Below are 227902 nucleotides of genomic sequence, written 5' to 3'. Positions count from 1 at the left end.
TGATCCTGGCCGCGACCATGTGCTGCATCGACCTGGTGGTGATGCATAGCTACGCCTTTTTGGCATCGTCGATGCAGCGCTTCTTCCGCGACGCCGGCGCCGTCAAGAAGCAGAACCGGGTGTTCGGCGGCCTGCTGATGGCGATCGGCGCGGCGCTGTTCTTCGTCAAGCGCGGCGCCGCAGCGACCTGAATTTGCAGATTTGTAACTCCGTGTAAGCCTTGTAGTCGGATGCGGACTTGCGGCGTTAAATCAAGATAACCAGAGGAGTGCCGCAATGAACCGCAAGATCATCCATTTTTGTCTGTTGGCCGCGTTGGCCGGCGCCAGCGCCTGGGCGCTGGCCGATCCGCCGGCCGTGGTGGGACGCATCTCCAGCGTCCAGGGCCAGGTCACGCTGGTCGGCGACGATGAGCCGGTGGCGGTGTCGCTGAACTGGCCGGTGACCGCCGACAATCACATCAACACCGCGACCGGCGGCCGCACCGAGTTCCGCGTCGGTTCGACGGCGGTGCGGGTCGACGGCGACTCCGACCTGGAAATCACCGGGATGGATGACGACCTGCTCAGGCTGCGCCTGAACTACGGCAGCGTCAGCATCCACATCCGCAGCCCCGAGTTGCTGCGCGACTTCGAACTGACCACGCCGCAGGCGCGCATCACCATGATCGAGCCGGGCGTGTTGCGGGTCGACGCCGACCGCGTCGCCGACACCAGCCAGATCAGCGTGCTGGCCGGCACCGCGCGGGTCGACGGCGCCGGTTCGTCGGTGACGGTGAACACCGGCCGCCATGTCGACGTCACCAGCGAGGACGTGCGCACCAACGTCGCCCGGCGCGATGGCTTCGACATCTGGGCCGAGGAGCGCGACCGCCAGGACCAGACCGCCACCGCTACCCGCTTCGTCTCCAGCGGCATGACCGGCTACGAGGAGCTGGACCGCAACGGCAGCTGGTCCGAGGACGCCGAATACGGCACGCTGTGGACGCCGCGCAACGTGGCCGCCGATTGGGCGCCGTATCGCGACGGCCGCTGGATCTGGCTGGCGCCGTGGGGCTGGACCTGGGTCGACAACGCGCCGTGGGGCTATGCGCCATCGCATTACGGCCGCTGGGTGATGGTCAACCGCCGCTGGGGCTGGGCGCCGGGTCGTCCGGCCGGGCGTCCGGTATGGGCGCCGGCGCTGGTCGGCTGGGTCGGCGGCGACGGCTTCGCGCATAATAATCATGGGCCGGGGCTGGGTTGGTTCCCGTTGTCGCCGCGCGAGCGTTTCGTGCCGGGCTACCGCGTGTCGTCCGACTATGAGCGGCGCATGACGTGGACCCACAACGGCAAGCCATTCACGCCGCGCGGAAACGACCGCGATGAGCGCCGCGACGGCTTGACCGTGTTGCCGCGCTCGCAGTTCGAGGGCCGCCGCTCGGTGCAGGTGAATCGAGGGCAGCCATTTATTCCGACGGGTAACCAGGTGCGCAATGTGGCGCCGGTGGCGCCGCCGCAGCCGTCCGCACCGGGGCGCGTGCTCGGCACCAATCGGGACCGGGATGGCGATGGCCGTCCGGATCGCTTCGAGCGCAATGATCGCAACGACCGCAACGACCGTCCGGGCCGGGTGATCACCGCGCCGTCGCAGCCGGTCACGGTGTCGGCGCAGCCGCCGGGCCGCCAGCAGCCGCTGACCACGCTGGCGCCGGGCCAGTTCGGCGGACGCGACGCGCCGGCGCAGACCATCAATCCGAACGATGTGCGGGTCGATGTGCGGCCGCGCTTCAATCCGCAGCAGAACCAGCCGACGGGGACGGCGCCGTCGTTGCAGGTGTCGCCGAACGGGCGGGATCGCGATCGCTTCGATCGCAATGATGACGACAACCGCCGCCGCCAGCGTCCGCAGCAGGAGCCGAGGCCGTTGCAGGCGCAGCCGCAGCCGATGCAGCAACCGCAGCAACTGCCGCAGCCGCAGCCGGTGATCCAGCCGCAGCAGCCCCGCCAGTTCACGGCGCCGACGCCGCAGCCGCAACCTGGGCGGCAGGTCGCCGCCCCGGCGCAGCCAGCACCCGCGCCGACGCCGGCCGCGCAGCCGGCCCCGCGCGAAAACCGCGACGCCGGGCAGCGCCGGGAGTCGGAGCGCCGTCACAACGGTGGCGACAGCAACCGCCGCGAGAACTTGCAATAAGCCGGTCCGGGAACTCGCACTTCGGGTCCCGGCTGAATTGGCTACAATAGAGTCCGGTGGCGCCGCGTTGGCGTCGCCGGTTTTTTTTGATTGGAATGAATATGCAAGCGATCCCGCCGTCAGAGTCCCTCATCGAGTACCCGAGCGACTTCCCGATCAAGGTGATGGGCCCGACTCATATCGACTTCGCCCCGACCATCGTGCTGGTGGTGCAAAAGCACGACAAGGATTTCCACGAAGGCAAGATGGAAGTGCGTCCTTCGGCCAAGGGCAACTACACCGGCCTGACCGTGACCGTGCGCGCCATCAGCCGCGAACAGCTTGACGCGCTGTACACCGAACTGTCCGACCATCCGATGGTCAAGATCGTCATGTAATCAAGCGGGCTGGCGCTGGAAGGCGGCGATTTCCGCCAACAGCCAGTCGCGGAACGCCCGCACCTGCGGCTTGCCGACCGACCCCGGCGGCGAGACGAAGAAATAATCGTCCGGGCACGGCGTGGTGATGTCGAACAGCCGCGTCAGCTGACCGGACGCGATCTCCTGCACCGCCACCAGATGGCGCACCAACGCCACCCCGTTGCCGTCCACGGCGGAACGGATCAGCAGCGACAAATCATCGAACAGCAAACCGCCGGCAGGCTCCGGCAGATCGACCCCGGCCGCGCGTAGCCACGGCGACCACGGCTCCACCGAGCGCAGCAGCGTATGTCTCCGTAAGTCCTCCGGTGAGGCGGGAAGCTGTCCACCGCGATAGTGCGGACTCACTACCGGATAGTAGACGTCCCCCATCAAGCGCTCCACCACCAGTCCCGGATAGTTGCCCCGGCCAAATCGGATGCCGACGTCGATACCGTCGCGCGCCAGATCCTGCAATTGCGCGCTCGATTGCAGCACCACCTCGATATCCGGGTACAGCTCGATAAACCGCCCCAAGCGCGGCGCCAGCCAGCGCGCCGCCACCGACGGCACCGACGACACCGTCAAGCGCTGGTTGATGCTGGCGGCCCGCATCGCATCGGCCGCGATGGCGATATCGGCGAAGGATTTGCCGAGAAATTGGGCAAACCGCAGCGCGTCGCTGGTGATCTTCACCTGCCGGCCGTTGCGCACGAACAACTGCCGGCCCAACTCCTCCTCCAGCGCCCTGACCTGATGGCTGATCGCGCCATGCGTCAGATGCAACTCTTCCGCCGCCCGCGAAAAGTTTTCGTGGCGGGCGGCCGCCTCGAAAGCGCGCAGGGCGGAAAAATTGGGCAGGCGTCGGCTGGCGCTCATGGGCTCGGCGAACTGTGGATAACTATGTGAATAAAATTAGCAAGGATCGCGAAAATATAACGTTATACAGGGACTTAGGCAAGGTTTACCATGTGAATAAATCTACACATAACGGAGCCGCCATGCCTTTTGAACTGTACGTCGACAGCCTTTTCACCAGCCCCTACGCGCTGTCGGCCTTTGTGGCGCTGACCGAAAAACGGCTGCCGTTCACCCTGAAGACGGTGGATCTGGAAGCCGGCGAGCAACGCGGCGACTATGCTGACCGCGCCCTGACCGCCAGGGTGCCGGCGCTGGTCGAAGGCGAATTTGTGCTGACCGAGTCGAGCGCGATCACGGAATTCCTGGAGGACAGCTTTCCGCCGCCGGAATACCTCGCGCTGTACCCGAAGGACAAGCGCCAGCGCGCCCAGGCGCGGCAGGTGCAAGCCTGGCTGCGCAGCGACCTGGCGCCGCTGCGCGTCGAGCGGGATACCGAGACGGTGTTCTTCGGCAAAGCCTGCGCTCCGCTGACGCCGGCCGCCCAGGCCGCCGCCGCCAAGCTGCTCCACGTCGCCGGCCAGCTGGTGCGCGGCCCCAACCTGTTCGGCGACTGGTGCCTGGCCGATGTCGACCTGGCGACGATGCTGCAACGCCTGATCGCCAACGGCGACCCGGTGCCGCAAGCGCTGAAGGACTACGCCGCCGGCCAATGGCGGCGGCCGTCGGTGCGGCAGTGGCTGGAGCGCCACCAGCCGGGCTGATTTATAATGGCGGCATGACGTCCCTAACCGAAGCCGCGCGCAGCACCGAGCCGGCCCTGATCCGCCACCTCGGCCGCGCCGAATACGACAGCACCTTCGCCGCGATGCGCGCCTTCACCGACGCCCGCACGCCCGACAGCCGCGACGAATTGTGGATCGTCGAGCATCCGCCGGTGTTCACGCTGGGCCTGGGCGCCGACCGTGGCCACCTGCTGGCGGGCGCGTCGGCGATCCCGGTGGTGCAGACCGACCGTGGCGGCGAAGTCACCTACCACGGCCCCGGCCAGGTGGTGATTTACCTGCTGATCGACCTGCGCCGCAACAAGCCGGGCGGCAAGCTGTACGCGCGCCAATTCGTCAATAAAATCGAGCAGGCGATCATCAATGTGTTAGCGGCGTATAATCTCGTCGGTGAGCGCGTCGACGGCGCGCCGGGCATCTATATGGCCGGCGGACCGAAGCAGGGCGCCAAGATCGCCGCGCTCGGCTTGAAAGTGCGCGGCAACGGCTGCACCTATCACGGGCTGTCGCTGAATGTGGCGATGGATCTGGCCCCGTTTTCCTGGATCAATCCATGCGGCTATGCCGGACTGGAAACAGTCGACATGCGCACCGTTGGCGCGCAGGCAATGCTGTCCGATGTACAACAGCAGCTGGCCGACGAACTGATCCGTATTCTGGCAACACACGAATAAACTAACCATGCCCGCGAGGGCACGCAGCCAACATGACTTCTGAAACCATCACCAGCGTTGCCCCGGCCTACAACCCGAGCGAAAAGCAAAAAGGCGCCAGCAAGACCTCGCGCATTCCGATCAAGATCGTGCCGATCGAGCAGGTCGAGCGCCTGAAAAAGCCGGACTGGATCCGCGTCAAGGCTGGTTCGCCGAACACGCGTTTCTACGAGATCAAGGAAATCCTGCGCGAGAACAAGCTGGTGACCGTGTGCGAAGAAGCGAGCTGCCCGAACATCGGCGAATGCTTCGGCAAGGGCACCGCGACCTTCATGATCATGGGCGACAAGTGCACCCGCCGCTGCCCGTTCTGCGACGTCGGCCACGGCCGGCCGGATCCGCTGGACAAGGACGAGCCGACCAATCTGTCGCACACCATCGCCAAGCTGCGCCTGAGCTACGTTGTGATCACCTCGGTGGACCGCGACGACCTGCGCGACGGCGGTGCGCAGCACTTCGTCGAGTGCATCCAGAACACCCGCGCGCTGTCGCCGAAGACGCAGATCGAAGTGCTGGTGCCGGACTTCCGCGGCCGCCTGGACAAAGCGCTGGCGATCTTCGCCGACGGCCTGCCGGACGTGATGAACCACAACCTGGAAACCGCGCCGCGCCTGTACAAGGAAGCGCGTCCGGGTTCGGACTACATGCACTCGTTGAAGCTGCTGAAGGATTTCAAGGCGCTGTATCCGAGCGTGAAGACCAAGTCCGGCATCATGGTCGGCCTGGGCGAGACCGACGAAGAGATCCTGCAAGTGATGCGCGACATGCGCGAGCACGACATCGACATGCTGACCATCGGCCAATACCTGGCGCCGTCGAACAGCCACCTGCCGGTGCGCCGCTACGTGCATCCGGACGTGTTCAAGATGTTCGAGGAAGAAGCTTACAAGATGGGCTTCAAGCATGCGGCGGTCGGCGCCATGGTGCGCAGCTCGTACCACGCGGACGAGCAAGCACATAACGTGCTGGCGGCAGGCTAATCAGAATCCCGGCTTCGAGCCGGGATTTTTCTTTCAAGCCTACGCCGCGATACGCTCAATCTTCGGGCGCTTGATTTTTCCAGCGTGATACAGGTCGTATTGCAGCTGCATGCCTGCCCACAATTCTGGGCTGGTGCCGAAGGCGGAGCCAAGGCGGTACGCCATGTCGGGAGAGATCCCGGAAGCGCCGTTCAAGATGCGCTGGAGTGTGGCGCGGTTAACACCAATGCGTGTAGCTACTTCCGTCACGGTCAGGTCTCCCAGATACTCTCTTAGTACCGCTCCGGGGTGCGGCGGATTGTGCATGCGCATGATATTGGAATTCCATAAATTTCAGTGGTAGTCGCGATAGTCGACAAGAACAACGTCAGTACCATCAAAGGTGAAAATCACTCGCCAATTTCCGTTGACGGTCATAGCCCAATGCCCTTTTAGATCACCTTTCAATTGGTGCAATGACCAAGATGCCACCAATAGATCTTCCGGCCTTGCCGCCCGATGCAGCGCCGCCAGTTGCAGTAGCAACCTGGGGGCGTGAGCAGCTTGAATACCTGCTTTGCTGCCGGTCTCGAAGAAACGTTGTAGCCCTTTGTGCCGGAAGCTCTTTATCATAATTATAGTATCTTGGATCGATACTCCATTCATTTGAAGTGAAGCGTCTACGGCTATTACCTCCACGACGCACACGATGTGCGCTGTCGTCAGCATGCATCACTCGAGTCCGGGCGAATTGTTGGCGAGCAAACTAAGCGCTTGTGGAGATTGCTGCTGGGCTGGAAATTGGCGCGGTGCGAAAACAAAAAATCCCCCACAAGCACTCGCGCCGGTGGGGGATTTGGAATGAAAACTTGGAGCTTAAGGTTGGGCTTTCAGCTCCACCTTGACCGGATGCCGCGCGCGCAGCGCGGCGTCGGCGACGTAGCTTTCCCATTGGGCTTTGCTGGTGATCTCGCCGGCGCGGCTCCAGGCGCCGCCGACGTAGTAGCGCAGCGGCTGGCCCGACGTCACCTTGGCCATCGCCAGCTCGTTGAACTCGTCGGCGCCGAATGCGCCGGAGCCCGGCACGATCACGGCGGTGCCGAAGGCGTCGTTGCTCTTCTGCTCGACCCACTGCGTCAGCGCCTTCGATTTCTCGTCGCGGTTGACGGCGATCTTGGCGTCCTGGTTCTTGTCCTCGGGCTTCTTGTTCAGGCCCACGGCCACCGTCAGCGACGCCGGGCCGCTGAAGGTGAAGGTGCTGTCCATCTGATCCAGGTAGTGCCCGGCGTCGACGGTGAAGCGCTTGACCTCGGACACTTTGGTGCCGGCCGCGTCCCAGTCGGTATAACGCAGCTCGAAGATGGCGCGGATCGGGCCGTTGGCGATCACGTTCCAGCCCGCATAGTTGGCGCCTGTGTACAACTTCCCATCTGTCCACACCCCGGTGCCGCCCGCGCCGCGCGATTTGCCGACGTTGTACATGTCCATGCCCTCACCCTCGTCGTGGTGATAGTGGTCGTGGCCCTTGTTGTACCAGCGGTCGACGATCGGATACGGCACGCGCTTGAACCACAAATCCAGGCCGCTGGTGACCAGCACTTCCTTGCCCACGCCCGCAGTGTCCGGCGCGGCCAGCGCCGGGCCGTAGGTGCGGTGGGCGATCTTGTCGTTCTCCCACGCGAAGTCGTCCAGCCGCTCCGGCACGTAGCGCGCGAACGCCTGCGTCGGGAACACCGGCGCCAGCGTCTCGATCTTCTCGACCGTGATGGTGGCCGACTTCTCGCCGGCGGCGAAACTGTGCTGGAAGATCAGGTCGCCGTAAGCGGCGCCGATGTTCTTCGGATCCTTGGCCTGCGGCGCGACATTGGTCACTTGGTGCGGAATCACGCGCCCGCTGCCATCCTTCACGGCGATCTTCTGCACCAGCGCGCCCGGCAGCGCCTTGTTCACCTCGGTCCACGGAATGGTGATGGTCTCCGATGGCCGCGCGCCCGGCAGGTCGTTGCTCAGCGTGACGGTCAGGTTGGCGGCGTAGGCTTGCGAGATCGCCAGCATGGCGAGCGCGGCCGGCATTAACTTGTAGTGCTTGGTCATGGTCATGCTCCCGTGCTTAGTGATGTTCGCGGTAATCGGTTTGCGCGCCGTCCTTCGGCTGGTAATGATAGGTGCGCACCTTGTACTCGACCTTGAAGGCCGGATTGCTGATCAGCTTGATGATCTCGGCGCCGGCCAGCAGCGTCGGGCCGTAGCCGTGCAGCGCGTGCGGGCTGGTCGGCCGGTTGTAGTAGTAGACCTGGTCGCCCGCCAGCGTGGTGCCGACGCAAGTGCCTTCGACCTGACCCTGTGCGTTGATGCGGGTCGACAGACCGGCCCAGCCGGCCTGCGCGACCGAACCGTAGGTGGTCGGCGAGACCCAGCCCTGGTTGACCGCGTGCGCGATGGTGTAGGTGAAGATGGCGCTGGCCGAGGTCTCCAGGTAGGAGTCGTTACGGTCGATCATCTGGTGCCACAGGCCGCTGCCCGATTGCAGTTCGGCGACACCCTTGAGCGAGGCGCGCAGTTGCGCCAGCACTTTCGGATAGCCGGGATGGTTCTTCGGCAGCACATCGAGCAGGTCGCTCATCGACAGCACCGCCCAGGCGTTGGCGCGCGCCCAGTAGAAGCGCGGGATGTCGGTGGCGTTGGCGTGCCAGCCGTGGGTGTAGATGCCCAGCTGCGGGTTGAACATGCGCTTGCTCATGGTGAGCACGTTGTTGACGGCGTCGTCGAAATATTTGCGCTGTCCGGTGCTGCGGCCCATCTCGGCCAGCGCCGGGATGCTCATGTACATGTCGTCGGCCCACAGCGACACCGCTTGCGGACGCTTGCGCGCCATGGTGCCGTCGGCCAGGCGGAATTGCTTATTGGCGACCCAGTCGCTGCAGGTGGCGATCATGCCGGACAGGTCGGGGCCGATCCTGGCCTGGCGGGCGCGCATCAGCGCGGCGCACATCGAGCCGCTGTCGTCGAGCGAGCGCGGGTCGAGGAAGCGGGCGAAGCTGTTGGCGCGTTCCAGGTGGAACTGGTCTTCCTGGGCGCGGAAGTAGGGCTGCGTCTCCTTGAAGAAGTTCAGGTGGCGCTCGGTCATGGCGGTGAAGCGCTTGTCGCCGGTGACTTCGGCCGCCTTGATCAGGCCGGCATGCACCACGCCCATTTCGTAGACCATGATGCCGAAGTCGCCATTGGCCGGTTCCATGATGGCGTCCGCCACCGGTTTGCTCAGATCGGTGATCGGCGCGCCGGTTTTCTTGCTGACGATGCGGGTCGGGGTGACGCTGTCCATGTAGCCGCGGATGCGGTTCAGCTGTTCGGTGATCTCCGCCGCCACCGGCATCTTGTATGGAACCGGATAGGTGCCCTCGCCGGCGTCGTCCTGGCTTTTGTTGTCTGGGTTGCGGTAGGGGCCTTGGGGCACCTGGGCGGCGGCGTTGCTGATGAGCAAGGCGCAGGCGGTCAGGCCGGCCAGCAAGTGGGGGATGGTCTTCATTTGTCTCCGTTGGCGCTTTTTTGTTGGGGGATGCTGCCTAAACTGGTCAGACCATTCTAAATTGGTCCGGCCAGATAAGCAAGGTGGACTAGCCACTTCAGATGCGCCCCAATTGTTCCGTCCCCCGAAACTGTTGACCGCCGGCCGCGTTCTGGCCGACTATCTCCAGTTGTTGACGTGATCTGGACAGGAGTGTTGATGACTGTGCGTATCGAGCCGTCGTGGAAGGCGCGCTTGCAGGGAGAGTTCGAGCAACCGTACTGGGAGGCGTTGACGGCTTTCGTGCGCGCGGAGTATGCGGCGAACCAGTGCTGCCCGGCCGGCAAGAACATCTTCCGCGCCTTCGACCTGACGCCGTTCGATGAGGTCAAGGTGGTCATCCTCGGCCAGGATCCGTATCACACGCCCGGCGCGGCGATGGGTTTCTGTTTCTCTGTGCCCGACGGCAACCGGCCGCAGCCCAGCCTGCAAAACATCTTCCAGGAACTGCACAACGACCTGGGCGTCGAGCGCCGCCAGACCGACCTCTCCGACTGGGCGCAACAGGGCGTGTTTTTGCTGAACAGTGTACTGACCGTGCGCGCCCGCGAGGCCGGCTCGCATGCCAATAAAGGTTGGGAAACCTTCACCGACAGCGCGATCCGCCATCTGTCCGAGCAGCGCGAGCGCGTCGTCTTCATCCTGTGGGGCAGCTATGCGATCGCCAAGAAGGCGCTGATCGATGGCCGCAAACATCTGGTGATCACCTCGCCGCACCCGTCGCCGTTTTCGGCGCACAAGGGCTTTTTCGGCAGCAAACCCTTCTCGCGCGCGAACGACTACTTGGCCGCGAACGCCCAGGCGCCCATCGTCTGGGCCTGAATGTCGAACGCGCGTTCGACGAACCACACCACCGCCACCAGCGCGATCAGCGCCGAGCCGCCCGTCAGCAGGCGGCGGTAGAACCACGTGTCGCGCAACCAGAACGCCAGCGGCAGGAAGGCCGCGACGATGCACAACTGGCCGATCTCGACGCCGAGGTTGAAGCCCAGCAGGCTGGCCAGCAGCGATCCCTTCGGCAGCCCGAGGTCGATCAGCACGCTGGCGAAGCCGAAGCCGTGGATCAGCCCGAACACAAACGCCGCCACCGGCCGCCGGCCGCGAAACAGCGGGTAGATATTGTTGACGGCGGCGAGGATCACCGAGGCGGCGATCGCCGATTCGACAAAACGCGACGGCAGCGAAATCAGCGACAGGCTGGCCAAGGTCAAGGTCAGCGAGTGCGCCAGCGTGAAGGCGGTCACCACCTTCAGCACGTCGATGAAGGCGCCGCGCAGATTGTTCGACGGCGCGGCCAGCAGCACCGCCGGCAGCAGCAGCGACAGCAGGAACAGGATATGGTCGTAGCCGATCCAGATGTGCCACACGCCGTCCTTGACGTAGTCGCGGAACTGCTTCCAGCGGTCCGGCGCCGTCAGCGACAGCGTTTGCCGCGCGTGTGCTGGATCGAAGATGGCGGTGGAAGTTACGCCGTCGCGCGTCAGCCGCAGCAAGCCCTTGTGCTGCGGATCGAGATCGGCGAACAGGCTGTAGTCGATAGTCAGCGCCGCCACCGGCGCCGGGCAGGCGACGCGGAAGCGCAGCACGCTGTAGGCGCCGTCGGTGTGGTCGTCGATCATCTGCTCGCCGGCGTCAATGCGGCAGACGCCCCGGTCGGAGGACAGGCTCAGGCGTCCCAGCGCATAGGCGGCGATCGCCACGTGGCGCTGGCGGATCTCGTCCCAGGTCAGCTTGCCGTCGCCGTCCTGATCGAGACCGATGGCGAAATCCAGATCGCGCAGCGCGATGTCCCATTGGCCGCTGATGGCGTTGCCCTTCACGTCCAGCGACAGGTAGCTGTCGCTGGGCTTGTGCGCCAGCGCAGACGGCACCGCGCCGCATAGCAGCGCGAGGAGTAAGAGCAAGCGTCGCATCATGTTCCTGTCTTCAGTCGGGCGATCAGCCGCGCGGCGGCGGCGTCCTCGGTGTGGTTGGCGGCGACCCAGTCCAGCACAGGTTTGGCGCCGTCGCGTGCTTGCAGCGCGGCTTCCAGATAGATGCGGATGTCGGCCGGCTCTTTTTGCACCGCCCAGTTTTTTTGCGCCAGCGTCAGCGCGGTGGCGGGATCGCGCCGCAGCTTCAGTTCAAAGCGGGCCTGCTCGCGCTGATGTACGGTGTCGCCGCGCTGCATGGCGGCGTCGAAGCGGGCGGCCAGCTCCTTGATGTCGGCCGCCAGCGCGCGCTGGTCGTTCGTCTGCTGCAACGCCAGCGCGCGGCGCAGCAGCAGCGCGTCGATGCGGGTCTGGTCGTTCAGCATCGCCAGCACTTCGCGCGGACGCTGCCGCTCCAGCAGGAAGTCGGCGTAGGCGCCGAGCAGGTAGCTGTCGCGCGGCGCCAGCGCCAATGCGCGCTTGTAGCGGGCTTCGGCGAGCACATGGTCGTCGCGGCGCTGCGCCATTTCGGCCAGCAGCGTCAGCGACCATAGCTGCATGTCGGCAGGTGCGTTGGCGCTGCGCTCCAGCGTCAGGTCCAATAGCTGTTCGCTCTTCAGGGCGCGGCCCGTGACCGTGCCGATGTTGGCGACGCAGGTGATGGTCGTCAGTTGCGTCGACAACCTGGAAAGACGCGCGCAGCTGGCGGTGGCGCTGCTGTAGTCGCCCTGCACCGTCTGCACCGTGGCTTGCGTCAGCCAGGCTTGCGCGTTGGTCGGATCGGCGGCGAGCACCGCCTTCAGGTCGTCCAGCGCGGGATTGAATTGGTGGGTGCTTTGCAGCAGCGTGGCGCGCAGCAGCCGCACTTGCGGCGGCGGCGACGCTTTGTTCCACCACGGCGTCAGCGCGGCCTGCGCGTAGCCCAGGTAGCGCGGATCGGTTTCGCTGCGCCCCAGCGCGATGTAGCGCTGCGCCAGCGTGGCCGCCAGCGCCAGGTCGTTGGGATCGGCGTCGAGCTGGCTGCGCAGGCGGCGCAGTTCCTGCTGTACCGGATCGCCGCGGCGCGGCAGCGTCTCGACCACTTGGGTGCCGCTGGAGGGAATATAGGGCGATGCCTGCGCCGCAGCGGCTGCGGCAAACAGTAATATCGTATAAATCGTTTTCATGATGGCCTCAAAACGACGAAAGGGGCGGACCTGGTGGTCCGCCCCGCGTGCTTACTTCAGCACTACCGGTTCCGTGTCATCCGGCTTGGTGGCGACGACGGTGTCGGTCGCCACCGGTTCGGTGGTGGTCTCCTTGCCGTCGCCGATGATGTTCATGACGGCGGTGAAGAAGGCGTCCACCATGCTGACCGGAGGCGTAGGCGTGGTCGGCGTGGTCGGCGTCGTGGTGTCGTCATGGTGATGGCTGCCGCCGCATCCCGCCAGCGTCAGCGCGGCTGCCAGCGCTGTCATGGTCAGGATGGTTTTCATGGCGCGCCCCTGCCGCCTTGCGCGGTCACGGTTTGCGGCGAGCCGGCGATCGGCGTCTTCAGGTAAGGGAAGCTGTTGTTGAAGAAGCTGTCGTCCAAATAGGCGCCGTCGGTGAAGTGCAGCGCGCCGGCCGGTGCGTCGGCCGGGACGCAGCCCAGGCTCAGCGTGCACAGCTTGCCCATCACCACGCGCAGCGCGATATCGACCACGTCGTCGCCGGGGCGACGGCCGTTCGGGAAGCCGGCGTTGTCGCCGCCGATCACGCCGAGCCGGTTCTGCGCGCCCATCGCCACCGCCGGAGTGGTGGTGTTCAAGCGCAGCATTTCGGAGGCGGTCACGGTGGTCGGCTGGTTCAGACCCTTGACGCCGGTCAGGAAGGCCGCCACCAGATCCGCGCGCGGGAAGTTGGTCGGCGCCTTGGCGCCGGCGCTGCCGTACAGGATTTCAATCAAGGCCGGCAAGGTCGGATTGGTGACATAGTCGGCGAACTGCGCATCGCCCGAAGGCTTGCTGGAGTTGAAGGTGTCCTTGTCCTTCAAGCCGATGACGACTTCGTTCACCAGCGGCGCGCCGAGACGCGAGACCTGGGTCCAGGCGCCGCCCTCTTTCGACGGCGAACTGCTGTTCGGCGTCGGATTCAGCAAACGGGCCTGGCGCACGCTGGCCGTGGTCCAGCCGCCGATCACCGGATCGGTGCCGGTGGAGGCGGTCAGGCACGACGCCGCCACTTCGACTTCGATCGAGGTCACGTTCTTCAGCGCCAGGTCATCCTTGGCCGCCTTCTCGGCGTTGGCCGCGAATTCGGTGGCCGGCGCCTTGATGTTGACCAGGTCGAAGGTTTCGCCCAGGTTGACCACGAACGGATCCTTGCGCTGGCCGACGAACATGCGCGCCGGCGTGCTGCAGCCGGGGATGTTGACGTTATAGACGTGGGCCGCGGCATACGCGGTGTAGTTCGGGATCGACTTGTTGCCGATATTGTCGAGCGGCTTGTCGAAAGTGGTGGACCCGTCGGCGGCGTTGGTGACCGAGGCCTTGGTGCCGGTGCGGCGGTCGCCGCGCACCACGCTGACGGTGTAGGTTTCACGCACGTTGGCGCCGGCCGCGTTGGCGCCGGCGATCGGACCGCCGTTGATCACCAGCGGGATCGAGACGGCTTTGCCGCCGACGGTCAGCTTGGTGTCCTTGTTGGTGTTACTGAAGCGGAACTGGAAGGTCAGGTCCTCCTTGGCGTCGCCGTTGTTGTCGATGTGGATCTCGTACAACGCGTTCGGGTCCATTTCGAAGTAGTTCGGCCCCGCGCCCGGATCCTGCAAGGGCACGTAGTCGGCGATCATGGTGACAAAATTGGCGCGGCCGGTTTCGTAACTGCGGAACATATAGAAATCGGTACCGTCGACCTTCGGACTTTGCGTCAGAAACGGCGCTTCACGGTGGCTGGAGGCCAGCGCCGCCGGCGCGAGCGCGCCGGCCAGGGTGCCCAGTACGGCTATGCTGAGCGCATGCTTCACTAAAGTTTGCATCTTGAATCTCCCCTTTATTGGTTGATCTTCCTGGAACTGCACGGAGATATACGGCGCACGCTTGAAACCGGATTCAAATTAAATAATATTAATTTTTAAAAATTTTTCGTCAACGTCAGCCGCAGCGTGCGCGGCTCGACCGGATGGAAATGGCGATCCTCGACCCCCTCAGCCGGCTCGCCCGGTAGCCGCGATGCGTAGTAGTAATCAATGTCGCTGGCGCGGCGGTTGAACAGGTTGAAACCGTCGAGCGTCACGCGGGTGCTGCGATCGATGCGATAGCCGATGCGGCCGTAGGCCAGCGTGGTCGACGCCGAGCGCACGCTGTTGTCCTCGATCAGCGGGCGCTGGCCGAAGTAGCGCAGCTCGAAGCCGCCGAACCAGCGGCCGATATCCTTGACCGTCATGCCGAACGAAGCCACCTTGTCCAATGCCTCGGGCACATGGTCGCCCACCGCGTCGTGTTCGCGGTAACGCGCGCGCGAGGCCGACAGGTCGAGATCGAACAGCAGCCACGGCGCGGCGATGTAGTGGTTGCTCCATTCGACGCCGCTGCGGCGGCTGGGCCGGCTGGCCTCGGTCTGGCCGCTGTCGCCGGCGTAGACCAGCTCCGAATCGATATCCAGTCGCCACAGCGACAGCGAGCTTTGCAGGCCGGGCAGCCATTCGCTGCGCACGCCCAGTTCGGCGCCGCGCGTGCCCACCAGCGGCGTGGCGCCAGCCGAGCCAGGGCCGGTGACGCCGCGCGCGTCGTTGCTGTGGAAGCCGCGCCCGTAGTTGACGAAGTATTCGGTCCTGGCCCACGGACCGAAGATCAGCGACAGCTTGGGCGACACCTTATGCGCGTCGGTTTTGTCGTCGTTGACGTCGAAACGGTAGGCGTCGTAGCGCAGGCCGACGATGCTGCGCAGGTCGGGCCGCCAGTAGCTGGTGTTTTCCCAGTACAGGCCGGCGCTGCCCTCGTTGACGCGGTCCTCGCGCACGGTGGCGAGGCGTTGCCGCTCGCGTGTCGCGTACAGGCCGATCGGTGAGATATGGTCGTAGCGGGTCTGCAGACCGAACTTGTTGCGCATGTCGAGGCCGGCGATGCGGCTCAGCCAGGTCTGGCTGGCGTTGAAGCCGGCCATGGTGCGCTTTTCCGCTTGCTGGAACTGGTCGCCGTTGACCGGATCGTTGAGCAGATAAGTGAAGTTGCTGAACAAATCCAGGCTGGAGCGCACGATATAGGCCGAGGCTTCGGTGATGCTATCGTCGGCGCGGCGGTGCATGGCCCACGACAGGCTGCTGCGCGAAGTGTCGCCGCCGTCGCTGGCGTCGATGCCGCCGTAGCGGCCGGTCAGGCCCTGCTCCACCGCGCGCAACGGCACCTGGTCGGTGGCGTTCCAGCGGTTGCGGTAGGCCATCGCGGTGACGCTGTAGCCCTGTTGCGCGTCGCCGCTGCTGTAGCGCAGCGTGCCGCTGTACTTGCGCACCCGTTCCGGCGTATCCCACGGGCCGTTGTTGCGGCTGACCTCCAGCCCGTACAACAGCGTGCCGCCGGCGGCCGCGACCGAATCTGCCACCACGCCGCGCTGGTAGCCGTAGCCGCCCAGGGTCAGGCTGGCCGTGCCCTGCGCCAGGTTGTCGCCCAGGCGGATGTGGGCCGCTCCGGCCGAGGAGAAATCGCCCTCGTCGGCGAAGTAACTGCCTTTTTTATAGTCGATGCGCTGCACCAGCTCTGGAATCAGGAAGTTCAGGTCGGAATAGCCCTGGCCGTGGGCGTTGGTGCGCATATTCACCGGCATGGCATCGACGTAGGTGGCGAAGTCGGTGCCGTGGTCCAGGTTGAAGCCGCGCAGGAAGTATTGGTTGGCCTTGCCGTCGCCGCTGTGCTGGGTGACGATCATGCCGGGCACGAATTCGAGCAGCTCGCCGGTGCGCAGCGCCGGGCGGTTGGCGATCAGGTCCGCCATCACCGTGCCCTGGCTGGCGGCGTCCGAGGTGCCGACCGCGTTGTCGTAATGGCCGGCGACGACCACGCTGGCCACCACCGTGGTGTCGTCGGTGGCGCGCGCCGCTTCGCTGGCGAGCAGCGCCATCAGCGCCGCCGTGAAATGCATGGTGTTCATCCCGTCTCCACTGTTGTTGTCTTGTGAAGCTTGTACGGGACATCATCGTTGGCGGATTCAAACTGTGGTATTTTTCTTATCTCCTCATTATTCGAAGGCGCGCAGTGACCGACCACACTCTCGATCCCCAGCAGCTACGCATATGGCTGCAAGGTGCCGCAAACCGCGACGCCGTGGCATTTCGTTCCCTCTACGATGCTACTTCGGCGAAACTGTTTGGCTTCGCGCTGCGTATATTGATCAAGCGCGAACTGGCCGAAGAGGTGATGCAGGAAAGTTTCGTCGCGATCTGGAACAACGCCGGCACATATCAAAGCCATTTGGCCGCACCGATGACGTGGATGACCACCATCGTGCGCAACAAGGCTTTCGATCTCTTGCGCCGCAGCGATGTGAATGCCGAAATCGACGGCGAGCAGTTTGATAGTGAGGTGATCAATGCGTTGCAAGATCCTGGCAAGACGCCCATCGAGGCCTTGCAAATGAGTAGCGACGCGAAAGCCCTGGCGTATTGCATGTCGGCGCTGGAAGGCCTGCACCGGCAGGTGATCGGCCTGGCGTTCTTCCACGACCTGTCGCACAGCGAAGTGGCGGCGCAGATGGCGCTGCCGATCGGCACGGTCAAGACCTGGATCCGGCGCAGCCTGGAACGGCTGAAGACCTGCCTGGCGAAGGGAGAGCGCGCATGAACATCCGCGACAACGCTCCGCTGCGCGAAAAGCTGGCCGCCGAATACGTGCTGGGCACCTTGAAGGGCGGCGCGCGCCGCCGCTTCGAGGGCTATCTGCACAACGACGCGGCGCTGCGCCGCACCACCGTCGAATGGCAGGACCGGCTGACGCCGCTGGCCGAATTCGCCACCGCGCAGCATCCGCGCAAGCAGGTCTGGGCCGGCATCGAGCGCCGCCTCAACCTGCCGCGCATCTACCCTGCCTGGCAGTTCTGGCGCAACGAATCGGTCGACTTCTGGCGTTCGCTGGGCGTGGTGTCGACCGCTGTCGCGGCCCTGCTGGTGGTGGTGATCGCCACCCGTACGCTGGAGGCGCCGCAGCTCGACTACGTCGCCACGCTGGTCGACGAGAAGGCGCAGACCGCGCTGGTGCTGACCGGCGACAGCAGCCGCAAGACGATGACGGTGCGCGCGGTCGGCGCGGCGCCGGTGGCGGGCGACAAGTCGCTGGAACTGTGGGCGGTGCCGAAGCAGGGCAATCCGCGTTCGCTGGGCCTGTTGTCGGATCGCGGCGAGGTCAAGCTGGCGCTGACGGCCGCCGCCATCGGCGACGATGTGGCGGTGCTGGCGGTGACGCTGGAACCGAAGGGCGGCTCGCCGAATCCGAACGGCCCCACCGGTCCGATCCTGTACAAAGGCAATTGGGTCCGCGTAATGTAGTGTGAAAATTGCTATCATCGCGGATGTCGGGCACTGCCCTCATCCGCGAAAGAGCATACATGGACGCCAGCAAATTCACGCCGGAATATTTCAACGAATTCGGCAAGGGCACCTTGCCGGACCATCTGGGCATCGTCATCACTTCCGTCAAGGAAGGCGAGGTGGTGGCGGAGTTCGCCGTCACCGGCAACCACCTGGCGCCGAACGGCTTCCTGCACGCCGGTAGCGTGGTGACGCTGGCCGACACCGCCTGCGGCTACGCCTGCTTCTCGCACCTGCCGGACGGCGCGCAGAACTTCACCACTATCGAATTGAAATCGAATCACCTCGGCACCGCGCGCGAAGGCGTGGTGGTGGCGACCGCCAAAGTCGTGCATCTGGGCCGCACCACGCAGGTGTGGGATGCGACCGTGACCAACAAAGCCACTGGCAAAACAATAGCGTTGTTCAGATGCACCCAAATGATTTTATTTCCCAAGTAAAATACCGGCTCTTTACCCCGATCTGATAAATTGCTGGAAAGCCGCGCCCCCGCTGAATCTCTTTATCTCTTTTGCATTCAAGGACTGATATGAAAAAATTCATCAAGCTGGTTGGTTGCGGCCTGATATTCGCGTCGTCGCTGGCGATGGCGCAAACCCCTTACACCGACGACTCCACTTACCAGGGCCTGGGCGGCAAGGAAGGCATCAAGAAGATCGTCGATACCTTCGTGCCGATGCTGCTGGCCGATCCGCGCATCAAGGACAGCTTCGCCGACTTCGACATGGTGCAGCTGAACGTGCGCCTGCAGGAACAGTTCTGCGAATTCGCCGGCGGCCCGTGCAAGTACAGCGGCAAGTACCGCGACAAGACGATGGACGGCGTCGGCACCGTGCGCGACATGGCCACCGTGCACCAGGACCTGAAGATCACCAACGCCATGTTCAATGCCCTGACCGAGGATTTGCAGATCGCGATGGAACAGCACAACGTGCCCAACAGCGTAGCGAACAAGCTGGTCGCCAAGCTGGCGCCGATGCAGCGCGCTATCGTGACCAAATAATCCCGTCAGGAGCAGAACAATGAAAAAAATCATCACTGCCTCACTGGCGGTTTCGGCTGTACTCGCGTGCGGCGCGGCCGCCGCGCAAGGCAAACCCGATATGGGCAAATTCCTCGCCACCGGCGGCGTCAGCCAGGTCGAAGGCGCGGGCGGCGGCGGCATCACGCCATGGGCGCTGATCACCGGCTACGGCACCCGCGACAGCTGGGGCGGCAACGCGCACTACACCTACATCGACACCCAGGATTACAAGCTGGGCAGCTACGGCGTCGCGGTCGGTATCGCGGACCGGCTGGAGCTGTCGCTGGCGAACCAGGAATTCAAGGGCAGCTTGGCGCCGTTGGACAAGCTCAACATCAAGCAGGACATCGTCGGCTTGAAGCTGAAGCTGGCCGGCGACGCCGTCTACGAACAGGACAGCCTGATGCCGCAGGTCGCGGTCGGCATCATGTACAAGAAGAACAAGGGCATCGGCGGCCTGGGCGCGCTGGGCGTGACCAACGTCAAGCAGCTCGGCGCCAAGGACGATTCAGGCTACGACTACTACGTGGCGGCCACCAAGATCCTGTTCGAGCAAAGCCTGCTGCTGAACGGCACGCTGCGCGCGACCCGCGCCAACCAGATGGGGTTGCTCGGTTTCGGCGGCGACCAGAACGACAGCACCCGCGTGATGCCGGAAGTGTCGGTGGCCTACCTGGTCAACCGCAAGCTGGCGTTCGGCGCGGAGTATCGCCGCAAGCCGCACAACCTCGGCGTCGACGACGAGAAGGCGTATTACGATGCCTTCGTGGCCTGGTTCCCGACCAAGCACTTCTCGATCACGGCGGCCTACGCCAACCTGGGCGATATCACCATCTTCAATCCGAAGAAACAGCGCGGCCTGTACCTGTCGGCGCAAGCCGGTTTCTGATCAGTAGGATTTGTACGGCAGGAATTTGCCGCTCAGGACCACCTGCACGCGGTCGCCCTTCGGGTCGGCCTCGCGCTGGATGTCCATCGAGAAATCGATGGCGCTCATGATGCCGTCGCCGAATTCCTCGTGGATCAATTCCTTGATGGTGGTGCCGTAGACGCTGACGATCTCGTACCAGCGGTAGATCAGCGGATCGGTCGGCACCGCGCTCTCCAGCGAACCCTTGTACGGTACGATCTGCAGCCAGGCGGTTTCCTCGTCGGTCAGGCCGAACAGCGCCTGCACCTTGTCGGCCTGGGCGCGGTTCAGCGTCATCTGGCCGAGCAGCGCGGCGGTCGTCCATTCCTTGCTTTGTCCGACCTCGGCCGCGATATCGGTCCAGCGCATGTGCTGCGCGACTTTGACGGAGATGATTTTCTGCGTGACTTGTTGACGGTCCATGATGCTTTCCTTTACGTGGGGGTGAGTTGTCTGGAGCGATGGACCAGGAAGTCCATCAGGTGATTGCGCAACGGGTAGAACTGCGGATCGTGATGCATGCCGGCGCGGCTGCGGTGCTTCGGCAGCGGATTGACGACGGCTTCGGCGATGCGCGCGCGCGGGCCGTTGGACATCAGCAGGATCTTGTCGGCCAACAGGATCGCCTCGTCGACGTCGTGGGTGATCATGAACACGGTCTGGCGGGTGGCGGCGCAGATCTTCAGCAGTTCGTCCTGGATCACGCCGCGCGTCAGCGCATCGAGCGCGCCGAAGGGTTCGTCCAGCAGCAGCATCTTCGGCTCGATCGAAAACGCGCGGGCGATGCCGACCCGCTGCTTCATGCCGCCCGATAGCTCGGACGGTTTCTTGTGTTCGGAGCCTGACAGGCCGACCATCTCGATGAAGCGCCAGGCGTGCGCTACCACCTGCTGGCGCGTCCAGTCGCGGTGGCGCGACTTGACGGCGAAGGCGACGTTGTCCAGCACCGACAGCCACGGCATCAGCGCATGGCCCTGGAACACCACGCCGCGATCCAGACTGGGGCCGGCGATCTCGCGGTTGGCCATGAAGGCGACGCCCTCGCTCGCTGTCTCCAATCCGGCCAGCACGTTGAGGATGGTCGACTTGCCGCAGCCGGAGTGGCCGATGATGCAGACGAATTCGCCTTGCGCGATGTCGAAGGAGACGTTCTCGAACACCGGCGGCGCCGCCGGCAGGTAGCGTTTGCCGAGGCTTTCGACGCGCAGGAAGGAAGGGTTATTCGACATAGGTCACCATCGCTTGCAGGCGGCCCAGCAGCAGGTCCAGCAGCATGCCGACCAGGCCGATCAACAGAATCGCGAACAACACGCTGGTCAGCGACAGGTTGTTCCATTCGTTCCAGACGAAGTAGCCGATGCCGGTGCCGCCGACCAGCATCTCGGCCGCGACGATGACCAGCCAGGCGATGCCCATCGAGATGCGCATGCCGGTCAATATCGTCGGCGCGGCGGCCGGCAGGATCACCAGCAGCGCGGTGCGCAGCGGACCGACCTCCAGCGTGCGGGCGACGTTGCGCCAGTCGCGCCGCACCGAGGCGACGCCGAAGGCGGTGTTCATCAGCATCGGCCACAGCGCGCAGATGAAGATGACGAACATGCCCGACAGCGAGGAATCCTTGATCGTGTACAGCGCCAGCGGCATCCACGCCAGCGGCGAGATCGGCTTGAGGATCTGCACGTAGGGATTCAACGCGCGCTGCATCAGCGGCGACATGCCAAGCAGGAAGCCGACCGGAATCGCCACCAGCGCGGCGGCGACAAAGCCGACGCCGACCCGCGCCAGCGAGTAGCCCAGCTGGATGCCGATGCCCTTGTCGTTGGGGCCGTTGTCGTAGAACGGATGCGCCAGATGGCCGGCCGCCGCGTGCGCGAACTCGGCCGGCGTCGGGAAGCCGCCGCCGGTCTTGGGCGCGGCGCTGCTCTTGCCCATCAGCGCGGCATATTCGTCGTCCTGCGCGCTCGCGGCCGGTGTTGGCCTCAGCGTCGCCAGGTGCCAGCCGAGCACCAGCACCAGCAGCAACAGCAGCGAGACCAGCGCGGCGCGCAGGCCCAGTCCGGCGCCCCTCATCGGCTGCTCCGCTTGATGGCGAAGCTGTCGGCGTAGGCGGCGGCCTTGGACGGATCGAAGGCCTTGCCCATCACGCTGATCGGCTTGTTGACGCCGGCCGGCACGGTCTGGCCAAGTTCCTTCATATGCTTCTTGGCGTCGGTCAGCAGGAACACTTTTTCGGTGATGGCCTGGTAGTCGACGTCGTCCTTGATGTAGCCCCAGCGCTTCATCTGCGTCAGGATCCACACGCCCATCGATTGCCACGGCACCGGATCGAAATCGGCGCGGCCCGGCACGTTGCGCACGTTGCCCAGGCCGTCGGCGAATTTGCCGGTCAACACCTGTTGCACCACCGTCTCCGGCTGGTTCAGGTAGGCCGCTGGCGAGATCACTTTGGCCACCAGCGCGCGGTTGGCCGGGTCGCGCGCCATGGCGGCGGCGGTCAGCACGGCGCGGAACAGCGCGGCGAAAGTATTCGGGTTCTGCTTGACGAACTCGTCCGGCGCGCCAAAGGCGCAGCATGGGTGGCCGTCCCAGATTTCCTTGGACAGGATGTGGATGAAGCCAACTTCATCGTAGACCGCGCGCTGGTTGAATGGGTCCGGGCCGAGGAAGCCGTCGATATTGCCGGCGCGCAGATTGGCCACCATTTCCGGCGGCGGCGTGACGCGCAGCTGGACGTCGCGGTCGGGGTCGAGGCCGTGCTCGGCCAGGTAGTAGCGCAGCAGGAAGTTGTGCATCGAGTATTCGAACGGGATCGCCAGCTTGAAGCCCTTCCACTGCTTCGGATCGCGTTTGTCCTTGTGCTTGACGTGCAGGGTGATGGCCTGGCCGTTGATGTTCTGGATGGTGGCGACGCGCATCGGCAGCGGGTTGGCGCCCAGTCCCATCGACATCGCCAGCGGCATCGGCGACAGGAAGTGCGAGGCGTCGTGTTCCTTGTTGACGATCTTGTCGCGGATCAGCGCCCAGCCGGCGGTTTTGTTCAGCGTGACGTTCAGGCCCTGCTTGCGGTAGAAGCCGAGCGGGTCGGCCATGATCAGCGGCGCGGCGCAGGTGATGGCGATGAAGCCGATCTTCAGGTCGGTCTTTTCCAGTGCGCCGTTTGCACCAGTTCGTTCCTGCGCCATCGCTTGCAGCGCACCCAAAGGGAGCACGCTGGCGATCGCGGCGCGCGCGGTGTTGGCGCCGACGGCGCGCAGGAAGTCGCGCCGCACGCTGGCTTGCGGGAACATGGCGCGCAGCAGCGACTCTTCGATGACGTCGTTGCTGAGCTCCTCCACGCCCGGGGTGATGGCTGTTTCTGCGGCGGCGTGTTCGGCGGCGCTGGCGTGGTGGCCGCAACTACAGGCAACGGCGGGACGGTCGGCATCATACGGACGGAAGATCGACATGGACGGCTCCTCAGGTGGAAATGTCCTGAGTGCACGCAAGCGGCGCGCCACGGTGCTTTTGGCTGTAGTGCTGGCCCTACAAACGGCGGCTTACAGTTGGATCAGCTGGTGTTGCACCGCGTACAGCGCGATGCCGACGTCGTTGTGGGCGCCGGTTTTTTCCAGGATGCGGGCGCGGTAGGTGCTGACGGTGTTCGGGCTGATGGCGAGGTCGCGCGCGATTTCGCCGACGCTCCTGCCGGCGGCGATGGCTTCGAACACCTGGTATTCGCGTTGCGACAGGGTTTCGTGCGCGAGCTTGCCGGCGTGGCGGCCGACGTCGGCGGCCATCGCCTCGGCCATGCCGGGGCTGACGTACATGCCGCCGGCGGCCACCTTGCGGATCGCCAGCAGCAGCAGGTCGGCGTCGGCGCTCTTGTTCAGGTAGGCCGAGGCGCCGAGGCGGTAGCAGCGCATCGCGTATTGTTTTTCAGGGTAGGTCGAGAGCATCAGTACCGGCAGGCGTGGGGTGCGCTGTTTCAGCAGGCGCAGCACTTCAAGGCCGTCTTGCACCGGCAGGGCGATGTCGAGCAGCACCATGTCGATCGCCTGGATGCCGGCTTGGCGCAGCGCTTCCGGGCCGTCGGCGCATTCGCCGGCCACTTCGATGTCGCCGGCGTCGGCCAGGATTTGCTTCAGGCCTTCGCGCACCACGCGGTGGTCGTCGCACAGCAGGACGCGGATCATGCGCCCGCTCCCCGCAGCGGGATGCTGAGGCGAACCCGCGTGCCGTGGCCGCCGCCCTCGCCGCCACCCACGCCGCCGCCCTCGCCGCCACCCACGCCGCCGCCCTTGCCGCCACCCACGTCGCCCACACCGCCACCGCCCACGACGACGCCGCCCACGCCGCCGCCGCCGCCCACGCCGCCGCCGCCGCCCATGCCGCGCCCACTGACCGCGCCGCCGTGATTGCCGTCGATGCGCAGCGTGCCGCCGAAGTGCAGCGCGCGTTCGCGCATGCCCATCACGCCGTAGGAGCTCTTGTGGTCGAGCGCGGCGGGCTGAGCGCCGACGCCGTTGTCCGCCACCTCCATCTGCAACTCGTGCGCCAGCAGCCTGATGCGGATCCGCACCGCGCTGGCACCGGAGTGGCGCGCCACATTGCTCAACATTTCCTGAAAGATGCGGAACACCGCCGTGGCCAATCCCGCCTCCGGCACCGGCGCATCCGGCGCCGCCTCGATATCGGCATCGCAGACGATCTCGGTGGCGTCGGCGAACTCCTGCAACTGCCACTCCAGCGCCGCGATCAAACCCTGATGGTCCAGAATGCTGGGCCGCAGATCGGTGATGATGCGCCCCACCTCCTCGACCGCCGTCTCGATCAGCCGATTCATGGTGCGGCACTTGTCCACCACCGGCTCGCGGTCGGTGACGCGGCGCGCGATCCAGTTGACATCGAACTTGAGCGCCACCAGCAGACTGCCCAACTCATCATGCACCTCGCGCGCGATGCGCTTGCGTTCCTCCTCGCGCACCGCGTCGGTGTGGGCCGACAGCTGGCGCAATTGCACCAGCGCCTGCGACAGCTCGGCGGTGCGCTGCTCGACCCGCAGTTCCAGCTCCTGGCGCGCGCGTTGCAGCGCGTCCTCGGTCTGGCGGCGTTGCGAGATATCGTTGAAGGTGATGACGGCGCCGCGCACCTCACCCTGATCCAGCACCGGATGCGACGAGTATTCGGCGGCGAAATAGCTGCCGTCGGCGCGCCAGAACACTTCCTGATCGTTGCGGCAAGGGTGTCCGGTGCGAAACGCCAGGAAGATCGGACACAGCGCTTCCGGATAATGGCAGCCGTCCTGATGCGAGTGATGTATCAGCTCGTGCATGTTCTTGCCGAGCACCGCGTCGGCGGCATGGCCGAGAATCTCGGCGCCGGCGCGATTGATGAAGGTGCAGCAGCCATCCAGGTCGATGCCGAACATGCCATCGCCGGTCGATTCCAGCAGCAGGGTCAGCTTGTCATGCCACAGGGCCGGATGCGTCTGCGCCATGGCCTGCATCGGGATTACCCGCGCAGCGATTCGGCCAGCAGTTTATGCAGCGCCGGGAAGTCCGGTTCGCCCAGATAGCGCTTGAGGATCTTGCCATCCTTGCCGATGACGAAGGTGGTCGGCGTCATCGCCACGTTGCCGTAGGCCTTGGCGGCCGAACCGTCGGTGTCCAGCGCCACCTTGAACGGCAGCTGGCGCGTCTCGGCATAATTGAGAACGTAGTTCGGCGGATCGTAGCTCATCGCCACGGCGACGAACTCCAGGCCATCGGCCTTGAACTTGTTGTAGGTGTCGACCATCTTCGGCATCTCGGCCACGCAGGTGGTGCACGAGGTGGCCCAGAAATTCACCATCACCACCTTGCCACGCAGGCTTTCCGGCGCGATCTTGTCGCCCTTGATGCTGAGGAAGGTGACCGCCGGCGCGGTTTCGCGCTTGCTCAGGGCGACGTAGCCACCCAGACCGATGGCGGCGATCACCACGGCGGCGAGCACCGGCTTGATCCAGGCGCGGGAAGAGGTCGAGGTTTCTTGCATGATTATTTTTCAGGCGGCGAATGGGGTGAAGTCATTATAGACCGGTATCCCCATCCGCGCCCGGGGCAGGCTTATTGACTGGCCTGCTTGGGCTGATACGACTTCCATTCCTCGTCGGTGATGTACTCGAACACCTTGACGACCTTGGTCACGCCGCTGACGCCGCGCGCCACGTCGGCGCCGATCTGGCCTTCGCGCTGGGTCACGCGGCCCTGCAGGTAGACCACGCCGCGCTCGGTGACCACCTGGTATGAGTTGGCCGAGATATCCTTGGTGTCGACCAGGCTGGCCTTGACCTTGGTGGTGATCAGCGTATCGCTGGAACGCGAGGTGTAGCTGGCCAGGCCGGCCACTTCCAGTTCGTTGGTGACCGACAGCACGCCCTCGACCGCGCGCACTTCGCGCTCGGCGGTGGCTTTCGCCGCTTCGTCCGGCACTTCGCCGGTCAGCAGCACGCGGCGGTTGAAACTGTTGATGTTGATGTGACCCGCGTCGCCGACGGTGTTGTTGAGGCGCAGACGGCTCTTCACCTGGATCGACTGGTCTTCCGTCTGCGCGCCGAAGGTGCGGCGGTCCGACGCGGCCAGCGTACCGGAAATGGCGCCGCCCGCGACCAGCGCGACGCAGCCCGACAGCGACGCCAGCAGCGCGCCACAGAGCACGCTCAGGACCAGCGGACGTTGTACTTGTTTCCAGATAGCGCCGGGATTACTCATTCACATCTCCTCCGAATAGCGCGACGTCGATGCCGTCGCAAATGCAATGTATGGTGACCAGATGGACTTCCTGGATGCGGGCGGTGCGGTCGGCAGGTACACAGATATGGACGTCGGCGTCGGTCAGCATCTTGCCGATGGCGCCGCCACCCTTGCCGGTCATCGCCACGACGCGCATTTCGCGCTCCAGCGCCGCTTCGATCGCCGCCATCACGTTGGCCGAGTTGCCCGAGGTCGAGAACGCCAGCAGGATGTCGCCTTCCTGGCCGAACGCCTGCACCTGTTTCGAGAAGATCTCGCGGTAGCTGTAGTCGTTGGCCACCGCCGTCAGGATCGAGGTATCGGTGGTCAGCGCCATCGCCGGCAGCGGGAAACGCTCGCGCTCGAAACGGCCGACCAGCTCGGCCGCGAAGTGCTGCGCGTCGGCGGCCGAACCGCCGTTGCCGCACACCAGAATCTTGTTGCCGTTGGACAGGGCCGCGAACATCAGCTCGATCGCCGCCGCGATATGCGGGGCGAGGACGGTGGCGGATTGGATTTTGAGTTCGGCACTTTCGTGGAAGTGCGAGAGGATGCGTTGATTATTCATAGTGTGCTGATTATAGTGCAGTCGCTTGGTGCACCGAACAAGCTCTGTTAAAAATGCTTACATTTCAAGCATATTTTGTATCCATGACAATCTTTCTCCGTCGATGGCGACCAGATCGAAGCGGCATGGCGGCAGGTTTTTATAGCGTAGCAGATACAACTGGGCGGCGCGCAGCAGGCGTTGCTGCTTGGCCGGCGTGACGCTGAACACCGCGCCGCCGAATTTGTCGCCGGCGCGGCGTCGCACTTCGACAAAGACCAAAAACGCGCCGTCGCGCATCACCAGGTCGATTTCCCCCGCCTTGCAGAGGAAATTGCGTTCCACCAGCGTCAGGCCGTGCGCCTCCAGGTGGGCCAGCGCCCGGTCCTCGCCGATGCGGCCCAGCTGCTGTTGCCTGGTCTGCGGCATGGCGGCCTCATGCGGAGTTACGGCGCGACCGCCTGCGGCACGCCGTTCTTGTAGATCGCGGCCGGCTCGATGCGCTCGAAACTGGACGGACCCCGGCCGAAATCGATGGTCAGCTTGCCGGTCACGCCGTCCAGGTGGAAGCGGCCGGATGGATGGCGGCCGATCTCGCGCGCCACGCGGTAGGCGTCGATGCCCAGCGCGTACAGGCGTTCCATGTCGGCGCTGCCCGCCTGCAAAGGCTGCGGGTAGACCATCACCGCAGGATGGTCGCGCTGGACTTTCCACGGCAGGTCCAGCAGGCGCACGCCGTCCAGGTCCTGCGACGCGAAGCTGGCGCCGCCGCCGGGATTGAGCGCCGAGGTGCCGTAGATCGGCAGACTGCTGAACTGCTCGGTCGGCACCGGCGGCGCCGGCGGCAGCGCGTCGGCGGTGCTGATGTCGGGATTGGTCGGCTCGGTGGTCATCGCGCTGCCCAGCGCGCCGCGCAGCTGGCGCGTCTGGTCCGCGCCCATGGCCGAGAACAGCAGGCCGGGCAAGTCTTGGCGCAGGCGCGCGCGCAGCTGCACCAGTTCCGGATCGCTGAGGTAGCCGTCCGGCGCGCTCAGCTCGACCATGCGCACCGCCAGGCCCAGGCGTTGCCACTGGCCGGCGAAGGCGGCGGCGACGCGGCGTTGCCAGGAGGTGCTGGTGGTCAGGATCAAAGCGCTGCGGCCCGGATGTTCGGCGGCGGCCCACTGTGCGGCCTGGCGCGCCTCTTCCTCGATCGACAGGCCGATCGCCAGCATGTTTTCCGGCAGCGGCGCGGCGCCGGGCTGGCCGTGGCCTTCGGGGTAATTCAGCACGATGGTCGGCTTGTTCACCAGCGGGCTGCCGGCGACCGTGGTGACGGCGCTGCGTGACAGCGGGCCGACCACCAGATCCTGGTCCTGCAGCGCCTTGGCATAGGAGGACAGCACGTCCTGCGCCACGTCGCCGGTTTCCAGCAGGGTCACGGTGATGTTGTCGCGGTCGCGCTCCCAGGCCGCCATGAAGCCGGCGCGCAGCGCATCGGCGGCGTTGCCCAGGGTTTCGGAACGGGTCGGCAGCAGCAGGCCGATGCGGATCGGCGTGTTGGACGGCAGCGCGTTTTCCTCGGCGCGGCGAGCGGCGGGCGCGGCCGGACGGGCTTCCGCGTCCTGCTCGGCCTCGGCCACGCCGGCCGCGCCCGGCAGGGCGATGCTGAAAGTTTGAGCAGGCGGCAGCGGCGGTTCCGGCGGCGGCTTGGGCAGTCCGGCCTGCCGTGGCGGCGGCGCCGGCGGCGGTGGCGGGCTTGTGTTTGCCTGTCCGGGGGCGCACAATCCCCCGGGCGCGTTGCAAAACGGCGTGCTGCAAGCGCTGACCAGCGCAACGACGCCCGCCAACAGCGACAACCTCAGACTATTCATCCTACCCCCAATGACCGACCACGAATCCATTTCCATCGCCGCCCTGCCCGTCATGGGCGAAACGGCGCACCAGAGCTATCCTAGCGCAACCTTGTATGTCGTGGCGACCCCGATCGGCAATGTGACGGATATTAGCCTGCGCGCGCTGCATGTTTTGAGCCTGGTCAATGCTGTCGCCTGCGAAGACACGCGCAACACGGCGCAATTGATGACCCGCTTCGGCCTGCACAAGCCTTTGATTGCCGCGCATCAGCACAACGAACGCGAAGTGGCGGAAACGCTGATCGCCCGTTTGCAGGCCGGCGAGCGCATCGCGCTGGTGTCGGACGCGGGCACGCCGGCGGTTTCCGACCCGGGCGCGCGCATCGTCGACGCGGTGCGGGCGGCGGGGCTGCGGGTGCTGCCGCTGCCGGGGGCTTCTGCGGCGGTGACGGCCTTGTCGGCCAGCGGCTTGGTGAACGATCAGTTTTATTTTGTCGGCTTTCTGCCGGCCAAGGCCAAGCAGCGCGAGAATTTCCTCGGCACCTTGCGCGCGGTGACGGCGACGATGGTGTTCTATGAAGCGCCGCACCGCATCCTCGACTGCGCCGGCGCGCTGGCGGCCGTGTTCGAGCCGGAGCGCGAAGTGGTGTTCGCGCGCGAGCTGACCAAGATGTTCGAGGAAATCCACCGCTGCCCGCTGTCCGAGGCCGAGGCCTGGATCAAGGCCGACGCGCACCGCGAGAAAGGCGAGTTCGTCGTATTGCTGGCCGGCGCGCCGGCCGCCGAGGACGAGCAGGACCTGGACGCGGAGCGGATCCTGAAGATTCTGCTGTCCGAGCTGCCGGTTAAACAGGCAGCCGGCCTGGCGGCACAGATCACCGGCCGCAAGAAAAACGCGCTGTACGACCGCGCGCTGCAGCTGCGGGACGAAGCTTAATCACCACTTGCAGCCGCTGTCCTTCTTGTCCATCAGCCAGATCAGCGGGGAGAGCAGGCCGGCGCCGGTGTTCTTGCAATCGCCGCGCTTGGCGCCGTCGATCTTGCGCGCCAGCTCGGTCTCGGTGCGCTCCGGATACAGCGGATGGTCGTCCAGCTGCGCCACCGGCGTGCCGGCGCGGGCCGGGTCTTGCAGCGCGCCCTTTTCGGTGGCGACCTTGCGGGCGGTCTTCAGCGCCGCGTTCATATCGAATTTTTTCGGCGGTTCCTCGGGATGCAGCGGATCCGGCGCGGTGCTCGGCGCGTTCGGCGTCGCCGGCAAGGTGATGGTTTGCGCGGTGGCTGGCGCTGGTTGGCTGGGTCGCTCGACCGGTTCCCTGATTGGCGCCCCGATGCGCGGCTGGGTCGGCTTGAGCTTCGGCTTGGGCGGTGGCGGCGGCTCGACCATGGCGACGATCTCCGGCGGCTTCGGCGGTTGCAGCCAGACGGTCAGCGGCCGCGCCGGCTGTGTCGCCGGCGCCTCGGGCGGCGTCATCCGATAGCCGAACAACAGCAAGGCGTGCAGCAACAGCGAGACCGCGATGCCCGCGACGACTCCCGGCTGGCGCCATTGCACGGAAGAATTCATGGTGTTTTCGCTAAGTTCCACAGTCGCCATCATCGCACATTGAAAAAATCCTGCTTTAGTACATACTGAATTCGTAGTGGCACTTGACGGATACTGAGGCGGCTTGTATTATCTTGCTTCTTCGGAGTGTAGCGCAGCCCGGTAGCGCACCTGGTTTGGGACCAGGGGGTCCAAGGTTCGAATCCTTGTACTCCGACCAAAATTTAAAAACCCGTTTGATGGAAACATCAAGCGGGTTTTTTCTATTCCGGGTGTTCATCCGCGTTTTTGGCGCCTTCGTCGCATGGCGGCGGCCGGCGCTGCCGCAGGCATTAGAATGTTTGCATGAACCCGACCCACAAATTGCCGTTCACCCTCCAGCCCGCGCCGGTCGTGCACGACCGGCGGCTGGTGTGGCGCTACCTGTTGCAATCGGTGCTGCGGATGGCATGCTGCCAGAGCCTGATCCTGCTGGCGGTGGTTGGACCGCTGTTCCTGTTGGCCGAGCAGGCGCACGCCTTGCTCAATCCTGCCACCTGGGGCCCGCTGGCGTTCTTCAACGTGGTCTTCTACCCTTTCGTTTTGCCGACGATTTTGGCGAGCGGGATCGCCACCGCCAATCTGCAGACGATGCGCGAAGCCGGCCTGGCGCTGAGCGATGAACGGATGTCCTCCCGGCCCGGCCGCAGTGTGGCCTCGGTATTCGATCCGATCACCACCTTCGACCTGTGCGCCGAGACCCTGTCCGGACTGGCGGTGGGCGAAGCGCTGGGCTACGGCGGGCCTGCCGTGTTCCGGCATCACGCGTTCCAGGGAAAAATCGTGCTCGGCTCGTGGCGACCGCTGTGGCTGGGCCGCAGCATCGAAGTGACGATCGTCGGCGAGCCGGGGCAGCCGGTGGCGATTCGCATCCAGCGCCGGGCCGGCATCGACCTCTTGCTGATCCAGGACGGACGCGCGCTGCGCGCGGTGGAGATCGTCGCCGAGCATCTGCGCGTTCGACTGCGTCAGCACGAGCAAGCGCTGAAAGCCGTCAAGCGCGCGCAGGAACTGGAGCGGACCGCGCTGCACGCCAAGTTGTCCGCGTTGCAGGCGCAGGTCGAACCGCACTTCTTGTTCAACACCCTGGCCAATCTCAAGTACCTGATCCGCACCGACGGCGACGCCGCGCAACAGATGCTCGACCACCTGGTCGGCTATCTGCAGAACGCGCTGCCGGACATGCGCACCGTCTCGTCGACGGCGCGGCGCGAACTCGATCTGGCGCGCGCCTATCTGTCGATCATGCAGATACGGATGGGAGAGCGGCTGCGCTACCGCATCGACGCCGCCGACGCCGCGCTGGACTTGCCGTTGCCGCCGGCGATGCTGATCTCGCTGGTGGAGAACGCCGTCAAGCACGGGCTGGAGCGCGCCAGCCGACCCGGCACGATCGCCATCAGCGCCGAAGCGCGCGACGGCGGCCTGCGCGTCACCGTGCGTGACGACGGCATCGGACTGACCGGGCATGGCGGCAAAGGCTTCGGCCTGGCCAACATCCAAGAACGCCTGGCGCTGTTATACGGCGCGCGCGCATCGCTGACGGTGAGCGCGGCCGAGCCATGCGGCGTCGAAGCCGTGCTCACGGTACCGAAGGAATAACGATGACCAGCGCCTTGATTGTCGAAGACGAACCGCTGCTGCGGCAGGAGCTGGCCGACCACCTGCGCGCGCTGTGGCCGGAGCTGGAGATCTGCGGCCATGTGGAGAACGGCATCGAAGCGATCTCGGTGATGGAATCGCAGCGGCCGGACATCGTCTTCCTGGACATCCAGATGCCGGGCCTGAACGGCATGGAGGTAGCGCGGCACGTGGCGGAGACGACGCAGATCGTATTCGTCACCGCGTATGCGGAGTATGCGGTGCAAGCGTTCGAAGCCGGCGCCGCCGATTACCTGGTCAAGCCGGTCAACGCCGCACGGCTGATGCAGACCATCAAGCGCCTTAAGACGCGCAGCCGCGACGCCATGCCGGCGCCGGTACCGCCGGCCGTGTGGCAACAAGTGTTCGGCCACGCCGTCGCACCGTACCTGAAATGGATCAAGGCCTCGGTGGGCAACACGGTGCGGCTGCTGATGGTGAGCGACGTGATCTACTTCCAGTCAGACGGGAAGTACACGCGCGTGGTGACGGCGGGCGACGAAGCGCTGATCCGCCTGCCGCTGAAAAGCCTGGTCGAGCAGCTTGATCCCGCGCAGTTCACGCAAATCCATCGCGGCGCCATCGTCAACCTGGAAGCGGTGGACCGGATCGAGCGCGACGGCACCGTGATGGAGATCCGCCTCAAAGGCCGCAGCGAAATCCTCCCCGTCAGCGAAGCCTACACCCGCCAGTTCCGCCAGATGTAACGCCGATGTCCCAATACTCCGGGGTCAGAGCTAAAAACTGGACACGGGCTCAACCGTAAAGGCCTTTACGGTTGAGCCCGTGTCCAGTTTTTAGCTCTGACCCCGGAGTTTTTAGGACATGCGCTTGGCGGCGATGGCGTTGCCGGCGCGGCTGGCGCCTTTGCGGCCGAGGAATTGCGAGATGAACTGGCCGGCGTCCACCACGATGTCCAGATCGATGCCGGTGTCGATGCCCAGCCCCTGCATCAGGTACAGCACGTCCTCGGTGGCGACGTTGCCGGTCGCGCCCTTGGCGTACGGACAGCCGCCCAGCCCCGATACCGACGAGTGATAAATCGCGATCCCCACCTCCAGGCTGGCGTAGATGTTGGCCAAAGCCTGGCCGTAGGTGTCGTGGAAGTGGCCCGATAGTCCGTCGAGGCGGAACTCGCGGGTCGCGCGCTCCATCACCGCCTGCGTCTTGCGCGGCGTGGCGACGCCGATGGTGTCGGCGATGTCGATCTCGTCGCAGCCCAGGTCGCGCATGCGGCCCACCACGTCGGCCACCGCGTCCAGCGGTACGTCGCCTTGGTACGGGCAGCCGAAGGCGCAGCTGATGCTGCCGCGCAGCCGCAGCCCGTTGTCTTTGGCGGCCTTCGCCACGCCTTCGAAGCGGGCGATCGATTCGGCGATCGAGCAGTTGATGTTCTTCTGCGAGAACGCTTCCGACGCGGAGCCGAAGATCACCACTTCGTCCGCCCGCGCCGCCAGCGCCGCTTCGAAGCCCTGCATATTCGGCGTCAGCGCGGAGTAGATCACGCCGGGCTTGCGCTCAATCGCGGCCATCACTTCCTTGCTGGTGGCCATCTGCGGCACCCACTTCGGCGAGACGAACGACGCCGCTTCGATGTTGCGGAAGCCGGCGCTGGTCAGCCGATTCACCAGCTCGATCTTGATCTCGGCCGGGACGCTTTCCTTTTCATTCTGCAGACCGTCGCGCGGACCCACTTCGACTATCTTGACCTGCTTGGGCAAACTGTTCATTTCAATATCCTCGGTTGCGGTCGACCACGTCGGCGACAGGCTGGCCCTGTTCGACCTTGCGGATTTTCTCGGCGATCTGCTGCACGCTTTCGCGGCGCAGGGTCAGCGCCGAGATATGCGGCGTGATGCTGATGCGCGGCTCCTGCCAGAACGGGTGCTGCGCCGGCAGCGGTTCGTTGCGGAATACGTCCAGCGTGGCGGCGGCGATGTGGCCGGACTTGATCAGCGCGACCAGCTCCGGCTCCGCCAGGTGCGCGCCGCGCGCGACATTGATCAGGAACGAGCCTTGCGGCAGCTTGCACATATTGGTGCGGTTGATCAGGTTGCCGGTTTCCGGCGTCAGCGGGAGCATGCACACCAGCACCCGCGTGCCGCGCAGGAAGGTGTCCAGGCCTTGCTCGCCGTGGAAGCATTGCACGCCAGGGATGCTCTTTTCGCTGCGGCTCCAGCCGCGCAGCGGGAAACCGAACGGCGCCAGCGCTTCCAGCACGGCGGTGCCCAGCACGCCCGTGCCCAAAACACCGACCGCGAAGTCCTCCTTGCGATACTGCGGCAGCGGCGCCCACTGGCCGGCGCGCGCCTGGGTGTCGTATTCGTCGAAGCGGCGGAAGTAGCGCAGCACCGAGTGCGTGACGTATTCCGCCATCTGCGTCGCCATGCCGGCGTCGCCGAGGCGGATGATGGGGATGTGCGGCGGCAGCGCGCCGCTGAACTTGAGCAGCGCGTCGACGCCGGCGCCGGTGACGAAGATGGCCTTGACCTGCGCCAGCTCTTCCAGCATCGCTTCCGGCGGCGACCAGACCACCGCGTAGTCGCAGGTCTGGCACTTTTCGCCGGCGTGCCAGATTTCGATCTCGGCCTCCGGCAGGAATTTGCCGAAGTCCTTGATCCACGGCTCGGTCTTGCCGTCCGCGCGATGTAAAAGAATACGCATGATGATGCCTCCTACGCCGTCTTGAACGCCAGCAGCGGTGCGCCGTCGGCCACCTGGTCGCCCACGTTGTACAGGATCTCGTCGATCACGCCGTCGTGCGGCGCGGCGATGGTGTGCTCCATTTTCATCGCTTCCATGATAACCAGGGCGTCGCCTTTTTTCACTTCCTGGCCGCTGGCGGCTAGCACCGCGACCACCTTGCCCGGCATCGGTGCGGTCAGGCGGCCGCCTTCGGCTTCCGCTTCGCCGGCGTGCGCCATCGGGTCGTTGTAGACTAGCGGGTAGTGCGCGCCTTGGGTGAAGACGTGGAAGATGTCGCCGTCGCGCCGCACCGAGCCATGTACCGCCTGCTCGCCCAGCTTGATGCTGTAGTCGTGGCCGTGCTGGGACATCAGGCTGAGGACTTGCGGCTGTTCGCCGCCTGCGCTCAGCAGCCAGTCCTTGGCGCGGTAGGTGACGTGCACGCCGTAGGCTTTCGTCGGCAGCGCGGCGGCGTAGTCGTCGCTGAACGACAGCGCGCGGGCGTAGGTCTGGTTCATGCGCCAGCCCAGCGCCTGGCCCCACGGGTCGGCGGCGTTGGCGGCCGATTGCGCGGCGGCGCGGTCTTTTTCGGATTCGATCAAGGCCACGGCGGCCAGCGCGATGGCGGCATCCGGCGCCGCTTGCGCGGTCGGGAACAGCGTGTCGTGATTGCGTTCGATCAGGCCGGTGTCCAGGTCGGCGGTGGAGAAGGCCTGGCCTTCAACCAGGCGTTTCAGGAAGGCGATGTTGGTCGCGAGGCCGACGATCTGGTACTGCGACAGCGCTTGCGCCATGCGGGCCAAGGCCTGCTTGCGGTCCACGCCCCAGACGATCAATTTGGCGATCATCGGATCGTAGAACGGCGAGATCGCGTCGCCGGCGCGCACGCCGGAATCGATGCGAACGCCGGCCGGCACGCCTGCGCCACCAAGTTCGAACGCCACAGCATCCGGCGTGCCGAGATGGCGCAGCGTGCCGATCGACGGCAGGAAGCCCTTCTCCGGATTCTCGGCGTAGATACGGGCTTCGATGGCGTGGCCGTGGATGGCCAGTTCGTCCTGGCGCTTGGGCAGCGGCTCGCCGGCCGCGACGCGCAGCTGCCATTCAACCAGGTCGGTCCCGGTGATCATCTCGGTGACCGGATGTTCAACCTGCAGGCGGGTGTTCATCTCCATGAAGTAGAACGAGCCGTCCTGGTTGGCGATGAACTCCACCGTGCCGGCGCCGACATAGCCGACTGCCTTGGCGGCGGCGACGGCGGCTTCGCCCATCGCGGCGCGGCGTTCGGCCGGCATGTTCGGCGCCGGCGCTTCCTCCAGCACTTTCTGATGCCGGCGCTGCACCGAGCAATCGCGCTCGAACAGGTAGATGCAATTGCCGAGCGTATCGGCGAACACCTGGATTTCAATATGGCGCGGGCGCTGGAGGTATTTCTCCGCCAGCACCTTGTCGTCGCCGAAGGAACTGATCGCCTCGCGCTTGCACGACGCCAGTGCCTCCTTGAACTGCGCCGTGTTCTCGATCACGCGCATGCCCTTGCCGCCGCCGCCGGCCGAGGCCTTCAGCAGCACCGGGTAGCCGATCTTGTCGGCCTGCGCGTGCAGGAAATCGGCGTCCTGCTGCTCGCCGTGATAGCCGGGCACCAGCGGCACGTCGGCTTTCTCCATCAGCGACTTGGCGGCGGACTTGGAACCCATCGCGCGCATCGCCGATGCGGGAGGGCCGATGAAGACCAGACCCGCTTCGGCGCAGGCGTCGGCGAATTCGGCGTTCTCGGACAGGAAGCCGTAGCCGGGATGGATCGCTTGCGCGCCGGTGGCCTTGGCCACTGCGATGATCTTGTCGCCGCGCAGATAGCTTTCCTTCGCGGCGGCGGGGCCGATCAGCACCGCTTCGTCGCAGACGGCGACGTGTTTGGCGTCGGCGTCCGCTTCGGAGTACACGGCTACGGTCTTGATGCCCATGCGCCGCGCGGTGGCGGCGACACGGCAGGCGATTTCACCACGGTTGGCGATCAGTATTTTTGTAATAAACATCGTCTCTCTCTTTTTTTATTTATACCCCCAAGCCAAACCTGGGGTCCGACCCCGCCTTGCCGGGGTTAGCAGCCGCACTTTTCCTTCGGTGCGGATTCCAGTACCGCGCCGCGCGTGCGCAGGCCCAGTTTCGCCAGCAGCGCGCGGTCGTCCTCGGCTTCCGGGTTCTCGGTGGTCAGCAGCTTGTCGCCGTAGAAGATCGAGTTGGCGCCGGCCAGGAAGCACATCGCCTGCACCGCTTCGCCCATCTGGCGTCGACCGGCCGACAAACGCACGCGCGCCTTCGGCATCGTGATACGCGCGACGGCGATGGTGCGCACGAATTCGAACGGGTCCAGCGGATCAAGCCCGAACAACGGCGTACCCTCCACCTGCACCAGATGGTTGACAGGCACCGACTCCGGATACGGATTCAGATTGGCCAGCTGCGCGATCAGGCCGGCGCGCTGCAGGCGCGTCTCGCCCATGCCGACGATACCGCCGCAGCACACCTTCAGGCCCGCTTCGCGGATGCGGCCCAGCGTGTCCAGGCGGTCCTGGTATTCGCGGGTCGAGATCACGTTGTCGTAGAACTCCGGCGCGGTGTCGAGGTTGTGGTTGTAGTAATCGAGGCCGGCGGCCTTCAGGCGTTCGGCCTGTTTTTCCTCCAGCATGCCCAGCGTGGCGCACGTCTCCAGGCCCAGCGCCTTCACTTCGCGCACCATCTCTTCGACCTTGTCCATGTCGCGGTCCTTCGGGCTGCGCCACGCGGCGCCCATGCAGAAGCGGGTCGCGCCGTTGTCCTTGGCCTGGCGCGCGGCGTCGAGCACGGTGTCGATGTCGAGGATCTTTTTGGCCTCGACGCCGGTGTCGTAGCGCGCCGCCTGCGGGCAGTAGCCGCAGTCTTCCTCGCAGCCGCCGGTCTTGATCGACAACAGCGTCGCCAGCTCCACGTCACCATCAGGGAAGTTCAGGCGGTGGGTCTGCTGGGCGCGGAACATCAGATCGTTGAACGGCAGGTCGAACAGCGCCATCACGTCTTCCAGCGGCCAGGTCGCGGCCGGCGGCAGGGTGATCGCCGCCGTTGGACGGTGCAGGGATACGGTTTTCGGTTCTTGCAGGGTGGTCAGGGACATCGTGATTCCTTCTTCGTTCAAAGTTTGTTCTCAGCCGGCCAGTTGGGCAGCTGCGTAAAATCGATATGGGTGGCGGCTTCTTGTGCAGTGGGTTCGGCCAGGCGCGGCACGCGGCCCAGCAGCGGCGCGTCGATGCGTTGCGACAGCGCGGCGATGTTCTCGTCGGCGAAGGCCATGTCGGCCTGCGTCTCGTTGGCGACCCAGCCGGCCAGCGTCAGGCCGCGCGCTTCGATCGCCTCCACCGTCAGCAGCGCGTGGCTGATGCAGCCCAGGCGCAGGCCGACCACCAGCACCACCGGCAGCGCCAGTTGCTCGGCCAGGTCGGCGGTGTCGAAGTCGTCGTTCAGCGGCACGCGGAAGCCGCCCACGCCTTCGACCACGACCGCATCCGACGCAGCGTTGATCTCGACATAGGCCGCGAGGATAGGCACTGGCGAAATGGTGATGCCTTCCAGCGCGGCGGCGATGTGCGGCGCGGCCGGTTCCTTCAACAGGAAGGGCGTGGTGATCGATTGCGGCAGGTGGACGTTGCCGGCGGCGGCCAGTTGGTCGCAGTCGTCGTTGCGCCATTCGCCGTCGCGCAGTTCGGTGCCTGCGGCCACCGGCTTCATGCCGCAGGCGCGCACGCCCGCCTGCACCAGCGCATGCAGCATCGCCGACGAGACCAGCGTCTTGCCGATTTCGGTATCGGTGCCGGTGACGAAGCAGCAGAAGCGCGGCGGCCAGCCGGCGGCGGCCGGCGCCGGCTGCGTTTTCGGTTCCAGCACGGCCTCGGTGGCGGTTTCGGGCTTGTCCACTGCTATCACGGGATCGTCGAGACTCATCTCAGGTCCTTTCCAAGGCATTGATCGCGGCTATCAATTTCGCGACTTCGATGCTGCTATGACCCGCGGACAGCGTCACCCGCAGGCGTGAGGTGCCCGTCGCCACCGTCGGCGGGCGGATCGCGCCCACCCACATGCCCTGCTCATAGAGGGCGGCGCCGGCGCGCATGGTTTCCGCGTTGTCGCCGATCAGGATGGGCTGGATCGCGGTGGTCGAGGGCAGACGTTGCCAGCGTTTCAAACGCAGGCCATCGTCCAATTGTGCCACCAATGTGCTCAGGTGCGCGCGCCGGTTGCGTCCTTCCTCACCTTCCAGCAGGTCGAGGCTGGTCAGCAGGGCGTGCGCCAGCGCCGGCGGGGCGGCGGTGGTGAAGATGTAGGGGCGGGCTTTCTGGATCAGGGTTTCGATCACCGTTTCATGCGCGGCGACGAAAGCGCCGCTGACGCCGGCGGCCTTGCCCAGCGTGCCCATATAGATCAGATATGGCGAGCGCAGATCGAAGTGCTCCAGCGCGCCGTGGCCGTTGGCGCCCAGCGTGCCGAAGCCGTGGGCGTCGTCGACCACCAGCCAGGCGCCGTGCTGTTCGCACAGGGCCAGCAGTGCCGGCAGCGGCGCCAGGTCGCCGTCCATGCTGAAGACGCTGTCGGTCACCACCAGCTTGGTCGCGGCGTTGCTGGCCTTGAGCAGCGCGGCCAGCGCGTTCAGGTCGGCGTGCGGATAGACGCTGACCTTGGCGCGCGACAGCCGCGCGCCGTCGATCAGCGAGGCGTGGTTCAGCGCTTCGGAGAAGATCTCGGCATCACGGTCGCCGGCGGTGAGGCCGGTGACAACGGCGAGGTTGGCCATGTAGCCGGTGCTGAAGCTGATCGCGCGCGGCGATTCCAGATGGGCGCCGACGAATTGCGCCAGGCGGTCCTCTAGCATGGCGTGGGCGCGCACATGGCCGCTGATCAGGTGCGAGGCGCCGCTGCCGACGCCGTAGATCGCGGCGCCTTCCTGCAACGCGAGCTTGATCTTGCGGTGGTTCGCCAGGCCGAGGTAGTCGTTGCTGCAGAAGGCCAGCACTTCGCGGCCTTCCACCAGCACGCGCGGTCCGCACGGCGAATCGACGGTGCGGCGCTTGCGCAGCAGGCTTTGTTCGTCCAGCGCTTGCAGTTGCCGGTTCAGTTGATTCAGCAGGTCCATCGTCAGCCCGCCATCACTTTGTCGAACACGGCCAGCGTGTTGGCGGCGAGGCCGTCGATTTCCTCGTCGTCGAGGATATACGGCGGCATCATGTAGACGGTGGCGCCGATGGGGCGCATCAGCAGTTCGTGCTCCACCGCCGTGGCGAAGAAGCGGCGCGAGAAATCCGGCGTGGCGTCGATGGCGTCGAAGGCCCAGATCATGCCTCGGTTGCGGAAGTTGCGGACCTGCTGGTGCTGCGCCAGCGGTTGCAGCGCGGCGGTCAGGCGCGCGGCCTTGACGCGGTTGGCGTTGAGGATGTCGTCGTCTTCGAAGATTTGCAAGGTCGCCAGCGCGGCGCGACAGGCCAGCGGGTTGCCGGTGTACGAGTGCGAGTGCAGGAAGCCGCGCGTGACGTCGTTGCTGTAGAAGGCCTGGTAGATCTCGTCGCGCGTCATCACCAGCGACAACGGCAGGTAGCCGCCGCTGATGCCCTTCGACAGGCACAGGAAGTCGGGCCAGATGCCGGCCTGCTCGCAGGCGAAGAAGGTGCCGGTGCGGCCGCAGCCGACGGCGATTTCGTCGAGGATCAGGTGTACCTGATGGCGGTCGCAAAGTTCGCGCACCAGTTTCAGATACAGCGGGTCGTGCATCGCCATGCCGGTGGCGCATTGCACCAGCGGTTCGATGATGATGGCGGCGATTTTATCCGCGCGCTCCGCGAACAGGCGCTCGACGTCGACCGCCGCGCGGCGTGCGACATCGGACGCCGTTTCGCCCTCGGCGGCGTTGCGGGCGTCCGGCGACATCACGGTTTGCGAGGCGCGCAGCAGCGGGCCGTAGGCGTCCTTGAACAGCGCGACGTCGGTGACGGCCAGCGCGCCGATGGTCTCGCCGTGGTAGCTGCCTTTGAGGCAGACGAATTCCTGCTTGTCCGATTTGCCGTTGTTGCGCCAGGAGTGGAAGCTCATTTTCAGCGCGATCTCCACCGCCGAGGCGCCGTCGCTGGCGTAGAAGCTGTGGCCCAACACATGGCCGGTCAGCGCCGACAGTTTTTCCGACAGTTCGATCACCGGTTCGTGCGTGAAGCCGGCGAGCATCGCGTGTTCCAGCGTATCCAACTGGTCTTTCAGGGCGGCGTTGATGCGCGGATTGGCGTGGCCGAACAGGTTCACCCACCAGGAGCTGATCGCATCGAGGTAGCGGCGGCCTTCATGGTCGTACAGCCACGCGCCCTTGCCGCGACTCACGGGAATCAACGGCACGGTTTCGTGGTGCTGCATCTGGGTGCACGGATGCCATACACTGCGCAGGCTGCGCGCTACCCAGTCGCTTTGTTTATTCAATTCCAAAACTGCTCCAAACTTAATTTAACCACGAGGGTTTGCGCTTTTCCAAGAACGAGGCCACGCCTTCGCGGCCCTGCTCCGATGCGCGGATTTGAGCGATGCGCTCGGCCGTAGCTGCCAGCAGCGCATCGTTGACGGTTTGCCCAACCACCTCGCGCACCAGCACCTTGGCCTGGCGCACTGCGTTCGGGCTGTTGTTGACCAACGCCTTGACGATCTCCCCGACCTTGAAATCAAGCGCGTCGGCGGCCACGACATCGTGCGCGAAGCCGATGCGCAGCGCCTCGCGCGCGCCGAAGCGTTCCGCCGTCAGGAAGTAGCGGCGCGACGCGTTCTCGCCCATGGCCTTGATCACATAGGGCGAAATGGTCGCCGGGATCAGTCCCAGCTTCACTTCGCTCAGGCAGAAATTGACCTCGTCGGCCGCGACGATGATGTCGCACGCGGCTACCAGGCCCATGCCGCCGGCGTAGCAATCGCCCTGTACCTTGGCCACGACGGGCTTGGGACACAGGTAGATGGTACGCAGCATCTCCGCCAGTTGCAGAGCGTCGGCATGGTTTTCGGCGTGCGTGTAGCCCGCCATTTTTTTCATCCAGTTCAAATCGGCGCCGGCGCAGAAGGCCGGGCCGTTCGCCGCCAGCACGATCGCGCGCAGGTCGGCGTCGGCGCCTAGTTCGCGGAAGGCCTGCGTGATCTCGGCGATGGTGGTTTCGTTGAAGGCGTTGCGCACGTCCGGACGATTCAGGGTCACGGTCGCGGTCTTGCCTTCGCGGCTGATGGTCAAGGTGGTGAAGCTCATGCTCAATCCTTTGATTTGATGTCAGTCGGCATGCCGACCGATTGCAGGAAGCGCCGCGTCTCCGGCCACCAGACGGCGACGCCGTCCGGGCTGGAGCTCATCGCATGCGCGTCCTTCTTGAACGGGCCATACGCCACCAGCTGCGCCTTGCCGCCCGCCGCCGTGTAGGCCGCATACATGTCGGCCGCCAGCGCGGGGCCGAAGTGGGTGTCGTTGGCGCCGTAGAACCACAGGCTTGGTATGGTGCTGGTCGCTCCATAGGCCTTGAAGGCGTCCACTAGCGCGGCTTGCCAGTCGCAGCTGGAGCGGCTGTTCACGCCGCCCGCGAAGTTGATGATGCCGCGCACGCCGGCGATCTTGTGGCTGCCGGCGGCGATCGCCGTCAGCCCGCCGTGCGACTGGCCGGCGATGATAACGTGGTCCTGATCGGCCCACGGCTGCTTCATCACATACTCCATCGCGAAGAACAGCGAATTGGCTTGCTGCTCGCCGTTGTTCTTCGCATCGCAATGCGAATTGACGTAGGTGCCGCCCGAGCCGGCGAAACCGGCGCGCATCGGGATCACCACCGCATAGCCGCGCTTGACGAACTCGCGGCTGATGACCGGGAAGGTGGCGCGCGGTTGCAGATGCGCGTTGCCGCCGGCTTTGCCGTGGTTCATGAACAGCACCGGGAATGGGCCGTCGCCCGGCGGCTTGTAGATCGTCGTTTGCAGCGTCAGCGCGACGCCGCCGATGTTCGCCGGAACCGCCACCACCTGCTCGCCCAGCCGCGCGGCGGACGCCGGCAGCGCATGCGCGCCGGCGCAGGCGAGCGCACCGCATAGCGCGGCTGCTGCGAGACGGTATCGGTTGGGCGGCATCATCATCGCGCTTACATCCTGAAGACGCCGAATTTGGTGTCTTCGATTTCCGCGTTCAGCGCGGCGGAGAGGCCGAGGCCCAGCACCATGCGCGTATCGGCCGGATCGATGACGCCGTCGTCCCACAGGCGCGCGGTGGCGTAGTAGGGGTGGCCCTGGTGCTCGTACTGATCCTTGATCGGCTGCTTGAACGCGGCTTCCTCGTCGGCCGACCACGCGCCGCCTTTGCCCTCGATGCCGTCGCGCTTGACGGTGGCCAGCACCGACGCCGCCTGGTCGCCGCCCATCACCGAGATGCGCGCGTTGGGCCACATCCACATGAAGCGCGGCGAGAAGGCGCGACCGCACATGCCGTAGTTGCCGGCGCCGAAGCTGCCGCCGATGATGACGGTGAACTTCGGCACGGCGGCCGTCGCCACGGCGGTGACCATCTTGGCGCCGTTGCGGGCGATGCCTTCGTTCTCGTACTTGCGGCCGACCATGAAGCCGGTGATATTTTGCAGGAACACCAGCGGGATCTTGCGCTGCGCGCACAGCTCGATGAAGTGCGCGCCCTTCAGCGCGGACTCGGAGAACAGGATGCCGTTGTTGGCGATGATGCCGACTTTCATGCCGAAGATGTGGGCGAAGCCGCAGATCAGCGTGGTGCCGTAGCGCGCCTTGAACTCATCGAACTCGCTGCCGTCGACGATGCGCGCGATGACCTCACGCACATCGAAGGGCTTGCGGGTATCGACCGGGATCACGCCGTACAGTTCCCCGGTGGGGTATTTCGGTTCGACCGCTTCGCGCAACGCGCCCTGTTGCGGCTTGGTGCGGTTCAGATTGGAGACGATGGTGCGCGCCAGCGACAGCGCGTGCAGATCGTTCTGCGCCAGATGGTCGGCCACGCCGGACAGGCGCGTGTGCACATCGCCTCCGCCCAGGTCTTCGGCGGTGACGACTTCACCGGTGGCGGCTTTCACCAGCGGCGGGCCGCCGAGGAAGATGGTGCCCTGCTCCTTGACGATGATCGACTCGTCGCTCATCGCCGGCACGTAGGCGCCGCCGGCGGTGCAGGAGCCCATCACCACCGCGATCTGCGGAATGCCCTTGGCCGACAGGTTGGCCTGGTTGTAGAAGATGCGGCCGAAGTGGTCGCGGTCGGGGAAGACGTCGTCCTGGTTCGGCAGGTTGGCGCCGCCCGAGTCGACCAGGTAGATGCACGGCAGGTTGTTCTGGTCGGCGATCTCCTGCGCGCGCAGGTGCTTCTTGACGGTCATCGGATAGTAGGTGCCGCCCTTGACGGTGGCGTCGTTACAGACGATCACGCACTCCTGGCCGGCGACGCGGCCGATGCCGGTGATGATGCCGGCGGCCGGCGCGGCGTCGTCGTACATGCCGTAGGCCGCCATCTGCGACAGTTCGAGGAAGGGCGTGCCGGGATCGAGCAGCATCTGCACGCGGTCGCGCGGCAGCAGCTTGCCGCGCGCGACATGCTTGGCCGACGCCGCCTCACCGCCGCCGAGGGCGATCCTGGCGACCTTGTCGCGCAAATCATCGACGACCGCCTGCATGGCGGCGACATTGGCTTTGAAATCCTCGCTGCGGGGATTGAGTTTGCTTTCGATCTGCGGCATTGCTTTTCCTTTTTTTCGCGGTGTCAGTGCCGACATTCGGACATTACGGAACTTTGCGCATGCACGAAAGTTCCGTAATGTCCGAATGTCGGCACTGACACCGAAGTCTCATCATTATTCTGGAAAACTACCGTCAACGTAAAACCAGCGGAGGCCTCCTTCCGCCGGTTCTCGAACAAAGTTGCTGATCTCGTGCAGACGCTGAGCCCGGCCGTTCACCTTGAAGCGGGCGACGAATTCCACGGTATCGGTGGTCGGATCAACATCATTTGCTTTACGTTGACGTAAACGTAAAGCAGATTTTACCTCAAGTCCCAGCCACTGCAATTTTTCCTCGTCGCTCATGATCCGTTCGGTCGGGCGGGTCGAGGTGTGCCACGTCGATAGCAGGTAGAGCTCGTCGCGCAGGCCGTAGGCGGTATAGCGCGAGCGCATCAGGGTTTCGGCGCTCTGCGGGATCGCGGCGCCGTCGATGTACGGGCCGCAGCAGGTGGCGAGCGAGGGGCCGCCGCAGGGGCAGGCGGCGGAAGCGGTGGACTTCTTGGACATGGATCAGGCGGTCTGGCTGGTGGTGCAATCCCGCATTATCCGCCAAATACGCGCAGTCCGCCGGGCTTCGCGTTATGCTATATGTATAAATATTGTTATTCCACACGACACGATACGAACACCGATTTCCGTATCGCTATTACACTAGAGCCGTGAGGAGAATTGAATGAGCCAGACCAGTTTTGAATTCAAGGCGGACGCCAACGACAGTTCGCCGCTGTACATGCAAATTGCCCGTAAATTAAGCGACGATGTACATAACGGCCGCTACCAGGTCGACCAGGCGCTGCCGTCGGAGCGGGCGCTGTCGGAGTTGTTGAATGTTTCGCGCGTCACCGCCCGAAAGGCCATCGACCAGCTGGTGGACCAGGGCCTGGTGGTGCGCCGCCGCGGTTCGGGCAATTACATCGCGCCGCGCATCGAGCAGCCGCTGTCCAACCTCACCAGTTTTTCCGAACAATTGCAGCAGCGCGGCCATATTCCGGGATCGCGCTGGCTCAAGCGCGCCATCGTCACGCCGACGCCGGAGGAGCAGCTGAGCCTGGGCTTGTCGCCGTACTCGAAGGTGGCGCGGCTGGAGCGTTTGCGCCTGGCCGACGATGTGGTGATGGCCTACGAAGTCAGCGTATTGCCGCAGACCGTGCTCAACGATCCCAACGCGGTCGGGAACTCGCTGTATCAGTATCTCGATAGCATCGGCCAATCGCCGGCGCGCGCCTTGCAGCACATCCGCGCCATGAACGCCTCGGCCGAGCTGGCCAAGCAGCTGGGCGTGCCGGAGGGGCAGGCGGTGCTGTACATCACCCGCATCGCCTATCTGGAATCGGGCGAAGCGATGGAGCTGACGCATTCCTACTGCCACAGCGACCATTACGACTTCGTCGCCGAGATGCGCCGCGCGACCTAAAATCCGGGGTCAGAGCTAAAAACTGGACACGAGCTCGGCCGTAGCGGCCGCTACGGCCGAGCTCGTGTCCAGTTTTTAGCTCTGACCCCGGAGTTATAGGACAGCCGGTTTTTCCAGCGGCGCCTGCTTTAACACGTCGGCGATCTGCGTCAGCGCCTGGCGGATTTCGTCGTGGTCGGCGATGCCGCCGATGCACACGCGGATCGCTTGCGGCGGTGGGCCGTCCACCGCGAACGCGTCGCTCGGCACCACGCCGATGCCGGTGGCGCGCAAGTGTGCCGTCAACGCCAGCCGGTCCCATTGCTCCGGTAATTTGATCCATAAATGGAACGCTTCCGGCGCCGACGCGTAACTGTCCGCCGGCAGGATGCGCGCCGCTAGCCGCTGCCGCGCCATCGATTCCTTGCGGATCGCGTTCAGCGCCAGGTCGGCCGTGCCGTCGCGTATCCAGCGCGTCGCCAACGCGGCGGTGATCGGCGCGGCCATTACCGTCGTCGCCCGCACCGCCGCCGCCAGCCGCGCGCTGGATGCGGCGTCCGGCGCTGCAACATATGCCAGCCGCAGTCCGGCGCCCAGGCATTTCGCTAGCCCCGCCACATACCAGGTCACGTCCGGGCCGATGGCGGCGATCGCGGGAGGGCCGCTGCGCGGCAGGAAGCCGTAGGCGTCGTCTTCGATGATCGGCACGCCGTAGTTGCGCGCGACCTGCACCAGCGCTTGCCGCCGCTGCGCCGACATGGTCAGCGTGGTCGGATTCAGCAAGGTCGGGTTGCAGTACAGCGCTTGCGGTGCGTATTGCGCGCAGGCGGCGGCGAAGGCCAGCGCGTCGATGCCTTCGCCGTCCATCGGTAGCCCCACCAGCTTCAGATTCAGCAGGCCGGCCAGCGCGCGCAGGCCGGGATAGGTCAGCGATTCGCAGCACACCACCGAGCCTGGCGGGGCGATGGTGCTGAGGATGGCCAGCAGCGCCGCTTGAGCGCCCGGCACCACCAGCAGCCGTTCCGGCTCCACGTCCAGTCCGCGCCGCCGCAGCCACAGCGCGCCCGCTTCGCGGTCCAGCGCCGAGCCGCCGAAGTCCTGGTAGCGCAGCAGCGCCGCCATGTCGCCGCCGATGGCGCCCAGGCCGGAGCGCATCAACTCCAGCAGCTCCGGCGACGACGGCTCCGGCGGCATGTTCATCGACAGGTCCACATTCGGCCGCCCCGCCACCGCGCGCGGGATCGCCAGCGAGCGGCGGCCGCAGACGAAGGTGCCGCGTCCGACCGTGGAATCGACCAGGCCGCGCTTCTGCGCTTCGGTGTAGGCGCGCGCCACTGTGGTGAAGTCGATGCCCAGCGCGTCGGCCAGCGCGCGCTGCGCCGGCAGGCGCTGCTCGGCCACCAACCGGCCGATGGCGATGTCGGCGGCGATCGCGTCGGCGATCAGCTTGTAGACGGGGCCTTGTCCCTTCTTCAGTTTCGGGATCCATCCATTTGCGGTCTTGGGCACGTTTTGATCCAGTCAATGTGGTGATGACTGAAAATTGTATGCATATTCCATGCCCATGCCGGCTCACTGGGCGACGCACGCAAATCACGCGCCGCTGCGCACCAGCCGGGAGCGCCGCCCGCCCGCTTTTGATGCGCCTTGATTCCATAGGGAAAAAGCGCGCAGCTGTCATTGACTGCATGACTTGAATGGACCGCATTTTTCACGCGAAAAATCCGGCCGCCGCGCGCCGAGTGAAATGCAGCGCAAATCCCTCGATTGACTGTATTTCGCTCCCGTCATGTCACCCGCAAAAGCACATTGCATGGCATGCCGCATGCATTCAATCCGGGGATCGTGGCAATGCCCGATACCCACATCAACCAACCTTGAAGAGACACCACCATGCCAGCCATCGACCACAAACCGCACGCCAAAGGCGATTATTTTGTTGATTACGAAGAGAAGGTGTTCGAGGACGTCAAAGCGCTGCCGGGCGAGAAAGCGCTGGTCACTTTCCACACCGTGGCCTTCGAAGGCTCGATCGGTTTCGTCAACCTGCTGCAAGCCACCCGCCTGCAACGCAAGGGCTACGAGACCACCGTGCTGCTGTACGGTCCGGGCGTGACCCTGGGCCTGCAGCGCGGCTTCCCGACCCTCGGCGACGAGGCCTTCCCTGGCCATCTGAACCAGAACAACCAGCTGGTGAAGTTCATGGCCGAAGGCGGCAAGGTCTACGCCTGCCGCTTCGCGCTGCAGGCCTTGTATGGCCACGGCGAGCCGTCGCTGATCGAAGGCATCCGTGCCATCGCGCCGCAGGACGTGCTGGACCTGAAGCTGCTTCACCTGCGCGCCAACGCGGTGATCATCGATACCTGGACGCTTTAAGCGAAGCGGGGCGGATATGACGACGACCAAAAAGATAGTGCGCGCGGCGGCGGTGCAGATCGCGCCGGATCTCGATAGCGCCGACGGTACGCTGGCGAAGGTGTTGCAGGCGATCGCCGACGCGGCCGCGCAAGGCGCGGAGCTGGTGGTGTTCCCTGAAACCTTTGTGCCCTACTACCCCTACTTTTCGTTCGTGCGTCCGCCCTTCCTCGCCGGCGCCGAACACCTGCTGCTGTACGAGCGCGCGGTGATCGTGCCTGGTCCCGTCACCGATGCCGTTTCGGCCGCCGCGCGCAGCCACGGCGTGGTGGTGGTGCTGGGCGTGAACGAGCGCGATCACGGCAGCTTGTACAACACGCAGCTGGTGTTCGATGCCAACGGCGAGCTGGTTCTCAAGCGCCGCAAGATTACGCCGACCTATCACGAGCGCATGATCTGGGGCCAGGGCGACGCCAGCGGCCTGAAAGTGGTGGACACCGCCGTCGGCCGCCTCGGTGCGCTGGCGTGCTGGGAGCATTACAACCCGTTGGCGCGCTATGCGCTGATGGCGCAGCACGAGGAAATCCATTGCGCGCAATTCCCCGGCTCGATGGTGGGCCAGATCTTCGCCGACCAGATGGAGGTGACCATCCGCCATCATGCGCTGGAATCGGCCTGCTTCGTGGTCAACGCCACCGGCTGGCTGACCGACAGCCAGATCGCGTCGATCACGCCGGATCCCGCCGTGCAGAAGGCCTTGCGCGGCGGCTGCTGCACCACCATTGTTTCGCCGGAGGGCGTGCTGCTGGCCGAGCCGCTGCGCAGCGGCGAGGGCATCGTCATCGCCGACCTGGACATGGCGCTGGTCACGAAGCGCAAACGGATGATGGATTCGGTCGGCCATTACGCGCGCCCGGAATTGCTTAGCCTCGTCATCGACGATCGCGTCACCGCGCCGGTGCGTTCGCTGCATGCGGCCGCCCCGGCCAACGACGCCGTCGTTCTCACCCCGACATTGAAGGAGCAGCCAGCATGAGCACCATCAGCATTCTGAACCAGCAGCTGATCACCGAACTGCAATCGATGGGCATGCGCCTCGGCGATCCCGGCGACGGCGCGCCGAGCCGGCGCGGCGGCGCCGGCCCTTCCGACCACAAGGCGGTGACCGTCGATGGCACCACGGTGATGATCCCGGTGCACACCGGCAGCGCCTTCAACTCGCCGTACATCGCGGCGCCAGCGGGGCCGGACGGCCGCAGCGCGATCCTGCGCGACGGCCTTAAGGTCGGCGTCATCTCCTTCCCGCGCCAGCCGCGCTTCTACAAGCTGCAGACGCTGGACGGCGTGCCGTATTCGCAGATCGCCACGCTGCATGGCAAAGACGTGCTGGCGACCACGGTGCTGCAAAGCTGCATCCGCTACGAGAGCCGGCGCAAGTCGTGCCAGTTCTGCGCCATCGGACAGTCGCTGGCGGCCGGCCGCACCATCCTGCGCAAGACGCCAGAGCAGTTGGCCGAGGTGGCGCGCGCCGCCGTGCTGCTGGACGGCGTCAAGCACATGGTCATGACGACCGGCACCCCCAACGCCACCGATCGCGGCGCGGCGATTCTGTGCGAGAGCGCGTTCGCGGTGAAGTCGGCGGTGGATCTGCCGATCCAGGGCCAGTGCGAACCGCCGGACGACGATGCATGGTTCACCCGCATGCGCGACGCGGGCATCGATTCGCTGGGCATGCATCTGGAGGCGGTCACGCCCGAGGTGCGGGCGCGCATCATGCCGGGCAAGGCCAGCGTGCCGTTGAGCCGCTACTTCGATGCCTTCGAACGCGCGGTCGAGGTGTTCGGGCGCGGCCAGGTCAGCACCTACATCATCGCCGGCCTTGGCGATACGCAGGAGGCCATCCTGCGCTGCTGCGAGCAGTTGATCGCCATCGGCGTGTATCCGTTCGTGGTGCCGTTCGTGCCGATCGCGGGCACGCCGCTGGAGGATCATCCGGCGCCCTCGCCGCTGGCGATGCGCGAGCTGTTGGCGCCGCTGGGCGAGATGCTCGGCGCGGGCGGCATGTATTCGGGTGAGATCAAGGCCGGTTGCGGCCGTTGCGGCGCGTGCTCGTCGTTGTCGACGTTTGAAAGGAAGCCATCATGAGCGTCATGGAGGCACCGGTGCGGCCGAAGCTGACGGTGCGCATCAAGCAGGCGGTCAGCCAGGCCGAGCGCGATGCGACGCGCTCGTTGCGCCGTACCGTGTTCTGCGAGGAGCAGGGCTTGTTCAACGGCGATGATATCGATCCGACCGATGCGTTGGCGCTGTCGTTGGCCGCCATCGTCGGCGCGGAGGGCGGGCCGGGCGAGGTGGTCGGGACGGTGCGCATCCATCAGGCGGAGAGCCGTATCTGGTGGGGTTCGCGGCTGGCGGTGGCGCGGCCGTTTCGGCGCCAGGCGGATATCGGCACCGGCTTGATCAAGCTGGCGGTCGGCATGGCGCATGCGCGCGGTTGTCGTACCTTCCTGGCCTACGTACAAGCGCAGAATGTGGTGATGTTCGAGCAGTTGCACTGGCTGGCGTTGTATGAGATCGAGGTGCACGGCCGGCCACATTATTTGATGCGCGCCGACCTGTCGTACTACCCGCCGATTATCGACGGCGAGACCGGCTTCCTCAGCACGCGGGAGGATGCATGAACGCCGAGCTGGCAAAGCTGGTCACGTTGTTGCGCGACTCGTCCGGCATCGCGCACAAGCGTGACATCGCGCACGTGGTCGGCGCGCTCGGCGCGGACAATGCCGCGAACGGCGCGAAAGCGAACGCCGCAGGCGCCGCGACTGCCCTGAACGTCGCGCGCGGCGGCGCCTGGGCCACGCCGGTCGGCGACGATTGCGCGGCCATCCCCGACGGCGACGGCTATCTGCTGCTGGCCATTGAGGGCTTCGTCAACGAATTCGTCGCGAAGGAGCCGTGGTTCGCCGGCTATTGCGGGGTGATGGTCAACGTCAGCGACATCTATGCGATGGGCGGCCGTCCGCTGGCCATTGTCGATGCGCTGTGGAGTCGTGGCGGCGACGCGGCACAGCCGCTGCTGGACGGCCTGGCGGCGGCATCGGCGGTGTACCAGGTGCCGATCGTCGGCGGCCATAGCAACCGACGCAGCGACCGCGAACAGCTGTCGGTGGCGATCACCGGCCGCGCCAACAAGTTGCTGACCAGCTTTGACGCCAAGCCCGGCGAAAACCTGGTGGTGGCCTGCGACCTGCGCGGCCGCTACATGGACCCCTACGATTACTGGAACGCCAGCCTGGACGCGCCGCCCGAGCGCCTGCGCGCCGATCTGGAACTGCTGCCGTCCATCGCCGAAGACGGCTTGTGCGCCGCCGCCAAGGACATCAGCATGGCCGGCGTGGTCGGCACCGCGCTGATGCTGCTCGAATGCTCCGGCATCGGCGCCGAGATCGACCTGGCCGCGATCCCGTGCGCGCCCGGCGTCGCGCTGGAGCGCTGGCTGACCACCTTCCCCAGCTACGGCTTCATCCTCAGCGTGGCCGACGCCGATCTGGATGCGGTGATGGCGCGCTTCAAAGAACGCGAGCTGGCCTGCGCCGTCATCGGCCGCACCGACGCCGGCCGCCGCGTGCATCTGCGCCACGGCGCAGACCAGGGCCGTGCGCTGCTGTGGGACTTCGCGGAAGAAGCATTGATCGGCTGCGCGCCGACATCAAAGGAGGTCCACCATGCCTGAAGTTCGCTTCACCGTGCAATGGCCGGACGACAGCATCAGCAGCTGCTATTCGCCGTCGACCGTGGTGCACGATTTCCTGCGCGCCGGCGAACGTTATCCGCTGGCCGATTTCATGACCCGCAGCCGCGCCGCGCTCAATCTCGCCAGCGACCGTGTGCGCCTCAAATACGGCTACGCCTGTTCCTCGGCGATGGACCAACTGAACCAGCTGGAGGCGCGCGCGCTGACCTTCCAGTCGCATCCCGATGCTATCGTGACGGTCGTCGCGCTGCGCCCCTGAACCCAACATCCACCGGAGATCCACCATGCCACGCGAACCGCAAAACAACCACTACGACGTCCTGATCATCGGCGGCGGCCAGGCCGGCCTGTCGATCAGCTATCTGCTCAAGCAGCAGGGCCTGTCGCACCTGATCCTGGAAAAGAACCTGCTCGGCCACGCTTGGCGCAGCGAGCGTTGGGACAGCTTCTGCCTGGTCACGCCGAACTGGCAATGCACGCTACCGGGCTACCCATACCAGGGCGACGATCCGGAAGGCTTCATGGTCAAGGACGACATCGTCGCTTATATCGACGGCTACATCGCCTCGTTCGGCCCGCCCGCGCTGGAGGGCGTGGCCGTCACCGGTGTGACGCGCGATGCGGACGGCGGCTACCAGATCGCCAGCAGCGCCGGCGTGTTCCATGCGGGGCAGGTGGTGATCGCGGTGGGCGGCTACCACACGCCGATCCTGCCTTCGGACGCGGCGCAGCTGCCGGCCGGCGTGTTGCAACTGCATTCGTCCGACTATCTGAATCCGGCGCAGCTGCCGCCGGGCGAGGTGCTGGTGGTGGGCACCGGCCAATCGGGCTGCCAGATCGCCGAGGACCTGCATCTGGCCGGACGCCGCGTGCACCTGTGCGTCGGCGACGCGCCGCGCGTGGCGCGCCGTTATCGCGGCAAGGATGTGGTCAAGTGGCTCGACGAGATGGCGTATTACGATCTGCCGGTGGACAAGCATCCGCTGGGCGCGGGCGTGCGCGACAAGACCAACCACTACGTGACGGGCCGCGACGGCGGCCGCGATATCGACCTGCGCAAGTTCGCGCTGGAGGGCATGCAACTGTACGGCCGCTACGAGGGCCTGCGCGACGGCGTGGCGCATTTCGGCGCCGACCTGCGCGCCAATCTCGATGGCGCCGACGCGGTCTACCGCAAGATCAACGACAGCATCGACCGCCACATCGAGACCCATGGCATCGACGCGCCGCCGCAGGCGCCGTACACGCCCTTATGGCAGCCGGCGGCCGATGCGCCGGCCACGCTCGATATGGGCGACGGCAAGATCGCGGCGGTGGTATGGTGCATCGGTTTCCGCACCGACTTCAGCTGGGTCGATGCGCCAATTTTCGACCAGCGCGGCTATCCGCACCACGATCGGGGCATCACCGCACAGCCGGGCCTGTATTTCCTGGGCTTGCCGTGGCAATATACCTGGGGCTCGGGGCGTTTCTCCGGCATCGCCCGCGACGCGGCCCATCTGGCCGAGCGCATCGCGCAGGTGGCTGCGGTCAATGAAAGGAAGTATGGAGTCAGCGCAACATCGTAGTCCTTGGGCCTGGGTGCCCAGTATTTCCTTCAGTCAAGCCGTGCCGTATGTCGCGGTGATGATGTTGTCGACGGTGATGTACAAGAACCTCGGCATTTCCAACGCCGACCTGGCGTTTTATACGGCGTGGCTGTACCTGCCGTGGGTGATCAAGCCGCTGTGGTCGCCCATCGTCGAGCTGATCGGCACCAAGCGGCGCTGGATCGTGTTGCTGCAATTGCTGACCGGGGCCTCGCTGGCGGCGGTCGCGTTCACGCTACACCTGCCGCAATTCTTCGCCATGAGCCTGGCCGTGCTGTGGCTGATGGCGTTCAGCTCGGCCACGCACGATATCGCTTCCGACGGCTACTACATGCTGGGCCTGCCGACGCAACGCCAGCAGGCCGCCTTCGTCGGCGTGCGCAGCGCCTTCTATAAATTGGCGATGATCGCGGGTCAAGGCGGGTTGGTGTATCTGGCCGGCCAGCTGATCGTCTCCAGCGGCGATCCGGCCTGGGCCTGGTCGATGGTATTCGCGCTGATGTCGGCGTTGTTCCTGCTGCTGTGCGGGTATCACCAGTTCGTGCTGCCGCGTCCGGATTCGGACCGGCGCGTCGCCCATGGCGCGCCCTGGGACGATTTCATCGCCACCTTCCGCAGCTTCTTCCAGAAACCAGGCATCAAGGCTACGCTCGGCTTTTTGCTGCTGTACCGCCTCGGCGAGGCGCAGCTGCTGAAGATGGCGGCGCCGTTCCTGCTCGATCCGCGCGCGAAGGGCGGGCTCGGCCTGACCACCTCGGAATTCGGCCTGGTCTACGGCACCATCGGCGTGTGCGCGCTGGTGCTGGGCGGGCTGGCCGGCGGCGTGGCGATTTCGCGCTTCGGCCTGAAGCGCGCGCTGTGGCCGATGGTGTTCGTCATGCACGTGCCGGATCTGGTGTTCGTCTACCTGGCCAGCGCGCTGCCGACCAGCACCGTGCTGATCTCGGCCTGCCTGGCGGTCGAGCAGTTCGGCTACGGTTTCGGCTTCGCCGCCTTCATGCTATACATGATCCTGGTCGCCGACGGCGAGCACAAGACCGCGCATTATGCCATCTGCACCGGTTTCATGGCCCTCGGCATGATGTTGCCGGGCATGGTCAGCGGCTGGATCCAGCAGCAATTGGGTTATCAATATTTCTTCATCTGGGCCTGTATTTCGACCTTGCCCGCGTTTGTGATGGCCGGTCTGGTACGCATCCCGGACGCGTTCGGCAAGGAATAGCCGGCGGCCGCATTACAATACGGTGCTTAACTGAATCGGGGAATGGTTTTGGTGTTTAATTCGAAGAAGCGGCTGACCTTGACGGCCGGTGTGGCGGCAGGCTTCGCCGCGCTGCTTGAAGGGTGCTCCAGCACGCCGGCGCCCGCGCCCGCGCCGAGCGACGGCGCATCGCCGCGTCCACCCGCGCCGGGCGGCGCGCCGTCGCCGACGCCGATGCCGGCCCCGGCGCCCTACGATCCGAATATGCCGCCGCCGGCGCCGCGCGAATTCCGCGCCGCCTGGGTCTCGACCGTCGCCAATATCGACTGGCCGAGCCGCAGCAACCTCAGCGTCGCCAAGCAGCAGGCCGAAGCACTGGCCATCCTCGACCGCTCCAAATCGCTGAACCTGAACGCCATCGTGCTGCAGGTGCGGCCGAGCGCCGATGCGATCTATCCGTCCGAGCTGGAGCCGTGGTCGGAGTTCCTCACCGGCCAGCAGGGCCGCGCGCCGTCGCCGGCCTGGGATCCGCTGCAGTTCTGGATCGAGCAGGCGCATGCGCGCGGGCTCGAGTTGCACGCCTGGTTCAATCCCTACCGTGCGCGCCACGCCACCGCCAAGTCGCCGCTGGCGCGCAACAATATCGGCAGCACCAATCCGGACGTGGTCAAGCCCTACGGCCGCTACCTGTGGATGGATCCGGGCGAGGCCGCCGCGTCGCAGCACACGCTGGCGGTGATCCTGGACGTGGTGCGCCGCTACGACATCGACGGCGTGCACATCGACGATTATTTCTATCCCTATCCGATCGACACGCCGAACGCGGCCGGGCCGGAAGGGGTGGCGCTGGACGGCGGCGTCGGCGCGCGGCAGGAGCTGGAGTTCCCGGACCAGGCGTCGTGGCAGCGCTATCTGCTGGGCGGCGGCACGCTGGACCGGCCGAACTGGCGGCGCCAGAACGTCAACGCGCTGATCGAAGCGATGTATCTCGGCATCCGCAAGGAAAAGAGCCATGTGCGGGTCGGCATCAGCCCGTTCGGCATCGGCCGCCCGGACCGGCGCCCGGCCGGCATCGTCGGCTTCAGCCAGTACGACAAGCTGTACGCGGATGCCGAGCTGTGGCTGGCCAACGGCTGGCTCGACTATCTGGCGCCGCAGCTGTACTGGCCGGTGGCGCAGGCGCCGCAGGCGTTCGACGTGCTGCTCGACTACTGGCTGGCGCAGAACACGCGCGCGCGCCACGTCTGGCCGGGGCTGTACACCAGCCGCATCGACAACACCATCAAGACCTTCGCGCCGGAGGAGATCGTCAAGCAGATCGGCGTCACGCGCAGCCGCGCCGGGGTGCGCGGGCACCTGCATTTCAGCATCGCCGCGCTGATGGAAAACCGCAAGGGCATCACCGACCAGCTGCGCGCGCAGACCTACCAGACGGCGGCGCTGGCGCCGGCCAGTCCGTGGCTGGGGGCGGAGGCGCCTTCGGCGCCGGGCGCGGCGGCGCGGCGCGAGAGCAACGGCGTGTCGCTGAAGCTGGCGGCCGGCGCCGGCAAGCCGGTGGCGCACTATGCGATCTGGTCGCGCTACGGCGCCGAGTGGCGCTTCGCGCTGGCGCCGGCGTCGCGGCCGGTGCTGCTGCTGGCCGACGACGCGGCCGGTGTCGCGGCGCAGCTGGTGGTGGTCAGCGCGGTCGACCGGCTGGGCAATGAGAGCGAACGGATCAACGTCTACCGGAGCTGAGCATGACTGAACTCGGGCTGGGCATCGACGCCGGCGGCACGCAAACCCGCTGGGCGCTGGGCGACGCCTCCGGCGCCATCGTGGCCGAGGGCTTCGTGGCAGGCATGTCGGCCACGCAGATGGGCAACCCGGCCGGGCGCGAAGCGGTGCGTGGCCTGTTCTCGCTGCTGGCGGCGCAGGTGCTGGCCGTGGGGCGGCCGCTGCGGGTCTGCGCCGGCTTGACCGGCTTCGACGGCGTCGGCACGCAGGCGGCGCAGTGGCTGGGCGAGTTGTTGCAGGTCGCGCCGTCCGCGATCAGCGTGCGCAACGATGTGGAGATCGCCTATCTGGACAGCTTCGCGCCCGGCGCCGGCTACCTGGTCTACGCCGGCACCGGCTCGATCGCCGCCTTCATCGACGCGGACGGTGCCTTGCACCGCGCCGGCGGACGCGGCGTCACGCTGGACGACGGCGGCGGCGGCTTCTGGATCGCGCGCGAAGCGATGCGCCACATCTGGCGGCTGGAGGACGAGCGGCCGGGCGCGTGGCTGGAATCGGCGATGGCGCGCGCGGTGTTCGCGCAGATCGGCGGCAGCGACTGGGCGGTGTCGCGCCAGTTCATCTACGGCCAGGACCGGGGCGCCATCGGGCGGCTGGCGCTGGCCGTGGCCGCCAGCGCGGACGCCGATCCGGTGGCCCGCGGGATCCTGGAACAGGCCGGCCGCGAACTGGCGCGCATCGCGCTGGCGCTGGTCGGCCGCCATGGCATGCGACCGATCGCGCTGGGCGGACGGGCCGCCACGCTGCACCCGCTGATCGTCGACAGCATGCGGGCGGCGTTGCCGGCCGGCTTGTCCCTGATACAGAAGGAAACACAAGCGCACCACGCCGCAGCCCGGATTGCTCTAAACTTTACCCTTTGATCCATTGCCGAGACCGCCCATGAAGATCGTACCGCTGCTTGCCCTGTCCGCCATGACCGCCGTGCTGGCCGGTTGCGCCACCGCGCCGCCGACCACGCCCAAGCTGGACCACAGCCTGGTCTCGCGCAGCCAGAGCGACCGGATCAAGTTCGTCATCATCCACTACACGGTGGCGGACCTGCCGCGTTCGATCAAGATCCTGACCCAGGACGAAGTCAGCGCGCACTACCTGCTGACGGACACGGAGCAGCCGTTCTTCTACACGCTTGTCGACGAATCGCGGCAATCGAACCACGCCGGCCTGAGCAGCTGGAAGATCTACAACCAGCTGAACTCGGCGTCGATCGGTATCGAGATCGTCAACCCCGGCTTCAAGGACACGCCGGAAGGACGGGTCTGGTATCCGTTCAAGCCGGCGCAGATCGACCAGCTGGTGGTGCTGCTGAAGGACATCGTCAAGCGGCACGACATCAAGCCGGACAACATCCTCGGCCACAACGACATCGCGCCGCAGCGCAAGCAGGATCCGGGACCGCTGTTCCCGTGGAAGCGGCTGGCCGACGAAGGGCTGATCAGCTGGCCGGAGCCGAGCCGGGTCGCCGCACGCGTCCCCGGCTACCAGGAGCAGCTGCCGGACATCGCCTGGTTCCAGCGCAAGCTGGCGCAGCATGGCTACGCCGTGCCGCAGAACGGCGAGCTGGACCAGGCGACCCGCAACGTGATGGTGGTGTTCCAATCCAAGTACCGGCAAGCGCTGTTCGACGGCACGCCGGACGCGGAATCGGCCGCCATCCTCGACGTGCTGACCAGCCCCCTGCCGACGTTGCCGCCGCCGGCTACGCCGGCAACCGCCCCGGTGGTGGCGCAATAATATGAACGCCACGCTGACCTGCGAAGCGATCCCCGGCCACCCGGATTTCCGGCGGCTGGACGGCATCGCCGGTATCGCGGTCGACCTGCGCTACGCCACGCCGGACAACTTCGTCGGCCGCGACCTGTACACGCCGCTCGATTGCAACTGGCTGCACAAGGACGCGGCGGCCGCGCTGGAGCGCGCGGTGGCGTGGCTGGCCGAGCGCAAGCCGGAGTACCAGCTGCTGGTGCTGGACGCGCTGCGTCCGCAGCGGGTGCAGGAGCAGTTGTGGCAAGCGCTGCAGGGCACCGAGCTGCTGGGCTACATCGCCGATCCGGCGCGCGGCTCGATCCACTCGTTCGGCATGGCGCTGGACGTGACGCTGCTGGACGCCGAAGGGCGCGAGCTCGACATGGGCACCGGCTTCGACGACCTGAGCGAGCGGTCGCATCCGGCGCTGGAGCAGCAATTGCTGGCGCGTGGCGAGCTGAGCGAAGCCCACCTCGCCAACCGCCGCTGGCTGCGCGACGCGATGTTGCAGGCCGGCTGGCAAGGCATCAACAGCGAATGGTGGCACTTCGACTGCGGCGACCGGCTGCAAGTGCGCCGCGACTACGCACGTGTCCTATAATCCGGGGTCAGAGCTAAAAACTGGACACGGGCTCAACAGTAGCGCACGCTACTGTTGAGCCCGTGTCCAGTTTTTAGCTCTGACCCCGGAGTTTAGCGGTCAACCGTTGCCATGCGTTCTTTGCTGTAGCGCGGGCCGGCTACTTGCGACAGCACGGTTTCCAGCGCGGCGATTTCGTCGATGCCCAGCGTGACGTCGGCGGCGGCGGCGTTCTGCTCCAGATTGGCGCGCCGGCGCGTGCCCGGAATCGGGACGATGTCCTCGCCTTGATGCATCACCCACGCCAACGCCACCTGCCCCGCCGTCAGCCCGCGCGCTTCGGCCAGCTCGCGCACCGCTTGTGCCGCCGCCATGTTGGCGTCGAAGTTGGGCCCCTGCAGGCGCGGATCCTGGTGGCGGAAGTCGCTCGGCGCATACTCTTCGGCGCGCTTGGCGGTGCCGGCCAGGAAGCCGCGTCCCAACGGGCTGAACGGCACCAGGCCGATGCCCAGTTCGCGCAACACCGGGATGATCTCGGCTTCCAGATTGCGCTCCCACAGCGAGTATTCGCTTTGCAGCGCGCTGATCGGGTGCACCGCGTGCGCGCGGCGGATGTTGGCCACGCCCGCTTCCGACAAGCCCAGGTAACGCACCTTGCCCGCGCGGACCAGCTCGCTCATCACGCCCACCACCTCTTCGATCGGCACCTGCGGGTCGATGCGGTGCTGGTACAGCAGGTCGATGTGGTCGGTGCCCAGCCGTTGCAGCGAGCCTTCCACCGCCGCGCGGATGCGCGCCGGGTCGCTGGTGACGCCCAATCTGGCGCCCTCGCGTAGGTCGAAGCCGAACTTGGTGGCGAGGATCACTTCCTGGCGCCGGCCCTTCAGCGCGCGCCCCAGCAACTCTTCGTTGTGATACGGGCCGTACACTTCGGCCGTGTCGAAGAAGTTGACGCCGAGGTCAATGGCGCGGTGCAGCGTCGCGATCGATTCGGCTTCGTCCGCCGGGCCGTAGGTGTTGCTCATGCCCATGCAGCCCAGCCCCTGCGCCGAGACGATTAATCCTTGATTGCCTAGACCGCGTTGCTTCATCGCTTGCTCCTGTGTAGTCGAACGTCAGCCAGACTACCAGTTTTTCGCCAACGAGGTCGGAGGCGCGCGCGCAAGTTGCGCTAAGCTGGAGCCCTCGCGCCCGCCAACCGGAAGGATACCTCATGAACAAGATGTGCCAACACCTCGACCAGGTCCTGGTCGCCGCCACCCCCGCCACCGGCTGCGAGGAGTGCTTGCGGCTGGGCATGCGGTGGGTGCATCTGCGCCGCTGTCTGAACTGCGGCCATGTCGGCTGCTGCGACGCCTCCGACGGCCAGCACGCCACCAAGCATTTCCAGAAGTCCGGCCACGCCGTGATGGCTTCGGCGGAGCCCGGCGAGAGCTGGCGCTGGTGCTATATCGACCACGACTTCGTCTGACGCGATTGTTGCCGGGTGCGCACCACCGTGCGTACCTCGGCGGATCTACCGCCGCTTGCCGCGTACTTCTACACTTGGTTTGTTTTTTTTAATCACCAAGAAGGAAATCGCATGAAAATAGTCGTCATCGGCGGCTCGGGCCTGATCGGCACCAAGCTCTCCACCCTCCTCCGCGCCGCCGGACATGATGTGTTCGATGGCTCGCCCGCCTCGGGTGTCGATATCATCACCGGCGTCGGCCTGGCCGAGGTGCTCGCCGGCGCGCGGGTGGTGGTCGACGTGTCCAATTCGCGCTCGTTCGAGGATGGCGCCGCGCTGGACTTCTTCCGGACCGCCGGCCGCAACTTGATCGCGGCGGAACGGCACGCCGGCGTCGCGCACCATGTGGTGTTGTCGGTGGTCGGCGTCGACCGTCTGGCCGACAACGGGTACTTCCGCGCCAAGCTGGCGCAGGAGCAGCTGGTGCACGAGTCCGACATCCCCTACACCATCGTCCACGCCACCCAATTCTTTGAATTCCTCGGCAGCATCGCCGACGCGGGGACCGATGGCGATACCGTGCGTCTGTCGCCGGCGCTGATGCAGCCGATGGCGGCCGACGACGTGGCGCGCGCGCTGGCCGAGATCGCCCAGGCGGCGCCGCTCAACGGCATCGTTGAAATCGCCGGGCCGGAGCGGGCGCGGCTGTGCGACCTGGCCGCGCGCCTGTTCGCCGCGACCGGGGACGCCCGCCGCGTCGCGCCCGATCCGCAGGCGCGCTACTTCGGCGCGCTGCTCGATGACGCGGCGCTGGTGGCCGGCCCGGCGGCGCGCCTCGGCGCCACCGGCTTCGACGCTTGGCTGGCGCAGCGGCCCGCCGGCCGCGCCGGCGTCTAGCCCCCGGCAATGCCGGACGCCCGCCGCGCCGCGCTATGCCGCCTGTGCGGCGGCAAGCGCCGGTTCCGGCGGCAGGTTGAACGTGGTCAGGCAGTGCAGGTCGAGCGCGCGGATGTGCTGGGTCATGTAGTCGATGAAGACCCGGATCCGCGTCGGCAGGTGGCGCCGGTTCAGGTAGCAGATGTAGTGGCCGCGATCGTCCGGCGCGTATTGCGGCAGGCAGGCCACCAGCCGGCCGGCGCGCAGGTGGTCGCAGATCTGGTAGCCGGCCATCTGCGCCAGGCCTTCGCCGTTCAGCACCGCTTGCAACACCAGGTCGGCGTCGTTGAAGCTGCGGTTCGATTGCGGCCGCAGTTTCTGCATCACGCCGTCGACCTTGAATTCCCATTCGAAGATCTTGCCCGAGGCCAGGCGGAAGTTGATGCTCTGGTGCTGCGCCAGCTCGGCCACCGTGCGCGGCTGGCCATGCGTCCGCACATACGACGGCGCGGCGCAGACCATCATCTGCATCGGGATCAGCTGCTTGGCCACCACTTCGCTGTCGTCCATGCGGCCGTTGCGGAAGGCGACGTCGATGCGGTCGGTGATGAAATCGGTCGGGTGGTCGTCCAGCAGCAGGTCCAGCTTGATGTCGGGATAGGCGTCGTGGAAGCCGCGCAGCAGCGGCGCGATCACCTTGCGGCCGAAGCCGGCGGTGGCGCTGACGCGCAGCAGGCCGCGCGGCGTGCCGCTGCGCAGCTCGCGCATCTCCTCCACCGATTCGACGATGCGCTGCACGCCGGGGCGGCAATTTTGATAAAACATTTCGCCTTCGGCGGTCAGCGAGGTGTGGCGGGTGGTGCGCAGGAATAGCCGGGTGTCGAGCTGGGTCTCCAGCTTTTGCACGCTGCGGCTGACGGCGGAACGGCCGATGCCCAGTCGTTCGGCCGCCTTGGCGAAGCTGCCTTCGTGCACCACCGCGATGAACGCCATCACGCCGGCGTAGGTGGTGGCGAAACTCATGGCGAGCGCGTCGCCGCCTTCGTGGGACGGGTTGCCGTGCTGCGCGGCGTGCATGACGGCGTCCGGTGGAGTGGCTTCCATAGCATATCCCTTGTTGACGAGCCGTCATGGTAGGTTCGTTGCCGGGTGAGGTAAATGACAAATTTCCCGTTATTTATGACACAAATGCGGGCCGTGCCGGCTGGCGGAAAATGCGGGATTTCTGTCATTTCTGCTGGCGGAGTCAACTGCTAGAATCGTCGGCCGCGTTGGCCTTCCCCGCTTCAATCATGTCGTCCTTTACCGCTGCACCGCCCCGGCTCATCCTGTTTGTCGCCTTTCCCCGCATGGGATTATTGGACCTGACCGGTCCGCAGACCGTCTTCTGGACCGCTTCGCGCTGGATGGAGCAGCGCGGGCTGCCCGGTTATGTCAGCCACACGGTCAGCCTGCACGGCGGCCTGGTGCGGACGGCCGAGGGCGTCGAGCTGGGGACGCGGCCGTTCAGCGATTTCGATCAGTGTCAGGTCGATACCATCCTGGTGCCGGGGGCGTTCGAGATCGATGCAGTGCTGGGCGAGGCGCAGCGGATGATCGAGTGGCTGCGCGCGGCGGCGTCGCGGGCGCGGCGGACGACGTCGGTGTGCAGCGGGACGTTTCTGCTGGCGCAGGCCGGGCTGCTCGACGGCAAGCGGGTGGCGACGCATTGGATGATGCTCGATCTGTTGAAGGATCGTTATCCGGCGCTGGAGGTGGACCGGGAGGCGATCTTTGTCCGGCAGGATGCGGTCTGGACGTCGGCCGGCGTGGCGTCGGGCATCGATCTGGCGCTGGCGCTGGTCGAGGCCGACGGTGGGCGGGATGTGGCGGTGCAGGTGGCGCGCGAGCTGGTGGTGTATCTGAAGCGGCCCGGTGGACAGCCGCAGCATAGCGAGATGCTGAAGGCGCAGGCGCAGGAGAGCGCGCCGTTCGATGAGCTGCACTTGTGGCTCAGCGCCAATCTGGGCGTGCAGGATATCGACGTCAATACGCTGGCCGAGCGGGCGCGCATGAGTCCGCGTAACTTTGCGCGGGTTTACAAGCAGAAGACCGGGCGGGCGCCGGGCAAGGCGGTCGAGATGTTCCGGCTGGAGGCGGCGCGGCGCTTGCTGGAAAATTCCAGCCGCAACCTGGACCAGATCGCGCGCCAGTGCGGGTTCGGCGACCAGGAACGGATGCGGGTCACTTTCCATCGCAACCTGGGGATTTCGCCGTCGGAGTATCGCAAGCGTTTTGCGGCGCCTGGGGTGGTGTAGCCGCCGCTACGGCAGCGAAATGCGGCGGCCGGCGCTGCGCCGTCACGGGGCGCTTCGGGCGCCGTCGGTGGGGCGGCCGGTGAAGTGCTTGGCGCCGGATCGGTTCGCCGCCTGGTCGCGCAACCCGGGGCCGTGACGCAGGCCGCGAGCGGAGTCAGCGCCGGGTCGGGTCGCTCGCGGGGGCGGGCGCGGGCGCCGGCGGCGGCGCGGTGATCGCGGAGGTGGTCGGCGCGGCAGGCGCGGCCTGCGTGGTCGGCGTGCCCGGAGTGGAAGGCGCGGCGCCGGAGCGGGCGGCCCAGTCGATCAGGGCGTCCAGCACGGCGCGGCCGGCGCCGTTGGCGACGTGTTCGTCGTTCAGCATCGCGGCCACGATCACCGGTTGGTTGTTGGCGTCCTGGACGTAGCCGGCGATCGCGATCACGCCGCTCAGGCTGCCGGTCTTGATGCGCGCGCGCTGCGCCGCCGGGCTGTCCTTCAGGCGGCGGCGCATGGTGCCGTCGGTGGCGGCGATCGGCAGGCTGGACAGGAACTCGGGCATCCACAGGCTGTGCAGGCCGGCTTGCAGCACGCCGGCCAATTGCTCGGCCGTGGCGCGCTCGACCCGCGACAGGCCGGAGCCGTTGTCCAGCACCAGGCCGTTGCCGTCGATGCGGTGCGCTTGCAGCCAGGCGCGGATCGCGGTTTCGGCGCGCATTGCGGTGCTGGCCTGGCCGCCGTCCGGCGCGATCGGGTGGCTGCCCAGCATCGGGTCGGCCTCCAGGCTGCCCAGGCTGAGGAAGACCGTGCGCGCCAGCGTGTTGTCGGATTGCTTGTTGGTGTCGCGCAGGATTTCCGGCAGCGCGCGGGAGACGTGTTCGGCCAGCAGCTTGGTCGGCGGCGCCGGGACCGCGCCCGGCGATCGCGCGGTTGCCGACACGGGCGGCGCTGTCGATGTTGCCGGCGCGTTCACCGGCGCCGCAGCCGCTGCCGACATCGCGTCGGCGCCATCGCGGGCCGCCATCGCGTCGGTGCCAGCCCGCGACGCCGTCGCATCGGTGCCAGCCCGAGCCGCCATCGCATCGGTGCCAGCCTGCGCCGCCATCGCATCGGCGCCAGTGCTGGTCGTAGGGGTTGGCGCCTGCGCCTCGCGCACCTCGCCGCCGATGCTGCCGCCCAGCTTGCGCCAGGTGGCTTGCAACAGCCGCGCCAGATAGTCATGGCTGTCGAGCACGTTGATGCTGGTCGCTTTGATGCAATTCTTGGGGAAGCTGCCGTGCAGCACGACTTCGATCTTGTCGCCTTTGCGTGCGTAGTCCGGCGTACGCCAATCCTTTTCCCACGTCGAACAGGCGGCGTCGACCAGCTTGAGCTCCGAGCGCACGCTGACGTTCTCCATCTCCGGCAACATCGCCAGCGTGATCCTGTTGCCGCTGGAACGCATGTCCAGTTTCAGCAAGTTGGTGTTGGCCAGCAGCGCATTCGGGATCACATTGTAGTAAGCCCACGGATATTCATCGAACGGCGGTTGCCCCGCATCCGGCCGGCTCGGCTGGAACAGCAGCCGGTCCAGCACCACATCGCCCTGGATCCTGCGGATGCCCTGGGTGCGCAGCGCCTGCAACATATGCGTCAGCACATCCTCGTTGAAATCGGCATCGGCGCCGCCGCGCACGATCAGATCGCCCCGCAAAACGCCGTTGACTACGTCCGCGCCGCTGCGGAACTCGGTGCGGCCGCGAAACACCGGCCCCAGCTGCTCCAGCGCCGTCAAGGTGGTGAACAGCTTCATGGTCGAGGCCGGCTGCATGCTTTGCTGCGGGTTGTGCGACAGCAGCACGGTATCGCCGCGCATGACGACGATACCGGCCGCCGCCGCCGGAATCTGCGCCGACTGCATCAGCCGCGCCACCGGCTCCGGCAGGTCGGCGGCGTGCGCCGCGGTGGCGGACAACAGCGTGGCGATAATCAAGCGACGTAACATGGCGCTCCTGTTCAATGGAAGAAGATGTAGGCGACGAAGATCGCCGCGAGCACGCCGGCGAAGTCGGCGATCAGCCCGCACGAGATCGCATAGCGCGTCTTGCGGATGCCGACCGAGCCGAAGTACAGCGCGACGATGTAGAAGGTGGTGTCGGCCGAGCCGTTGAACACGCAGGCCAGCCGCCCGACGAAGGAATCCGGGCCGTAGGTGCCCATGGTGTCGATCATCATCGCCTTGGCGCCGCTGCCGCTGAGCGGTTTCATCAGCGCGGTCGGCAGCGCCGGCACGAAATCGGTGTTGACGCCGAGGTGCATGAACAGCCAGGTGAAGCCGTCGACCACATATGTGAACACGCCGGCGTTGCGGATCACGCTGATGCCGACCAGCATGCCGACCAGATATGGAATCACCGTCAGCGAGGTTTGGATGCCGCCTTTGGCGCCCTCGATGAAGGCGTCGTAGACATTGACCTTCTTGACCAGCGCGCCGACGATGAAGCCGACGATCACCAGCAGCAGCAACAGGTTGCTGAACACCTTGGAGAAACCCTGGATCTCGGCCTTGGTCATGAAATGCGTGAAGTACCACATCATGCCGACGATGGCGGCGGTCATGCCGCCCAGCCAGCCCAGCACCACGCGGTTGATCAGGTTGATGCGCTGGCGGATCGAGACCGCGATGATGCCGGTGACGGTGGCGACATAGGTGGCGATCATGCACGGGATGAAGATGTCGGCCGGATCGGCCGCGCCCATGATCGAGCGCTGCGCCATGATGGCGACCGGGATCAGCGTCAGGCCGGAGGTGTGCAGCACCAGGAACATGATCTGCGCGTTGCTCGGCTCGTCCTTGCTGGGGTTCAGCGTTTGCAGGCTTTCCATCGCCTTCAGGCCGAACGGCGTGGCGGCGTTGTCCAGGCCCAGCAGGTTGGCCGAGAAATTCATCACCATGTGGCCGGTGGCCGGATGGTTCTTCGGCACCTCCGGGAAGATGCGCGAGAAGAACGGCGCGATCAGGCGCGCCAGCATGTTGATGGCGCCGGCCTTCTCGCCGATGTTCATGATGCCCAGCCACAGCGTCATCACGCCGGCCAGCGGCAGCGCGATGTCCATCACGCTGGATTTGGCGGAATCGAAAGTGCCGTCGATAATGCGTTTGAAGATGTCGGTATCGCCCAAAATGAAGAACTGCGCCAGTGCGGCGACCAGGCCGATCAGGAAGAAGCCGGACCAGATGTAAGAGAGCGACATTGTTCGAATTTTCCTGAATGCAGTGGGCGATTTGTAAAGTATAGCGGGTAAGCAAGCTAAAAAAGCTTTAAGCTGCCGCTTTGCGTATGCGATGTGGATGGAACAGTATGCTTAAAAGTTATGCAGCAGCCCTGCTGGCGCTGGTGGTCACCGTCGGCGCCGCGCCGGCGTCCGCACAGGCGCCGGCCGCGCCGAAAGTCTTGCACGCCTTTCTCAGCACCGGCGAAACCGGCCTCGATCCGGCGGTCGCCTCCGACGTCGCCAGTCTCAGCCTGCTGGAAAACCTGTTCGACCCGTTGCTGCGCTACGACTATCTGGCGCGCCCGGTCAAGCTCCAGCCGAACACGCTGAGCGCCATGCCGGCCGTGACCGACGGCGGCCTGACCTACACCTTCCAGCTGCGCCAGGACATCTACTTCACGCCCGACCCGGCCTTCAAGGGCGCGCGGCGGCAGGCGACGGCGCAGGACTACGTCTACAGCTTCAAGCGGCTCAACGATCCGGCGCTGAAATCGCCCTGGACCTATCTGTTCGAAGGCGTGGCCGAGATCCAGGCGGTGGACAAATTCACGCTGCGCATCCGGCTGAAGGCGGCCGATCCGAATTTCCTGTTCTACCTGGCGATCCCGGCCACCGGCGCGGTCGCGCGCGAGGTGGTCGAGGCCTACGGCACGCAGGTCGGCAATCATCCGGTCGGCACCGGTCCGTTCAAGATGGGCACGTGGAAGCACAGCGACCAGATCAGCCTGCTGGCCAACCGCGAGTTCCGGTCGATGGAATTCCAGGGCAAGCGCCTGCCGCTGCTGGACCGCATCGACATCAAGATCATGGAGGAGTACCAGTCGCGCATGCTGGGCTTCCTGAACGGCGAGTTCGATTTCCTGGAGCAGGTGCCGGAATCGATGAAGGAAATGGTGCTGACCGACGATCCGAGGCCGACGCTCAAGCCCGAGCTGGCGCGCAAGGGCATGGTGCTGACGCCATTCCCGGTGTTGCAGACCTATTACATGTGGATGAACATGGACGATCCGCTGATCGGCGGCTATGGCAAGGAGAAGCTGGCGCTGCGGCGCGCCATCGCGCTGGGCTACAACAGCGTCGAGGACATCACGCAGATGAAGAAGGGGCTGGCCTTGCCGGCGGTGACGCCGTTGCCGCCGAATGTGCTCGGCTACGATCCGGCCTACCGCAGCCCGGTCGCCTACGATCCGGCGCTGGCCAACGCGCTGCTGGACCGCTACGGCTACCGCAAGGGCGCCGACGGCTTCCGCACCCAGCCGGACGGCAAGCCGCTGACGCTGGTGATGCACAGCGAATCGTCGACGGTGGGCCGCTTGCGCGACGAGCTGTGGCGCAAGAACCTGAGCGCCATCGGCCTCAAGGTGGTGTTCAAGAGCGACAAGAAGACCGAGATCATCAAGGCCTCGCGGCTGGGCTCGGTGATGATGTTCGAGACCAACTGGGTGGCCGATTTCCCCGACGGCGATAATTTCTATCAACTGCTGTACGGCCCGAACAGCGGCCGCGCCAACTACGCGCGCTTCAACCTGCCGGCCTACAACCAGCGCTACGAGCAAACCCGGACCATGGCCGATTCGCCGCAGCGCACCGTGCTGTACAACGAAATGGCGCAGATCATCCACGCCTATACGCCGTGGGTATTGCTGACCCATCCGATCTCGGCCGACTTGCAGCAGCCGTGGCTGAAGAATTATGTGCGGCATCCGGTGGAGTTCACCAACTGGCGCTATCTGGACGTTGTCGCACACTAAGTGGCGGACTTCGGGCGTAAAATGGTCCGATGAAACTATTCAATCGCAGGGCGCTGGCCTACGTCGGCACGCACCCGATGGACTTCTTGCTGCAATGCCTCAAGGGCTTCCGCGCCAACCAGGGTCTGCTGCTGGCCGGCGCGGTCGCGTATTACTCCTTGCTTTCCATCGTGCCGCTGCTGATGCTGATGATGGTGGCCTTGTCGCACTTCATCAGCCAGGCCGAACTGCTGGCGACGGTCGGGCGCTATCTGAACTGGCTTGTGCCGGGGCAGTCCAAGCCTATCGTCGAAGAAGTCGGCCATTTCCTCGATCATCGCGATCTGGTCGGCGGCGTGCTGGTGGTCAGCATGATCTTTTTCAGCTCGCTGGCGTTCACCGTGCTGGAGAACGCCATGTGCGTCATCTTCAAGCACCGCGTCGCGATCCGGCGCCGGCGTTTCCTTATCTCCGCCATCATGCCCTACTGCTTCATCCTGTCGCTGGGCGCGGGCATGCTGATCGTCACGCTGGTGGCGGGCAGCCTGCAGGTGCTGGGCGAGGAGAGCGTGTGGCTGTTTGGTTATAGCTGGTCGCTGTCGGGCGTGTCGGGCGTGCTGCTGTACATGCTGGGTCTGGTCGGCGAAGTGCTGGTGCTGACCGCGATCTACCTGGTGATGCCGGTCGGACGCTTGTCGCTGTCGCACGCGCTGATCGGCGGCGTGACGGCGGCGCTGTTGTGGGAAGTGGCGCGGCATATCCTGGTCTGGTATTTTTCGACGCTGTCGCAGGTGAACGTGGTGTACGGGTCGATGACCACCGCCATCATCGTCATGTTCAGCCTGGAGATCGGCGCGACCTTGCTGCTGTTCGGCGCACAGGTGATTTCCGAGTTCGAGCGGGTCGGCAAGGCGCCATACCGGCGCACCGCGCAGCCGATGACCACGCAAGCGGTACAGAAGTAAAATAATTTGTGCGCCGCACAAAGAACTGTGTTACACTACGCTCGTGGTTGAGGTTTGCATGCAAACAGTCCCACATCCAAGGCAGGCGCAGCAGTTCGATATGTGTAAGACCGAACCGCAGTTGGCACAAGCCCTGGAGTTGTAATTCCGGATACGATGGTCGATTTACACGTTGGAGGCACCTTGCAGATAGCATTGGCGTCCGAGACTCTGGAGTCACTTTGCAGATAGCACTGGACCCCGGCATACGATTAAAGCATTGGTAATACATTGGAACAAAGCCTACAGAGATGTGGGCTTTTTTTTCGTCCAAAATTTGTGCCTGCCCAACGTTTTCAAAGACCGTCGGCCTTACGCTTCCACATTCAATTGACATCCCCCTATCCGTAATTACACTGGGAGCAAGAATGGCGCGCCTCGCTCATCCCAAAAAAGAAGTTGAATACGCACTGAAGCATGCGGAGTTGCATGGCTGGGACATCAAAGTTGGTGGCAGCCATGCTTGGGGGAAAATGTATTGTCCTTACAATGATGACTCATGCCGTTGTGGCAAGTTTTGTATTGTCAGCATTTGGAGTACGCCAAAAAATCCGATGAATCACGCGCGTGATCTGCGGCGCGTTGTGAACAACTGCACCACATTAAGCAAACGGTGCGATGTTGGCAGCGCTTTCACCAAAGGAATGGCGATGGAATTTACTTTTACGCTTAGCTATCGGCTTTCGGCGCAAGACAGCGATCAGGACGAATTAGTTGAAAGGCTGGGCGCCGCCGGTTTTACCGACGCGCTGATTGGCATCGGCAGACGGGGCTATCTTGTGATGGTTCTTAACCGTGAGGCCGCCAGCGCGGAGGCGGCCTTGTTCGACGCCTTGGACGACATTCAACGTACTATCCCTACCGCACAGCTTATCGAGGCGGAGCCCGAATGCGACCTTACCCCTGACGGCCAGCGAACCCTGAAATCGTTGCTACCCTAGCGAACAGCGAATGGGCATGTCTTTATAAACAATTCGATATTATTTGAAATATCGAATTGTTTACGTTACGATGCCGTGCATGGATACCAAACAAACATTGGCCGCGCTGGCGGCGTTGGCGCAGGAAAGCCGCTTGGCCGTGTTCCGGCTGCTGGTGCAGGTCGGGCCGGACGGCATGGCCGCCAGCAGGATCGGCGAGCGGCTCGATATCGCGCCGTCGTCGCTGTCGTTTCATTTGAAGGAGCTGGCGCATGCGGGGCTGATATCGTCGCGCCAGGACGGGCGCTTCGTCATCTACGCGGCCGATATCGGCACCATGAACGGCTTGATCGGATTTTTGACTGAAAATTGTTGCGGCGGTGCGCCGTGCGGATTGGGGGCGGCGTGAATATTCTGTTTCTGTGTACCGGCAATTCCTGCCGTTCGGTGTTGAGCGAAGCCACCTTCAACCATCTGGCGCCGGCGGACATGCGGGCCATCAGCGCCGGCAGCCAGCCGGCCGGCCAGCTGCATCCGCGCGCGGTCGCGCTGCTGCATCGCAAAGGCATCTCCACCGAAGGCTACTTCAGCAAATCGTGGAACGACCTGCCGCTGACGCCGGACGTGGTGATCACCGTCTGCGGCAGCGCCGCCGGCGAGACCTGCCCCGCCTACCTCGGGCCGGTGTTGCGCGCGCATTGGGGCGTCGACGATCCGGGCCATGTCGTCGGCAGCGACGAGGAAATCGAGGCCGCCTTCGAGCTCACCTACCAGATCATCCGCGCCCGCATCGAGGCTTTCCTGGCCTTGCCGCCGATGACCGACAAGGCCGCGTTCAAGCGGGAACTGGACCGTATCGGCACGCTGGGCGCCTGATGCTGGGCGCCTTCCTGATCTTCCTGGCGACGCTGGTGCTGGTGGTCTGGCAGCCGCGCGGCCTGGGCATCGGCTGGAGCGCGGTGGCCGGCGCCATCGTCGCGTTGCTGGCCGGCGTGATCCACGTCGGCGACATCCCGGTGGTGTGGCACATCGTCTGGAACGCGACCGGGACGTTCGTCGCGATCATCATCATCAGCCTGTTGCTGGACAAGGCCGGCTTCTTCGAATGGGCCGCGCTGCACATGGCGCGCTGGGGACGCGGCAGCGGCAAGCGCCTGTTCGTTATGCTGGTGCTGCTGGGCGCCGCCGTCTCCGCGCTGTTCGCCAACGACGGCGCGGCGCTGATCCTCACCCCGATCGTGATCGCCATGCTGCGCGAGCTGCGTTTTTCGGCCAAGGCCACGCTGGCCTTCGTGATGGCGGCCGGCTTCATCGCCGATACCGCCAGCCTGCCGCTGGTGGTGTCCAACCTCGTCAACATCGTCTCCGCCGACTACTTCGGCATCAGCTTCGCGCGCTACGCGGCGGTGATGGTGCCGGTGAACCTGGTCGCGGTGGCGGCCACGCTGGGCGCGCTGATGTGGTTCTTCCGCCGCGATATCCCGGCCGACTACGACGCGTCGCAGCTGAAGCAGCCGGCATCGGCGATCCACGACCGCGCCACCTTCATCACCGGCTGGTGGGTGCTGGGCGTGCTGCTGATCGGCTTCTTCTTCATCGAACCGATGGGCGTGCCGATCAGCGTGGTGTCGGCGGTGGGGGCCTTGCTGCTGCTGGTGGTGGCCGCGCGCGGGCACCGCATCTCGACCCGCGAAGTGATCGGCAACGCGCCGTGGCAGATCGTGATCTTCTCGCTGGGGATGTACCTGGTGGTGTACGGCCTGCGCAACGCCGGGCTGACCGCGTGGGTGACCTCGGCGCTGACCTGGTGCGCGCAGTACGGCGTGTGGGGCGCGGCGCTGGGCACAGGCTTCCTGACGGCGATCCTGTCGTCGATCATGAACAACTTGCCGACGGTGCTGATCGGCGCACTGTCGATCGATGCGACGCCGACGCACGGCGTGGTGCGCGAGGCGATGGTGTACGCCAACGTCATCGGCAGCGACCTGGGGCCGAAGATCACGCCGATCGGCAGCCTGGCCACGCTGCTCTGGCTGCACGTGCTGGCCAACAAGGGAACCCGCATCTCGTGGGGCTACTACTTCCGCGTCGGCATCTGCCTGACGTTGCCGGTGCTGCTGGCGACGCTGGCGGCGCTGGCCATCCGTCTGGGCTGACATCATGATCCCGAATCTTCCGAACCTCAATCCCGCGCAGCTGGACATGCCGACGCTGGACAAGCTGGCGCCGGCAGGAGACCTGGCGCATCCACCGCGCATCCTGATGCTGTATGGCTCGCTGCGCGAACGCTCGTTCAGCCGCTTCCTGACCGAGGAGGCGGCGCGCATCCTGGAGCACTTCGGCGCCGAGGTGAAGATCTTCGACCCGACCGAGCTGCCGATGGCCGGCAGCGTGCCCGAGGACCATCCCAAGGTGGCCGAGTTGCGCGCGCTGTCGTTGTGGTCCGAGGGCCAGGTGTGGTGCAGTCCCGAACGGCACGGCGCGATCACGGCGGTGATGAAGAACCAGATCGACTGGATCCCGCTGGAGCAAGGCGCGCTGCGGCCCAGCCAGGGACGCACGCTGGCGGTGATGCAGGTCTGCGGCGGCTCGCAGTCGTTCAACGTGGTCAACACCATGCGGCTGCTGGGGCGCTGGATGCGGATGTTCACCATACCCAACCAGTCGTCGGTGCCGATGGCGTACAAGGAGTTCGACGAGCATGGACGCATGCGTCCTTCGGGTTATTATGAGCGCGTGGTCGATGTGATGGAGGAGTTGTTCAAGATGACGCTACTGTTGCGCGGCCGAACCGATTACCTGACCGACCGCTATAGCGAGCGTAATGAGCGTTCCCTCAAGGCGATCGATAACCAAATCAGGAAGATTTAGCATGGACGAGCACATTCTTCCGGTTGAGCTGGAAAAGGCTTACCGGCTGTTGAACCATGGCCCGACGGTGCTGGTGTCGGCCAGCCATGCGGGTGTGGACAATGTCATGGCGGCGGCGTGGTCGTGCGCGCTGGATTTCGCGCCGCCCAAGGTCACCGTGGTGCTGGATAAAACGGCGGCCACGCGCGCGCTGGTGGAGCACAGCGGCTATTTCGTGCTGCAGGTGCCGAACATGGGGCAGCTGGAGCTGACCCACGCGGTCGGCAGCATGAGTCTCGCCGAGACGCCGGACAAATTGAAGCGTTGCGGCGTGGAGCTGTTCCATGTCGACGGCTTCAACGCGCCGCTGGTCGCGGGCAGCTCGGCTTGGCTGCTTTGTGAAGTGATTCCAGAGCCGCGCAACCAGCAGCACTACGACCTGTTCATCGGCGAAGTGGTGGCGGCGTATGCGGACTCGCGCGTGTTCCACAACGGCCACTGGCACTTCGAAACCGCCGATCCGCGCTGGCGCAGCCTGCATTACATCGCCGGCGGCCAGTTCTATGCGATCGGCGAATCGGCCGTGATTGGGGTGAACGATCATGGCGCCGCTTGAGCCAAGCGAAATCAGCGCCTTTCCGCGCGACCTTACCGATGCCGTGCGGGCGGCGTTGTCGGTTCTGATGCCGGATCAAATGTTCAAGCCGGTGGGAGGTCTTTCCGTGCGCGTGTCGGAAGAGTCGTTGCTCATCCCTTACCGGACGTATTACGACATGGCGCGGGTGCGTCGGGCGGCCGATGCTGGAGGCCGGCAAGGACTGGTGGCGCTTTGCCTGGGCGCGCGACATCATGACGGCTTCCTGCGTGAATCCTGCGCGCGCCGGCTGCTGGCGCGCGACGAATCCTGGGTGATTCCATTTTTGTTTCAGCTGCTTGGCGAGTACGTAGTCGAAATCATTCGGCCGATCGAGGAAGCCATCGCCGCCGATGGGGGAAAATATGCCGCGTTCGTGCGCGCAAACCCGGCATATTTTCTAACGACCGAGCAACGCGCGCTCAGCTACTGGGACGCCTACTATCGGCTGCGCTATCCGGATAAGCGCGACTACCCCGCGCTCAAGGCCATCGCGGCCCTGAAGGCGATCAGCCACCCTGTATGACACGCTTTACATCGGAGTTACCTCGGACCTGATTCGTCGGATATCGATCACAGGGCGCGGGCGATCAGGAGTTTCTGGATGTCGCTGGTGCCTTCGTAGATCTGGCATACGCGCACGTCGCGGTAGATGCGTTCCACCGGGAAGTCGCTGACGTAGCCGTAGCCGCCGTGGACCTGGATCGCGTCCGAGCAGACCCGCTCCGCCATCTCCGAGGCGAACAGCTTGGCCATCGCGGCCTCCTTCAAACATGGCAGGCCGGCGTCCTTCATCGACGCGGCGTGGCGGATCAGCTGACGCGCGGCTTCGATCTGCGTCGCCATGTCGGCCAGGCGGAACTGCACCGCCTGATGTTCGAAGATCGGCTTGCCGAAGCTTTCGCGCTCGCGCGAATAGGCCAGCGCCGCTTCGTACGCGGCGCGCGCCATCCCCACTGCCTGCGAGGCGATGCCGATGCGGCCTCCCTCCAGCCCGGACAAGGCGATCTTGTAGCCCTGGCCCTCTTCGCCGATCAGATTCTCGGCCGGGATGCGGCAGTTGTCGAACAGGATCTGCGCCGTGTCCGACGAGTGCTGGCCCATTTTCTGCTCCAGCCCCGCGACGATGTAGCCCGGCGTCGACGTCGGCACCCAGAACGCGCTGATGCCCTTTTTGCCGGCCGCCTTGTCGGTCACCGCCATGACGATGGCGACGTCGGCGTATTTGCCGCTGGTGATGAACTGCTTGGTGCCGTTGATGACGTAGTGGTCGCCGTCGCGCGTGGCGGTGGTGCGCAGCGCGGCGGCGTCGCTGCCGGTGTGCGGCTCGGTGAGGCAGAAGGCGCCCAGCATCTCGCCTTGCGCCAGTGGCCGCAGCCATTGTTCCTTTTGCCGCTCGTTGGCGTACATCATGGCGATGCTGCACACCGGGCAGTTGTTGACGGAGATGATGGTGGACGTGCCGCCATCACCGGCCGCGATCTCTTCCAACACCAGCGCGAGCGACACGTAATCCATGCCGGCGCCGCCCAAGGCCTCCGGCACGGCGACGCCGAAGGCGCCCAGCGCCGCCAGCTCCTTCAGTTCCTCCGCCGGGAAGTGGTGCTCCTTGTCCCAGCGGGCGGCGTTGGGGGCCAGGCGCTCTTGTGCAAACGTGCGCAGGGCGTCGCGGATCATTTCGTGTTCTTCGCTCAGTATCATGTCGTCTCGTTATATTGTTAACCCGAAAACCGTCGCAGGGTCGGACCCCGTACGGGGTCCGACCCTAGTCGGCTGTGCGGGGTTTGCTTTTACCAGCCGATTTCCGTGCCGTCGTAGTTGCGGTAGACGGCGACTTCGGAGGCCGGCAACCCGCTGATCGTGGCCTTGATGCCGCCGGCGCTTTCCTCCGGCGAGATGTCCGCCCCCGCGCCGCCCATCTCGGTGCGCACCCATCCCGGATGGAAGGCGACGCAAGTGGCGCCCTGCGCGCCGTAGGTGAGCGCGGTGTCGATCAGCACCGAATTCAGCGCCGCCTTGCTGGCGCGGTACAGCGAGCCGCCGGTGCTGGTGCGCTCGCTCAGCGAGCCCATACGCGACGACAGCACCGCCAGCTTGCCGCGCGCCGCGCATACCATCGGCGCGATGATCGGCAGCAGCCGCATCGCCGCCAGCACGTTGGTGTGCATCACCGTGTCGAAGTCGGTCTGCAGCGGGAAGCCGTCGTGGCGCGGGCCGTACACGCCGGCGTTGAGGATGGCGACGTCGAGCTCTTCGCCGTCCAGCTTCCAGCCGATGCCGGCGCAGGCTTCGACGTCGGTGACGTCCAGCTTGTGCGGTTCCGCGCCGAGCTTCAGCAGCGCGTCGCAGTCCTCCGCCTTGCGGGCGGTGGCGATCACGCGCCAGCCATCCTCCAGATACTGGCGCACCAGTTCCAGCCCGATGCCGCGCGAGGCGCCGATGATGAGTGCGGTCGCCATGCTTACACCAGCTCGATCGCCATGGCGGTGGCTTCGCCGCCGCCGATGCACAGCGCGGCCACGCCCTTCTTGCCGCCGGTGCGCTTCAAGGCGCCGATCAGCGTGACGATGATGCGCGCGCCGGAGGCGCCGATCGGGTGGCCCAGCGCGCAGGCGCCGCCGTGCACGTTGACTTTGCTGTGCGGGATGTCGAGGTCGCGCATCGCCGCCATCGGCACCGCCGCGAAGGCTTCGTTGATCTCGAACAGGTCGATGTCCTTGACGCTCCAGCCGGTCTTCTTGAACAGCTTCTCGATGGCGCCGATCGGCGCCACGGTGAACTGGTCCGGCGCCAGCGCGTTGGTGGCGTGGCCCAGCACCTTGGCGATCGGGGTCAGGCCCAGTTCCTTGGCCTTGGATTCGCGCATCATCACCAGCGCGGCGGCGCCGTCGTTGATCGACGACGACGAGGCGGCGGTGATGGTGCCGTCCTTCTTGAACGCGGCGCGCAGCGTCGGGATCTTGTCGACCTTGGCCTTCAGCGGACCCTCATCCTTGTCGATGACGCTGTCGCCGGCGCGGCTGGTCACGGTGACCGGCGCGATCTCCCAGTTGAACCAGCCTTCGTTGGTGGCGGCCTGCGCGCGCTTGACCGATTCGATGGCGAAGCCGTCCTGCGCCTCGCGGCTGAATTGGTACTTGGCCGAGCACTCTTCGGCGAAGGTGCCCATCGAGCGGCCTTCGCCGGTTTTCTCGTTGCGCGAATAGGCGTCTTCCAGGCCGTCGTACATCATGTGGTCGAACAACATGCCGTGGCCGATGCGGTAACCGCCGCGCGCCTTCGGCACCAGGTAGGGCGCGTTGGTCATCGATTCCATGCCGCCGGCGATCACCACCTCGGCGCTGCCGGCCACCAGCTGGTCGTGGGCGAAGATCGCGGCCTGCATCGCCGAGCCGCACATCTTGGACAGCGTGACCGCGCCGGTCGATGTCGGCAGGCCGGCTTTCAACAAGGCCTGGCGCGCCGGCGCCTGGCCCTGGCCCGCCATCAGGCAGTTGCCGAAGTAGACGTGTTCGACCAGCTTGCCGTCGATGCCGGAGCGTTCGACGGCGGCCTGGATCGCGACCGCGCCCAAGTCGTGCGCGGCCTTGCCGGAGAAGTCGCCCTGGAAGGCGCCCATGGGGGTGCGGGCCGCGCCGACGATTACGATAGGATCATTCATTTTCAAGTGTCTCCATGAAGGGCGGCTGGATCGCCGCCGGGGGTGTCGAGTGTTGATTGCAAAACCGGATGTGCTGCGGGTACGGGAACACGTCTTCGACGTGGCCGTCCATGATGCGCTGCTTGCGCGCCTGCCACCACGCCGGCGTCAACAGGTCGCCGTGGTGCTGCATGAAATATTTGCGGATCTTTGCGTTCCCCAGCAGGAAGCTGCCGAACTGCTCGGGGAAGACGTCGTGCTTGCCGACTGTGTACCACGGCTCGGACGCCATCTCTTCTTCCTCGGTGCGCGCCTGCGGGATGGCGCGGAACTGGCAGTCGGTGATGTATTCGATTTCGTCGTAGTCGTAGAACACCACGCGCTGGTGCCGCGTCACGCCGAAATTCTTGTACAGCATATCGCCGGGGAAGATATTGGCCGCCACCAGTTCCTTGATGGCGTCGCCGTATTCGCGGACGCCGTGTTCGACCTGGAGCTCGTCGTCGTTGGCGCTGGTCAGCCACATATTCAGCGGCACCATGCGCCGCTCGATGTACAGGTGCCTGATGACGATGTTGTCGCCGTCCTCTTCGACCAGCGACGGCGCATGCTGCTTCAGCTCCGCCAGCAGCTCCTCCTTGAAGCGGCTGCGCGGGAAGGCGACGTTGGAGTATTCCAGCGTGTCGGCCATGCGGCCGACGCGGTCGTGGTGCTTCACCAGCAAATACTTTTCCTTGATCAGCGCGCGCGTGGTCTCCTTCGGCGCCGGGTAGAAATCCTTGATCACCTTGAACACATAGGGGAAGGACGGCAGCGCGAACACCAGCATCACCAGGCCGCGGATGCCGGGCGCGATCTCGAACTGGTCGGACGAGTGTTTCAGGTGTTGCAGATAGTCGCGGTAGAACAGCGTCTTGCCCTGCTTTTGCAGGCCGAGAATGGTGTAGATCTCGCTGCGCGGCTTGCGCGGCAACAGGCTGCGCAGGAACTGCACGTAGGCCGACGGCACTTCCATGTCGACCAGGAAGTAGGCGCGCGTGAACGAGAACAGGATCGCCACCTGTTCGTGGTCGAGCAGCACGGTGTCGAGCAGCAGGCCGTGCTTGTTGTGCAGGATCGGGACGACGAAGGGGAACTGCTTGTTGCCGTTGACGACCTTGCCGACGATGTAGGCACCCTTGTTGCGGAAGAACAGGTTGGACAGGACCTGGATCTGGTGGTTCGGTTCGATGCGCGCGCCGCCGAAGACCTGCTGGAGGCGCAGCTCGACCTGCTCGACGTCGCGCGTCAGGTCGGCGAAGCGGGCGTCGAGCTGGAAGTTGGTGATGATGCGCTTCAGCGTGAAGTGCAGGCCGTCGGTCTCCGGGTAGTAGACGCGGTAGGTCGGGCGCAGTTCTTCGGTCTCGATGTATTCGGTGGAGACCACCGGGCGCACGAAGATGAATTCGTTGTGGAAGTAGCTGCGGTGCAGGATATTGCAGCAGACCGAGTTGAAGAAGGTCTCGGCCAGCTCCGGCTGCTTGTGGTCGGACAGCATGCCGATGAAGTGCAGCTTGAGTTCGCGCCACACTTCATCGGTCAGCTCGGACGGGTCGTATTCGTCTTCCAGGATTTGCACGCATTCCTGCACGCGCTTGTCGTAGAAGTCGATGCGGGCGCGGGCGTCCTGCTGCGCCGCGCTCCAGGTGCCGCGTTCGAAATGCCGCTGCGCCTGCTGGCTGGTGTGGCGGAACAGGCGGTAATGCTTGTCGAAGCCGTCGCGGATCGCGCCGGCGATATCGAAGGCGATCTGCGAGCGCAGCAGTTTGGGGAATGCAGCCTGGATCATGTCGAGTCCGTCAGTCGCCGCCGCCGTCCCGCTGGCTTACTTGGTTTCCGCGAACAATTCGCGGCCGATCAGCATGCGGCGGATCTCGCTGGTGCCGGCGCCGATTTCATACAGCTTGGCGTCGCGCCACAGGCGGCCGACCGGATACTCGTTGATGTAGCCGTTGCCGCCCAAGGTCTGGATCGCCTCGCCTGCCATCCAGGTGGCCTTCTCCGCGCTGTACAAGATAGCGCCGGCCGCGTCCTTGCGCAACTGGCGCACCGCTTCCGGCGTCTTGGCGCGGTCGCAAGCCTGGCCGACCGCGTACACATACGCCTTGCACGCCATCATGGTCGAGTACATGTCGGCGATCTTGCCCTGCATCAGCTGGAACTCACCGATCGGCTGGCCGAACTGCTTGCGGTCGTGGATGTAGGGCACCACCACGTCCATGCACGCCTGCATGATGCCCAGCGGGCCGCCGGACAGCACGGTGCGCTCGAAGTCCAGGCCGGACATCAGCACGTTGACGCCCTTGCCCAGGCCGCCCAGCACGTTCTCCACCGGCACTTCGCAATCCTCGAACACCAGTTCGCCGGTGTGCGAGCCGCGCATGCCCAGCTTGTCGAGCTTTTGCGCGATCGAGAAACCCTTGAAGCCTTTTTCGATCAGGAAGGCGGTCATGCCTTTCGGGCCGGCTTCGAGGTCGTTCTTGGCGTAGACCACCAGCACATCGGCGTCGGGGCCGTTGGTGATCCACATCTTGGTGCCGTTCAGCACCCAGCGGTCGCCCTTGAAATCGGCGCGCAGCTTCATGCTGACCACGTCGGAACCGGCGTTCGGCTCGGACATCGCCAGCGCGCCGATGTATTCGCCCGAGATCAGCTTGGGCAAGTATTTCTGTTTCTGTTCTTCGCTGCCGTTGCGCTTGATCTGGTTGACGCACAGGTTCGAGTGGGCGCCGTACGACAGGCCGACCGAGGCCGAGGCGCGCGAGATCTCCTCCATCGCCACGATGTGCGCCAGGTAGCCCATGTTGGCGCCGCCGTATTCCTCGCCGACGGTGACGCCGAGCACGCCCAGCTCGCCCATCTTGCGCCACAGGTCCATCGGGAACTGGTCGCTGCGGTCGATTTCGGCCGCGCGCGGGGCGATCTCAACGGCGGCGAATTGCTGCACGGCCTCGCGCAGCGCGGCGATGTCTTCGCCGTGGTCAAAGTTCAGGCCTGGGAGATGGAGCATGTCGTCCTCATTCTTCTGTTTTGGTTGAAGCGTAAATCATACGCCCATGTGACGTTAACGTAAACGTCAAGTCGCGGATTCGCCGATGGCGGCCAGCAGGCGCTTGCACTCGTCTTCGTGGGCGGTGATCTCGGCCAGCGACATTTCGATGTCTTCACGCTGCTGCTCCAGCGTCTCGCGGTGTTGCGCCAGCACACCGAGGAAACGGTTCATCTGGGCGCTGGTGTCCTTCGGCGTCTCGTACATGTCGACCAGGCTCTTGATCTCCGACAGCGACAGGCCGAGGCGCTTGCCGCGCAGCGTCAGTTTGAGGCGGGTGCGGTCGCGCGGCGTGTAGACCCGGCTGCGGCCGCCCGCGCCTTCGCGCGACGGACTCAGCAAACCCTGGTCTTCATAAAAGCGGATGGCGCGCGCCGTGATGTCGAATTCGCGGGCCAGTTCGGTGATGGTATAGGTTGGCATCTTCTCTGCTTGCGGTGGGGGTTATTTCCGTTTACGTCAACGTCAAGTATATTGTAGCGCGAGGCTAAACAAAGGTGGGCAGCATCCTATGCCAGTGCTATTCTTCTAACGTTAAATACAGGGGCGGGCTGTTCCCCTTTATCGGGCAGAACCGAATAAAATTCGGCACCGGTGCCGGCGGGCGTTTGCATCCACAGAGGATGAAATGTTAATTATAAAATCCATTTACGTCACACTTGGCGCTCAGCGTGCATTGACTGACTTTCATGGCGCAACGTGAAATAGTGCAATTATGAATTCTTCTAATGAACGCGAAAGCTTTAGCCAGCGCTTGCAACAGGCTCTCAAGAACGCCCACTACTCCCCCGATAGCCCGACCCGGTTGGCGCGCGAGTTTAATATCCGCTTTGACGGACGACCCATCACCGTGCACGCGGCCCGTAAATGGCTGGTCGGCGAGGCTATTCCCACTCAGGAGAAGCTGCGCATGATCGCCCAATGGCTGGGCGTGCCCGCCGAATGGTTGCGCTTCGGCGGCCCGGAGGAAGGCGCACCGGCCGGCGACGGCGGCGGCAGCCTGTCCCGCTTCGAGTCGGCCGATGTGAAACTGATCGCCGATTTACAACGCCTGGATGAGCATCATCGCCAAATTGCGCGCGAATTTATTCGCATGCTGGTGCGTGTCAACTACCAAAAGTAGTCATTTTAAGTAGTATTACTGAGTTATTTTGACCGTTTTCGGGCGCCTGGACCGCTGTCGCCCGATTAAACTGGTTTCATTAAGCTTCAAGCATTTGTTCGGATAAGCGTGCCTGCGGGCACGCTTTTTTATTTGTAGGGACGTTTGCGAATTGTCATAGTTCCGCCACGGATTTGAGGCACAATAAGCAATCAGCGCCGCTGATTCGCAGCATTTACTTCGGAGCCTAGCTTTTGAGCCGTCTTATGAAAAGTAACTACAGCAACGTCGCGCAGCTAAAAGATTTGATGACCGTCCCCCCGATGACCGCCGCCCAGCACGCCGAAGTAATGCGCAAGCGCATTGCCCATCGTCGCATGGTGGAGGAAGCGCGGGATTTGAAAAAAGCCAGCGGCTCACAGTTCGACAAACGCTAAGCTTTCATGCCCGCCCAACGCGGGGCCAGGGCATGTTCAATACCGAATAGATCGATGACGCGGCCCACCGTGTGGTCGACCATCTCCGCAATGCTTTGCGGCTTGTGATAAAAACTCGGCAGCGGCGGGAAGATGATCCCGCCCATTTCCGTCACCGCCGTCATATTGCGCAAGTGCGCCAGATTGAACGGGGTTTCCCTCACCATCAACACCAGCCGGCGGCGCTCCTTGAGCACCACGTCGGCCGCGCGCGCGATCAGGTTGTCCGACAGGCCGTGCGCCACCGACGCCAGCGTCTTCATCGAGCAGGGCGCGACGATCATGCCGTCCGACTGGAAGGAACCGCTGGCGATGCTGGCGCCGACGTCGCGCACCTTGTGCACCACATGGGCCAGCGCTTCGACGTCGCGCCGCTGCAGCCCGGTTTCCTGGTGCAGCGTCAGCACGGCGGCGTCGGAGACGATCAGATGCGTCTCCACGCCTTGGCTTTGTTGCAAATGCTCAAGCAGACGCACGCCATACACCGCGCCGGTGGCGCCGGTGATGGCGATGACGATCCGTTTGGGCCTGTCAGGCATCCAGCAGGGCCTTCAGCTCGCCCGACTCGAACATTTCGTTCATGATGTCCGAACCACCGACGAACTCGCCCTTGACGTACAGCTGCGGAATGGTTGGCCAGTTCGAGTAGTCCTTGATGCCCTGACGGACTTCCGGATCTTCCAGCACGTTGACGGTGGCGATGTTTTCAACGCCGCAAGCCTTCAGGATCTGGATGGCGCGGCCGGAGAAGCCGCATTGCGGGAACTGGGCGGTGCCCTTCATGAACAGCACCACCGGGGTGTTGGTCACGGTTTCTTTGATCCAGGTTTGTACGTCGCTCATAGCTGCCTCAGTGAAAAGATGTATTAGGTGCCGACATTTTATAAGAAAACGTCGGCACCGGTATTTTTCCGGCCGGAAGATCAGCCGCGCAGCTTGGCGAAGGCCGCCGCCATGCTGCCGCCCACCGGTTGTTCGCGCGCGGTTTGCTTCTGGTGCTGGCCCATGCTCTTGCGGTCGTTGCGGTCGCCGCGCTGCTGCGGCTGCGATCCGGCTTGCGGCGCGCTGTCGGTCAGGCGCATGGTCAGCGCGATGCGCTTGCGCTTCTCGTCCACCTCCAGCACCTTGACCTTGACCACCTGGCCGGCCTTGACCACCGAGTGCGGATCCTTGACGAAGGTGTTCGACAGCGCCGAGATGTGCACCAGGCCGTCCTGATGCACGCCGATGTCGACGAAGGCGCCGAAGGCGGCGACGTTGGTCACCACGCCCTCCAGGATCATGTCCGGACGCAGGTCCCGGATCTCCTCCACGCCTTCCTTGAAGGTGGCGGTGGTGAATTCCGGACGCGGATCGCGGCCCGGCTTTTCCAGTTCCTTCAGGATGTCGCTGATGGTCGGCACGCCGAATTTGTCGTCGGCGTACTTGGCCGGGTTCAGCGTCTTGATCAGCGCGGTTTCGCCGATGACGGCCTTGATGTCCTTCTTGATGTCGCCGAGGATCTTCTCGACCAGCGGATACGATTCCGGGTGGACCGCCGAGGCGTCCAGCGGATTCTCGCCGCCCATCACGCGCAGGAAGCCGGCCGCCTGCTCGAAGGTCTTGTCGCCCAGGCGCGGCACCGATTTCAGCGCGGCGCGCGAGGCGAACGCGCCCTTGACGTCGCGGTAGGTCACGATCGCCTGCGCCACCGAGGCCGACAGCCCCGACACGCGCGCCAGCAGCGGCGCCGAGGCGGTGTTGACGTCGACCCCGACCGCGTTCACGCAATCCTCGACCACCGCGTCCAGCGAGCGCGCCAGCTGGGTCTGCGACACATCGTGCTGGTACTGGCCGACGCCGATCGATTTCGGGTCGATCTTGACCAGCTCGGCCAGCGGATCCTGCAGCCGGCGCGCGATCGAGACCGCGCCGCGCAGCGACACGTCCATGTCCGGCAGCTCCTTCGAGGCGAACTCGGACGCCGAATACACCGACGCGCCCGCCTCGGAAACGACGATCTTGCTCATTTTTTGATCAGGATGCTGCTTGATCAAGTCCTGCGCCAGCTTGTCGGTTTCGCGCGAGGCGGTGCCGTTGCCGATCGAAATCAGCGACACATTGTGCTTGGCGGCCAGGCGGCCCAGCGTGTGCAGCGAGCCGTCCCAGTCGTTCTTCGGCTGGTGCGGGTAGATGACGGCGGTGTCGACCACCTTGCCGGTGGCGTCGACCACCGCCACCTTGACGCCGGTGCGCAGGCCCGGGTCCAGGCCCATGGTGGCGCGCTGGCCGGCCGGGGCGGCCAGCAGCAGCGCCTTCAGGTTGGTGGCGAAGACGTTGATCGCGTCCAGCTCTGAGCGCTCGCGCAGCGCGCCCATCAGCTCGGTATCCAGGTGCATGAAGCTTTTCACGCGCCAGGTCCAGCGCGCGGTGTCGGCCAGCCATTTGTCGGCCGGACGGCCCTGGTTCTTGATGCCGAAACGGGCGGCGATGCGGCCCTCGCACGGATTGTGCGGCGCGTCCCACTTCGGTTTCTCGGCCTCGGTGTCGAGCCGCAGCGCGACGTCGAGGATGCCTTCGCGGCGTCCGCGCAACAGCGCCAGCGCGCGGTGCGACGGCACGGTGCCGATGGCTTCCGAATAATCGAAGTAATCGGCGAATTTTTCGCCTTCGTCTTGCTTACCTTCAATAACTTTCGATTCAACAATGCCATGCTCTTGCACATATTCGCGCAAGGATTGCAGCAGGGTGGCGTCTTCGGCGAAGCGTTCCATCAGGATCTGGCGCGCGCCGTCCAGGGCCGCCTTGGCGTCGGCCACGCCCGGATTATTGCCGTCGCCGGTGGTGAAGGCCTCGCGCAGGAACTTGCCGGCTTCGGTTTCCGGCGTCAGGCCGGGGTTTTCCAGCAGACTGTCGGCCAGCGGCAACAAACCGGCTTCGATCGCGATCTGCGCCTTGGTGCGGCGTTTTTGCTTGTACGGGAGATATAAGTCTTCCAGCCGGGTCTTGTCTTCTGCGTGCATGACAGCATCTAATAAGGCCGGGGTCATCTTGTTCTGTTCGGTGATCGATGCCACGATAGCGGCGCGGCGGTCTTCCAGCTCGCGCAGGTAGCGCAGGCGCTCTTCGAGCAGACGCAGTTGAATGTCATCCAGGCCGCCGGTCGCCTCTTTACGATAGCGGGCGATGAACGGAACGGTGGCGCCTTCGTCCAACAGGGCGATGGCGGCGGCGACTTGTACCGGTTTGGCGACAAGTTCCAGGGCAAGACGTTGTTCAATGGAAGGCAACATGTGGGACGATTCCTTAGCAGTCAAGCCCGGAATGATACGCAATCGGCGCGAATGCGCCAGTCTTGACAGTCCAAAAGGACTATGCAGGACGATTTGGCCTTAATTACAGTCGGGTTTTGTAAGAAATCCGCGAACACGAACGCTTCAATGGCGGATAATATTGCCTGTTGCCGTTTTTGAACCATCTTTGAACAACAATGCGACCTATGGATTTTACCCGCGACGACGCCACCGACGATGTTCCCGCCAAGCCGGCTGTTCCGGCCGCGCCGACGCGCCCCGCGCCCCCCGCGAATCAATTGTCGTACGCCGTCGCCACCTGGCTGCAGCGGGTTGACGCCGCGGCGCATCCCAAAGCCAAGCTGAACGCGCCGCCGGTGGATTCCGACCCGAAACAGACCGCCTACAAGCTGATCTACGTGATGGCGCCCACCAGCGGCGGCCGCCACGTGGCGCTGTGCCTGTACAAGGCGCGGCTGCGCTCGAACGGCGACGTCGCCGCCGCCAGCCCGGTGAGCGAAGTGTTCTCGCTGCTGTCGGCGCCGCCGAGCTTCCTGGCGCCCGGCGATGAGGACCTGGTGCGGTTCTTCGTGGCGATGCGCAGCGGCCAGAATTCGCAGACCGGCTCGGCCACCGAGCCGCGCGGCAAGATCGGCGCGGCGCTGCTGGCGATGCTGGCGGAGCAGGATAAATTGCTGTGGGCAAATTCGTGGGCCGACGTCGGCAACGGCCTGGTCTATCCGCTGCGCGGCGGCGTGTTGCGCGAGGCCAACCTGGCCTGGCGCGAGGAAGGCAAGGGCTTGCGCCTCGGCTGGCAGGTGCAGGCGCCGCCGAACGCCAAGCACAGCGGCGCCGACCAGGTCGACTACATGTTGCCGACCGATCCGCCGTGGTACATCGATAATCTTTCCTGCGGCGTGTTGCAGCTGAACCAAGGCGGCGCGACGATTCCGCTGGCCGACCTGCAGGCGCTGGTGGCGCAAGCCCCGTTGCTGACCGCCAACGACAAGATGCGCGTCTCGCAACTGCTGCTGGCGCACGGCCTGCAGGGGCTGATGCCGCTGCCGCAACCGCTGCCGCAGCGGGTGCGCGACGACGTCAAGCCGCGTCCGGTGCTGACGCTGGACGCCGCGATGCTGGTCGACGGCTCGCTGCAGCGCTGGCACGATTTCGCCGTGCTGTCCTTCGACTACGACGGCGAGCGGGTGTCGTTCGATCCGTCGCAGCGCGTGGTGCGCCAGAAGGGCGACGTCACCGAGATCATTCAGCGCGACAGCGCCGCCGAAGAGGAAGCGCTGTCGCTGCTGAGCGAGCGCCACTTCCACGCCCCGACCGCCTTGCCGCTGAGCAGCGTCAAGGGCGGGCTGTTGCTGCCGAGCCAGGCCGAATGGCTGCGCTTCGCGCGCGACGGCGTCGAGGCCTTGAAGGCGGCCGGTTGGAAGGTCGAGAAAACCACCAAGTACCGCTACGATGTGCTGGAAGCCGGCGACTGGTACGCCAACGTCACCGAAGATCCGGCCGACGGCGGCTACGCCTGGTTCGACCTGGAGCTGGGCGTGATGATCAACCAGGAGCGGGTGCCGCTGCTGCCGGTGCTGGTGCAGCTGATCCGCAACGCGCCGAACGATTTCAATCCGAAAACCATCGCCATGCACGGCGAGGAAGACCAGATGCTGGCGACCTTGCCGGACGGCAGCCGCATCGCGCTGCCGTGGGGCCGGGTCAAGCCGATCCTGGCGACGCTGGGCGAGTTGTATTTCAGCGACAAGATCAAGACCTCGCTGCGCATGGCGACGCTGGACGCCGCGCGCCTGGACGAGCTGCAGCGCAACGTCGAGCTGAACTGGACCGGCGGCGAGGAATTGCGCGACATGGGCGCGCGCCTGAACCAGTTCGGCGCGGTCAAGCGCATCGCCACGCCGGCCGGCCTGCAAGCCACGCTGCGCGATTACCAGACCGATGGTCTGTCGTGGATGCAATTCCTGCGCGAGTACGGCTTCGCCGGCATCCTGGCCGATGACATGGGTCTGGGCAAGACGGTGCAGACCCTGGCGCACATTCTGGTGGAAAAAGAGGCGGGCCGCCTGACGGCGCCGGCGCTGGTGATCGCGCCGACCAGCCTGATGGGCAACTGGCAGGAGGAAGCCGCGCGCTTCGCCCCGGGCCTGCGCGTGCTGCTGCTGCAAGGCAAGGACCGCATGGGCCAGTTCGACCAGATCGACGAGGCCGACCTGGTGCTGACCACCTACGCGCTGCTGCCGCGCGACGAGGAAAAGCTGCGCGAGCATGATTTCCACCTGGTCATCCTGGACGAGTCGCACTACATCAAGAACACCCGCAGCAAGGCGGCCCAGAGTGCCGGCCTGCTGCGCGCGCGCCATCGGCTGTGCCTGTCCGGCACGCCGCTGGAAAACCACCTGGGCGAGCTGTGGTCGCAATTCCACTTCCTGCTGCCGGGCCTGCTGGGCGACGAGAAGGGGTTCAACACCGTGTTCCGCCATCCGATCGAGCGCCAGGACGACCCGCTGCGGCGCGCGCTGCTGAACCGCCGCATCAAGCCTTTCCTGCTGCGCCGGACCAAGGACAACGTCGCCAAGGAATTGCCGCCGAAGACAGAGATGGTGCGCAAGGTCGAGCTGACCGGCGCCCAGCGCGACCTGTACGAAACCGTGCGGCTGGCGATGGACCAGAAGGTGCGCGACGAAATCGACCGCAAGGGCGTGGCGCGCAGCCAGATCGTGATCCTGGAGGCGCTGCTCAAGCTGCGCCAGGTGTGTTGCGATCCGCGCCTGGTCAAGTCGCTGCCGTCGAAGAAACAGACGGCCGGCTCGGCCAAGTTGATCGACCTGATGCAGATGGTCGAGGACTTGCTGGAGGAAAACCGCAAGATCCTGGTGTTCTCGCAGTTCACCAGCATGCTGGAGCTGATCGAGCAGGAGCTGGAGGCGCGCGACATCCCCTACGCCTTGCTGACCGGCGACACCAAGGACCGCAGCGCGCAAGTGGCGGCATTCCAGCAGGGCGCGGTGCCGATCTTCCTGATCAGCCTAAAGGCGGGCGGCGTCGGCCTGAACCTGACCGCCGCCGACACCGTGATCCACTACGATCCGTGGTGGAATCCGGCGGCGGAAAACCAGGCCACCGACCGCGCCTGGCGTATCGGGCAGGACAAGCCGGTGTTTGTGTATAAACTGATCGCCAAAGGCACGCTGGAGGAAAAAATCCAGGTCCTGCAGCAGAAAAAATCGGATCTGGCGCAATCCATCCTCGCCGAAGGCGAATCGCAGAAGATGGCCTTGACCCAGGAAGACCTGCAACAAATCTTTGCACCTTTGGTGGAGTAGACCAACATGGCGACGATAGCGGAACTCCAGGCTGCCTTGGCGGCATCGCAGGCAAACGAGGAGCGCTATCGCTTGCTGTTGGAACACAGCGGCGAGATCAGCTGGATGGCCGATTGCGCCGGCCTCAAGTTGACCTGGCTCAGTCCCGCCGCCGAACGCCAGTTCGGTTACACGCTGGACGGGGCGCAGGCGCTGGCCGCCGGGCTGCTGAAAGATGTCCCGGCGCGGCTGGCGCGCTACGCCGGCGGCGACCTGAGCCGCCATCGCCTGCTGCGCGAAACCGAGCTTCCACACAGCGACGGCCGCGCGGTGCCGGTCGAAATCGAATCCACCCTGATCCTCGACGCCGCCGGCGTGCCGTCCAACGTGGTCGGCGTGGTGCGCGACCTGAGCGCGCGGCGCGAGCTGGCGGCGCAGCAGAAAAAATTCGCCTCCATGCTGTCGCACGAATTCCGTACCCCGCTGTCGACCATCGACGGCGCCGTGCAACGGCTGGAGATGACCGGCGCCCATCACGACGAAGGCACGCGCAAGCGCTACCGCAAGATCCAGACGGCGGTCGACCGCATGCTGGCGATGCTGGACGAATACCTGTCGCCGGACCGCATGGCCAGCATCGGCCGCGAGCGCCAGCCCGACGAAATCGATCCCGCCGCCCTGCTGGACAAGGCCGCCGAACAGGCGCGCGGCCGCCGCGCCCGGGTCAGCGCGCGCAGCGTCGGCTTGCCGCAATGGATGCGCTGCGACCCGGCCGGCATCCGCCTGTGCCTGGAAATACTGATAGATAACGCGATCAAGTACACGGACGCCGATAGTCCGATAGAATTGATAGGCAAAATGGCAACCGAGGGTGGCGTCGAGTTGTTGGTGCGCGATCACGGCGCCGGCGTGCCGGAGGCGGAACTGGCGCATGTCTTCGATAAATCCTTCCGGGGCAGCAATGCCGTCGGCATCGCCGGTTCGGGCTTGGGCTTGTACATGGCGCGCGCGATCGCGGACGTGCACGGCGGCACGGTCACGGCGCGAAATGTTTCTGAAAGCGGCACGGAATTTCGGATTTGGTTGCCCATATCGGCGAATGCCGGGAAAAGCCTTGCGCAGGTGAGTAGCAACAGTGATAATTCCCTGGACGCAAGCTGAAAAAAGCAGGGCGGGATGGAGCACGATTGCTCAATAAAATCGATCGAATGGCGCACCAATGACGCAAATACTCATCGTGGAAGACAATCTGGACTACGCCGAAGAAATGGCCGAGTTCCTGACTGAGCTTGAACACGAGGTGCACATCACCAATAACGCCAGCGATATGTGGTCCGCCTTAAGCCAGGGTAACGTCGGCGTGGTGGTGCTGGACCTCGGCTTGCCCGACGAAGACGGCTTCAACGTGATTCCGCGCATGCGGCAGTTGTATCCGCAGATCGGCTTGCTGGTGCTGACCGGCCGCGTCGCTTTCGACAACCGCATCCTCGGTCTGCGCCTCGGCGCCGACCACTATCTGACCAAGCCGATCAAGTTCCCGGAGCTGGCCGCGCACATCGAGGCGCTGGACCGCCGCGTCGGACCGCAGGAAACCGTGCCCGCGCCGAGCAAGTGGACGCTGAAAGTCAGCGCCCGCCAGCTGGAGCTGCAAGGCATGGCGATCACGCTGACGGAAAAGGAATGCAATTTCCTGCATTTGCTGACGATTAATACCCGTCCGGTGCCGCGCCAGGTCATCGTGGCCGGCATCGGCGGCGACGATCCGGACGCCGGACGCCGGGTCGACATGCTGGTCTACCGCCTGCGCAAGAAGGCGCGCACCGGCCTGGGCCAGGACCTCCCGCTGCGCAGCGCCTATGGCGAGGGCTACAGCCTGTCGGCCAGCTTCAATCTGTCATAAATAGGGACAGAGTCGTACGCGAAGGGTAGAATCAAGTGATTGATTCCACCCTTTTTGCATTTTATGGCCCGCCTGCCCCGCCTCATCGTCCCCGGACAACCGCACCACGTCATCCAGACCGGCAACAACAACCAGCTGGTGTTCCAGGATACCGAAGATTATCAAGCTTTCCTCGGCTGGCTGCGCTCGGCCGCGAAAACCTACAAGGTCGCGGTCCACGCCTACGTCCTGATGCCGAATCACCTGCATTTATTGGTCACGCCGGCCGATGAAGACGGCCTCGGCCAGATGATGCAGTGGATAGGCCGCTACTACGTGCCCTACTTCAATCAAAAATATAGCCGTAGTGGAACTTTGTGGAACGGACGCTACAAAACGTCGCTGATCGATGCCGAGCAATATTTCATGCTGTGCAGCCGCTATATCGAGTTCAATCCGGTGCGCAACGGCATGGTCGCGCGCGCCGAGGATTATCCGTGGTCCAGTTATTGCCACCACGCCGGCATCCGCCCGGACGGCTTGATCACCGATCACGCCCAGGTCTGGGCGCTGGGGAATACCCCGTTCCAGCGCGAGGCGGCGTATATCGCCATCGCCGAGCCCGCCTTGACGGCGCAGGAGATCGACACCGTCGGCAAGGCGCTGCTGAAAGGCTGGCCGCTGGGCTCGGAACAGTTCAAGACCGCGCTGGAAAAGAAGGTCAAGCGCCAGGTATTGCCGGCGAAACGCGGCCGGCCGTTCAAAACCAAGCCGGAGCCCACATAGCATTTCACTATGTCCCTATTTAATTTTTTGAGCCACGTTTAAAAAATTAATCCGACTCCGACCCTAATTGTTATTGTTGAATTTTCTGCTGCGTTGCACTACTCTAGTTTTTCGAGCCAATTGCAGTGGAGATAGCCAATGAAAGCCCAAGGTCTGTACGATCCTTCCAACGAGCACGATGCCTGCGGTGTCGGTTTTGTCGCCCATATCAAGGGAAATAAGAGTCACTCCATTGTGGAACAGGGTCTGCTGATCCTGAAGAACCTGGATCACCGGGGCGCCGTCGGCGCCGATGCGCTGATGGGCGACGGCGCCGGCATCCTGATCCAGATCCCGGACCAGTACTACCGCGACGAGATGGCCAAGCAAGGCATCGAACTGCCGCCGCCAGGCGAATACGGCGTCGGCATGGTGTTCCTGCCGAAGGAAAACGCCTCGCGCATCGCCTGTGAACAGGAAATCGAGCGCGCCGTGCGCGCCGAAGGCCAGGTCGTGCTGGGCTGGCGCAACGTGCCGGTCGACTGCGACATGCCGATGTCGCCGACCGTGCGCGCCAAGGAGCCGGTGATCCGCCAGATCTTCATCGGCCGCGGCGCCGATATCATGGTCACCGACGCGCTGGAGCGCAAGCTGTACGTGATCCGCAAATCGTCGGGCCACGCCATCCAGGCGCTGAAGCTGATCCACGGCAAGGAATTCTTCGTGGCCTCGCTGTCGGCCCGCACCATCGTCTACAAGGGCCTGCTGCTGGCGGACCAGGTCGGCGTGTACTATAAAGATCTGCAGGACGCGCGCTGCGTGTCGGCGCTGGCGCTGGTGCACCAACGCTTCTCGACCAACACCTTCCCGGAATGGCCGCTGGCCCACCCGTACCGCCTGATCGCCCACAACGGCGAGATCAACACCGTCAAGGGCAACTTCAACTGGATGCGCGCGCGCGAAGGCGTGATGAAATCCGCCGTGCTGGGCGAAGACCTGCAAAAGCTGTTCCCGCTGATCTATGAAGGCCAGTCGGACACCGCCTGCTTCGACAACGCGCTGGAACTGCTGCTGATGGCGGGCTACCCGATCGCCCAGGCGATGATGATGATGATCCCGGAAGCCTGGGAAAATCACGGTACGATGGACGACAATCGCCGCGCTTTCTACGAATATCACGCCGCGATGATGGAACCGTGGGATGGCCCGGCGGCCATGGCCTTCACCGACGGCCGCTACATCGGCGGCACGCTGGACCGCAACGGCCTGCGCCCTGCGCGCTACATCGTCACCGACGACGATCTGGTGGTGATGGCGTCGGAATCGGGCGTGCTGCCGATTCCGGAATCGAAAATCATCCAGAAATGGCGTCTGCAACCAGGCAAGATGTTCCTGATCGACCTGGAAGCGGGCCGCATCATCGACGATAAAGAGCTGAAAGACACCTACGCCAACGCCAAGCCGTACAAGGCATGGATCAACGCGGTGCGCATCAAGCTGAACGAGATCAAGCTGAGCGAAAGCCAGCTGGCGCACAACCGCGTCAAGTACGACACGCCGGCGCAGGGCGAAAAAGCGCTGCCGTCGTTGCTGGACCGCCAGCAAGCCTTCGGCTACACCCAGGAAGACCTGAAGTTCCTGATGGCGCCGATGGCCGCCGCCGGCGAGGAAGCCACCGGCTCGATGGGCAACGACTCGCCGCTGGCGGTCATGTCCAACAAGCTGAAGCCGCTGTACAACTACTTCAAGCAGCTGTTCGCGCAAGTGACCAACCCGCCGATCGATCCGATCCGCGAAGCGATGGTGATGTCGCTGGTGTCCTTCATCGGCCCGAAACCGAACCTGCTGGACACCAACAACGTCAATCCGCCGATGCGGCTGGAAGTGTCGCAGCCGATCCTCGGCTTCGACGACATGGCGCGCCTGCGCGGCATCTCGCTGCATACCGGCGGCAAGTTCAAGTCGTATGAGCTGAACATCTGCTACCCGCTGGCCTGGGGCAAGGACGGCGTGGAAGCCTGCCTGGCGTCGCTGTGCGCCGAGGCGGTGGACGCGGTCAAGTCCGGCCACAACATTCTGATCGTCTCCGACCGTTCGGTCGGTCCGGAGCGCGTCGCGATCCCTGCGCTGCTGGCGACCTCGACCGTGCACCAGCACCTGGTCAGCAAGGGCCTGCGCGCCTCCACCGGCCTGGTGGTGGAAACCGGCTCGGCCCGCGAGACCCACCACTTCGCCCTGCTGGCCGGCTACGGCGCCGAGGCGATCCACCCTTACCTGGCGATGGAAACCCTGGTCGAGCTGGCGCACGGCATGGCCGGCGACATGTCCGGCGAGAAGGCGGTCTACAATTACACCAAGGCCATCGGCAAGGGCCTGATGAAGGTGATGTCCAAGATGGGCATCTCGACGTACATGTCGTACTGCGGCGCGCAGATCTTCGAAGCGGTCGGCCTGAACAAGTCGCTGGTCGACAAATATTTCAAGGGCACCTCGTCCAACGTCGAAGGCATCGGCGTGTTCGAAGTGGCGGAAGAGGCGCTGCGCCTGCACAACCTGGCCTTCGGCGACGATCCGGTGCTGGAAAACCACCTCGACGCCGGCGGCGAGTACGCCTACCGCGTGCGCGGCGAAGACCACCTGTGGACCCCGGATGCGATCGCGAAACTGCAGCATTCGACCCGCAGCAACAATTTCTCCAGCTATAAAGAGTACGCCCAGATCATCAACGACCAGAGCAAGCGCCACCTGACCTTGCGCGGCCTGTTCGAATTCAAGATCGATCCGAGCAAGGCGATCCCGCTGGACGAAGTCGAGCCGGCCAAGGAAATCGTCAAGCGCTTCGCGACCGGCGCGATGTCGATGGGTTCGATCTCGACCGAGGCGCACGCGACCCTGGCCGTCGCGATGAACCGCATCGGCGGCAAGTCCAACACCGGCGAAGGCGGCGAGGATCCATCGCGCTACACGATGGAACTCAAAGGCATCAAGATCAAGCAGGGCGAGACCATGGCTTCGGTCATGGGCAAGGAACAGATGGTGGTCGACATCGCGCTGCAGGAAGGCGATTCGCTGCGCTCGCGCATCAAACAGGTGGCGTCCGGCCGTTTCGGCGTGACCGCCGCCTACCTGAACTCGGCCGACCAGATCCAGATCAAGATGGCGCAAGGCGCCAAGCCGGGCGAAGGCGGCCAGCTGCCGGGCCACAAGGTGTCGGAATACATCGCCACCTTGCGCTTCTCGGTGCCGGGCGTGGGCCTGATCTCGCCGCCGCCGCACCACGATATTTATTCGATTGAAGATCTGGCGCAGCTGATCCACGATCTGAAGAACGCCAATCCGCGCGCGTCGATCTCGGTCAAGCTGGTGTCGGAAGTGGGTATCGGCACCGTTGCCGCCGGCGTCACCAAGGCCAAGGCCGACCACGTCGTGGTCGCCGGCCACGACGGCGGCACCGGCGCCTCGCCGCTGTCGTCGGTCAAGCACGCCGGTACGCCGTGGGAGCTGGGCCTGGCCGAAACGCAGCAGACGCTGGTGCTGAACGGCCTGCGCAGCCGGATCCGGGTCCAGGCCGACGGCCAGATGCGTACCGGCCGCGACGTGGTCATCGCCGCCATGCTGGGCGCCGACGAGATCGGCTTCGCCACCGCGCCGCTGGTGGTCGAGGGTTGCATCATGATGCGCAAATGCCACTTGAACACGTGCCCGGTCGGCGTCGCGACGCAGGATCCGGTGCTGCGCGCCAAGTTCTCGGGCAAGCCGGAGTACGTGGTCAACTACTTCTTCTTCGTCGCCGAGGAAGCGCGCCAGCTGATGGCGCAGCTGGGCATCCGCACCTATGACGAGCTGATCGGCCGGGTCGACCTGCTGGACAAATCCAAGGCGATCACCCACTGGAAAGCCAAGGGCCTGGACTTCAGCAACATCTTCTACTCGCCGGAAGTGCCGAACGGCGACTCCATCTATCACACGATGGAGCAGGACCACGGCCTCGACAAGGCGCTCGACCACAAGCTGATCGCGCAGGCCAAGGCGGCGCTGGAGAAGGGCGAGCGGGTCTCGTTCATCTCGCCGGTGCGCAACGTCAACCGCACCGTCGGCACCATGCTGTCGGGCGAAGTGGCCAAGCGCTACGGTCATGCCGGTTTGCCGGACGACACCATCCATATCCAGCTGCAAGGCACGGCGGGCCAGTCGGCCTGCGCCTTCCTGGCGCACGGCATCACCATCGACCTGGTCGGCGAGGGCAACGATTACGTCGGCAAGGGCTTGTCGGGCGGCCGCATCATCGTGCGTCCGAACACCGAGTTCCGCGGCTGGGCGGTGAACAACATCATCATCGGCAACACCGTGCTGTACGGCGCGATCGCCGGCGAAGCCTTCTTCAACGGCGTGGCCGGCGAGCGTTTCGCGGTGCGCAACTCGGGCGCCACCGCCATCGTCGAAGGCACCGGCGACCACGGTTGCGAGTACATGACCGGCGGCACCGTGGTGGTGCTGGGCCTCACCGGCCGCAACTTCGCGGCCGGCATGTCGGGCGGCATCGCCTACGTGTACGACCCGGAGGGCGATTTCGCCAGCCGCTGCAACACCTCGATGGTGACGCTGGAGCCGGTGCTGACCGCCAAGGAACAGGCGGCGCACAGCGACACCTGGCACATCCAGCACAAGGATCTGGGCAAGGAAGCCGACGAAGTGATCCTGAAGCGTTTGATCGAGCGTCACTTCAAGCACACCGGCAGCACGCGCGCGCGCCTGTTGCTGGATAACTGGGCCGAAGGCCGCAGCAAGTTCGTCAAGGTGTTCCCAAGCGAATACAAACGCGCCCTGGCCGAAATGGCCGAGGACGTGGCGAACGAAGCCGCCGCCGTACAACCCATCGCAGCTTGATGCTGATCGACAGAACAAATTATTTAAGGACATATCGTGGGTAAAATCACCGGCTTCATGGAATTCCAGCGTCAGGACGAGGGCTATCTGCCGCCTGCGGCGCGCCTGAAAAACTACGCGGAATTCGTCATTCCCCTGACTAACGAGCAAGCCAAGGTCCAGGGCGCGCGCTGCATGGATTGCGGCATCCCGTTCTGCAACACCGGCTGCCCGGTCAACAACATCATCCCGGACTGGAACGACCTGGTCTATCGCGGCAACTACCGCGAAGCGCTGGACACGCTGCACTCGACCAACAACTTCCCCGAGTTCACCGGCCGCATCTGCCCGGCGCCATGCGAATCGGCCTGTACGCTGGGCATCAACGACGATCCGGTCGGCATCAAGTCGATCGAGCACAAGATCATCGACGAAGGCTGGGAACACGGCTGGGTGGTGCCGCAGCCGGCCGCCAAACAGACCGGCAAGAAAGTGGCCGTGGTCGGCTCCGGCCCGGCCGGCATGGCCGCCGCGCAACAGCTGGCGCGCGCCGGCCACGCCGTCACCGTATTTGAAAAGAGCGACCGCGTCGGCGGCCTGCTGCGCTACGGCATTCCCGACTTTAAGATGGAAAAGTCGCACATCGACCGCCGCATCAAGCAGATGGAAGCCGAAGGCGTGGTGTTCCGCACCAGCGTGCTGGTCGGCAAGGACTTTCCGGCCAACGTCAACAACTGGGCCAAGGAAACCATCTTCCCGGAAGACCTGGCCAAGGACTTCGACGCCGTGGTATTGGCCGGCGGCGCCGAGCAGCCGCGCGACCTGCCGGTGCCGGGCCGCGAGCTGAAGGGTGTGCATTTCGCGATGGACTTCCTGCCGCTGCAAAACAAGGTTAACGCCGGCGACAAGGTCAAGGACCAGCTGAAGGCCACCGGCAAGCATGTGGTGGTCATCGGCGGCGGCGACACCGGTTCCGACTGCGTCGGCACCTCGAACCGCCACGGCGCCGCCTCGGTCACCCAGTTCGAGCTGATGCCGATGCCGCCGGAGCAAGAGAACAAGCCGCTGGTGTGGCCGTACTGGCCGACCAAGCTGCGCACCTCCTCGTCGCACGAGGAAGGCTGCGAGCGCGACTGGGCGGTGGCCACCAAGCGCCTCGAAGGCAAGGGCGGCAAGGTCGAGAAGCTGATCGCCTGCCGCGTCGAATGGAAAGACGGCAAGATGGCCGAGGTGGAAGGGTCGGAATTCGAGATGAAGGCCGATCTGGTGCTGCTGGCCATGGGCTTCGTCTCGCCGGTGGCCAATGTGCTGGACGCCTTTGGCGTCGAAAAAGATGCGCGTGGCAACGCCAAGGCCACCACCGACGGCGAGGGCTGCTACAAGACCTCGGCGGCCAACGTGTTCGCCGCCGGCGACGTGCGCCGTGGCCAGTCGCTGGTGGTGTGGGCGATCCGCGAAGGCCGCCAGTGCGCCCGCGCGGTCGACGAGTTCCTGATGGGCTCGTCCGACCTGCCGCGCTGAGCACCGCCGGCCGCGTGCGGCCGAACAGCGATTGCATGCCGGGAGCGTGCGGGTGATCCCCGCCGCTACCCGGTTTTTTTACATTCCCTGTTACATTCAGTGCCGCGTGTAAATTGCTGACTTTTGATTCATCAGTGTTGTATTATCTGCCACTCACCATCTCGCCCCCTGTTACAAAAGAGGGGTGCCCAAGCAGAGATTGACCTTTCTGCACTACAATACGGCATTAAAAACAATGAGTTCAGTCGTGCCTAATCTAGTCGAAATCCGTGATTTACACTTCTCCTATGGAAAGCGCCACATCTTGTCCGGCCTCCAGATGGATTTCCCACGCGGGAAAGTGGTCGCAGTCATGGGCGGCTCGGGTAGCGGCAAGACCACGGTGTTGCGCCTGATCGGCGGCCAGATCCGCCCCCGCAAAGGCCATGTCAAAGTGCAGGGCCAGGTGGTGCATAAGCTGAATACCGCCGGTCTGTATCTGTTGCGGCGCAAAATGGGCATGCTGTTCCAGCATGGCGCGCTGTTCACCGATCTGTCCGTCTTCGAGAACGTCGCCTTCCCGCTGCGGGAACATACCGATCTGCCGGAAGAGCTGATCCGCAACCTGGTGCTGATGAAACTGCACGCGGTCGGCCTGCGCAACGCCGCCAACCTGAAACCGGGCGAAATCTCCGGCGGCATGGCGCGCCGCGTCGCGCTGGCGCGCTCGATCGCGCTGGATCCGGAACTGATCATGTACGACGAGCCGTTCGCCGGCCTCGATCCGATCTCGATGGGCGTCACCGCCAACCTGATCCGCAATCTGAACACCGCGCTCGGTTCGACCACCATCCTGGTGTCGCACGACGTCAAGGAATGCTTCGCCATCGCCGACTATGTGTATTTCCTGTCGCAAGGCAAGATCGTCGCGCACGGCACGCCGGCCGACATGATGGTGTCCACCGACCCGTATGTGAAGCAATTCGTCAACGCGGAGGCGGATGGTCCGGTGCCGTTCCATTATCCAGGCAAGTCCCTGGCCGACGATCTGGGCCTGGGAGCTAAAGTATGAGTTTGAGAAATTGGTTGTCCGGCCTGGGCGCGCCGTTGCGCGACTACGTCGAAAGCATCGGCTACGGCACCCGCACCTTCGGCAATCTGCTGAGCGTCTCGCCCGGCCTGCTGCGCCGTCCGCGCCTGCTGATCGAACAGCTGCACTTCATCGGCAACTACTCGATGCTGATCATCACCTTGTCCGGCCTGTTCGTCGGCATGGTGCTGGGCCTGCAGGGTTACTACACGCTCAACAAATACGGCGCCGAACAGTCGCTGGGCCTGCTGGTGGCGCTGGGCCTGACCCGCGAACTGGGTCCGGTGATCACCGCGCTGCTGTTCGCCGGCCGCGCCGGCACCTCGCTGACGGCGGAAATCGGTCTGATGAAGGCCGGCGAGCAGTTGTCGGCGATGGAAATGATGGCCGTGAACCCGATCCAGCGCGTGCTGGCGCCGCGTTTCTGGGCCGGCGTGATCTCGGTGCCGCTGCTGGCGTCGGTGTTCAGCGCCGTGGGCGTGCTGGGCGGCTGGCTGGTCGGCGTCAAGCTGATCGGCGTCGACGAGGGCGCGTTCTGGTCGCAGATGCAGGGCGGGGTCGACATCTGGAAGGATATTTTCAACGGTTTCGCCAAGAGCGTGGTGTTCGGCATCGCGATCACCTTCATCGCCCTGTACCAGGGTTATGAGGCGCAGCCGACCCCGGAAGACGTGGCGCGCGCCACCACCCGCACGGTCGTGATCTCATCGCTGATGATCTGGTGGCTGGACTTCATGATGACCGCACTGATGTTCAGCAAATAAAAATAAAGTAATCGAGGAATAATTATGCAACGTAAATCTCTGGATGTCTGGGTTGGTCTGTTCATCGTCGTCGGCGTCGCCGCGCTGATGTTCCTGGCGCTGAAGGCCGGCAACATGGGTTCGCTGTCGTTCGGCAAGGCGTATGCGATCACCGCCAAGTTCGACAACATCGGCAGCCTGCGTCCGCAGGCGGCGGTGAAGGCGGCCGGGGTGGTGGTAGGCCGTGTGGGGGAGATCAAGTTTGATGACAAAAGTTATCAGGCGCTGGTAACCTTGAATATGGAAGAAGGCTATAAATTCCCTAAAGACAGCTCGGCCAAGATCTTGACCGCTGGCTTGCTGGGTGAGCAATACGTGGGCATCGAGGCCGGTGGCGACGTCAACAATCTGGCTGCGGGCGACAAGATCGCGCGCACCCAATCCGCCACCGTGCTGGAAGACCTGATCAATCAGTTCATCTACAGCAAGGCGGCGGACGGAAAGGACGAAAAATGATGGCTCAAGGCACTTCGAAACACTTCCGCAACGCCGCGCTGGCGCTGGGCGTCACCCTGATGCTGGCCGGCTGCGCCGGCCCGAACCCGCGCGACCCTTACGAGGGTTTCAACCGCGCCATGTTCAGCTTCAACGATACGGTCGATACCTACGCGCTGAAGCCGGTCGCCACCGCCTACAAGAACGTCACGCCTCAGTTCGTGCAGACCGGCGTCAACAATTTCTTCGGCAACCTGGCCGACGCCTGGACCGCCGTGAATAACTTGCTGCAAGGCAAAGGCGAGGAAGGCATGTCGGACGTCGGCCGCTTCGCGCTGAATTCGACGCTGGGCGTGCTCGGCCTGTTCGACATCGCCTCGGAAGCCGGCATGCAGAAGCACAAGGAAGACTTCGGCCAGACGCTGGGCGTGTGGGGCGTGGACTCCGGCCCCTACCTGATGCTGCCGCTGCTGGGACCGTCGACCGTGCGCGACACCGTGGCCCTGCCGGCCGACTTCGCCGGCGACATCTGGCGCTACAAGGATCCGACCAACGTCCGCAACATCGGTGTCGTGCTCCGCGTTGTCGACCAGCGTGCTAACCTGCTGGACGCTGGCAGTTTGCTGGAAGACGCCGCGCTGGACCGCTACGAATTCATCCGCGACGGTTACATGCAGCGCCGCGAAAGCCAGATCCATCCTGACGGCAATCCGCGTGCGAAGAAGGACGATAAGTCCGCCGCACTGGAAACTTCCGATCCGGTGTCATCCGAATCGGCGCCAAAAGAGTTAAACTCCGGCACACCGGCTGCCAACAACGCCAGCCTGTGATCCGAAGAACCCCACATAGGTAGACCACAATATGAAATTGATTAAACAACTCATCGCAGTCGCCACGGTCGCATTGGCCACCAGCGCGCACGCGGCGGTTCCCGCCAACGAAGCGCCGGACGCGCTGGTCAAGCGCATCAGCCAGGACGTGATCGACACCGCCAAGTCGGACAAGTCGATCCAGGCCGGCGACACCAAAAAGGTGATCGAGCTGGTCGAAACCAAGATCCTGCCGTACGTCGACTTCCAGCGCATGACCGCGCTGGCCGCCGGCCGCTTCTGGCGCGACGCCACGCCGGAACAGCAGAAGAACCTGTCGGAACAGTTCCGCACGCTGCTGGTGTTCACCTACTCGGGCGCGCTGTCGCAGATCAAGAACGAAACCGTTGAATTCAAGCCGCTGCGCGCCGATCCGGCCGACACCGAAGTCGAAGTGCGTTCGCAGGTCAACATGGCCCGCGGCGAACCGATTCCGCTGAACTACCGCGTCGCCAAGTCGGCCACCGGCTGGAAGATCTACGACATCAACGTGCTGGGCGCGTGGCTGGTCGAGACCTACAAGGGCACGTTCGCTTCCGAAATCAGCAAGGGCGGCATTGATGGCCTGATCAAGGCCTTGACTGAAAAGAACAAGAAGCTGGCCAGCAAACCATTGAAAACCGTCGCCAAGTAAAGCACGCCATGTCCAACGCCGTTTCCGAACCTGCCGACGACCTGGTGTCGCTCACGTCCCTGACCGTGCTCAACGCCACGACGGCGCTGGAGCGCGGCGTCGCCGCCCTCAAGGCCGGCCAGACCGTGTTCGACCTGCGCAATGTGTTGACGGTGGATTCGGTGGCGGTGTCGGTGATGCTGGCGTGGCAACGCGCCGCCGTCGACGCCGGCGTCAAGCTGGAACTGAAAAACCTGCCGCCGGCGTTGCAAAGCCTGACCAAGCTGTATGGCGTGTGCTCGCTGCTGTTCCCGCCGGAGGTCAAGCTGCAGCAGGACGGCAGCGTCCCTCACAACCCGGCGCACGACGAGTTCGTGCCGGTCAACGCGCCGACCACGGTCTTCACGAAGAAAACCGGCCTGGGCAACGACCCGGCCGCGCACCACCATCATTGACCCCCGCCCCACCCCGCCGACCGGGTTTTCCCCGGTCCGGCCCCGCGTATTACTCAGCCACCGGCTGTGCCTGACCAAAATCCAATATAATTGAACGTTGCCGCCGCCTAAGTGCCGCGGCGCCCGCATCACCTTCTGCCCTTGAGGCACCCTGCGCCGGTTCGCGCCGCCGCACCTTACTGATAAGTCAAGAATGACAGCGATCCAAATAAGTAATGTCGAGAAGCGCTACAAGTCGCTCCAGGCACTGGGCGGCGTGTCCCTTTCCATCGAAGAGGGCGAATTTTTCGGTCTGCTCGGCCCCAACGGCGCCGGCAAGACCACGCTGATTTCCATCATCGCCGGCCTGATCCGGCCCGACGCCGGCACCGTGGCCATCCATGGCCACGACGTCACCGCTGATTTCCGCGAGGCCCGCAAGAAGCTGGGCGTGGTGCCGCAGGAACTGGTGTTCGACCCGTTCTTCACGGTGCGCGAGACGCTGCGGCTGCAGTCCGGCTACTTCGGCCTGTCCAACAACGACGCCTGGATCGACGAGGTGATGCACAACCTCGACCTGACCAACAAGGCCGACGTCAACATGCGCGCGCTGTCCGGCGGCATGAAGCGCCGGGTGCTGGTGGCGCAGGCGCTGGTGCACAAGCCGCCCGTCATCGTGCTCGACGAGCCGACCGCCGGGGTCGACGTCGAACTGCGCCAGACGCTGTGGAAGTTCATCTCGCGCCTGAACCGCGAAGGCCACACCGTGGTCCTGACCACCCACTACCTGGAGGAGGCGCAGGCGATGTGCAAGCGCGTCGCCATGCTCAAGAGCGGCAAGGTGGTGGCGCTGGACTCGATGGCCTCGCTGATCCGCCGCATCTCCGGCTCGCAGCTGATGGTCAACATGTCGCACGGCGACCTGCCGGACGACCTGCGCCACCTGATCACGCATCCGGAAACCTCGGAGCATGGCAAGAAGTACAGCCTGCGCATCAACGAATACGCGGAAGTGGAGCAGATCCTGACGCGCCTGCGCACCTCGGGCGCCGTCATCGACGAGATGCAACTGCAACAAGCGGATCTGGAAGATATCTTCTTGCAGATCATGGACAAGGGTACCGTATGAACTTCATCTCCGCCGGCTTCCGCACCCTGGTCTACAAGGAGTCGCTGCGCTTCTGGAAGGTCGCCACCCAGACCATCGCCGCGCCGATCCTGACCGCCATGCTGTACCTGCTGATCTTCGGCCACGTGCTCGAAGGCCGCGTCACCGTCTACCAGGGCGTCAGCTACACCGCCTTCCTGATCCCCGGCCTGGTGATGATGAGCGTGTTGCAGAACGCGTTCGCCAACTCGTCGTCGTCGCTGATCCAGTCCAAGATCACCGGCAACCTGGTGTTCGTGCTGCTGACCCCCTTGTCGCACTGGGAGATCTTCTCGGCCTACGTGATCGCGGCCATGGTGCGCGGGCTCGCGGTCGGCGCCGGCGTGTTCATCGCCACCACCTGGTTCGCGCATCTGACGTTCGAAGCGCCGCTGTGGATCCTGGTGTTCGCGCTGCTGGGCGCCGCCATCCTCGGCACCATGGGCCTGATCGCCGGCATCTGGGCCGAGAAATTCGACCAGCTGGCCGCGTTCCAGAACTTCCTGATCATGCCGCTGACCTTCCTGTCCGGCGTGTTCTACTCGATCCATTCGCTGCCGCCGTTCTGGCTGACGGTCTCGCACCTGAATCCGTTCTTCTACATGATCGACGGCTTCCGCTACGGTTTCTTCGGCCAGTCGGACGTCAACCCGGTGGTGAGCCTGGCGATCGTGTCGGGCTTCCTCGTCGTGCTGGCGCTGCTGGCGATTCGTTTACTGCGCAGCGGCTATCGCCTGCGCCACTAATATTCAAGGACTCATCATGCCTACCACTCCAGAACTGATCCACGGCTACATCACCGCCGGTCTCGAATGTACCCACCTCGAAGTCGAGGGCGACGGCCAGCACTTCCAGGCGGTGATCGTGTCGCCCGCGTTCGCGGGCAAGCGTCTGATCCAGCGCCACCAGATCGTGTACGCCGCGCTGGGCGACCGCATGCGCGAGGAAATCCACGCGCTGTCGATGAAAACCCTCACCCCTGAAGAATATCAAGGATAAAGCATGGACAAGCTCCTCATCCAAGGCGGCAACCGCCTGAACGGCGACATCACCATCTCCGGCGCCAAGAACGCGGCGCTGCCCATCCTGTGCGCCGGCCTGCTGACCTCCGGCGACGTCGAGCTGTCCAACGTGCCGCATCTGCACGACGTGGCGACCATCCTCAAGCTGTTGGGCCAGACCGGCCTCAAAGTGACGCAGGACGGCGACAAGGTGACGCTGAACGGCTCCGCCATCGACAAGCTGGAAGCGCCGTATGAGCTGGTGAAAACCATGCGCGCCTCGATCCTGGTGCTCGGCCCCTTGCTGGCGCGCTTCGGCGAAGCCAAGGTCTCGCTGCCGGGCGGCTGCGCCATCGGCTCGCGTCCGGTGGACCAGCACATCAAGGGCCTGCAGGCGCTGGGCGCCGAGATCACCGTCGAAGCGGGCTACATCTACGCCAAATGCAAGAAGCTCAAGGGCGCGCGCATCGTCACCGACATGATCACCGTCACCGGCACCGAGAACCTGCTGATGGCCGCGACGCTGGCCGAAGGCGAGACCGTGCTGGAAAACGCCGCCTGCGAACCGGAAGTGACCGACCTGGCCAACCTGCTGGTGGCGATGGGCGCGAAGATCGAAGGCATCGGCACCAACCGCCTGGTGATCCAGGGCGTCGCCGAGCTGCATGGCGCCAAACACGCCGTGATCTCGGACCGCATCGAAGCGGCCACCTTCCTGTGCGCCGTCGCGGCCACCGGCGGCGACATCACCATCCGCAACACCCGCGTCGACATCATGGATGCCGCGCTGGACAAGCTGCGCGAGATCGGCCTGCAGCTGACCATCGGCGACAACTGGATCCGCGCGCAGATGGACAAGCGTCCGTCGCCGGTGACCTTCCGCACCACCGAATACCCGGGCTTCCCGACCGACATGCAGGCGCAGTTCATGGCGGTGAACACCATCGCCGACGGCGCCAGCCGCGTCACCGAGACCATCTTCGAGAACCGCTTCATGCACGTGCAGGAGATGAACCGCCTCGGCGCGGCCATCGAGACCGACGGCAATACCGCCTTCATCAAGGGCGTCGAGCAGCTGGTCGGCGCGCCGGTGATGGCGACCGACCTGCGCGCCTCGGCCTCGCTGGTGATCGCGGCGCTGACCGCGCGCGGCGAGACGCTGATCGACCGCATCTACCACCTCGATCGCGGCTACGACCAGATGGAAGTCAAACTCTCGGCGGTCGGCGCCGACATCAAACGGATCAAATAACATGAGTGGATTTCAGGCCAACCCGCAGCTGATCCTGGCGCTGTCGAAGGGCCGCATTTTTGACGACACGCTGCCGCTCCTGGAAGCGGCCGGCATCACCGTCACCGAAAACCCGGAGACCTCGCGCAAGCTGATCTTGTCGACCAACGACCCGGACGTGCGCGTCATCATCGTCCGCGCCACCGACGTGCCGACCTATGTGCAGTATGGCGCCGCCGATTTCGGCGTGGCCGGCAAGGACGTGCTGCTGGAGCATGGCGGCGAAGGTCTGTACCAGCCGATCGACCTGAACATCGCCGCCTGCCGCATGTCGGTGGCGGTGAAGAACGGCTTCGACTACGAAACCGCCGTGCGCCAGGGCGCGCGCCTGCGGGTCGCCACCAAGTTCGTACAGACCGCGCGCGAGCACTTCGCCAAGAAGGGCGTGCACGTCGACCTGATCAAGCTGTACGGCTCGATGGAGCTGGCGCCGCTGGTCGGCCTGTCGGACGCCATCGTCGACGTGGTCAGCACCGGCAACACGCTGCGCGCCAACGACCTGGTCGAAGTGGAAGCCATCATGGACATCTCGTCGCGCCTGATCGTCAACCAGGCCGCGCTCAAGCTCAAGCGCGAGCGCCTGCAACCCATCATCGAAGCCTTCGAACGCGCCTCTAAAAAGTAAACATCATGTCGATTCAAATCACCAAGCTGGATTCCACTCAAGCCGATTTCAAAAAGTCACTGGACACCCTGCTGGCGTTTGAAGTGAGCACCGATAATGCGATCGAAAGCGCGGTCGCCGGCATCCTGGCCGACGTCAAGGCACGCGGCGACGCCGCCGTGCTGGAATACACCAACCGCTTCGACCGCATTCCGAACGGCGGCGCGTCCAGCATGGCGGCCTTCGACATCCCTGAAGCCGAATTGCAGGCCGCGCTGGCCGGCATCCCGGAGGCGCAACGCGCCGCGCTGCACGTGGCCGCGCAACGCATCCGCGTGTTCCACGAACGGCAGAAGCAGGAACTGAACGGCTTCACCTACACCGAGGCCGACGGCACGGTGCTGGGCCAGAAGGTCACGCCGCTGGATCGCGTCGGCATCTACGTCCCGGGCGGCAAGGCCGCCTATCCGTCGTCGGTGCTGATGAACGCGATCCCGGCGCACGTCGCCGGCGTCGAGGAAATCATCATGGTGGTGCCGACTCCGGACGGCGTGAAGAACCAGATGGTGCTGGCCGCCGCCGCGATCGCCGGCGTCACCCGCGTCATCACCATCGGCGGCGCACAGGCGGTCGGCGCGCTGGCGCACGGCACCGAAACCATCCAGGCCGTCGACAAGATCGTCGGCCCCGGCAACGCCTACGTGGCGGCAGCCAAGCGCCGCGTGTTCGGCATCGTCGGCATCGACATGATCGCCGGCCCGTCGGAAATCCTGATCATCTGCGACGGCACCACCGATCCGGACTGGGTGGCGATGGACCTGTTCTCGCAGGCCGAGCACGACGAGCTGGCGCAAGCCATCCTGCTGTGCCCCGACGCCGATTACATCGCCAGGGTGGAAGCCAGCATCAACAAGCTGCTGCCGACGATGCCGCGCCACGAGACCATCCGCACTTCGTTGACCGACCGCGGCGCGCTGGTCAAGGTGCGCGACATGGCCGAAGCCTGCGCCATCGCCAACAGCATCGCGGCCGAGCATCTGGAGATTTCGGCCGAAAACCCGCAGCAATGGGCCGACCAGATCCGCCACGCCGGCGCGATGTTCCTCGGTCGCTTCTCGTCCGAATCGCTGGGCGACTACTGCTGCGGCCCGAACCACGTGCTGCCGACCTCGCGCACCGCGCGCTTCTCGTCGCCGCTGGGCGTGTACGATTTCCAGAAACGCTCGTCGATCATCCACGTCAGCGAAGCCGGCGCGCAAACGCTGGGCAAGGTCGCGGCGGAACTGGCGTATGGCGAAGGCTTGCAGGCGCACGCCCGCAGCGCGGAGCTGCGCCTCAAATGACAGCTGCATGGATCAATCAAGTCTTCTGCGAGGATGCGCTGACCGGACTGGCGCGCATCCCCGACGGTTCCATCGACTTGATCCTGACCGACCCGCCGTATAACCTGGGCAAGGACTACGGCAACGATTCCGACTCGCAGACGGTGGAGGAATACCTGCGCTGGACCGAGCAGTGGATCGACGCCGCGCTGCCCAAGCTGAAGCCGAACGGTAGCCTGTATATCTTCCTGACCTGGCGCTTTTCGCCGGAGATCTTCGTGCTGCTGAAAAAACGCATGACGATGATGAACGAGATCATCTGGGACCGCCGCGTGCCGTCGATGGGCGGCAGCGTGCGCAGCTACTCGTCGGTGCACGACACCATCGGCTTTTTCGTGCGCCGCAAGGATTACTACTTCGATCTCGACGCGGTGCGGATTCCCTACGACGCCGAAACCAAGAAGGCCCGCTCGCGCTCGATCTTCATCGGCGCCAAGTGGCTGGAAGTGGGCTACAACCCCAAGGATTTGTGGAGCGTATCGCGGCTGCACCGCGAGCATCCCGAGCGCGCCGACCATCCGACGCAAAAGCCGCTGGAGATCATCGAGCGCATGCTCAAGGCCTCGTGCCCGCCGGACGGCGTGGTGCTCGACCTGTTCATGGGCAGCGGCACGACGGCGATCGCGGCCAAGCGCTGCGGCCGCAACTTCGTCGGCTTCGAACTGAATCCCGACTACTGCGCCATCATCGCCGAACGTTTGGCGCTGCCCGAAATCCCGGCGCCGCCGGTCAAGAAAAAGCCCGTGCCACGGGCCAAGCGAAGTACCATCACCTCATAGGAGCCTTAGTAAGATGTCTTCCATCGACACCCTGGTCAACACCATCATCCGCCCCGACGTCCGTGCCATCGCTGGCTACCACGTCGCCGATGCGAGTGGTTTTATCAAGCTGGATGCGATGGAGAACCCTTACCACCTGCCGCATCATCTGCGCGAGGAACTGGGCCGGCGCCTGACCGACGTGGCGCTGAACCGCTATCCGACGGCGTCCTACGCCGGCATCAAGCAACGCGTGCGCGACACGCTCGGCATCCCGGCCGGCTACGACGTCATGCTTGGCAACGGCTCGGATGAACTGATCTCGATCCTGTGCATGGCCTGCGCCACGCAGGACCGCCGCGCCGTGGTGCTGGCGCCGACGCCGTCGTTCGTGATGTACCAGCGCTCGGCGCAATTCGCCGGCATGGACTACGTCGGCGTGCCGCTGCAAGCCGACCTGACCTTGGACCTGCCGGCGATGCTGGCCGCCATCGCCGAGCACAAGCCGGCGCTGGTGTTCCTGTCCTATCCGAACAACCCGACCGGCAACCTGTTCGCCGAAGACGACATCGTCGCGATCATCCGCGCGCTGGACGGTTTCGGCCTTGCTGTCGTCGATGAAGCCTACGAGCCGTTCGCACAGCAGACCTTCATGCACCGCCTGCCGGAATTCGACAACCTGGTCGTCATGCGCACGGTGTCGAAGCTGGGACTGGCCGGGATCCGCCTCGGCTACATGTCGGCGGCGCCGCAATTGCTGGCCGAATGCGACAAAGTGCGGCCTCCTTACAACATCAACGTATTGACGCAGGCGGCGGCCGAATTCGCGTTCGACCACGTGGAGGTGCTGAACCAGCAGGCCGCCGCGTTGCGCGCCGCACGCGCCGATCTGATGGCTGCATTGGCCGCCCTGCCGGGCGTCGAGGTTTTTCCGTCGGCGGCGAATTTTATCTTGATTCGGGTGCCGAATTCCGACGATGCCCATCTGAAACTACTGTCCCACAAGGTTTTAATTAAAAATGTGAGTAAAATGCATACTGTGCTGACCAATTGCCTTCGCATCACGGTCAGCACCCCGGAAGAGAATTCCGCCTTCCTCGATGCCTTCGCCGCATCGCTGGCATCCTGAGACCCATCGCGAGCCCTTCATGAACCGCACCGCAGAAATCATCCGCAACACCAACGAGACGCAAGTCCGCGTCTCGATCAACCTGGACGGCACCGGCAAGCAAAAGCTGAACACCGGCGTGCCTTTCCTCGACCATATGCTGGACCAGATCGCCCGTCACGGCCTGTTCGACCTCGACGTCGAAGCCACCGGCGACATTCATATCGACAACCACCACACGGTGGAAGACGTCGGCATCACGCTCGGCATGGCGGTGGCCAAGGCCATCGGCGACCGCAAGGGCATCGTCCGCTACGGCCATTCCTATGTGCCGCTGGACGAGGCGCTGTCGCGCGTGGTGCTGGACTTCTCCGGCCGTCCAGGCATCGAGTACCACATCCCGTTCACGCGCGCGATGATCGGCACCTTCGACGTCGACCTGACGCTGGAATTCTTCCGCGGCTTCGTCAACCACGCGCTGGTCACGCTGCACATCGACAACCTGCGCGGCACCAACGCGCACCACCAATGCGAAACCGTGTTCAAGGCCTTCGGCCGCGCGCTGCGCATGGCGTCCGAGCTGGACCCGCGCGCCGCCGGCACCATCCCGTCGACCAAAGGCAGTCTCTAAAAAAACGCCATGAAAAAAATCGTAGTAGTTGATTACGGCATGGGTAATCTGCGTTCGGTCGCGCAAGCGCTGCGCGCGGTCGCGCCCGAAGCCGACGTGCTGATCTCCGGCGAAGTGGCCGATATCGAAACCGCCGACCGCATCGTGCTGCCCGGCCAGGGCGCGATGCCGGATTGCATGCGCAGCTTGCGCGAATCCGGCGTGCTGGAGGCGTTGCTGAAGGCGGCCGACAGCAAGCCGCTGATGGGCGTGTGCATCGGCGAGCAGATGTTGTTCGACGGCAGCGAAGAAGGCAACGCCGCCGGCCTGGGCCTGTTGCCCGGCAAGGTGGTGCGCTTCCAGCTCGATGGCCAGCTGCAAGAGGACGGCTCGCGCTTCAAGGTGCCGCAAATGGGCTGGAACCAAGTGCGGCAAACCGCGTCTCACCCGATGTGGCGCGATATTCCCGACGACAGCTATTTCTATTTCGTGCACAGCTATTTTGCCCAGCCGGAACAGGTCTCCCATACGGTAGGTCAAACTATCTACGGTGCGCCGTTCAGCTGCGCCGTCGCGCGTGATAATATTTTTGCGACCCAGTTCCATCCGGAGAAAAGCGCCGCGACCGGGCTGCAGTTGTACAAGAATTTCGTTCACTGGAACCCTTGATTTCTTTTACCTCTCACTTCTAACTAAAACCATCATGCTGCTTATTCCTGCCATCGACCTCAAAGACGGTCACTGCGTTCGCTTGAAACAAGGCGATATGGAACTCGCCACCGTATTCTCCGAAGATCCGGCCGACATGGCTCTGCATTGGCTGAAGCAGGGCGCGCGCCGGCTGCACCTGGTCGACCTGAACGGCGCGTTCGCCGGCAAGCCGAAGAACGAAGGCGCGGTCAAGGCCATCCTGAAGGTGGTGCAGGAGTACGCGGAGGACAACGACCTGGATGAGATCCCGGTCCAGCTGGGCGGCGGCATCCGCGACCTCGACACCATCGAGCGCTACCTGGACGCCGGCATCAGCTACGTCATCATCGGCACCGCCGCCGTGAAGGAACCTGGCTTCCTGCACGACGCCTGCGGCGCCTTCCCCGGCCACATCATCGTCGGCCTGGATGCCAAGGACGGCAAGGTCGCCACCGACGGCTGGAGCAAGATGTCCGGCCACGAAGTGATCGACCTGGCGAAAAAATTCGAAGCCTACGGCGTCGAATCGATCATCTACACCGACATCGGCCGCGACGGCATGATGGGCGGCGTCAACATCGAGGCTACCGTCAAGCTCGCGCAGGCGGTCAAGATCCCGGTCATCGCCTCCGGCGGCCTGCACAACCTGGCCGACGTCGAAGCGCTGTGCGCGGTGCAGGACGAAGGCATCGAGGGCGTGATCTGCGGCCGCTCGATCTACGAAGGCACGATCGACCTGGCGTCGGCGCAACTGCGCGCCGACGAACTGAGCGGCGACCTCATCGAGGAAGAAGACGAATAATGCTGGCTAAACGCATCATCCCCTGCCTGGACGTGACCGATGGCCGCGTCGTCAAAGGCGTCAATTTCACCGAGCTGCGCGACGCCGGCGACCCGGTGGAAATCGCGCGCCGCTACGATGAGCAGGGCGCCGACGAACTGACCTTCCTCGACATCACCGCCACCAGCGACAACCGCGGCCTGATCCTGCACATCATCGAAGCGGTCGCGTCGCAGGTGTTCATTCCGCTGACGGTCGGCGGCGGCGTGCGCGAAGTGGCCGATGTGCGCCGCCTGCTCAACGCCGGCGCGGACAAGGTCAGCATGAACTCGTCGGCGGTGTCGAATCCGCAACTGGTGTACGACGCCTCGCAAAAGCACGGCTCGCAGTGCATCGTGGTGGCGATCGACGCCAAGCAGGTGTCGCCGGGCAAGTGGGAAGTGTTCACCCACGGCGGCCGCAAGGCCACCGGCATCGACGCCATCGAATGGGCGAAGAAAATGGAACAGCTGGGCGCCGGTGAAATCCTGCTGACCAGCATGGACCGCGACGGCACCAAATCCGGTTTCGACCTCGGCCTGACGCGCGGCGTGTCCGACGCCATCGGCATCCCGGTGATCGCCTCCGGCGGCGTCGGCGGCTTGCAGGACCTGGCCGACGGCGTCAAGCTCGGCAAGGCCGACGCGGTGCTGGCTGCCAGCATCTTCCACTACGGCCAGCACACGGTGCAGGAAGCCAAGCGCTTCATGGCGCAACAGGGCATTCCGATGCGCCTGGTTTAAGAGAAAAGCATGATGACCAATCTGGCAAGTCCGCAGCCCAAGGCTGCATGGCTGAAGAAAATCAAATGGGACGAGCACGGCCTGGTGCCGGTGATCGCGCAGGAGGCCGGCAGCAACGATGTGCTGATGTTCGCTTGGATGAACCGCGAGGCGCTGGCCAAGACGGTCGAGCTGGGCGAGGCGGTGTACTGGAGCCGTTCGCGCAAGAAGCTGTGGCACAAGGGCGAGGAGTCCGGCCATACGCAGAAGGTGCTGGAGATCCGCGTCGATTGCGACGAGGACGTGGTGCTGCTGAAGATCGAGCAAGCCGGCGGCATCGCCTGCCACACCGGCCGTCATTCCTGCTTCTTCCAGAAGTTCGAGGGTGATGCGCTGGAAGGCGACTGGCAGAACACCGAGCCGGTGCTGAAGGATCCGTCCGATATCTACAAGGCGGGCAAATGAGCGACATCCTGCAACGCCTGGGCGAACTGATCGAAACCCGCAAACCGGCCAACGGCGGCGATCCCGCCACCTCCTATACCTCCAAGCTGTTCGCCAAGGGCGACGACGCGATCCTGAAGAAGATCGGCGAGGAAGCCACGGAGACCGTGATGGCCGCCAAGGATGCGCGCGCCGGCGGCGACAGCGGCAAGGTCTTGTACGAAGTGGCCGACCTGTGGTTCCATACGCTGGTGCTGCTGGCCCAGTTCGACCTGAAACCGCAGCAGGTGCTCGACGAGCTGGCGCGCCGCGAAGGCGTGTCCGGCATCGAGGAAAAAGCGTCCCGCAAAGAATAAATCGGAGTTGCCGTGGAAAACTGCATATTTTGCAAGATAGCTGAAAAGAAAATCCCTTCCGCCGCCGTGTACGAGGACGAGGAGCTGCTGGCCTTCAAGGACATCAATCCGGCCGCGCCGGTGCACCTGCTGGTGATCCCGAAGCAGCATTACGCCACGCTGCAGGACGCCGCCGGCGCGCCGGCGCTGCTGGGCCGGATGCTGGCGTTGGCCCCCCGTCTGGCGGAGGAATTCGGTTGCGCGGTGGGCTACGATGCGGACGGCACGCCGAGCGCCGGCTACAAGACGCTGATCAACAGTGGGCCGGACGGCGGCCAAGAGGTGTACCATCTGCATTTGCATGTGATCGGCGGCGCGCACCCGTGGCGTGGCCAGCGGTGATGACATCCACATGACGGGCTGCGCTTCGCTTATACTGTCGCAGGCTGTACCTGAATCAACGGATAAATCTGGGCGCATGCGCCTTGCAAGGGGAATATGATGGGTTCATTTAGTATTTGGCATTGGCTGATCGTGCTGGTGATCGTGATGCTGGTTTTCGGCACCAAGAAGCTCGGCAACATGGGTTCGGACATCGGCAAGGCCGTCAAGGGCTTCAAGGATGGCGTCAAAGGTAACGAAGACGACAAGCCAGCCACACCCGCCGCGCCTGGCACCATCGACGTCGACGCTAAAGAAAAGAAATAAGCCAGGGGAGCCCAGCTCCCTGCCGGCTGAAGCTACCTTATGATCGATCTCGGTCTTACCAAACTTGCTGTGATCGGCGTGGTTGCGCTGATCGTCATCGGTCCCGAAAAGCTGCCCAAGGTGGCGCGCATGGCCGGGACCCTGTACGGCCGCGCACAACGCTACCTGAACGAAGTCAAATCCGAAGTCTCGCGTGAAATCGAGCTGGAGGAATTGAAGAACCTGCACAAGGAAGTTAAGGACGCGGCGCACAACATCAAGTCGGACGTGGAGAATTCCATTTCGCAGAACATGGCGGATGTGGAAAATGCTTGGCACGATGCCGACCACACGCACGATACGTCGGCTACTTCATCGTTCACCAGCACCGCCACCACCGAGGATGTGTCGCGCAAGGCGCGCGAATTCCGCCGCAAGAAGCTGGTGCGCAGTTCCGCCATTCCGGCCTGGTACAAGCAGCGCCACGGCGGCAAGCTGCATGTCACTTCCGGCGCGGCGCGGGTTGCCCGCTTCCGTCCACGCGGCAATAGCCAGGCGACGTTTTACTAAATGACTAAATCTACCCAGGGCGAAGAGACCTTTATCTCCCACCTGATCGAACTGCGCGACCGTCTGGTCAAGGCCTCGATCGGGATTGCGTTGGTGTGCATCACCTTGATGATCTGGCCAGGCCCGTCGCAGATCTACGATTTCATCGCGCGGCCGATGATCGCCGCGCTGCCGGTCGGTTCGAAGATGATTGCCACCGGCGTCATTTCGCCGTTTCTGGTGCCGATGAAGGTGACCTTGGTCATTTCCATCATCCTGGCGCTGCCGTGGGTGCTGTACCAGCTGTGGGCGTTCGTCGCGCCGGGCTTGTACGCGCACGAGAAGCGCCTGATCGCACCGCTGGTGATTTCATCGTCGGTGCTGTTCATGAGCGGCGTGGCGTTCTGCTACTTCCTGGTGTTCGGCCGCGTGTTCCAGTTCATCGCCGAGTTTTCGCCGCAGTCGATCGCGGTGACGCCGGATATCGAGAACTATCTGGATTTCGTGATGTCGATGTGCCTGGCGTTTGGCGCGACCTTCGAGGTGCCGGTGGTGGTGGTGATCCTGGTGCGCATGGGCCTGGTGTCGGTGGCCAAGCTGAAGGAGATTCGTCCTTACGCCATCGTCGGCGCGTTTGTGGTCGCGGCGATCGTCACGCCGCCGGACGCGGTCAGCATGTTCTCGCTGGCGATTCCGATGTGTCTGCTGTTCGAGCTGGGTCTGCTGGTGGCGCCGCTGTTCGTGCGCATCTCGACGGCGCCGGAAGAAAAAGCCTGATGTGACCGGCTATGGCAGCCGGTCGACGATCTTCACCAGCATCCCGATGGTCACCGCGTGCAGCGCCATGGAAATGCCGACCATCCAGTACAGCGTCGTGAATTTGGCGCTGAAGCGCGCTATCAAGCGTTGTTCCAACGCTTCCAGCTTGGCGTTGAAGCGCTCTTCCAACGCTTCCAGTTTCGCGTTGACTCGCTCTTCCAACTCTTCCAGCTTGGCGTAGATCTCAGCCCGCAACATCTCGATGCGGGCGATCATGTCGGTCTTAAGAAGCACCAGCTCGCTTGGTGCGACCGTCGCTTCGGCCAGTACATCGCTTAAAGCGTTGGCTTGCGCCTCCGCCTGATCGGCCGGAATCCCGGCTTCAACCAATCTTCTGGCGTACTCAAGTGTGTCGAATTTGATGGGCATGTTCATGGTCACTCCCCGATGAAATGGTAGCAGAAATCGGCCGCCATGCGGCCGTTCTCCATCCTATCGAATCACCATCAAATTCGTTTGCGCGGGCGCAGACTACTGCGTCATCAAGCCCTTGATCACCCGCACCGGCGCGCTGCCGTAGCTAAGGAATTGCTCGTGGAATTCCTTCAGGTTGAAACGCGGACCCAGCTGCTGCTTGCGCTGCTCGCGCAATTCCATGATCTCGCTATAGCCACTGAAGTAACTGGTCAACTGCACCGACGACACCTGCACCCGATGCCACTTCTCCACCGCCTCGCTGCGCGTCTGGAACGCCTGGCGTTGCAGCAGATCGACCGCCTGTTCCTCGGTCATGCCCAGCACATGCACGCTGTAATCGAGGATGGTGTTGGTCACGCTGCGCAGGTTCCACTTCGAATACATCAGCCACATCTCCGGCGCATTGTCGCCGTAGCCCGACTCCAGCATCATGCGCTCGCCGTACACCGCCCAGCCCTCGACCATCGCGCCATTGCCGAAGATCGACTTGACGATCGACGGCGACTTGTTCGCATACACCAGCTGCGCATAGTGACCCGGAATCGCCTCGTGGATGTTCAGGATCTGCAGGATCCAGTAGTTGTACTCGCGCAGACTGCTCTCGGCCGCCTCCGGCGTCGCGCCGTCGAGCGGCGTCACGTTGTAGTAGGTGCGGTCCTGCGGACGATACGGCCCCGGCGCATCGATGCTGGCGCCGGCCACGCCGGCCTGATACGCCGGCGTCGCGCGCACTTCCAGCTGCTTCTTCGGATCCAGCGTCAGCAGGTTATGGCTGACCACCCAATCCTGCAACAGCGGCACCTGACGCTTGATCTCGTTGACGAAATCCTCGCGCGCCACGTGACGCGCCGACAGCTTGTCGATCACCATGCCGATCTTGGCGAAGCGGTCAGCCGGCTTGGCCGCGCCGCCCATGGTCTTGTCCCACAACTCGTCGGAGATCTTCTCCATATTGGCCAACAACTCTTCGCGCGCGGCCAGCGCCTTTTGATAGGTCTGCTCCGCGCTGCTGCCGGACTGGATATCGTAGGCGAACTTCTGTTCGTACAGCGCCTTGCCGAGGCGGAAGGTGCGACGGCCGTTGGTGTCCATCAGCTTGTCCATCTCCTTGAGGAAGGCGACGTAGCCGTCCACCGCCGTCAGCGCCGCGTTGACGCGTTTGGTGAACTGCTGCTTCTCCACCGCCGTCAGGATCGACGCCTGCGCCGCCTTGTCGGCCTCGGTCAGCAAGGTCTGCACGCCGGGCGCCTGCGCGATCGCGAGGCGGGTATGTTCGCGCGTCGGGTTGACGATGTTGGCGCGCGCCGCGTCGTAGTAGGCCGGGATCGAAGCGATGCGTTTGAGCAGCGTGCGCAGGCGCTGCGGCTGGGCCGCGTATTCGGTGTTGAGGATCAGGTCGATCGGGCCGGCCACGTTGTAGCTGGCCGGGTTCCATTCGAACTCCTTCAGCGTGGTCAGGCGGAAGCGGTCGCTATCGAGCTTGTTGATCAGCAGCGCCAGGTCGGTGCGCTGCTTAGGCGACAGCTGGCTGGCGTTGATCGCGCCCAGGCGCTGCTTCCAGTCGTCGATGAAGGCCAGCTCCTTGGCCTGGCCGGCCTTGTCGGGGATCGACAGCATGGCGGCGGTGTCGTACTTGCCGGCGTAGATCGCGCTTTCCGAATCGATGCGCCACAGCGCGTTGAGGAACTGGTTGCTGAGGGAATCGAAGGAGCGGTCCTGGCGGCGCTCGGACACGGCGGCCTTGACCACCGGCCCGGCTACGACGGCGGTGGCGGCGACCGCCTTGCCCTTGCCGCCTTTGGCCGGTTTGGATTTGCTGGACTTGCTGGCTGAAGCCTTGGCGCCGGTCTTTTTGGCGCTGGTGGTGGTCTTTTTGTGCGGAGTCGCGGCGCCGGCGGGGACGGCGGCGAGCGCCGCCATCAATACGGCCAGCGCGATTTTAGTCTTGATCATCTTGAACAGCCTTGTCTATGTGAGCACCGGTGAACCGGGCCGAAGCGGAAGAGATTATCATCAATCGCCCCGATTGCGCGCACCGGTTTTGTAACGGAAGTTTTACTTCTTCAGCCCTTCTTGCAGCATATTCAACATCTCGCCCGCCGACATGCGGCCGCTGACGTCGCTGCCTTCGAGCAGGCTGTCGGCCAGGTCGCGCTTGTGCTGGTGCAGGTCGACGATGCCGCCCTCGATGGTATGCCGCGCCACCAGTCGGTAGATGGTCACCGGGCGCAGCTGGCCCATGCGGTGCGCACGGTCCGACGCCTGGTCCTCGACCGCCGGGTTCCACCACGGATCCATGTGGATCACGTAATCGGCCGCCGTCAGGTTGATGCCGACGCCGCCGGCCTTCAGGCTGATGAGGAAAACGTCGCCCTCGCCGGCCTGGAACGCATCGACGCGCTTCTTGCGGTCCATCATCGCGGTCGAGCCGTCGAGGTATTGATAGCCGATGCCCTGCGCATCCAGATGCTCGCGGATCAGCGCCAGGTGGTCGACGAACTGGCTGAACACCAGCACCTTGTGCTTGTTCTCCAGCAGCCCTTCCAGCAGATGCGCGAACGCCGCCAGCTTGCTGCTGGCCAGCTTCAGCTCCGGCGCCACGAGATTGGGATTGCAGCAGGCGCGGCGCAGCTTCATGATCTCGGCCAGGATCTGGATCGACTTCTTCTCGGCCGGGCCTTCGACGGCGGCCAGGTTTTCCAGCGCGGAGCGGCGCAGCGATTCGTACAGCGCCGTTTCGTCCTTCGACAGATCGACTTCCAGCGTAATCTCGGTGCGCGGCGGCAGCTCGGTCAGCACCTGCGACTTGGTGCGGCGCAGGATGAAGGGCTGGATCAGACGGCGCAAACGGTTGCGCGCGCCCAGTTCGGCGCGATGGTCCTGCGGCTTCTCGATCGGCGCCGCGAAGCGCAGGTTGAATTGCTCGATGCTGCCCAGCAGGCCCGGATTGATGAAGCGGAACAGGTTCCACAGCTCGCCGAGGTGGTTTTCCAGCGGCGTGCCGGTGGCGATCATGCGGAAGTCGCCCTTCAGCGCCATCACCGCCTGCGAACGTTTGGTGGCGCCGTTCTTGATCGCCTGCGCCTCGTCAAGCACGATGGTGTTCCACTGCACGCCGGCGAACAGCGCCGACTCCAGCTGCAACAGGCCGTAGCTGGCCACGATCAGATCGTATGGCTTGGCGTTGGACAGCGTCTCGGCGCGGTCGCCGGCGCCGAACATGGTCACGTTCAAGGTCGGCGCGAAGCGGGCCGCCTCGCTGATCCAGTTCATGCAGACCGAGGTCGGCGCGATCACCAGCGTCGGGCCCTGCGGCGCGCGCGACAGGATCAGCGCCAGCGCCTGCAGGGTTTTGCCCAGGCCCATATCGTCCGCCAGGCAGGCGCCCACGCCCCAATGCGCAAGGCGCGCCAGCCAGTTGAAGCCCTCCAGCTGATAGTCGCGCAACTCCGCCTGCAAAGTGCTCGGCAGCTGCGGCACGAAGGCTTCCTGCTGCTGCATGCGCGCCAGGTGCTCCTTCCACAGCTTGTCGGATTTGAGTCCGCCGACATCGTCGGCCAGCTCCTCCAGCGCGAACGCGGCCAAGGGATGCACGCGCACGCCGTCGGGCGTGAGTTCGCCGTAGGCAGAGACCTCCAACAGTCGCCGATGTAATTCCTCGGTCAGCGCCAGGTAGCGGTTTTCGCCCAGTTCGACGAAGCGGCCATGGCTCTTCTCCATCATCTCCAGCAGCTTGCGCAGGTCCAGCACCTGGGTTTCATCGACCTGCAATTCGCCGCTGGCCGCGAACCAGTCCTTGTTGCTCTTGATGGCGAGGCGCAGCTGCTTGGTCTCGACCTTGGCGGTGACGCGGAAGCTCTCGCCCTCCGGCCAGGCGATGACGATGCTGTCCGGGTTCAGCGCCTGCAACTCCACCAGCAATTGCAGGCACAGCGCCGGTTGGCCCAGCAGCCACTCGTCGTGCTCGCGTTCGGCCGATTCCAGCACCGGGCATTTGGCGATCAGGTCACGTTCGGCGTCGCGCTCGTCGATCAGCTTGCGGCGCGCCTGCACCGGTTTGCCGTTGACATCGGCGATCAGGCTGTCGGCGCCGGCGCCGGGCGCGTAGTAGGCGCCGGTCGGCAGCGGCCGCACCAGCACCTGCATCTTCAGGCCGTGCTGGTAAGGCAGCAGGTGCAGGTGCAGGCGCATGTCGGCGTCGACCTGCTCCATGTCCGGCGCGGCGCCGCCGATGTCCGACTGCACCGTCACCAGCGCGGAGATGGCGCTGATCGCCGCCAGCACCTGCTGCTCGGCGTGCGCCGGCACGTGCAGCGCGTCGCCGACGATGGCGGCGATGCGACGGTGTTCTTCGAGGATGTTGACCACGCGCAGACGGGTCGGCGTCTCCTTGCTGACGATGACGGAGGAGTTATCGTCGGGGATGGGCGGTTGCAGCCGCAGCTCCAGGTTGCCGGGGCTTTTCTTGATCAGCAGTTCCGGCTCGCCGGCCAGCATTTCGACGCGCGTGTCCGGCGCATCGGCCCAGAACAGCAGCGGGTGGCCGATCAGCGCCACGGCGGCGCGCTGCGGATCGATCTCGTAGGCCAGGCCGCTGGACTGGTAGCTGCGGTGCGCCACCGAAATCGCTTCCGACGCGCGCACGTCCTGTGGCGTCAGGAAATCGAACTGCTCGGCCTCGAAGCGCAGCCGCTTCAGGCCGACGGCGCGGCCCTTGCTCCACAGGCCGCGCGCATCGCGCTTCTGTTCGACCGGCGCCACGTCGGTCAGGCCGTTGCGGTGGTCGTAGTTCAGCATCCATACCAGGCGGGTGCCGCCCGCCGCATCCGGCGTGCCGGGTTGCTGCAGGTTGATCAGCGCGGAAAGCTGGCGCTGCCAGGCTTCCTGCCGTTCGAACCAGATCGTCAGGTCGGGATAGCCGAGGCGCTTGCGCAGCGCGTTGGCGTGGGTCTGCTGTTCGGCGTCGCCGAGATGGCCCAGCAGCGCGGCGGCCTGGCCGGCGATGAACAGGTAGCCGGCGCGTTCCGCGTTCTGCGCCAGCTCCAGCAGTTGCGCGCGGCGCTCGGACAGCTGCGGCAGGGATAGCCAGAAGTACAGCAGGCATTGGAACATCTGCGTTTGCAGATCGGGTTGCCACGCCAGCGCCGCTACCGCGTCGGTCTGCATGGTGCCGGCGCGGATCTGGCGCAGCATGTCGATCTGCTGGTACACCGCCGTGTCGTGGTTCTGCGGCATGCGCAGCGCGATCTCCAGGTAGGCTTCCGCCGCCTTCAGGTGCTTGGCGTCGCCGCTGCGCAGCAGCGACAGCAAATACAGATGGCTGCCCATGCCGGCGAACAGGTGCTTGCGCTTGCCGGTGTCGCGCCGCAGCGTCTTCAGCGCCGCGTCGAAGCCGACGATGGCCGCGCCGCCGGCGCCGCGCAGCAATACGATCACGCTGGCCAGGTATTGGCTCTGCGGGCCGCCGGTGCGTTCCAGGTAGCGCTTGGCGTCGTCCAGGCGGCCGCACAGCAGTGCGTCTTCCGCCAGCACCATGCGCAGCTCGGGGCTGATGTCGTCCTTGATGCCGAGGCGGCGCTGCATGTGCTGTTCGCAGAATTCGCGCAGCACCGGCACGGTCAGCGGCTCGCGCTGGGCGTTTTGCAGCAGCACCGTCAGCACGTCGTCCTGCAGCAGCGGGTGCACGCGCGCCAGCATGCCCGGCTCGAACGGGCGGCCGAAGATGTCGACGATGGGGTGCAGCTGCGCCGCTTCGTAGCTGCCGAGGCAGAAGGCGAGGATAGGCTGGATCTGCTGCGGCGCCTGGCCGCGCAGCAGGCCCATACGAAGGCGCGCCATGCCGGCGCGGTAGCTGCGCGGCTCGGTGCTGTTCCAGGTCTGGCGCATCGGCACCAGTTCGTCGTAGGCGTTGCACAAGTCGTCCAGCGCGTGGGTGCCGATCGAGGCGCGGATCGCCGGCCAGCGCAGCTTGGGGTTGCAGACGAAGCCGCGCCCCGTCACCACGCTGATGAAGGCCAGCCGTTCCAGCTTGCGCATCGCTTCGTCCAGCGTGCCGACGCCGAAGGCGTGGCCGTCCTTGTCTTCGATGCGCGCCAGGTTCAGGTGGTCGAGGATGGCGGTGCGGCCCACCGGCTCGCCGATCAGGGCGAGCAGCGCGAGGATCATTTTTTCATTGAATTCTAGCGCGTCAAATTCGGCGAGCAGCTTTGGATCGGTCATGCGTGGTTTAGTCCTGCAGATTGTCGATGTGGACCGGCGCGGCGGTGGTGGCGTCGTGCAGGCCGAAGATCCGTTGGTAGAAGTACAGCTCCGACTCCAGCGTGCGGACGATGTTCTCGGCCTTGCGGAAGCCGTGGCCTTCGCCTTCCAGCGGCACGTACGCCACCGGCACGCCGCGCGCCTTCAGCGCGTCGACCATCATCTCCGATTGCTGCGGCGGCACCACCTTGTCGTCCAGGCCCTGGAAGAAGATCATCGGGCGCGCCAGCTTGTCGGTGTGGTTGATCGGCGAGCGCGCCTGGTACAAGGCTTCGGCCTGCGGCTGCGGTGCGATCAGGTATTCGTTGTAGTGCGATTCGAATTTGTGCGAGTCCTGGTCCAGGCCCTTCAGGTCGGATACGCCGTAGTAGCTGGCGCCGACCTTGAACACATTGTGGAAGGTCAGCGCGCATAGCGTGGTCAGGCCGCCGGCGCTGCCGCCGCGGATGATCAGGCGTTCGGCGTCGGCCAGGCCGCGTTCGACCAGCGCCTGCGCGCCGGCCACGCAGTCTTCGACATCGACGATGCCCCACTGGCCCTTGAGCAGGTCGCGGTAGGCGCGGCCGAAGCCGGTGCTGCCGCCGTAGTTCACGTCCAGCACGCCGAAACCCCGGCTGGTCCAGTATTGGGTCGCCAGTTTCAGCGTGTTGACGGTCATGCCGGTCGGGCCGCCGTGGCTGATGACGATCACCGGCGGCTTGCTGCCTTCCGGCGCTGTCACGTCGGCATTGCGCGGCGGGTAGAAGAAGGCGTGCGAGGTGCGGCCGCCGGCGCTCGGGTAGCTGATGCTGGTCGGGATCGAGAGGTTGGCCTGGTCCGGCAGTTCTTCGATCGACTGCGCCAGGATTTCCACGCCTTCCTCGGTGAAGTCGATGCGCGCCAGTTCCAGCGGGATCGTCGGGCCGCCGGCCAGCATGGCGATGTAGCCTTTGCCGACGCGCAGTTCGCGGATTTCTTCGTACGGGTTGGCGATGGCTTCCAGCTTGCCGCTGCCCGGCAGCAGGCGCGCCAGGCGGCTGACGCCCTTGTCGATATAGGTGCAGATGATTTCGTCGGCGGAGCGGAAGCCGTACATCGAGTTGCCGAAGGTCCAGTGCGGCGAGGCGAATTCGGCCTCCATCGGGCACAGGGCTTCGATGCGCTGGCGGTCGCGGCACAGGTGGTAAAGGTTCCACCAGCCGCTGCGGTCGGAGACGAAGTGCAGCAGGCCGTCCGGCGACCATTCGGGCTGGCAGATCGATTCGTCAGCGCCGCCGGCGATGCGCACCGGCGCGGCCAGCGTGCCGTCGGCCTGGATGTCGGCCAGCCACAGGGTCGTGCCCTGCCACGGCATGCGCGGATGGTCCCAGCTCAGCCAGGCCAGCGCCCCGCCATCCGGCGACAAGCGCGGCGACGAATAAAAGTCCGCGCCCTGCGCCAGCACCGTCTCGGCGCCCGCCGCCGCGCCGTCCGCGCCGCCCAGGCCGATCGCGCAGATCGTGTTGGTCGGCTGCGCGTGCTCGTCGTCGCCATGCAGCTCGCGCACGCCGATCAGCCGGCCGCGCGCGCGGTCGACCACGAAGTCGGCGAACCGCTGCTTGCCCGCCTGCGTCACCGCCAGCGGTACGATCTCGTCATCCCCCGCATCAATCCTGTAGACGCAGTTGTCCTTGAAGTGCGAAAAATACACCACCTCACCATCGACCGCATACGCCCCGCCGCCATATTCATGCACCCGCGTGCGTACATTGAACGGCGCCGGCGTCAACTCCTCGGTGGCCGCGCCGTGGAAGCGCAACAGCGTGTTGCGCCCCGCCTCCGCCGCGCGCCCGGCCAGCCAATAGATATCGCAGCCGTCCGCCCCGCCCAGCATCAGCGTCGACAGCGGCGTCGCCCCGGCCGCCACGCGCGCGGCGCTGATCGTCGACGGCCAGGCGCCGTAGGGGGCGATGGAAGGTAAGTGAGATGACATGGCGGCTCCAGATAGGCTCATTGCACGGTGCTAGGCATGATAGAGAAAGGGCGGATATTCTTCCAGCAAAAAAAATCCGACGGGGGATGCGATAATAGCCGCTTTCAGAATCCATGATTGCCTTCCATGCCACAATTTGCCCCGCTCCAGAATGACACCTTCTTGCGCGCATTGTTGCGCCAGCCGACCGACTACACGCCAGTATGGCTGATGCGTCAGGCCGGAAGGTATCTGCCTGAATACCGCGCCACGCGCGCCAAGGCCGGCTCCTTCATGGGACTGGCCACCAATCCCGACTACGCCACCGAAGTCACGCTGCAGCCGCTGGACCGCTTCCCGCTCGACGCCGCCATCCTGTTCTCCGACATCCTGACGGTGCCGGACGCGATGGGCCTGGGCCTGTACTTCGTCGAAGGCGAAGGCCCGAAATTCGAACGTCCGCTGCAAACCGAAGCCGACGTGCTGGCGCTGCGCGCGCCGGAACTGGGCTCGCTGGACTACGTATTCAAGGCCGTGACCCAGATCCGCACCGAACTGAACGGCCGCGTGCCGCTGATCGGCTTCTCCGGCAGCCCGTGGACGCTGGCCTGCTACATGGTCGAAGGCCAGGGCTCGCGCGAGTTCCACACCATCAAGAAGATGCTGTACAACCGCCCCGACCTGATGCACCACATCCTCAGCACCAACGCCAAGGCGGTGGCCGAGTACCTGAACGCCCAGATCGACGCCGGCGCGCAAGCGGTGATGATCTTCGATTCATGGGGCGGTGCGTTGGCCGACGGCGCCTACCAGGAGTTCTCGCTCAGCTACATGCGACAGGTGGTATCGCTGCTCAAACGCGACAAGGACGGCGTCAAGATCCCGGCCATCGTCTTCACCAAGGGCGGCGGCCAGTGGATCGAGCAGATCGCCGACATCGGCGCCGACGCGGTCGGCCTGGACTGGACCGTCAATCTGACCCAGGCCCGCAAGCTGGTCGGCCACAAGGTCGGCCTGCAAGGCAACCTGGACCCGGCGATCCTGTTCGCCAGCCCGGAACAGATCAAGACCGAAGTGCACAAGGTGCTGGACGCCTTCGGCAAGCCTGACGCCGACGGCAGCGGCCACGTCTTCAACCTCGGCCACGGCATTTCGCAATTCACCCCGCCGGAGAACGTGGCGGCGATGGTCGAGGCTGTCCACAGCCACAGCAAAGCGCAGCGCGCTTCCTGAGCTCGGCCGTAGACTGGGGGCACGTTTCGAACGAAGCGTGCCCTTTTTCATTGGCGGGCAATACCGACTTATGCACAATTTTTTTTGCTGTGGAAATAATAGGCAGTGCATTTTCGTCAGCCTCTGGGGATATCGTAAGTTATTGATTATTAACGATAATTAAAGAGGTTATTCAGGCAACATTTAGCAAGTCCTAAACTCTGCAATGACAGTGAATGTAGTTTATTTCTTCATTGTCCACAAAGTTATCCACAAAAACTGTGGATAAAAAATAAAATGGCTTAGTAAACCGTGACTTAGCCATAATGTTGCAGATCCGCCCGAGGTTTATGTTGCGCTGCACGATTTTTAGGCAAAAATAGCTTCCGTGAAAAGCGTATTGATATTGCGCAAACCTTAGTGATGAGGCACGCATAAAATTTGGCCTGATTGTGCTTTGCAGTATAGAAGAATAGGCTCCAAAAAGTGCTTGATTTTGGTGAAAAAAGCATCCTAAATACTTCACTTATGCACAGCCGGGACAGAAAACCGCGAATTTTTCCTCTCCTAGCAGGCATTTTCCAAGTGATTGATTTTAAAGAGAAAAAATTTTGAATTTTTGCCCGGTTTACGACCGTACCAAGTTGGATGTCAGTGCTTTCCGGAGATTAAGATTCCTTTGTCCACAAAGTTATCCACAAAAACTGTGGACACTTCAAAGCGCCCCGGCGATGACGGTATTGGTGCCCGTGTCGCGCCTGAATTTTCTACTGTGACGGCACCCATGTCCGGACTTTTCCACCATTGCATTCTGCAGATCGCGCTTGATACGCCGCTGAATGCGATTTTCGATTACCGCTGGCATTGCGACGCCGCAGAGCAGCCGCAGGTCGGCCAGCTGGCGCTGGTGCCGTTCGGCCGCCGCGAGGTGATGGGATTGATCGTCGGCGTCGCCGCCGAGACCGATGTGCCGGCCGAAAAGCTGAAGGATGCGCTGGCCGTGCGTAGCCAGCTCGGGCCGCTGTCGCCGCAATGGCTGGCGCTGGCCGGCTTCGCCGCCGACTATTATCAGCGTCCGCTGGGCGAGGTGGCGCTGCCGGGCCTGCCGAAGAACCTGCGCGTGCTGACCACGGTGGCGCTGGACCGCGCGCTGAAGAAGCTGGCCAAGCACGACACGCCGCACGATGGCACGCCGTTGAACATGCCTGTGCTTAACCCGTCGCAGCAGGAGGCGGCCGACGCCATCGGCGGCGCCGAGGGCTTCAAGCCCACCTTGCTGTACGGCGTGACCGGCAGCGGCAAGACCGAAGTCTATCTGCAAGCCTGCGCGCAAGTGCTGGCGCGCGAGCCGGACGGCCAGATCCTGATCCTGGTGCCGGAAATCAATTTGACGCCCCAGCTGGAAGGAAATATCCGCGCCCGCTTCCCCGGCGTGATGCTGGCCACCTTGCACAGCAGCCTGTCCGAAGGCGAGCGCATGCTGCACTGGCTGGCGGCGCACCAGGGCAAGGCGCGCATCGTGCTGGGCACGCGGCTGGCGATCTTGGCCTCGCTGCCGAACCTGAAGATGATCGTCATCGACGAGGAACACGATCCGTCGTACAAGCAGCAGGAAGGTTTGCGCTATTCGGCGCGCGATCTGGCCGTATGGCGCGCCTGGCAGCTCGGCATCCCGATCGTGCTGGGGTCGGCGACGCCGTCGCTGGAGAGCTGGCATCACGCGCAATCCGGCCGCTACCGCAAGCTGGAGCTGCGCGAACGCGCCGTCAAGAACGCGGTGCTGCCGACGGTCAAGCTGCTGGACATGGAGCGCGACAAGCCCAAGGATGGGCTGACCTCGCACCTGATTGCGGCCATCAAGCAACGCATGGAGCGCGGCGAGCAATCGCTGCTGTTCCTGAACCGTCGCGGCTATGCGCCGGTGATCTGCTGCGAATCCTGCGGCTGGATCAGCGAATGCACGCGCTGCACCTCGTTCATGGTGCTGCATCGCCCGGAGCACCGGCTGCGCTGCCACCATTGCAGCCTGGAGCTGCGCATCCCGCGGCATTGCCCGACCTGCGGCAACGTCGACCTGCAACCGCTGGGACGCGGCACGCAGCGCGTCGAGGAAGGATTGCAGGCGCTGTTCCCGGAAGCGCGGGTGTTGCGCATCGACGCCGATTCCACTCGCAAGAAGGGCAGCGCGCAGGAGGCCTTCGACACCGTGCACCGGGGCGAGGTGGATATCCTGATCGGCACGCAGATGGTGGCCAAGGGGCACGACTTCAAACGGCTGACGCTGGTCGGCATCCTGAATCCGGACACGGCGCTGTTTTCGCAGGACTACCGCGCCAGCGAGCGGCTGTTCGCGCAGCTGATGCAGGTGGCGGGCCGCGCCGGCCGCGCCGCGCAGACCGAAGGCGGCAGCGCCAGCGAGGTGCTGATCCAGACCCGTTATCCGCAGCACCCGCTGTACGGCGCGGTGGTGGCGCATGATTACGACCACTTCGCCACGGCGCTGCTGGAGGAGCGCGAGCAGGCCGCGTTGCCACCGTATCTGTACCAGGCGCTGCTGCGCGCCGAGGCGCCCGAGCTGGCCACGGCGATCGAGTTTTTGAACATCGCCAAGGATTGCGTCGAGCATCCGGGCATCACGATCAACGATCCGATCCCGATGAGCATGACGCGGGTGCACAACGTCGACCGTGCGCAGTTGCTGGTGGAGTCGGCGTCAAGGCCGATGCTTCAAGCCTTTCTGCGAGAGTGGCTGCTCACTCTACGGGAGATGAAGAGCCGCGTGAAGTGGTCGCTGGAAGTCGATCCGCTGGATATCTAGCGCTGGAGATAGCGCCGCGCGGTGGCGACGATCTGCTCGGTCAGCGCGCGGGTGAACGGCGTGTCCAGGTTCCAGGCGTGCCAGTTCAGCGCCACGTCGACGTGATGGCCGGGCGCCAGATCGACCAGGCGGCCGTCGCCCAGCGCGGCGGACACTTGCGCCAGCGGCATCAGGCCGTAGGCCAGGCTGCCGTCGATGCATTCCCTGCTGGCGGCCGACGGCGGCATGATGTGGTGAGGGTAGGAACCGTTCAGGTCCAGCGCCTCGCGCAGGAATTGCGCCATCAGATCCGGGTCGCTAACCACGGCCGGCGTCAGGCGCACAGCCTCGGCGGACAACCCTTCGCCGAACCAATGCCCGGCGAACAGCGGCGTCGCGACGCAGACGTAGCGCATCGTACCCAGCGGAGTGATCTCGGGCCCGTTGGCGTGCGGCTCCGCATGCCCGTCGGCGGCGGCGACGCAGCCGAACACGCTGCCTTCGTGCACCAGATGCAAGGCCATCTGCTGGCTCGCCTGCTGCACCTTCAACTGGCAGCGCGGCGGCGACAGCAGCGGCAGCAAACTCATGGGGAACCAGGTCGCCAGGCTGGCGGCATCGACGGCCAGCGCGATTTCAGGCATGCTGACCTTGTTACCGAGGTCGATGTCCAGCGCCGCCTCCATCAGCTTGACGTTGCGGTGGTGCGACACCAGCCGCTGGCCCAGCCCGGTCGGCACGGCCGGCTGGCCGCGCACGATCAGCAGACGGCCGCTGGCGTCTTCCAACGCCTTGATCCGCTGCGAGACCGCCGACTGGCTGATGCCCAGCGCCAGGGCCGCCTTTTCGAAGCTGCCCTGGCTGGCGACAGCGTCCAGCACGGCCAGCGCGCGATAGTCCAAGGTTCCCATAAGCGGCACTTATAAAATTTGAAAACAATAAGTAATACTAATACTGTTTTGCCTCAAAGTAAAACTTCATCACGCAATCGGAGTAGACTCTCGATCATGAAAACCATACGCACCGAAGTCGCCGTGATCGGCGCAGGCACCTCCGGCATGACCGGCTATCGCGCCGCCAAGGCCGGCGGCAAACAGACGCTGATGATCGAAGCCAACGTCTACGGCACCACCTGCGCCCGCGTCGGCTGCATGCCGAGCAAGCTGCTGATTTCGGCGGCCGACGCGGCGCATGCGATGCTGGCGGCGCCGGCGTTCGGCGTGCATCCGGGCGACGTGCGGGTCGACAGCAAGGCCGTGATGGCGCGGGTGCGGAGCGAACGCGACCGGTTTGTCGGCTTCGTCGTCGCCGGCGTCGAAGCTTCGCCGGCCGAGGACAGGATACTCGGCCACGCGCGCTTCGTCGGCCCGAACCAGTTGCAAATCGACGAGCACACGCTGATCGAGGCGGAACGCTTCGTGATCGCCACCGGTTCCTCGCCGATCGTGCCGGATGAATGGCAACAGGCCGGGCCGCGCGTGATCAGCAGCGACCATGTGTTCGACTGGGAGGACTTGCCGGAGTCGGTGGCCGTGGCCGGCACCGGCGTGATCGGGCTGGAGCTGGGCCAGGCGCTGCACCGCCTCGGCGTGCGCGTGACCGTGTTCGGGCGCGGCGGCAGCGTGGCGCAATTGAGCGATCCGGATGTGCTGGACGTGGCGCGCAGCGTCATGCTCGAGGAGCTGGACGTGCGCTTCAAGACGCGTCTGGTCAAGGTCGAGGCGCACGGCGACGGCCTGGCGGTCACCAGCGAAGACACCAACGGCGACCAGCAGGTCGAGCATTTCAGCTACCTGCTGTCGGCCATCGGGCGCCGTCCGAACGTGCACAAGCTGGGGCTGGAGCACACCGGCCTGGCGCGCGACCACCACGGCATCCCGCTGTACGACAAGCAGACCATGCAGTGCGGCACCTCGGCGATCTTCATCGCCGGCGACGCCAACGACGAGCGGCCATTGCTGCCGGAAGCGGCCGACCAGGGCCGCATCGCCGGCGACAACGCGGCGCGCTGGCCGGAAGTGCGGCCGGGCCTGCGCCGCACGCCGCTGACGATCGCCTTCACCGAGCCGCAAATCGCCACCGCCGGCGCCAGTTACGCCGAGCTGTGCATCACGCACGCCGGCCGTTTCGCGGTCGGCAAGGTGTCGTTCGAGAACCAGGGCCGCAGCCGCGTGATGCTGCAAAACAGGGGTGCACTGCGGGTCTACGCGGAATTCCGCAGCGGCCGCTTCCTCGGCGCCGAGATGGTCGGCCCGCGCGCCGAGCACATCGGCCATTTGCTGGCCTGGGCGGTGCAGGCGCGGCTGACGGTGGAGGCGATGCTGGACATGCCGTTCTACCATCCGGTGGTGGAGGAAGGCGTGCGCACCGCCTTGCGCGATCTGGCGCACCACCTCGCCAACGAGCCGGCGCACGACCATCCTTGCGTGGATTGCACGCCCGCGCCGTGATCTTTATTGTTAAAGCAAAGATACAAAAAGTTCACACATTTTAAGCTGAAAAGCCGTATGCTCTCGCATCGATAACCCCTGATGCGGCAATGAAGATACGCAAAGTGACGGCTGCCGATTTGAAATTGGGCATGCTGATCCCGTGGAATGTGTACGGAGAAAACGGCGTCCTGCTGGTGCGCAAGGGCCATATGATCTCCAGCGCCAACCAGATCGCCTACCTGATCGAGCGCGGCTGCTTCGAGGACCATGACGACCGCTCGGCATCCCCGGAACCGCCGTCGGCGCTGCGCAAGCTCAACGCCGCCTGCGTGGAGCTGCCGCCGCTGCTGGACGCCGTGGCGCGCCGCGCCGCGCCGCCCGATCTGCGCCGCAGGCTGGAAGATATCGCGACGCTGGTGCACGATGCCGTGCATTTAAGCGCCGATGTCGCCACCGCCGCCGTGCTGCACAACCAGCGCCAGGCCACCTACGCGGCGCGCCACAGCGTCAACACCGCCGTGGTGTCGGTGATCCTGGCCAAGGCGCGCCAGCGCTCGCGCGCCGACATCCTCAGCATCACGCTGGCCGCGCTGACCATGAACGTCGGCATGCTGGCGCAGCACCAGCGCTGGCACGACAGCGGCGCCGCGCTGGCCGCCGCCGACCGCGCCGGCATGCTGTCCCATCCCGAACTCGGCGTCGACCTGCTGCGCGCCGCCGGCATCCACGATGAGGCCTGGCTCGGCTGCGTGCTGCACCACCACGAAAACGAGGACGGCACCGGCTACCCGCTGGGCAAGGTCGGCGCGCAGATTCCGCTGCCGGCCAAGCTGCTGGCGCTGGCCGACCGCTACTGCGCCCGCGTTTCCGAGCGCGGCTACCGCCCCACGATGACCGCCAACGCCGCGCTGCGCGACATCCTGCTGGAAACCCGCACCACGCTGGACAGCAACCTGGCCTCGCTGATGATCCGCGAACTCGGCATCTATCCGATCGGCAGCTACGTGCGCATGATTAACGGTGAGGTGGGGGTGGTGTCGCGGCGCGGCCTGCAATCGACCACGCCGCATGTGGAGTCGGTGCTTGGCCCGCGCGGCGCGCCGCTGGACGTGTTTCTCCAGCGCGACACGCGCAACGAACTGCATACCATCCGGGAAGTATTGTCCAATGCACAAGTGGCGGCGCTGGCGGCGCCGCCGTTGCGCATGGAACAGGTGTGGGGACGGGCCGCCGCCGTGTAGCTGCTGCTTAATTCAGCATCGCGTCGAGCCGGCCCTGCGAGGCCAGGTCGCGCAGCATGCCGATGGTGTCGATATCCGACTCGACATAGGCGGAACGGCGGAACTCGTCGTACATCGCGTTGGCGGCATCGGTGGCCGCGTCGTGGCCGTCCTCGTAGCGGAAGCGCACGAACAGCGTTTCCTCGGTCGGCGCCTCGATGGTCATGGTCAGGCTGGACTCGCTGATGTCCTGCTGCGCCGCCACCAGATAGCTGACCCGGCGCATCGGTTCCAGCACCACCCGGTCCTCGATCACCAGCTCGCCGTAGCGCAGGCGGCGGCGGAAGCTGTTCTCGGTGCGCTCGTCGATGATGCACTCGTCCAGGTGCGGCACGAACAGCTTCGGCGATTCGGCGCGCAGCACCAGGCCGCGCCACAATTGCTGGATGCTGAGCGCGTCGATCAGCGGGTTCAGCGGGTCGTTAATTTCAATCAGATGTTCGAATTTCATAGGGCAACCGTATAAAAGCCTGCGCAGCGCGCAATATCCCAACATGGTAACGCAAATGGTATTTTCAACACCTGCGCGGCGTCACACCATGCGACCGGGCCGGCGCTGCTACAATGGTCGGCTGTTCCCCTGCCAGATCGCCTCCCGATGTCCAAAGCGCCACAATTCGGCCTCAATGTCCCGCAAAGCGAGGCCGTCATGTATCTCGACGGCCCGTGCCTGGTGCTGGCCGGCGCCGGCTCGGGCAAGACGCGCGTGATCACGCAGAAGATCGCCCACCTGATCGAGGACCGCGGCTACGATCCGCGCACCATCGCCGCCCTGACCTTCACCAACAAGGCGGCGCTGGAGATGCAGGAGCGGATCGCCAAGCTGCTCAAGCAGCCGCGCCAAGCCAAGCAGTTGACGGTGTCGACCTTCCACTCGCTGGGGGTCAAGATCCTGCGCCAGGAAGCCAACGGCGTCGGCCTGAAGGACCGCTTCTCCATCATGGACAGCGACGACTGCGGCTCGCTGATCCAGGATCTGGCCATCACCACCGACAAGCAGCTGATCCGCCGCATCCAGACCGACATTTCGTTGTGGAAGAACGGCCTGGTCGAGCCGGCGATCGCCTTGCAGAACGCCAAGGACGAGGACGAGGCGCAGTCGGCGCGCATCTATGGCAGCTATGTCGCCACGCTGTCGGCCTACCAGGCGGTGGACTTCGACGATTTGATCCGGCTGCCGGTGGAGCTGTTCCGCAGCAACGAGCCGGTGCGCGACAAGTGGCAGCGCCGCCTGCGCTACCTGCTGATGGACGAGTACCAGGACACCAACACCTGCCAGTACGAGCTGGTCAAGCTGCTGGTGACGGGCGTCGGAAAGAAGCCGATGTTCACCGCCGTGGGCGACGACGACCAGGCGATCTACGCCTGGCGCGGCGCGTCGGTGGAAAACCTGAAGACGCTGCAGACCGACTTCCCCGATCTGCAGGTGATCAAGCTGGAGCAGAACTACCGCTCGACCACCCGCATCCTGCAGGCGGCCAACGCGGTGATCGGCAACAATCCGAAACTGTTCGAGAAATCGCTGTGGTCGGAGCACGGCCTGGGCGAGCCGATCAACGTGCTCGGCATGGCCAACGACGACCAGGAAGCCGAGCAGGTGGCGATCATGATCTCGGCCGACCACTTCCAGCGCAAGAACAAGTGGTCCGACTACGCGATCCTGTATCGCGGCAACCACCAGGCGCGCATCATCGAACAATCGCTGCGCAAAGAGCGGATTCCGTACACCATCTCCGGCGGGCAGTCGTTCTTCGACAAGGCCGAGATCAAGGACATCATCAGCTACCTGCGCTTGCTGGCCAACACCGACGACGACCCGGCCTTCATCCGCGCCGTCACCACGCCGCGGCGCGGGGTCGGCCAGTCGACCATGGAAACGCTGGGCACCTTCTCGGGCCAGTGGCAGTGCTCGCTGTTCGAGGCCGTGTTCAAGGGCGGCATCGAGGGTTTGCTGGTGGATCGTCAGCTCAATCCGCTGCGCGACTTCTGCAACTTCATCAACAACCTCGAGGCGCGCGCCAGCCGGCCGGGGCCGAGCGGCAGCGGCGACAACGCGGCGCAGGTGCTGGACGATCTGCTGGAAGCGATCAACTACGAGTCCTATCTGTACGACATGTTCGACGAGCGCGCGGCGCAGAGCAAATGGCAGAACGTGATGGAGTTCACCAACTGGCTCAAGGAGCGCGGCCGGGGCGGCAAGGACCGCGACGGCGACGAGAAGAACGTGCTGGAGCTGACGCAGATGGTGGCGTTGATGTCGATGCTCGAAGGCCAGGACGAGGATCCGGACGCGGTGCGCATGTCGACCCTGCACGCGTCCAAGGGGCTGGAGTATCCGCACGTGTTTCTGGTGGGGGTCGAGGAAGGCATCCTGCCGCACAAGGGCGATCCCGATGCGCCGGCCGAGACCATCGCCGCGCGGGTGCAGGAGGAGCGGCGCCTGATGTACGTCGGCATCACGCGCGCGCAGCGCACCTTGCAGATCACCTGGTGCAAGAAGCGCAAGCGCGGCGGCGAGCAGGTGCATTGCGACCCGTCGCGCTTCATCAAGGAGATGGCGCTGGACGTGGGCACGGCGGCGCCGATGGACTCGGAAGTGATCACGCCGAAAGAACGCCTGGCGCGCATGAAGGAATTGCTCGCCACCCCCAAACCCGAGAAGGAGTCGTAGTGAGTACCGAGGACCGTTTCATCGATATCGAAATCAAACTGGCGCACCAGGAGCACACGGTGGAGTCGCTGAACCAGCGTGTCTACGAGCAGCAGCAACAGATCGACAAGCTGGAGCAGATGGTCGCCGCGCTGGTGCAGCACGTGCGCAACCAGGCCGAGACCGGAGGCGGCGGCGCCGCCGCCCACGAACCGCCGCCGCATTACTGATAATTTTTCTGCCAAGGTAAGTATGGGTTACACTAAGTTGTTAAAAACTTAAGCCTTGCTTCCCGATGAACGAAGGACTGGCCATCGCGCCGCACGACACCAGCCCCGCCTCCGCGCCGGCACCCATCAAATTCTTTGTCGTATCGCGGCGCAAGCTGATGGTGCTGTACCTGGCCACATTGGAATGGAAATCCGCACCGACGGCCGGCATAATGACGGCGCTGATCGTGATTTCCGATACGCTGGATCGTTGCGCATCCCGCTCGATCGGCTCGCCTGTCACCGACATCCTGTCGTTGTTGATCATGCTCCCGCTGCTGGCCTATTTCCTCAGCGTGCAGGACCAGATCAATCTGGTTTGCGGCGATCCCGAAGGCGAAGGCAATGCCCGCTTCACGGCCGCCAACTACGGCTGGATCGCGCTTGGCGCGGTGTTCTGGCTGTTCGCATTGATCGGCCTGTTAATGCCGGGTTGACTACGCATCGTCCTTGGAGTAATCGCAAGTCGCGCTTATAGTTCATCCGCTAGATTAGAATGTAATCCAGTGGATGACATCATGATCAGCTCCTTCAAGCACAAGGGTTTGCTCGCATTCTTCTGCAACGATGATCGACGCGCCATGCCGACGGCGTCGGCGGCGCGCATCTCAAGAATTCTCGACCGGCTGGATGCGTGCTCAAAGCCAGAAGACATGGACGTACCGGGTTACAAATTTCATCCGCTAAAAGGCAACCGCACAGGAGCTTACGCAGTCGCTGTTTCAGGCAATCTGCGCGTCACTTTCAGATTTGATGACGGGAATGCGATCGAAGTAAATTTGGAGGACTATCACTGATGAAATCACTGAGGAATTCCATGCGCCGGCCGACGCACCCTGGTGCCATATTGCGCGAAGACATACTCCCTGCGCTGAAAATGACCCAAACGGAACTCGCGCAACTTATTGGCGTAAGCCGTCTAAGCATCTCGGAACTGCTACGCGAAAAGCGCGCATTGTCGCCGGAAATGGCGGTCCGGATCGCGACGTTGCTCCGTACTAGTCCTGAAAGTTGGCTGCGAATGCAGGAAGCCGTCAGCTTGTGGGAAGTGCGGCAGGACGCGGAAAAGCTGGCGGCCATCAAGCCGCTCAGCAAGTCGCGCCTGGACCTCGTTCCTTAAGCCAGCACCGCGCGGATGGCCTCGACCGCCAGCGCGTGGTCTTCCGCCTGCGGCAGGCCGGACACGGTCACCGTGCCGACGATGCCGACGTTGCGGATGATCAGCGGGAAGGCGCCGCCGTGCGCCGCGTAGTCTTCGACGGCGTAGTGCTTGGCGTCCTCGAACACCGCGTTGCGGTGCTTGTGGTCGACGCCGACGTAGTAGGAACTGCGGCCCCAGCGCGCCACCACGTTGTTCTTGCGGCGGATCCAGTCGGCCTGGTCGCCGTGGGTGCCGTCCATCGCATGATGGAACAGCACCAGTCCATTGCGCGTGATGTCGACCGCCACCGCCTTGTTCTTCTGTTTCGCCAGCTCCACCATCTTCAAGCCCAGCGCCAGCGCGGTCGCGTTGGTGAAGGTGGTGAATTGTAATTCCTGTTCCTGCTGCTTGAGCGTGTCCAGCAGCGACGCGTAGTTTTCCATGATCGTCATATCGTTGTGGTGTGCAAGCGCCAGTGTAGCCTAGCGCCGGGCGGAACGGGGAACCTGCGGAAAGATTGCCGAAAAAGCATCTGCGGGTGCGTTATACTGGCCTGCCTGCAAGCCGCAGCCCGCCTCACTTTCAGCCCTCTGCCCCATCCATGCACATTGAAGTCGCCTCCCTGCTGTTCGTCATGACGCTCAATCTGTTGACGATAGCGGTGGCCCTGCCCGCCTTCATGGGACGGGTCAACCGGCCGGCGCGGTTCGCCCAGGCCGGCGTCGCGCTGCAGGCGGCGGGTTGGGTGCTGTTGCTGCTGTCCAGCCTGGCCGAGCCGTCCTCCTGGCAGGACCGCGTGGTGTCGACGCTGTCGATGGCCGGCATCGCCGCCGGCATGGCCTACAACGCGATCGCCTTCGACCTGTGGTGCGGCCGCGTCGCCTTCGCGCGCGCCCCGGCGGTGATCGCGGTGCTGCTGACCGCCGGCTACGGCATCGGCTTCGACAGCTATCCGTTCCGCGTCGGCTGGGCCAACGGCCTGTTCACCCTGCAAATGGCGATCGTGGTGGCCTCGCTGTGCCGCAAGCCGCTGGTGCCGGTCGGGCGCTGGCGCTGGCTGCTGGTGATCTCGCTGTTGGCGCAGATGACCGTCACCGGCTGGCGCGGCGTGCTGGGCGCGTTCTATACCGCCGACTTCCCCAACTTCTTCGCGCCGCACATGGTCAATCTGTTCTTCGGGCTGGTGGCCAACATCACCGTGGTGCTGTCGCTGGCCGCGTTGCTGCTGGCGCACCGCGACGAGGCCGCGCGCGAACTGGAACGCCTGGCCACCACCGACGGCCTGACCGGCGTGCTCAACCGCCGCGCCTGGCTGACGCAGGCCGCGATCGACCTGACCATGGGCGAACGCTACCGGCAGCCGGTGGGCGTGCTGATGGTCGACCTCGATCACTTCAAGCAGATCAACGATCACTACGGCCACGCCGGCGGCGACGGCGCCCTGCAGCTGTTCGCCGAGGCGCTGCGCGCGGTGGCGCGCACCGGCGACGTGTATTGCCGTTACGGCGGCGAGGAATTTTGCGTGCTGATGAACCAAGCCGACGCCGCCGCCGTGCGCGCTTTCGACCTGCGGCTGCGGGCGTGGTTGCACGAGGCGGCGCCGCGCCTGCTGGGCTATGCGTTGCCCTACAGCGCCGGCGTGGCGATGCGCTTGTCCGACGATGAAACCATCGAAGCGCTGTTGCGGCGCGCCGATTCGGCGTTGTACAGCGCCAAGGCCCTGGGCCGCAACCTGACGCTGAACCCGGACGAGCTGGATGAACCGGACATTCAGCCGTCCTTGTCGATGCGCGACTGAATCCGCTGCGCGCGGTCCGGCGACGACGGGTGCGAGCTGAACATGCTGTGCCCCGCGCCTAGGTGTAGGCAGTCTGCATCGACTTTTTCGAGTGGCCCAGTTGCACGTGGCCGATTTCATGGCCGACCACGGCGCGCAGCTCGTCGTCGGTCATGATGTCCATCAGGCCGGAGAACACGCAAGGAGGCCGCTTTGATCGCCAGACCGTCCGAGTTGGCGAACGCGCCGACAGCGCCAGCAAGGACTTGATTGAATTTTCCGAGCAGAACGTACGAAGGGATCCCATGAATACACTCCTCAAAAGTTGACTTTCGGGCGGAAAACGCAACACAATTCCGTCAAGAAATCATAGCGATATTCCTCGCGGCAACTTTAAGCGGAATCAACCGGGCGTCGGTCGGCAGGTCGCAGATTGCAGCCACGTACGAAACGGTCCACAATGCGTTGTCATTGCAACGCAGAAGGACGCCAAGCGCAGCGGGGTGTACATCGCGCCGAGCGCGCGAAATTTTACGTAACGGGAGCAGAAGTGGGCAAAGGCAGGTTGGAAGCATTCAGCGATGGCGTCATCGCGATCATCATCACCATCATGGTGCTGGAACTGAAGGTGCCGCACGGCGCGGATCTGGCGGCGCTGATGCCGCTGGTGCCGGTGTTCTTCAGCTACGTGCTGAGCTTTATCTACGTCGGGATTTTCTGGAACAACCATCACCACATGCTGCACGCCTCGTCGGTGGTGGACGGCCGCGTGCTATGGGCCAACTTGAATTTGATGTTCTGGCTGTCGCTGATCCCGTTCACCACCGGCTGGATGGGCGAGAACCATTTCGAGCCGCTGCCGGTGGCGCTGTACGGGGTGATGCTGTTCATGTCGGCGCTGGCGTACACGCTGCTGGAAAAAGCCCTGATCGCCCGCAACCCGCGCGACGCGGTGCTGGCGCTGGCGGTCGGCAAGGAGCGCAAAGGCATGCTGTCGGCGCTGCTGTACCTGCTGGCGGTGCCCGCCGCCTTCGTGCACGTCGGCATCTCGTTCGCGCTGTACGTGCTGGTCGCGGTTCTGTGGTTCCTGCCCGACCGCCGCATCGAAGCCAATATGTTCAGCAACTAAATTGGATCGTTGACTAGCCTGACGATCTATGGACGTAGCGTTTATCGGCTGCAGCGATGATCAGGCTTTGAACGATGGCTGGTGATGTGAGTCCAATTTGAAATGCCAGGACAGGACTGATCTTGTCGCCATTGATGATGTAGATCGCTACCACGGCACTCCCGAGGAGCGGAAGTGTCAGGAGCAAGAAAATCATATAAATAATATAGCGTCTGCGCGAAAGTTTTTCTTCTCGTTTGCGATTGAAATGCTCCACCATCTTAAGCCCGAACAGGACCATGCCGCCAAAGCCCGCAATGTACAGCAGCGTAGTCGAGGATAGAAGAAGTGGAACGGCAGAAAGATTAGACCACATCGTCTAACGAAATCCGATGGCTAGCAAACATATCAACCAATTGAGTCGTCAGCGTGGCGGTTTGATAAAATTTTTTCTTTGTTGTTAGCAGCAATTCGCCATCGGGACTTCTTCCTGGATAAATTTTGAGTAAGCTACGTAGCTCCAGATCCGGCTTGATTGCGCGAACCAGTGAGCGTTCCTCCAAACCCAGCGCCTGGGCGATTTGCTTGATGGTCAGCGCCACGAGTGGCGTGTCCTCCAGAACAGCGATAATCTGTTGGCGTGATTCTATGTCGGACGCATCCAACAGTGAGGTGGACGAAGTGTTCATCAAAATGCCCTCCTGACGAAAGACCGCGAAATTTAAGGAGATAAGTTTACGCCGCGTAGTCCGGCGTGTCCACGCCATGCCCGCGTGATATTGATATGACGCATGTCGGAGCTCAGCCTCCGGGCAATTCCAAAGCCTGTTGCTTGGCCTCAGCGATTCCACCGCGCCAGAACATTGCAGGCAAAAAGGCTTGAGTTGTTGGGTGTTCATTTCTATGGTTAGTTGTTGCGCGACAGCCTCAGTGTCGCTGCAAAGCTGATAAGAAAACCAAGCTTTCTTCGGAAAAACTCCTTGGATTCCGTGCAAGTGCAGTGCAGCATTTTTCGGCCGTGACGACCGCCGCGACACGCTGCTATGATCTTGCGCTTCCCTGCTGCGCTTTGTCGTGTCAGCAATTCCCTGGCGTTTTTTGAAAGATGATCCATGTCCCGTCCTCAAATGCTCGTTGTCGCGGCCGCCCTCGGCCTGGCTTTCTCCCAGACCGTGCTGGCCGCTCCGGCCGCGCTGGCCGGCAATCCGCTCGCCACCGCCAGCACGCTGCCGTTCAATTACCCGGCGTTCGACAAGATCAAGGATGAACACTTCGCGCCGGCCTTCGTCGAAGGCATGCGTATCCAGCTCAAGGAAATCGAGGCCATCGCCAACAGCAAGGCGGCGCCAAGCTTCGACAACACCATCGTGGCGATGGAGAAGTCCGGCGCGCTGCTGACCCGCGTGCAGACCACCTTCGCCAACCTGCAAGGCGCCAACACCAACGACAAGCTGGACGCCATCGACAGCGAGATGTCGCCCAAGCTGGCCGCCCACGGCGACGCCATCTACCTGAATCCCAAGCTGTTCGCCCGCGTCAAGTCGCTGTACGACCAGCGCGACAAGCTCAAGCTCGACGCCGAATCCAAACACCTGCTGGAACGCTATCACACCGACTTCGTGCGCGCCGGCGCCAAGCTGTCGGCCGCAGACAAGGAAAAACTGAAGGCGCTGAACGGCGCCATCGCCACGCTGCAAACCAGCTTCACCCAGAACGTGCTGAAGGAAACCAACGCCTCGGCGCTGATCGTCGACAGCCGCGCCGAACTGGCCGGCATGAGCGAAGCGGCGATCGACGCCGCAGCAGCCGCCGCCAAGGCCAAGGGCCTGGACGGCAAGTTCTCGGTGGCGGTGGTCAACACCAGCGGCCAGCCGCCGCTGGCCGAGCTGACCAACCGCGCCGTGCGCGAAAAACTGATGGCGATCTCGCTGGCGCGCGGCAGCCACGGCGGCGAATTCGACAGCCGCGAGCTGGTGCTGAAGATCGCCAAGGCGCGCGCCGAGAAGGCCGCCCTGCTGGGCTACGCCAACTTCGCGGCCTATTCGCTGGAAGACCAGACCGCGCACGACACCGCCGCCGTCAACAAGCTGCTGGGCGAGCTGGCCAAGCCGGCCGTCAACAACGCGAAGAAGGAAGCGGCCGACCTGCAAGCCGTGGTCGATGCCGGCAAGGGCGGCTTCCAGGTCGACGCTTCCGACTGGGCCTTCTACACCGACAAGGTGCGCGCGCAGCGCTTCGCCTTCGACGAGAACCAGCTCAAGCCTTACTTCGAGCTGGACAGCGTGCTGACCAACGGCGTGTTCTACGCCGCCAACAAGCTGTACGGCCTGTCGTTCAAGGAGCGCAAGGATCTGCCGGTGTACAACCCGGACGTGCGCGTGTTCGATGTGTTCGACGCCGACGGCAAGCAGCTGGCGATCTTCCTGGCCGACATGTACGCCCGCTCCAACAAGCAGGGCGGCGCCTGGATGAACGAGTACATCTCGCAAGCCTCGCTGCTGGGCACGCATTCGGTGGTGGCGAACCATCTGAATATTCCCAAGCCGCCGGCCGGCGAGCCGACGCTGCTGACCTACGACGAAGTCAAGACCGCCTTCCACGAGTTCGGCCACGCGCTGCACGGCATGTTCTCCAACGTGAAGTATCCGCGCTTCTCCGGCACCAACGTGCCGCGCGACTTCGTCGAGTATCCGTCGCAGGTCAACGAGATGTGGGCGGTGTGGCCGGAAGTGCTGGCCAACTACGCCAGGCATTACAAGACCGGCGCGCCGATGCCGAAGGAATTGCTGGACAAGGTGATCGCGTCGAAGAAATTCAACCAGGGCTTCCTGACCACCGAATACCTGGCCGCGTCGCTGCTGGACCAGCGCTGGCACCAGCTGACCCCGGCGCAGATCCCGACCGACGTGCTGGCGTTTGAAGCGGCGTCGCTGAAGGACATGGGCGTCGATTTCGCGCCGGTGCCGCCGCGCTACCGCACCACCTACTTCTCGCACAGCTTCTCCGGCGGCTATTCGGCCGGCTACTACGCCTACCTGTGGTCGGAAAAGCTGGACGCCGACACCGTCGAATGGTTCAAGGAAAACGGCGGCCTGCAACGCAAGAACGGCGACTGGTTCCGCGCCAAGCTGCTGTCGCGCGGCGGCACCGACGATGCGATGAACCTGTTCCGCAACTTCCGTGGCCGCGATCCGGTCATCGAGCCGCTGCTGGAACGCCGCGGCCTGACCGGTAAATAATATAAATAATATACAAGGATAATCATGAACCGTACCCACCTCCTCATCGCCGCCGGCGTCGCCGCCATCTGCGGCGTCGCGCACGCTGCCGAGCCGGCATCGATGCTGCCGGCCAGCAATCCATTCGCCAAGGCCAGCAAGCTGCCGTTCAACTACCCGGCCTTCGACCAGATCAAGAACGAAGACTACGCGCCGGCCTTCGCCGAAGGCATGCGCCAGCAGGCGGTCGAGATCGAAGCGATCGCCAACAACAAGAAGCCGGCCACGTTCGACAACACCATCGTCGCGATGGAAAAATCCGGCCAGCTGCTGTCGCGCGTCTCCAGCGTGTTCGGCAACCTGTCGGGCGCCAACACCAACGACAGCTTCAAGGCGCTGGAGCGCGAACTGTCGCCGAAGCTGGCCGCGCACAGCGATGCGATCCGCCTGAACGGCAAGCTGTACGCCCGCGTCAAATCGCTGTACGACAAGCGCGACAAGCTGCACCTGGACGCCGAGTCCAAGTACCTGCTGGAACGCTATAACACCGACTTCGTCCGCGCGGGCGCCAAGCTGTCCGACGCCGACAAGGAAAAACTGAAGGCGATGAACGCCGAGATGGCCAAGCTGCAGACCACCTTCGCGCAGAACGTGCTGGAAGAGGCCAACGCTTCGGCGCTGATCGTCGACAGCCGCGAGGAACTGGCCGGCATGAGCGACAAGGCGATCGACGCCGCCGCAGCCGTCGCCAAGACGCGCGGGCTGGAAGGCAAGTTCGCCATCCCGGTGGTCAACACCACCGGCCAGGCCAACCTGGCGGTGCTGACCAACCGCGCCGTGCGCGAGCGCCTGATCGCGGCGTCGACCGCGCGCGGCAGCCACGGCGGCAAGTACGACAACACGCAAGTGGTGCTGCAACTGGCCAAGCTGCGCGCCGACAAGGCCGCCTTGCTGGGCTACCCGAGCTACGCCGCCTACGCGCTGGAAGACCAGACCGCGCACGATCCGGAAGCGGTCAACAAGATGCTGTCCGAGTTCGCCCGCCCGGCGGTCGCCAACGCCAAAAAAGAAGGCGCCGAGATCCAGCAGGTGATCGACAAGGAAAAAGGCGGCTTCCAGCTGGCCGCGCAGGACTGGTCGTTCTACAGCGACAAGGTGCGCGCCGAGCGCTTCGCCTTCGACCAGAACCAGCTCAAGCCCTACTTCGAGCTGAACAGCGTGCTGACCAACGGCGTGTTCTTCGCCGCCAACAAGGTCTACGGCCTGTCGTTCAAGGAGCGCAAGGATCTGCCGGTGTACAATCCGGACGTGCGCGTGTTCGATGTGTTCGATGAAAACGGCAAGCAGCTGGCGATCTTCATCGCCGACTTCTACGCCCGCAGCAACAAGCGCGGCGGCGCCTGGATGAACGCCTACGTGTCGCAGTCGTCGCTGATGGGTACGCATCCGGTGGTCGCCAACCACCTCAACATTCCGAAGCCGAACGACGGCGAGCCGACGCTGCTGACCTACGACGAAACCCGCACCATGTTCCACGAGTTCGGCCACGCGCTGCACGGCATGTTCTCCAACGTGAAGTATCCGCGCTTCTCCGGCACCCGCGTGCCGCGCGACTTCGTCGAGTTCCCGTCGCAGGTCAACGAGATGTGGTCGGTGCAACCGGCGGTGCTGGCCAACTACGCCAAGCATTACCAGACCGGCGCCGCGATGCCGCAGGAATTGCTGGACAAGGTGATCGCGTCGAAGAAATTCAACGAAGGCTTCCGCACCACCGAGTACCTGGCCGCCTCCATCCTGGACCAGAAATGGCACCAGCTGGGCGCGTCGCAGATCCCGAGCGACGTGCTGTCGTTTGAAGCCGCGTCGCTGAAGGCGGCCGGCGTCGACTACGCGCCGGTGCCGCCGCGCTACCGCACCACGTACTTCTCGCACGTGTTCTCCGGCGGCTATTCGGCCGGCTACTACGGCTACCTGTGGTCGGAGAAGCTGGACGCCGACACCGTCGAATGGTTCAACGAAAACGGCGGCATGCTGCGCAAGAACGGCGACTATTTCCGCAAGATGCTGCTGTCGAAAGGCGGCACCATGGATGCGATGCAGATGTTCCGCGCCTTCCGCGGCCGTGACGCCAAGATCGAACCGCTGCTGGAACGCCGTGGCCTGACCGAGAAGTAAACGCCTTCCGTTATGCAACGAACCCGGGGCTGGACGCGATTTGTGTAGAATCGTGTCCAGCCCTCTTTTATTGAGTAAGATAATGAACAACGAACTGCACGGCGTGACGCTGGAAGCCATCGTGACCCGTCTGCATGCGCACTACGGCTGGGAACAACTGGCGCAACGGATCGACATCAACTGCTTCATCAGCGATCCGAGCATCAAGTCCAGCCTGAAATTCCTGCGCAAGACGCCGTGGGCCAGGACCAGGGTCGAAGAACTTTACGTGGCCACCAACTTTAGCGATTGAACCAGACAGGGGACGATGATGGACACCAATTTGAAGGCTTCGTTGAAATCGCTGCACAGCTCGCTGGCAACGACCGGACCGATCGACGAGGAACTGCAGGATCTGCTGCAACAGCTCGACGGCGACATCAAGCAGCTGCTGGAGCGCCGCGCCGAAGAGGCCGAACTGGCCGCCGCCGGCGGCACCACCACCTACGGCCTGGCCGAGCGCACGCAGGAAATCTCGGCCAAGTTCGCCGTCAAGCATCCGCAACTGGAGCCGGCGCTGCGCGAACTGGGCAACATCCTCAACAGCATGGGCATCTGAGAACCCGGGGCAGCAAAGGCCCCGGGCAGCCGGCGTTACGGAAACGCCAGCATCGGCGGTTCCATACCGCCAAAGCTGATTTCAGGATGGCGCTTGGCGATCATCCCTTCGATTTCTTCCACCCTTCCCACCGGCACGTCGACGATCAGCAGCACCTTGCCCTCGTCGATCGGCTGCGTGAACTGCTTGAGCCGGGTGTTCGGCACGGCCGCCGCGTTCATCCCCGAGGCCCAGCCGCCGAACAGCGCGCCGCCCAGGGTCACCAGCAGGATGGCGGCGGTGCGCATGGTCATGCCCTCGACCGGGAACAAGGTCAGGAACACGCCGGCGCACAACCCGACCATGGCGCCGATCACCACCCCCAGCTGGGCGCCGTGGACCAGGTCGGTCCGCTGCACGAAGCTGCAGTCCGGCATGTCCGGCGGCAGCGGTTCGCGTCCCATGAAGCGCATGTGGCCGATTTCGATCCGCGCCAGCAGCAGCTCGTCCCGCATCGCCCGCGCGCTGTCCAGGTCCGGCAGCATGAAATAGAGTCGGCGTCGCATGATGGTCTCCTTCATGATGGTGATCTAACCGTTATAGCAAGCATGCGGCGCAAAGCAATGTGAGACTGTCATCATTTCCACACAAGTGTTTGATAGTAAAAGATTTTTTAATTTCGGCGCGAGCAGGGCGCGGGCATTTCCGGTACAATGCTGTCCGATATGAGCTCCCCTACCCATTTATTTGCGACCGTCCCGAAGCGGTCTGCCCGCGCTGCCGTTGCGCCTTTCCTGCCGATGTCCCGCGCCGAGATGGACGCGCTCGGCTGGAAAGAGTGCGACGTGATCCTGGTCACCGGCGACGCCTACATCGACCATCCGAGTTTCGGCATGGCGCTGGTCGGCCGCCTGCTGGAGGCGCAAGGCTTCCGCGTCGGCATCATCTCGCAGCCGGACTGGACCTCGGCCGAGGCCTTCCGCGCGCTGGGCAAGCCGCGCCTGTACTACGGCATCACGGCCGGCAATATGGATTCGATGGTCAACCGCTACACCGCCGACCGCAAGATCCGCTCCGACGACGCCTACACCGCCAACGCCGAGCCGAACAAGCGGCCCGACCGCGCCGTCACCGTCTACGCCCAGCGCGTGCGCGAAGCCTATCCGGGCACGGCGGTGGTGATCGGCTCGATCGAAGCCTCGCTGCGCCGCATCGCCCACTACGACTACTGGTCGGACAAGGTGCGCCGTTCGGTGCTGACCGATTCCAAGGCCGACCTGCTGATCTTCGGCAACGCCGAGCGCGCGCTGGTCGACCTGACCCACCGCATGGACGCCGGCGAGGACATCAAGACCATCCGCGACCTGCGCGGCACCGCCTTCCTGGTGCCGCACGGCTGGCTGCCCGACAGCGACTGGGGCGTGCACAACAGCACCCGCATGGACACGCCGGGCAAGATCGATACGCATATCGATCCGTATATGATGGTGCAGCAGAACACCTCGTCGTGCGCCACCGAGAACGGCGGCGCCAAGCCCGACGGCGAAGTCAACGAGGCGATGGTCGAGCCGAAGCCGGTTCAACCTGCGGCGCCGGTCGAGAACGTCAAAGTGATCCGCATCATGAGCCGCGAAGAACGCCAGGCCATGGCCAAGGAAAAGCACAACAAGACCGTGGTGCGGCTGCCGTCGTACGAAACCGTCAGCGCCGATCCGGTGATGTACGCGCACGCCTCGCGCGTGTTCCACCTCGAATCGAACCCCGGCAACGCGCGCGCCATGGTGCAGGCGCACGGCGAGCGCGACGTCTGGCTGAATCCGCCGCCGCTGCCGCTGCGCATGGACGAGATGGACGGCGTCTACGACATGAACTACGCGCGCGCGCCGCATCCGTCGTACGGCAAGGCGCGCATCCCGGCGTGGGAAATGATCCGTTTCTCGGTCAACATCATGCGCGGCTGCTTCGGCGGCTGCACCTTCTGCTCGATCACCGAGCACGAGGGCCGCATCATCCAGAGCCGCTCGGAGCCGTCGATCCTGCGCGAGATCGAGCACATCCGCGACAAGACCAAGGGCTTCACCGGCACCATTTCCGACCTGGGCGGTCCGACCGCGAATATGTACCGGCTGGCCTGCAAGGATCCGAAAATCGAGGAATCGTGCCGCCGCCTGTCGTGCGTCTACCCGTCGATCTGCGTCAACCTCGGCACCGACCATAGCAAGCTGATCTCGCTGTACCGCAAGGCGCGCGCGATTCCCGGCGTGAAGAAGATCCTGATCTCGTCGGGCCTGCGCTACGACATCGCGGTGCGTTCGCCGGAATACGTCAAGGAACTGGTGACCCACCACGTCGGCGGCCTGCTGAAGATCGCGCCCGAGCACACCGAAGAAAACACGCTGTCGAAGATGATGAAGCCGGGCATCGGCGCCTACGACGAGTTCAAGGAAATGTTCGACCGCTTCTCGCTGGAGGCCGGCAAGAAGCAGTACCTGATCCCGTACTTCATCGCCGCGCACCCGGGCACCACCGACCTCGACATGCTGAACCTGGCGCTGTGGCTGAAGAAGAACAACTTCAAGCTGGACCAGGTGCAGACCTTCATGCCGACGCCGATGGCGATGGCCACCACCATGTACCACACGCGCCGCAACCCGCTGCGCAAGGTGACCGAGGATTCGGAAATCGTCGAGACCGCGCGCAGCGGCAAGATCCGCCGCACCCACAAGGCCTTCCTGCGCTACCAGGATCCGGAAAACTGGCCGATCCTGCGCGAGGCGCTGGTGGCCATGGGCCGTGGCGACCTGATCGGCAACGGCGACAAGCACCTGATTCCGTCGTGGTCGGCCGGCGAGGCCGACAGCAAGCCGAGCACCGACGGCCGTCGCGGCCCGGCCTCGGCGCTGCCGCTGCCGCCGGCGGCGCGCGGGGTCAAGCCCGGCGCCCGCTCCGGCATCGTGGCCGGCGCCCAGCCGCAGGGCCAGGGCCAGCGCGCGAATGCGCTGACCGGGTCGCTGACGGCGCGGCAGTCGCTGGAAACCAAGGTGCGCGCCTCCATCCTCGACACCATCAAGGTCAAGAAGCCGGCCGCCGCCGCGCCGCCGGCCAAGGGCGGCAAACCGGCCCCGCGCGGACGCCGCTGACACGGCCGCTGACCCGGCCGCCAACGAAGACACCTGCGGGTGTCTTTTTTTTGTTCATTCCCGAAAGAAATGTTGTTAAAGTATGCCATCGGCGTAATTGCGTGGATAATTCAAGCCTGCTCTGGCGATGTGGGCAAGGCGCTTGCGGCTACACTGGTCGCAAGCTGGCCACCGGTCCGGATGGCCCACACCGCAGACCTTATTCTGTGAACTGGAAGATCATGAAAAAATTTAAACTCTCGACCCTGATGCTGGCGCCCCTGTTCGCCGTGCTGGCCGCGTGCGGCGGCGGCGGTGGCGGCGGCTCGTCGACGCCGGCCGTGGTCACGCTGAAAAGCATCGCCGTCACGGCGGCGGGCCCGACCACGATCGCGGTCAACGCCACCCAGCAGCTGACCGCCACCGGCACCTATTCCGACGGCAGCACCAAGACGCTGACCACCGCCGTCGAGAGCACGCTGGCCTGGACCACCAAGTCCGGCGGTTCCGGCGTGGCGGCGGTCACCAACGTCGGCCTGGTCACCGCCAAGGCGGTGGGCACCGAGACCATCAACGCCACCGTCGGCGCCGTGGTCGGCACCATCAACATCACCGTCAACGCGCCGTGGACCCAGATCGCCGCCGGCGGCCTGCAGACCGTCGCCATGAAGGCCGACAACAAGCTGCACAGCTGGGGCTCGAACATCCATGGCCAACTGGGCGACGGCACCAGCACCGACCGCAAGGCGCCGGTGGCGGTGTCCGGCAACAGCACGCTGTGGAAACAGGTGGCCGTGGGCGACCAGTTCGTGGTGGCGATCCGCACCGACGGCACCTTGTGGAGCTGGGGCTGGAACCAGAACGGCCAGCTGGGCGACGGCACGCTGCTGGAGAAACTGGTGCCGACCCAGATCGGCACCGGCAAGGACTGGGTCTCGGTCGCGGCGGGCCGGGCCCACGTGGTCGCGGTCAAAGGCACGGCCGGTCTGCTGTACACCTGGGGCCGCAACGCCAACGGCCAGCTGGGCACCGGCACCACCGCCGATAAGCAGGCGCCGTTCCAGATCGGCACGGCCGCCTGGCTGGCGGTCGCGGCCGGCGAAAGCCACTCGCTGGGCATCCAGAAGGATGGCTCGCTGTGGGCCTGGGGCGCCAACACCTACGGCCAGGTCGGCAACGCCGCCCAGGGCGCCGACGTCACCGCGCCGGTCCGGATCGGCACGCTGAACTTCACCTCGGTGGCGGCCGGCGCCAACCACTCGCTGGCGATCCGCTCCGGCGGCACGCTGTACGCATGGGGCCTGAACACCGACGGTCAACTGGGCAACAATGGTTCGACCCAGCAGATCTCGCCGGTGCAGATCGGCACCGACACCAACTGGGGCATGGTGGCCGGCGGCGCCGCGCACTCGATCGGCGTGCATAGCGACGGCACCTTGTGGGCCTGGGGCTTGAACGAGAAGGGCCAGCTGGGTACCGGCGGCACGGACTCGCGCTCGCCGACCCAGGTCGGCAACCTGCAGACCTGGAAGGCGGTCGCCGCCGGCAGCGCGCACAGCGTGGCGCTGAAGGCCGACCAGACCCTGTGGACCTGGGGTCTCAACGATTCCGGCCAGCTGGGCACCGGCACCACCGCGCCGTCGTTCGTGCCGGTGAACGTGCCTTACGAGTAAGCGCCCGGCCCCCCGGGCGGCACACGACGGACGGCGGGCGCAAGCCCGGCCGTCCGTTGCTTTTTGGTGCGTCCGCCCCGCGCCGGCGCGCGAAGCGGCTACACTTAGCGGACTGCAACGCCACAGGATCCCGAGTGCCATTCAAGCCCTTCGCCATCGTCAAACTGCTCGCGGCCGCCGCCCTGCTGCTGGGCGCCGCCGCCGTCCAGGCGCAGGAAAAAGTCACGCTGCAACTCAAGCACGTACACCAGTTCCAGTTCGCCGGCTACTACGCCGCGCTGGAGCAGGGCTATTACCGCGAGGCCGGGCTGGAGGTCCGCATCCTCGAAGGCGCGGACGGCAACGAACCGGAGCGCGACGTGGTGTCCGGCAAGGCCGAGTACGGCGTCGGCAGCAGCAGCCTGCTGTTGTCGCGGCTGGCCGGCAAGCCGGTGGTGGTGCTGGGCGTGGTGTTCCAGCATTCGCCGTACGCGCTGGCGATGCGCCAGACCAGCGCCGAACCGGACATCCGCCGCATCCTCGGCAAGCGCGCCATGATCGGCACGCTGGCCAACGAGCTGGGCAACGCCGACGAACTGCTGGCCTACCTGATCAAGGAAGGCATTCCCGCCAGCGGCTTCGAGCGCGTGGCGCACAGCTTCAACCCGGACGACCTGGTCAACGGCAAGGTCGACGCGATGGCGATCTACACCACCAACGAGCCGGACACCTTCGACCGGGTCGGCTTCCCCTATGATATCTACAGCCCGCGCGCGGTCGGCATCGATTTCTACGGCGACAACCTGTTCACCAGCGAGCGCGAGCTCGCCAACCACCCGGAGCGGGTGCGCGCCTTCCGCGCCGCCAGCATGCGCGGCTGGCAATGGGCGATGAGCCACCAGGAGGAGGCCGCCGACCTGATCCTGAATAAATACTCGCGCCGCGCCGACCGCCAGCACCTGCTGTACGAGGCGCGGCAGATGGTGCCGCTGGTGCAGCCGGTGCTGATCGAGATCGGCTACATGAACCCGGAGCGCTGGCGCCACATCGCCGACGTCTATGCGGCGCTGGGCATGCTGCCGAAGGACGCGTCGTTCGACGGCTTCATGTACAACGTCGATGGCGAGCGCACCAACCTGGCCTGGCTGTACCGGGTGCTGGGCGGCATCGCGCTGGTGCTGGTGCTGGGCGCGGCGGTCCATTTCAGCCAGCTGGCGCGCGAACGCAAGCGCGCGCTGGAGGCGATCCGCCAGGGCGAGCAGCGCTTCCGCACCATGTTCGAGGCGTCGCCGCTGGGGATCGCGCTGATCGATTCGGTCAGCTACGAATATCGCGACATCAACCTGCGCTACCAGGAAATCCTCGGCCGCTCGCAGCACGAGCTGCGCCTGGTGAAGTGGCTCGACGTCGGCCATCCGGACGACGTGGTGCAGGTGAAGGCGCAGATGGCCCTGCTGGCGAGCGGACAGATCAGCAGTTTCAAGGCCAACAGCCGGCTGTTCCGGCCGGACGGCACGCTGGCCTGGATCGACGTCTCGGTGACCGCGCTCGACGTCCCGGCCGGCGGCGCGCCGCTCCACCTGTGCATGATCGAGGACGTCACCGCGCAGAAGCAGAGCGAGGCGCTGATCTGGCAACAGGCCAACTTCGATACACTGACCCAACTGCCCAACCGCCGCATGTTCCACGACCGGCTGGCGCACGACATGCTCAAGAGCCGGCGCGACCGCACGCGCATCGCCATCCTGTTCATCGACCTCGACCACTTCAAGGAGGTCAACGATACGCTCGGCCACGCCCAGGGCGACGTGCTGCTGGTGGAGGCGGCGCGCCGCATCGGCGCCTGCGTGCGCAAGTCGGACACGGTGGCGCGGCTGGGCGGCGACGAGTTCACCGTCATCCTGGCCGAGCTCGATCCGGCCGAGCAGGTCGAGGGCGTCGAGCGGATCGCGCAGCAAATCATCGAGAGCCTGCGCGCGCCGTTCGCGCTGGGCCAGGAGCAAGCCTTCGTCTCGGCCAGCATCGGCATCACGCTGTTCCCGGACGACGCGCTCGACATCGACGACCTGCTCAAGCACGCCGACCAGGCGATGTACGCCGCCAAGGGCGCCGGCCGCAACCGCTACAGCCACTTCACGCCGACGCTGCAGGTGGCGGCGCTGAGCCGGATGCGCCTGACCAACGACCTGCGCGGCGCGCTCAAGGGCCGGCAGTTCGAGCTGTACTTCCAGCCCATCGTCGACCTGGCCAGCGGCGCGATCACCAAGGCCGAGGCGCTGATCCGCTGGAACCATCCGCAGCGCGGCGTGGTCAGCCCGCTGGAATTCATCCCGCTGGCCGAGGCGAGCGGCCTGATCCTGGAAATCGGCGACTGGGTGTTCCACGAGGCGGCGCGCTGGGTGCGGCGCTGGCGCTCCGAGCACCACGCGGAATTCCAGGTCAGCATCAACCAGTCGCCGCTGGAATTTCAGCGCGAGGGCGACTCCTACCAGCGCTGGCTGCGCCACCTGGAATCGCTGCAACTGCCCGGCCAGTCGCTGGTGGTGGAGATCACCGAGGGTTTGCTGCTCGACGCCAACAGCACCGTCAGCGACAAGCTGCTGCAGCTGCGCGACGCCGGCATCCAGGTGGCGCTGGACGACTTCGGCACCGGCTACTCGTCGCTGTCCTACCTAAAGAAGTTCGACATCGACTACCTGAAGATCGACCGCTCCTTCACCCGCAACCTGGCGCCGGACTCCAGCGACATGGCGCTGTCGGAAGCGATCATCGTCATGGCGCACAAGCTGGGGCTGAAGGTGATCGCCGAGGGCGTCGAGACGCCGGAACAGCGCGACCTGCTGGCCGCCGCCGGCTGCGACTACGGCCAGGGCTACCTGTTCGCCCGGCCGATGCCGGCCGAGGAATTCGACTTGATGTTGCGCTCCGGATAGCCGGATTTCAATCGAATCACTCTTGCCATGGTGAACGAACTCAGGTGTAATGCGGGATAAATCATAGTAAATTACTAATTTATCCCATGCTCGCACTGCTCGACACCTTGACCCAACAAAACCGCATCCTGCGGCTCACCACGCCGCTGGGGGCGGAGCGTCTGGTGGCCGAATGCCTGCGCGGCGAGGAGGGTTTGAGCCAGCCGTACCGCATCACGGTGACGGCCTTGTCGAGCGACGCGGCGATCCCGCTGAAGTCGCTGCTGGGCCAGCCGGCGCTGCTGGAATTGATGACCGCGACCAGTCGCGACCAGTCGCGTCCGTTCCACGGCCACGTGACGGCGGCGCGCATGCTGGGCGCCGACGGCGGCCTGGCGCGCTACGAACTGACCATCGCGCCGTGGTACGCCTTCCTCGGCGCCGGGCGCGACAGCCGGGTGTTTCAGGACCGCACGGTGTTCGACATCCTCGACGCGCTGTTCGACGGCTGGCGCGACGCCGGCAAGCTGGCGCCGCAGTGGCGCTACGACATCGCCGACCGCGAGATTTATCCGAAACGCTCGCTGACCTGCCAATACCAGGAATCCGACCTGGCGTTCGCCGAACGGCTGATGCGCGAGGAAGGCCTGTTCTATTACTTCGAGCACAGCGGCGACGCCGCCAGTCCCGGCCTCGGCGGCCACACCATGGTGATCGCCGACCACAACGGCAGCTTCCAGCCCAACGCCCAGGCCAGCGTGCGCTTCAGCCAGCCGGGCGCGGTGATCAGCGACGACGTCATCGACCGCTGGCGCAGCGAGCTGCGCTGGACCGCCGGCGGCGTCGACCTGGCCAGCTGGGATTACCGCAGCAACAGCATCCGGCCGGTGTCGGCCGCCGCCGCCGATGCCGACCCGGCTGCGCCGGTCACGCGCGACGCCCCGGGCGCTTACGCCTACGCCTCGCGCGAACATGGCCAACGCATCGCCGCGCGGCAGATGGAGGCGCTGGAGGCGGGGCGGGAAATCTTCACCGGCGCCGGTACCGTGCGCACGCTCAGCCCCGGCACCACCTTCACGCTGGAGGGCCAGGCGCTGCTCGACGCCGGTGACGCGAGCGACCGCAGCTTCGCCATCGTGCGCGTGGTGCACCTGGCGCACAACAACCTCAGCACCGACGTCAAGCAGGCCGCCACGCTGGCGCTGGGCGTCAGCGCGCTGGCCGAGGCGATCACCAAGGAGCAGGCCGGCAGCCTGCACGCGGTCGGCCTGGACAAGGGCGAGCGGCCGCTATACCGCAACCGCATCGACGCCATCCGCGCCAGCGTGCCGTTCCGCAGCAGCGACGCCGACGGCCACGGCCTGCTGCTGCATCCGAAGCCGACCGTGCGCGGCCAGCAGACCGCGATCGTGGTCGGCCCGGCCGGCGCGGTGATCCACACCGACCGCGACCACCGCATCAAGGTGCAGTTCCACTGGCAGCGCGGCGAGCAAAGCCACAGCCGCCTGTCGCATCCGGCGCCGGACGGCCACAGCGGCGCGCCCGGCGACGACCAGGCCGGCACCTGGGTGCGCATCGCCACCGCGATGGCGCCGGTGGCCGGCGCCAACTGGGGCGCGGTGGCGGTGCCGCGGGTCGGCAGCGAAGTGCTGATCGATTTCATCGACGGCGACATCGACCGGCCGGTGGTGATCGGCAGCGTCTACAACGGCGGCGGCCAGCGCGACGCACAGAACAACCAGGTCAGCGCCGGCGCCGGCGCGGCGACCGGCAACGCCCCGGCCTGGTTCCCCGGCGACGCCGGCGCGCACGCGCATCCGGCCGCGCTGTCGGGCATCAAGTCGCAGGCGATGAAGGCCAGCCAGAGCGGCGCCAGCGCCTACAGCCAGCTGGTGTTCGACGACCATCCGGGCGAAGCGCGGGTGGCGCTGCAACGGCACGCGGCGCCGCACGAAGGCACCGACGAGCTGAACCTCGGCCACCTGCGCCACCAGACCGACAACCAGCGGCTGTCGACGGCCGGCTTCGGCGCCGAGCTGAAAACCGCGCACAGCGCCGCGCTGCGCGCCGGCCAGGGCATGCTGCTGTCGAGCGACGCGCGCAATGGCGGCAGCGGCGCGCAGCTCGACTCGCGCGAAGCCCAGGCGCAGATCGAGCAAAGCCTGGCGCTGCAAACCACGCTGGCCGAGACCGCGCAAAAACAGAACGCCAAACTCAAGGACGAACCGGAGCCGGCCAAGCTGCACGCGCTGGCGCAGATGCAGAACAGCGCCAAGGTGGTGGCGACGTCGGGCGCCGGCAAGGGCGGCGACGCCGGCGGCCAGGGCAGCGTGACCGCGTACAGCGAACCGTATCTGCAGTTGTCCAGCCCGGCCGGCATCGCCGCCGCGACGCCCGCCAGCGCCATTTTCTCGGCCGGTGGCACCAGCGGTTTCGGCGCCGGCCAGGACATCAACCTGGCGTCGCAGGGCAACGCCTTCAACCTGGTCAAGGACGGCATCAGCCTGTTCACCTACGGCAAGGCGACCAGCGCCGACAAGCCGAACCAGGAAACCGGCATCAAACTGCACGCCGCCAGCGGCAAGGTCAGCCTGCAAAGCCAGTCGGACGCCACCGGCATCACCGCCGACAAGGCGATCACCGTGGCCAGCGTCACCAAGAGCGTCACGGTCGGCGCCAAGCAGCACGTGATGCTGACGTCGCAGGGCGCCTACATCAAGCTGGAGGGCGGAAACATCATGATCCACGGGCCGGGAACGATGACGTTCAAGGCCTCGATGAAGGAGCTGACCGGACCGCAGAGCGCGAGCGCCGAAGCGCCGACGCTGCCGGCCGCCGGCACGGTCAAGTTGTGCGAAATGCGCGCGGCCGGTGCGGCCGCCGCCGGTGACAGCATGGTGGCGTTGTGAGCGGCAGCTTCGATCATCAAATCTTGAGCGATCATGCCTACGCCGTGGTGGATCCCGCCGCGCTGGAAGACCTGCCCGCAGGGATCCGCAGCGTGGCGCTGGTGCCGGCCAGCCTGGCGGCCAGCGAGCATCTGATGCCGAGGTTGATTGAGCTGCGCGGCATGCCCGACGCACTGGCCGGCGCGTTGCTGGAAGCGCTGTTCCAGGCGCAGGTCGCCGGCGAGCCGCCGCCGGTGGCGCTGATGGTGCAGAGCGATCTCGGCGCGGAAGAATTCGCCCGTTACTGGAACACGCTGCAACTTGCCACGCCGCAGCCCGGACGGCAAGCCTGGCTGCGGGTGCACGATCCCCGCGTGCTGCATCAGATGCTGCGCATCCTGAACGCGGCGCAGCGCCGCAAGCTGTTCGGCCGCTCGGAATATTTCACCTACTGGGCCGGCGATCAATGGCTGACCGCGTATGCCGACGATGAGGCGGCGCCCGGGGCGGCGGCCTGGGATTGGACCCGGGTGGAACGCATCGGCAGCATCAACCGCGCGCTCAGCGGCGCCGGCCTGCGCGACGCCGCCGCACTGACCACGCAAGGCGCGCTGGCCGAGCAGCTGATCGAGCGCGCCGGCGCCCGCCACGGCTTGACCAGGCAGGACGACATCGTCGAGTTCGCGACGCGCGGCCTGACCACCCGCGCCACCTTCGACGACCACCCGGCGATCGCGGCGCGCATCCAGCCCGACGACGACAGCAGCCTGGCCGACCGGCTGGCGCTGGTCGACGACAGCGTGTGGAATGCGCTGCGCCCACCTTTCAATACGCAATAGAGACCGAGCCCATGACCACTCCCAACAAATGCGAATACTGCGACAAGCGCGGCCTGCCGCTGCTGTTGGTGCGCCGTGGCGTCGCGGCGGCCAACACCGGTGCGCCGCTGGCGTCGCAGCTGCCGATCGCGCTGCCGGCCGGCGCCGCGCACTACACGCGGCGCCTGATCCGCACCGGCTACCTGAACGTCTACGACGAGGCGCGCAAGCGCTGGGACAGCTACTTCGTCACGCCCGACGGCTATTTCTTCAAGCTGCAGCAGACGCCGGGCGTCAAGCCGGTGGTGCCGGCCAAGCCCTTCAATTGTCCGGACATGGGCCATCGTGCCATCGCCAGTTGCATCACCGTATCCGATCCGAAGAACGCCACCAAGATCTGGCTCGGCTTCAGCGACGTGATGTGGACCGACGCGGTGCGCAAAGCGCACGGCGACGCCGCCTACCGCGCCCGCCACATGCTGGAGATCGACGTCCAGGCGGCGATAAACGGCGGCAAGGTGCCGGGCGCGCGGCCGATCGCGCAGGTCGCCGCCGTGGTGGCCGAGTATGCGCTGGATGCGAAGAAAGGCAAGTCGGCCTTCGGCTGGAACCCGGTCCAGTTCAACTCGCGCCACGGCCAGGAAGAACGGCTGGTGCGCGAATGCGACGCGATGCGCCCCGGCAAAGGGCTGATCGTCACGCTGCCCGATCCGGCCGGCATCGCCCAGGAGCTGGCGTTCCTGATGAAGCACAATGCCGACGTGTTCGTCGGCGCGGCGGACGTCAAGCGCAAGCTGGCGGCCAGCGGCGCCATCCAGGGTATCGAGCGCGCGGTGCGGGTACAGGCGGAGCTGGGCGAGATCTCCGGCGCCGAGCAGCTGGCCAACCAGCAGATCTCCAACAATCCGCTCGGTCACATGCTGTTCGAATCGACGCGCAAGCAAACCGAGAACATGCGCAATGTCACCGAACCGGAAGCCAACCGAGCGGCTAACGAGGGTTGGAAAAAATACGCGAAGAAGTTCAACGTCGCCGAGCGTCAGGCCTGGCAGAACAGCTTCAACCAGAAACTGCAGGCGCACGACGCGCAATACATCGCGCCGCTGGCGCACATCCACGCCGAATGGATGCAGAGCGCCGCGATGGTCAACTACTTCGAGTGCAACTACGACCGCAAGCAGGCGGACTCCGGCGCGGTCTATACCACGGTGCTGACGCATTGCATCACCGCGACCCAGGACAAGGGCGCCTGCTCGGAGCTGTACGACAAGTGGCTTAACGGCAGCATCGCCGACACCAGGAACCTGCTGTTGCAGGCGATGGTGCTGAACCAGAAATCCATCGCCGACGAGGTCAAGGGCGCCACCACGGTCAGCATCGACATGCGCCAGATCCCGTGGGACAACCTGTTCGCCACCTACACCACGGCGGTCGAGCGGCTCAGCGGCGGCGCGCAGGAAGCGTCGGCCAAGCTGATCGTGCAGGTCGCCGGTCCGATCTCGCGCATGTTTGGCAAGGTGATGGACGGCAGCGCCGGCTTCCGCGCCGCCGTGATGGCGACCGGGCTGATCTCCGGTCACCCGGTGGTGGTGTGCGACATCGTCGGCAGCAAGAAAGTGTTCCGCGCCCACCTGATCCGCGAGCTGTTCCGGGCCAGTGGGCAGACCGTCAGTGAAAACAAGATGAAGGCTGCGGTGGCCGCCGAACTCAAGCGACAACAGATCCACGGCGCACCGATGGCGGGCACCAACAAGCGGCGCTGGGTGATGCTGGCCGATAAGGAGATGATCGCCAGGATGCCGGCCGGCCTGACGCCGAAGCAGCGCGCCGACTGGCTGGCGCGCAGCATCAAGACGGTGGAGGCGGTCGAGGGCTTGAATCTGAGCCGCTGGCGCTCGGTCATCAACAACAATGTCCGCTTCGGCATCGTGGCCGGGCTGCTGCAGGCGGCCAGCCTGACCAAGTTGTTCGCCGACGAGGAAAAAAGCCTGGCCAATGAAAACTTCGACGCCAAGGGGCGGCTGTACGCCGGCACCGCCGCCGTCGCCGGCACCACCGCCGAAGTCATCGGCAATGCGCTGGCGTCGCGGGCGGCGCTGGGCATGCGCTTCGGCCAGGGGCTGGCCGTGTCGTCGGCGACCATCCTGAAGTTCGCCGGCAAGACAGCGGGCATCGTGGCCGGACTGGTGGCGGTGGTGCTGGACGGCCGCAAGGCGGTGGAGTCGGCCAACGAGAAACAGTATGGCCTGGCGTGGCTGTATGCCGGCTCGGCCATCGTCGGCGCGGGCTTGTCGATGGCCATACTGGGCGCCTCGATGCTGGGTGCGGCCGCGATTCCGGTGATCGGGATACTGGTATTGCTGCTGATCGGCATCGCCATCCTGATCGAATATGTGAAAGACAATCCGGTGCAGGATTGGCTGGAGCGCTGTCCGTGGGGCATACTCAGCGCGCAGCGTTATCCGGATATGGCGACTGAGCAGGCGCAGTTGACCCAGGCACTCAAGTGAAAGACAGTGATGGATTTTTTAGGTTTGATCGTCAAATACCCCGCCAACCGGCGTTTGAATGAGCAGGAGCGGGCGCATCATCTGAAGCAGAAGCAGCGCCTGGGCGTCGAGCCACACTACCAGCTCAGCGTCATCAAGATGAACTCCACCTATCTGGAGTCGGTGGACAAATGGTTTGCCTGGAAGGGCATGATCTCGGCGCTGGCCATCATCCTGCTGGCGATCTTCGCCAGCACCCTGGGCCTGATCTCGCTGCGCTGGCTGCTGGAGGCGGCCGGCGACAGTTCCGAAGATTCAGGCTTCCTGCTGGCCAACGGGCTGGGCATGGCTTGCGTGTTCGCCTGCCTAGCGCTGGCTTTGATCTGGCTGTTGCGCAAGGAGTCGTTCGCCTACACCCACTACCCGATGCGCTTCAACCGCAAGACGCGCATGGTGCACGTGTTCCGTCCCAACGGCACGGTGTTGTCGATGCCGTGGGACCAGCTGTATTTCACGCTGGGCCATATGGCGCAGTGGAACGACTGGGAAGTGCGCGGCCACGTGCTGGACGCCGACCAGGCCACCGTGCGCGAATCGTTCGCGCTGAGCTATGTGGGCTCGCTGAATCCCGGTGATGAGCACGATTTCGTCCGCGCGCACTGGGAGTTCGTGCGCCGCTACATGGAGGACGGCCCGCAGTCGGTGTCCGGCCAGGTGCAGTTCTGCATGCCGATCGACGTCCGCCGCGAAACCTTCAAGGTGGGCATGGAGCGCGTGTTCGCCAACATCGCCAGCGCGCCCTTCCTGCTGTACTACCTGCTGTTCCCATTGTGCCTGGTGGTGAGCCTGTTCCGCTGCATCGCCATCAACACCAGCAAAATCCCGCAATGGCCGGCCGAGGTGGAAGCGGCCAGCGCCATGACGCCTGGCGATCCATACGCGATGGAGGGTGATACGACCGGAGCGAGAGTGGCTGTCTTTCCCGAAGCCGCCTCGGCCGCCGGCGTGGCGTTCAGCGCCCCGCCCCGCGCAGTCAGATGAAAGTTGGGATCCCACTTCGCGCAATTCAGGTTCGCCTTAATAGCGAAAGTACATGGAACCAAACTCGGGCGTATCCAACGACGAGCGCTGTTTTTTGGAAGACTTCACAAGATCTATGTCTTGTGGATTTGGAAGGCCTAGCGTCACAAAAACTTTGTCGGCAACCTTTACAAAAGGCATCCATTCGGGAGACTTGATAATTAGACATTTTTCCTGCCAATTTAATCAGCCCTAATGGACGTGGATGGTTTATAAATTCGGTCATTTAGGGGACGTGAAATGCAGCGCGACAGGTTAGTAGCGAAAATACATGTAGCCAAACTCGAGGGTATCCTGTTCGGTCCGACGACCTTTCGATGATTTCACCAAGTCGATGTTGTGTGGGTTGGGAAGCGCTAGTGCGGAAAAAACTCGTTCGGACAACTTAACAAAAGGCATCCATTGTTTTGTCATACAGGCGACTGCAATGGCACAAAACACTGTAAGGCCTACCGGAATCCACCATCCGCCCTCGGCGAACAGTTCCTGCCAAAAATCAACTACGCCGCTCCAGCCGTTGGTCAGGAAAATCGCGGAGATACCGAGCTCCAAGGCAATCGAAACAATTAGCCACCACTTGACCGCGTTCTTGATATGTCGAGTTTTGGCGCGAGAGCAGTGTGGATAGAGACTGATCGTCTTGTCGCTTGGCCGCGCAATACCGAATACCTCATAATGATCGGCCTGCCATTCAGCGGCAACATCGACCATGTCGCCATTTTTGAATGGGCTGCGCCAGAGCCAACCTTTAACCAATTGACCGTTCAAAGAAAATTGCACATAGTCCGCCTCTTCTTCCATTGAAGTGGTGCTGCTGGCAACGGACATTGCCTGCCCGCCCATGCCTACCAGCGAAGCGGCGATAGCAACGACACCCAGCTTGGTCTGATCCGACTTGGTAAAAACAAAGCTTGCACGGTCCCTTTTCACGGAGTAATCCGAAATTTCGCCGTTGAGCCTAACCATGCCGTAGACGCATGGATGATTGATAACTGTTACCATGAATATATTTATATTTTTAGTTTAATATCGAAAATACATTGAGCCAAATTCCGGACTGTCTTGCGGAAGGTTTTTATTTTTTGAAGATTTCACCAGGTCAATATTGTGCGGATTTGGAAGCTCCAAGACTGAAAAAACTTTCTCCGCAACTTTTGCAAAAGGCATCCACTGCCTAGCCATGCTAATAATCGCAATCGCGCAAAACACAGTCAGTCCTAGAGGCAGCCACCAAGCACCTCCTGTGGTCATATACTTCCAACCATCGATAAATGCATCTAACCCTATGGTCAAGAAAACGATAGAAATTACGACCTGAAGCATCACTGCCGTTATCAGCCACCACTTGAATGCATTCTTGATATGGCGGGTTTTTGCTCTGGAACAGTGGGGATATAAAGAAATTGTCTGGTCTGAAGGGCGTGCAACTCCAAAAACTTCATAATGGTCAGATTGCCACTCTGCGGCAACCTTCACCTCGTCTCCCTCATGAAAAGGGCTGTACCAAAGCCAACCTTTTATTATTTTTCCGTCAAGACTGAATTCAACGTAGTCCGCGTCCTCCTCCGTTGAATTTGCGTTGCTTGCAACTGAAATAGCTTGTCCTCCCATGCCAGCTAGGGACGCGGCAATGGCAATAACTTCAAGCTTAGTCCGGTCGTTTTCTGTATAAACGAAGCTTGCTTGCTTACGTGATACCTTATAATTTAATATTTTTCCATTTAATTTGACCAATTTGAAGCGATGACTTATAACATTGTTCATGGATTTCTTTCTCAGCCATGTTAATTCTCAATAACGAAAATACATTGATCCAAATTCAGGTGTATCCTGTGCCGTTCTTTGTTTTTTTGAGGATTTAACCAAGTCAATATTGCTTGGTTCCGGCAATCCAAAAATTACAAATACTTTTTCGGCGACTCTTACAAAAGGCATCCATTGATTAGCCATGCTAGCAACTGCAATCGCGAACGCTGCGGATACGCCTACCGGTAACCACCAAGCACCCTCAAAAAGCATATATCGCCAAATTTCTAAAAAGGTATCCCAACCGATCGCTAACAATCCCAGAGAAATTATAATTTGCAAAGTGATAGTAGAAATTATCCACCATTTGAAAGAGTTTTTAAGATGTCGATTTTTTGATCGGGAGCAATGTGGGTACAAGGAAATGGCCTTATCAATTGGTCTCGTCACGCCAAACACCTCGTAATGATCTTTCTTCCATTCGGCAGCGACCTCCACATAGTCACCATCTTGGAACGGACTTCGCCATAGCCAACCTTTTATGGATTTTCCTTGTAAATTGAATTCCACATAATCCGCATCTTCGTCGGTTGAAGTGGCGTTACTTGCGACTGGCATCGCTTGCCCGCCCATACCCGCCAGCGAAGCTGCAATAGCGACAGCCCCTAGTTTATTTTGACCGCTTTCAGTGAAAACAAAGCTAGCTCGTTGCCTAGATACTGTGTAATTTTCAATTTTTCCAGTTAGCTTAATTATCCCAGTTGCCGAAGGATGCTTTATAAACTCTGTCATGGATTGCCTGTGATTGGGAACGACTGCGTACCGCACAGGCACTATTGCCAGACCGGACTTGTTGCAATTAGCGCAATTTGGATTTGAGGGCTGATGCAAGCCATGATGAGTCGCCAGCAAGTCGATTGCAGTTGATCGGTACGTTACTTGTGCTAAATAATTATCTCATCAATAACTTTTGAGCCGTGTTCGCTTGGATCCGCGCGGGCTGGCGGATAATAGCTATCCCATGTGCCGTCATCATAGTTAAAAGCGATTGAATCTATTGGAACAATCAATTTTGCATATGGGGCAAAAGGCCGTACACTAGCGTCTCAATGATTCACAACCCAACGAGGAAACCACAATGTCCCTGATCAATTCGCAAGTCAAACCATTCAAGGCCACCGCATACGCAGACGGCAAATTCATCGACGTGAGCGATGAATCCCTGAAAGGCAAGTGGTCCGTCCTGATGTTCTACCCAGCCGACTTCACCTTCGTCTGCCCGACCGAACTGGAAGACCTGGCCGATCACCAGCCTGAATTCGCCAAGCTGGGCGTGGACGTGTATGGCGTGTCGACCGACACCCACTTCGCGCACAAAGCATGGCACGACACCTCCGACGCGATCAAGAAAGTGAACTACCCGCTGATCGGCGACCCAACCGGCACCCTGTCGCGCAACTTTGAAGTGATGATCGAAGAAGAAGGCCTGGCACTGCGCGGCACCTTCGTCATCAATCCAGAAGGCTTCATCAAAGTGCTGGAAGTGCATGACAACGGCATCGGCCGCGACGCGTCGGAACTGCTGCGCAAAGTCAAAGCCGCGCTGTACGTCGCTTCCCACCCAGGCGAAGTTTGCCCAGCTAAATGGACCGAAGGCGCAGCAACCCTGACCCCATCGCTGGATCTGGTCGGCAAGATCTAAGACGAGAAGCAAGTCTTGAGCAAGACTGCAGCACACAAGTAGTTACCGCGATGCCGGTCCGGGCGTCCGGCCCGGCATTCGCCTAAATATTTGTAGAAAAGGAAGAAAATCATGTTAGATGCAACTCTCAAAACCCAGTTGAAGGCTTACCTGGAAAAAGTCGTACAACCAATTGAGATCGTCGCTTCTCTCGATGACAGCGCCAAAGCCCGCGAGATGGAAGAACTGCTCCAGGAAATCGTCCTGTTGAGCGACAAGATCACGCTGGTCAAGCGCACCGACGATGCCGAACGCAAACCGTCGTTCAGCATCAACCGCCCGGGCAGCGATATCGGCGTGCGTTTCGCCGGCATCCCGATGGGCCACGAATTCACCTCGCTGGTGCTGGCGCTGCTGCAGGTCGGCGGCCACACCATCAAGTTCGACGACGCCGTGATCGAGCAGATCCGCAACCTGGACGGCGATTACGCGTTCGAAACCTACATCTCGCTGACCTGCCACAACTGCCCGGAAGTTGTGCAGGCGCTCAACGCGATGTCGGTGATTAACCCACGCATCAAGGTCACCACCATCGACGGCGGCGTGTTCCCGAAAGAAGTCGAAGAGCGCCAGATCATGGCCGTGCCGATGATGTTCCTCAACGGCGAGCACTTCGGTCAGGGCCGCACCAACGTCGAAGAGATCCTCGCCAAGCTGGACACCAACGCCGGCGTGCGCCAGGCGGCCGAGCTGAGCAAGAAAGACGTGTTCGACGTGCTGATCGTCGGCGGCGGTCCCGCCGGCGCGGCCGCGGCAATCTACGCCGCCCGCAAAGGCATCAAGACCGGCGTGCTGGCCGAGCGTTTCGGCGGTCAGGTGCTCGACACCCTGGCGATCGAGAACTTCATTTCGGTCAAGGAAACCGACGGTCCGAAATTCGCCGTGGCGCTGGAGCAGCACGTCAAGGAATACGAAGTCGACATCATGAACACGCAGCGCGCCAGCAAGCTGGTGCCGGTCGGTAAGCTGGTCGAGGTGCAGACCGCCTCCGGCGCCGTGTTGAAAGCCAAGTCGGTGATCCTGGCGACCGGCGCCCGCTGGCGCGAGATCAATGTGCCGGGCGAGAAGGAATACCGCAACCACGGTGTCGCCTACTGCCCGCACTGCGACGGTCCGCTGTTCAAGGGCAAGCGCGTGTCGGTGATCGGCGGCGGCAACTCCGGTGTCGAGGCGGCGATCGACCTTGCCGGCCTGGTCAAGCATGTGACGCTGATCGAGTTCGGCGCCGAGCTGCGCGCCGACGCGGTGCTGCAACGCAAGCTGCACAGCCTGAAGAACGTCACCGTGATCACCTCGGCGCAAACCACCGAGATCCACGGCGACGGCAAGATCGTCAACGGCTTGAGCTACACCGACCGGGTGTCGGGCGAGTCCAAGAAGGTCGAGCTGGAAGGCGTGTTCGTGCAGATCGGCCTGGTGCCGAACACCGAGTGGCTGAAAGGCACGGTGGCCTTGTCGCGCCACGGCGAGATTGAAGTCGATGCGCGTGGCCAAACTTCGATCCCGGGCGTGTTCGCCGCAGGCGACGTCACCACGGTGCCGTACAAGCAGATCATCATCGCCACCGGCGATGGCGCGAAGGCGGCCCTGTCGGCCTTCGACCACCTGATCCGCTCGGACGACGACGAAGTGGTCGAAGAGTCGGCCGACAAGCAGGCGATGACCGCTTAAGCGTCGACGAAGCCAAATGAAGCCGGGAGCAATCGCTCCCGGTTTTTTTTTGCGCATGGCTTCCTACACGCCGGCGCGGGTGTGTCCTACGATCAAAATGTTTTGGGCCGGTACGATATGGGCGCCGATTGACACTCTGTTAGTCATCAACCCCAACGAGGAAATCATGTCCAACAAAAAATCCACCGCCGCCACCGATGTCGCCAACCTGATCACCGAAGCGCGTTCGCACTTCGACGCCGCCGCCGCGACCCCGATCGCGGACAAGGCCAAGGAACTGCGCGAGCAGGGCAGCGCCGCGCTGACCAAGGTCGGCACCGCCTATGATGAACTGCAAACCAGCGTGGTCGATGGCGCCGAAGAAGCGGCCGGCTCGGTCGATGCCTTCGTGCGCGCCAACCCATGGCGTAGCGCCGTGCTGGCCGCCACCGTCGGCATCCTGGGCGGCGTGCTGATCGCGCGCAGCTAAGACCTCAGCGAGAAGCGCCGGCCTGGCCGCCTCAAACGGCCAGGTCGGCGCTGGCCTGCTTGACACGCAGCGCCATCGCATTGCGGTGGCGGGCGCGCAGGCGCGGATCGGTGATCAGCAGGCCCAGCGTTTCGCCGATCACCATCACCACCCCCAGCAACGGCAGCACCAGCATCAGGCCCGCCACGCCGGCCACCATGCCGCCGATGAAGATCATCAGCACCGTGATCAGCGGATGGATGTGCAGGCTGCGTCCCAGCGTCATCGGCATGAAGATGAAATCGTCCAGCAGGCGCACCGCGATGAACACGCCGATCGCCATATAGGCCACCGCCGGATCGGCCGGCGCGTCGGTCGACGCCACCATCACCACCAGCACGCAGCCCACGATCGAGCCGACGTACGGCACCCACGCCAGCAAGGCGGCGATCAGTCCCAGCACCAGCGGCGAGGAGACGCCGATCGCCCACAGCCCGAACGCGAGCACCGCCGTGTCGATCACGGTCAGCTTGATCAAACCCTGGAAGTAGCGGTGCGCGGTCTGGTCCACTTCGTGCAGCAGGCACAGCGTCTTTTCAAAGAAAGCATTGGGCACGGCGCGCGCGAGAAATTTCTTGAAGCGCAGGCCGTCGCGCAAAAAGAAGAAAGTCAGGAACGGCGCCAGCAGCAGCGACGGCAGCCATCCGGCCACCGACACCAGGATGTCGGTCAGGTGCTTTTGCACGAAGCCGCCGGTGAAGGCGGTGACGCGGATGTTGACCGTCCTGGCCAGCTTGACCTGTTTCAGGATCGGGAACTGCTGCTCCAGCGATTGCATCGTGTGCCGCACGAAGTCCAGACCGCCGGTCATGTAGGTGCCCAGCATGTCCTGCCACGACGATTCCGACGGCGCCGAGTTCCAGAACACGGCGATGAACACCGCCAGCGACAGCAGCACGAAGAAGGCGAAGCCCACCGTCAGCGCCGCCGCGTTGTGGCTGACGCCGACACGGATCAGACGCTGCATCGGCGGCTGCAGGATGTAGTACAGCACGATGCCGAGCAGGAAGGGGATTGCCAGGAAGAGCATCTGCTGCAACAGGAACAACAGCACGCAGGTGGCGGCGATGATGCCGCTCCAGACCACCGGTCCGGCGCGCTGCTGGGTCGGCAACAGGTTCATAGCGCCTCGACCTGCGGCTTGCCGGTCATCCAGTCGCGCAGGCGGGCGCCGATATGGCGCGCCAGTGCCAGCGAAATCTTGTAGCCGATCACGGCGTCGGTGTCCATCAGTCCCATGAAGTCGGCGCGGAAGAACACCGCCAGCTCGCAGTTGTCCAGCGCCCGCGTCTGCGCGTTGCGCGGCGAGTTGTCCAGCAACGCCAGGTCGCCGAAGAAGGAGCCGGCCGACAGCTCGGCCACCACTTCACGGCCGGCGCCCAGCTGGCGGCTGATGATGACCCGGCCCGACATCACCAGGTACAGCGCCTGACCTTCCTCGCCTTCGTCGAAGATGATTTCATCGGCCAGGAAGCGGCGCTCGTGCATCAGGCGGTCGACGATTTTCAGTTCAAGCGGGGTCAGCGTCGCGAACAGCGCCGAGTCCTTCAGCCGCAGCAGGCGCGGCGACAGTTGCGGGGATTTGAGGAAGCCAAAGATCAAGGGAACTCCGTGAGGTACTTTCAAACAGACACCCGCATTGTCGCCGGTTTTTCCCCCTTTGCCGCACGGTGTTGTTAATAATTCACAGTTGTAGCGTGCCGGCCAGCGGCAGCGCCGGGTCGAGGTGGCTGGTCAGCAGGATGCACTGGCGCGCCAGCCTTTGCGGCGATGACAGTTCGCGGCGCAGGTAATCGACGGCGTCGGCGTCGAGGCCGTTGAACGGTTCGTCGATCAGCAGCAGGCGCACCGGCAGCGCCAGCGCCAGCGACAGCTGCATCTTCTTGTGCTGGCCGAGCGACAGCGTGGTGACAGGCTGGTCCAGCGCCGCCATCAGATGGAAGGCGTGCAGCTCGGCGTTGAGCAGCGCGGCGTCGGTGGCGGGATACAGCGCCAGATGCAGGTCCAGCACTTCGCGCACGGTCAGCCACGGCAGTTGCGGCGTGTCGCCGCCGCAGTAATAACAGTGCAGACGGTAGGCCAGCGGCTGCGCCTGGAGCTCCATGTCGTCCAGGCGGATGCTGCCGGCGTGCGGCGTCAGCGCGCCGCCCGCCAGTTTCAGCAGCGTGGTCTTGCCGGCGCCGTTCTCGCCGCGCAGCCAGGTGACGCCGGCGCCCAGACGCAAGCCGAAGCCGCGAAACAGTGCGCGGTTGGCGTATTCAAAACTCAGGCCTTCGATTTGCAGGATCAATTCCATAGTTCGCTTCCGATGGCGGTGAGGAGGAGGATGGCGCCGAACACCAGTCCGACCCGGCCGCGCGCGCTCAGGCGGCGCAGCGAGACCACGGCGAGCTGCGCGACGGCGGCGCAGCACAGCCAGACGATGGCGACGGTGTGGCTGTAATGTGCGCCGGCTCGGACCAGCGTCAGCAGCGCGAAGCAGGCCATGACGCACAAGCCGGGCAGCAGCGAGAACAGCATGGCGCAGCGGAACAGCCGTTCCGGCCGCATCGGCCAGCCGGCGACGATGGGACGCAACAGCGCGATCTGTTCGGCCACGGCCTTGTCGCCGCGATCGGTCAGCAGCATCAGCGCCAGCGCGGCGCATGCGCCCCACAGCGCCGGCGGCACCAGCGGCGGACGCCACAACCACAGCGCGACGCTGAACAAGGCGGCGCACAGCAGCAAGGTTTGCTGGATGCCGACCAGGTTCTCGGCGCGCCAGAACGGATGCCAGAACAGCTGGCGCCAGTAGTAGCCCAACGGCGCGCGGCGCGGACTGTCGGGCCGGCCCGGCAGTCCAGGCAGACGAGGCAAACGAGGCAAACGAGGCACATAAGCGGTGGCGACTGCGCGCGCGCGGCCCGGCTTGCGCGCCGCCGGCATGCGCGCGCGCCGCGCCAGCATCAGCGTCGACAGCAGCCACGCCAGCAGCAGCGTCAGCACCGTCAGCAGCAGCGCCTGCGGCGCGGCGGGTCGCAGCCAGTCCGGCCATTGATACAGCCAGATTGCGGTGGACACCGCATAGGCCAGGCTCAGCGGACCGACAATGAGACCGGCCACCGATGCTTCGGCGGCCCAGCGCTGGCGCGGCGTGATCGGCAGCGGCCGGCTCCACAGCAGCACCTCGGCCGGATGCAAGCGCTTGCGCAGCAGCCACACCGGCGCGCTGGCCAGCAGCGTCTGTCCGGCCAACAGCGCCAACGCCTGCGGCCATGGACGCGTCGCGGCCAGCAGGCCGGGCAGGGCGATGCAGGCGATCAAGCCCAGCATCACCGGCGCGAAGCCGAGCAAGACGATTTCAAGGGAACTTTGCAGGCTGGCGGCGAAGCGCAGCAGCGCGTGGTGGGCCATGCGCAGGCGGAAGCGGCGATAGGAAAGCGGCAGTTTATTCATCGCTCATCAGCATACAACGCAAACCGGCGGCGGAAATGAATAAGGGCCCAATCAATGATTGGGCCCTTAAGGAATTTGGCGGAGCGGACGGGACTCGAACCCGCGACCCCCGGCGTGACAGGCCGGTATTCTAACCAACTGAACTACCGCTCCAAATTTCGTTTTTTCAGTTTTCTCTGGTGGGTGCTGAGAGGCTCGAACTCCCGACCTACGCCTTGTAAGGGCGCCGCTCTACCAACTGAGCTAAGCACCCAGAAAACTTATCAGCGCTTGTTTTTAATTACCGACAACCGCTGAACGAGGCCGTATTCTACAAGCTGGTTTATCGGTTCCGCAAGGGTTTTTGAAATTAATTTAGAAAATTAATTTCGCGGCAGGAATCCGGCACAATGGCCTGCATGAAAACCATCGCCCCCGATCACACCCTCGACCCGCTGTACCGCCGCGTCAGCTGGCGGCTGATGCCGTTCCTGTTCCTGTGCTTCGTGGCCGCCTACCTGGACCGGGTCAACGTCGGCTTCGCCAAACTGCAGATGCTCAACGACCTGAAGTTCAGCGACACCGTGTACGGCATCGGCGCCGGCATCTTCTTCATCGGCTACTTTCTGTTCGAGGTGCCGTCCAATCTGTTGATGACGCGCACCGGCGCGCGCATCTGGATCGCCCGCATCATGATCAGCTGGGGGCTGATCTCATCGGCGCTGATGTTCGTGAACGGCGTGGCCAGCTTTTATCTGCTGCGCTTTCTGCTCGGCGCGGCCGAGGCCGGCTTCTTCCCCGGCATCATCCTGTACCTGACGTACTGGTATCCGGCGCACCGGCGCGCGCGCATGGTGGCGCTGTTCATGAGCGGGGTGGCGGTGGCCGGCATCGTCGGCGGCCCGCTGTCGGGCTGGATCATGAAGAGCTTCGCCGGCCTGCACGGCCTGAGCGGCTGGCAATGGCTGTTCCTGCTGGAAGGCTTGCCGTCGGTGCTGATCGGTGTCTGGACCCTGTTCTATCTCGACGACGGCATCCGTGACGCGCGCTGGCTCGGCGAGCATGACAAGCAGGCGCTGGAGCGCGCCATCGTTGAAGACCGCCAGCATCAGCACAGCATGCCGCTGGCGCAGCTGTTCCGCAGCGGCAAAGTGTGGCTGCTGGCGCTGGTGTACTTCCTGTGCGTGATGGGCTTGTACGGTGTCAGCTTCTGGCTGCCGCAGCTGATCAAGAACAGCGGCGTGACCGATGTGTTCGACATCGGCCTGCTGTCGGCGGTGCCGTATGGCGTGGCCGCCGTGGTGATGGTGCTGGCCGCGCGCCACTCGGACCGCAGCGGCGAGCGGCGCTGGCACACCGCCGTCGCCGCGCTGGCCGGCGCGCTGGGCCTGGTGGCCGCCACCGTGTGGAGCGACAACACCGTGATCGCGCTGGCGGCGCTGAGCGTGGCCACCGCCGGCATCCTGACCACCTTCCCGATTTTCTGGAGCCTGCCGACCGCGCTGCTGGGCGGCACGGCGGCGGCGGCCGGCATCGCGATGATCAACTCGATCGGCAACCTGGCCGGCTTCGTCAGCCCGTATCTGGTGGGTGCGATCCGCGACGCCACCGACAGCACCGCCAGCGGCATTTATTTGCTGGCGGCCAGCCTGCTGGCGGGCGCGGTGCTGGTGGTGACGGCGGTGCGGCCGCCGCGCTAGCGCTTGCGGGCCGCCCGGTTTTGGTGAATACTGTATGTATTCACAGTAACCTCACGCATTATGCTTGAACCGCAACGGCGCATCGCCCATCTCGACATGGATGCGTTCTACGCTTCCGTCGAACTGCTGCGCTACCCGGAACTGCGCGGCTTGCCGGTGGTCATCGGCGGCGGCCGCGACGCCCAGCCGGTGGCGCAGGACGACGGCACCCACAAGTTCGCCCGGCTGCGCGACTACGTCGGGCGCGGCGTCATCACCACCGCCACCTACGAGGCGCGCGCGCTCGGCGTCGGCTCGGCGATGGGCATGATGAAGGCGGCCAAGCTGGCGCCGGACGCGATCCTGCTGCCGGTCAACTTCGACGCCTACCGCCATTATTCGCGGCTGTTCAAGGCCGCCGTGTCCGCCATCGCGCCGGATCTGGAGGATCGCGGCATCGATGAAATCTATCTCGATCTGACCCATGTCGAAGGCGAAACCCGCGAGCTGGCGACCCGCATCAAGCAGGCGGTGCGCGACGCCACCGGGCTGTCGTGCTCGATCGGCATCACGCCCAACAAGCTGCTGTCGAAGATCTGCTCCGACCTGGAAAAGCCGAACGGCCTGACCATCCTCGGCTTCGACGACATCCCGGCGCGCATCTGGCCGCTGGGCGTGCGCAAGATCAACGGCATCGGCCCGAAGGCGACGGAAAAGCTGGCGGCGCTGGGCATCGCCACCATCGGCCAGCTGGCCGAGGCCGACGCCGGCCTGTTGCAGGACCACTTCGGTGCGCATTACTCGGCCTGGCTGGCGCAGGCCGCGCACGGCATCGACCACCGCGAAATCTCCACCAGCTCGGAGAGCAAATCGATCAGCCGCGAGACCACCTTCGAACGCGACCTGCACGCGCGCCACGACCGCGACACGCTGTCCGGCATCCTGACCGCGCTGTGCGACCGTCTGGCCGACGACCTCAAGCGCAAGGGCTACGTCAGCCGCACCATCAGCATCAAGCTGCGCTTCGACGATTTCCAGATCGTCAGCCGCAACGTCACCTTGCCGCAGCCGGTGGCCGACGCCGCCGCGATCCTGCACGCGGCGCGTGAATGCCTGAAGCGGGTGCCGCTGCAGCGCAAGCTGCGGCTGCTCGGCGTGCGCGCCAGCACGCTGGAGCCGCCATCTACCGAGGCCGCGCCGCGTCGCGCGGTGCAGGGCGATTTATTTGCCTGATCGTTATCTTTCCGTAACAATTGTAACGCGATGTAACGCGTAAATTGTAACATGTTGTGTTTACGAGACCTTTTTTTGGTGCAATTACCGCACCAAAAAGTCGTACGACCAGATGCCATATAGTTAATTACCATAAGTAAACAAGTGTGTCAAAAAATCATGATTAAAAAATAACTTGTCTATATGTATTATCAAACCTCCTATCGACGTAAAAATAACGGAGGGATGATGTTCAAGAGCAAATTCAATATGGGACGACTGGTCGCCGCCGCCGGCTTCGGCATGGCGCTATGGGCAACAAACGCCGCCGCTGCGGGCGTCAGCACGTATTCGGTGCTGGAAGGCTGGGTCAGCAGCGTCGGCGGCAGCGACGAGGCGACACCGCAAAACAATACCTTCACCGGCAGCGAGAACGGCCAGAGGTTCAACAGCTGGGCATCGTTTTATATACCTGCCGGCAACTATCAGAGCGCAACGTTGACGTTGACTCCCGGTTCCTATGGCGAGCTCGGACCGGCCGTCATCGGCTTGTTCGACGTCGCGACACCGATGAGCGCCCTGCTGAACACCTTCCATCCGGGCGTCGATGTATTTAACGATTTGGGCGGCGGCCGCGAGTACGCCGCCGCCACATTTTACGATCAGCCGCTGAGCATCACGCTCAACGGCCGTGCATTGGCCGACATCAACGCCGCCGGCGGCAGCTACTTCCTGATCGGCTTCACCAACAAGACGCTGAACGCGCAACCGATCCGGCCCGAGGGCGTGATGGGCAGCGGCATCTACATTTCCGGCAACGGCCGCAACCAGACGCGGATGGAACTGGACCTCGGCCTGGCCGCGCCGGTGCCCGAGCCGTCGACCTGGATGACGCTCGGCGCCGGCTTGCTGTTGCTGGGCGCGGTGGCGCGCCGCCGCCGTCCGCCGCAATTGAAACGGGCGCTGGCCGCGCTGGCGCTGGGGGCCGGCGTCGCCGTGCTGCCGGCCGCGCACGCCGACACGCTCAACTTCGACAGCGTCGACCCGGCCTTCCTGTGGGACGGCGACAGCGTGCTCAGCGGTGGTTACGCCTTCACCGGACTGTTTGTCGGCGATCCGTCCGACGGCGGCGGCCTGGTCGGCGCCGTGATCGACGGCAGCGATCCTTTCCTGTGCTCGAACATGGCCTGCCCGTCCAACAACAGCAGCCACTACCTGGCCGGCCTCAACGACGGCAAGATCAACATGAGCTCGGCCACCGCCGGCCAGACCTTCCACCTGGGCAGCTTCGACGCCGGCTTCATCGGCCACGATTTCCTCGGCTCGCCGGAAGTGTCGGGCGTGCTGTGGCTGACCGGGACCCGCGCCGACGGCAGTACGATGGACGAATATTTCGCGCTGGCCAAGCCGGACTTCGGCTTCCAGCACTACCAGACCAGCGGCGCGTTCGGCGCCAGCGCGTTCGTGTCGATTTCGATCACCAGCTTCAGCTGCGATTTCGACGGCGACTGCAACGCCTTCAATTCCAACCAGGCGCAGTTCGGGCTGGACAACATCAGCGACGTGGCCGCCGTGCCGGAGCCGTCCACCTACGCCATGCTCGGCCTCGGCCTGGCGCTGGTCGGTGTCGCCGCGCGCCGCCGCGCGGCCTGAGTTCCCCCTTTCGATATCAAGGATAGTCATGAAACTTCATCCCGTTTCCCTGGCGGTGCTGCTGCTGTGCGCCACCGTCACCCACAGCGCCGGCGCCGACGAGGCGCGCCGCAGCTACCTGGTGCGACTGACCGACAAGCCGGTGGCCGCCTACACCGGCGGCGTCGCCGGCCTGCGCGCGACGCAACCGAGCGGCGGCGTCCACCTCGACCTGAACTCGCCCGAGGTGCAGGTCTACAGTGCCTACCTGGACCAGCAGCGCGCCAAGGTGCGCGCCACGGTGCCGGCCGCGCCGGTCATCTATGACTACAAGGTGGTGTTCAACGGCTTCGCCGCGATGCTGACCGACGCCGAGGTGCGCCAGCTGGCCGCCAGCAGCGGCGTCTCGGCGGTGTTCGCCGACGAGCGGCGTCGCCTGCTCACCAGCTACACCCCGACCTTCCTCGGCCTCGACCAGCCGGGCGGCCTGTGGAGCCAGCTGGGCGGCAAGGAACACGCCGGCGAGGACGTCGTCATCGGCGTGCTCGACGGCGGGGTCTGGCCGGAAAGCCTGTCCTACGCCGACCGCGTCGACGCCCAGGGCAAGCCCAGCTTCGACGCCGCCGCCACCCCGGCCTACGGCGCGCCGCCGGCCAGCTGGAAGGGCGAGTGCACGCCCGGCGAAGGCTTCGAGCTCAGCCATTGCAACAACAAGCTGATCGGCGCGCAATACTTCGACGCCGACTACCGCGAGCAGGGCCTGACGCCGCACTGGAGCGACTTCCGTTCGGCGCGCGATTCGCTCGGCGGCGGCGTCGGCCACGGCGGCCACGGCACCCACACCTCGACCACGGCCGGCGGCAACAACGGCGTCGCGGCCGGCGTCGACGGCGTGGCGATGGGCGCCACCTCCGGCATGGCGCCGCGCGCGCGCATCGCCATGTACAAGGTGTGCTGGTCGTACCAGGACGACACCGACGCCACCGGCGCCACCAGCAGCTGCTTCACCGGCGACAGCGTGGCGGCGGTGGAGAAGGCGGTGATCGACGGCGTCAACGTGATCAATTATTCGATCAGCGGCGGCGACCGGGTCGACGATCCGGTCGAGCAAGCCTTCCTGCACGCCGCCAGCGCCGGCGTGTTCGTGGCGGCGGCGGCCGGCAACTCGGGGCCGACGGTGTCGGTCAACCACGTCAGCCCATGGCTGGCGACGGTGGCCGCGTCCACCCACGACCGCCAGATGAGCGCGACGCTGACGCTGGCCAGCGGCGTCAAGTACATCGGCGCCTCGCTGAACCAGACGCCGCTGCCCAGCAGCCCGCTGATCCGCGCCGAGGACGCCGGCGTGGCCGGCGCCGACGCCACCGCGCTGTCGCTGTGCTATAGCGCCGCCTCCAACGGCGGCGCGCCGCTGCTGGACGCCGCCAAGGTGCGCGGCAAAATCGTCAGCTGTACCCGCGGCAGCATCGACCGGGTCGAGAAAAGCCGCGCGGTGCTGGAGGCCGGCGGCGTCGGCATGGTGCTGGTGGACGACGGCAACGGCCCGGTGGCCGATGTGCATTCGGTGCCGACGGTGCACGTCGGCGTCGACGACGGCCACCGCATCCAGCAGTACGCCCAGGCCAAGGGCGCGGCCGGCGACATCAGCCGTTTCGCGCCGACCCGCGGCCTGGTGCCGGCGCCGGTGGTGGCCGGCTTCTCGTCGCGCGGCCCGAACCGCACCGATCCCAACCTGCTCAAGCCCGACCTGGCCGCGCCCGGAGTCGACATCCTGGCCGGCGTCACGCCCGGCCTGACGCCGGCGCAGCGCGACGCGGTGGCGCTCGGCACGCTGACGCCGCCGACCGCGTTCGCGTTCTACCAGGGCACCTCGATGGCGACCCCGCACGTGGCCGGCCTGGCCGCGCTGCTGCACCAGCGGCATCCGGACTGGAGCCCGGCCGCGATCAAGTCGGCGCTGATGACCTCGGCCACCGACACGCTGCCCGACCAGCTGAGCGGCGCCGCCGCCGGCATCCTGCCTTGGGGCCAGGGCGCCGGCCAGGTGACGCCGAACGGCGCCGCCGACCCCGGCCTGGTGTACGACGCCGCGCTGCCCGATTATCGCAAGTACATGTGCGGGCTGGGCATCGCCGACCAGTGCGCCGACGGCACGCTGCAGGCCTTCAATCTGAACCTGGCCTCGATCACGGTCGACAACGTCATGGGCAGCCAGCTGGTCACGCGCAGCGTCACCAACGTCGGCGACCGCAACGCCACCTACCACGCCAGCGCCAGCCTGAGCGGCTTCAGCGTGACGGTGACGCCGGCCGAGCTGACGCTGGCGCCTGGCGAGCGCAAAAACTTCACGGTGACGCTGACCCGCAACGGCGCGCCGGACAAGGTGTGGCAGTACGGCCACCTGGTCTGGAGCGACGGCACGCACAGCGTGCGCAGCCCGGTGCAGGCGCGCTCCGGTCCGCCGCTGGTGGCGCCGGCGCTGGTCACGGCCGACCGCGCCAGCGGCATGCGGCTGATGAGCGTGAATACCGGCTACAGCGGCAAGCTGACGGCGGTGGTCGGCGGCATGAAGGAGGTGACCCGCACCGCGCTCAGCGTCGGCAAGGCCGCCTCCGGCAGCGCCGACACGGTGGCGCAGGCGGTGGCCAGCTGCAAGGCCGGCGCCACCGGCTTCAAGCTGGTGCCGTTCAGCGTGCCGGCCGGCACGGTGGCGGCGCGCTTTGAAACCTTCGACCGCGACATCGACGGCGGCGCCGACGGCCGGCAGGACCTGGACATGGTGCTGCTCAGCGGCGGCGCGCTGGTCGACTACAGCATGCATGTCGGCGCCAACGAGGCCATCATCCTCAGCAGCCCGCCGGCCGGCGCCTACCAGCTGTGCCTGATCGGCTACGACCTGGCCGGCGGCGCGCCGGCGGCGTTCACGCTGTCGTCGGCGCTGGTCGGCAAGGCCGACGCCGGCGGCAACCTGAAGGCGGCGGCGCCGGGCAAGGTGTACGCCGGCAGCACCGCCACTGTCGGCCTGAGCTGGTCCGGCCTGGCGGCCGGCAAGCGCTACGTCGGCGGCGTGCAGCTGCTCGACGCCAGCGGCGCGGTGGCGGCCACCACCGTGGTCAGCATCGGCACCGACGCCGCGCTGCCGCTGGCCGGCGCCGAGCAGCGCGTCAGCAAGCGCAAGCCGACGCTGTAACGCAGGGGTCATCCAGGACGGCCGCCGCGCGCATGGCGGCGGCCGCTCCGCATGCTGCGATTTGTAACTCAGTTTGCTTGCATTATCATTGAGCAATAAAATAGCGAGCTTAACTATTTTATAAATATTTTTATGCAACTTATATCACTGTCGACACGTCACCGCCAGGGCCGCTTTCTGATCCTGTTGTTGGTGCAGATCGGCTTGCTGGCTTGGCTGTTTCGCGAAAACTGGCACAACGGCTTCAGCCATGTTTTCGGCGACCGCTACGACAGCCTGATCGAGACCGCCGTACTGGAGCACTGGTACAACGTGGTGCGCGGCCTGGCGCACTGGTCCAGCGCCCATTATTTTTACCCCTACACGAATACGCTTGGTTACAACGACGGCTATCTGGCCTATGGCTTGATCTATTCCGTCGGCCGTTTCGCCGGCGCCGATCCGCTGCTGGCCGCGATGCTGGTCAACATGGCGATGAAGGTGATCGCCTGCCTGGGCTTCTATGGATTCGCGCGCCGCGTGCTGGCGCTGGAATTCGGCTATGCGGTGGTGGGGGCGGTGGTCTTCACCGTCAGCAACAACGTGGTGCTGCATCTGCTGCACGCGCAGTTGCTGACCATCGCCTTCGCGCCGCTGGCCGCGACGCTGCTGCACGGCGCCATCCGCGCCGCCTTGGACAACGATAACGCGCGCCTGCGCCGTGACGGCATTGGTTTCGCGGTGCTGTACGGCTTGTGGGCGATGACGGCGTTCTACCTGCTTTGGTTCTTCAGCCTGTTTGTGCTGGTGTTGATGGTGTTGCTGTTGCCGTTGTCGCACAAGGCGCTGCCCCGACTGCTGGCGATCCGGCGCCGCACCTGGGGCACGGTGGGGCTGGTGCTGGCGGCGCAGCTGGTGGCTCTGCTGCCGTTTTTGCTGACTTATCTGCCCAAGGCGGCCGAAACCGGCATGCATCCGTATTCGTCGATGCTGGCGTACGCGCCACGGCCTTTCGACATCCTCAACATCGGCGCCGACAACTACCTGTACGGCGAGGCGGTGCGCTGGCTGCATCAGCGCATCGATTTCCCGCTGGGCTTTTCCGAGAGTCAGATGGGCTTGCCGCCGTTGCTGCTGCTGGTGTTCCTGGCCGGCGTGGCGTGGGCCGCGTTCCGCGGCGCCGACGCGCGCGGTCGGCTGGTGCTGGCGGCCGGACTGGCGGCGTTGCTGGTATCGGGCATGGCGTTGCGGATCGACGATTTCTCGGCGTGGCAATACGTCTACCAATATGTGCCGGGCGCCAAGGGCGTGCGCGTGATCTCGCGCTGGATGGTGTTCCTGGTGTTCCCGGTCACGGCGACCGCAGTGTATTTCCTTGCCAGCACGCAGCGCACGCTGCGCCGACCGCTGGCGGCCGGTTTGCTGGCGGTTTGCGCGCTGCTGCTGGTGGGCGAGGAACTGAACCGCAGCAATCCCGTCTACATCGACCGCGGCCAGGTGGTGCGGCTGCTGGCGTCGGTGCCGCCGCCGCCTGCCGCCTGCCGCGCCTTCTTCGTGCTCGATACGCGTCCGGCGCGGCCCGGCGACGCCGAGGCCGAAGTGCAGATCTATCGGCACAATGTCGAGGCGATGCTGATCGCGGAATACGTGAATCTGCCGACCATCAACGGCTTTTCCACCTTCAATCCGCCGGACTGGCGCTTCGACTACCCGACCCGCCCCGATTATCCGGCGCGCGTGGCCGAGTATGGCGCACGCCACAACTTGCAGGGATTATGCGGCCTTGACATGGAGCCGATGCGCTGGACGCCGCCGGCCGGCCCCGGCGGCGCTTGACGGCCGGCGGGCCGGGCGGCATCGCGCCGCCGATTGTTGTTTGCAGACAGCAGCGGACGGCGAGATCTATGCTTCCGGCGCAACGTCGTTGTATATTGGCAAGAGCGCGAGCGGCCTGTTGCCCGGCGCATCGCCTGGAGCATGTCATGCTGGAGCACCTGAGTATCCAACAGCGCTTTCGCCTGCTGTTGGCCGTTTCGCTGGCCTGTTTCGCCTTGTGCGGCCTGATCGTCCAGCGCACCTTGTCCGAAATCCGCGTCAACGGTCCGATCTATGAGCGCATCATGCAGGGCCAGGACCTCGTCGCCGACATCCTGCCGCCGCCGGCCTATCTGGTCGAAGCCTATCTGATCGTGTTGCAACTCGACGCCGCCGGCGGGGAGCGGTTCGCGCCCCTGCTGCAACGCCTGCACGCGGCGCAGCAAGCCTACCAGCAGCGCTACCGTTACTGGCTCAATGCCGGACTGCAAGGCGAGCTGGAGGACAAATTCCTCAAGCAGTCGCACGCGCTGGCCCAGTCCTTCTACCGCACCGCCTTCGACGAACTGGCGCCGGCGCTGCAACGCGGCGACAACGTCGTCGCCGCGCGCGCGCTGGCGCGGCTGGGCGCCACCTACGAGGAGCAGCGCCGCGTCATCGACCAGGTGGTGGCGCTGGCGCGGCAGCGCAATCTCGCCGACGAGGCCGCCGCGCGCGAGCGCATCGAGCACATGGCGCTGTCGCTGGTGCTGATGTTCGCCATCATCGTCGGCGTGTTCCTGCTGATCTTCAACACGGTGCGGCGCAGCATCGCCGATCCCATCCTCGACGCGCTGAAAATCACCCAGCGCGTCGCCGCCGGCGACTGGCACCAGCAGATCCGCCCCGGCGCGCGCGGCGAGGCGGGCCGGCTGCTGGAGGCGATCCACGCCATCGTCCGCAACACCCGCAGCGAGATCGTCAAGTCGGAAAAGCTGGCGGCGCTGGGCGCGCTGGTGGCCGGCGTCTCGCACGAACTGAACACGCCGGTCGGCAACGGGCTGATGGCGGTCAGCACGCTGAGCGAGGACTTGCGCAGCTTCCGCGACCGCCTGCAGGCCGGCGTGAAACGGTCGGCGCTGGAGGAGTTCCTGCAATCGGTGGAGACCGGCGCCGATCTGGCGATGCGCAACCTGCAGCGCGCCGCCGACCTGATGAGCAGCTTCAAGCAGGTGGCGGCCGACCGCGCCAGTTCGCAACGGCGCCGCTTCCTGCTGCACCAGGTGGTGCATGAAACCCAGATGACCTTGCGGCCGATGCTGAAGCGCGCCAATTGCGAGGTGGTGCAGGAGATTCCGCCGGCGTTGCAGCTCGACAGTTTCCCCGGTCCGCTGGGGCAGGTCATCGCCAACCTGATCGAGAACGCCGCCAAGCACGGCCTGGACCAGCACGGCGGCGTGATCGTGCTGACCGCGCGTGCCGCCGGCGCCGACGCGGTGACGATTTCGGTCAAGGACCGCGGCAGGGGCATCGCGCCGGCGATGCAGGGCCATGTGTTCGAACCATTCTTCACCACCCGGCTGGGCCAGGGCGGCAGCGGGCTAGGCTTGCACATCGCGCACAACATCGTCTACCAGATCCTCGGCGGCAGCATCGAGCTGCGCAGCGCGGAAGGCCGGGGCAGCTGCTTCGACGTCACCATCCCGCTGACGGCGCCCGGCGACGGCGCGGCGGTGGCGGCCGCATAAGCGTGTAAAATGACGCTCCTTTGGCAATACTGAAACAAGGCAAAAAACTCATGTGGTTCAAGAATCTTCAGATTTACCGTCTGCCGGCCCCTTGGGCCTTTACCCCGGAACAATTGGAAGCCGCCCTCGCTCCGCATTCCTTCGTCCCCGCCACCAGCAATGAGCTGCTGCGCCAGGGCTGGGATACGCCGCGCCCGAACGGTGGCCTGGTGCACGTGGTCAACAAGCAAATGCTGATCCTGCTGGGCACCGAGAAGAAGTTGCTGCCGAATACAGTCATCAACCAGGTCGCCAAGGCGCGCGCCGCCGAGATGGAGGAAGCCCAGGGCTTTGCTCCCGGCAAGAAGGCGATGAAGGAATTGAAGGAACGCGTGGCCGACGAGCTGCTGCCGCGCGCCTTCTCGATCCGCAGCAACGTCTGGACCTGGATCGATCCGGTCAACGGTTGGCTGGTGGTCGACGCCGCCAGCCCGGCCAAGGCCGACGAAGTGATCAAGCTGCTGCTGAAGGCGGTCGACAAGCTGCCGCTGGAAAGCCTGCGGGTGCAGCGTTCGCCGGTCGGCGTGATGACCGAGTGGCTGCAGGCGGACGACGCCCCGGCCGGCTTCACGGTCGACATGGACACCGAGCTGCGCGCCACCGGCGAGAGCAAGGCGGCGGTGCGCTACGTGAAGCACTCGCTGGACCCGGAAGAGGTGCGCCGCCACATCGCGGCCGGCAAGCAGTGCACCCGTCTGGCCATGACCTGGGACAGCAAGATTTCCTTCGTGCTGACCGAATCGCTGGCGATCAAGGGCATCAAGCCGCTGGACGTGATCGCCGAGAAGGAGTCGAGCACCAGGAACGACGAGGAACGCTTCGACGGCGACTTCATGCTGATGACCGGCGAGCTGGCCAAGCTGATGGCCGACGTGGTCGAGGCGCTGGGCGGCGAAGCCAAAGCCTGAGTCCAATCCCTTGCCGTTTAGGAAAGAATGTCGCGAAGTCGTTGATTTCGCGGCATTTTTTTCGTCCCGACCGGCAAAAAAATGTCATTGCCTCGTGGCAATGAGATGGTATTCTGCTATAGTAAAAAGTCTAGTCAAAAATGGAATATCCAATGAGCGGGCCCAGCGGATTGAACACTCAGCAGATCGCCAACCTGACCGTGTCGGACATCACGGCCTGGACCACCAATGATATGCTGGACCTGACGCCGGACCAGGTGGTTGCGCTGCGGGTGGACCATGTCGCCGCGTTCAGCAGCGCCCAGCTGTCGGCGCTGGCGAGCAGCAATCTGCAACTGCTGTCGACGCAGGACATCGCCGCGCTCAAGCCCGCCGTATTGGACGCGGCCGGCGCCGCGTCGACCGCGCTGATGGCCGCGCTGCTGGACGCCCAGATCGCCGCGCTGACCACGGCCCAGGCCGCCGCATTGGGCACCCGGGCGTTCGCCAGCCTGCACCCGGGCGCGATCGCCGCCTTTGAATCGGCCGACGTGGCCGCGCTGAGCGTGGCCAATATCGCCAGCCTGTCCAGCGCCGACGTCGCGCTGATGCAAAGCCAGCAGTTCGCCGCCCTCGGCAGCGCGCAGCTGGCCGCCTTTTCCAGCGCCGACGTGCCGGCCATCAGCCGCGACGGCGTGGCCGCGCTCAGCACCCGCGCCTTCGCCGCCTTCGGCAGCAACGAGATCGGCCTGTTGAGCACCGACCAGGTCGGCGCGTTGAACGCGGGCCAGTTGGCCGTGCTCGACAGCCGCCAGGCGGCGGGCCTGTCCAGCGCCGACATGGCGGCCTTCGACCAGCAGCAGGTGGGCTACCTGGGCACGACGATGCTGGCGGCGCTGAGCTCCAGCCAGCTGGCGGCCCTGGCCAGCCACTGGTCCAGCGGCTATTTCGCGCGGCTGTCCACGGCGCAGATCGCCGCCTTGAGCGGCTCGGCGCTGCAGGGCATCAACGCCGCCCAGGTCGACGCGCTGACCACCGCGCAGGCCGCCGTGCTGAGCGGCGTCCAGCTCGGCGCCTTGCCGATCGACATGCTGCAACGCTTGTCGACCGCCGATGTGGCGGTGCTGCGCACCGCCGCCATCGCCGCGCTCGGCACCCGGCAGGTGGCCGCGCTCGGCAGCGCCCAGCTCGACGCGTTCAGCGGCGCGCAACTGGCCGCGCTGAACAGCCAGCAGTTGGCCGCGCTCAACAGCGACAACATCGCCGGCCTGTCCAGCGCCGACCTGGCCGCGCTGAGCACCGCCGCGGTGGCGCAGCTGACGCCGGCGCTGCTGTCGTTGCTGACGCCGGCGCAGCTGGCCGGACTGGGGACGCGCCATGTCGCCGCCATGGGCAGCGCGCAGATCGCCGCCTTCGGCACCGCGCAGATCCAGGCGCTGAGCCCGGCGCAGATCGGCGGCATCGGCGCGCCGCAGCTGGCCGGTCTGAGCAGCGACGATATCGCCGTGCTCGGCAGCGACGCCATGCGCGCCCTGAACACCGCCGCCATCGGCGCGCTGAGCGCGTCGCAACTGGCGGCGCTGGGCGGCTTCGACGGCGGCCTGTTCGGCACCCTGACGACGGCGCAGATCGCCGCGCTGGACGCCGGCGCGCTGGCCGGCATCGGCGCCGCCCAGATCGTCGCCCTGAGCACGGCGCAGGCGGCGACGCTGACCAGCCGCCAGGCCGCCGCCATGGCGACCAAGCTGATCGCGGCGCTGGAGACGGCCGACCTGGCCGCGCTCAACACCGCCGTGATCGCCGGCCTGTCGAGCAGCCAGCTGGCGCAGCTCAGCGCCGACCAGGTCGGCGCGCTGAGCACCTTGCAGGCCAGCGTGCTGAGCAGCACCCAATTCGGCGCCATCGGCCAGGCCGGGCTGACCGGCCTGCAAAGCGCGGACCTGGCCGCGCTGGCCACCGCCACCATCGCCGGCATCGCCAGCGACACCCTGGGCGCGCTGGCCACGGCGCAACTGGCCGGCTTGACCACGCGCCAGATCGCCGCGCTCAGCGCGGCGCAACTGAACGCGCTGAGCGGCGCCCAGGTCGCCAGCCTCGGCTCGGCGCAGATCGGCGCGCTGAATACGCTGCAGGTCGCCGCCTGGTCGACCGAGGACGTGGCCGCGCTGGGCGACGCCGCAGTGGCGGCGCTGAGCCTGGCCGCCGTCGGCGCGCTGGGCGCGGCGCAGCTGAACGCGCTGGGCGGGCACATCGCGGCGCTGGGCACGGCTCAGGTCAACGCGCTGCGCAGCGCCGCGCTGGCCGGGCTGAGCGGCGACGAGCTGGCGGCGCTGAGCGTCGGCCAGGCCGCCGCCTTGCGCAGCGACCAGGTGCGGGCGCTGAGCACGCAGGCGCTGCAGCAACTGGAAACGGCCGACCTGGCCGCGCTGCGCACCCAGGCCATCGCCGGCCTGAGCGCCGCGCAGATCGGCGCCATGAGCAACGACCAGCTGTCGGCGCTGACCTGGGACCAATTCCTCGCGCTGAACACCGCGCAACTGGGCGCGCTGCGGCCCGAGATCATCGCCGCGTACGCCAGCGCCAACCTGGCGTCGCTGGGCACCACCTTCCTCACCACGCTGTCGAGCGCGGCCGTGGCCAGCCTGAGCGCCTTGCAGCTGAACAGCCTGAGCTCGCAGCAATTCGCGGTGTTGAGCAGCAATCAGCTGCTGGGGCTGGCGCCGTCGCAAGTGCAGGCGCTGGGCACCCGGCAAATCCTCGGCCTGAGCTCGCGCAACCTGCCGGGCCTGCAGGGCGAGGACATCGCCGCGCTGAGCGCGGACGGCTTGCGCACGCTGACCGCGGCCATGCTGCAGGCGTTGAACCCGGCCCAGCTGGCGGCGCTGGGCGGCGCCAACGGCGGCCTGTTCGGCGTGCTGAGCACGCAGCAGATCGGCGCCTTCGGCAGCGCCGCGCTGGCCGCGCTGAGCACCGACCAGATCGTCGCGTTGACCACCGCGCAGGCGGCGTCGCTGAGCGCGCTGCAAGTGGCGGGACTGGGCGGCGACGACATCGCGGCGCTGGAAACGGCCGACGTGGCCGCGCTCCGGACCGCCACGCTGGCGGCGCTGACGACGCTGCAGGCCGCCGCGCTGCGCGGCGAGCAGGTGACGGCGCTGACCAGCGCCCAGGTCGGCGCGCTGAGCGCGGCGCAGGTGGTCGCGCTCAGCGCCGACGGCTTCCAGGGGCTGGAGCTGAGCGACATCGCCGCCCTGGGCACCGCCGTGATCGCCGCGCTGTCCGGCGACACGCTGGCCAAGTTCAGCACCAGCCAGGTGGCCGCGCTGGCCACGCGCCAGGTGGCCGCGCTCAGCGTGGCGCAGCTCAACGCGCTGAGTCCGGAACAGATCAACCACATGGCGTCGGCGCAGATCGCCGCGCTGGGCTCGGCCCAGCTGGGCGGCCTGTCGCCGGCCGACCTGGCCGCCATCAGCAGCGCCAACCTGGCGGCCTTGCAGACCGCCGCCATCGCCGCCTTGGGCTCGGCCCAGCTGAGCGTGCTGGGCAACGATCCGGAAGGCAGCGGCGACAGCGTGATGGCGGCGCTGACCACGGCGCAGATCGCCGCGCTGCGCCCGGCGGCGCTGGCCGGCCTGCGCGACCAGCAGGCGGCCGCGCTGACCTCGGCCCAGGCGGCGGCGCTGGCCAGCGCGCAGATCGCCGCGCTGTCGACCGCCAACCTGGCGGCGTTCGATCCGGAAGACATCGGCGCGCTGCGCACCGCCGCGCTGACCGGCCTGAGGGCGGCGCAGCTGGCGGCGCTGGCCGTGGCGCAGACGGCGTCGCTGAGCACGGCCCAGATCGCCGCGCTGGCTACGGCGGCGCTGACCGGCCTCACCACCGACCAGGCGATCGGCCTGAGCGTGGAGCAGGCCGGCGCGCTGAGCGGCGGCCAGATCGCCGCGCTGTCGCTGGACGCCATCGCCAATTTCGAGCTGCAAGACCTGGCGGCGTTGCAGACCCGCACCATCGCCGGCCTGCTGACGCGGCAGATCGCGGTGCTCAACAGCGACCAGCTGGGCGCGCTGACCTACGACCAAGTGCTGGCGCTCAGCAGCAGCCAGGTCGGCGCGCTGTCCGACAGCGGCATCGTCGGCCTGTCGCCGGCCAGCCTGGCGGCGCTGAGCACCCAGGCCATCGCCGGCCTGGGCAACGCGCAGCTGGCGCGCCTGAGCAACGCCCAGATCGTCAGCCTGGGCACCGCCCAGATCGCCAGCCTGAGCGGCAGCCAGATCGGCGCGCTGCGCACCAGCCAGATCGCGGCGTTGACGCTGCAGCAGACCGGCGCGCTGGGCAGCCGGCAAGTGGCCGGCCTGTCGAACCCCGCCATCGTCGCGCTCGACAGCGACATCCAGGCGCTGGGCACGCAGGCGATCGCCGCGCTGACGCCGGCGCAGATCGCCGCGCTGGGCGTCAACGCGGCCGGCGCGGCGGTCAACTTCGGCTTGCTGGGAACGGCGCAGATCGGCGCCATCGGCACCGCCGCCCTGCAAAGCCTGAGCGACAAGCAGATGCGCGCCTTCAGCAGCGACCAGGTCGGCGCGCTCAACCTGCGCCAGGTCAACGCCCTGTCGGCCGCCTTCGTCGGCGGTCTCAGCGACGCCCAGGTGGCCGGCTTGAGCTCGGCCCAGATCGCGGCCTTCAGCACCAGCCAGATCGGCTGGATGAACGCGGCGCAGTTCGCCGCCTTCAACTGGGGCCAGATCCACGCCTTGACGGTGGCGCAGTTCGGCAGCCTGACGCTGGACGACGTGGCCGCCATCAAGGCCGGCAACCTCGGCGCGATCAACGTCGCCGCGATCGCCGGCCTGAGCTCGGAGCAGATGCGGGTGCTGGGCGGTTCCGGCCAGGGCATCGCCGCGCTCAGCACGGCGCAGATCGCCGCGTTGCGGACCCAGGCCTTCGCCGGCCTGAGTATGGCGCAGGCGGCCAGCCTGACGCTCGAGCAGGCCGCCGCGCTGAGCGGCGCGCAGGTGGCGTCGCTGCCGCTGACCGTGGTCGGCGCGATGGAATCGCAGGATATCGGCGCGCTGGCGACGGCGGCCTTCGCCGCGCTCAAGACGCAGCAGCTGCTGGCGCTGAAGGGCGGCCAGATCGCGGCCTTGAACGTGGCGCAGGTCGCCGCGCTGGGCAGCGCGCAACTGGCGGCGCTGGCGGCCTCGCAGGTGGCCTACCTGGGCCCGGACAAGGTGGCGGCGATCAATCCGCTGCTGTTGAACGCGGCGGCGCGCGACGGCAATCTGCTGGCGGCGATGAGCGCGGCGCAATTGCAGGCCTTGAGCGCGACCCAGTTCGCCGCGCTCGATTCGGCGGCGATCGCGCGCCTGCTGCCGACCTCGCTGGCGGCGGTGGACGCGGGCGACATCGCGGCGCTCGGCACCAGCGTGATCCGCGCGCTGAGCGACGCCCAGTTGCTGGCGCTGACGCCGGCGCAGGTGTCGGCGCTGACGCTGGCGCAGGTGGCGGCGCTGCGGCCGAACGACATGAGCGACCAGTTCACGTCGGCGCAGATGGTGGCCTGGTCGGGCGCGCAACTGGCGGCGATGGGCACCGCGCTGATCGCCGACCTGAGCGCGGCCAATTTGCGCGCCATCGAGGTGGCCGACATCGCCAGCCTCGGCGCGCAGCAGATCCGCGCGCTGACGCCGTTCCAGATGGCGAGCCTGGCCAACGCCCAGCTGTCGGCGCTGACCATCGCCCAGACCCGCGCCATGACGGCGGTGCAGTACAACACCCTGAGCGCGGCGCAGCAGAACGCCTTCAGCGCGGCGCAGAAAGCGGCCATGCCCTTCGTCACGCCGCTGGTGCTGGACCTGGACGGCAACGGCGTGCGCACGCTGGGGCTGGAGGCCGGCGTGCGCTTCGACCTGGCGGCCAGCGGGGAACCGCGCGCGACCGGCTGGGTCGGCCCGGGCGACGGCTTGCTGGCGCTGGACCGCAATCACGACGGCGTCATCAACGACGGCGCGGAATTGTTCGGCTCGGCCACGCGGCTGGCCGACGGCGGCACCGCCGGCAACGGCTATGTCGCGCTGGCGTCGATCGACAGCAACGGCGACGGCGTGATCGACGCCAAGGACAGCCTGTACGCCGAGCTGCGGGTGTGGGTGGACGCCGACGCCGACGGCGTCAGCCAGGCGGACGAGCTGAAGACGCTGGCCGAGCTGCACATCGCCAGCCTGAACCTGGACGTGCGGCGCGACGGCGCCGAGGACAACGGCAACCTGATCGGCATGAGTTCGAGCTACACCAGCGACGACGGCCGGCAGCACGCGCTGGCCGACGTCTGGTTCGCGCAGGGCGCGGGCGGGCCGGCCGGTACGCTGGCATCCAACGCCGCGCGCATGGCCGACAGCCTGCGGCAATATGCGGCGGCCGGCCTGACCGCCGCCGCGCCGCTGTCCGACCACGAAACGCTGCGCCTGAAGGCGCTGCAGGCGGAGACGCCGCAAGGCCTGCTGGCCGCGCCGCGTTAAGCCGGCCCGGCGCCGCATGTCCAAAGCCCGCTTCGGCGGGCTTTATTATTTCCGCAATATTTCTTTTTCCCCCGGCTTGGCGTCTGGACCACTTCAGTCATTCCAAGGGAAAAAAACCATGAGCTTCGACACCACCATGACCGCCGCGCAGTTCGCCGCCGGCGGCACCCGCCTGATCGCCCGCCTCAACGCCGCCGACCTGGCCGCACTGGGCACCCAGCATATCGCCGCCATGACCACCGCGCAGGCGCACGCGCTGAACGGCACGCAGCTGTCGGCGCTGTCGACCGCCGGCGTGGCCGCGTTGCAGCCGGACGACTTCGCCGCGTTGGCGGTGTCGTCGCTGGCGGCCGCGTCGCAAACCACGCGCTTCATGGCGGCGCTGTCGGCGACGCAGGCGGGCGCGATCAGCGTTACCCAGGCCTTGCTGCTGAGCGCGAAAGGCATCGCCGGGCTGTCGACGGCGGCGCTGGCGGCCTTGTCGCCGGCGCACGTCAACGCGCTGGCGGTGACGCTGATCGCCGGCATGACGCCGGACCAGATCCGCTCGCTCAGCCCGGCGCAAATCGCGGCGCTCAAGCCGGGCCAGGTGGCGATGCTGCCCAGCCGGCGCGTCGACGACGCCGACATGTTCGGCGCCGACCAGATCGCCGCCTTCACCACCCAGCAAATGGCGTCGCTCGGCACCGCCATCGTGGCGCGCTTGAGCGCCGCCGAGCTCGGCGCGCTTGAAACCGCCGACCTGGCCGCGCTGAGCACGCGCCAGATCGCGGTGTTGACCGTGCAGCAGGTGCTGGCGCTGGACGGCGGCCAGCTCGGCGCCATCAACAGCCGGCAGATCGCGGCGCTGGGCACGCAGCATATCCGCTCGCTCGACGCCGGCCGGCTGCACGCCTTGAACACCGGCGCGATCGCGGCGCTGAGCACGGCGCAAATGTGCGCGCTGAGCATCGAGCAGGTGAACGCGCTGGACCGGGTGCAGCTGGCGGCGCTGAGCGGCCGCCAGCTCGCCGTGCTGTCGACCGACGCCATCCAGGCGCTGGACCCGTCCGTGCTTGCGGCGTTGCGCGCCAGCGCGGTCGGCGCGCTGCAGACCCGGCAGATGGCGGCGCTGAACGGCGCGCAGCTGGCGGCGCTGACCAGCGCCCAGGCCGCCGCCTTGAACAGCGCCCAGCTGAACGCGCTGGACACCGACACCTTCGCCGCCATCGACAACCAGGACCTGGCGGCGCTCGGCACCGGCGTCATCGCCGGCCTGTCGACGCGGCTGCTGGCGATGCTGGGCGCCGGGCAGATCGCTGCGCTGACCACGCGCCAGGTGGGCGCGTTGCGATCGTCCAGTCTGAACGCGCTGCGGGTCGACCAGTTCCTGGCCTTGAGCACGGCGCAGATCGCCGGCCTGAACACGGCGCAGCTGGGCGGCATCGCCACCGCCAACCTGGGCGCGATCGAGGCCGCGAGCCTGGCGGCGCTGCCGGCGGCGTTCCTCGCGGCGCTGAACTCGGCGCAATTCGCCGCGCTGGGCGGCCCGCAGCAGCAGATCGGCTATTTGGGCACCGCCCAGATCGCGCGCCTGGGCACGGCGGCGCTGTCCGGCATGACGGCGGAACAGGCGGTGGCGCTGACCGCGGAGCAGGCGGCGGTGCTGAGCGCCAACCAGGTGGCGGCGCTGTCGACCGCGGCGATCGCCGCGCTGGAGCCGGAGGACTTCGCCGCGCTCGGTGCGTCGGCGATTTCCGGCTTGCGCACGGCGCAGTTCGCGGTGCTGCGCAGCGGCCAGATCCTCGGCCTGACCACCGCCCAGGCATCGGGGCTGGGCAGCCAGCACATCGCCGCCTTGTCCAGCGACGTGATGGCGCGGATGCGGGTGGAGGAGATCGCCGCGCTGAGGCTGGCCGCCATCGCCGGCCTGCGCACCGACCAGCTGCAGGCGATGTCGAGCGAGCAGGTCAACGCCTTGACGGTGGCGCAAAGCGGCGCCCTCAACAGCGCGCAATTCGGCGCGCTGTCGACCGCCGTGGTCGCCCGCATGGAAACGGCCGATGTCGCGGCGCTGAACGCCGGCGTGATCGCCGCGCTGTCGACGGCGTCGCTGGCGGCCTTGGGGACCGAACACATCGCGGCGTTGAAGCTGGCGCAGATCGGCGCCTTGTCGACCGCGGCCCTGGCCGCGCTGAGCGACGAACAGTTCGCGGCATTGAGCGCGCTGCAATTCTCCGGCTTCGGCACGCGCCAGATCCAGGGCTTGTCGACGCGCGACCTGGCGGCGATCGGCACGCGCCAGCTGGGCGGCCTGACGGCGGCGGCGATCGCCAGCCTGGGCACGGCGCAGCTGGCAACGTTGTCCACCGACCAGATCGTCGCGTTGAACGTGACGCAGGCGGCCGCCTTGAGCAACGCGCAGCTGGCGAGCCTGTCCAGCGACGCGGTGGCGGCGCTGGAGACGGCCGATGTCGCCGCGCTGGGCACGGCGGCGTTCGCCTCGGCCTTGTCGACCACCTTCTTCGCCAGCCTGAGCGGCGAACAGGCGGCGGCGCTGACGGCGGCGCAAGTGGCGGCCATGGGCTCCGGCAATCTCCCCAACCTGCTGCCGGAGGTGCTGGCGGCGCTGCGCGCGTCCACGCTGGCCGGCATGAGCACGGCGAACATCGCGCGCCTGCAGCCGGGGCAAATTTTGGCGCTGCGCACCGACCAGATCGCGGCGCTGGGCACGCGCCAGATCGCCGCGCTGCCGACCGCGCATCTGGACGGCAACGATGTGCTGACCACCGACCAGATCGTGGCGTTGACCACGGCGCAGATGACCGCGTTGAGCAAGGGGCTGCTGGCCGCGCTCGGCGCGGACGATATCGCGGCGATTGAAACGGTGGACTTGCTGGCCTTGAGCAGCGCGCAGCTGAAGGTGTTGTCGACCGCGCAGATCACGGCGTTGACGGCGCAGCAGGCCAATGTGCTGACCACGGCGCAGACAGCCGGCCTGAGCAGCGCGCAAATGGCGGCCTTGACCGAGGCGAGGAACGCGCCGTCGCTGATGGCGGCCGACACGCTGAGCATGCGCGTCAGCGGCATGGCGTCGGCGCTGGCGGCGTTCGGCGCCGACGCGGCGGCGCGGCAGGGCATCGGCTTCGACGCGCTGCGCCGGCAGGCGGCGGGGGCGGGGGTGCAGCTGAATCTCTACGCGGCGGAAGAACCGCCGACCGTGCTGGCGCCGCCGCGCCGCTAAGAGGATTTAAAGCGGTTGGAACACGCCGGCCGCTTTATTTTTCTGCACGTTATCCCAGGCGAAGATCTTGCCGTTCATCGCCACGTAGACGCCGGGCGGCAAGGTCTGCGCCACCGCGCAGGCGAAGCCGAGGTTGAACATCGCGTCGGAATTGGCGATGGCATATGGAATCATGGCGCCGGTCAGCACGATGGTCTGGCCGAGGTTGGCCGGCCCCAGCACGGCGGCGGTCTGCGGCATGGTGTCGGTGCCGTGGATGATGACGATGGATTTTTCGCTGGCGGCGCGGCACGAGGCCAGGATGCGCTCGCGGTCGGCGTCGACCATGTCCAGCGAATCCATCAGCGGCAACTGTTCCAGCGCGACGTCGATGGTCAGGCGGCAGCGCGCCAGCAGCGCCGGCACGTGGCTGTCGGCGAAGCCGAGGGTGCCGTTCAATTCGTTGTAATGTTTGTCGAAGGTGCCGCCGGTGGCGAGGATGCGCAGGGTCATGATGGATGCTCAAGCTAAGTAAAATGATGTGCATCATAACCCAAACCGGCAACGCAAAAAGAGTGGCGCGGCGCACTGGAAACTTGGGCATACTATGACTACACTGGTTTCTTTGTTCGTTTCGATACCATGAAAGCCCTCGCTCCCGGAACCGTCATTTTCCACCGCCATCGCGGCTACGGCGTCATCACGTCGGTCAATTTGCTGACCGGCTGGATCTCGGCCCGGTTCGGCAGCGAGGCGCGGACGCTGGACCTGAACCTGTCCACAGACGAAGTGCAGTTCGCCGACGGCGAGGCGATCCTGTTCCGCCGCGCGCCGCCCGACCGCATGCCGCACGCGCGGCTGATGGCGGTGGTGCGCGCGCTGCACCAGGCCGGCTATCAAAAGCTGTATCTGTATTCCTGGCCCAAGCCGTCCGGGCTGCACTGGCGCTGGCATCTGTTCACCGGCCAGCGCGACTGGATGCAGCGGCCGTGGCGCGAGGGCTGGTATGGCTCCGGCGCCGATTACAACGTCAACCCGGTGATGGGCTGGGGCGACACGCCGGGCGCAACCACCGAGGAGCTGATCCACGCGCTGGCCAGGTTCGATCCGCAGGGGCTGGCGCAGGCGCTGGGGCGCGACGAGGATCACGCCGAGTGGTTCGCCGGCGTCTGCGACGCGCTGTTGCCCGGTTATATGTACAGCCTGGACATGCAGCGTCCCGACGGCGCGCCGCTGACCGAGATGCCGCCGGTGCCGGTGATTCCGGTGCGCGCCAGCCTGCCGCCGTACCCGGGACCGGACATCGTCTGGCCGCCCGGCTGGGCCGGGTTGTGGAGCAAGGTGCATGCGATGCCCACGCCGCGCATCAACCTGACCGGCCAGCCGGAAATGCCGGAACAAACGGACTAGCGGGCGTTGGCCTTGTAGTCCGGATTGTTGATCTTGTCGCAAGTGCCCGCGACGAAGTCCGCCACGTTCTGGAACGCGTACTGGAAATACAACTCGTAACTATCCTGCTCGACATAGCCGAGGTGCGGCGTCGCCAGCACGGTCGGCATGCGCAGCAGCGGGCTGTCGGCCGCCAGCGGTTCCGACTCGAACACGTCCAGCGCGGCGAAGCCCGGCCGCCCCTGCGGCAAGGCCTGCTCCAGCGCGCCCGGCTGCACCAGCTCGGCGCGACTGGTGTTGACCAGGATGGCGCTGGTCTTCATGCGCGCCAGGTCGGCGGCGGTGACGATGCCGCGCGTCTCCGCGTTCAGGCGCAGATGCAGGCTCAGCACATCGGCCTGTTCGAAGAAAGCCTCGCGCGAATCCGCCGCGCCATGGCCGTCGGCCACCGCCTTGTCGCGGCTGGACTGACTGCCCCAGACCAGCACCGGCATGCCGAACGCGCGCGCATAGCCGGCGATCATCTGGCCGATCTTGCCGTAGCCCCAGATCCCCAGCGTGCGGCCCTTGAGCACGACGCCGAGGCCGTTGAGCGCGGGGTTGATCGAGGCCGTCTGCCACAAGCCATCCTTCAGGTTGTTCGCATACGGCACGATCTTGCGCGCCGCCGCCATGATCAGCGCCCAGGTCAGTTCGGCCGGCGCGGTCGGGGAGCCGACGCCTTCGGCGATGGCGATGCCGAGCTCGGTCGCGGCCGCCACGTCGACGTGGCCGGACAGCTTGCCGGTCTGCGAAATCAGTTTCAGGTTCGGCAATTTCGCCAGCAGCGCGCGGTTCAGCGCGGTGCGTTCGCGGATCAGCACCAGGGCGTCGAACGGCGCTAGGCGGATGGCCAGCTGGCCGAGTCCGCGGGTGGTGCTGTTGAATACTTTGACTTCATGGCCGCGCAACAAATCCATGCAGCGCAGGCTGGCGGTGGCATTCTGGTAATCGTCAAGAATCGCAATTTTCATGGGAGATAACAGATTTTATTGTGTGATTCGTAGGGAAATAACAGGCTGGCGCGGAACCGGAATAGCTTACTACTTTACTCAACTAATTCTCCTACATTTTTGTATGGGACCCGTATTGACGGGTGTACAATCGCCCCAAAAACACGGCCCGACGACCAGATCCGGGCCCAGCAAGACCGCCGTATCCGCCGATCCATTTCGAATGGAATTCCGAGCGCTAGCCAAAAGCTGACGACGATCCTGCCGCGACAGAATTCTTAATTAGCATTGGAGGCACCATGAATCAGCCCGTTATGGGTGGCGTTGCGACATTGAACGTCCCAGCTTACATCAAACAGCAAAAACTGATCAATTGGGTGGCGGAAATCGCCGCCCTGACCAAACCGGACCGCATCCACTGGTGCGACGGCTCGCAGGAGGAATACGACCGCCTGTGCGCGGAAATGGTTGCCGCCGGCACCATGAAAAAGCTGAACCAGGAAAAGCGTCCGAACTCCTACCTGGCCTGCTCCGACCCGACCGACGTCGCGCGCGTCGAAGACCGCACCTACATCTGCTCCAGCACCAAGGAACAGGCCGGCCCGACCAACAACTGGATGGACCCGGCGGAAATGCGCGCCACGCTGAACCCGCTGTTCGACGGCTGCATGGTCGGCCGCACGATGTACGTGGTGCCGTTCTCGATGGGCCCGCTCGGTTCGCCGATCGCACACATCGGCGTCGAGTTGTCGGACTCGCCATACGTCGCGGTCAACATGCGCATCATGACGCGCATGGGCAAGGCCGTGTACGACGTGCTGGGCACGGACGGCGAATTCGTGCCGTGCGTGCACACCGTCGGCGCGCCGCTGACAGCCGGCCGGAAAGACGTGGCATGGCCATGCAACCCGACCAAGTACATCGTGCACTATCCCGAGACGCGCGAAATCTGGTCGTTCGGTTCCGGCTACGGCGGCAACGCGCTGCTGGGCAAGAAATGCTTCGCGCTGCGCATCGCCTCGAACATGGGCCACCAGGACGCGCAGATCGACGGCAAGGGCTGGCTGGCCGAACACATGCTGATCCTCGGCGTGGAATCGCCGCAAGGCAAGAAGCACTACATCGCGGCGGCCTTCCCATCGGCCTGCGGCAAGACCAACTTCGCCATGCTGATCCCGCCGGCCAGCTTCGACGGCTGGAAGATCACCACCATCGGCGACGACATCGCCTGGATCAAGCCGGGCGCCGACGGCCGCCTGTACGCGATCAACCCGGAAGCGGGCTACTTCGGCGTCGCCCCGGGCACCAACGAAAAGACCAACTTCAACTGCATGGCCTCGCTGCGCGAGAACACCATCTTCACCAACGTCGCGCTGACCGACGACGGCGACGTCTGGTGGGAAGGCCTGAGCAAGCAGGCGCCGGCGCACCTGATCGACTGGCAGGGCAAGGACTGGACCCCGGCCTCGGGCACCAAGGCGGCGCATCCGAACGCCCGCTTCACCGTGGCGGCGACGCAGAACCCGGTGATCGACGCGGCGTGGGACGACCCGGCCGGCGTGCCGATCTCGGCCTTCATCTTCGGCGGCCGCCGTTCGACCACGGTGCCGCTGGTGACCGAGGCGCGCAACTGGACCGAAGGCGTGTACATGGCCGCGACCATGGGCTCCGAGACCACCGCCGCGGCAGCCGGCCAGCAGGGCGTGGTGCGCCGCGACCCGTTCGCGATGCTGCCGTTCATCGGCTACAACATGAGCGACTACTTCCAGCACTGGCTGAACCTGGGCGAGAAGATCGGCCAGGCCAACCCGGCCGCGCTGCCGAAGGTGTACTGCGTCAACTGGTTCCGCACCGACGAGCAGGGTCACTTCGTCTGGCCTGGTTTCGGCGACAATATGCGCGTGCTGAAGTGGATGCTGGAACGCATCGAAGGCACGGCCGGCGGCATCGAAAACATCTTCGGCACCACACCGCGCTTCGGCGACCTGAAGTGGGACGGCATCCCGTTCTCGCCGGAGGAGTTCGAGACGATCACCTCGATCGACAAGGATGCCTGGCGTGAAGAGCTGGTCTTGCACGAAGAACTGTTCACCAAGCTGGCCTACCACCTGCCGGCCGAGCTGAAGGCCGTCAAGGCCGAGCTTGAGAAGCGTCTGGCGAAATAACCCCGTTACTATATACAGACCTTGATCCTCAAGGTTTTGGCCAGCCAAGTTCGGCATGATTGTTGCCCCCAGTCGCCCATGATCCGGGGGGTGTTGTCACCGAACTTGGTGGGTGGCTGGTGATCGCTGATAGGGACTTGGTCCAGAGGGAATCCTGAGGCCATCCGTAACGTGGATGCCGAGACCTGCTGCCGTAAGTTGTTGGCCATTACAACCTCTTGTAGCGGGAGGTCGCATGGACGCGATTGAACATTACGATGCTGTAGATGTCTTTATTGGAGTTGACGTCGGCAAGGGAGAACACCATGCCCTTGCACTGAGCAGAGCTGGCAAACGTTTGTTCGATAAGGCGATGCCAAATGACGAAACGAGGCTGCGATCGCTGATTTCCAGCCTCAAGGAACACGGCAAGCTACTGCTGGTCGTTGACCAGCCTACAACCATCGGAGCATTGCCGGTGACCGTCGCCAGAGCCGAGGGTATCCTGGTGGCATATCTCCCCGGCCTTGCCATGCGCCGAATTGCGGATCTGCACGCTGGCGAAGCCAAGACCGATGCACGAGACGCCGCCATCATCGCCGAAGCGGCACGCTCAATGCCGCATGCACTGCGCTCACTTCGTCTCGATGATGAGCAGTTGGCGGAGCTGACCATGCTGTGCGGTTTTGACGATGATCTGGCCGATCAGATTACCCAGACAAGTAACCGAATTCGCGGACTACTGACACAAATCCATCCAGCGCTGGAGCGCGTTATTGGCCCGCGACTTGATCACCCGGCTGTACTGGACCTGCTACAACGGCATCCATCACCGGCGAGCCTTGCCGCCACCAGCGAAAAGAGCCTTGCGAACAAACTGAGCAAGCTCGCCCCTCGAATGGGTAAAAGCTTAGCCCATGAAGTTTTCCTGGCACTTTCCGAGCAAACGGTGATTGTGCCAGGAACAAACGCCGCAACAATTGTCTTGCCGCGCCTGGCGCACCAGCTCGCGGCACTGCGCCGTCAGCGCGACGAGGTCGCCCAAGAGGTTGAACGGCTGGTGCAAGTACACCCTCTTTACTCAGTCCTGACCAGCATGCCAGGAGTCGGCGTCAGGACCGCTGCCCGACTCCTTACAGAGGTCGCCGCAAAAGCGTTTGCCTCTGCTGCTCACCTCGCGGCCTATGCTGGGCTGGCGCCAGTTACCCGTCGTTCCGGCTCCTCGATTCGCGGCGAGCATCCATCGAGACGAGGCAATAAAGTGCTCAAGCGAGCGTTGTTCCTGTCGGCCTTTGCCGCACTCCGGGACCCAGTGTCGCGGGCTTACTATGCCCGAAAGATCAGCCAAGGCAAACGGCACAACCAAGCACTGATCGCTCTCGCAAGGCGGCGCTGCGACGTGATGTACGCCATGATGCGAGACGGGACACTTTATTGCCCTGCACCTCTCGCAACTGCTTGACGAAGTGCATAGGGACACCCCTCGGTGTCAGTGCCGACATTCGGACACAGGCTCAACCGTAATGCACCACTACGGTTGAGCCTGTGTCCGAATGTCGGCACTGACACCGGGGGTTTTTTTTTGCTTGTTATTTCGCACAGGTGTGCTAAAGTTCGATCCATGGACACCCTGACCGCAAAAAGCGAGGCGACTTACGCCACCATCATCGAGGCCGCGCTGCGGATGGCGGCCGCCGAGGGCATCGGCAAGCTGTCGCTCGGCGAGCTGGCCAAGCGCACCGGTATCAGCAAAAGCGGCGTGTTTTCCCGCGTCGGCTCGCTGGAGTCCTTGCAGTCCGCCGTGCTCGATGAATACGACCGCCGCTTTGCGCAGGAAGTGTTCCTGCCGTCGCTGCAACTGCCCAGGGGCTTGCCGCGCTTGATGGCCATGGTCGGCGCCTGGTCGCGGCGCGCCGCCGACGAGGGCCTGCGCAACGCCTGCCTCTACAGCGCCGGCGCCTTCGAGTTCGACGACCAGCACGGCCCGCTGCGCGACCGTCTGCAACAAGGCGCCGTGGCATGGCGCGCGTCGCTGCGCAAGACCATCCTGCAGGCGGTGGAGCTGGGCCAGCTGCGCCCCGATACCGACGCCGCCCAACTGGTTTACGAAATCAGCAGCCTGGTTGTGGGACTGGTCCACGATAGCCGGTTCCTGCACGACGAGCATGCCGGCCGCCACATGCTGCGCGCCTTCAACCGACTGATCTCGACCTACAAAAGCTTCAACGATCCTGAGTAATCGCGCCGCCCTGCGTGCGCGGTCCGTTTCAATTAATTTCGCACATGTGTGCGAAAATCGGAGGGCATCATGACTGTTTTACTATTACTGATTCCGGTAGGCTTGTACTTTGCGTCGCGCAGCAGCTTGTGGTGTATCCTGCGCTCGCTGCCCCGAAGTAACGAGGACTTCGTCATTTTCTGAGGATCGTTTGAACCGCAAGCTCATCATCTTTGATTTCGACGGGACGCTGGCCGACACGCTGCCGGTGTTCCTGCGCTTGTTCGACGAGGCCGCCGACAAGTACGGCTTCAAGCGCCTGGACCGCGACCGCCAGCAGGCGCTGCGCGCGCTGGACGCGCGGCAGATGATGGCGATCCACGAGGTGCCGTTGTGGAAGGTGCCGGCCATCGCCACCTTCATGCGCTCCGGCATGGCGCGCAGCGTCACCGACATCCGTTTGTTCGGCGGCATCGAGGATGTGCTGCGCGAGCTGAAGGCGCGCGGCGTCGAGCTGACCATCGTCAGCTCCAATTCGCGCAGCAACGTGGTCAAGACGCTGGGCCCGGACATCGCTTCCCTGTTCAGCCAGTGCGAATGCGGCGCCGCGCTGTTCGGCAAGCTGCCCAAGATCCGCAAGGTGCTGGCCGCCAGCGGCGTCGCGCCTGAGCATGCGATGCTGATCGGCGACGAGATCCGCGACGCCAAGGTCGCCGCCGAAGCCGGCGTCGATTTCGGCGCCGTGGCCTGGGGCTACAACCACGTCGACGCGCTGATCGCGGAACAGCCGGCGCGAGTGTTCCGCCAGGTCGACGAACTGCTTAGCGGTATTGCGCCGTTTCGCCCAGAATAGCCTTGGTCTCCAGGTAGGAATCGAGGCCGTACGGGCCGAATTCGCGCCCGATGCCCGATTGCTTGAAGCCGCCGAACGGCGCGTTCAGATCCCAGTGGATGCCGTTGATGTGCACCCGGCCGGCCACCAGTTGTTCGGCCACGCGGTTGGCGCGCGCCAGATCGGTCGAACTGACGTAGGCTTGCAGGCCGTATGGCGTGTCGTTGGCCATCGCGATCGCTTCTTCTTCGCTGCGGTAGGTCAGGATCGACAGCACCGGGCCGAAGATCTCTTCCCTGGCGATGGTCATGTGCGGCGTGACGCACGCGAACACGGTCGGCTTGACGAAGTGGCCGGCCTCCAGCCCCGGCGGCTTGCCCAGGCCGCCGGTCACCAGCTCGGCGCCTTCCTCGATGCCCTTGGCGATGTAGCCCTGCACGCGCTCATATTGTTTTTGCGTGACGATCGGCCCCAGCGCCACCGCCGGATCGCGCGGATCGCCGACCAGCACCGCCTCCGCCGCCATCTTGGCCAGCAGCTTGACCTCTTCCAGCCGGTGCTCGGGCACCAGCAGCCGCGTGCCGGCGATGCAGGCCTGGCCGTTGTTCATGAAGCAGGCCGCCACCGCGTTCGGGATCGCGCGCTCGAAATCGGCGTCGTCGAGGATCACGTTGGCGCTCTTGCCGCCCAGTTCCAGCGCGATGCGCTTCATGCTGTCGACGCCGAGGCGGGCGATGGTCTTGCCGACCGGCGTGGAGCCGGTGAAGGAAATCTTGGTGACGTCGGGATGCACGCTCAACTCCGCACCCACCACGTCGCCGCGTCCATTGACGATGTTGACCACGCCCGGCGGCAGCTTCGCTTCGTGGATGGCCTCGGCCAGGATCTGGTTCTGCCGCGCGCTCAATTCGCTGGGCTTGACCACCACCGTGCAGCCGGCCGCGATCGCGGCGGCCACCTTGTTGGCGACGAACCAGGCGCTGGAATTCCACGGCGTGATGACGCCGACCACGCCCATCGGCTCCAGCACCACCTTCGATACGCCGATGGTCCTGGTGAATTCGTGCTGCTGCATCACCGTCCTGACATCGAGGAACATGGCGGCGGTGTATTGCGAGCGGCCGGCGCTGGTGTTGACCGGGCCGCCATATTCCTCGACCAGCGCGGCGGTGGCCTGCTCGGCGCGCGCCAGCACCGCGTCGTGCAGCCGTTGCAGGATGGCGCCGCGTTCGGCCTTGCTGCTGCGGGAGAAGGCGGGGAAGGCCGCCTTGGCGGCGGCGACGGCGCGGCGCGCGTCCTCCACGTCGCCCAGGCGCACCTGGCCGTCCACCCGGCCGGTGGTCGGATTGACCAGGTCCAGCACCTCGCTGCCGTGCGGCGTGACGAACTGGCCGTTGATGTAGATTTTATCGATGATGTGCATGACTGCTCCTCGTTGGTTGATGTAGCCATTCTAGGGATCGGCGCGCCGGCGCGTCAGAGGGGTTTCTGCCGCATGTTTGCCTGATCCTGCCTGTCGCGGGATTTTGCGTTTCATGCCGGGCTTTCGGCGTTTGGTCTGAATCGCCCGGCGCCGCGCGCGTCCTTTGATTACAGTGCATGCTCGACACTTTTTATGGATAGGCCGACATGAACACCACCACCCGCATCGGCGCCGCCAGCGCCCTGTTGTTCTCACTGATCCTGGGCGCGGCCCATGCCGCCGATACCGCCCCCGACCTGGAGGGCCGCCGCGCGGCGCTGAACACGCTGATCAAGGAGCAATGGGAATACACCATGCGCACCAGCCCCGAATGGGCGTCGCTGATGGGCGACAAACGCTACAACGACAAGTGGTCCGACTTTTCGCAGGCCGGCATCGATGCCGACCTGAAGGCCAGCGCCGATTTCCTCAAGCGCTTCGAAGCGATCGACACCGCCGGCTTCCCGCTGCAGGAGCAGCTGAACCGCGAGCTGATGCTGCGCCAGCTGCGTCAGACCATCGACGGCGCGCGTTTCAAGGATTGGGAGATGCCGCTGGCGCAAAACTCCGGCATCCACATCGACGGGCCGATGATCATCTCGGCGCTGAACTTCGAGACGGTCAAGGATTACGAGGACTACATCAAGCGCCTGCACGCGCTGCCCAAGCTGTTCGAGCAGACCCGCGTGCAGATGGAGAAGGGTGTGCACGACAAGCTGATGCCGCCGCAGTTCCTGATTCCGAAGATCGTCAAGCAGTGCGAGGATGTGGCGGCGATGAAGCCGGCCGACTCGCCCTACGCCGAGCCGCTGAAGAAATTCCCGAAAGATTTCTCGGCCGCCGACAAGGCGCGCTTGAGCAAGGCGATCCTGGCGGCGGTGAAGAACGACGTGGCGCCGGCGTACAAGAAGCTGGCCATCTACACCGGCGGCAAATACCTTCCGCACGGCCGCAAGGACGTGGGCATGTGGTCGCTGCCCGACGGCGCGGCGCGCTACGCCTACAAGGCCAAGTCGTCGACCACCACCGACATGACGCCGGAAGAGATCCATCAACTGGGCCTGGCTGAAGTGGCGCGCATCGAGGGCCAGATGCTGGCGACCGCGCAGAAGCTGGGCTACCAGGATCTGAAGTCGTTCAACAAGGCCGTGGCCGACAACCCGGCGCTGCATCCGACATCGCGCCAGGAGATCATCGACCTGTATCAGAAATACACGGACCAGATGTACACCCAGCTGTCCAACCAGTTCGGCGTGCTGCCGAAGGGGAAGGTGGAGATCAAGCCGGTCGAGGAGTTCCGCGAGAAGGGCGCGTCGGCGGCGGCTTACATGCCCGGTTCGCCGGACGGCAAGCGTCCGGGCCGGGTGATGGTCAACACCGGCGATTTCGAGCACCGCTCCACCATCGACATCGAAACCACGGCGCTGCATGAAGGCGTGCCGGGCCACCACATGCAGCTGACCATCGCGCAGGAGATCGAAGGCTTGCCGACCTTCCGCCAGCAGGGCAACTACACCGCCTACGCCGAAGGCTGGGCCTTGTACTCGGAGCGTCTGGGCGAGGAGCTGGGCTTCTATAAAGACCCTTACAGCTACTACGGCCATTTGCAGGACGAGATGCTGCGCGCGATCCGGCTGGTGGTGGACACCGGCCTGCACTACAAGCAGTGGAACCGCCAGCAGGTGGTGGACTTCTTCCACGACCATTCCGGCATCGAGGAAGTGGAAGTACAGAGCGAGACCGACCGCTACATCGTGTGGCCGGGGCAGGCGCTGGGCTACAAGATCGGCCAGCTGAAGATCCTGGCGCTGCGCGACTACGCCCGCAAGGAGTTGGGCACCGGCTTCGACATTCGCCGCTTCCACGACCAGGTGCTGGGCGCCGGCGCGCTGCCGATGGATGTGCTGGAAACCCACGTCAAGGAGTGGGTGGCCGTCGAGAAAGCGAAGCAGACGCGCGTCACCGCTGCGCAGTAACCCTGCTCAGGTCTATCCTGGTGATCCACCAGGCCCGGGCCTGGAAGCTGAAGTCGAGGGCGTCCACCGCGACCACCTTGCCTTCGGCGCTAGGCGCCTGGGCCACCTTCGGCAACGGGCGCAGGCCTTCTTCGCCGGGGGCGTGGCCGTAGTAGACCGAGCGCAGGGCGTCGAGCGCCTGCAGCAATCTCGGATCGTCCTTGCGCATGCCGGCGCAGCTGCCGTATTCGTCGCACACCTGCACCGGGAAGGCGATGAAGCGCGTGGCGCGTTCCATCGCGTCCTCGTTGCCGAGGTAGTGGAACACCCAGGACGCGGTGTCGGGCAGGTCGCTGGCGTTGGCCAGCACCGCTTCGTTCTCGCGCTGGATCTCCTGCCGCATCGTGGTACCGTTGGCGAAGCGCACGTCGTCGACGCGCCAGCCGCCTGGCACCCGGACCAGCTGGTACGTCAGCCGCCGCGCATACGCCTCGCCGTGTTCCGGGTAGACGTTGAAGTTCACCTCGACCGCGTCGTCGCCGGTGCGCTCGGCCTTGAAGCCGGATTTTTCGAAGTCGAGACCCGGGCCGGTTTCCTGCGTATCGAGGAATACGTCGCCATCGGCGCCATAACCGCAGATCTCGTCGCCGCGCGCCAGGCTGTCGCACAGATGGCTGTTGGCGGTGACCAGCGATTCCAGTTCCTGCGAGTAGAAGCCGGCCGGCATCTGGCTGGCCTGCCTGACCTCGGGCCGCGACAGGTGGTCCTTGTAGACATTGGTGATCAGGTCGAGCTGCTGCTGTTTCTCCGACCAGGCCTTGTCGGCCAGCAGCCCCATGGCGGCGATGGCGAACAGCGCGAGGCCCGCCGGCAGCAAGTGTGTTTTGTTGAGCTTCATGGCGTGCGTAGTTTTTTCATGTCCTGCATCGGCGGCGCGCCGAACAGGCGCCGGTACTCGCGGCTGAATTGCGACTGGCTTTCGTAGCCGACCCTGTAGGCGGCGGTCGAGGCGTCGATATCGCCTTGCAGCAGCAGGTTGCGCGCCTGTTGCAGCCGCAGCTGCTTCTGGTACTGCATCGGCCCCATCGTGGTGACCGCCTTGAAGCGGTGGTGCAGCGACGAGACGCTCATATTGGTGGCCTGCGCCAGATCCTCGACCTTGACCGGCTCGGCGTAGTGCTGCTTGAGCCAGGCGATGGCCTTGCCGATGCCGCGATCCTGCTGATCGAGCACGATGTTCTGGTACAGCTGGCGGCCGTTGGCGCCGGTCAGCAGGCGGTAGATGATCTCGCGCTTCAGGCCCACCGCCAGGAACGCCGCCTCCGGCGCCGGGGCGTCGAGCAGGCGCACCAGCTTGTACAAGGCTTCCTGCAACGGCGCGTCGGAACGGCCGATGAAGGCGCCGCGCACCGGTTCAGGGGCTTCCATCGACAGTCGCGCCTCCAGCACCACGGCGGCGATTTCCTGCGGATCGAGTTCGAGGTTGAGCAACAGGTAGGGCTGGTCGGACGAGGCGACGACGACATGGCCGGCGGCCGGCAGATCCACCGACACCACCAGGTATTCGCCGGGTCCGTAGTCCAGCACCTCGGCCGCCAGGTGCAGCCGCTTGCTCCCTTGCAGGATCATGCAGCACGACGGCTTGAGCACGCCCCGCGTGACCGGCGTCGGCTGCGAGGCGTGCAGCAGCGACAGGAAGGGGATCGCCGTCGCCACCCTGCCGTCGCGCCGCACATGATGCTGCACGATGTCGATCATCTGATCGAGCGGCGAGGGCGTGGCGTCCCGTTTCATGATGGCTCTACTTCAACAGCGGCGCCAGATACTTGCCGGTGACGCTGGCCGGGTTCTTGGCCACATCCTCCGGCGTGCCGGCGGCGATGATCTTGCCGCCGCCCGCGCCGCCTTCCGGCCCCAGGTCCACGATCCAGTCGGCGGTCTTGATGACGTCCAGATTGTGCTCGATGATGACCAACGTGTTGCCCTGGTCGCGCAGGCGGTGGATCACCTTCAGCAGCAGGTCGATGTCGTGGAAGTGCAGGCCGGTGGTCGGCTCGTCCAGGATGTACAGCGTGCGGCCGGTGTCGCGCTTGGACAGCTCCAGCGACAGCTTGACGCGCTGCGCCTCGCCGCCCGACAGCGTGGTCGCGCTCTGGCCCAGCTTGATGTAGCCCAGGCCCACGTCCAGCAGCGTATGCAGCTTGCGTGCGATCAGCGGCACCGGCTTGAAGAACTCGTGCGCGTCTTCGACCGTCATGTCGAGGATCTCGGTGATGTTCTTGCCCTTGTAGTGGACTTCCAGCGTTTCGCGGTTGTAGCGCTTGCCGTGGCAGACGTCGCACGGCACGTAGACGTCCGGCAGGAAGTGCATCTCGACCTTGATCACGCCGTCGCCCTGGCACGCTTCGCAGCGGCCGCCCTTGACGTTGAACGAGAAGCGCCCGGCGCTGTAGCCGCGTTCCTTGGCGGTCGGCACGGTCGCGAACAGGTCGCGGATCGGCGTGAACAGGCCGGTGTAGGTGGCCGGATTCGAGCGCGGGGTGCGGCCGATCGGCGCCTGGTCGACCGCGATCACCTTGTCGAAGTGTTCCAGGCCGCTGATGGTATCGTGCGGCGATGGCTCGGTCTGCGAACCGTACAGGTGGCGCGACAGCGCCGGATACAGCGTGTCGTTGATCAGCGAGGACTTGCCGGAGCCGGAGACGCCGGTCACGCAGGTCATCAGGCCGACCGGCAGGTGCAGGTTGACCTTCTTCAGGTTGTTGCCGGTGGCGCCGGTGATGACCAGCTGCTTGTCCTCGTCGGCGACATGGCGCTTCTTCGGCACCGCGATCTTCAGCGTGCCTTTCAGGTACTGGGCCGTCAGCGAATTCTTGTTCTTCAGGATTTCCTGCAGCGTGCCCTGGGCGATGATGTCGCCGCCGTGCACGCCCGCGCCCTTGCCCATGTCGACGATGTAGTCGGCGGTGCGGATCGCGTCCTCGTCGTGCTCCACCACCAGCACGCTGTTGCCGATGTCGCGCAGGTGCTTCAGCGTTTCGATCAGGCGGTCGTTGTCGCGCTGGTGCAGGCCGATCGACGGCTCATCCAGCACGTACATCACGCCGGTCAGGCCGGAGCCGATCTGCGACGCCAGGCGGATGCGCTGCGCCTCGCCGCCCGACAGCGTGTCGGCGCTGCGGTCCAGCGACAGGTAATCGAGGCCGACGTTGTTGAGGAACTGCAGCCGCGAGATGATTTCCTTGACCACGCGGTCGGCGATCTCCTTCTTCGCGCCCTTCAGTTTCAGCTGCTCGAAGAACGACAGGGTATCGCGCAGCGGCTTCTCGGAGATCTCGTAGATCGCCTTCTCCTGCTTGCCGGTGCCGACCTTGACGTAGCGCGCCTCGATGCGCAGGCGAGCGCCTTCGCACGACGGGCACTTCTTCTCGTTGATGAACTTCGCCAGCTCCTCCTTGACCGCCATCGAATCGGTCTCGCGGTAGCGGCGCGACAGATTGGTGACCACGCCTTCGAAGGCGTGTTCCTTGACCACGGCGCGGCCGCGCTCATTGACGTAGGTGAACGGGATATTGGTCTTGCCCGAACCGTGCAGGATCACTTCCTGCGCGGTCTTCGGCAACTGCTCGTACGGCAGGTCGAGGTCGAACTCATAGTAGGCCGCGAGGTTCGACAGCATCTGGAAGTAGAACTGGTTGCGGCGGTCCCACCCCTTGACCGCGCCGGAGGCCAGCGACAGGTTGGGGAAGGCGACGATGCGCTTCGGATCGAAGAACTCGATGTGACCGAGGCCGTCGCATTCCGGGCAGGCGCCCATCGGGTTATTGAACGAGAACAGCCGCGGTTCCAGCTCCTGCAGCGAATAGCCGCACTCGTTGCAGGCGAACTTGCTGGAGTAGACGTGCTCCGCGCCGCCGTCCATTTCCAGCGCCACGGCGCGGCCGTCGGCCAGGCGCAGCGCGGTCTCGAAGCTTTCGGCCAGGCGCTGCTTGATGTCGGCGCTGACCTTGACGCGGTCGATCACCACGTCGATGGTGTGCTTCTCGGTTTTCTTCAGCTTCGGCAGGTCGTCGACCTCGTAGATCTTGGCGTCGTGGGTGCCGCTCTGGACGCGGAAGCGCACGAAGCCCTGCGCCTGCATCTGTTCGAACAGATCGGAGTGCTCGCCCTTGCGGTTGGCGACCACCGGGGCCAGGATCATCAGCTTGGTCTCGTCCGGCATGGCCAGCACCGCGTCGACCATCTGCGACACGGTCTGCGCGGCCAGCGCGTTGTCCGGGTGGTTGATGCAGTAGGGCGTGCCGACGCGCGCGTACAGCAGGCGCAGGTAATCGTGGATCTCGGTCACGGTGCCCACCGTGGAACGCGGATTGTGCGAGGTGGCTTTCTGCTCGATCGAGATGGCCGGCGACAGGCCTTCGATCAGGTCGACGTCGGGCTTTTCCATCAGCTGCAGGAACTGGCGGGCGTAGGCCGACAGCGATTCCACATAGCGGCGCTGGCCCTCGGCGTACAGCGTATCGAAAGCGAGCGACGATTTGCCGGAGCCGGACAGCCCGGTAATCACGATCAGCTTGTTGCGCGGCAGGTCGAGATTGATGTTTTTGAGATTGTGCGTGCGTGCGCCGCGGATGCGGATGTATTCCATTGATTTTGGCCTCTAGAGTCAACCCGTCACTATAGCCGGGTTTGATTACTTGCGCCGAGCTTGATCTGCATCGTGTTCGCGGCGCTTGACACTGTATATAATACCAGTATTCTCTTGCGTCGGTTCAACTCGGCGCAGAACGCGACAGGTGGGGACGACTACGGAATTTGCCAGTCCCGGCGGTGTATAATCGTCGTTTCGCATTGATCAACCGCCCGCCACGCGCGGCCGCCGTTACTCAGGAGTTTTATACATGGCATCAGTCAACAAAGTCATCATCGTCGGCAATCTGGGTCGCGATCCGGAAATTCGCTACATGCCCAGCGGTGACGCGATCGCCAACATCGCGGTGGCGACATCGTACAAATCGAAGGACCGCAACACCGGCGAGCAGAAAGAGCTGACCGAGTGGCACCGCATTTCGTTCTTCGGCCGCCTGGCGGAAATCGTCGGCCAGTACCTGAAGAAGGGTTCGTCGGTCTACGTCGAAGGCCGTCTGCAGACCCGCAAGTACACCGACAAGGACGGCGTAGAGAAGTACGCGACCGACATCATCGCCGAGCAGATGCAAATGCTGGGTGGCCGTCAAGGCATGGGTGAAGGCGGCGGCATGGACGACGGCGGCTACGATTCGGCGCCGCAACAGCAGCAACGCCCTGCGCCGGCCCCGCGCCCGCAGATGGCCGCACCGGCCCCGGCGCCACGCCCGGCCCCGCGCCCGGCGCCGAACTTCTCGGATATGGATGACGACATTCCGTTCTAAGGCGTCCGCGTCGTAGGGAAGGTACAAAACCCCGCAACTTTCCGAGTTGTGGGGTTTTTTCATTGGTGGTTTCCATAGAGTATCTATAGATCGCCGCGTCGGGATTACTTGACGCATGGAAACTATGACGCCAGACTGAGATGCTTCCCCGTATCGATGTCCGACCACCGCCATGACCCAGATTATTGCCAATTCCGATTTGATGTATCGCGTTCTGGTCGAAGGCGTGCTCGACTACGCGATTTACATGCTGACGCCGGACGGCGTCGTGGCCAACTGGAATCCCGGCGCGCAACGCGCCAAAGGTTACACGGCCGATGAGATCGTCGGCCAACATTATTCGCGCTTCTACACCGCCGATGCGATGGCGGCCGGCGTCCCCGAGCGCAACCTGGCGACCGCCCGCGAACAGGGCCGGTTCGAGGATGAAGGCCTGCGGCTGCGCAAGGACGGCACCACCTTCTGGGCCAGCGTCGTGATCGATGCGATCCACGGCCCGGATGGCGAGCTGGTCGGATTCGCCAAGATCACCCGCGACGTCACCGAGCGGCGCCGCCAGGAAAGCAAGCTGCTGGAGGCGAAGGAACTGGCGGAGCGCTACAGCCAGCAGATGGCGTCGCTGTCGCGTTTCCTCGATTCGGTCATTTCCAACATCCCGGCCAGCGTGCTGGCCCAGGATTGCGGCAGCAAACAGATCCTGCTCGCCAACCAGCAGGCGCAACAACTGTTCCATGGCGCGCCGATCGACATGGCGGGCCAGGCGCTGCGCGACTGCCTGCATCCCGGGGTGGCGGCGTATATCGACGCGCAATTCGCGCAGGGCCGGCTGGGGGCCGACATGGCGCCGCAGGAGAGCGAGGCGGTGACGGCGCTCGGGCCGCGCATGCTGCGCAGCCGGACGGTGCGCGGCAGCCGCCCGGATGGCGAGGGCGACTACATGTTGCTGATCAGCGAAGACGTGACCGAGCAACTGGCCGCCTACGCGCAGATCCATCACATGGCCCAGCACGACGGCCTGACCAACCTGCCCAACCGGGCGTTCTTCCACCAGCGGCTGGAAGCGGCCTTGAAAGCCGACGGCGCCAGCCGCAGCATGACGGCCATCCTCTGTCTCGACCTCGACAACTTCAAGAACGTCAACGATGCGCTGGGCCACGCCTACGGCGACAAGCTGTTGCTGGAACTGGCCAAGCGCCTGCAAAAACACTTGCGCGGACACGACACGCTGGCGCGTCTGGGCGGCGACGAATTCGCCGTGGTGTCGCCGGGGCTGCGCAGCCTGGACGAGGCGAAGCGGCTGGCCGAGCGCCTGATCGATGCGGTGGCGCCGGCGTTTGTCATCGACGAGCACAGTTTCACGGTGGGGTTGAGCATCGGCATCGCCTCGTCCAACGCCGGCAGCACGGCGGAGGAATTGCTGCGCTTCGGCGACATGGCGCTGTACGAAGCCAAGCGCAATGGGCGCAATCGGCATGAGGTGTTCCGGCCCGAGCTGGAGGAGGCGGCGCGCGTCCGCCGCCAGACCGAAGCCGACTTGCGTTGCGCGCTGCATCTGGGCCAGATCGAGATGCACTACCAGCCCATCGTCGACAAGCAGGGCCGGCGCATTTCCGGCTACGAGGCGCTGATGCGCTGGAACCATCCCGCCCGCGGCCAGGTGTCGCCGCTCGACTTCATTCCGCTGGCCGAGGAGACCGGCTTGATCCATGAACTGGGCGAGCGCGCGCTGAATCTGGCCTGCCAGCAGGCGATGACCTGGGTCGACGGCGAATCGGTGGCGGTGAATCTGTCGCCGGTGCAGTTCAACCATCCCGGCCTGGTCGACATCGTCGCGCTGGCGCTGGCCGATTCGGGCCTGCCGCCGGGGTGTCTGGAGCTGGAAATCACCGAGTCGGTGCTGCTGGAAAACAGCAGCGACAACGTCAAGACGCTGCGCGCGCTCAAGGCACTGGGGGTGGGCATCTCGCTGGACGATTTCGGCACCGGGTATTCCTCGCTCAGCTATCTGCGCTCCTTCCCGTTCGACCGCATCAAGATCGACCGGTCCTTCGTCCGCGACCTGGGCGAGAGCCGGGAGGCGCTGGCCATCGTGCGGGCGATCACCGGCTTGAGCAACAGCCTGCTGATCAAGACCACCGCCGAAGGCGTCGAGACGCAAGAACAGCTGGCGCGGCTTCAGGCCGAGGGCTGCACGCACTTCCAGGGCTTCCTGTTCGGCCGGCCGGAGCCGGCGCAGCAGCGCCTGCGCCGGGTCGTCGCCGTCGTCGAGCGCGACGCCACGCCGATCGCGGGCTGAGCGCGCGCTTATTTCTGTTTGTCCGGGCGCGCCAGGATGGCGTTGATGGTTTTGAGTTCCCGCTCGCCGGCCTTGTTCAGCAGGCTCTGGTGGGCGCGCCCCAGTTCGGCGTAGTGGGCGATCTCCGGCGTGACCGCGCCGCGCCGCGCCAGGCCGTAGGCGGCCAGCGCGGTCAGCACGCACATCGTCAGCGTGAAGGCGATGTAGCCGCCCAGCCACAGGCCGGTCCTGCCCATGCTGCGGTTCAGCGCGCGGCGCACCTGGTCGGCTTCGGCGCTCAGCGCGGCGACGGTGTGGGTCAGTTCATCGACCGCGGCGGCGGCCGCCTGCGCCGCCGCGCGGCCGGCTTCCTGGCCCACCGCGCCGGCGATGCTGCCGGCCCGGGCTTCGATCCGCGCCGCTTCGGCGATCTTGGCGTCGATCTGGGTCAGGCTGGTGTTGGCCAGCCGCAGCAGCTTGTCGCAGCCGGCGACCTGGCGCGAGAAATTGCCGACGTCCTGGTGGAAGCGTTCGACCTCGGTCTTGTGGGCGTCGAGCTTGTCGTGCAGCGTGTCGAACAGTTCACTTTGGGCGCTGCGGTCGTGGTCGGTCATCGTAGTCGGCACAGGCGAATGGACGGAACCCTATTGTAAAGTGCGCCGTCCCGCTGTGGATACTGGGCGGCATGTTTTTACCGTCACCGCGCCGGCGCGCATGCCCATCGGCGCGAATGGTGGACTGTGTCTTGTCGGATGCGACGCAAAAGCAAAAAGCTGAGAAGCGCGGGCATGCCAACCGGCGTCGGGCGCGGTCATACTGGCAGCCATGGCTTTACTCATCGAGGAGAACGTTATGGTCACCATCTACACCAGCCCCAGCTGCGCCTACTGCGCGATGGCGAAACGCTTGCTGGCGCAAAAGGGCGTCGTCGCCACTGAAATCGATATCGCCGCCGACGCCGGCGGCATGGCGGACATGATGCGCCGCAGCGGCCGCCGCACGGTGCCGCAGGTATTCATCGGCGAGCGCCACGTCGGCGGCTACGACGACCTGGCGCGGCTCGAGCGCGAAGGCGGACTGGACGCGGCGCTGGCGGCCTGAGCCTCGGCGCCTCCAGCCCCGGCGCCTCAGCGCGCCGGCGCCACCGGCAGCGCGCGCTCGACGTTGACCCGCGCCAGCGCGAACGCCTGCCGCAACACCTTCATGTCGCCGATGTGGTTGGACAGCAGCAGCACCAGCTGCGCGTCCAGCATCTTGCTTTGCTGGGCGTCGAGGTGTTGGTGCGACTCGTCCAGCATCTCGTAAAAGGTCTCGTAGTCGTCAAGATTCTGATGCAGTTTCATAGATCCCCCTGTTTGCGTGAAACATAAAATGGGTGCCCGCTGCGCGCGCCGGCGGCCGGTGGCGTTCGCGGTAGCGCATCGGCGTGGTGTCGAGCTGGCGCGTGAAAATCATCCGCATCTGCGTCGCGCTGTGGAAGCCGCTGCGATAGGCGACCGTCTTCATCGGCAGGTCGGTCTCCTCCAGCAGCTTGCGGGAAAAATCGATGCGCACCTGGTCGACGAACACCGACGGCGTCACCCGCGCGTGCTTGGCGAAGGCGCGCGAAAACGTGCGCCGGCTGACCCCGACCGCGTCGGCGATCTGTTCGATGCTGAGCGCGTCGCTGATGTGGTCGGTAACGTACTTGAACACCTTGCTCACCAGCGATTCCTCCTGCGGCACCACGGCCAGATACGGGCTGTATTGCGACTGCCCGCCGTCGCGCCGCATCGGCACGATCAGGCGCTTGGCGACCTTCACCGCCAGTTCCTGGCCCCAGTCCTCGGCCACCAGCGCCAGGCACAGGTCGATGCCCGAGCTGACGCCGCCGCTGGTGAACAGCTCGCCGTCGCGGACGAAGATCTTGTCCGGCCGCACCCTGGCGGCGGGGAATTGCGCGGCCAGCCGTTCGGCGTGGTCCCAGTGCGTGGTGACCTCGCGGCCTTCCAGCAGTCCGGCGTGCCCCAGCAGGAACACGCCGTTGCAGACCGCGCCGAAGCGGGCCGCGCCTTGCGCCTGCCGGCGCAACCATCCGATGAGCGCCGGCGCCGGCGTGTACTCGGCGAAGCGGGGGCCGCCGGCCACCAGCAGCAGGTCGCTGGCCGCGTCCGCGTGCAGGTAGTCGGCATGCACCTGGAACGCCATGCCGCTGGAGGTGGTGACCGCGCCCGGATGCGCGCCGACCAGGGTCACGTCGTAGCGATCCTTTTCGGCGAGGAATTGATTCGCTTCGGCGAACACATCCATCGGGCCCGCCACGTCCAGCGCCTGGACCCCATCCAGCACAAGCAAAGTCAGCTTCATCGGATTTCTCCCTGGCGAGGATTAGCGGTAGGTCGGGTCCGCCGCGACGTAGACCGTCACGCCGTCCGCGTGCAGTTCCTTGGGCAGGATGGCGGCCAGCGGCAGCGCGCCTTCCTGCTGGTACATCTGGAAGTTCCAGGTGAACGCCTGGCCTTCGACGTTGAAGGTGACGGTCTGGCCGTTGACGACGTTGACGTACTTCATGCCCGGCTTGACCTCGACCACTTGCTGGGCGGCGCTGGCCGGCGCGCTGGCGCCGTAGATTTTCGGGTTGAGCGCGGCGGCGTCGGCGTTCAGGGCGAAGCCGGAGGCGGCGACGGCGAGGGCGATAAGTGCTTGGGTGGCTTTCATGTTGATGCTCCTTGAGAGTGGTGGGATACTGCGTTTATCCTTGCCGGCGCGGAGTGCCCAGCAGATGGATTCCTGAGGCGATGACGCCGAGGGCGACACCGAAAGCGGCGATACCGGTCCAGCCGAAGCGCGTCATCAGCCAGCCGCTGATGGCCACGCCCACGGCGCCGCCGGAAAAAGTCGCCGTCATATAGAGGCTGTTGATGCGGCCCTGCGCGGCCGGATCGACGGCGAAGGCGCGGGTTTGGTTGGCGACCAGGCCGGCCTGGACGCCGATGTCGAGCACGATCACGCCGAGCACCAGCAAGACCAGCGAGGACTCGGCGCCCGCCAGCAGCAGGTAGGCCAGCGTGACGATGCCGATGCTGGCGCCGATCACGGTGCGGAAGCCGAGGCGGTCGGTGGCGCGGCCGCCGGCCGAGGCGGCCAGCGCGCCGGCGGCGCCGATCAGGCCGAAGCCGCCGGCCCAGGCGCTGCTCAGGTGCCAAGGGCCGTCGGCCAGCAGCGCGGCCAGGTTGACCCAGAAGGCGTTGAAGCAGGCCCACAGCAGCGCCTGGATCATCATCGATTGCTGGATCGGCTGATGGTCGCGGGCCAGCGGCCACAGCGAGGCCAGCAGCTTGGGATACGAGAGTTTGCTGGTCGGCACGCCGCGCGGCAGCAGTGTGGCGGCGGCGATGAACACCGGAATCATGAATGCGGCTTCGAGCGCGTACACCGCGCGCCAGCCGTAGGCGGCGCCGACCACGCCGCTGACGGTGCGGCCCAGCAGGATGCCGACCATGATGCCGCTGACCACCGCGCCGACGTTGCGGCCGCGCTCGGCCGGCGCCGACATCACGGCGGCGAACGGCACCAGTTGCTGCGGCACGCAGCTGACGATGCCGAGGCCGAACGAGACCGCGATCAGCGGCCAGATGCCGGGCGCGGCGCCGGCGCCGGCGGCGAACACGAAGGCCAGCGCGATCTGCGTCAGCACCAGCTTGCGGCGGTCGAAGCGGTCGCCCAGCGGCAGCAGCAGCGCCAGCCCGGTGGCGAAGCCGAGCAGCGCGGCGCCGGCCACCAGGTCGACGGTGGTGACGCCGACCTGCAAATCCGTCGCGATCAGCGGCAAAATCGGCTGGGTGCAGTAGATGTTGGTGATCACGGCGCCGGCGATGACCGCCATCATCAGGATCTTGCCGCGCGAGGCCAGCGGCTGGGTGTCGATCGCTGCGGCGGTGGTGGGTAGGCTGCTCACGGCGCGCTCCTTGGGTTGGTGGGAAAGCTCATGGACCAAGTGTAGGAGCTTGCACCTGCAAAGAGAATCCCTTAAGATCGAGAATCATTCTCCCAATTATTGAGATAGTTTATGGACCGTCTGGAATCCATGTCCATTCTGCTGGCGGTGGTCGACGCCGGCAGCCTGTCGGCGGCGGCGCGGCGGCTGGCCATGCCGCTGCCGACCGTCAGCCGCAAGGTGGCGGAGCTGGAGGCGCATCTGAACACGCGGCTGTTGCATCGCACCACGCGGCAGCTGTCGCTGACCGAGGCGGGGGCGTCCTACGTCGCCAGTTGCCGCCGCATCCTGGAGGAGATCGGCGAGGCCGAGCGCATCGTCACCGGCGAGTACGCCACGCCCAAGGGCGAGCTGGTGGTCACCGCGCCGGTCTTGTTCGGCCGGCTGCACATCCTGCCGGTGGTGGCGGAATTTCTCGCGGCGTATCCGCAGATCGACGTCCGGCTGGTGTTCACCGACCGGGTGGTGCATCTGATGGACGAGCAGATCGATGTTGCGGTGCGCATCGGCGAGCTGCCCGACAGCAGCATGATGGCGACCGGCGTCGGCGCGGTGCGGCGGGTGGTGTGCGGCAGCCCGGCGTACCTGGCCGCGCATGGCGTGCCGGCCAGGCCGCAGGATCTGGCGGCGCACGATTGCATCAGTTTCGAGGTGCTGGAATCCAAGCGCGCCTGGGTGTTCGGCAGCGGCAAGGCGGAGCTGTCGGTGCCGGTGCGGTCGCGGGTGGCGGTGAACATGTCGGAGGCCGCCATCGCCGCCGCGATCCTCGGCGTCGGGCTGGTGCGGGTGCTGTCCTATCAGGTGGCCGACGCGGTGCGGGAGCGCAAGCTCGGCGTGGTGCTGGAGGCGTTCGAGTCGGCGCCGTTGCCGGTCAGCCTGGTGCACAAGGGCCAGGCGCCGCTGCCGCTGAAATTGCGCGCCTTCCTCGACTTCGTCGCGCCGCGTTTGCGCCAGCGCACCGCGCAGGCGCTCACCACCCTCACAGCGAGCGTTTGAGCGCCGCATAGGCTTCGACCAGCCGCTCCAGCGGGAAGCCGCGATTGAGTCCGCTGGGATTGGGCAGGATCCATACCCGCGCGCCGCCCAGGCGCTCGGCCTGCTCGCCCCATTCCACCTGCCGCTTGCCGGTGATCCCCTGATACGCCGCCTTGCCCAGGAAGGCGATGCACCGCGGCCGATACCACTCCAGCTTGTCCAGCAACGCCGACGCCGCGCGGGCGAACTCCTCGCCGAGGATTTCATCCGCGCCGCGCGTCGGCCGGGCCACGGCCACCGTCAGCCCCAAACCGTAGCCGAGCACGCTGCGGTCGTCGCGCGGCGCGATCAGCTGCGGCGTGAAGCCGGCCAGATGCAGCACCGGCCAGAAGCGGTTGCCCCGGCCGAGAAAATGGTGCCCCGCCGCCGCCGCGTCGACGCCGGGATTGATGCCGCAAAACACGACCTGCAAGCCGTGATCGAGGATGTCGGGTAACGATTCTTGCTGCACGATTTCCGCCCTATGCGTGTGGCCAAAGCCGCAAGTATGTCAAGCCGCACAACGCTATTCAAGGCATTGGCCCAAAACCGCTGCCGATTGGCCGCCAGCTGCTGCTGCCGGCGATTCTATTTACTAATGTACTAAATCATACTGAGTCATCGATGCGGCAACGCCGCAAATCATCAGGAGGAAGTATGAGCACAACACCGATATTCCGTCGCGCCGCCCTGGCGGCCGCAGTGGCCCTGGCCGCCGGCTGCGCCAGTGACGCCGGGCTCAAGCCGCAAGCCCGCATGCGCGACGCGGACCAGTTGCAAGCCACCGCGACCCTGGCGCGCGCGCAGGTCTCGCCGGCCGCCTGGCCGGCGCGCGACTGGTGGCGCCGCTACAGCGATCCGCAACTCGACCGGCTGGTCGACGAGGCGCTGGCCGCCAGCCCGAGCATGCGCATCGCCGAGGCGCGGGTGCGTCAGGCGGCCGCCGCCGCCGGCATCGCCGGCGCCGCCTTGTCGCCGCAGGTGACCGGCGCGGCGCGCAGCAACCGCGTCGCCTACAGCGAGAACAGCAACGTGCCCAAGCCGCTGGCCGGTTCGTGGAAGTGGAGCAACGAGGCCAGCCTGAACTTCTCGCACGAGTTGGATTTCTGGGGCAAGAATCAGGCGACGCTGGATGCGGCGATGGGACGCGAAAAAGCGGCCGAAGTCGAGGTGGAAGCGGCGCGGCTGGTGCTGACGGTGGGCATCACCCAGACCTATCTGCGGCTGTCGCAGCTGTACGCGCAGCGCGACTTGGGCGAGGACGTGCTGCGCCAGCGCCGGCAAGTGCTGGAGCTGACCGAGCGGCGCGTGGCGGCCAGCATCGATTCGCAGGCCGATCTGAAACAGGCGCAGCTGGCGATCCCGCTGGCGCGCACCGAGCTCGCCACCGCCGACGAGGCGATCGCGCTGGTGCGGGCGCAACTGGCGGCGCTGCTGGGCGCCGGCCCGGATCGCGGCGCGGCCATCGAGCGGCCGCAGTTGAAGCTGGCGCGTCCCGCCGCCGTGCCGGCGATGCTGCCGAGCGTGCTGCTGGCGCGCCGTCCGGACGTGGTGGCGCAGCGCTGGCGCGTCGAGTCGCTGGGCCGCGATATCGATGCGGCCAAGGCGCAGTTCTATCCTAGCATCAACCTCAACGGCTTGATCGGCCTGCAAAGCCTGGGCTTCAGCCATCTGCTGCAAGGCGGCAGCATGATCGCCGGGGCCGGCGCCGGCCTGAGCCTGCCGATCTTCGACGGCGGCCGGCTGCGCGGCAACCTGGCCTTGCGCAACGCCGACTATGACGTCGCGGTCGAGGCCTACAACCAGACGCTGATCGAAGCGCTGCGCGATGTGGTGAGCCAGCTGGTGTCGATCGAATGGCTGGGCGAGCGCGGCACCTTGCAGGCGCAGGCGCTGGAGACGGCGCAGCAGGCCTACGACTTGTCGCTGCGGCGCTACCGCTCCGGCGTCGGCAACTATCTGCAGGTGCTGGCGTCGCAGATCCAGGTGCTGCAACAGCAGCGCGCGCAAATCGATCTCGACACGCGCGCCTTCGATCTCGACATGCAATTGGCGCGCGCGCTCGGCGGCGGCTATTCCACTCCTTCTTCGCGGTGATCATCATGACTCAAACCAACAACAAAACCTTTTACGCACGCAACGCCTTGCTCGCGGCGCTGGTGGTCGGCGCGGCAGGTGCCGCCTGGATCATGCTGGCGCCCGACGGTCAACAAGCCACCGAGGACGCCTATGTCGACGGCAACGTGGTGCAGCTGACGCCCCAAGTGTCCGGTAGCGTGACGGAGGTCGGCGCCGACAACACCGAGTTCGTGCGCGCCGGTCAGGTGCTGGTGCAGCTGAATCCGGTGGACGCGCGGCTGGCGCTGGCGCGCGCCGAGGCGCAGTTGTCGAAGGCGGTGCGGCAGGTGCGGGCGCAGTTCGCCAACGCCGGCCAGTTCCGCGCCAACGTCGCGCTGCGCGCGGCCGATCTGGCGCGCGCCGAGGCCGATCTGGCCCGGCGCCGCGGCCTGGCCGACAGCGGGGCGATTTCCGGCGAGGACATCCATCACGCCGAGGACGCGGTCAAGACCGCGCGCGCGGCGCTCGACGTAGCCGGGCAGCAGTTGGCCGGCGCCGGCGCGCTGGTCGACCAGACCGGCGTCGGCAGCCATCCCGAGGTGCTTGCCGCCGTGGCGCAGCTGCGCGAGGCGTATATCGCTTCGGCGCGCACCACCTTGCGGGCGCCGGTGTCGGGGCTGGTCGCCAAGCGCAATGTGCAGCTTGGGCAGCGCGTCAACGCCGGCACGGCGCTGATGGCGATCGTGCCGCCGGAGCAGATGTGGGTCAACGCCAACTTCAAGGAGTCGCAGTTGCGCGAGATCCGCATCGGCCAGCCGGTGGTGCTGTCGGCCGATGTCTACGGCAAGGCGGTGCGCTACAGCGGCCGCGTGATCGGGCAGGACGCCGGCACCGGCAGCGCCTTCGCCCTGCTGCCGGCGCAGAACGCCACCGGCAACTGGATCAAGGTGGTGCAACGGGTGCCGATCCGCATCGCGCTCGATCCGGCGCAGCTGGCGGCGCATCCGCTCAAGCTGGGCTTGTCGATGCACGTCGCGGTGGACATCGCCGACCGCAGCGGCGCGGTGGCGATGCGGACCGTCTCCACCCGGCCGGCCTACGCCACCGACGTCTTCGATCGCGAGCTCGACCAGGCCGACCAGCTGGCCGAACGCATCGTCGCCGCCAACAGCGGCATAGCCATCCCTGCCGGCGGTGGCGGCGGTGCGGGGCGCGAAGGCGCCAGCGTTGGCGGCCATGACCGCGCTGCTGCGAGGAATAACTAACATGAGCGCGCCCAAACATCCGCATGAAACCGGCCTGCTGATCTGCATCTTCCTGCTGAACGCCATCGAGTTCCTGCAAGGCGGCATGATCACCTTCGCCTCCGGCCCGATCCTCGGCGAGATCGGCGCCTCGCCCGAGGAATTCACCTTCGCCACGGCGGTGTACGCGGTGGTGGCGATCGCGGCGATCTCCAAGCAGCGCTGGATCATCGAGCGCATCGGCTGGCGCGGCTTCGTGCAGGCGTCGGTGGTGGTATTCGTCATCGGCGCGGCGCTGTGCGCCAGCAGCGACTCCTTCCCGCAATACCTGGGCGGCCGCGTCGTGATGGGCCTCGGCGGCGGCCCCTTCCTGACCAGCGCGCGCCTGATCGTGCAACTGATCCCGCCAAGCCCGCGACGTTTTCGCGGCATCCTCGCCTTCGCCGGCGGGCTCGCCATCGGCAACGGCTCGGCGCCCTTGCTGGCCTCGCTCGCGGTGTCGCACGGCGACTGGTCGGGGATCTTCGTGCTGCTGGCGGCGATGGCGATCCTGGCCGCCGTCGTCGCCAGCTTCACGCTGCCGAACCAGCTGGTGCCGGCGGAAAAGCGCAGCCAGGCGCATCCGCTGATGACGCTGGTCATGATGGGCGGCGCCTTCCTGATCCTGTACGCGCTGCTGCGCGCCTCCTACGATTTCTATGCGGACGCGATGCCGCTGGTGCTGGCGGTGCTGGTCGGCGCCGGCGCGCTGCTGTATTTCGCGATGCATCAGCACGGCCATGAGCGGCCGCTGCTGGTGATGAAGCGCTTGATGATTCCGCGCTACCTGACCGGCATGGCGGTGTTCACGCTGGGCTACATGGTGCTGGGCGCGAACAACTACATGCTGCCGGTGCTGATGCAGGGCGGCCTCGGCTTCCCGTGGGAGGTGATCGGTCAGGTGCAGACCGCCGGCCTGATCGTCGCCGCGCCGACCTTCGCCGTCATGGCGATGATCTTGAAGAAGAACCAGTCGGCAAAGAAGTTCTACGTCACCGGCTTTACTTTCCTGACCTTGTCGGGACTGGTGCTGATGCGCTTGAATCCCGAAGCCGGCTTGTGGAGCGACGTCTGGCCGGGGATCGCGATCTACGGCGCTTTCATCACGCCGGTGATGGTGACCACGGCTTTGCATTCGTTCATGGATTTGCAGGGTGATGAGGTGGCGTTCGCCAACGGGCAGCAGCTGAAGAATATGCTGTCGCAGTTCGGCGTCTCGCTGGGCATCGCCGGGGCGGCGCTAGGCTTGCAGTGGCGCAGCAGCGAGCATCTTTCGGTGCTGTTGCAACGCTTCAACGGCGACGACGCGGCGTTCAGCCATGCGGCGGGGCAGTTGGGCGAGCAGTTCGCGTCCAGCCACGGCGCGCAGGCGCCGATGGCGGCGATCGCCAGCCTGGCGCAACAGCTGAACCAACAGGCGGTGCTGCTGTCCAGCCTGGACTACTTCGGTTTCCTGGTGGCGCTCGGCGTGGCCGGCGCGCTGCTGATGATGGCGCAGCGGGTTTTGAAATAAAAAGGCTGTGCATTCCCCATCCGCGTCCCCGACGATTTGCTGGTTGAAATGGGGAAGTTTACCGGTCTTCATTGGAATGACTCGTTCGGGATGGAGCCGTATGTCTGCGAAGCGCTCCGCAACTATATGAAGCCGGCGCCCCCGCCACAGAAGCAGGCGGCGGTGGCGCCGTCCGAGTCCGGCTACCAATGGAAGGAGGTGTTTCTGCCCGAAGGCACCAGGCTGCGCGCCAGCTTCGACCATCGGCAGTATTTCGCCGTGGAGGGAGCGGCGATCAAATATGGCGAGCATGCCATCTCGCCGTCGTGCTTTGCCAATCTGTTCGGCAGCGGCAACCGCAATGCTTGGAAGGCCGTGTGGCTACGTCTGCCCGGAAGCGATGCGTGGTTGCTGGCCGATGTGTGCCGGGCGGCGCGCAAGGCCGCGATAGCGCGGCTGATGGAAGGAGCGGCGGACCGGCGCGGCCAGCCGCCACGACCCCAGGCAAGCGCCGGAGGCGCCAATGATGGCACGCGCGTCCGGGCCGAACGGCCGCCTGCGCCGCCCCAACCCGGGCCGCGCGCAACGGGTGCGGCGACCGAAAACGGCGCCCAGCGCAACAAAGGCTCTGGACGCAGCGCCCGCCACAAGCGCCGTGCGGCGAAGCGCAAAAGCGATGCCTTTCACTCGCCGGAAAGATGACTGATCCAGCGCGCGGTGGCGAATCCGCCGAAGGGTAGCAACGGACTGAACACCAGCCGCAGGATTTGCGCGCCGCGCCACATCTTCAGGGTCGTCATCGCCAACACCACCCACATGTACAGCAGCCACAGCACGCCGTGCAGTGCGCCGATCGTGGTCACTGCGCCGCCGTAGCCGGCGAAGTACTTCACCGGTAAGGCGACGCCAAGCAGCGCGACGAAGCTCGCCGCCTGCGCCGCCGACAGCACGGCCAGCAGTTTGAGATATCTTGGATCGCGTTCCATGCTGGTTCGCCTTGTCAGAAAAGATCCGGCATGCCGTGTTCGTACGCCACGGGTGCGCTGCGCGGCGTGATGTAGTCGCCGGTGACCATGCCGCTGTAGGTCTGGCCCGGACCGACCATCGGATAGACGTCCGCCGCCTCATCGATCATCACCTCCAGAAACGCCGGCCCATCGAACGCGACGAACTTGCGCAACATCGCCTCCAGTTCGGCCGGCCGTTCGACCCGCCGTGCGAACTCGAAGCCATCGGCCTTGGCCGCCAGCACGAAGTCCTTGCGGTGCAAGGACTTGTCGCTGACGCACATGCGGTCATTGAAGAACAAGCGCTGCCACTGGCGGATCATGCCGTCGCCACGATTATTCATCACCAGCACCTTGACCGGCACGCCGTAAGTGGTCGCGGTCTCCAGATCGCCGATGTTCATGCGGATGCTGCCGTCGCCATCGATATCGATGACCAGCTTGTCCGGGCAAGCCAGCTGCGCGCCGATCGCCGCCGGCAGGCCGAAGCCCATGGTGCCCATGCTGCCCGACGTCAGCAGGCTGCGCGGATGGCGGAACCTGAAATACTGCGCCACCCACATCTGATGCTGGCCGACGCCGGTGGTGATGATGGCGTCGCCGCCGGTGACCAGACTGAGTTTCTCAACCAGATCCTGCGGCTGGATGGCCGCGCCGGCGCGGTTGAAGTTCATCGCGTGCACCCGCTTCAATTGCGCGATCTCCGCCAGCCAGCCTTCGCTGTCGTAAGCCTGCGGCCCGAACGCCATCAAGCGCCGCAAGGCGCTGGCCGCATCGCTGACCAGCGTCCAATCGGCCTTCTTGACCTTGCCGATTTCCACCGCGTCGATATCGATGTGCGCGACATAGCGCGCCTTCGGCGCAAACGCCTGCGGCTTGGCCGCGACCCGGTCATCGAAGCGCGCGCCGACGGCGATCAGCAAATCGCAGTCCTCGACCGCATAGTTGGCGTACGCCGTGCCGTGCATGCCGAGCATGCCCAACGCCAGCGGATGACCGGCCGGCATCGCGGTCAAGCCCATCAAGGTCATCACCACCGGAATCCGATAAGTCTCGGCGAACGCCAGCAGCTCGGCGCTGGCGCGGCCCGACACCACGCCGCCGCCGACATACAACAACGGCCGCTTGCTGGCGCCGAGCCGCTCGAAGAACTTCCTGCGCTTGGCGTCGCTCATCGCCGATCCTTCGGCAATGGCGCGCAACCGCTCCGAGTAGCCACGGAACTGCAGGCTGCCGCTGCCCTGGTAGCGGCCGACCCAGTTCTGGATGTCCTTGGGGATGTCGACCACCACCGGACCGGGGCGGCCAGTGCGCGCGATTTCGAACGCCGCGCGCAGCGTGGCTTCGAGCTTCTCCGGATCGGTGATCAGGAACACCTGCTTGGCGCAGGCCGACATGATGTTGAACACCGGCGCCTCCTGGAAGGCGTCGGTGCCGACCGAGGCGCGCGGCACCTGGCCGCAGATCAGCACCACCGGCACCGAATCGCCGCTGCAATCGGCGATCGGCGTGACCGCGTTGGTGGCGCCCGGCCCCGAGGTGACCATGAACACGCCGACCTTGCCGCTGGCGCGGGCGTAGCCGGCGGCCATGAAGCCGGCCGCCTGTTCGTTGGCCGGCACGATCAGCTTGATCTGCCGTTGCGGCGTGTCGCGCTGGCTCTCATTGAAGCGGAACACCGCGTCATAGGTCGGCAGGATCGCGCCGCCGCTGTAGCCGAACACGGTGTCGACGCCTTCGTCGGCGAGCACGCGCAGGATGATGTCGGCGCCGGACATCGTCGGCCCCGCGTCGGCGCGCGGGTGGGACTGGTTGCTGGTCATATCGGATTCCTCTGTTGGGGAGCGGGACCGATTCAGTATCTGTGCGCGGCGGCGGGAAGGGAACCGTCGCCTGCTTCGCATCGGGGACAATCGGCATCGATTTCGGGACATGGCCGGACGGTGCCCTGAAAAAATCCTTGACGCCGGCGGCCGGGGTTTGTAGTATTAGTGCATCTACCGATAGATAGACAAACTCACCGAACCAAGGACCCATCATGAAATTCGCATCCACCGTACGCAGCCTGGCCTTCGCGGCCGCCGCCGGCTGGCTGGCGTTGTCGGCCCCGGCGCAAGCCGTCGCCGCCCCGCAAGCCTCGATCACCCACCAGACCGCGCCGACGCAATACGTCGACGCCGCCGGCGTCAAGCTGGCCTACCGCCGCTTCGGCAAGCCGGGCGGCGTGCCGCTGGTGATGTTCCAGCACTTCGTCGGCAATATGGACAGCTGGGATCCGAAGATCACCGACGGCTTCGCCCGCGAGCGCGAGGTGATCCTGTTCGACAACGCCGGCGTCGCCGCATCGCAGGGCGAGGTGCCGGCCACGGTCGAAGGCATGGCCGGCCACGCCATCGCGCTGATCGACGCGCTCAACGTCAAGCAGGCCGACCTGCTCGGCTTCTCGCTGGGCAGCCTGGTGGCGCAGCAGGTGGCGTTGCAGCGGCCGGACCTGGCGCGCCGCGTCATCCTCGTCGGCAGCGGCCCGCGCGGCGGCGAAGGCATGGCCTCGCTGACGCCGGAGTTCCTCGACATGCTAAAGAAGCCGCACGATCCGGCCGACGAGTTGTTGCTGGACGTGTTCTTCACCCCGTCCGCCGCCAGCCAGCAGGCCGGCCGCGCCTTCCTGAGCCGCCTGCGCGCGCGCCAGACGCAGCGCGATCCGGACGTCAACGACAAGGTCGCGCCGGCGCAGATCGCCGCCTTCGCCGCCTGGGGCGCACCGCGCGCCGACGCCGCCGCCTATCTGAAGCAGATCCGCCAGCCGGTGCTGGTGATCAGCGGCAGCCGCGACCTGGTGCACTACACGGTCAACTCGTTCACCTTGCAGCAGAACCTGCCGAACGCGCAGCTGATCATCTACCCGGATTCCAACCACGGCGCGATCTACCAGTACCCGGACCTGTTCCTGGCCCAGGCGCGCCTGTTCCTCAACCAACCGTAAGCGCGCCCCGCCTTGGTTGCCTCAGCCGCCGATGGTCAGCGACAAGCCGGTGGCGCTGTAGACCGGCGTGACATTGGCATAACCATCCACCGTGATGGTGACGAACTTGCCTTTCAGGCTGCCGGCGCTGAGCACGACGATGCTGTCGCCCGCCTTCGGCTTGTAGCCGTTGGCGAACTTGACCCGCAGCGTGCCGCCGGCGATGGTCGCGGCGCCGGCCACCGTCATGCTGCCCTGACCGCCGGCGGCGCCGATGTCCAGCTCCAGCGTGGTGGCGCCGCTCAGCTGCGTGTACTTGCCCGCCACCTTCAGCGGCGCCGGCGCATTGGCGATCAAGGTACCGCCGCTGACGTAAACATCGCCCGCGCCGAACGCGGTGGCCGAATCGCCCTGCAGCACGCCGGCGCTCAATTCGGTGCCGCCGCTCCAGCTGTTGGCGCCGGCCAGCCTCAAGGTGCCGCTGCCCTGCTTGACCAGCTTGCCGCTACCGACGATGTCGTTGCGCCAGCGGTCCAGCGCATGGAAACCGCCCTTGGCCGCATCCATCACCAGCACCACGTTGCCGTTGAAAGCACCGTAACCGTCGGCCGCCGCGAACAGGTTGAGCCGGCCCCAGCCCTCCGCATCGTCCATCACCGGATAACCGGACGGCAGCGCGGTGGTCTTCAGCACCACCCGGCGCTGCGCATCGCTGAGGTAGGGCTGCCGCGTCTCCAGCAACACCTCGGCGCCCTTCGGCACCACGGCGGCGGCGCCGACCGCCCCGATCGGCGCGAAGCCGTAGGTGCTGCGGCGCAGGTAGTTGGCCTTGTTGACCGCATAGTCGGCGAAGCGGTCGTTGGCCGGCGTGCCCGATTGCGCATAGGCGGCGAAGCTGTCGGCGTTGGTGCCGGTGGCCGCCATCAGCGTCGCATGCGCCTGCGTCACGGCGGCGGCCTTCTTGGCGGCGTTCGCGGCGTCGGCCAGGTTGGCGGCGGCGCTGGCCTGGCCGAGGATGCGACCGCTCAGCACATCGAGCGGCGAGTGCATGCCGGCCAGGATGCGCGATTCGCCCAGCTCCAGGCCGCGCGCCAGCAGTTCCTGGTAGCGCTCCGGCAGCGCGTACGCCATCGCCACCGCATCGCGCGTCGCCTCGGCCGAGTGGCCGCTGGTGAAGCCGCCGTCGGTGGCCGGAGTGGTGCTCTTGGCCGGCACCAAGGTCGGCAGCAGCTGCACCGCCGCGCTCCAGCGGTACGGACGCGCGTATTTGTAGAAGCGCTTGGCCGGCTCGGTCGAGGCGTTGTTGCCGACCAGGTTGACCAGATCGACCACGCTGCCGAAGCCCGCGTTGGCGCTGCCGGCGACGCCGGTGTTGTTGCCGCCGTCGTTGTACAGCACGCTGACCGCGTCGGCCGCCACCGCGTTGATGGTGGTGGTCTGCTGCGCGGCCGCGCGCCAGGCAGCGGTCAGCGGGCCCAGACCCTCGGTCACGCTGTAGCCCTTGCCGCGCCGGTCATCGAGATAGGCCTGCGTGGCCTGCGCCGCGCTGCGGTTGGCGGTGGCCTGGACCACGTAGTCGATGTTGGCCGCGTGCACGGCGGCGTTGACGATGGTGCCGTCCGGCTTGCCGTCGTTCGGCACCCCGGTCCAGGTCGAGGCGACCACGGCCGGGAAGCCGTCCAGCGCCGGCGCGGGGGAGCCGGCGTCGACCAGCTCGGTCAACGGCTTCCACACCGCCAGGAAGCCGCCGAGGATGCGCACCCCGGCGTTGGTGGCCAAGGTGGCGTAGCGGGCGTCGCCGCGCTGATTGCTGGCGATGGTGTCGACGAAGGCGGTGGCGCTCGGCACGGCGGCCACTTCGGCCGCGCCCTGGTCGGCCGGCGCCGCCGGCGGCACTAGCGGCTGGTTGTCGGCGCTGTCGGTGTTGGAGCCGCAGGCGCTCAGTGCGAGCGCGATGCTGACGGCGATGACGAGGGGGCGCGATGGAACGAAATGCATGAGGGGATCCGTGGGTGGTTGGGCAAGTGGCCACAGGGTAGTGAGCCGATGTGACCGGGGCGTTACACGGATGCCCTGGCAGCGCTTCCAGCGCAAAATAAATAGTATCGAGGATTTGCAACTATTGGTTGTTTCTGTATCACCTTAGACCAATGTTCTCTGGCGTACATATATGGCTATAGTTGCACATTGCCCAGCACGGGCTGGTTGCGTTAGTCGATAGGGAGAGTCATACATGATCAAATTACAAGTCAATGGCAAGGCGCGGGAGTTCGATGTGCCGGGCGACATGCCCCTGCTGTGGGTGCTGCGCGACGAGGCGCACATGACCGGCACCAAGTTCGGCTGCGGCATGGCGCTGTGCGGCGCCTGCACCGTCCACGTCGACGGCGAGCCGACCCGCTCCTGCGTGCTGCCGGTGTCGGCGGTCGCCGGCAAGAAGATCACCACCATCGAAGGCGTCGGCGCCACCCCGGCCGGCAAGGCGACGCAACAGGCATGGCTGGCGGCCGAGGTGGTCCAGTGCGGCTACTGTCAGTCGGGCCAGATCATGTCCGCCGCCGCGCTGCTGGCCAAGAACCGGAAGCCGACCGACGCCGAGATCGACGACGCCATGGCCGGCAACATCTGCCGCTGCGGCACCTACACCCGCATCCGCGAGGCGATCAAGGATGCCGCCAAATCGCCTTTGCTGAAAGGAGCCTGAGATGAACGCTCCTGACATCGCCGGCCGCCGCGGCTTCCTCAAAGTGGCCGCCGCCGCCGGCGGCAGCCTGATGGTCGGCTTCTGGACCCTGCCCGGCGAGGCGCTGGCCGCCACCGCCGCCGCCAAGGCCGGCGCGACCGCCCCGGCCGACCTGAACGCCTTCATCGCCATCGGCGCCGACGACTCGATCACGCTGACCATGCCCAAGGTCGAGATGGGCCAGGGCGTCTACACCTCGGTGCCGATGCTGATCGCCGAGGAGCTGGAGGTCGACATGGACAAGATCGTGCTGCGCCACGCGCCGCCCGACGCCAAGGTCTACGGCGCGCCGTTCGGCGACCAGTTCACCGGCGGCTCGCTGACCATCCGCACCGTCTACGAGCCGATGCGCCAGACCGGCGCCGCCGCGCGCATGGTGCTGATCCAGGCCGCCGCCGACCAATGGCAGGTCGCGCCGGACAGCTGCCACGCCGAACACGGCGAAGTGGTGCACGCCGCCAGCGGCCGCCGCGTCAAGTACGGCAAGCTGGTGGCCGCCGCCGCCAGGCTGCCGGCGCCGGAAAAGATCACGCTCAAGGACGCCAAGGACTTCAAGCTGATCGGCAAACCGCTCAAGCGCCTCGACGCCAAGGGCAAGACCGACGGCACGGCGATGTTCGGCATCGACGCCCAGTCCAAGGGCCTGAAGGTGGCGGTGGTGGCGGCCAGCCCGGTGGTCGGCGGCAAGCTCAAATCGGTCGACGACGCCAAGGCGCGCAAGCTGCGCGGCGTGCGCCAGGTGGTCAAGCTGGACAATGCGGTGGCGGTGGTGGCGGATAACTACTGGTACGCCAAGCAAGGCCTGGCGGCGCTGGACATCGTCTGGGACGAGGGCCAATACGCCAAGCTGTCCACCGACGACGTGCGCACCACCATGCTGGCCGCGCTGAAGAAACCGGGCAAGGTGGCGCGCAACGACGGCGACGCCCTGAAGGCCATCGCCGCCGACGCCAAGCGCATCGAAGCCACCTACGTCAATCCGATGCTGGCCCACGCCACCATGGAGCCGATGAACTGCACGGTGCACGTCAAGGGCGACGGCACGGCGGAGATCTGGACCGGCTCGCAGGTGCCGGCCCGCGCCCGCGATGACGCGGCCAAGGTGCTCGGCCTGGCGCCGGAGAAGGTCACGCTGCACAACCATCTGCTGGGCGGCGGCTTCGGGCGCCGGCTGTACACCGACTACGTGACCCAGGCAGCCGCCATCGCCAGGCAGGTCAAGGGGCCGGTCAAGCTGGTGTGGAGCCGCGAGGAGGACATCCAGCACGGCCTGTTCCGCGGCCTGTACGCGCACTCGGTGTCGGCCTCGGTCGACGCGGCCGGCAAGCCGGTGGCGTTCTCGCACAAGATCGCCGGGCCGTCGAACCTGGCGATTTTCGCGCCGGGCTGGCTGAAGGATGGGCTGGACGGCGACAACGTCGAAGGCTCGGAGAACTTCGCCTACGATATCCCCAACATGCGCACCGAGTATACGCGTGAAGACGGCCCGGTGCCGACCGCGTTCTGGCGCGGCGTCGGCCCGACCCGCAACATGGCGGTGCTGGAAAGCTTCATGGACGAACTGGCGCTGCACGCCGGCCAGGATCCGCTGGCCTACCGGCTGTCGCTGCTGTCCAAGGAGCCGCGCGCGGCGAATGTGCTGAAGCTCGCGGCGCAGAAAGCCGGCTGGGGCGAGAAGCTGCCGCCGCGTTCCGGTCGCGGCATCGCGCTGATGCGGGCCTGGGGCACCTACCTGGCGCAGGTGGTCGACGTCAGCGTCAACGACGATGGCGAGGTGGCGGTCAAGCGCGTGGTCTGCGCGGTCGATTGCGGCCAGGTGGTCAATCCGGACACCGTCGCGGCGCAGATCCAGAGCGGCATCAACTACGGGCTGACGGCGGGGCTGTTCGGCGCCATCACGGTCAAGGATGGCCGGGTGGAGCAGAGCAACTTCCACGACTACCGCATCCTGCGCATCAACGAGGCGCCGAAGATCGAGGTGGAGATCGTCAAGAGCGCCGAGGCGCCGGGCGGCATCGGCGAGCCGGGGACGGCGGGCGTCGGTGCGGCGCTGACCAACGCGGTGTTCGCCGCCACCGGCGTGCGGGTGCGCGAGCTGCCGCTGCGTCCGGAGTTGCTGAAGAAGGCGTAAATTCGCGCCACGGCGCGCATGGTCGGCGGCGGGCTGCTACAATGGCCCGGTGAAAAAGCTCTTGCTCATCCTGCTGCTGACGATTTTGCCGATCCAGTACTCCTGGTCGATGGCGGCCGTCTATTGCCAGCATGAGTCGTCCAAGGTGTCGCACTTCGGTCACCATGGCCATCAGCACCAGGCGCTGTCCGACGAGGATGGCGACTAT

General features: G+C 65.2%; 202 protein-coding genes, 3 tRNA genes and 2 pseudogenes (2 of these 207 running past the window's edge). 125 read left to right on the top strand and 82 right to left on the bottom strand.

The window, feature by feature from the left end; genetic code table 11:
* The 3 genes from GW587_RS03510 to GW587_RS03500 all read left to right on the top strand — a co-directional run.
* Positions 1-191: the final stretch of a LysE family transporter gene (locus GW587_RS03510; protein ID WP_166098537.1), read on the top strand. The gene continues 451 nt to the left of window position 1, outside the view; the window shows 191 of its 642 coding nt (coding positions 452-642); the start codon falls outside the window, past its left edge; its stop codon occupies positions 189-191.
* A gap of 85 nt (positions 192-276) precedes the next feature.
* A complete protein-coding gene (locus GW587_RS03505) occupies positions 277-2172 on the top strand; it encodes a DUF6600 domain-containing protein (protein ID WP_166098534.1) in 1896 nt (631 codons plus the stop codon).
* A gap of 101 nt (positions 2173-2273) precedes the next feature.
* The gene (locus tag GW587_RS03500; RefSeq protein ID WP_166098532.1) at positions 2274-2549 is read left to right on the top strand and encodes a DUF493 family protein; all 276 of its coding nucleotides are present in this window, start codon (positions 2274-2276) and stop codon (positions 2547-2549) included.
* On the opposite strand, the gene gcvA is transcribed toward GW587_RS03500, so the two are convergent.
* Positions 2550-3449 carry a transcriptional regulator GcvA gene (gene gcvA, locus GW587_RS03495; RefSeq protein ID WP_166098530.1) on the bottom strand — a complete coding sequence of 300 codons (900 nt, stop codon included), beginning with the start codon at positions 3447-3449 and terminating at the stop codon, positions 2550-2552.
* Between the two features lie 122 nt (positions 3450-3571).
* Here gcvA and yfcF point away from each other — a divergent pair, with 122 nt between their 5' ends.
* Genes yfcF through lipA form a run of 3 tightly spaced genes read left to right on the top strand, consistent with a single transcriptional unit; the run spans position 3572 to position 5906 of the window.
* Positions 3572-4192, top strand: coding sequence for a glutathione transferase (gene yfcF, locus GW587_RS03490; protein WP_166098528.1), 621 nt, complete (start codon positions 3572-3574; stop codon positions 4190-4192).
* Positions 4141-4887 (top strand): lipoyl(octanoyl) transferase LipB, encoded by a 747-nt coding sequence (gene lipB, locus GW587_RS03485; protein ID WP_371875537.1) that lies wholly within the window; start codon positions 4141-4143, stop codon positions 4885-4887. Before yfcF ends, lipB begins: the two co-directional genes overlap by 52 nt.
* 32 nt (positions 4888-4919) lie before the next feature.
* Positions 4920-5906 (top strand): lipoyl synthase, encoded by a 987-nt coding sequence (lipA, locus tag GW587_RS03480; protein WP_166098523.1) that lies wholly within the window; start codon positions 4920-4922, stop codon positions 5904-5906.
* A gap of 39 nt (positions 5907-5945) precedes the next feature.
* Here lipA and GW587_RS03475 read toward each other — a convergent pair whose 3' ends face one another.
* The 4 genes from GW587_RS03475 to GW587_RS03460 form a co-directional block, all read right to left on the bottom strand.
* The gene (locus GW587_RS03475) at positions 5946-6221 is read right to left on the bottom strand and encodes a HigA family addiction module antitoxin (protein WP_166099137.1); all 276 of its coding nucleotides are present in this window, start codon (positions 6219-6221) and stop codon (positions 5946-5948) included.
* Between the two features lie 18 nt (positions 6222-6239).
* Positions 6240-6518, bottom strand: a complete 279-nt coding sequence (locus GW587_RS03470; protein ID WP_166099134.1) for a type II toxin-antitoxin system RelE/ParE family toxin — start codon at positions 6516-6518, stop codon at positions 6240-6242.
* 243 nt (positions 6519-6761) lie between these two features.
* Entirely contained in the window at positions 6762-7979 is a 1218-nt protein-coding gene (locus GW587_RS03465) for a DUF4861 family protein (protein WP_166098521.1), read from the bottom strand.
* 16 nt (positions 7980-7995) lie between these two features.
* Positions 7996-9411, bottom strand: a complete 1416-nt coding sequence (locus GW587_RS03460; protein ID WP_166098518.1) for a glycoside hydrolase family 88/105 protein — start codon at positions 9409-9411, stop codon at positions 7996-7998.
* A 198-nt stretch (positions 9412-9609) separates the two neighbouring features.
* Here GW587_RS03460 and GW587_RS03455 point away from each other — a divergent pair, with 198 nt between their 5' ends.
* Complete coding sequence (locus GW587_RS03455; protein ID WP_166098516.1) at positions 9610-10272, top strand: uracil-DNA glycosylase; 663 nt, start codon at positions 9610-9612, stop codon at positions 10270-10272.
* On the opposite strand, the gene GW587_RS03450 is transcribed toward GW587_RS03455, so the two are convergent.
* From GW587_RS03450 to GW587_RS03430, 5 genes are all read right to left on the bottom strand, one after another.
* A complete protein-coding gene (locus GW587_RS03450) occupies positions 10230-11366 on the bottom strand; it encodes a HupE/UreJ family protein (protein ID WP_166098514.1) in 1137 nt (378 codons plus the stop codon). The genes GW587_RS03455 and GW587_RS03450 overlap by 43 nt on opposite strands.
* A complete protein-coding gene (locus GW587_RS03445) occupies positions 11363-12526 on the bottom strand; it encodes a tetratricopeptide repeat protein (RefSeq protein WP_166098511.1) in 1164 nt (387 codons plus the stop codon). The genes GW587_RS03450 and GW587_RS03445 overlap by 4 nt, the downstream gene beginning before the upstream one ends.
* 51 nt (positions 12527-12577) lie before the next feature.
* Entirely contained in the window at positions 12578-12835 is a 258-nt protein-coding gene (locus GW587_RS03440; RefSeq protein WP_229259266.1) for a hypothetical protein, read from the bottom strand.
* A complete protein-coding gene (locus tag GW587_RS03435; protein WP_166098510.1) occupies positions 12832-14358 on the bottom strand; it encodes a DUF4331 domain-containing protein in 1527 nt (508 codons plus the stop codon). The genes GW587_RS03440 and GW587_RS03435 overlap by 4 nt, the downstream gene beginning before the upstream one ends.
* Before the next feature lie 95 nt (positions 14359-14453).
* Positions 14454-16466, bottom strand: coding sequence for a TonB-dependent receptor (locus tag GW587_RS03430; RefSeq protein WP_166098507.1), 2013 nt, complete (start codon positions 16464-16466; stop codon positions 14454-14456).
* A 104-nt stretch (positions 16467-16570) separates the two neighbouring features.
* Between GW587_RS03430 and GW587_RS03425 the strand changes: the two genes are divergently transcribed.
* The 5 genes from GW587_RS03425 to GW587_RS03405 all read left to right on the top strand — a co-directional run bounded on the left by GW587_RS03425 (position 16571) and on the right by GW587_RS03405 (position 19811).
* Positions 16571-17155 carry a sigma-70 family RNA polymerase sigma factor gene (locus GW587_RS03425; RefSeq protein WP_166098505.1) on the top strand — a complete coding sequence of 195 codons (585 nt, stop codon included), beginning with the start codon at positions 16571-16573 and terminating at the stop codon, positions 17153-17155.
* Complete coding sequence (locus tag GW587_RS03420; RefSeq protein WP_166098502.1) at positions 17152-17856, top strand: anti-sigma factor; 705 nt, start codon at positions 17152-17154, stop codon at positions 17854-17856. Before GW587_RS03425 ends, GW587_RS03420 begins: the two co-directional genes overlap by 4 nt.
* Before the next feature lie 59 nt (positions 17857-17915).
* Entirely contained in the window at positions 17916-18338 is a 423-nt protein-coding gene (locus GW587_RS03415; RefSeq protein ID WP_166098500.1) for a PaaI family thioesterase, read from the top strand.
* Between the two features lie 89 nt (positions 18339-18427).
* Complete coding sequence (locus GW587_RS03410) at positions 18428-18901, top strand: group I truncated hemoglobin (protein ID WP_166098498.1); 474 nt, start codon at positions 18428-18430, stop codon at positions 18899-18901.
* A gap of 19 nt (positions 18902-18920) precedes the next feature.
* Complete coding sequence (locus GW587_RS03405; RefSeq protein ID WP_166098495.1) at positions 18921-19811, top strand: DUF3034 family protein; 891 nt, start codon at positions 18921-18923, stop codon at positions 19809-19811.
* Here the strand turns inward: GW587_RS03405 and cynS are convergent, their stop codons facing one another.
* The 11 genes from cynS to GW587_RS03350 form a co-directional block, all read right to left on the bottom strand.
* The gene (gene cynS, locus GW587_RS03400) at positions 19812-20255 is read right to left on the bottom strand and encodes a cyanase (RefSeq protein ID WP_166098493.1); all 444 of its coding nucleotides are present in this window, start codon (positions 20253-20255) and stop codon (positions 19812-19814) included. It lies immediately after the preceding gene.
* 11 nt (positions 20256-20266) lie between these two features.
* On the bottom strand, positions 20267-21061 hold the full coding sequence (locus GW587_RS03395) for an ABC transporter ATP-binding protein (protein ID WP_166098491.1): 795 nt from the start codon (positions 21059-21061) through the stop codon (positions 20267-20269).
* Positions 21051-21902: a nitrate ABC transporter permease gene (gene ntrB, locus GW587_RS03390; protein WP_166098488.1), complete on the bottom strand. Its 852-nt coding sequence runs from the start codon at positions 21900-21902 to the stop codon at positions 21051-21053. The genes GW587_RS03395 and ntrB overlap by 11 nt, the downstream gene beginning before the upstream one ends.
* Positions 21899-23278 (bottom strand): CmpA/NrtA family ABC transporter substrate-binding protein, encoded by a 1380-nt coding sequence (locus GW587_RS03385; protein ID WP_166098486.1) that lies wholly within the window; start codon positions 23276-23278, stop codon positions 21899-21901. Before GW587_RS03385 ends, ntrB begins: the two co-directional genes overlap by 4 nt.
* A gap of 90 nt (positions 23279-23368) precedes the next feature.
* Positions 23369-24004 carry a response regulator gene (locus GW587_RS03380; protein WP_166098483.1) on the bottom strand — a complete coding sequence of 212 codons (636 nt, stop codon included), beginning with the start codon at positions 24002-24004 and terminating at the stop codon, positions 23369-23371.
* On the bottom strand, positions 24001-25308 hold the full coding sequence (locus tag GW587_RS03375) for a sensor histidine kinase (RefSeq protein ID WP_229259265.1): 1308 nt from the start codon (positions 25306-25308) through the stop codon (positions 24001-24003). The genes GW587_RS03380 and GW587_RS03375 overlap by 4 nt, the downstream gene beginning before the upstream one ends.
* Before the next feature lie 14 nt (positions 25309-25322).
* Positions 25323-25844, bottom strand: a complete 522-nt coding sequence (locus GW587_RS03370) for a peroxiredoxin family protein (RefSeq protein ID WP_166098477.1) — start codon at positions 25842-25844, stop codon at positions 25323-25325.
* A gap of 71 nt (positions 25845-25915) precedes the next feature.
* On the bottom strand, positions 25916-26560 hold the full coding sequence (locus GW587_RS03365) for a BON domain-containing protein (protein ID WP_166098474.1): 645 nt from the start codon (positions 26558-26560) through the stop codon (positions 25916-25918).
* Positions 26553-27149, bottom strand: coding sequence for a phosphoheptose isomerase (locus GW587_RS03360; RefSeq protein ID WP_166098472.1), 597 nt, complete (start codon positions 27147-27149; stop codon positions 26553-26555). The genes GW587_RS03365 and GW587_RS03360 overlap by 8 nt, the downstream gene beginning before the upstream one ends.
* A 57-nt stretch (positions 27150-27206) precedes the next feature.
* On the bottom strand, positions 27207-27557 hold the full coding sequence (locus GW587_RS03355) for a YraN family protein (protein ID WP_166098470.1): 351 nt from the start codon (positions 27555-27557) through the stop codon (positions 27207-27209).
* Positions 27558-27574: 17 nt separating this feature from the next.
* Positions 27575-28981: a penicillin-binding protein activator gene (locus GW587_RS03350; protein WP_166098468.1), complete on the bottom strand. Its 1407-nt coding sequence runs from the start codon at positions 28979-28981 to the stop codon at positions 27575-27577.
* Positions 28982-28991: 10 nt separating this feature from the next.
* On the opposite strand from GW587_RS03350, the gene rsmI reads away from it, so the two are divergent.
* Complete coding sequence (rsmI, locus tag GW587_RS03345; protein ID WP_166098465.1) at positions 28992-29900, top strand: 16S rRNA (cytidine(1402)-2'-O)-methyltransferase; 909 nt, start codon at positions 28992-28994, stop codon at positions 29898-29900.
* Here rsmI and GW587_RS03340 read toward each other — a convergent pair whose 3' ends face one another.
* Positions 29901-30527: a hypothetical protein gene (locus tag GW587_RS03340; RefSeq protein ID WP_166098463.1), complete on the bottom strand. Its 627-nt coding sequence runs from the start codon at positions 30525-30527 to the stop codon at positions 29901-29903.
* A gap of 122 nt (positions 30528-30649) precedes the next feature.
* Here GW587_RS03340 and GW587_RS03335 point away from each other — a divergent pair.
* The 3 genes from GW587_RS03335 (at position 30650) to GW587_RS03325 (ending at position 32893) form a co-directional block, all read left to right on the top strand.
* Positions 30650-30726: transfer RNA gene (locus GW587_RS03335), tRNA-Pro, on the top strand.
* Positions 30727-30851: 125 nt separating this feature from the next.
* Positions 30852-32147 carry a sensor histidine kinase gene (locus tag GW587_RS03330; protein ID WP_166098460.1) on the top strand — a complete coding sequence of 432 codons (1296 nt, stop codon included), beginning with the start codon at positions 30852-30854 and terminating at the stop codon, positions 32145-32147.
* Positions 32148-32149: 2 nt separating this feature from the next.
* Positions 32150-32893 carry a LytR/AlgR family response regulator transcription factor gene (locus GW587_RS03325; protein ID WP_166098458.1) on the top strand — a complete coding sequence of 248 codons (744 nt, stop codon included), beginning with the start codon at positions 32150-32152 and terminating at the stop codon, positions 32891-32893.
* 111 nt (positions 32894-33004) lie between these two features.
* Here GW587_RS03325 and GW587_RS03320 read toward each other — a convergent pair whose 3' ends face one another.
* From GW587_RS03320 to GW587_RS03270, 11 genes are all read right to left on the bottom strand, one after another.
* The gene (locus GW587_RS03320; protein WP_166098455.1) at positions 33005-33916 is read right to left on the bottom strand and encodes a hydroxymethylglutaryl-CoA lyase; all 912 of its coding nucleotides are present in this window, start codon (positions 33914-33916) and stop codon (positions 33005-33007) included.
* Between the two features lies 1 nt (position 33917).
* Entirely contained in the window at positions 33918-34850 is a 933-nt protein-coding gene (locus GW587_RS03315) for a 2-hydroxyacid dehydrogenase (protein WP_166098453.1), read from the bottom strand.
* An 11-nt stretch (positions 34851-34861) separates the two neighbouring features.
* Positions 34862-36907 carry an acetyl/propionyl/methylcrotonyl-CoA carboxylase subunit alpha gene (locus GW587_RS03310; RefSeq protein WP_166098451.1) on the bottom strand — a complete coding sequence of 682 codons (2046 nt, stop codon included), beginning with the start codon at positions 36905-36907 and terminating at the stop codon, positions 34862-34864.
* 65 nt (positions 36908-36972) lie between these two features.
* A complete protein-coding gene (bioB, locus tag GW587_RS03305; protein WP_166098449.1) occupies positions 36973-38022 on the bottom strand; it encodes a biotin synthase BioB in 1050 nt (349 codons plus the stop codon).
* 17 nt (positions 38023-38039) lie between these two features.
* The gene (gene bioD, locus GW587_RS03300) at positions 38040-38846 is read right to left on the bottom strand and encodes a dethiobiotin synthase (RefSeq protein ID WP_166098447.1); all 807 of its coding nucleotides are present in this window, start codon (positions 38844-38846) and stop codon (positions 38040-38042) included.
* Position 38847: 1 nt separating this feature from the next.
* Complete coding sequence (gene bioF / locus GW587_RS03295; protein ID WP_166098445.1) at positions 38848-40032, bottom strand: 8-amino-7-oxononanoate synthase; 1185 nt, start codon at positions 40030-40032, stop codon at positions 38848-38850.
* Positions 40033-40034: 2 nt separating this feature from the next.
* Positions 40035-41363 carry an adenosylmethionine--8-amino-7-oxononanoate transaminase gene (bioA, locus tag GW587_RS03290; protein ID WP_166098442.1) on the bottom strand — a complete coding sequence of 443 codons (1329 nt, stop codon included), beginning with the start codon at positions 41361-41363 and terminating at the stop codon, positions 40035-40037.
* Positions 41364-41376: 13 nt separating this feature from the next.
* On the bottom strand, positions 41377-42162 hold the full coding sequence (locus tag GW587_RS03285; RefSeq protein ID WP_166098439.1) for an enoyl-CoA hydratase/isomerase family protein: 786 nt from the start codon (positions 42160-42162) through the stop codon (positions 41377-41379).
* A gap of 2 nt (positions 42163-42164) precedes the next feature.
* Complete coding sequence (locus tag GW587_RS03280) at positions 42165-43031, bottom strand: dienelactone hydrolase family protein (protein ID WP_229259264.1); 867 nt, start codon at positions 43029-43031, stop codon at positions 42165-42167.
* A gap of 5 nt (positions 43032-43036) precedes the next feature.
* The gene (locus tag GW587_RS03275) at positions 43037-44644 is read right to left on the bottom strand and encodes a carboxyl transferase domain-containing protein (protein WP_166098437.1); all 1608 of its coding nucleotides are present in this window, start codon (positions 44642-44644) and stop codon (positions 43037-43039) included.
* Positions 44645-44758: 114 nt separating this feature from the next.
* A complete protein-coding gene (locus GW587_RS03270) occupies positions 44759-45193 on the bottom strand; it encodes a YchJ family protein (protein ID WP_166098434.1) in 435 nt (144 codons plus the stop codon).
* 166 nt (positions 45194-45359) lie between these two features.
* Between GW587_RS03270 and GW587_RS03265 the strand changes: the two genes are divergently transcribed.
* Entirely contained in the window at positions 45360-46100 is a 741-nt protein-coding gene (locus tag GW587_RS03265) for a GntR family transcriptional regulator (protein WP_166098432.1), read from the top strand.
* A 93-nt stretch (positions 46101-46193) separates the two neighbouring features.
* Here the strand turns inward: GW587_RS03265 and GW587_RS03260 are convergent, their stop codons facing one another.
* Positions 46194-47588: an aminotransferase-like domain-containing protein gene (locus GW587_RS03260; RefSeq protein ID WP_166098430.1), complete on the bottom strand. Its 1395-nt coding sequence runs from the start codon at positions 47586-47588 to the stop codon at positions 46194-46196.
* A gap of 384 nt (positions 47589-47972) precedes the next feature.
* Between GW587_RS03260 and GW587_RS03255 the strand changes: the two genes are divergently transcribed.
* From GW587_RS03255 to GW587_RS03200, 12 genes are read left to right on the top strand one after another with little or no spacing between them, the layout of a single operon-like run.
* Positions 47973-48455, top strand: a complete 483-nt coding sequence (locus GW587_RS03255; RefSeq protein ID WP_154355721.1) for an MSMEG_0572/Sll0783 family nitrogen starvation response protein — start codon at positions 47973-47975, stop codon at positions 48453-48455.
* Positions 48456-48471: 16 nt separating this feature from the next.
* A complete protein-coding gene (locus GW587_RS03250; RefSeq protein ID WP_166098427.1) occupies positions 48472-49470 on the top strand; it encodes a Nit6803 family nitrilase in 999 nt (332 codons plus the stop codon).
* On the top strand, positions 49467-50579 hold the full coding sequence (locus tag GW587_RS03245) for an MSMEG_0568 family radical SAM protein (protein ID WP_207393315.1): 1113 nt from the start codon (positions 49467-49469) through the stop codon (positions 50577-50579). The genes GW587_RS03250 and GW587_RS03245 overlap by 4 nt, the downstream gene beginning before the upstream one ends.
* On the top strand, positions 50576-51115 hold the full coding sequence (locus GW587_RS03240; RefSeq protein WP_207393314.1) for an MSMEG_0567/Sll0786 family nitrogen starvation N-acetyltransferase: 540 nt from the start codon (positions 50576-50578) through the stop codon (positions 51113-51115). Before GW587_RS03245 ends, GW587_RS03240 begins: the two co-directional genes overlap by 4 nt.
* On the top strand, positions 51112-52167 hold the full coding sequence (locus GW587_RS03235; protein WP_166098425.1) for a sll0787 family AIR synthase-like protein: 1056 nt from the start codon (positions 51112-51114) through the stop codon (positions 52165-52167). Before GW587_RS03240 ends, GW587_RS03235 begins: the two co-directional genes overlap by 4 nt.
* The gene (locus GW587_RS03230) at positions 52160-52447 is read left to right on the top strand and encodes an MSMEG_0570 family nitrogen starvation response protein (RefSeq protein ID WP_166098422.1); all 288 of its coding nucleotides are present in this window, start codon (positions 52160-52162) and stop codon (positions 52445-52447) included. The genes GW587_RS03235 and GW587_RS03230 overlap by 8 nt, the downstream gene beginning before the upstream one ends.
* A gap of 25 nt (positions 52448-52472) precedes the next feature.
* Entirely contained in the window at positions 52473-53756 is a 1284-nt protein-coding gene (locus GW587_RS03225) for an MSMEG_0569 family flavin-dependent oxidoreductase (protein ID WP_166098419.1), read from the top strand.
* The gene (locus GW587_RS03220; RefSeq protein WP_166098417.1) at positions 53734-54999 is read left to right on the top strand and encodes an MFS transporter; all 1266 of its coding nucleotides are present in this window, start codon (positions 53734-53736) and stop codon (positions 54997-54999) included. The genes GW587_RS03225 and GW587_RS03220 overlap by 23 nt, the downstream gene beginning before the upstream one ends.
* 42 nt (positions 55000-55041) lie before the next feature.
* Entirely contained in the window at positions 55042-56715 is a 1674-nt protein-coding gene (locus tag GW587_RS03215) for a family 10 glycosylhydrolase (protein ID WP_166098415.1), read from the top strand.
* Between the two features lie 2 nt (positions 56716-56717).
* Positions 56718-57617, top strand: a complete 900-nt coding sequence (locus GW587_RS03210; RefSeq protein WP_166098413.1) for an N-acetylglucosamine kinase — start codon at positions 56718-56720, stop codon at positions 57615-57617.
* 19 nt (positions 57618-57636) lie between these two features.
* Positions 57637-58488 (top strand): N-acetylmuramoyl-L-alanine amidase, encoded by an 852-nt coding sequence (locus GW587_RS03205; RefSeq protein WP_166098407.1) that lies wholly within the window; start codon positions 57637-57639, stop codon positions 58486-58488.
* A gap of 1 nt (position 58489) precedes the next feature.
* Positions 58490-59101: a M15 family metallopeptidase gene (locus GW587_RS03200; RefSeq protein ID WP_166098404.1), complete on the top strand. Its 612-nt coding sequence runs from the start codon at positions 58490-58492 to the stop codon at positions 59099-59101.
* A 92-nt stretch (positions 59102-59193) separates the two neighbouring features.
* Here the strand turns inward: GW587_RS03200 and GW587_RS03195 are convergent, their stop codons facing one another.
* Entirely contained in the window at positions 59194-60171 is a 978-nt protein-coding gene (locus GW587_RS03195) for an aldo/keto reductase (RefSeq protein ID WP_166098401.1), read from the bottom strand.
* A 122-nt stretch (positions 60172-60293) separates the two neighbouring features.
* On the opposite strand from GW587_RS03195, the gene GW587_RS03190 reads away from it, so the two are divergent.
* Entirely contained in the window at positions 60294-60551 is a 258-nt protein-coding gene (locus GW587_RS03190) for a UBP-type zinc finger domain-containing protein (protein WP_166098399.1), read from the top strand.
* Between the two features lie 111 nt (positions 60552-60662).
* Complete coding sequence (locus GW587_RS03185; protein ID WP_166098396.1) at positions 60663-61427, top strand: SDR family oxidoreductase; 765 nt, start codon at positions 60663-60665, stop codon at positions 61425-61427.
* A gap of 33 nt (positions 61428-61460) precedes the next feature.
* On the opposite strand, the gene GW587_RS03180 is transcribed toward GW587_RS03185, so the two are convergent.
* Positions 61461-62483, bottom strand: a complete 1023-nt coding sequence (locus GW587_RS03180) for a LysR family transcriptional regulator (protein WP_166099122.1) — start codon at positions 62481-62483, stop codon at positions 61461-61463.
* Positions 62484-62698: 215 nt separating this feature from the next.
* On the opposite strand from GW587_RS03180, the gene GW587_RS03175 reads away from it, so the two are divergent.
* The gene (locus tag GW587_RS03175) at positions 62699-63703 is read left to right on the top strand and encodes a GlxA family transcriptional regulator (RefSeq protein WP_166098393.1); all 1005 of its coding nucleotides are present in this window, start codon (positions 62699-62701) and stop codon (positions 63701-63703) included.
* A 154-nt stretch (positions 63704-63857) separates the two neighbouring features.
* Here GW587_RS03175 and GW587_RS03170 read toward each other — a convergent pair whose 3' ends face one another.
* Positions 63858-65663, bottom strand: a complete 1806-nt coding sequence (locus GW587_RS03170) for a D-alanyl-D-alanine carboxypeptidase/D-alanyl-D-alanine-endopeptidase (RefSeq protein ID WP_166098390.1) — start codon at positions 65661-65663, stop codon at positions 63858-63860.
* Positions 65664-65674: 11 nt separating this feature from the next.
* Complete coding sequence (locus GW587_RS03165) at positions 65675-66913, bottom strand: spore maturation protein (protein WP_166098388.1); 1239 nt, start codon at positions 66911-66913, stop codon at positions 65675-65677.
* A gap of 107 nt (positions 66914-67020) precedes the next feature.
* Between GW587_RS03165 and GW587_RS03160 the strand changes: the two genes are divergently transcribed.
* From GW587_RS03160 to GW587_RS03120, 9 genes and pseudogenes are all read left to right on the top strand, one after another.
* Positions 67021-68685: an ABC transporter substrate-binding protein gene (locus tag GW587_RS03160; protein WP_166098386.1), complete on the top strand. Its 1665-nt coding sequence runs from the start codon at positions 67021-67023 to the stop codon at positions 68683-68685.
* A gap of 29 nt (positions 68686-68714) precedes the next feature.
* The gene (locus GW587_RS03155; RefSeq protein ID WP_166098384.1) at positions 68715-69629 is read left to right on the top strand and encodes a YihY/virulence factor BrkB family protein; all 915 of its coding nucleotides are present in this window, start codon (positions 68715-68717) and stop codon (positions 69627-69629) included.
* 407 nt (positions 69630-70036) lie between these two features.
* A pseudogene (locus GW587_RS03150) lies at positions 70037-70267 on the top strand (hypothetical protein); the annotation flags it as partial.
* A 421-nt stretch (positions 70268-70688) separates the two neighbouring features.
* Positions 70689-70997 (top strand): ArsR/SmtB family transcription factor, encoded by a 309-nt coding sequence (locus tag GW587_RS03145; protein WP_166098381.1) that lies wholly within the window; start codon positions 70689-70691, stop codon positions 70995-70997.
* On the top strand, positions 70994-71464 hold the full coding sequence (locus tag GW587_RS03140; RefSeq protein WP_166098378.1) for an arsenate reductase ArsC: 471 nt from the start codon (positions 70994-70996) through the stop codon (positions 71462-71464). The genes GW587_RS03145 and GW587_RS03140 overlap by 4 nt, the downstream gene beginning before the upstream one ends.
* Positions 71464-72744 carry an arsenic transporter gene (locus GW587_RS03135; RefSeq protein ID WP_166098376.1) on the top strand — a complete coding sequence of 427 codons (1281 nt, stop codon included), beginning with the start codon at positions 71464-71466 and terminating at the stop codon, positions 72742-72744. The genes GW587_RS03140 and GW587_RS03135 overlap by 1 nt, the downstream gene beginning before the upstream one ends.
* Positions 72745-72748: 4 nt before the next feature.
* Complete coding sequence (gene arsH, locus GW587_RS03130; protein ID WP_166098373.1) at positions 72749-73459, top strand: arsenical resistance protein ArsH; 711 nt, start codon at positions 72749-72751, stop codon at positions 73457-73459.
* 1 nt (position 73460) lies between these two features.
* Positions 73461-74054 carry a flavin reductase family protein gene (locus GW587_RS03125; RefSeq protein ID WP_166098371.1) on the top strand — a complete coding sequence of 198 codons (594 nt, stop codon included), beginning with the start codon at positions 73461-73463 and terminating at the stop codon, positions 74052-74054.
* Positions 74041-74598 (top strand): hypothetical protein, encoded by a 558-nt coding sequence (locus GW587_RS03120; RefSeq protein WP_166098368.1) that lies wholly within the window; start codon positions 74041-74043, stop codon positions 74596-74598. The genes GW587_RS03125 and GW587_RS03120 overlap by 14 nt, the downstream gene beginning before the upstream one ends.
* A 47-nt stretch (positions 74599-74645) precedes the next feature.
* On the opposite strand, the gene GW587_RS03115 is transcribed toward GW587_RS03120, so the two are convergent.
* The 6 genes from GW587_RS03115 to GW587_RS03090 form a co-directional block, all read right to left on the bottom strand.
* Complete coding sequence (locus GW587_RS03115; protein WP_166098366.1) at positions 74646-75773, bottom strand: acyl-CoA dehydrogenase family protein; 1128 nt, start codon at positions 75771-75773, stop codon at positions 74646-74648.
* Between the two features lie 89 nt (positions 75774-75862).
* Positions 75863-76531 carry an SDR family oxidoreductase gene (locus tag GW587_RS03110; protein ID WP_166098363.1) on the bottom strand — a complete coding sequence of 223 codons (669 nt, stop codon included), beginning with the start codon at positions 76529-76531 and terminating at the stop codon, positions 75863-75865.
* Between the two features lie 2 nt (positions 76532-76533).
* Positions 76534-77733: an acetyl-CoA C-acyltransferase gene (locus GW587_RS03105; protein ID WP_166098361.1), complete on the bottom strand. Its 1200-nt coding sequence runs from the start codon at positions 77731-77733 to the stop codon at positions 76534-76536.
* Positions 77726-79540: a bifunctional isocitrate dehydrogenase kinase/phosphatase gene (aceK, locus tag GW587_RS03100; RefSeq protein ID WP_166098359.1), complete on the bottom strand. Its 1815-nt coding sequence runs from the start codon at positions 79538-79540 to the stop codon at positions 77726-77728. Before aceK ends, GW587_RS03105 begins: the two co-directional genes overlap by 8 nt.
* Before the next feature lie 36 nt (positions 79541-79576).
* Positions 79577-80761, bottom strand: a complete 1185-nt coding sequence (locus GW587_RS03095) for an isovaleryl-CoA dehydrogenase (RefSeq protein WP_166098357.1) — start codon at positions 80759-80761, stop codon at positions 79577-79579.
* Between the two features lie 66 nt (positions 80762-80827).
* The gene (locus tag GW587_RS03090; protein WP_166098355.1) at positions 80828-81223 is read right to left on the bottom strand and encodes a MerR family transcriptional regulator; all 396 of its coding nucleotides are present in this window, start codon (positions 81221-81223) and stop codon (positions 80828-80830) included.
* 292 nt (positions 81224-81515) lie between these two features.
* On the opposite strand from GW587_RS03090, the gene GW587_RS03085 reads away from it, so the two are divergent.
* Positions 81516-81923, top strand: a complete 408-nt coding sequence (locus GW587_RS03085; RefSeq protein ID WP_090190722.1) for a hypothetical protein — start codon at positions 81516-81518, stop codon at positions 81921-81923.
* Between the two features lie 245 nt (positions 81924-82168).
* Positions 82169-82339 (top strand): hypothetical protein, encoded by a 171-nt coding sequence (locus GW587_RS03080; protein ID WP_020703835.1) that lies wholly within the window; start codon positions 82169-82171, stop codon positions 82337-82339.
* Here GW587_RS03080 and GW587_RS03075 read toward each other — a convergent pair.
* From GW587_RS03075 to GW587_RS03065, 3 genes are all read right to left on the bottom strand, one after another.
* Positions 82336-82917: a UbiX family flavin prenyltransferase gene (locus tag GW587_RS03075; protein WP_166098353.1), complete on the bottom strand. Its 582-nt coding sequence runs from the start codon at positions 82915-82917 to the stop codon at positions 82336-82338. The genes GW587_RS03080 and GW587_RS03075 overlap by 4 nt on opposite strands.
* Positions 82910-83221 carry a Grx4 family monothiol glutaredoxin gene (grxD, locus tag GW587_RS03070; RefSeq protein ID WP_110845908.1) on the bottom strand — a complete coding sequence of 104 codons (312 nt, stop codon included), beginning with the start codon at positions 83219-83221 and terminating at the stop codon, positions 82910-82912. Before grxD ends, GW587_RS03075 begins: the two co-directional genes overlap by 8 nt.
* Positions 83222-83301: 80 nt before the next feature.
* Positions 83302-85650 carry a Tex family protein gene (locus GW587_RS03065; RefSeq protein ID WP_166098350.1) on the bottom strand — a complete coding sequence of 783 codons (2349 nt, stop codon included), beginning with the start codon at positions 85648-85650 and terminating at the stop codon, positions 83302-83304.
* Between the two features lie 206 nt (positions 85651-85856).
* Between GW587_RS03065 and GW587_RS03060 the strand changes: the two genes are divergently transcribed.
* The 30 genes from GW587_RS03060 (at position 85857) to tatC (ending at position 115152) form a co-directional block, all read left to right on the top strand.
* Complete coding sequence (locus GW587_RS03060; RefSeq protein ID WP_166098348.1) at positions 85857-88994, top strand: DEAD/DEAH box helicase; 3138 nt, start codon at positions 85857-85859, stop codon at positions 88992-88994.
* 6 nt (positions 88995-89000) lie between these two features.
* Entirely contained in the window at positions 89001-90134 is a 1134-nt protein-coding gene (locus tag GW587_RS03055) for a PAS domain-containing sensor histidine kinase (RefSeq protein WP_166098346.1), read from the top strand.
* Between the two features lie 58 nt (positions 90135-90192).
* Positions 90193-90873, top strand: coding sequence for a response regulator transcription factor (locus GW587_RS03050; protein WP_166098343.1), 681 nt, complete (start codon positions 90193-90195; stop codon positions 90871-90873).
* 63 nt (positions 90874-90936) lie between these two features.
* On the top strand, positions 90937-91638 hold the full coding sequence (locus GW587_RS03045) for an REP-associated tyrosine transposase (RefSeq protein ID WP_166098341.1): 702 nt from the start codon (positions 90937-90939) through the stop codon (positions 91636-91638).
* A 138-nt stretch (positions 91639-91776) separates the two neighbouring features.
* A complete protein-coding gene (locus GW587_RS03040; protein ID WP_166098339.1) occupies positions 91777-96504 on the top strand; it encodes a glutamate synthase-related protein in 4728 nt (1575 codons plus the stop codon).
* Positions 96505-96540: 36 nt separating this feature from the next.
* Positions 96541-98004, top strand: a complete 1464-nt coding sequence (locus tag GW587_RS03035; RefSeq protein ID WP_166098336.1) for a glutamate synthase subunit beta — start codon at positions 96541-96543, stop codon at positions 98002-98004.
* A gap of 247 nt (positions 98005-98251) precedes the next feature.
* Entirely contained in the window at positions 98252-99055 is an 804-nt protein-coding gene (locus tag GW587_RS03030; RefSeq protein WP_166098334.1) for an ABC transporter ATP-binding protein, read from the top strand.
* Positions 99052-99837 carry a lipid asymmetry maintenance ABC transporter permease subunit MlaE gene (gene mlaE / locus GW587_RS03025; protein ID WP_166098331.1) on the top strand — a complete coding sequence of 262 codons (786 nt, stop codon included), beginning with the start codon at positions 99052-99054 and terminating at the stop codon, positions 99835-99837. The genes GW587_RS03030 and mlaE overlap by 4 nt, the downstream gene beginning before the upstream one ends.
* Positions 99838-99861: 24 nt before the next feature.
* A complete protein-coding gene (mlaD, locus tag GW587_RS03020; protein WP_166098328.1) occupies positions 99862-100332 on the top strand; it encodes an outer membrane lipid asymmetry maintenance protein MlaD in 471 nt (156 codons plus the stop codon).
* Entirely contained in the window at positions 100332-101141 is an 810-nt protein-coding gene (locus tag GW587_RS03015) for an MlaA family lipoprotein (RefSeq protein WP_166099119.1), read from the top strand. The genes mlaD and GW587_RS03015 overlap by 1 nt, the downstream gene beginning before the upstream one ends.
* Before the next feature lie 31 nt (positions 101142-101172).
* A complete protein-coding gene (locus tag GW587_RS03010; protein ID WP_166098327.1) occupies positions 101173-101814 on the top strand; it encodes an MlaC/ttg2D family ABC transporter substrate-binding protein in 642 nt (213 codons plus the stop codon).
* Between the two features lie 8 nt (positions 101815-101822).
* Complete coding sequence (locus GW587_RS03005; protein WP_166098324.1) at positions 101823-102248, top strand: STAS domain-containing protein; 426 nt, start codon at positions 101823-101825, stop codon at positions 102246-102248.
* 193 nt (positions 102249-102441) lie between these two features.
* Positions 102442-103356, top strand: a complete 915-nt coding sequence (locus GW587_RS03000; protein WP_166098322.1) for an ABC transporter ATP-binding protein — start codon at positions 102442-102444, stop codon at positions 103354-103356.
* Entirely contained in the window at positions 103353-104120 is a 768-nt protein-coding gene (locus GW587_RS02995; protein WP_166098320.1) for an ABC transporter permease, read from the top strand. The genes GW587_RS03000 and GW587_RS02995 overlap by 4 nt, the downstream gene beginning before the upstream one ends.
* A 16-nt stretch (positions 104121-104136) precedes the next feature.
* Positions 104137-104373, top strand: coding sequence for a BolA family protein (locus GW587_RS02990; RefSeq protein ID WP_166098318.1), 237 nt, complete (start codon positions 104137-104139; stop codon positions 104371-104373).
* Positions 104374-104376: 3 nt separating this feature from the next.
* The gene (murA, locus tag GW587_RS02985) at positions 104377-105627 is read left to right on the top strand and encodes a UDP-N-acetylglucosamine 1-carboxyvinyltransferase (protein ID WP_166098315.1); all 1251 of its coding nucleotides are present in this window, start codon (positions 104377-104379) and stop codon (positions 105625-105627) included.
* A gap of 1 nt (position 105628) precedes the next feature.
* The gene (hisG, locus tag GW587_RS02980) at positions 105629-106291 is read left to right on the top strand and encodes an ATP phosphoribosyltransferase (protein ID WP_166098313.1); all 663 of its coding nucleotides are present in this window, start codon (positions 105629-105631) and stop codon (positions 106289-106291) included.
* A 5-nt stretch (positions 106292-106296) separates the two neighbouring features.
* Positions 106297-107613: a histidinol dehydrogenase gene (gene hisD, locus GW587_RS02975; RefSeq protein WP_166098311.1), complete on the top strand. Its 1317-nt coding sequence runs from the start codon at positions 106297-106299 to the stop codon at positions 107611-107613.
* Entirely contained in the window at positions 107610-108431 is an 822-nt protein-coding gene (locus GW587_RS02970; protein ID WP_166098308.1) for a DNA-methyltransferase, read from the top strand. The genes hisD and GW587_RS02970 overlap by 4 nt, the downstream gene beginning before the upstream one ends.
* A gap of 13 nt (positions 108432-108444) precedes the next feature.
* Positions 108445-109539, top strand: coding sequence for a histidinol-phosphate transaminase (hisC, locus tag GW587_RS02965; RefSeq protein ID WP_166098306.1), 1095 nt, complete (start codon positions 108445-108447; stop codon positions 109537-109539).
* A 19-nt stretch (positions 109540-109558) separates the two neighbouring features.
* Complete coding sequence (gene hisB, locus GW587_RS02960; RefSeq protein WP_090324507.1) at positions 109559-110149, top strand: imidazoleglycerol-phosphate dehydratase HisB; 591 nt, start codon at positions 109559-109561, stop codon at positions 110147-110149.
* A gap of 9 nt (positions 110150-110158) precedes the next feature.
* A complete protein-coding gene (hisH, locus tag GW587_RS02955; RefSeq protein ID WP_166098303.1) occupies positions 110159-110797 on the top strand; it encodes an imidazole glycerol phosphate synthase subunit HisH in 639 nt (212 codons plus the stop codon).
* A 34-nt stretch (positions 110798-110831) separates the two neighbouring features.
* Positions 110832-111620: a 1-(5-phosphoribosyl)-5-[(5-phosphoribosylamino)methylideneamino]imidazole-4-carboxamide isomerase gene (hisA, locus tag GW587_RS02950; RefSeq protein WP_166098300.1), complete on the top strand. Its 789-nt coding sequence runs from the start codon at positions 110832-110834 to the stop codon at positions 111618-111620.
* A complete protein-coding gene (gene hisF, locus GW587_RS02945) occupies positions 111620-112381 on the top strand; it encodes an imidazole glycerol phosphate synthase subunit HisF (protein WP_166098298.1) in 762 nt (253 codons plus the stop codon). Before hisA ends, hisF begins: the two co-directional genes overlap by 1 nt.
* A gap of 12 nt (positions 112382-112393) precedes the next feature.
* On the top strand, positions 112394-112825 hold the full coding sequence (gene hisI, locus GW587_RS02940) for a phosphoribosyl-AMP cyclohydrolase (RefSeq protein WP_166099115.1): 432 nt from the start codon (positions 112394-112396) through the stop codon (positions 112823-112825).
* On the top strand, positions 112822-113160 hold the full coding sequence (locus GW587_RS02935; protein WP_166098295.1) for a phosphoribosyl-ATP diphosphatase: 339 nt from the start codon (positions 112822-112824) through the stop codon (positions 113158-113160). Before hisI ends, GW587_RS02935 begins: the two co-directional genes overlap by 4 nt.
* Before the next feature lie 12 nt (positions 113161-113172).
* Entirely contained in the window at positions 113173-113541 is a 369-nt protein-coding gene (locus GW587_RS02930; RefSeq protein WP_166098293.1) for a histidine triad nucleotide-binding protein, read from the top strand.
* 99 nt (positions 113542-113640) lie between these two features.
* Positions 113641-113847, top strand: coding sequence for a Sec-independent protein translocase subunit TatA (gene tatA, locus GW587_RS02925; RefSeq protein ID WP_166099113.1), 207 nt, complete (start codon positions 113641-113643; stop codon positions 113845-113847).
* A 39-nt stretch (positions 113848-113886) separates the two neighbouring features.
* Positions 113887-114396, top strand: a complete 510-nt coding sequence (gene tatB / locus GW587_RS02920) for a Sec-independent protein translocase protein TatB (RefSeq protein WP_166098290.1) — start codon at positions 113887-113889, stop codon at positions 114394-114396.
* A complete protein-coding gene (tatC, locus tag GW587_RS02915; protein WP_166098287.1) occupies positions 114397-115152 on the top strand; it encodes a twin-arginine translocase subunit TatC in 756 nt (251 codons plus the stop codon).
* A gap of 9 nt (positions 115153-115161) precedes the next feature.
* Here tatC and GW587_RS02910 read toward each other — a convergent pair whose 3' ends face one another.
* The 4 genes from GW587_RS02910 to GW587_RS02895 form a co-directional block, all read right to left on the bottom strand.
* Positions 115162-115569, bottom strand: coding sequence for a CCDC90 family protein (locus GW587_RS02910; RefSeq protein ID WP_166098285.1), 408 nt, complete (start codon positions 115567-115569; stop codon positions 115162-115164).
* A 96-nt stretch (positions 115570-115665) separates the two neighbouring features.
* Entirely contained in the window at positions 115666-117564 is a 1899-nt protein-coding gene (locus GW587_RS02905; RefSeq protein WP_166098282.1) for a DUF885 domain-containing protein, read from the bottom strand.
* 102 nt (positions 117565-117666) lie between these two features.
* Positions 117667-121830 (bottom strand): SNF2-related protein, encoded by a 4164-nt coding sequence (locus tag GW587_RS02900; RefSeq protein WP_166098280.1) that lies wholly within the window; start codon positions 121828-121830, stop codon positions 117667-117669.
* A 7-nt stretch (positions 121831-121837) separates the two neighbouring features.
* A complete protein-coding gene (locus GW587_RS02895) occupies positions 121838-123820 on the bottom strand; it encodes a dipeptidyl-peptidase 5 (protein ID WP_229259263.1) in 1983 nt (660 codons plus the stop codon).
* A 126-nt stretch (positions 123821-123946) separates the two neighbouring features.
* Between GW587_RS02895 and hemE the strand changes: the two genes are divergently transcribed.
* Both hemE and GW587_RS02885 read left to right on the top strand, forming a co-directional pair.
* Entirely contained in the window at positions 123947-125032 is a 1086-nt protein-coding gene (gene hemE / locus GW587_RS02890; RefSeq protein ID WP_166098275.1) for a uroporphyrinogen decarboxylase, read from the top strand.
* A 763-nt stretch (positions 125033-125795) separates the two neighbouring features.
* The gene (locus GW587_RS02885) at positions 125796-127829 is read left to right on the top strand and encodes a primosomal protein N' (RefSeq protein ID WP_166098274.1); all 2034 of its coding nucleotides are present in this window, start codon (positions 125796-125798) and stop codon (positions 127827-127829) included.
* Here the strand turns inward: GW587_RS02885 and GW587_RS02880 are convergent.
* On the bottom strand, positions 127826-128719 hold the full coding sequence (locus tag GW587_RS02880) for an ArgP/LysG family DNA-binding transcriptional regulator (protein WP_166098271.1): 894 nt from the start codon (positions 128717-128719) through the stop codon (positions 127826-127828). The two genes, GW587_RS02885 and GW587_RS02880, sit on opposite strands and share 4 nt — an antisense overlap.
* Before the next feature lie 96 nt (positions 128720-128815).
* Between GW587_RS02880 and GW587_RS02875 the strand changes: the two genes are divergently transcribed.
* Both GW587_RS02875 and GW587_RS02870 read left to right on the top strand, forming a co-directional pair.
* Positions 128816-130258, top strand: a complete 1443-nt coding sequence (locus GW587_RS02875; RefSeq protein WP_166098268.1) for a dihydrolipoyl dehydrogenase — start codon at positions 128816-128818, stop codon at positions 130256-130258.
* Between the two features lie 89 nt (positions 130259-130347).
* Positions 130348-131481 carry an HD-GYP domain-containing protein gene (locus GW587_RS02870; protein ID WP_229259262.1) on the top strand — a complete coding sequence of 378 codons (1134 nt, stop codon included), beginning with the start codon at positions 130348-130350 and terminating at the stop codon, positions 131479-131481.
* A 7-nt stretch (positions 131482-131488) separates the two neighbouring features.
* Here the strand turns inward: GW587_RS02870 and GW587_RS02865 are convergent, their stop codons facing one another.
* Entirely contained in the window at positions 131489-131971 is a 483-nt protein-coding gene (locus tag GW587_RS02865; protein ID WP_166098265.1) for an SRPBCC family protein, read from the bottom strand.
* Positions 131972-132118: 147 nt separating this feature from the next.
* On the opposite strand from GW587_RS02865, the gene GW587_RS02860 reads away from it, so the two are divergent.
* The 5 genes from GW587_RS02860 to GW587_RS02840 all read left to right on the top strand — a co-directional run bounded on the left by GW587_RS02860 (position 132119) and on the right by GW587_RS02840 (position 135559).
* Entirely contained in the window at positions 132119-134191 is a 2073-nt protein-coding gene (locus GW587_RS02860) for a UvrD-helicase domain-containing protein (RefSeq protein WP_166098263.1), read from the top strand.
* Entirely contained in the window at positions 134191-134400 is a 210-nt protein-coding gene (locus tag GW587_RS02855) for a SlyX family protein (RefSeq protein WP_371875536.1), read from the top strand. Before GW587_RS02860 ends, GW587_RS02855 begins: the two co-directional genes overlap by 1 nt.
* A 65-nt stretch (positions 134401-134465) precedes the next feature.
* Positions 134466-134876: a hypothetical protein gene (locus GW587_RS02850; RefSeq protein WP_166098260.1), complete on the top strand. Its 411-nt coding sequence runs from the start codon at positions 134466-134468 to the stop codon at positions 134874-134876.
* Positions 134877-134957: 81 nt separating this feature from the next.
* The gene (locus tag GW587_RS02845; protein WP_166098257.1) at positions 134958-135236 is read left to right on the top strand and encodes a type II toxin-antitoxin system RelE/ParE family toxin; all 279 of its coding nucleotides are present in this window, start codon (positions 134958-134960) and stop codon (positions 135234-135236) included.
* Positions 135236-135559 (top strand): HigA family addiction module antitoxin, encoded by a 324-nt coding sequence (locus tag GW587_RS02840; RefSeq protein WP_166098254.1) that lies wholly within the window; start codon positions 135236-135238, stop codon positions 135557-135559. The genes GW587_RS02845 and GW587_RS02840 overlap by 1 nt, the downstream gene beginning before the upstream one ends.
* Here the strand turns inward: GW587_RS02840 and GW587_RS02835 are convergent.
* The gene (locus GW587_RS02835; protein ID WP_229259261.1) at positions 135556-136032 is read right to left on the bottom strand and encodes a heme-degrading domain-containing protein; all 477 of its coding nucleotides are present in this window, start codon (positions 136030-136032) and stop codon (positions 135556-135558) included. The two genes, GW587_RS02840 and GW587_RS02835, sit on opposite strands and share 4 nt — an antisense overlap.
* A 149-nt stretch (positions 136033-136181) precedes the next feature.
* Between GW587_RS02835 and GW587_RS02830 the strand changes: the two genes are divergently transcribed.
* Positions 136182-137378: a GGDEF domain-containing protein gene (locus tag GW587_RS02830; protein WP_229259260.1), complete on the top strand. Its 1197-nt coding sequence runs from the start codon at positions 136182-136184 to the stop codon at positions 137376-137378.
* Positions 137379-137442: 64 nt separating this feature from the next.
* Here GW587_RS02830 and GW587_RS02825 read toward each other — a convergent pair.
* Positions 137443-137556: pseudogene (locus GW587_RS02825) on the bottom strand (M48 family metalloprotease); the annotation flags it as partial.
* Positions 137557-137907: 351 nt separating this feature from the next.
* Between GW587_RS02825 and GW587_RS02820 the strand changes: the two are divergent.
* On the top strand, positions 137908-138486 hold the full coding sequence (locus GW587_RS02820) for a TMEM175 family protein (protein WP_166098251.1): 579 nt from the start codon (positions 137908-137910) through the stop codon (positions 138484-138486).
* Positions 138487-138499: 13 nt separating this feature from the next.
* Here the strand turns inward: GW587_RS02820 and GW587_RS02815 are convergent, their stop codons facing one another.
* The gene (locus tag GW587_RS02815; protein WP_166098249.1) at positions 138500-138841 is read right to left on the bottom strand and encodes a hypothetical protein; all 342 of its coding nucleotides are present in this window, start codon (positions 138839-138841) and stop codon (positions 138500-138502) included.
* Complete coding sequence (locus tag GW587_RS02810) at positions 138831-139154, bottom strand: hypothetical protein (RefSeq protein WP_166098246.1); 324 nt, start codon at positions 139152-139154, stop codon at positions 138831-138833. The genes GW587_RS02815 and GW587_RS02810 overlap by 11 nt, the downstream gene beginning before the upstream one ends.
* A 423-nt stretch (positions 139155-139577) precedes the next feature.
* On the opposite strand from GW587_RS02810, the gene GW587_RS02805 reads away from it, so the two are divergent.
* The 4 genes from GW587_RS02805 to GW587_RS02790 all read left to right on the top strand — a co-directional run bounded on the left by GW587_RS02805 (position 139578) and on the right by GW587_RS02790 (position 144456).
* Positions 139578-141704: a M3 family metallopeptidase gene (locus GW587_RS02805; RefSeq protein WP_229259259.1), complete on the top strand. Its 2127-nt coding sequence runs from the start codon at positions 139578-139580 to the stop codon at positions 141702-141704.
* A gap of 24 nt (positions 141705-141728) precedes the next feature.
* Complete coding sequence (locus tag GW587_RS02800; protein WP_166098244.1) at positions 141729-143858, top strand: M3 family metallopeptidase; 2130 nt, start codon at positions 141729-141731, stop codon at positions 143856-143858.
* 82 nt (positions 143859-143940) lie between these two features.
* The gene (locus GW587_RS02795; protein ID WP_166098241.1) at positions 143941-144150 is read left to right on the top strand and encodes a VF530 family protein; all 210 of its coding nucleotides are present in this window, start codon (positions 143941-143943) and stop codon (positions 144148-144150) included.
* 15 nt (positions 144151-144165) lie between these two features.
* A complete protein-coding gene (locus tag GW587_RS02790; RefSeq protein WP_308495369.1) occupies positions 144166-144456 on the top strand; it encodes a DUF4404 family protein in 291 nt (96 codons plus the stop codon).
* Between the two features lie 35 nt (positions 144457-144491).
* Here the strand turns inward: GW587_RS02790 and GW587_RS02785 are convergent, their stop codons facing one another.
* Positions 144492-145001 (bottom strand): DUF1269 domain-containing protein, encoded by a 510-nt coding sequence (locus GW587_RS02785; protein WP_229259258.1) that lies wholly within the window; start codon positions 144999-145001, stop codon positions 144492-144494.
* A 159-nt stretch (positions 145002-145160) separates the two neighbouring features.
* Between GW587_RS02785 and GW587_RS02780 the strand changes: the two genes are divergently transcribed.
* The 7 genes from GW587_RS02780 (at position 145161) to GW587_RS02750 (ending at position 159354) form a co-directional block, all read left to right on the top strand.
* Positions 145161-147575 (top strand): YgiQ family radical SAM protein, encoded by a 2415-nt coding sequence (locus GW587_RS02780; protein ID WP_166098238.1) that lies wholly within the window; start codon positions 145161-145163, stop codon positions 147573-147575.
* 221 nt (positions 147576-147796) lie between these two features.
* Positions 147797-149227 carry an RCC1 domain-containing protein gene (locus tag GW587_RS02775; RefSeq protein ID WP_166098236.1) on the top strand — a complete coding sequence of 477 codons (1431 nt, stop codon included), beginning with the start codon at positions 147797-147799 and terminating at the stop codon, positions 149225-149227.
* A 134-nt stretch (positions 149228-149361) separates the two neighbouring features.
* Positions 149362-152139: an EAL domain-containing protein gene (locus GW587_RS02770; RefSeq protein WP_371875535.1), complete on the top strand. Its 2778-nt coding sequence runs from the start codon at positions 149362-149364 to the stop codon at positions 152137-152139.
* 86 nt (positions 152140-152225) lie between these two features.
* Positions 152226-155027 (top strand): type VI secretion system Vgr family protein, encoded by a 2802-nt coding sequence (locus tag GW587_RS02765; RefSeq protein WP_166098232.1) that lies wholly within the window; start codon positions 152226-152228, stop codon positions 155025-155027.
* A gap of 23 nt (positions 155028-155050) precedes the next feature.
* Positions 155051-155845 (top strand): DUF4123 domain-containing protein, encoded by a 795-nt coding sequence (locus tag GW587_RS02760; protein WP_166098230.1) that lies wholly within the window; start codon positions 155051-155053, stop codon positions 155843-155845.
* 11 nt (positions 155846-155856) lie between these two features.
* Positions 155857-158334, top strand: coding sequence for a T6SS effector BTH_I2691 family protein (locus GW587_RS02755; RefSeq protein ID WP_166098227.1), 2478 nt, complete (start codon positions 155857-155859; stop codon positions 158332-158334).
* Positions 158335-158343: 9 nt separating this feature from the next.
* Positions 158344-159354 (top strand): DUF6708 domain-containing protein, encoded by a 1011-nt coding sequence (locus GW587_RS02750; protein ID WP_166098225.1) that lies wholly within the window; start codon positions 158344-158346, stop codon positions 159352-159354.
* Positions 159355-159648: 294 nt separating this feature from the next.
* On the opposite strand, the gene GW587_RS02745 is transcribed toward GW587_RS02750, so the two are convergent.
* Genes GW587_RS02745 through GW587_RS02735 form a run of 3 tightly spaced genes read right to left on the bottom strand, consistent with a single transcriptional unit; the run spans position 159649 to position 161931 of the window.
* A complete protein-coding gene (locus GW587_RS02745; protein WP_166098223.1) occupies positions 159649-160395 on the bottom strand; it encodes a putative type VI secretion system effector in 747 nt (248 codons plus the stop codon).
* Between the two features lie 21 nt (positions 160396-160416).
* Positions 160417-161157 carry a putative type VI secretion system effector gene (locus GW587_RS02740; protein ID WP_166098220.1) on the bottom strand — a complete coding sequence of 247 codons (741 nt, stop codon included), beginning with the start codon at positions 161155-161157 and terminating at the stop codon, positions 160417-160419.
* A 27-nt stretch (positions 161158-161184) separates the two neighbouring features.
* Positions 161185-161931, bottom strand: a complete 747-nt coding sequence (locus GW587_RS02735) for a putative type VI secretion system effector (protein ID WP_166098217.1) — start codon at positions 161929-161931, stop codon at positions 161185-161187.
* Between the two features lie 346 nt (positions 161932-162277).
* On the opposite strand from GW587_RS02735, the gene ahpC reads away from it, so the two are divergent.
* The 3 genes from ahpC (at position 162278) to GW587_RS02720 (ending at position 165020) form a co-directional block, all read left to right on the top strand.
* A complete protein-coding gene (gene ahpC, locus GW587_RS02730; RefSeq protein WP_166098214.1) occupies positions 162278-162841 on the top strand; it encodes an alkyl hydroperoxide reductase subunit C in 564 nt (187 codons plus the stop codon).
* Positions 162842-162952: 111 nt separating this feature from the next.
* Positions 162953-164551: an alkyl hydroperoxide reductase subunit F gene (gene ahpF, locus GW587_RS02725; RefSeq protein WP_166098211.1), complete on the top strand. Its 1599-nt coding sequence runs from the start codon at positions 162953-162955 to the stop codon at positions 164549-164551.
* Positions 164552-164717: 166 nt separating this feature from the next.
* The gene (locus tag GW587_RS02720) at positions 164718-165020 is read left to right on the top strand and encodes an ElaB/YgaM/YqjD family protein (protein ID WP_166098210.1); all 303 of its coding nucleotides are present in this window, start codon (positions 164718-164720) and stop codon (positions 165018-165020) included.
* A gap of 31 nt (positions 165021-165051) precedes the next feature.
* On the opposite strand, the gene GW587_RS02715 is transcribed toward GW587_RS02720, so the two are convergent.
* From GW587_RS02715 to GW587_RS02690, 6 genes are all read right to left on the bottom strand, one after another.
* Positions 165052-166182, bottom strand: a complete 1131-nt coding sequence (locus tag GW587_RS02715; protein ID WP_166098207.1) for an AI-2E family transporter — start codon at positions 166180-166182, stop codon at positions 165052-165054.
* The gene (locus GW587_RS02710; RefSeq protein ID WP_166098204.1) at positions 166179-166661 is read right to left on the bottom strand and encodes a cyclic nucleotide-binding domain-containing protein; all 483 of its coding nucleotides are present in this window, start codon (positions 166659-166661) and stop codon (positions 166179-166181) included. The genes GW587_RS02715 and GW587_RS02710 overlap by 4 nt, the downstream gene beginning before the upstream one ends.
* An 82-nt stretch (positions 166662-166743) precedes the next feature.
* On the bottom strand, positions 166744-167355 hold the full coding sequence (locus tag GW587_RS02705) for an ABC transporter ATP-binding protein (RefSeq protein WP_166098201.1): 612 nt from the start codon (positions 167353-167355) through the stop codon (positions 166744-166746).
* Complete coding sequence (locus tag GW587_RS02700) at positions 167346-168494, bottom strand: hypothetical protein (RefSeq protein ID WP_166098199.1); 1149 nt, start codon at positions 168492-168494, stop codon at positions 167346-167348. Before GW587_RS02700 ends, GW587_RS02705 begins: the two co-directional genes overlap by 10 nt.
* Before the next feature lie 76 nt (positions 168495-168570).
* A tRNA-Asp gene (locus tag GW587_RS02695) sits at positions 168571-168647 on the bottom strand.
* Between the two features lie 24 nt (positions 168648-168671).
* Positions 168672-168747 (bottom strand) — tRNA-Val (locus GW587_RS02690).
* Between the two features lie 145 nt (positions 168748-168892).
* Here GW587_RS02690 and GW587_RS02685 point away from each other — a divergent pair.
* The 9 genes from GW587_RS02685 to GW587_RS02640 all read left to right on the top strand — a co-directional run bounded on the left by GW587_RS02685 (position 168893) and on the right by GW587_RS02640 (position 190371).
* Positions 168893-170173, top strand: coding sequence for an MFS transporter (locus GW587_RS02685; RefSeq protein ID WP_229259256.1), 1281 nt, complete (start codon positions 168893-168895; stop codon positions 170171-170173).
* Positions 170174-170233: 60 nt separating this feature from the next.
* Positions 170234-171385 (top strand): DNA polymerase IV, encoded by a 1152-nt coding sequence (dinB, locus tag GW587_RS02680; protein ID WP_166098194.1) that lies wholly within the window; start codon positions 170234-170236, stop codon positions 171383-171385.
* Positions 171386-171634: 249 nt separating this feature from the next.
* Positions 171635-173017, top strand: coding sequence for an NF038120 family PEP-CTERM protein (locus GW587_RS30960; protein WP_207393310.1), 1383 nt, complete (start codon positions 171635-171637; stop codon positions 173015-173017).
* Between the two features lie 28 nt (positions 173018-173045).
* The gene (locus GW587_RS02665) at positions 173046-176186 is read left to right on the top strand and encodes a S8 family serine peptidase (protein WP_166098191.1); all 3141 of its coding nucleotides are present in this window, start codon (positions 173046-173048) and stop codon (positions 176184-176186) included.
* A gap of 132 nt (positions 176187-176318) precedes the next feature.
* Positions 176319-178001 carry a hypothetical protein gene (locus GW587_RS02660; RefSeq protein ID WP_166098189.1) on the top strand — a complete coding sequence of 561 codons (1683 nt, stop codon included), beginning with the start codon at positions 176319-176321 and terminating at the stop codon, positions 177999-178001.
* A gap of 146 nt (positions 178002-178147) precedes the next feature.
* Positions 178148-179707 (top strand): sensor histidine kinase, encoded by a 1560-nt coding sequence (locus GW587_RS02655; protein ID WP_166098187.1) that lies wholly within the window; start codon positions 178148-178150, stop codon positions 179705-179707.
* 50 nt (positions 179708-179757) lie between these two features.
* Positions 179758-180654, top strand: coding sequence for a recombination-associated protein RdgC (locus tag GW587_RS02650; RefSeq protein ID WP_166098185.1), 897 nt, complete (start codon positions 179758-179760; stop codon positions 180652-180654).
* Positions 180655-180806: 152 nt separating this feature from the next.
* Positions 180807-187148 (top strand): SPM autocatalytic domain-containing protein, encoded by a 6342-nt coding sequence (locus tag GW587_RS02645; RefSeq protein WP_166098183.1) that lies wholly within the window; start codon positions 180807-180809, stop codon positions 187146-187148.
* A gap of 118 nt (positions 187149-187266) precedes the next feature.
* Positions 187267-190371, top strand: coding sequence for a hypothetical protein (locus GW587_RS02640; RefSeq protein WP_166098180.1), 3105 nt, complete (start codon positions 187267-187269; stop codon positions 190369-190371).
* Positions 190372-190377: 6 nt separating this feature from the next.
* On the opposite strand, the gene GW587_RS02635 is transcribed toward GW587_RS02640, so the two are convergent.
* Complete coding sequence (locus tag GW587_RS02635) at positions 190378-190863, bottom strand: asparaginase domain-containing protein (RefSeq protein ID WP_166098178.1); 486 nt, start codon at positions 190861-190863, stop codon at positions 190378-190380.
* 129 nt (positions 190864-190992) lie between these two features.
* On the opposite strand from GW587_RS02635, the gene GW587_RS02630 reads away from it, so the two are divergent.
* Complete coding sequence (locus GW587_RS02630) at positions 190993-191760, top strand: L-asparaginase (RefSeq protein ID WP_166098175.1); 768 nt, start codon at positions 190993-190995, stop codon at positions 191758-191760.
* Here the strand turns inward: GW587_RS02630 and GW587_RS02625 are convergent.
* Positions 191757-192752 carry a D-2-hydroxyacid dehydrogenase family protein gene (locus GW587_RS02625; protein WP_166098174.1) on the bottom strand — a complete coding sequence of 332 codons (996 nt, stop codon included), beginning with the start codon at positions 192750-192752 and terminating at the stop codon, positions 191757-191759. The genes GW587_RS02630 and GW587_RS02625 overlap by 4 nt on opposite strands.
* 278 nt (positions 192753-193030) lie before the next feature.
* Here GW587_RS02625 and GW587_RS02620 point away from each other — a divergent pair, with 278 nt between their 5' ends.
* The 4 genes from GW587_RS02620 to GW587_RS02605 all read left to right on the top strand — a co-directional run bounded on the left by GW587_RS02620 (position 193031) and on the right by GW587_RS02605 (position 197946).
* Positions 193031-194896 (top strand): phosphoenolpyruvate carboxykinase (GTP), encoded by a 1866-nt coding sequence (locus GW587_RS02620; RefSeq protein ID WP_166098172.1) that lies wholly within the window; start codon positions 193031-193033, stop codon positions 194894-194896.
* Between the two features lie 235 nt (positions 194897-195131).
* The gene (locus GW587_RS02615) at positions 195132-196337 is read left to right on the top strand and encodes an IS110 family RNA-guided transposase (RefSeq protein ID WP_166098170.1); all 1206 of its coding nucleotides are present in this window, start codon (positions 195132-195134) and stop codon (positions 196335-196337) included.
* A gap of 159 nt (positions 196338-196496) precedes the next feature.
* Complete coding sequence (locus GW587_RS02610) at positions 196497-197114, top strand: TetR/AcrR family transcriptional regulator (RefSeq protein ID WP_166098168.1); 618 nt, start codon at positions 196497-196499, stop codon at positions 197112-197114.
* Between the two features lie 190 nt (positions 197115-197304).
* A complete protein-coding gene (locus tag GW587_RS02605) occupies positions 197305-197946 on the top strand; it encodes an HAD hydrolase-like protein (protein WP_166098165.1) in 642 nt (213 codons plus the stop codon).
* Here the strand turns inward: GW587_RS02605 and GW587_RS02600 are convergent.
* A complete protein-coding gene (locus GW587_RS02600; RefSeq protein WP_166098163.1) occupies positions 197915-199348 on the bottom strand; it encodes an aldehyde dehydrogenase family protein in 1434 nt (477 codons plus the stop codon). The two genes, GW587_RS02605 and GW587_RS02600, sit on opposite strands and share 32 nt — an antisense overlap.
* Positions 199349-199554: 206 nt before the next feature.
* On the opposite strand from GW587_RS02600, the gene GW587_RS02595 reads away from it, so the two are divergent.
* Positions 199555-201363, top strand: a complete 1809-nt coding sequence (locus GW587_RS02595; protein ID WP_166098160.1) for a DUF885 domain-containing protein — start codon at positions 199555-199557, stop codon at positions 201361-201363.
* Here the strand turns inward: GW587_RS02595 and GW587_RS02590 are convergent.
* The 3 genes from GW587_RS02590 to uvrA are packed head-to-tail and all read right to left on the bottom strand — an operon-like array spanning position 201347 to position 205990.
* On the bottom strand, positions 201347-202240 hold the full coding sequence (locus GW587_RS02590) for a hypothetical protein (protein ID WP_166098157.1): 894 nt from the start codon (positions 202238-202240) through the stop codon (positions 201347-201349). The genes GW587_RS02595 and GW587_RS02590 overlap by 17 nt on opposite strands.
* Positions 202237-203136, bottom strand: a complete 900-nt coding sequence (locus tag GW587_RS02585) for an AraC family transcriptional regulator (protein ID WP_166098155.1) — start codon at positions 203134-203136, stop codon at positions 202237-202239. The genes GW587_RS02590 and GW587_RS02585 overlap by 4 nt, the downstream gene beginning before the upstream one ends.
* 7 nt (positions 203137-203143) lie before the next feature.
* Positions 203144-205990: an excinuclease ABC subunit UvrA gene (uvrA, locus tag GW587_RS02580; protein WP_166098153.1), complete on the bottom strand. Its 2847-nt coding sequence runs from the start codon at positions 205988-205990 to the stop codon at positions 203144-203146.
* Between the two features lie 253 nt (positions 205991-206243).
* Here uvrA and ssb point away from each other — a divergent pair, with 253 nt between their 5' ends.
* Positions 206244-206753 (top strand): single-stranded DNA-binding protein, encoded by a 510-nt coding sequence (gene ssb, locus GW587_RS02575; protein WP_166098151.1) that lies wholly within the window; start codon positions 206244-206246, stop codon positions 206751-206753.
* Between the two features lie 172 nt (positions 206754-206925).
* A complete protein-coding gene (locus GW587_RS02570; protein WP_207393309.1) occupies positions 206926-209049 on the top strand; it encodes a putative bifunctional diguanylate cyclase/phosphodiesterase in 2124 nt (707 codons plus the stop codon).
* An 8-nt stretch (positions 209050-209057) separates the two neighbouring features.
* Here GW587_RS02570 and GW587_RS02565 read toward each other — a convergent pair whose 3' ends face one another.
* The gene (locus GW587_RS02565) at positions 209058-209642 is read right to left on the bottom strand and encodes a hypothetical protein (protein ID WP_166098148.1); all 585 of its coding nucleotides are present in this window, start codon (positions 209640-209642) and stop codon (positions 209058-209060) included.
* A gap of 238 nt (positions 209643-209880) precedes the next feature.
* On the opposite strand from GW587_RS02565, the gene grxC reads away from it, so the two are divergent.
* Complete coding sequence (gene grxC, locus GW587_RS02560; RefSeq protein ID WP_166098146.1) at positions 209881-210129, top strand: glutaredoxin 3; 249 nt, start codon at positions 209881-209883, stop codon at positions 210127-210129.
* Positions 210130-210155: 26 nt separating this feature from the next.
* Here grxC and GW587_RS02555 read toward each other — a convergent pair whose 3' ends face one another.
* Genes GW587_RS02555 through GW587_RS02540 form a run of 4 tightly spaced genes read right to left on the bottom strand, consistent with a single transcriptional unit; the run spans position 210156 to position 212965 of the window.
* Complete coding sequence (locus GW587_RS02555) at positions 210156-210371, bottom strand: DUF2783 domain-containing protein (protein WP_166098143.1); 216 nt, start codon at positions 210369-210371, stop codon at positions 210156-210158.
* On the bottom strand, positions 210349-211374 hold the full coding sequence (locus tag GW587_RS02550; protein WP_166098140.1) for a GlxA family transcriptional regulator: 1026 nt from the start codon (positions 211372-211374) through the stop codon (positions 210349-210351). The genes GW587_RS02555 and GW587_RS02550 overlap by 23 nt, the downstream gene beginning before the upstream one ends.
* A gap of 21 nt (positions 211375-211395) precedes the next feature.
* Complete coding sequence (locus tag GW587_RS02545) at positions 211396-211725, bottom strand: CzcE family metal-binding protein (RefSeq protein ID WP_166098137.1); 330 nt, start codon at positions 211723-211725, stop codon at positions 211396-211398.
* Between the two features lie 34 nt (positions 211726-211759).
* On the bottom strand, positions 211760-212965 hold the full coding sequence (locus GW587_RS02540) for an MFS transporter (protein WP_371875534.1): 1206 nt from the start codon (positions 212963-212965) through the stop codon (positions 211760-211762).
* Between the two features lie 111 nt (positions 212966-213076).
* Between GW587_RS02540 and GW587_RS02535 the strand changes: the two genes are divergently transcribed.
* On the top strand, positions 213077-214000 hold the full coding sequence (locus GW587_RS02535; protein ID WP_166098135.1) for a LysR family transcriptional regulator: 924 nt from the start codon (positions 213077-213079) through the stop codon (positions 213998-214000).
* Here the strand turns inward: GW587_RS02535 and mug are convergent.
* Entirely contained in the window at positions 213984-214490 is a 507-nt protein-coding gene (mug, locus tag GW587_RS02530; RefSeq protein WP_166098132.1) for a G/U mismatch-specific DNA glycosylase, read from the bottom strand. The genes GW587_RS02535 and mug overlap by 17 nt on opposite strands.
* Before the next feature lie 185 nt (positions 214491-214675).
* Between mug and GW587_RS02525 the strand changes: the two genes are divergently transcribed.
* From GW587_RS02525 to GW587_RS02510, 4 genes are read left to right on the top strand one after another with little or no spacing between them, the layout of a single operon-like run.
* The gene (locus GW587_RS02525; protein ID WP_166098129.1) at positions 214676-216115 is read left to right on the top strand and encodes an efflux transporter outer membrane subunit; all 1440 of its coding nucleotides are present in this window, start codon (positions 214676-214678) and stop codon (positions 216113-216115) included.
* A 5-nt stretch (positions 216116-216120) separates the two neighbouring features.
* The gene (locus GW587_RS02520; protein WP_166098126.1) at positions 216121-217341 is read left to right on the top strand and encodes an HlyD family secretion protein; all 1221 of its coding nucleotides are present in this window, start codon (positions 216121-216123) and stop codon (positions 217339-217341) included.
* A gap of 1 nt (position 217342) precedes the next feature.
* Positions 217343-218872: an MFS transporter gene (locus tag GW587_RS02515; RefSeq protein WP_166098124.1), complete on the top strand. Its 1530-nt coding sequence runs from the start codon at positions 217343-217345 to the stop codon at positions 218870-218872.
* A gap of 48 nt (positions 218873-218920) precedes the next feature.
* Positions 218921-219553, top strand: a complete 633-nt coding sequence (locus tag GW587_RS02510) for a hypothetical protein (protein ID WP_166098122.1) — start codon at positions 218921-218923, stop codon at positions 219551-219553.
* Here the strand turns inward: GW587_RS02510 and GW587_RS02505 are convergent.
* The gene (locus GW587_RS02505) at positions 219535-219837 is read right to left on the bottom strand and encodes a DUF3817 domain-containing protein (RefSeq protein ID WP_166098119.1); all 303 of its coding nucleotides are present in this window, start codon (positions 219835-219837) and stop codon (positions 219535-219537) included. The two genes, GW587_RS02510 and GW587_RS02505, sit on opposite strands and share 19 nt — an antisense overlap.
* A gap of 14 nt (positions 219838-219851) precedes the next feature.
* Positions 219852-221636, bottom strand: a complete 1785-nt coding sequence (ilvB, locus tag GW587_RS02500; RefSeq protein WP_166099085.1) for a biosynthetic-type acetolactate synthase large subunit — start codon at positions 221634-221636, stop codon at positions 219852-219854.
* A 260-nt stretch (positions 221637-221896) separates the two neighbouring features.
* Between ilvB and GW587_RS02495 the strand changes: the two genes are divergently transcribed.
* Complete coding sequence (locus GW587_RS02495) at positions 221897-222841, top strand: alpha/beta fold hydrolase (protein ID WP_166098117.1); 945 nt, start codon at positions 221897-221899, stop codon at positions 222839-222841.
* A 21-nt stretch (positions 222842-222862) separates the two neighbouring features.
* Here the strand turns inward: GW587_RS02495 and GW587_RS02490 are convergent, their stop codons facing one another.
* Positions 222863-224818, bottom strand: a complete 1956-nt coding sequence (locus GW587_RS02490) for a phosphatase PAP2 family protein (protein WP_166098115.1) — start codon at positions 224816-224818, stop codon at positions 222863-222865.
* 235 nt (positions 224819-225053) lie between these two features.
* Here GW587_RS02490 and GW587_RS02485 point away from each other — a divergent pair, with 235 nt between their 5' ends.
* The 3 genes in view from GW587_RS02485 to GW587_RS02475 are tightly spaced (at most 49 nt apart) and all read left to right on the top strand, a layout consistent with a single transcriptional unit that may run on beyond the window.
* Positions 225054-225524: a (2Fe-2S)-binding protein gene (locus GW587_RS02485; RefSeq protein WP_166098113.1), complete on the top strand. Its 471-nt coding sequence runs from the start codon at positions 225054-225056 to the stop codon at positions 225522-225524.
* A 1-nt stretch (position 225525) separates the two neighbouring features.
* Positions 225526-227694 carry a xanthine dehydrogenase family protein molybdopterin-binding subunit gene (locus tag GW587_RS02480; protein ID WP_166098111.1) on the top strand — a complete coding sequence of 723 codons (2169 nt, stop codon included), beginning with the start codon at positions 225526-225528 and terminating at the stop codon, positions 227692-227694.
* A 49-nt stretch (positions 227695-227743) separates the two neighbouring features.
* Positions 227744-227902: the start of a hypothetical protein gene (locus GW587_RS02475; RefSeq protein ID WP_166098109.1), read on the top strand. 192 nt of this gene lie beyond the right edge of the window; 159 of the gene's 351 nt are visible here — the first part of the coding sequence; its start codon is at positions 227744-227746; its stop codon lies beyond the right edge, outside the window.

This window comes from Duganella aceris (genome assembly GCF_011090165.1).
Lineage (GTDB): Bacteria > Pseudomonadota > Gammaproteobacteria > Burkholderiales > Burkholderiaceae_D > Rugamonas > Rugamonas aceris.
Note: the sequence above shows the minus strand (reverse complement) of the source record. Positions and strands in the feature narration are given on the sequence as shown.

Excerpts from the sequence above, each read along its gene's own strand:
- GW587_RS03505 (WP_166098534.1), top strand. The coding sequence starts at position 277 with ATGAACCGCAAGATCATCCATTTTTGTCTGTTGGCCGCGTTGGCCGGC.
- GW587_RS03500 (WP_166098532.1), top strand. The coding sequence starts at position 2,274 with ATGCAAGCGATCCCGCCGTCAGAGTCCCTCATCGAGTACCCGAGCGAC.
- gcvA (WP_166098530.1), bottom strand. The coding sequence starts at position 3,449 with ATGAGCGCCAGCCGACGCCTGCCCAATTTTTCCGCCCTGCGCGCTTTC.
- yfcF (WP_166098528.1), top strand. The coding sequence starts at position 3,572 with ATGCCTTTTGAACTGTACGTCGACAGCCTTTTCACCAGCCCCTACGCG.
- lipB (WP_371875537.1), top strand. The coding sequence starts at position 4,141 with ATGGCGGCGGCCGTCGGTGCGGCAGTGGCTGGAGCGCCACCAGCCGGG.
- lipA (WP_166098523.1), top strand. The coding sequence starts at position 4,920 with ATGACTTCTGAAACCATCACCAGCGTTGCCCCGGCCTACAACCCGAGC.
- GW587_RS03470 (WP_166099134.1), bottom strand. The coding sequence starts at position 6,518 with ATGATAAAGAGCTTCCGGCACAAAGGGCTACAACGTTTCTTCGAGACC.
- GW587_RS03465 (WP_166098521.1), bottom strand. The coding sequence starts at position 7,979 with ATGACCAAGCACTACAAGTTAATGCCGGCCGCGCTCGCCATGCTGGCG.
- GW587_RS03460 (WP_166098518.1), bottom strand. The coding sequence starts at position 9,411 with ATGAAGACCATCCCCCACTTGCTGGCCGGCCTGACCGCCTGCGCCTTG.
- GW587_RS03455 (WP_166098516.1), top strand. The coding sequence starts at position 9,610 with ATGACTGTGCGTATCGAGCCGTCGTGGAAGGCGCGCTTGCAGGGAGAG.
- GW587_RS03450 (WP_166098514.1), bottom strand. The coding sequence starts at position 11,366 with ATGATGCGACGCTTGCTCTTACTCCTCGCGCTGCTATGCGGCGCGGTG.
- GW587_RS03445 (WP_166098511.1), bottom strand. The coding sequence starts at position 12,526 with ATGAAAACGATTTATACGATATTACTGTTTGCCGCAGCCGCTGCGGCG.
- GW587_RS03440 (WP_229259266.1), bottom strand. The coding sequence starts at position 12,835 with ATGAAAACCATCCTGACCATGACAGCGCTGGCAGCCGCGCTGACGCTG.
- GW587_RS03435 (WP_166098510.1), bottom strand. The coding sequence starts at position 14,358 with ATGCAAACTTTAGTGAAGCATGCGCTCAGCATAGCCGTACTGGGCACC.
- GW587_RS03430 (WP_166098507.1), bottom strand. The coding sequence starts at position 16,466 with ATGAACACCATGCATTTCACGGCGGCGCTGATGGCGCTGCTCGCCAGC.
- GW587_RS03420 (WP_166098502.1), top strand. The coding sequence starts at position 17,152 with ATGAACATCCGCGACAACGCTCCGCTGCGCGAAAAGCTGGCCGCCGAA.
- GW587_RS03415 (WP_166098500.1), top strand. The coding sequence starts at position 17,916 with ATGGACGCCAGCAAATTCACGCCGGAATATTTCAACGAATTCGGCAAG.
- GW587_RS03410 (WP_166098498.1), top strand. The coding sequence starts at position 18,428 with ATGAAAAAATTCATCAAGCTGGTTGGTTGCGGCCTGATATTCGCGTCG.
- GW587_RS03405 (WP_166098495.1), top strand. The coding sequence starts at position 18,921 with ATGAAAAAAATCATCACTGCCTCACTGGCGGTTTCGGCTGTACTCGCG.
- cynS (WP_166098493.1), bottom strand. The coding sequence starts at position 20,255 with ATGGACCGTCAACAAGTCACGCAGAAAATCATCTCCGTCAAAGTCGCG.
- GW587_RS03395 (WP_166098491.1), bottom strand. The coding sequence starts at position 21,061 with ATGTCGAATAACCCTTCCTTCCTGCGCGTCGAAAGCCTCGGCAAACGC.
- ntrB (WP_166098488.1), bottom strand. The coding sequence starts at position 21,902 with ATGAGGGGCGCCGGACTGGGCCTGCGCGCCGCGCTGGTCTCGCTGCTG.
- GW587_RS03385 (WP_166098486.1), bottom strand. The coding sequence starts at position 23,278 with ATGTCGATCTTCCGTCCGTATGATGCCGACCGTCCCGCCGTTGCCTGT.
- GW587_RS03380 (WP_166098483.1), bottom strand. The coding sequence starts at position 24,004 with ATGATCCGCGTCCTGCTGTGCGACGACCACCGCGTGGTGCGCGAAGGC.
- GW587_RS03375 (WP_229259265.1), bottom strand. The coding sequence starts at position 25,308 with ATGGCGCAGACGCATCCGGCCCTGTGGCATGACAAGCTGACCCTGCTG.
- GW587_RS03370 (WP_166098477.1), bottom strand. The coding sequence starts at position 25,844 with ATGCAAGAAACCTCGACCTCTTCCCGCGCCTGGATCAAGCCGGTGCTC.
- GW587_RS03365 (WP_166098474.1), bottom strand. The coding sequence starts at position 26,560 with ATGAGTAATCCCGGCGCTATCTGGAAACAAGTACAACGTCCGCTGGTC.
- GW587_RS03360 (WP_166098472.1), bottom strand. The coding sequence starts at position 27,149 with ATGAATAATCAACGCATCCTCTCGCACTTCCACGAAAGTGCCGAACTC.
- GW587_RS03355 (WP_166098470.1), bottom strand. The coding sequence starts at position 27,557 with ATGCCGCAGACCAGGCAACAGCAGCTGGGCCGCATCGGCGAGGACCGG.
- GW587_RS03350 (WP_166098468.1), bottom strand. The coding sequence starts at position 28,981 with ATGAATAGTCTGAGGTTGTCGCTGTTGGCGGGCGTCGTTGCGCTGGTC.
- rsmI (WP_166098465.1), top strand. The coding sequence starts at position 28,992 with ATGACCGACCACGAATCCATTTCCATCGCCGCCCTGCCCGTCATGGGC.
- GW587_RS03340 (WP_166098463.1), bottom strand. The coding sequence starts at position 30,527 with ATGAATTCTTCCGTGCAATGGCGCCAGCCGGGAGTCGTCGCGGGCATC.
- GW587_RS03330 (WP_166098460.1), top strand. The coding sequence starts at position 30,852 with ATGAACCCGACCCACAAATTGCCGTTCACCCTCCAGCCCGCGCCGGTC.
- GW587_RS03325 (WP_166098458.1), top strand. The coding sequence starts at position 32,150 with ATGACCAGCGCCTTGATTGTCGAAGACGAACCGCTGCTGCGGCAGGAG.
- GW587_RS03320 (WP_166098455.1), bottom strand. The coding sequence starts at position 33,916 with ATGAACAGTTTGCCCAAGCAGGTCAAGATAGTCGAAGTGGGTCCGCGC.
- GW587_RS03315 (WP_166098453.1), bottom strand. The coding sequence starts at position 34,850 with ATGCGTATTCTTTTACATCGCGCGGACGGCAAGACCGAGCCGTGGATC.
- GW587_RS03310 (WP_166098451.1), bottom strand. The coding sequence starts at position 36,907 with ATGTTTATTACAAAAATACTGATCGCCAACCGTGGTGAAATCGCCTGC.
- bioB (WP_166098449.1), bottom strand. The coding sequence starts at position 38,022 with ATGTCCCTGACCACCCTGCAAGAACCGAAAACCGTATCCCTGCACCGT.
- bioD (WP_166098447.1), bottom strand. The coding sequence starts at position 38,846 with ATGAGTCTCGACGATCCCGTGATAGCAGTGGACAAGCCCGAAACCGCC.
- bioF (WP_166098445.1), bottom strand. The coding sequence starts at position 40,032 with ATGGACCTGCTGAATCAACTGAACCGGCAACTGCAAGCGCTGGACGAA.
- GW587_RS03285 (WP_166098439.1), bottom strand. The coding sequence starts at position 42,162 with ATGAGCTTCACCACCTTGACCATCAGCCGCGAAGGCAAGACCGCGACC.
- GW587_RS03280 (WP_229259264.1), bottom strand. The coding sequence starts at position 43,031 with ATGATGATGCCGCCCAACCGATACCGTCTCGCAGCAGCCGCGCTATGC.
- GW587_RS03275 (WP_166098437.1), bottom strand. The coding sequence starts at position 44,644 with ATGCCGCAGATCGAAAGCAAACTCAATCCCCGCAGCGAGGATTTCAAA.
- GW587_RS03270 (WP_166098434.1), bottom strand. The coding sequence starts at position 45,193 with ATGTCCAAGAAGTCCACCGCTTCCGCCGCCTGCCCCTGCGGCGGCCCC.
- GW587_RS03265 (WP_166098432.1), top strand. The coding sequence starts at position 45,360 with ATGAGCCAGACCAGTTTTGAATTCAAGGCGGACGCCAACGACAGTTCG.
- GW587_RS03255 (WP_154355721.1), top strand. The coding sequence starts at position 47,973 with ATGCCAGCCATCGACCACAAACCGCACGCCAAAGGCGATTATTTTGTT.
- GW587_RS03250 (WP_166098427.1), top strand. The coding sequence starts at position 48,472 with ATGACGACGACCAAAAAGATAGTGCGCGCGGCGGCGGTGCAGATCGCG.
- GW587_RS03245 (WP_207393315.1), top strand. The coding sequence starts at position 49,467 with ATGAGCACCATCAGCATTCTGAACCAGCAGCTGATCACCGAACTGCAA.
- GW587_RS03240 (WP_207393314.1), top strand. The coding sequence starts at position 50,576 with ATGAGCGTCATGGAGGCACCGGTGCGGCCGAAGCTGACGGTGCGCATC.
- GW587_RS03235 (WP_166098425.1), top strand. The coding sequence starts at position 51,112 with ATGAACGCCGAGCTGGCAAAGCTGGTCACGTTGTTGCGCGACTCGTCC.
- GW587_RS03230 (WP_166098422.1), top strand. The coding sequence starts at position 52,160 with ATGCCTGAAGTTCGCTTCACCGTGCAATGGCCGGACGACAGCATCAGC.
- GW587_RS03225 (WP_166098419.1), top strand. The coding sequence starts at position 52,473 with ATGCCACGCGAACCGCAAAACAACCACTACGACGTCCTGATCATCGGC.
- GW587_RS03220 (WP_166098417.1), top strand. The coding sequence starts at position 53,734 with ATGGAGTCAGCGCAACATCGTAGTCCTTGGGCCTGGGTGCCCAGTATT.
- GW587_RS03215 (WP_166098415.1), top strand. The coding sequence starts at position 55,042 with ATGGTTTTGGTGTTTAATTCGAAGAAGCGGCTGACCTTGACGGCCGGT.
- GW587_RS03210 (WP_166098413.1), top strand. The coding sequence starts at position 56,718 with ATGACTGAACTCGGGCTGGGCATCGACGCCGGCGGCACGCAAACCCGC.
- GW587_RS03205 (WP_166098407.1), top strand. The coding sequence starts at position 57,637 with ATGAAGATCGTACCGCTGCTTGCCCTGTCCGCCATGACCGCCGTGCTG.
- GW587_RS03200 (WP_166098404.1), top strand. The coding sequence starts at position 58,490 with ATGAACGCCACGCTGACCTGCGAAGCGATCCCCGGCCACCCGGATTTC.
- GW587_RS03195 (WP_166098401.1), bottom strand. The coding sequence starts at position 60,171 with ATGAAGCAACGCGGTCTAGGCAATCAAGGATTAATCGTCTCGGCGCAG.
- GW587_RS03190 (WP_166098399.1), top strand. The coding sequence starts at position 60,294 with ATGAACAAGATGTGCCAACACCTCGACCAGGTCCTGGTCGCCGCCACC.
- GW587_RS03185 (WP_166098396.1), top strand. The coding sequence starts at position 60,663 with ATGAAAATAGTCGTCATCGGCGGCTCGGGCCTGATCGGCACCAAGCTC.
- GW587_RS03180 (WP_166099122.1), bottom strand. The coding sequence starts at position 62,483 with ATGCACGCCGCGCAGCACGGCAACCCGTCCCACGAAGGCGGCGACGCG.
- GW587_RS03175 (WP_166098393.1), top strand. The coding sequence starts at position 62,699 with ATGTCGTCCTTTACCGCTGCACCGCCCCGGCTCATCCTGTTTGTCGCC.
- GW587_RS03170 (WP_166098390.1), bottom strand. The coding sequence starts at position 65,663 with ATGTTACGTCGCTTGATTATCGCCACGCTGTTGTCCGCCACCGCGGCG.
- GW587_RS03165 (WP_166098388.1), bottom strand. The coding sequence starts at position 66,913 with ATGTCGCTCTCTTACATCTGGTCCGGCTTCTTCCTGATCGGCCTGGTC.
- GW587_RS03160 (WP_166098386.1), top strand. The coding sequence starts at position 67,021 with ATGCTTAAAAGTTATGCAGCAGCCCTGCTGGCGCTGGTGGTCACCGTC.
- GW587_RS03155 (WP_166098384.1), top strand. The coding sequence starts at position 68,715 with ATGAAACTATTCAATCGCAGGGCGCTGGCCTACGTCGGCACGCACCCG.
- GW587_RS03145 (WP_166098381.1), top strand. The coding sequence starts at position 70,689 with ATGGATACCAAACAAACATTGGCCGCGCTGGCGGCGTTGGCGCAGGAA.
- GW587_RS03135 (WP_166098376.1), top strand. The coding sequence starts at position 71,464 with ATGCTGGGCGCCTTCCTGATCTTCCTGGCGACGCTGGTGCTGGTGGTC.
- arsH (WP_166098373.1), top strand. The coding sequence starts at position 72,749 with ATGATCCCGAATCTTCCGAACCTCAATCCCGCGCAGCTGGACATGCCG.
- GW587_RS03125 (WP_166098371.1), top strand. The coding sequence starts at position 73,461 with ATGGACGAGCACATTCTTCCGGTTGAGCTGGAAAAGGCTTACCGGCTG.
- GW587_RS03120 (WP_166098368.1), top strand. The coding sequence starts at position 74,041 with ATGGCGCCGCTTGAGCCAAGCGAAATCAGCGCCTTTCCGCGCGACCTT.
- GW587_RS03115 (WP_166098366.1), bottom strand. The coding sequence starts at position 75,773 with ATGATACTGAGCGAAGAACACGAAATGATCCGCGACGCCCTGCGCACG.
- GW587_RS03110 (WP_166098363.1), bottom strand. The coding sequence starts at position 76,531 with ATGGCGACCGCACTCATCATCGGCGCCTCGCGCGGCATCGGGCTGGAA.
- GW587_RS03105 (WP_166098361.1), bottom strand. The coding sequence starts at position 77,733 with ATGAATGATCCTATCGTAATCGTCGGCGCGGCCCGCACCCCCATGGGC.
- aceK (WP_166098359.1), bottom strand. The coding sequence starts at position 79,540 with ATGATCCAGGCTGCATTCCCCAAACTGCTGCGCTCGCAGATCGCCTTC.
- GW587_RS03095 (WP_166098357.1), bottom strand. The coding sequence starts at position 80,761 with ATGCTCCATCTCCCAGGCCTGAACTTTGACCACGGCGAAGACATCGCC.
- GW587_RS03090 (WP_166098355.1), bottom strand. The coding sequence starts at position 81,223 with ATGCCAACCTATACCATCACCGAACTGGCCCGCGAATTCGACATCACG.
- GW587_RS03085 (WP_090190722.1), top strand. The coding sequence starts at position 81,516 with ATGAATTCTTCTAATGAACGCGAAAGCTTTAGCCAGCGCTTGCAACAG.
- GW587_RS03080 (WP_020703835.1), top strand. The coding sequence starts at position 82,169 with ATGAAAAGTAACTACAGCAACGTCGCGCAGCTAAAAGATTTGATGACC.
- GW587_RS03075 (WP_166098353.1), bottom strand. The coding sequence starts at position 82,917 with ATGCCTGACAGGCCCAAACGGATCGTCATCGCCATCACCGGCGCCACC.
- grxD (WP_110845908.1), bottom strand. The coding sequence starts at position 83,221 with ATGAGCGACGTACAAACCTGGATCAAAGAAACCGTGACCAACACCCCG.
- GW587_RS03065 (WP_166098350.1), bottom strand. The coding sequence starts at position 85,650 with ATGTTGCCTTCCATTGAACAACGTCTTGCCCTGGAACTTGTCGCCAAA.
- GW587_RS03060 (WP_166098348.1), top strand. The coding sequence starts at position 85,857 with ATGGATTTTACCCGCGACGACGCCACCGACGATGTTCCCGCCAAGCCG.
- GW587_RS03055 (WP_166098346.1), top strand. The coding sequence starts at position 89,001 with ATGGCGACGATAGCGGAACTCCAGGCTGCCTTGGCGGCATCGCAGGCA.
- GW587_RS03050 (WP_166098343.1), top strand. The coding sequence starts at position 90,193 with ATGACGCAAATACTCATCGTGGAAGACAATCTGGACTACGCCGAAGAA.
- GW587_RS03045 (WP_166098341.1), top strand. The coding sequence starts at position 90,937 with ATGGCCCGCCTGCCCCGCCTCATCGTCCCCGGACAACCGCACCACGTC.
- GW587_RS03040 (WP_166098339.1), top strand. The coding sequence starts at position 91,777 with ATGAAAGCCCAAGGTCTGTACGATCCTTCCAACGAGCACGATGCCTGC.
- mlaE (WP_166098331.1), top strand. The coding sequence starts at position 99,052 with ATGAGTTTGAGAAATTGGTTGTCCGGCCTGGGCGCGCCGTTGCGCGAC.
- mlaD (WP_166098328.1), top strand. The coding sequence starts at position 99,862 with ATGCAACGTAAATCTCTGGATGTCTGGGTTGGTCTGTTCATCGTCGTC.
- GW587_RS03015 (WP_166099119.1), top strand. The coding sequence starts at position 100,332 with ATGGCTCAAGGCACTTCGAAACACTTCCGCAACGCCGCGCTGGCGCTG.
- GW587_RS03010 (WP_166098327.1), top strand. The coding sequence starts at position 101,173 with ATGAAATTGATTAAACAACTCATCGCAGTCGCCACGGTCGCATTGGCC.
- GW587_RS03005 (WP_166098324.1), top strand. The coding sequence starts at position 101,823 with ATGTCCAACGCCGTTTCCGAACCTGCCGACGACCTGGTGTCGCTCACG.
- GW587_RS03000 (WP_166098322.1), top strand. The coding sequence starts at position 102,442 with ATGACAGCGATCCAAATAAGTAATGTCGAGAAGCGCTACAAGTCGCTC.
- GW587_RS02995 (WP_166098320.1), top strand. The coding sequence starts at position 103,353 with ATGAACTTCATCTCCGCCGGCTTCCGCACCCTGGTCTACAAGGAGTCG.
- GW587_RS02990 (WP_166098318.1), top strand. The coding sequence starts at position 104,137 with ATGCCTACCACTCCAGAACTGATCCACGGCTACATCACCGCCGGTCTC.
- murA (WP_166098315.1), top strand. The coding sequence starts at position 104,377 with ATGGACAAGCTCCTCATCCAAGGCGGCAACCGCCTGAACGGCGACATC.
- hisG (WP_166098313.1), top strand. The coding sequence starts at position 105,629 with ATGAGTGGATTTCAGGCCAACCCGCAGCTGATCCTGGCGCTGTCGAAG.
- hisD (WP_166098311.1), top strand. The coding sequence starts at position 106,297 with ATGTCGATTCAAATCACCAAGCTGGATTCCACTCAAGCCGATTTCAAA.
- GW587_RS02970 (WP_166098308.1), top strand. The coding sequence starts at position 107,610 with ATGACAGCTGCATGGATCAATCAAGTCTTCTGCGAGGATGCGCTGACC.
- hisC (WP_166098306.1), top strand. The coding sequence starts at position 108,445 with ATGTCTTCCATCGACACCCTGGTCAACACCATCATCCGCCCCGACGTC.
- hisB (WP_090324507.1), top strand. The coding sequence starts at position 109,559 with ATGAACCGCACCGCAGAAATCATCCGCAACACCAACGAGACGCAAGTC.
- hisH (WP_166098303.1), top strand. The coding sequence starts at position 110,159 with ATGAAAAAAATCGTAGTAGTTGATTACGGCATGGGTAATCTGCGTTCG.
- hisA (WP_166098300.1), top strand. The coding sequence starts at position 110,832 with ATGCTGCTTATTCCTGCCATCGACCTCAAAGACGGTCACTGCGTTCGC.
- hisF (WP_166098298.1), top strand. The coding sequence starts at position 111,620 with ATGCTGGCTAAACGCATCATCCCCTGCCTGGACGTGACCGATGGCCGC.
- hisI (WP_166099115.1), top strand. The coding sequence starts at position 112,394 with ATGACCAATCTGGCAAGTCCGCAGCCCAAGGCTGCATGGCTGAAGAAA.
- GW587_RS02935 (WP_166098295.1), top strand. The coding sequence starts at position 112,822 with ATGAGCGACATCCTGCAACGCCTGGGCGAACTGATCGAAACCCGCAAA.
- tatA (WP_166099113.1), top strand. The coding sequence starts at position 113,641 with ATGGGTTCATTTAGTATTTGGCATTGGCTGATCGTGCTGGTGATCGTG.
- tatB (WP_166098290.1), top strand. The coding sequence starts at position 113,887 with ATGATCGATCTCGGTCTTACCAAACTTGCTGTGATCGGCGTGGTTGCG.
- tatC (WP_166098287.1), top strand. The coding sequence starts at position 114,397 with ATGACTAAATCTACCCAGGGCGAAGAGACCTTTATCTCCCACCTGATC.
- GW587_RS02910 (WP_166098285.1), bottom strand. The coding sequence starts at position 115,569 with ATGAACATGCCCATCAAATTCGACACACTTGAGTACGCCAGAAGATTG.
- GW587_RS02905 (WP_166098282.1), bottom strand. The coding sequence starts at position 117,564 with ATGATCAAGACTAAAATCGCGCTGGCCGTATTGATGGCGGCGCTCGCC.
- GW587_RS02900 (WP_166098280.1), bottom strand. The coding sequence starts at position 121,830 with ATGACCGATCCAAAGCTGCTCGCCGAATTTGACGCGCTAGAATTCAAT.
- GW587_RS02895 (WP_229259263.1), bottom strand. The coding sequence starts at position 123,820 with ATGTCATCTCACTTACCTTCCATCGCCCCCTACGGCGCCTGGCCGTCG.
- hemE (WP_166098275.1), top strand. The coding sequence starts at position 123,947 with ATGCCACAATTTGCCCCGCTCCAGAATGACACCTTCTTGCGCGCATTG.
- GW587_RS02885 (WP_166098274.1), top strand. The coding sequence starts at position 125,796 with ATGTCCGGACTTTTCCACCATTGCATTCTGCAGATCGCGCTTGATACG.
- GW587_RS02880 (WP_166098271.1), bottom strand. The coding sequence starts at position 128,719 with ATGGGAACCTTGGACTATCGCGCGCTGGCCGTGCTGGACGCTGTCGCC.
- GW587_RS02875 (WP_166098268.1), top strand. The coding sequence starts at position 128,816 with ATGAAAACCATACGCACCGAAGTCGCCGTGATCGGCGCAGGCACCTCC.
- GW587_RS02870 (WP_229259262.1), top strand. The coding sequence starts at position 130,348 with ATGAAGATACGCAAAGTGACGGCTGCCGATTTGAAATTGGGCATGCTG.
- GW587_RS02865 (WP_166098265.1), bottom strand. The coding sequence starts at position 131,971 with ATGAAATTCGAACATCTGATTGAAATTAACGACCCGCTGAACCCGCTG.
- GW587_RS02860 (WP_166098263.1), top strand. The coding sequence starts at position 132,119 with ATGTCCAAAGCGCCACAATTCGGCCTCAATGTCCCGCAAAGCGAGGCC.
- GW587_RS02850 (WP_166098260.1), top strand. The coding sequence starts at position 134,466 with ATGAACGAAGGACTGGCCATCGCGCCGCACGACACCAGCCCCGCCTCC.
- GW587_RS02845 (WP_166098257.1), top strand. The coding sequence starts at position 134,958 with ATGATCAGCTCCTTCAAGCACAAGGGTTTGCTCGCATTCTTCTGCAAC.
- GW587_RS02840 (WP_166098254.1), top strand. The coding sequence starts at position 135,236 with ATGAAATCACTGAGGAATTCCATGCGCCGGCCGACGCACCCTGGTGCC.
- GW587_RS02835 (WP_229259261.1), bottom strand. The coding sequence starts at position 136,032 with ATGACGATCATGGAAAACTACGCGTCGCTGCTGGACACGCTCAAGCAG.
- GW587_RS02830 (WP_229259260.1), top strand. The coding sequence starts at position 136,182 with ATGCACATTGAAGTCGCCTCCCTGCTGTTCGTCATGACGCTCAATCTG.
- GW587_RS02815 (WP_166098249.1), bottom strand. The coding sequence starts at position 138,841 with ATGTGGTCTAATCTTTCTGCCGTTCCACTTCTTCTATCCTCGACTACG.
- GW587_RS02810 (WP_166098246.1), bottom strand. The coding sequence starts at position 139,154 with ATGAACACTTCGTCCACCTCACTGTTGGATGCGTCCGACATAGAATCA.
- GW587_RS02805 (WP_229259259.1), top strand. The coding sequence starts at position 139,578 with ATGTCCCGTCCTCAAATGCTCGTTGTCGCGGCCGCCCTCGGCCTGGCT.
- GW587_RS02800 (WP_166098244.1), top strand. The coding sequence starts at position 141,729 with ATGAACCGTACCCACCTCCTCATCGCCGCCGGCGTCGCCGCCATCTGC.
- GW587_RS02795 (WP_166098241.1), top strand. The coding sequence starts at position 143,941 with ATGAACAACGAACTGCACGGCGTGACGCTGGAAGCCATCGTGACCCGT.
- GW587_RS02790 (WP_308495369.1), top strand. The coding sequence starts at position 144,166 with ATGATGGACACCAATTTGAAGGCTTCGTTGAAATCGCTGCACAGCTCG.
- GW587_RS02785 (WP_229259258.1), bottom strand. The coding sequence starts at position 145,001 with ATGCGACGCCGACTCTATTTCATGCTGCCGGACCTGGACAGCGCGCGG.
- GW587_RS02780 (WP_166098238.1), top strand. The coding sequence starts at position 145,161 with ATGAGCTCCCCTACCCATTTATTTGCGACCGTCCCGAAGCGGTCTGCC.
- GW587_RS02775 (WP_166098236.1), top strand. The coding sequence starts at position 147,797 with ATGAAAAAATTTAAACTCTCGACCCTGATGCTGGCGCCCCTGTTCGCC.
- GW587_RS02765 (WP_166098232.1), top strand. The coding sequence starts at position 152,226 with ATGCTCGCACTGCTCGACACCTTGACCCAACAAAACCGCATCCTGCGG.
- GW587_RS02755 (WP_166098227.1), top strand. The coding sequence starts at position 155,857 with ATGACCACTCCCAACAAATGCGAATACTGCGACAAGCGCGGCCTGCCG.
- GW587_RS02750 (WP_166098225.1), top strand. The coding sequence starts at position 158,344 with ATGGATTTTTTAGGTTTGATCGTCAAATACCCCGCCAACCGGCGTTTG.
- GW587_RS02745 (WP_166098223.1), bottom strand. The coding sequence starts at position 160,395 with ATGGTAACAGTTATCAATCATCCATGCGTCTACGGCATGGTTAGGCTC.
- GW587_RS02740 (WP_166098220.1), bottom strand. The coding sequence starts at position 161,157 with ATGAACAATGTTATAAGTCATCGCTTCAAATTGGTCAAATTAAATGGA.
- GW587_RS02735 (WP_166098217.1), bottom strand. The coding sequence starts at position 161,931 with ATGACAGAGTTTATAAAGCATCCTTCGGCAACTGGGATAATTAAGCTA.
- ahpC (WP_166098214.1), top strand. The coding sequence starts at position 162,278 with ATGTCCCTGATCAATTCGCAAGTCAAACCATTCAAGGCCACCGCATAC.
- ahpF (WP_166098211.1), top strand. The coding sequence starts at position 162,953 with ATGTTAGATGCAACTCTCAAAACCCAGTTGAAGGCTTACCTGGAAAAA.
- GW587_RS02720 (WP_166098210.1), top strand. The coding sequence starts at position 164,718 with ATGTCCAACAAAAAATCCACCGCCGCCACCGATGTCGCCAACCTGATC.
- GW587_RS02715 (WP_166098207.1), bottom strand. The coding sequence starts at position 166,182 with ATGAACCTGTTGCCGACCCAGCAGCGCGCCGGACCGGTGGTCTGGAGC.
- GW587_RS02705 (WP_166098201.1), bottom strand. The coding sequence starts at position 167,355 with ATGGAATTGATCCTGCAAATCGAAGGCCTGAGTTTTGAATACGCCAAC.
- GW587_RS02700 (WP_166098199.1), bottom strand. The coding sequence starts at position 168,494 with ATGAATAAACTGCCGCTTTCCTATCGCCGCTTCCGCCTGCGCATGGCC.
- GW587_RS02685 (WP_229259256.1), top strand. The coding sequence starts at position 168,893 with ATGAAAACCATCGCCCCCGATCACACCCTCGACCCGCTGTACCGCCGC.
- dinB (WP_166098194.1), top strand. The coding sequence starts at position 170,234 with ATGCTTGAACCGCAACGGCGCATCGCCCATCTCGACATGGATGCGTTC.
- GW587_RS30960 (WP_207393310.1), top strand. The coding sequence starts at position 171,635 with ATGGGACGACTGGTCGCCGCCGCCGGCTTCGGCATGGCGCTATGGGCA.
- GW587_RS02665 (WP_166098191.1), top strand. The coding sequence starts at position 173,046 with ATGAAACTTCATCCCGTTTCCCTGGCGGTGCTGCTGCTGTGCGCCACC.
- GW587_RS02660 (WP_166098189.1), top strand. The coding sequence starts at position 176,319 with ATGCAACTTATATCACTGTCGACACGTCACCGCCAGGGCCGCTTTCTG.
- GW587_RS02655 (WP_166098187.1), top strand. The coding sequence starts at position 178,148 with ATGCTGGAGCACCTGAGTATCCAACAGCGCTTTCGCCTGCTGTTGGCC.
- GW587_RS02650 (WP_166098185.1), top strand. The coding sequence starts at position 179,758 with ATGTGGTTCAAGAATCTTCAGATTTACCGTCTGCCGGCCCCTTGGGCC.
- GW587_RS02645 (WP_166098183.1), top strand. The coding sequence starts at position 180,807 with ATGAGCGGGCCCAGCGGATTGAACACTCAGCAGATCGCCAACCTGACC.
- GW587_RS02640 (WP_166098180.1), top strand. The coding sequence starts at position 187,267 with ATGAGCTTCGACACCACCATGACCGCCGCGCAGTTCGCCGCCGGCGGC.
- GW587_RS02635 (WP_166098178.1), bottom strand. The coding sequence starts at position 190,863 with ATGACCCTGCGCATCCTCGCCACCGGCGGCACCTTCGACAAACATTAC.
- GW587_RS02630 (WP_166098175.1), top strand. The coding sequence starts at position 190,993 with ATGAAAGCCCTCGCTCCCGGAACCGTCATTTTCCACCGCCATCGCGGC.
- GW587_RS02625 (WP_166098174.1), bottom strand. The coding sequence starts at position 192,752 with ATGAAAATTGCGATTCTTGACGATTACCAGAATGCCACCGCCAGCCTG.
- GW587_RS02620 (WP_166098172.1), top strand. The coding sequence starts at position 193,031 with ATGAATCAGCCCGTTATGGGTGGCGTTGCGACATTGAACGTCCCAGCT.
- GW587_RS02615 (WP_166098170.1), top strand. The coding sequence starts at position 195,132 with ATGGACGCGATTGAACATTACGATGCTGTAGATGTCTTTATTGGAGTT.
- GW587_RS02610 (WP_166098168.1), top strand. The coding sequence starts at position 196,497 with ATGGACACCCTGACCGCAAAAAGCGAGGCGACTTACGCCACCATCATC.
- GW587_RS02600 (WP_166098163.1), bottom strand. The coding sequence starts at position 199,348 with ATGCACATCATCGATAAAATCTACATCAACGGCCAGTTCGTCACGCCG.
- GW587_RS02595 (WP_166098160.1), top strand. The coding sequence starts at position 199,555 with ATGAACACCACCACCCGCATCGGCGCCGCCAGCGCCCTGTTGTTCTCA.
- GW587_RS02590 (WP_166098157.1), bottom strand. The coding sequence starts at position 202,240 with ATGAAGCTCAACAAAACACACTTGCTGCCGGCGGGCCTCGCGCTGTTC.
- GW587_RS02585 (WP_166098155.1), bottom strand. The coding sequence starts at position 203,136 with ATGAAACGGGACGCCACGCCCTCGCCGCTCGATCAGATGATCGACATC.
- uvrA (WP_166098153.1), bottom strand. The coding sequence starts at position 205,990 with ATGGAATACATCCGCATCCGCGGCGCACGCACGCACAATCTCAAAAAC.
- ssb (WP_166098151.1), top strand. The coding sequence starts at position 206,244 with ATGGCATCAGTCAACAAAGTCATCATCGTCGGCAATCTGGGTCGCGAT.
- GW587_RS02570 (WP_207393309.1), top strand. The coding sequence starts at position 206,926 with ATGACCCAGATTATTGCCAATTCCGATTTGATGTATCGCGTTCTGGTC.
- GW587_RS02565 (WP_166098148.1), bottom strand. The coding sequence starts at position 209,642 with ATGACCGACCACGACCGCAGCGCCCAAAGTGAACTGTTCGACACGCTG.
- grxC (WP_166098146.1), top strand. The coding sequence starts at position 209,881 with ATGGTCACCATCTACACCAGCCCCAGCTGCGCCTACTGCGCGATGGCG.
- GW587_RS02555 (WP_166098143.1), bottom strand. The coding sequence starts at position 210,371 with ATGAAACTGCATCAGAATCTTGACGACTACGAGACCTTTTACGAGATG.
- GW587_RS02550 (WP_166098140.1), bottom strand. The coding sequence starts at position 211,374 with ATGAAGCTGACTTTGCTTGTGCTGGATGGGGTCCAGGCGCTGGACGTG.
- GW587_RS02545 (WP_166098137.1), bottom strand. The coding sequence starts at position 211,725 with ATGAAAGCCACCCAAGCACTTATCGCCCTCGCCGTCGCCGCCTCCGGC.
- GW587_RS02535 (WP_166098135.1), top strand. The coding sequence starts at position 213,077 with ATGGACCGTCTGGAATCCATGTCCATTCTGCTGGCGGTGGTCGACGCC.
- GW587_RS02525 (WP_166098129.1), top strand. The coding sequence starts at position 214,676 with ATGAGCACAACACCGATATTCCGTCGCGCCGCCCTGGCGGCCGCAGTG.
- GW587_RS02520 (WP_166098126.1), top strand. The coding sequence starts at position 216,121 with ATGACTCAAACCAACAACAAAACCTTTTACGCACGCAACGCCTTGCTC.
- GW587_RS02515 (WP_166098124.1), top strand. The coding sequence starts at position 217,343 with ATGAGCGCGCCCAAACATCCGCATGAAACCGGCCTGCTGATCTGCATC.
- GW587_RS02510 (WP_166098122.1), top strand. The coding sequence starts at position 218,921 with ATGGGGAAGTTTACCGGTCTTCATTGGAATGACTCGTTCGGGATGGAG.
- GW587_RS02505 (WP_166098119.1), bottom strand. The coding sequence starts at position 219,837 with ATGGAACGCGATCCAAGATATCTCAAACTGCTGGCCGTGCTGTCGGCG.
- ilvB (WP_166099085.1), bottom strand. The coding sequence starts at position 221,636 with ATGTCCGGCGCCGACATCATCCTGCGCGTGCTCGCCGACGAAGGCGTC.
- GW587_RS02495 (WP_166098117.1), top strand. The coding sequence starts at position 221,897 with ATGAAATTCGCATCCACCGTACGCAGCCTGGCCTTCGCGGCCGCCGCC.
- GW587_RS02490 (WP_166098115.1), bottom strand. The coding sequence starts at position 224,818 with ATGCATTTCGTTCCATCGCGCCCCCTCGTCATCGCCGTCAGCATCGCG.
- GW587_RS02485 (WP_166098113.1), top strand. The coding sequence starts at position 225,054 with ATGATCAAATTACAAGTCAATGGCAAGGCGCGGGAGTTCGATGTGCCG.
- GW587_RS02480 (WP_166098111.1), top strand. The coding sequence starts at position 225,526 with ATGAACGCTCCTGACATCGCCGGCCGCCGCGGCTTCCTCAAAGTGGCC.